The 162,375-nt window shown below is 72.2% G+C and carries 135 protein-coding genes, 1 tRNA gene and 1 pseudogene; 68 read left to right on the top strand and 69 right to left on the bottom strand.

From position 1 onward, the window contains the following. Positions 1-64 precede the first annotated feature (64 nt). Positions 65-220, bottom strand: a complete 156-nt coding sequence (locus tag AB0B97_RS12655) for a LuxR C-terminal-related transcriptional regulator (RefSeq protein ID WP_357493434.1) — start codon at positions 218-220, stop codon at positions 65-67. A 500-nt stretch (positions 221-720) separates the two neighbouring features. On the opposite strand from AB0B97_RS12655, the gene AB0B97_RS12660 reads away from it, so the two are divergent. After that, a complete protein-coding gene (locus AB0B97_RS12660) occupies positions 721-1,155 on the top strand; it encodes a hypothetical protein (protein ID WP_357493180.1) in 435 nt (144 codons plus the stop codon). Positions 1,156-1,378: 223 nt separating this feature from the next. On the opposite strand, the pseudogene AB0B97_RS12665 reads toward AB0B97_RS12660, so the two are convergent. After that, positions 1,379-1,838: pseudogene (locus AB0B97_RS12665) on the bottom strand (DDE-type integrase/transposase/recombinase); the annotation flags it as partial. 329 nt (positions 1,839-2,167) lie between these two features. Here AB0B97_RS12665 and AB0B97_RS12670 point away from each other — a divergent pair. Together AB0B97_RS12670 and AB0B97_RS12675 are read left to right on the top strand one after the other, a co-directional pair. Continuing rightward, entirely contained in the window at positions 2,168-2,431 is a 264-nt protein-coding gene (locus AB0B97_RS12670; RefSeq protein ID WP_357493182.1) for a hypothetical protein, read from the top strand. Positions 2,432-3,170: 739 nt separating this feature from the next. Then, on the top strand, positions 3,171-4,142 hold the full coding sequence (locus AB0B97_RS12675; RefSeq protein ID WP_357493184.1) for a hypothetical protein: 972 nt from the start codon (positions 3,171-3,173) through the stop codon (positions 4,140-4,142). A 377-nt stretch (positions 4,143-4,519) separates the two neighbouring features. Here the strand turns inward: AB0B97_RS12675 and AB0B97_RS12680 are convergent. Beyond that, a tRNA-Leu gene (locus AB0B97_RS12680) sits at positions 4,520-4,603 on the bottom strand. 231 nt (positions 4,604-4,834) lie between these two features. Here AB0B97_RS12680 and AB0B97_RS12685 point away from each other — a divergent pair. The 5 genes from AB0B97_RS12685 (at position 4,835) to AB0B97_RS12705 (ending at position 15,006) form a co-directional block, all read left to right on the top strand. Then, entirely contained in the window at positions 4,835-7,516 is a 2,682-nt protein-coding gene (locus AB0B97_RS12685; protein WP_357493186.1) for a tetratricopeptide repeat protein, read from the top strand. 208 nt (positions 7,517-7,724) lie between these two features. After that, positions 7,725-10,349 (top strand): fibronectin type III domain-containing protein, encoded by a 2,625-nt coding sequence (locus tag AB0B97_RS12690; RefSeq protein WP_357493188.1) that lies wholly within the window; start codon positions 7,725-7,727, stop codon positions 10,347-10,349. A 27-nt stretch (positions 10,350-10,376) separates the two neighbouring features. Continuing rightward, the gene (locus AB0B97_RS12695) at positions 10,377-11,372 is read left to right on the top strand and encodes a MoxR family ATPase (protein ID WP_234587888.1); all 996 of its coding nucleotides are present in this window, start codon (positions 10,377-10,379) and stop codon (positions 11,370-11,372) included. Positions 11,373-11,386: 14 nt separating this feature from the next. Beyond that, positions 11,387-12,544 (top strand): DUF58 domain-containing protein, encoded by a 1,158-nt coding sequence (locus AB0B97_RS12700; RefSeq protein ID WP_357493191.1) that lies wholly within the window; start codon positions 11,387-11,389, stop codon positions 12,542-12,544. A gap of 80 nt (positions 12,545-12,624) precedes the next feature. Further along, positions 12,625-15,006 (top strand): transglutaminaseTgpA domain-containing protein, encoded by a 2,382-nt coding sequence (locus AB0B97_RS12705; protein ID WP_357493436.1) that lies wholly within the window; start codon positions 12,625-12,627, stop codon positions 15,004-15,006. A gap of 19 nt (positions 15,007-15,025) precedes the next feature. On the opposite strand, the gene AB0B97_RS12710 is transcribed toward AB0B97_RS12705, so the two are convergent. Next, positions 15,026-15,586: a hypothetical protein gene (locus AB0B97_RS12710; RefSeq protein ID WP_357493193.1), complete on the bottom strand. Its 561-nt coding sequence runs from the start codon at positions 15,584-15,586 to the stop codon at positions 15,026-15,028. After that, a complete protein-coding gene (locus tag AB0B97_RS12715; protein ID WP_357493195.1) occupies positions 15,573-15,839 on the bottom strand; it encodes a hypothetical protein in 267 nt (88 codons plus the stop codon). Before AB0B97_RS12715 ends, AB0B97_RS12710 begins: the two co-directional genes overlap by 14 nt. 6 nt (positions 15,840-15,845) lie before the next feature. On the opposite strand from AB0B97_RS12715, the gene AB0B97_RS12720 reads away from it, so the two are divergent. Further along, positions 15,846-16,649: a class I SAM-dependent methyltransferase gene (locus AB0B97_RS12720; RefSeq protein WP_357493197.1), complete on the top strand. Its 804-nt coding sequence runs from the start codon at positions 15,846-15,848 to the stop codon at positions 16,647-16,649. On the opposite strand, the gene AB0B97_RS12725 is transcribed toward AB0B97_RS12720, so the two are convergent. Both AB0B97_RS12725 and AB0B97_RS12730 read right to left on the bottom strand, forming a co-directional pair. Continuing rightward, positions 16,646-17,437, bottom strand: coding sequence for an SDR family oxidoreductase (locus AB0B97_RS12725; protein WP_357493200.1), 792 nt, complete (start codon positions 17,435-17,437; stop codon positions 16,646-16,648). The two genes, AB0B97_RS12720 and AB0B97_RS12725, sit on opposite strands and share 4 nt — an antisense overlap. Continuing rightward, positions 17,434-18,417, bottom strand: a complete 984-nt coding sequence (locus AB0B97_RS12730) for an LLM class F420-dependent oxidoreductase (protein ID WP_357493438.1) — start codon at positions 18,415-18,417, stop codon at positions 17,434-17,436. The genes AB0B97_RS12725 and AB0B97_RS12730 overlap by 4 nt, the downstream gene beginning before the upstream one ends. Positions 18,418-18,481: 64 nt before the next feature. Between AB0B97_RS12730 and AB0B97_RS12735 the strand changes: the two genes are divergently transcribed. Both AB0B97_RS12735 and AB0B97_RS12740 read left to right on the top strand, forming a co-directional pair. Beyond that, positions 18,482-19,792 (top strand): low temperature requirement protein A, encoded by a 1,311-nt coding sequence (locus AB0B97_RS12735; protein ID WP_357493203.1) that lies wholly within the window; start codon positions 18,482-18,484, stop codon positions 19,790-19,792. A 39-nt stretch (positions 19,793-19,831) separates the two neighbouring features. Next, positions 19,832-20,695, top strand: coding sequence for a DUF1028 domain-containing protein (locus tag AB0B97_RS12740; protein WP_357493205.1), 864 nt, complete (start codon positions 19,832-19,834; stop codon positions 20,693-20,695). A gap of 98 nt (positions 20,696-20,793) precedes the next feature. On the opposite strand, the gene AB0B97_RS12745 is transcribed toward AB0B97_RS12740, so the two are convergent. Further along, positions 20,794-21,462 carry a maleylpyruvate isomerase N-terminal domain-containing protein gene (locus AB0B97_RS12745; protein ID WP_357493440.1) on the bottom strand — a complete coding sequence of 223 codons (669 nt, stop codon included), beginning with the start codon at positions 21,460-21,462 and terminating at the stop codon, positions 20,794-20,796. Between the two features lie 8 nt (positions 21,463-21,470). Further along, a complete protein-coding gene (locus AB0B97_RS12750) occupies positions 21,471-22,358 on the bottom strand; it encodes a phosphatase PAP2 family protein (RefSeq protein WP_357493208.1) in 888 nt (295 codons plus the stop codon). Positions 22,359-22,543: 185 nt separating this feature from the next. On the opposite strand from AB0B97_RS12750, the gene AB0B97_RS12755 reads away from it, so the two are divergent. Continuing rightward, positions 22,544-23,206 (top strand): DUF3159 domain-containing protein, encoded by a 663-nt coding sequence (locus AB0B97_RS12755; RefSeq protein WP_357493442.1) that lies wholly within the window; start codon positions 22,544-22,546, stop codon positions 23,204-23,206. Positions 23,207-23,490: 284 nt separating this feature from the next. Here the strand turns inward: AB0B97_RS12755 and AB0B97_RS12760 are convergent, their stop codons facing one another. Then, on the bottom strand, positions 23,491-26,397 hold the full coding sequence (locus AB0B97_RS12760) for a glycoside hydrolase family 48 protein (protein WP_357493210.1): 2,907 nt from the start codon (positions 26,395-26,397) through the stop codon (positions 23,491-23,493). 843 nt (positions 26,398-27,240) lie between these two features. Here AB0B97_RS12760 and AB0B97_RS12765 point away from each other — a divergent pair. Then, the gene (locus AB0B97_RS12765; protein WP_357493213.1) at positions 27,241-28,584 is read left to right on the top strand and encodes a GH1 family beta-glucosidase; all 1,344 of its coding nucleotides are present in this window, start codon (positions 27,241-27,243) and stop codon (positions 28,582-28,584) included. A 79-nt stretch (positions 28,585-28,663) separates the two neighbouring features. Here AB0B97_RS12765 and AB0B97_RS12770 read toward each other — a convergent pair whose 3' ends face one another. The 3 genes from AB0B97_RS12770 to AB0B97_RS12780 form a co-directional block, all read right to left on the bottom strand. Then, a complete protein-coding gene (locus tag AB0B97_RS12770; RefSeq protein ID WP_197281421.1) occupies positions 28,664-29,077 on the bottom strand; it encodes a roadblock/LC7 domain-containing protein in 414 nt (137 codons plus the stop codon). A 5-nt stretch (positions 29,078-29,082) separates the two neighbouring features. Then, entirely contained in the window at positions 29,083-31,632 is a 2,550-nt protein-coding gene (locus tag AB0B97_RS12775) for a nitrate- and nitrite sensing domain-containing protein (protein WP_357493215.1), read from the bottom strand. Positions 31,633-31,730: 98 nt separating this feature from the next. Further along, positions 31,731-33,143, bottom strand: a complete 1,413-nt coding sequence (locus tag AB0B97_RS12780) for an FGGY family carbohydrate kinase (protein ID WP_234589885.1) — start codon at positions 33,141-33,143, stop codon at positions 31,731-31,733. Between the two features lie 271 nt (positions 33,144-33,414). Here AB0B97_RS12780 and AB0B97_RS12785 point away from each other — a divergent pair, with 271 nt between their 5' ends. Then, positions 33,415-35,346 carry an anthranilate synthase family protein gene (locus tag AB0B97_RS12785; RefSeq protein ID WP_357493444.1) on the top strand — a complete coding sequence of 644 codons (1,932 nt, stop codon included), beginning with the start codon at positions 33,415-33,417 and terminating at the stop codon, positions 35,344-35,346. Positions 35,347-35,459: 113 nt separating this feature from the next. Here AB0B97_RS12785 and wrbA read toward each other — a convergent pair whose 3' ends face one another. The 4 genes from wrbA to AB0B97_RS12805 form a co-directional block, all read right to left on the bottom strand. Continuing rightward, a complete protein-coding gene (gene wrbA, locus AB0B97_RS12790) occupies positions 35,460-36,077 on the bottom strand; it encodes an NAD(P)H:quinone oxidoreductase (RefSeq protein ID WP_357493218.1) in 618 nt (205 codons plus the stop codon). Between the two features lie 288 nt (positions 36,078-36,365). Continuing rightward, the gene (locus AB0B97_RS12795; RefSeq protein WP_357493221.1) at positions 36,366-36,734 is read right to left on the bottom strand and encodes a DUF3037 domain-containing protein; all 369 of its coding nucleotides are present in this window, start codon (positions 36,732-36,734) and stop codon (positions 36,366-36,368) included. Continuing rightward, positions 36,731-37,489: a HipA family kinase gene (locus tag AB0B97_RS12800; RefSeq protein ID WP_234589868.1), complete on the bottom strand. Its 759-nt coding sequence runs from the start codon at positions 37,487-37,489 to the stop codon at positions 36,731-36,733. Before AB0B97_RS12800 ends, AB0B97_RS12795 begins: the two co-directional genes overlap by 4 nt. Before the next feature lie 80 nt (positions 37,490-37,569). Beyond that, positions 37,570-37,962 (bottom strand): hypothetical protein, encoded by a 393-nt coding sequence (locus AB0B97_RS12805; RefSeq protein ID WP_234589865.1) that lies wholly within the window; start codon positions 37,960-37,962, stop codon positions 37,570-37,572. Between the two features lie 135 nt (positions 37,963-38,097). Here AB0B97_RS12805 and AB0B97_RS12810 point away from each other — a divergent pair, with 135 nt between their 5' ends. Next, the gene (locus AB0B97_RS12810; protein WP_357493225.1) at positions 38,098-39,219 is read left to right on the top strand and encodes a winged helix DNA-binding domain-containing protein; all 1,122 of its coding nucleotides are present in this window, start codon (positions 38,098-38,100) and stop codon (positions 39,217-39,219) included. Here the strand turns inward: AB0B97_RS12810 and malQ are convergent. The 6 genes from malQ to AB0B97_RS12840 form a co-directional block, all read right to left on the bottom strand. After that, positions 39,201-41,225 carry a 4-alpha-glucanotransferase gene (malQ, locus tag AB0B97_RS12815; RefSeq protein WP_357493227.1) on the bottom strand — a complete coding sequence of 675 codons (2,025 nt, stop codon included), beginning with the start codon at positions 41,223-41,225 and terminating at the stop codon, positions 39,201-39,203. The two genes, AB0B97_RS12810 and malQ, sit on opposite strands and share 19 nt — an antisense overlap. A 159-nt stretch (positions 41,226-41,384) precedes the next feature. Next, positions 41,385-42,593: a sn-glycerol-3-phosphate ABC transporter ATP-binding protein UgpC gene (ugpC, locus tag AB0B97_RS12820; protein ID WP_234589859.1), complete on the bottom strand. Its 1,209-nt coding sequence runs from the start codon at positions 42,591-42,593 to the stop codon at positions 41,385-41,387. Between the two features lie 10 nt (positions 42,594-42,603). After that, complete coding sequence (locus tag AB0B97_RS12825; protein WP_357493230.1) at positions 42,604-43,440, bottom strand: carbohydrate ABC transporter permease; 837 nt, start codon at positions 43,438-43,440, stop codon at positions 42,604-42,606. 1 nt (position 43,441) lies between these two features. Continuing rightward, a complete protein-coding gene (locus AB0B97_RS12830; RefSeq protein WP_357493233.1) occupies positions 43,442-44,425 on the bottom strand; it encodes a sugar ABC transporter permease in 984 nt (327 codons plus the stop codon). After that, positions 44,422-45,711: an ABC transporter substrate-binding protein gene (locus AB0B97_RS12835; protein ID WP_357493235.1), complete on the bottom strand. Its 1,290-nt coding sequence runs from the start codon at positions 45,709-45,711 to the stop codon at positions 44,422-44,424. The genes AB0B97_RS12830 and AB0B97_RS12835 overlap by 4 nt, the downstream gene beginning before the upstream one ends. Positions 45,712-45,989: 278 nt before the next feature. Beyond that, positions 45,990-46,244 (bottom strand): flavin reductase, encoded by a 255-nt coding sequence (locus AB0B97_RS12840; protein WP_357493238.1) that lies wholly within the window; start codon positions 46,242-46,244, stop codon positions 45,990-45,992. A gap of 280 nt (positions 46,245-46,524) precedes the next feature. On the opposite strand from AB0B97_RS12840, the gene AB0B97_RS12845 reads away from it, so the two are divergent. From AB0B97_RS12845 to AB0B97_RS12865, 5 genes are all read left to right on the top strand, one after another. Next, positions 46,525-47,325 (top strand): helix-turn-helix transcriptional regulator, encoded by an 801-nt coding sequence (locus AB0B97_RS12845; RefSeq protein WP_357493240.1) that lies wholly within the window; start codon positions 46,525-46,527, stop codon positions 47,323-47,325. Then, entirely contained in the window at positions 47,313-47,501 is a 189-nt protein-coding gene (locus tag AB0B97_RS12850) for a DUF397 domain-containing protein (RefSeq protein ID WP_357493243.1), read from the top strand. The genes AB0B97_RS12845 and AB0B97_RS12850 overlap by 13 nt, the downstream gene beginning before the upstream one ends. A gap of 176 nt (positions 47,502-47,677) precedes the next feature. Continuing rightward, on the top strand, positions 47,678-48,379 hold the full coding sequence (locus AB0B97_RS12855; protein ID WP_357493245.1) for a VOC family protein: 702 nt from the start codon (positions 47,678-47,680) through the stop codon (positions 48,377-48,379). 185 nt (positions 48,380-48,564) lie between these two features. Next, positions 48,565-48,996, top strand: a complete 432-nt coding sequence (locus AB0B97_RS12860; RefSeq protein ID WP_234589839.1) for a hypothetical protein — start codon at positions 48,565-48,567, stop codon at positions 48,994-48,996. Positions 48,997-49,043: 47 nt separating this feature from the next. Further along, positions 49,044-49,361 (top strand): hypothetical protein, encoded by a 318-nt coding sequence (locus tag AB0B97_RS12865; RefSeq protein WP_234589836.1) that lies wholly within the window; start codon positions 49,044-49,046, stop codon positions 49,359-49,361. Between the two features lie 367 nt (positions 49,362-49,728). On the opposite strand, the gene AB0B97_RS12870 is transcribed toward AB0B97_RS12865, so the two are convergent. Both AB0B97_RS12870 and AB0B97_RS12875 read right to left on the bottom strand, forming a co-directional pair. Continuing rightward, positions 49,729-50,439: an HAD family hydrolase gene (locus tag AB0B97_RS12870; RefSeq protein ID WP_357493249.1), complete on the bottom strand. Its 711-nt coding sequence runs from the start codon at positions 50,437-50,439 to the stop codon at positions 49,729-49,731. An 86-nt stretch (positions 50,440-50,525) separates the two neighbouring features. Further along, positions 50,526-51,101, bottom strand: a complete 576-nt coding sequence (locus AB0B97_RS12875; RefSeq protein ID WP_357493251.1) for a WHG domain-containing protein — start codon at positions 51,099-51,101, stop codon at positions 50,526-50,528. A gap of 177 nt (positions 51,102-51,278) precedes the next feature. On the opposite strand from AB0B97_RS12875, the gene AB0B97_RS12880 reads away from it, so the two are divergent. Next, positions 51,279-52,481 (top strand): low temperature requirement protein A, encoded by a 1,203-nt coding sequence (locus tag AB0B97_RS12880; RefSeq protein ID WP_357493254.1) that lies wholly within the window; start codon positions 51,279-51,281, stop codon positions 52,479-52,481. Positions 52,482-52,493: 12 nt separating this feature from the next. On the opposite strand, the gene AB0B97_RS12885 is transcribed toward AB0B97_RS12880, so the two are convergent. Next, positions 52,494-52,961 carry a hypothetical protein gene (locus AB0B97_RS12885; protein ID WP_357493256.1) on the bottom strand — a complete coding sequence of 156 codons (468 nt, stop codon included), beginning with the start codon at positions 52,959-52,961 and terminating at the stop codon, positions 52,494-52,496. A 33-nt stretch (positions 52,962-52,994) separates the two neighbouring features. On the opposite strand from AB0B97_RS12885, the gene AB0B97_RS12890 reads away from it, so the two are divergent. Both AB0B97_RS12890 and AB0B97_RS12895 read left to right on the top strand, forming a co-directional pair. After that, entirely contained in the window at positions 52,995-53,384 is a 390-nt protein-coding gene (locus tag AB0B97_RS12890) for a hypothetical protein (RefSeq protein WP_357493259.1), read from the top strand. 180 nt (positions 53,385-53,564) lie between these two features. Continuing rightward, positions 53,565-53,816, top strand: coding sequence for a hypothetical protein (locus AB0B97_RS12895; RefSeq protein WP_357493261.1), 252 nt, complete (start codon positions 53,565-53,567; stop codon positions 53,814-53,816). 362 nt (positions 53,817-54,178) lie between these two features. Here the strand turns inward: AB0B97_RS12895 and AB0B97_RS12900 are convergent, their stop codons facing one another. Continuing rightward, a complete protein-coding gene (locus AB0B97_RS12900; RefSeq protein ID WP_357493264.1) occupies positions 54,179-56,887 on the bottom strand; it encodes a glucosidase in 2,709 nt (902 codons plus the stop codon). 42 nt (positions 56,888-56,929) lie between these two features. Between AB0B97_RS12900 and AB0B97_RS12905 the strand changes: the two genes are divergently transcribed. The 14 genes from AB0B97_RS12905 to AB0B97_RS12970 all read left to right on the top strand — a co-directional run bounded on the left by AB0B97_RS12905 (position 56,930) and on the right by AB0B97_RS12970 (position 76,037). After that, positions 56,930-58,873, top strand: a complete 1,944-nt coding sequence (locus AB0B97_RS12905; protein ID WP_357493266.1) for an amylo-alpha-1,6-glucosidase — start codon at positions 56,930-56,932, stop codon at positions 58,871-58,873. Positions 58,874-59,010: 137 nt separating this feature from the next. Beyond that, positions 59,011-60,345, top strand: a complete 1,335-nt coding sequence (locus tag AB0B97_RS12910; protein WP_234591471.1) for a glycosyltransferase family 4 protein — start codon at positions 59,011-59,013, stop codon at positions 60,343-60,345. 84 nt (positions 60,346-60,429) lie between these two features. Beyond that, positions 60,430-62,268 (top strand): serine/threonine-protein kinase, encoded by a 1,839-nt coding sequence (locus AB0B97_RS12915; protein ID WP_357493269.1) that lies wholly within the window; start codon positions 60,430-60,432, stop codon positions 62,266-62,268. A gap of 118 nt (positions 62,269-62,386) precedes the next feature. Continuing rightward, the gene (locus AB0B97_RS12920; protein WP_357493270.1) at positions 62,387-64,033 is read left to right on the top strand and encodes a serine/threonine-protein kinase; all 1,647 of its coding nucleotides are present in this window, start codon (positions 62,387-62,389) and stop codon (positions 64,031-64,033) included. Positions 64,034-64,135: 102 nt separating this feature from the next. After that, entirely contained in the window at positions 64,136-64,945 is an 810-nt protein-coding gene (locus tag AB0B97_RS12925) for a metal-dependent hydrolase (RefSeq protein WP_234591164.1), read from the top strand. Continuing rightward, the gene (locus tag AB0B97_RS12930; protein ID WP_357493271.1) at positions 64,942-65,862 is read left to right on the top strand and encodes an amidohydrolase family protein; all 921 of its coding nucleotides are present in this window, start codon (positions 64,942-64,944) and stop codon (positions 65,860-65,862) included. Before AB0B97_RS12925 ends, AB0B97_RS12930 begins: the two co-directional genes overlap by 4 nt. Before the next feature lie 488 nt (positions 65,863-66,350). Beyond that, positions 66,351-67,400 carry a LacI family DNA-binding transcriptional regulator gene (locus AB0B97_RS12935; RefSeq protein WP_357493447.1) on the top strand — a complete coding sequence of 350 codons (1,050 nt, stop codon included), beginning with the start codon at positions 66,351-66,353 and terminating at the stop codon, positions 67,398-67,400. A gap of 86 nt (positions 67,401-67,486) precedes the next feature. Next, positions 67,487-68,791: an extracellular solute-binding protein gene (locus AB0B97_RS12940; protein WP_357493272.1), complete on the top strand. Its 1,305-nt coding sequence runs from the start codon at positions 67,487-67,489 to the stop codon at positions 68,789-68,791. 67 nt (positions 68,792-68,858) lie between these two features. Continuing rightward, positions 68,859-69,827: a sugar ABC transporter permease gene (locus tag AB0B97_RS12945; RefSeq protein WP_357493273.1), complete on the top strand. Its 969-nt coding sequence runs from the start codon at positions 68,859-68,861 to the stop codon at positions 69,825-69,827. 1 nt (position 69,828) lies between these two features. Further along, positions 69,829-70,710 (top strand): carbohydrate ABC transporter permease, encoded by an 882-nt coding sequence (locus AB0B97_RS12950; protein ID WP_357493274.1) that lies wholly within the window; start codon positions 69,829-69,831, stop codon positions 70,708-70,710. Continuing rightward, positions 70,707-72,947, top strand: a complete 2,241-nt coding sequence (yicI, locus tag AB0B97_RS12955) for an alpha-xylosidase (RefSeq protein WP_357493275.1) — start codon at positions 70,707-70,709, stop codon at positions 72,945-72,947. The genes AB0B97_RS12950 and yicI overlap by 4 nt, the downstream gene beginning before the upstream one ends. After that, positions 72,944-74,341 carry a GH1 family beta-glucosidase gene (locus AB0B97_RS12960; RefSeq protein ID WP_357493276.1) on the top strand — a complete coding sequence of 466 codons (1,398 nt, stop codon included), beginning with the start codon at positions 72,944-72,946 and terminating at the stop codon, positions 74,339-74,341. The genes yicI and AB0B97_RS12960 overlap by 4 nt, the downstream gene beginning before the upstream one ends. Positions 74,342-74,416: 75 nt before the next feature. Continuing rightward, on the top strand, positions 74,417-75,373 hold the full coding sequence (locus AB0B97_RS12965; RefSeq protein WP_357493278.1) for a helix-turn-helix domain-containing protein: 957 nt from the start codon (positions 74,417-74,419) through the stop codon (positions 75,371-75,373). Between the two features lie 16 nt (positions 75,374-75,389). Then, a complete protein-coding gene (locus AB0B97_RS12970) occupies positions 75,390-76,037 on the top strand; it encodes a DJ-1/PfpI family protein (RefSeq protein ID WP_357493281.1) in 648 nt (215 codons plus the stop codon). A gap of 7 nt (positions 76,038-76,044) precedes the next feature. Here the strand turns inward: AB0B97_RS12970 and AB0B97_RS12975 are convergent, their stop codons facing one another. Together AB0B97_RS12975 and AB0B97_RS12980 are read right to left on the bottom strand one after the other, a co-directional pair. Continuing rightward, positions 76,045-76,638, bottom strand: a complete 594-nt coding sequence (locus tag AB0B97_RS12975; RefSeq protein ID WP_234591166.1) for an NTP transferase domain-containing protein — start codon at positions 76,636-76,638, stop codon at positions 76,045-76,047. Between the two features lie 433 nt (positions 76,639-77,071). Then, positions 77,072-78,781 carry a bifunctional 3'-5' exonuclease/DNA polymerase gene (locus tag AB0B97_RS12980; RefSeq protein WP_357493450.1) on the bottom strand — a complete coding sequence of 570 codons (1,710 nt, stop codon included), beginning with the start codon at positions 78,779-78,781 and terminating at the stop codon, positions 77,072-77,074. Positions 78,782-78,880: 99 nt separating this feature from the next. Between AB0B97_RS12980 and AB0B97_RS12985 the strand changes: the two genes are divergently transcribed. Next, positions 78,881-80,602, top strand: a complete 1,722-nt coding sequence (locus AB0B97_RS12985; RefSeq protein WP_357493452.1) for an ABC transporter ATP-binding protein — start codon at positions 78,881-78,883, stop codon at positions 80,600-80,602. Between the two features lie 50 nt (positions 80,603-80,652). Beyond that, positions 80,653-82,350 carry an ABC transporter ATP-binding protein gene (locus AB0B97_RS12990; RefSeq protein WP_357493454.1) on the top strand — a complete coding sequence of 566 codons (1,698 nt, stop codon included), beginning with the start codon at positions 80,653-80,655 and terminating at the stop codon, positions 82,348-82,350. Positions 82,351-82,354: 4 nt separating this feature from the next. Here the strand turns inward: AB0B97_RS12990 and AB0B97_RS12995 are convergent, their stop codons facing one another. The 5 genes from AB0B97_RS12995 to AB0B97_RS13015 are packed head-to-tail and all read right to left on the bottom strand — an operon-like array spanning position 82,355 to position 87,386. Further along, a complete protein-coding gene (locus AB0B97_RS12995) occupies positions 82,355-83,284 on the bottom strand; it encodes a carbohydrate ABC transporter permease (protein WP_357493283.1) in 930 nt (309 codons plus the stop codon). Further along, positions 83,284-84,192, bottom strand: a complete 909-nt coding sequence (locus AB0B97_RS13000; RefSeq protein WP_234591425.1) for a sugar ABC transporter permease — start codon at positions 84,190-84,192, stop codon at positions 83,284-83,286. Before AB0B97_RS13000 ends, AB0B97_RS12995 begins: the two co-directional genes overlap by 1 nt. 18 nt (positions 84,193-84,210) lie before the next feature. Then, positions 84,211-85,650, bottom strand: coding sequence for an N-acetylglucosamine/diacetylchitobiose ABC transporter substrate-binding protein (ngcE, locus tag AB0B97_RS13005; protein WP_234591424.1), 1,440 nt, complete (start codon positions 85,648-85,650; stop codon positions 84,211-84,213). 27 nt (positions 85,651-85,677) lie between these two features. After that, positions 85,678-86,427, bottom strand: coding sequence for an SIS domain-containing protein (locus tag AB0B97_RS13010; protein WP_234591422.1), 750 nt, complete (start codon positions 86,425-86,427; stop codon positions 85,678-85,680). Next, positions 86,424-87,386: a MurR/RpiR family transcriptional regulator gene (locus tag AB0B97_RS13015; RefSeq protein WP_234591421.1), complete on the bottom strand. Its 963-nt coding sequence runs from the start codon at positions 87,384-87,386 to the stop codon at positions 86,424-86,426. Before AB0B97_RS13015 ends, AB0B97_RS13010 begins: the two co-directional genes overlap by 4 nt. 203 nt (positions 87,387-87,589) lie before the next feature. On the opposite strand from AB0B97_RS13015, the gene AB0B97_RS13020 reads away from it, so the two are divergent. Beyond that, positions 87,590-88,576, top strand: coding sequence for a BadF/BadG/BcrA/BcrD ATPase family protein (locus tag AB0B97_RS13020; protein WP_357493288.1), 987 nt, complete (start codon positions 87,590-87,592; stop codon positions 88,574-88,576). Between the two features lie 396 nt (positions 88,577-88,972). On the opposite strand, the gene AB0B97_RS13025 is transcribed toward AB0B97_RS13020, so the two are convergent. From AB0B97_RS13025 to ngcE (AB0B97_RS13035), 3 genes are read right to left on the bottom strand one after another with little or no spacing between them, the layout of a single operon-like run. Beyond that, on the bottom strand, positions 88,973-89,872 hold the full coding sequence (locus AB0B97_RS13025; RefSeq protein WP_357493290.1) for a carbohydrate ABC transporter permease: 900 nt from the start codon (positions 89,870-89,872) through the stop codon (positions 88,973-88,975). Then, the gene (locus AB0B97_RS13030) at positions 89,869-90,777 is read right to left on the bottom strand and encodes a sugar ABC transporter permease (protein ID WP_355067158.1); all 909 of its coding nucleotides are present in this window, start codon (positions 90,775-90,777) and stop codon (positions 89,869-89,871) included. The genes AB0B97_RS13025 and AB0B97_RS13030 overlap by 4 nt, the downstream gene beginning before the upstream one ends. Positions 90,778-90,836: 59 nt before the next feature. Then, complete coding sequence (gene ngcE, locus AB0B97_RS13035; protein ID WP_357493293.1) at positions 90,837-92,249, bottom strand: N-acetylglucosamine/diacetylchitobiose ABC transporter substrate-binding protein; 1,413 nt, start codon at positions 92,247-92,249, stop codon at positions 90,837-90,839. A gap of 200 nt (positions 92,250-92,449) precedes the next feature. On the opposite strand from ngcE (AB0B97_RS13035), the gene AB0B97_RS13040 reads away from it, so the two are divergent. Then, complete coding sequence (locus tag AB0B97_RS13040) at positions 92,450-93,895, top strand: acyltransferase (RefSeq protein ID WP_357493296.1); 1,446 nt, start codon at positions 92,450-92,452, stop codon at positions 93,893-93,895. On the opposite strand, the gene AB0B97_RS13045 is transcribed toward AB0B97_RS13040, so the two are convergent. Further along, positions 93,867-95,369: a CoA-acylating methylmalonate-semialdehyde dehydrogenase gene (locus AB0B97_RS13045; RefSeq protein ID WP_357493298.1), complete on the bottom strand. Its 1,503-nt coding sequence runs from the start codon at positions 95,367-95,369 to the stop codon at positions 93,867-93,869. The two genes, AB0B97_RS13040 and AB0B97_RS13045, sit on opposite strands and share 29 nt — an antisense overlap. Then, entirely contained in the window at positions 95,366-96,664 is a 1,299-nt protein-coding gene (locus AB0B97_RS13050) for an aspartate aminotransferase family protein (protein ID WP_357493300.1), read from the bottom strand. The genes AB0B97_RS13045 and AB0B97_RS13050 overlap by 4 nt, the downstream gene beginning before the upstream one ends. A 239-nt stretch (positions 96,665-96,903) precedes the next feature. Between AB0B97_RS13050 and AB0B97_RS13055 the strand changes: the two genes are divergently transcribed. Beyond that, complete coding sequence (locus tag AB0B97_RS13055) at positions 96,904-97,800, top strand: glutamate cyclase domain-containing protein (protein WP_357493302.1); 897 nt, start codon at positions 96,904-96,906, stop codon at positions 97,798-97,800. Positions 97,801-97,806: 6 nt separating this feature from the next. Here AB0B97_RS13055 and AB0B97_RS13060 read toward each other — a convergent pair whose 3' ends face one another. Both AB0B97_RS13060 and AB0B97_RS13065 read right to left on the bottom strand, forming a co-directional pair. Beyond that, positions 97,807-98,706 (bottom strand): hypothetical protein, encoded by a 900-nt coding sequence (locus AB0B97_RS13060; RefSeq protein WP_357493305.1) that lies wholly within the window; start codon positions 98,704-98,706, stop codon positions 97,807-97,809. 19 nt (positions 98,707-98,725) lie between these two features. Then, complete coding sequence (locus tag AB0B97_RS13065) at positions 98,726-99,598, bottom strand: hypothetical protein (protein WP_357493307.1); 873 nt, start codon at positions 99,596-99,598, stop codon at positions 98,726-98,728. An 88-nt stretch (positions 99,599-99,686) separates the two neighbouring features. Between AB0B97_RS13065 and AB0B97_RS13070 the strand changes: the two genes are divergently transcribed. Then, complete coding sequence (locus AB0B97_RS13070) at positions 99,687-100,649, top strand: hypothetical protein (RefSeq protein ID WP_357493309.1); 963 nt, start codon at positions 99,687-99,689, stop codon at positions 100,647-100,649. A gap of 62 nt (positions 100,650-100,711) precedes the next feature. Here AB0B97_RS13070 and AB0B97_RS13075 read toward each other — a convergent pair whose 3' ends face one another. After that, entirely contained in the window at positions 100,712-101,395 is a 684-nt protein-coding gene (locus AB0B97_RS13075; protein WP_357493311.1) for a Tat pathway signal sequence domain protein, read from the bottom strand. 390 nt (positions 101,396-101,785) lie between these two features. Here AB0B97_RS13075 and AB0B97_RS13080 point away from each other — a divergent pair, with 390 nt between their 5' ends. The 3 genes from AB0B97_RS13080 to AB0B97_RS13090 all read left to right on the top strand — a co-directional run bounded on the left by AB0B97_RS13080 (position 101,786) and on the right by AB0B97_RS13090 (position 103,875). Then, on the top strand, positions 101,786-102,550 hold the full coding sequence (locus tag AB0B97_RS13080; RefSeq protein WP_357493314.1) for a TetR/AcrR family transcriptional regulator: 765 nt from the start codon (positions 101,786-101,788) through the stop codon (positions 102,548-102,550). A 232-nt stretch (positions 102,551-102,782) separates the two neighbouring features. Continuing rightward, entirely contained in the window at positions 102,783-103,364 is a 582-nt protein-coding gene (locus AB0B97_RS13085) for a DUF6230 family protein (RefSeq protein ID WP_357493316.1), read from the top strand. 1 nt (position 103,365) lies between these two features. Next, a complete protein-coding gene (locus AB0B97_RS13090; protein ID WP_357493318.1) occupies positions 103,366-103,875 on the top strand; it encodes a DUF6114 domain-containing protein in 510 nt (169 codons plus the stop codon). Position 103,876: 1 nt separating this feature from the next. Here AB0B97_RS13090 and murD read toward each other — a convergent pair whose 3' ends face one another. Continuing rightward, positions 103,877-105,223: a UDP-N-acetylmuramoyl-L-alanine--D-glutamate ligase gene (gene murD, locus AB0B97_RS13095; protein ID WP_234588498.1), complete on the bottom strand. Its 1,347-nt coding sequence runs from the start codon at positions 105,221-105,223 to the stop codon at positions 103,877-103,879. Between the two features lie 83 nt (positions 105,224-105,306). On the opposite strand from murD, the gene AB0B97_RS13100 reads away from it, so the two are divergent. Continuing rightward, on the top strand, positions 105,307-106,656 hold the full coding sequence (locus tag AB0B97_RS13100) for a hypothetical protein (RefSeq protein WP_357493321.1): 1,350 nt from the start codon (positions 105,307-105,309) through the stop codon (positions 106,654-106,656). Positions 106,657-106,701: 45 nt separating this feature from the next. Here the strand turns inward: AB0B97_RS13100 and AB0B97_RS13105 are convergent, their stop codons facing one another. From AB0B97_RS13105 to AB0B97_RS13115, 3 genes are read right to left on the bottom strand one after another with little or no spacing between them, the layout of a single operon-like run. Beyond that, positions 106,702-108,462, bottom strand: coding sequence for a PucR family transcriptional regulator (locus AB0B97_RS13105; RefSeq protein WP_357493323.1), 1,761 nt, complete (start codon positions 108,460-108,462; stop codon positions 106,702-106,704). Positions 108,463-108,503: 41 nt separating this feature from the next. Beyond that, positions 108,504-109,955 (bottom strand): argininosuccinate synthase, encoded by a 1,452-nt coding sequence (argG, locus tag AB0B97_RS13110; protein ID WP_357493325.1) that lies wholly within the window; start codon positions 109,953-109,955, stop codon positions 108,504-108,506. 28 nt (positions 109,956-109,983) lie between these two features. Beyond that, positions 109,984-110,820 carry an RNA methyltransferase gene (locus AB0B97_RS13115; RefSeq protein WP_357493328.1) on the bottom strand — a complete coding sequence of 279 codons (837 nt, stop codon included), beginning with the start codon at positions 110,818-110,820 and terminating at the stop codon, positions 109,984-109,986. A 95-nt stretch (positions 110,821-110,915) separates the two neighbouring features. Between AB0B97_RS13115 and AB0B97_RS13120 the strand changes: the two genes are divergently transcribed. Continuing rightward, on the top strand, positions 110,916-112,763 hold the full coding sequence (locus AB0B97_RS13120) for a thiamine pyrophosphate-requiring protein (protein ID WP_357493330.1): 1,848 nt from the start codon (positions 110,916-110,918) through the stop codon (positions 112,761-112,763). Here the strand turns inward: AB0B97_RS13120 and AB0B97_RS13125 are convergent. Then, positions 112,702-113,349: a TetR/AcrR family transcriptional regulator gene (locus AB0B97_RS13125; protein ID WP_357493333.1), complete on the bottom strand. Its 648-nt coding sequence runs from the start codon at positions 113,347-113,349 to the stop codon at positions 112,702-112,704. The two genes, AB0B97_RS13120 and AB0B97_RS13125, sit on opposite strands and share 62 nt — an antisense overlap. A 137-nt stretch (positions 113,350-113,486) precedes the next feature. Between AB0B97_RS13125 and AB0B97_RS13130 the strand changes: the two genes are divergently transcribed. Both AB0B97_RS13130 and AB0B97_RS13135 read left to right on the top strand, forming a co-directional pair. After that, positions 113,487-113,849, top strand: coding sequence for a DUF1330 domain-containing protein (locus tag AB0B97_RS13130; protein WP_357493335.1), 363 nt, complete (start codon positions 113,487-113,489; stop codon positions 113,847-113,849). Between the two features lie 207 nt (positions 113,850-114,056). Then, positions 114,057-114,782 (top strand): hypothetical protein, encoded by a 726-nt coding sequence (locus tag AB0B97_RS13135; RefSeq protein WP_357493337.1) that lies wholly within the window; start codon positions 114,057-114,059, stop codon positions 114,780-114,782. 58 nt (positions 114,783-114,840) lie between these two features. Here AB0B97_RS13135 and AB0B97_RS13140 read toward each other — a convergent pair whose 3' ends face one another. From AB0B97_RS13140 to AB0B97_RS13155, 4 genes are all read right to left on the bottom strand, one after another. Then, a complete protein-coding gene (locus AB0B97_RS13140) occupies positions 114,841-117,045 on the bottom strand; it encodes a transglycosylase domain-containing protein (RefSeq protein WP_357493339.1) in 2,205 nt (734 codons plus the stop codon). A 163-nt stretch (positions 117,046-117,208) separates the two neighbouring features. After that, positions 117,209-117,976, bottom strand: coding sequence for a hypothetical protein (locus AB0B97_RS13145; RefSeq protein ID WP_357493341.1), 768 nt, complete (start codon positions 117,974-117,976; stop codon positions 117,209-117,211). Between the two features lie 151 nt (positions 117,977-118,127). Continuing rightward, positions 118,128-119,234, bottom strand: a complete 1,107-nt coding sequence (locus AB0B97_RS13150; protein ID WP_357493343.1) for an SPFH domain-containing protein — start codon at positions 119,232-119,234, stop codon at positions 118,128-118,130. 4 nt (positions 119,235-119,238) lie between these two features. Then, on the bottom strand, positions 119,239-119,712 hold the full coding sequence (locus AB0B97_RS13155; protein ID WP_357493345.1) for an NfeD family protein: 474 nt from the start codon (positions 119,710-119,712) through the stop codon (positions 119,239-119,241). Between the two features lie 120 nt (positions 119,713-119,832). Between AB0B97_RS13155 and AB0B97_RS13160 the strand changes: the two genes are divergently transcribed. Further along, positions 119,833-121,134 carry a serine hydrolase domain-containing protein gene (locus tag AB0B97_RS13160; protein ID WP_357493348.1) on the top strand — a complete coding sequence of 434 codons (1,302 nt, stop codon included), beginning with the start codon at positions 119,833-119,835 and terminating at the stop codon, positions 121,132-121,134. A 61-nt stretch (positions 121,135-121,195) separates the two neighbouring features. Here AB0B97_RS13160 and AB0B97_RS13165 read toward each other — a convergent pair whose 3' ends face one another. Both AB0B97_RS13165 and AB0B97_RS13170 read right to left on the bottom strand, forming a co-directional pair. Continuing rightward, a complete protein-coding gene (locus AB0B97_RS13165; protein WP_357493350.1) occupies positions 121,196-122,008 on the bottom strand; it encodes a DUF3097 domain-containing protein in 813 nt (270 codons plus the stop codon). A gap of 62 nt (positions 122,009-122,070) precedes the next feature. Next, positions 122,071-122,973: a chlorophyllase gene (locus tag AB0B97_RS13170; RefSeq protein WP_357493352.1), complete on the bottom strand. Its 903-nt coding sequence runs from the start codon at positions 122,971-122,973 to the stop codon at positions 122,071-122,073. A gap of 121 nt (positions 122,974-123,094) precedes the next feature. Here AB0B97_RS13170 and AB0B97_RS13175 point away from each other — a divergent pair, with 121 nt between their 5' ends. After that, on the top strand, positions 123,095-123,670 hold the full coding sequence (locus tag AB0B97_RS13175; RefSeq protein WP_357493354.1) for a TetR/AcrR family transcriptional regulator: 576 nt from the start codon (positions 123,095-123,097) through the stop codon (positions 123,668-123,670). 170 nt (positions 123,671-123,840) lie between these two features. Then, positions 123,841-124,635 (top strand): hypothetical protein, encoded by a 795-nt coding sequence (locus AB0B97_RS13180; protein WP_039908695.1) that lies wholly within the window; start codon positions 123,841-123,843, stop codon positions 124,633-124,635. A 112-nt stretch (positions 124,636-124,747) separates the two neighbouring features. On the opposite strand, the gene AB0B97_RS13185 is transcribed toward AB0B97_RS13180, so the two are convergent. The 4 genes from AB0B97_RS13185 to fabG form a co-directional block, all read right to left on the bottom strand. After that, positions 124,748-125,527, bottom strand: coding sequence for an HAD-IIA family hydrolase (locus tag AB0B97_RS13185; RefSeq protein WP_234588479.1), 780 nt, complete (start codon positions 125,525-125,527; stop codon positions 124,748-124,750). After that, positions 125,520-126,572 carry a ferrochelatase gene (locus tag AB0B97_RS13190; RefSeq protein ID WP_357493358.1) on the bottom strand — a complete coding sequence of 351 codons (1,053 nt, stop codon included), beginning with the start codon at positions 126,570-126,572 and terminating at the stop codon, positions 125,520-125,522. Before AB0B97_RS13190 ends, AB0B97_RS13185 begins: the two co-directional genes overlap by 8 nt. A gap of 100 nt (positions 126,573-126,672) precedes the next feature. Then, on the bottom strand, positions 126,673-127,440 hold the full coding sequence (gene fabI / locus AB0B97_RS13195) for an enoyl-ACP reductase FabI (protein ID WP_234588477.1): 768 nt from the start codon (positions 127,438-127,440) through the stop codon (positions 126,673-126,675). Between the two features lie 34 nt (positions 127,441-127,474). Further along, positions 127,475-128,179, bottom strand: a complete 705-nt coding sequence (gene fabG / locus AB0B97_RS13200) for a 3-oxoacyl-ACP reductase FabG (RefSeq protein ID WP_234588476.1) — start codon at positions 128,177-128,179, stop codon at positions 127,475-127,477. Positions 128,180-128,333: 154 nt separating this feature from the next. On the opposite strand from fabG, the gene AB0B97_RS13205 reads away from it, so the two are divergent. The 4 genes from AB0B97_RS13205 to AB0B97_RS13220 all read left to right on the top strand — a co-directional run bounded on the left by AB0B97_RS13205 (position 128,334) and on the right by AB0B97_RS13220 (position 132,468). Then, complete coding sequence (locus AB0B97_RS13205) at positions 128,334-129,563, top strand: histidine kinase (protein ID WP_357493361.1); 1,230 nt, start codon at positions 128,334-128,336, stop codon at positions 129,561-129,563. Beyond that, on the top strand, positions 129,560-130,222 hold the full coding sequence (locus tag AB0B97_RS13210) for a response regulator transcription factor (RefSeq protein WP_007462555.1): 663 nt from the start codon (positions 129,560-129,562) through the stop codon (positions 130,220-130,222). Before AB0B97_RS13205 ends, AB0B97_RS13210 begins: the two co-directional genes overlap by 4 nt. Positions 130,223-130,321: 99 nt before the next feature. Next, a complete protein-coding gene (locus tag AB0B97_RS13215) occupies positions 130,322-131,218 on the top strand; it encodes an alpha/beta hydrolase (RefSeq protein WP_357493364.1) in 897 nt (298 codons plus the stop codon). Further along, positions 131,215-132,468, top strand: coding sequence for an acyltransferase family protein (locus AB0B97_RS13220; protein WP_357493367.1), 1,254 nt, complete (start codon positions 131,215-131,217; stop codon positions 132,466-132,468). Before AB0B97_RS13215 ends, AB0B97_RS13220 begins: the two co-directional genes overlap by 4 nt. 332 nt (positions 132,469-132,800) lie before the next feature. Here AB0B97_RS13220 and AB0B97_RS13225 read toward each other — a convergent pair whose 3' ends face one another. From AB0B97_RS13225 to AB0B97_RS13235, 3 genes are read right to left on the bottom strand one after another with little or no spacing between them, the layout of a single operon-like run. Then, the gene (locus tag AB0B97_RS13225; protein ID WP_234588470.1) at positions 132,801-133,751 is read right to left on the bottom strand and encodes a VWA domain-containing protein; all 951 of its coding nucleotides are present in this window, start codon (positions 133,749-133,751) and stop codon (positions 132,801-132,803) included. Further along, positions 133,748-134,743 carry a DUF58 domain-containing protein gene (locus AB0B97_RS13230; protein ID WP_357493456.1) on the bottom strand — a complete coding sequence of 332 codons (996 nt, stop codon included), beginning with the start codon at positions 134,741-134,743 and terminating at the stop codon, positions 133,748-133,750. Before AB0B97_RS13230 ends, AB0B97_RS13225 begins: the two co-directional genes overlap by 4 nt. Beyond that, positions 134,722-135,864 (bottom strand): MoxR family ATPase, encoded by a 1,143-nt coding sequence (locus AB0B97_RS13235; RefSeq protein WP_234588469.1) that lies wholly within the window; start codon positions 135,862-135,864, stop codon positions 134,722-134,724. The genes AB0B97_RS13230 and AB0B97_RS13235 overlap by 22 nt, the downstream gene beginning before the upstream one ends. A 239-nt stretch (positions 135,865-136,103) precedes the next feature. Here AB0B97_RS13235 and AB0B97_RS13240 point away from each other — a divergent pair, with 239 nt between their 5' ends. The 4 genes from AB0B97_RS13240 (at position 136,104) to AB0B97_RS13255 (ending at position 138,796) form a co-directional block, all read left to right on the top strand. After that, positions 136,104-136,334, top strand: coding sequence for a hypothetical protein (locus AB0B97_RS13240; RefSeq protein WP_357493371.1), 231 nt, complete (start codon positions 136,104-136,106; stop codon positions 136,332-136,334). Next, positions 136,331-136,462 carry a hypothetical protein gene (locus tag AB0B97_RS13245; protein WP_357493373.1) on the top strand — a complete coding sequence of 44 codons (132 nt, stop codon included), beginning with the start codon at positions 136,331-136,333 and terminating at the stop codon, positions 136,460-136,462. The genes AB0B97_RS13240 and AB0B97_RS13245 overlap by 4 nt, the downstream gene beginning before the upstream one ends. A gap of 230 nt (positions 136,463-136,692) precedes the next feature. Continuing rightward, positions 136,693-137,232: a PH domain-containing protein gene (locus tag AB0B97_RS13250; protein WP_357493458.1), complete on the top strand. Its 540-nt coding sequence runs from the start codon at positions 136,693-136,695 to the stop codon at positions 137,230-137,232. A gap of 43 nt (positions 137,233-137,275) precedes the next feature. Beyond that, complete coding sequence (locus tag AB0B97_RS13255; RefSeq protein ID WP_357493376.1) at positions 137,276-138,796, top strand: PH domain-containing protein; 1,521 nt, start codon at positions 137,276-137,278, stop codon at positions 138,794-138,796. 114 nt (positions 138,797-138,910) lie between these two features. Here the strand turns inward: AB0B97_RS13255 and AB0B97_RS13260 are convergent, their stop codons facing one another. After that, a complete protein-coding gene (locus AB0B97_RS13260) occupies positions 138,911-139,969 on the bottom strand; it encodes a phosphatase PAP2 family protein (protein WP_305076148.1) in 1,059 nt (352 codons plus the stop codon). A 138-nt stretch (positions 139,970-140,107) separates the two neighbouring features. Here AB0B97_RS13260 and AB0B97_RS13265 point away from each other — a divergent pair, with 138 nt between their 5' ends. Then, a complete protein-coding gene (locus AB0B97_RS13265; RefSeq protein ID WP_234588250.1) occupies positions 140,108-140,512 on the top strand; it encodes a hotdog domain-containing protein in 405 nt (134 codons plus the stop codon). Further along, on the top strand, positions 140,509-141,339 hold the full coding sequence (locus AB0B97_RS13270) for an MBL fold metallo-hydrolase (protein WP_357493379.1): 831 nt from the start codon (positions 140,509-140,511) through the stop codon (positions 141,337-141,339). Before AB0B97_RS13265 ends, AB0B97_RS13270 begins: the two co-directional genes overlap by 4 nt. A gap of 161 nt (positions 141,340-141,500) precedes the next feature. On the opposite strand, the gene AB0B97_RS13275 is transcribed toward AB0B97_RS13270, so the two are convergent. Further along, positions 141,501-142,436, bottom strand: a complete 936-nt coding sequence (locus AB0B97_RS13275) for a carbohydrate kinase (RefSeq protein WP_357493381.1) — start codon at positions 142,434-142,436, stop codon at positions 141,501-141,503. Between the two features lie 138 nt (positions 142,437-142,574). Then, positions 142,575-143,726, bottom strand: a complete 1,152-nt coding sequence (locus tag AB0B97_RS13280) for an XdhC family protein (RefSeq protein ID WP_357493383.1) — start codon at positions 143,724-143,726, stop codon at positions 142,575-142,577. Between the two features lie 477 nt (positions 143,727-144,203). Here AB0B97_RS13280 and AB0B97_RS13285 point away from each other — a divergent pair, with 477 nt between their 5' ends. After that, entirely contained in the window at positions 144,204-145,355 is a 1,152-nt protein-coding gene (locus tag AB0B97_RS13285; protein ID WP_357493386.1) for a lytic polysaccharide monooxygenase, read from the top strand. A gap of 87 nt (positions 145,356-145,442) precedes the next feature. On the opposite strand, the gene asnB is transcribed toward AB0B97_RS13285, so the two are convergent. Further along, positions 145,443-147,404 carry an asparagine synthase (glutamine-hydrolyzing) gene (gene asnB, locus AB0B97_RS13290; protein WP_357493388.1) on the bottom strand — a complete coding sequence of 654 codons (1,962 nt, stop codon included), beginning with the start codon at positions 147,402-147,404 and terminating at the stop codon, positions 145,443-145,445. Between the two features lie 134 nt (positions 147,405-147,538). Between asnB and AB0B97_RS13295 the strand changes: the two genes are divergently transcribed. The 3 genes from AB0B97_RS13295 to AB0B97_RS13305 all read left to right on the top strand — a co-directional run bounded on the left by AB0B97_RS13295 (position 147,539) and on the right by AB0B97_RS13305 (position 153,452). Beyond that, a complete protein-coding gene (locus AB0B97_RS13295) occupies positions 147,539-149,020 on the top strand; it encodes an aminopeptidase P family protein (protein WP_357493391.1) in 1,482 nt (493 codons plus the stop codon). A 462-nt stretch (positions 149,021-149,482) separates the two neighbouring features. Continuing rightward, entirely contained in the window at positions 149,483-151,504 is a 2,022-nt protein-coding gene (locus tag AB0B97_RS13300; RefSeq protein ID WP_357493393.1) for a right-handed parallel beta-helix repeat-containing protein, read from the top strand. Positions 151,505-151,805: 301 nt separating this feature from the next. Further along, positions 151,806-153,452 carry a hypothetical protein gene (locus AB0B97_RS13305; RefSeq protein ID WP_357493396.1) on the top strand — a complete coding sequence of 549 codons (1,647 nt, stop codon included), beginning with the start codon at positions 151,806-151,808 and terminating at the stop codon, positions 153,450-153,452. Positions 153,453-153,527: 75 nt separating this feature from the next. On the opposite strand, the gene pulA is transcribed toward AB0B97_RS13305, so the two are convergent. From pulA to AB0B97_RS13330, 5 genes are all read right to left on the bottom strand, one after another. Then, entirely contained in the window at positions 153,528-159,029 is a 5,502-nt protein-coding gene (gene pulA / locus AB0B97_RS13310; RefSeq protein ID WP_357493398.1) for a pullulanase-type alpha-1,6-glucosidase, read from the bottom strand. Between the two features lie 110 nt (positions 159,030-159,139). Further along, on the bottom strand, positions 159,140-159,832 hold the full coding sequence (locus tag AB0B97_RS13315) for a cellulose binding domain-containing protein (protein ID WP_357493400.1): 693 nt from the start codon (positions 159,830-159,832) through the stop codon (positions 159,140-159,142). 83 nt (positions 159,833-159,915) lie between these two features. After that, a complete protein-coding gene (locus AB0B97_RS13320; protein ID WP_357493403.1) occupies positions 159,916-160,581 on the bottom strand; it encodes a hypothetical protein in 666 nt (221 codons plus the stop codon). A gap of 135 nt (positions 160,582-160,716) precedes the next feature. Continuing rightward, entirely contained in the window at positions 160,717-161,106 is a 390-nt protein-coding gene (locus tag AB0B97_RS13325; RefSeq protein ID WP_234588232.1) for a hypothetical protein, read from the bottom strand. A 36-nt stretch (positions 161,107-161,142) separates the two neighbouring features. Next, entirely contained in the window at positions 161,143-161,850 is a 708-nt protein-coding gene (locus AB0B97_RS13330; RefSeq protein WP_234588231.1) for a hypothetical protein, read from the bottom strand. A 19-nt stretch (positions 161,851-161,869) separates the two neighbouring features. Between AB0B97_RS13330 and AB0B97_RS13335 the strand changes: the two genes are divergently transcribed. Then, a complete protein-coding gene (locus AB0B97_RS13335) occupies positions 161,870-162,058 on the top strand; it encodes a hypothetical protein (protein WP_357493462.1) in 189 nt (62 codons plus the stop codon). Positions 162,059-162,375 lie beyond the last annotated feature (317 nt).

A 162,375-nucleotide genomic window follows, 5' to 3' on the forward strand; every position in this document is an offset into this window, starting at 1 on the left:
CGCATTTCCGGTGACCGTCCGCAACGGACACGGGCCAGGGCTACGAGACATCTCTTTGACGGCTTCAGGGTGGCGTGCTGGGGCCAGCTTCGTGGGCCAGCAGGGCGGCTTCAGTACGGGTGCTGCAGCCCAGCTTGACCAACAGCCGCGAGACATGGCCCTTGACGGTGGCCTCGGACACGTGTCGACGAGGCCCAATCTGGCCCGAATTCCGGCGCATTGACTGCAGGGCAGTGCCGGGGACCAGCCCTGTCGAGCCGAGCCCCGCGTAGATCAGCACACGATGTGCACTTCGCTGTCGCCGAAGAGGTCACCAGCCTGAAGGGCCTGGTCACGGCGTTGCCCGTGGAATCGGCGTCTCAAACGACGGAACCGCGGGGACTCCCAGCAAGCTCACCGCGACGCTTCACCTCCAGCGTGGATCCGCTGACCGAGGTCCGCCGGGTGCACACCCACGCGTGGTGGAAGCGGCTCTTGCTGATCGCTCGTCGGCCGGTGCGCCGATGGCTACCCGGCGGGCGAGCCATCAGCTCCACGCCACTCCTGGTACTCACCGGCTACCTGAAGTTCACTCGCTGTGCTCCCTCGTGGACGGATCGCCGGGAGCCCGAGCGGCTAGGTTGATCAGTGTCATCCGCCCGATCCGTCACCCGGAGAGGCCTTCGTATGCTTAAAACGTGGTTTGCCAGGGCCGCCGTTGCCGTCCTCGTCGCTGGGTCAGTGATCCTGACCCAGAACGCCCCGGCGCTCGCCCAGTCTCGCGAGGACCAGTACCTGGCCGGCGGCACAATAAACGGGCCGACCATGATCAGCCTCGCCACGAGAGTCTCTCTCTACGACGACCACGCCTCCCTCAGCACGAACGTCATGTTCGGCGCCAACGCGACGTCCGCCACCGGCTGCAAGATCACAGGCTGGTTGATCCTGCAGTACTGGAACTCGACCTCGACGTGGGAGGGTCCTCGCAACACCTTCACCTGCGAAGGCGCTCTGACCAAGGCCGGGACAGGAATCGGATTGTGGTGGGACAACTGGGCGGGATACACCAGCGCCGACGGCGCCCAGGGGCGGGTCTGCGTAGACCTGTACTACAACGGATCGGCCTCGTCCGGCTGGCAGCGCTGCTACACCGCCCCCGTCACCTGGGAGGGCTGACCCCGCGCACCGGTCCTGAAGCGGAACGGGCCGCCGGCAGTCCGGCGGCCCGTTGTGGCTAGCTGATTACCGCGGGCAAATCGCAGCCTGCTATCCGCTGCTGCGCCGCCACAAGGCAACGGATCATTGGTTGCCCCAGGCGCTCCCGCTACAGCCAAGGGAACGCAGCCGAGACCGGGCGACCTATCTGACCTGTCAAGCCCCGGGTTTGATGGAGAGTTGGTTAGCTGGTTTTCAGGGGTGCGGTGACCGGTTGGGTTATCGCGTGTAGGGCCTCGTGTTCGGCGGGTGGGATGTGTCCGAGTTCGCCGTGCAGCCGGCGGTCGTTGTACCAGTCGATGTACTCGACGGTGGCCATCTCCGGGTCGTCGAGGCCGCGCCAGGGACCTTGGGTGCGGACGAGTTCGGTCTTGTGGAGCGAGTTGAACGCCTCGGCGAGCCGTTGGGTGTAGCGGATCGCTCGATACTGGACTCCTCGGTCCGAGTGGTGGACGAGTTTACGCAGGACAGCTCCCTGACTCTCGCGGGCGCCAGATAGCCATCTTCAACGCGTCGAAAGCCAGATCCGTGTAGAGCGACGTGGAGACCTGCCAGCCGACGATCATGCGGGAGAACACGTCGAGGACGAACGCGGCGTACACCCAGCCCACACTGGTGCGCACGTAGGTCAGGTCGGCGACCCACGTTGAGCATCCCCGCAACGTCTACCTCCGTGAGGACGCCCTCACCAACCCCCTGGACGCCTGGCTCGCTACCGCGTTTGATCCCGACCGCCTTGAGAAGACGATCACCGCGATGGTCAACGCCCAGTCGGGAAACCAGCCCTCCCCGGCCATTGTCGCCGCTCGCGCAACCATCGCCGAGTGCGACGCGAAACTTGAGCGCTACCGGGCAGCCCTCGACGCCGGAGCGGGATCCCTCGGTCGTCGCCAGCTGGATCGCTCAGACGCAGGCTGAACGGGCACGGGCCCAAAACGATCTGCACCCACCGGAGTCGGCCGCACCACGCCGGATGACCCAGGCAGAGATCACCGCGCTGATTCACGCCCTAGGGGACATCGTCACCGTGCTCCGCGACGCGCACCCCGCCGACAAAGCCGAGGTCTACCGCCAGCTCGGCCTGCGGCTGACATACCACCCCGAAGCGCAAACGGTGCACGCCGAAGTCGATCTCAGCGCGCACCGTGGGGCAATCGTTTGTGTCCGAGGATCGACGCGAACCATTGCCAAACCACCGATGACGCTCGGTACCACCCTGAAGCTCGCGCAAATCTAGACACGTGGTGACCTCTTCGGATCCCAGGCCCACCAACAGCTCCTTACCGCCTTGACCTTCGCACACTCCCCTGCCAGCCGACATAGAGCACTTCGACCGCTGTGCAGAACCGCAGAGCACTCCGCGGGAAACAGGACGCCACACCCACTCTGACCTGGGAGAACGTGGAGCCGCAGTCAGGGGTGGGTGCAGTTGAACGCCGTTCGATGCCATTGGGTGCACTTCAAAGCTGTTCAGGGCACCCCGCTGCTCCCAGCCTGCTCCCCCTAGACCGGGCTCGCGCCGGGCCGCCGACCACTCCTGAGCTGCCGGCCCAGTGCTGCGTTTGGCACTAGCGCTGGCTCCCGCAGCCGCATCGGTCGATCGGGGAAGCATGCCCACGATCACCGCGCCTTGTCAGCGGCAGATCAGTGAACGTGATCTTGGTGCTTCGTAAGGCAAAGGATTCGGTGGACAACCGAAACCGAATCCTGGTTAGCCACGCCAGGTGAACGGCGTCGTCTATCAGATACTGGTTGCATGCCCCCTCTGTCTTGCCTTGGCCGGAGTACGGGTGAAATGGTGAATCGGCCCCGGACCCTCGGTCATTCCTGCGGTGTGGTTGGGAGAACCCATGTCCCGTCTGATCGGACGGCTCGTTTGCGCGCTGCTCATTGCGTTTCCGCTGCTGACGGCGGCGCCGGCGTGGGCGTCCGGGCCGAGGAGGCCGACAGCGGTCGACATCCACCCGGCGGGATGGATGTCGAGTTCTGCGTCGGACATCAACAGCCACGGCGAAGTGATCGTCACCGCGACGAACACGGTCAACGGAGAGATCCAACCGCCGCTCGGATTCCTCTGGCAGGCCGGGAAACACACGGTGCTGCGTCCGCTGCCCGGCGGCAACGGCAGCCTCCCGCGGGACGTCAACGAGCGCGGCGAGGTCGTCGGATTCTGTCAGTCCGCGGTCCACCCGGCACGCCCGTGCCTGTGGCGGCAGGGCCGGCCGCAGGACTTGGGCACGCTCGACGAACGAGGTACGGGCACCGCGTTGGCGGTGAACGACAAGGGCGAAGTCGTCGGTGACAATCAGACGTTCATCGGTGGTGGCCTGACCCGCGCCTTCCTTTGGCGGCGCGGCGTCCTGACCGATCTGGGAGGCGTCGGCGACCGCAGCGCCACCGGCATCAACAACCACAGCCAGGTGATCGGCGTGCACTACTCGCCCAACGGACAACGGGCCTTCCTGTGGGAGCGGGGCACTCTGACCGACCTGGGAACCCTCGGCGGCAACGAGACGGTGCCAGCCGACATCAACGAACGCGGGCAGATCGTTGGGACGAGCACCACGGCGGACGGCGTCCAGCACGCATTCCTCTGGCAGCGTGGCCGGATGATCGACCTTGGCACGCCGTCCGGCATCAGCGGGGCACTCGCGATCAACGACCATGGTCAGGTCGTCGGGTGGAGCAACTCGGCGGACGGGGCGGCCCGGGTCTTCCATTGGTACCAGGGTGTCCGCACCGAGTTTCCCGGGTATGACGCCCGCATCAACGAACGAGGCTGGATCGCTGGCACCACCGCAGGCGACCCACGACGAGCCTTCCTGTTGCGCAACCGCCGGATGGTCACCGGCGATCCGGCGGCCGCCGTGATGGCACTCAACAATCGGGGAATGCTGGCCGGGTGGACGAACACACCGGGCGGCAACCACGCGACCGTGTGGAAGTGATGACGGGGGCGACCGACAGGCGCCAGCACGCGCTGGTCTGCTGCAAGGGGCCAACTTCAGCGCTACCGGGCGGCCCTCGACGCCGGAGCCGACCCCTCGGTCGTCAGTAAGTGGATAGCCCAGACACAGGCCGAACGGACCCGAGCCGAAACGCAGCTGCACGCAGGGAACTCCGCCGCACCACGCCGGATGACCCAGGCAGAGATCACCGCGCTGGTTCACGCCCTAGGGGACATCGTCACCGTGCTCCGCGACGCGGACCCCGCCGACAAAGCCGAGGTCTACCGCCAGCTCGGCCTGCGGCTGACATACCACCCCGAAGCGCAAACGGTGCACGCTGAAACCGATCTCAGCGCGCACCGTGGGGCAATTGTTTGTGTCCGAGGGGGGACTTGAACCCCCACGCCCTATACGGGCACTAGCACCTCAAGCTAGCGCGTCTGCCATTCCGCCACCCGGACCTGCTCGTTCAGCCTACCTCGCCGCCCAGATGATCTTTCCATCCGAGGTCGGCACGGCGAGCCGCACGGGGAGTTACTGTACACGGCGCTCGTGGATCATGCACATCGCCCACCGGCGCCTGCCCGGTCGCCCTCCCGCCCCTGCTCACACCCGTCACGCGAGGTCACCGAAGCGGGATCGGGTGTGAGCCCGGGTAGCGTCGGCGGCCCGGTGCCGGGCAGCATTGCCCTGTGTCCCATCCCTCTCCTCTGGCCGCCGTCCAGCAACGGGCCCTCGCACTGCGCACCGAGGGCGACCTCGGCACTGCCCGGCAGCTGCTTGCGGACGCTGTCGGGTCCGCCCGTCCGCCGTACGGCGAGGACCACCCCGAGACGCTGCACACCGCGCACCTGCTGGCCCGCCTGCACCGCGAGGCGGACGACCCGCTTGCCGCCCGCCGGGTGCTTGAGGAGGCCTTCGCGGCGGGCGAGCGGCGCTGGGACCATTCCGAGCCGACGATGCTCGCGCTCGCCTTCGAACTGGCCGAGGTCGCCGAGGAGTTGGGCAACAGGCACGAGGCCCGCCGCAACTACACGCGCGTCGCCAGCGCCGGGCCCGCCGTGCTCGGTGAGCACCACCCGGTGGTACGCGCCGCCCGCGACTACCTCGGCGAGGCCAGCCCTGGGCAGACCCGGCTGGACGCCGGACCGCCGATGTCCGCCCCCGCTGCCACGACGAAGGACTCCGGCGCCCGATCGGCGTTGACCGGTCCGACGCTGTCCCTGGCGACCCTGGCCGCGATGCGCCCGGCGGCGGGCGATGGTCCGGCTTCTGCGTCGCCCTGGGCCCCACCGCCTCCCCCGGCCCCCACCCATGGGGCGCCGACCTCGTCACCCATGTCGCCGACGCCGGCACCGCCCGCGCATCCGGTCCCGCCCGCGCCCGTCATGTCACCGCCGCCGGCAACGCCCGTCCAGCCGGTGCCGCCGCGCCAGCGGACCGAGCAGCAGCCGCCGCCGTCACCCCCACCGGTCGCGCCGCCGCCTCAGGCCGCCGGCCGGCCGACGCCGTACGTCCGGCAGCAGCCACCACCCACACCGCCGCGTCAGCGAACGAGTGACCAGCCGATCCACCCGGTCGTCGAGGCGCCGCCCTCCACGCCGTCGGCCGCGGATCCGGCTCGCCCTCCGGTCCACCCGACGAGTCCGGCCCCGGCTGTCGCCGCGCAGACCTCCGCCGCGCCCTCGGCACCCCCACCGTCGGCGCCGGCTCCGCGGTGGGCCGACCCGACCATTCAGGTACGGCAGATCGAGCCCCTGCTGGCCGAGGAGGCCGCCCGGGTCGCAGCGGCCGGGCCGAGCGGGCCGACCCGCACGACGGACCGGCCGGGGCCTTCCGGGACCATCCCGACGAGTCCAGACCCGGCGCCCTCCCGCCCGGTGAGCGGGCCACCCCTGCACCACGCGGGCAGCGCGACGCCCGCCGCGACGCAGCCGGTCTCCGCGCCGCCTGTCGGTTCGACCTCCGCACCGGCCGCGGGCCCTTCGCGTCCGGTGTCGGCTCCGCCCGAGCACGGCCAACCCGTCTCTGGACCGCCCGACCGGCCCCACCCCGCCTCCGGCCCACCGACGGCTCACACCCAGCCCGTGTCCGGACCACCCGGCTACGGACCGCCGGTGTCCGCGCCGCCCCTCCACACCTATCCCGTGTCGGGGCCACCGGCGCAGCCGTTCCCGGTGTCCGGACCACCGGCGCAGCCCTACCCCGTGTCCGGACCACCAGCCCACCCCTACCCCGTATCCGGACCACCCGGCTACAGCCAGCCCGTCTCCGCGCCGCCGGTGAGCGCGCCGCCGGTGAGCGCGCCACCGTGGGGACTGACCGCTCCCCCCTGGAGCAGCAGCGCGCCCCCGCATCCGCTACCCACGACTGCCGGGGACCCCGTGGACCCACCACGGACGGACGCCGCAGAGACCACACCCGCTAGCGCGGCCACCCCGGGCGGCGCGGTCACACCCACCAGCGCGGTCACACCCACCAGCGCGGTCACACCCACCAGCGCGGTCACACCCACCAGCGCGGTCACCCTGGGCGGTGCGGCCACCCTGGGCGGTGTGCCCACGCCGAGCAACGGGGCCACCCCGGGCGGTGCGCCCACCCTGGGCGGCCTGTCCACGGCGGGCGGCGAGAGCATGCCGGTCGCGAGCCCACCGTTGCCGACCGTGCAGGGTGAGCCGTCGGGCTTCGCGTCCGCGTCGACGGAGGTGTTCCCGGCCGTCGGGCCGGAGCCGGCCCCGCCCCAGGACATGACGGCTGCGCCCCTCGCGCCCGCGGCCTACCGGCCGCCGGTCACCGTCACGCCGCCGCCCGCCGCGCAGTACCCGTCCGGTCAGCAGTACCCGGGGCAGCCCTACCAGCAGAGCCACGAGGTGTATCCGGGGCAGCGGTACCAGCAGGACCCCTACTCGACCGCGTACGCCGATGAGGGTGTTTCGACGGGTCGCAGCCGGGCGACGCTGATCGGCGCGGCGGTGGCGGCCGGGGTTGCCCTGGTCGCGGTTGCCGGCCTGGGCGCGGTGGTGCTGAACCGCGACGACGCGCCACCCCCGGCCGGCGACGCGGTGACGGCGGCGCCGGCGGTGAGCGGTCCCCCTCCCGGTGACCTGAAGCTGCGCGACGACCTCGTGACGATCACTCTGACCTGGACGGACCCGTCCGGGGGTGCGGTGCCGTTCATGGTCGCCGGTGGACGGGCCGGTCTGGCGCTGGGGGTGATGGCCACCGTGGAACCGGGGCGGACCAGCCACACCATCAACGGTCTCAGCTCCCGGGTGGACTACTGCTTCACAGTGCTCGCGGTCTACTCCACGGACAGCTTCGCCACCTCGAGCCAGGTCTGCACCAAGCGCGAACGGTCCACACCGCCGAGCTGATCCTGAGCGGTCCGCGCCGCCGAGTCGACACAGTCGGGTTCGCGATCGTCGAGCTGAGCTGGGCGTCCATTGCGCACGCTCGGTATCCACAGGGGTGACGGTGCGGGTTCCCCCGTTCCCGGCCGAGCCATATGATGGCACCCGGCTCAGGGGAGGGGTCGCCGCGAGGCGTACGCCACCTGCCACGACTCAGGGAAGGCAGCCGGCTGTGGCCAGCATCGACGACGCCGAGCGGACCGACGCCCCCCGTTCCCGGTCCCGACTGCGCGGCGGGCTGGTGACGGTCGGCACGGTCACCGCGCTGCTGGCCGCGATGGGGCTGACCGTCCTGGGGCTGGGGGCTGCGGACAACGCGGTGGCCAACTACGACGCGAGTTCCTGGCTGTGGAGCGCGGTCCGCAGCGAGCTGGCCCGGGTCAACGGGGTCACCGCCCGGGTGGACACCCGCACCGAGGTTCCCGGTGCCCGCCGGCACCCGATGCAGGTCGCCCAGACCGATCGGCTGCTGATCCTGCGTGATCTGCAGACCGGGCAGATCAGCTCGCTGGACCTGGCCACGCTGCAGCTCACCGCGACCACGCCGACCACCCCCGGCCTGGGTGTGAGCGTCGCCCTGCACGAGGACGCGGCGTTCGTCGTCGACGCCGTGCAGGGCATCGTGCGGCAGCTCGACCCGCGGTCGTTGAGCCCGGTCGGCGAGCCGGTGCGCTATCCCCCGGGCATCACCGGCGGCACGTTCGACGGCGAGGGCCGGCTCTGGATCGCGGTGCCGAGCGAGGGCACGGTCTCGGCGATCACCGCCGCGAAGCTGCCGTCCGCGCCGGCCTCGGCCGCGCCGGCAGGTGGCGGGCTCAGCCCGGAGCGGGTCGAGACGTACGACGTGGCCGACGCCAGCCACGAGCTGGTGGTCTCCACCCTGGACGACGGGGTGGCGGTGCTCGACCGTACGGCCGCCCGGCTGGTGCGGGTGCAGCGCGGTGAGGTCCGCCCGACGCCGTTGACACTGCCCGGCCCGGCGGCCATGCCGACCCGCACCTCCGGGCCGCGGGTGCCGGTGACGGTGCCCGCCGAGCGGCGGGTGTTGGTCGTGGGTGACGCCGGTGAGGAGCGGGCGTTCACGGTGCCGGGCAGCGGCGACCGGCTGAGCCCGGCGGTGGCCTGGGCGGACCGGTTCTACTGCGCCGACGAGGCGACCGGCACCATCTACTCCTTCGACGCGGGCGGCCAGCTGGTCGACACGATCAAGGGCAGGGCGAACGGGCCGCTGGAGATGGAGGTGCGGGAGAACCACCTCTTCATCAACTCGCCCGACTCGGCGACGGCCCGGGTGGTGGACGACAAGCACCAGGTGCGCGAGGTCGACAAGTACGCCAACGACGTGCTGGGCGGTGACCCGCCGCCGGCTCCCCCGCCGCCGCCCCCGCCGAAGAAGCCCCGGGTGGGCAAGCCGAGCGCGCCGCGCAGCGTCACCGCCGCCGCGGGCAACGCCCAGGCCCGGGTGAGTTGGCGGCCGGCCGCCGCGAACGGCGCCGAGATCATCAGGTACGTGGTGCAGGGTGCCGGTCAACGCATGGAGGTGGGCGCCAACCAGCGTTCGGTGGAGGTCAAGGGGCTGACCAACGGCGAGACGTACCGTTTCGCGGTGCACGCCGTGAACGCCAAGGGTGACGGCCCGGCGCGCAGCAGCAATCCGGTGACACCGACCGCAGCGGTGCCCGATCCACCGGCCAGCGTCACGGCGCAGGAGCGACCGGACGGCACGGTGGTGGTGAAGTGGCCGGCCGCGAACGGGCAGGGCAACAAGATCGCCAAGTACGCGGTGACGGCCACGTCGGCGGGGACGAACGCGCCGGCCGGCGAGTCGACGAAGACGGAGCTTGTGGTGCCGGCCGGTGAGCTGGAGTTCGGCACCCAGTACGCGTTCACAGTCGTGGCCGTCAACGACAAGGGCGCCGGCTCGGCCGCGTCGCCGGTGAGCAACACGGTGGTGCCGTTCGCGGCGCCGGGTCGGCCGCTCGACCTGCAGGCCGGGACGGTCGCCGACCAGCCCGGCGCGGTCACCGTGCAGTGGTCGCCGGCGGAGGCCAACGGCCGACCGGTGACGAAGTACCTGGTGGACGTCGGTGGCAGGACGAGCGAGGTGACCGAGACGCGCACGACAGTCACCGGGCTGGGCAACGGCCAGAACGTCACGGTGAAGGTGAAGGCGGTCAACGAGGCCGGGCCCGGTCCGGAGGCCACCGCCACGGCCCGTACGGTCGCCGCGCCCCGGGTCACGGTCACCGGCTCCTCGGCGACGGCCACGTCGGCGACCGTCACGTTCACCGTGGACGCGGGCGGCGGTAAGGCCACCTGCTCGCTGAGCACGTCGGGTGAGCCGGCGAAGGCCGGGGCGTGTTCCAGCATCACGATGACGGGACTGACGCCGGGCACGAAGTACACGTTCACCGTGACGGCGAGCAACGCCGCCGGTAAGGGCACCGCGCAGAGGGCGGACAGCACCGAGCCGCTGTACGGGATCGCGACGTGCAACAACGGGCCGGACGGCGACCAGCGGACGTACTGCAACAGGGACGTCGACGGCCGCAACGGCAACGAGATCTTCTCGGTGACCCGACAGGACAACGACAAGCAGGAGGGCTGGGCGAAGCCCGGCACCCGGCTGAAGGCGTACTGCAAGAAGTCCGGCGAGGACGTCGACTCGTGGATCTACAACGATCAGAAGCGCAGCACCTGGTGGGTGCAGGTCGAGTACAGCGGGAAGAACTACATCCCGTGGGCCTGGCTCAACCTGGAAGGCGGCGACAACATCAACGTCCTGCCCACCTGCTGAACCACCAGCCGAGGAGCACCACCGATCGTGAACACCCACGAGCCGCTCACCCAGCCGGAGGTGCAGGGCTTCGCCGCCCTGGCCGCCCGGCTGGCCGAGAACGTCAACGCGGTGGTGCTCGGCAAGCCGCAGGTGGTCCGGCTGGCGTTGACCGCGCTCTTCGCCCAGGGTCATGTGCTGCTGGAGGACGTGCCCGGGGTCGGTAAGACGACCCTGGCGCGGGCCATCGCCGCGACGGTGAAGGGTGAGTGGCGGCGCATCCAGTTCACGCCCGACCTGCTCCCCTCGGACGTGTCCGGCGTGACCATCTTCAACCAGGCGACCCGTGACTTCGAGTTCCATCCGGGGCCGGTCTTCGCCAACATCGTCATCGCCGACGAGATCAACCGGGCGTCGCCGAAGACCCAGTCGGCGCTGCTGGAGGTGATGGAGGAGCGCACGGTCACTGTGGACGGCGTCCGGCACCCGGTGCCCGCGCCGTTCCTGGTGGTCGCCACGCAGAACCCGGTCGAGATGGACGGCACCTACCGGCTGCCCGAGGCGCAGCTCGACCGTTTCCTGGTGAAGCTGTCCGTCGGCTACCCGGACGAGGCGGTCGAGGTGGAGGTGCTGCGCGGCGCGACGGTCCGCTCCCCCGAGGCGCTCGCCCCGGTCACCGACACCGCGACAGTCGGGGAGATGGTCCGGATGGCCCGCCGGGTGCACATCGCCGAGCCGCTCTACGCGTACGCGGTCCGGCTGGCCGCCGCCACCCGCACGCATCCGCAGGTACGCGTCGGGGTCAGCCCTCGGGGCGTGATCGCGTTGACCCGGGCGGCGTGCTCGTACGCGCTGATCGACGGTCGGGGTTGGATCATGCCGGAGGACCTGAAGGCGCTCGCCGAGCCGGTGTTCGCGCACCGGCTGCTGCTGACCCCGGACGCGCAGGTGCGCGGGGTGACCCCTGCGGAGGTGCTGCGCCAGGCCATCGCCTCGGTGCCGGTGCCGCTGCCGTCGGGGCAGCCCGCCCCGGTGCAGGGCTGACCGGCAGCAGCGCCATGGGGATCACCGCCCGCGGAGTCGGGCTGCTCGTCGCCGCCGTCGTCCTGCTCGGCCTGGGGTTCCGCTTCGCGTACCCCGAGTTGACGTTGCTCGGCGCGGCGGCCGGCGCGGCCGTCGGCTACGCGGCGCTGACCGCGGCCTGGCGGCCCCGACTGGTGGTCGACCGCCAGGCGGACCCGGACCGGGTGGCGCGCGGGGAGCCGGCGAGCATGACGCTCACCGTGCGCAACGCCGGCCGGCTGCGCTCGGCGAACCTACTGGCCGAGGACCGGTGCGGGAGCCGTGCCGTGCCGGTGCCGCTGCTGCGCCTGCGGCCCGGTCGGGACACCGAGGTCCGCTACGACGTGCCGACCGACCGTCGCGGGGTGGTGCCGGTCGGTCCGCTGCGGGTGACGCGGCGCGACCCGTTGGGGTTGGTGGCGCTGGCCCGCCCGTACGGCGGGACGACGCCGGTCTGGGTGCATCCCCGGATCCATCCGCTCACGGCGGTGCCCCGCGGCGCGGGCCGCAGCCTCGACGGCCGGGTGGACGGTGTGCCGCACGGGTCGATCACGTTCGACTCGCTGCGGGAGTACGTGGTGGGTGACGAACTGCGTCGGGTGCACTGGCGCACGAGTGCCCGGGTCGGCGAGCTGATGGTGCGCGAGAACGTGGACACCAGCCTGCCGCGCCTGGTCGTCCTCCTGGACAACCGGGCCGCCGCGCATCCGCAGCGGTCCGGCGGGGTGGCCGAGTCGTTCGAGTCCGCGTGTGAGGCGGCGGCGTCGGTCGTCACCGCCGCGCACCGCGCGGACCTGCCGGTGTTGATGCTGCTGGTCGGCCCGGAGCAGGGGGACGGCGGGGACGGCCCCGCGCTCGGGCCCCTGGACCGGCTTGCCGCCGCCGACCTGTCCGACGAGGCCGACGCGTTGCGCGCGGTCACGACCCGGCTGCGCCAGGACCGGCTCGGCGACACACTTGTCTTCCTGACCGGCCCCGATGGTCGGGACGGGTTGGGACACGTCGGCGCGCTGCGCGGCGCGTACCCGTCGGTGGTGGTCGGGGTGTTCGGCGCGGCCGAGCCGACGCCGGCGGGCACTGCCGGTCTGGTGGTGGTCGACGCGGCGGACGGCGCGCAGTTCGCCGCCGAGTGGGACGGGGTACGCCGGTGGTGACGGGCATCGCGCCGCAGGAGGAGACGGCGGCCCGTCGACAGGCGCCGCCGGCGGGCGGCGGCCCGAGCGCCGCGGCGCGGGTGGTACGCGCGCTGCGGACGGCCGTCGTGCCGCTGGCGCTGATCACGCTCACCGCGCTCGCCGGGGTGGTGCTCGGTCGGGTGTACGCGGGCGACCTGCTGACCCGGCTGGTGATCGGCGCGGCGGTGGGCTCGGTGCTGGTGAGCGTCGCCACCCGACGGCTGCCGTCCTGGCTTGTCGCACCGGTGTCGATGGCGGCGATGGCCGGCTGGACGCTGTGGGCGTTGCGGCTGGCCGCCACCCACGCCGACCTGCCGGGCAGCCTGTTGGAGGTGAGCGCGGACGCCGCCCGCAACGGCATTCCCCGGCTGCTCACCGCGATGATTCCCGTGGAGCCCACACCGGACACGGTGCTGGTCCCGGTGGTGGCGGCCTGGCTGGCCGGTCTGGCCGGGGCGGAGGTGGCGCTGCGCACCGGCCGGGTGCTGCTCGGCTACCTGCCGGCGGCGGGGCTCTACGCGGCGGCCCTCTACGTGGTCGGCCCGAACGCCGAACCGGCGATCGGGACGACTGTCGCCTTCGTCGCGGTCGCGGCGGTCGGGCTGGCCGCGCCTTCGGGTACGCCGTCGGCCGGCGGTGACCCGACGGCCGGTCTCGCCCCGGGGACGCGCGCGGCGGTACGGCTTCGGCTCGCGGCCTCGGCGGCGCTCGGCGTCGCGCTGGTGATCGGCCTGGTCGCGCTGCTCGGCCCGGTGGTCGCCGGTCAGGTCGACGGGCGTCCGGTGGATCCGCGCCGGTACGTGGAGCCACCGCAGGTGCAGACGCTCGACGAGAACCCACTGATCCGGATCTCCGGGTGGGCGCTGCGCCCGGAGCAGAAACTCCTCGACGTGAACACGGTGGGTGCCACCCCGCCGGCCGACGCTGGGAACGACCCGAAGGCGACCGGCGGCGCGGACGATTCGAAGGCGGGTCGCAGCGTACAGATCCGGTTGGCGGTGCTCAGCGACTACGACGGGATCACCTGGCGGGTCGGCGCGACGTACCGCAACGCGGGGCGGATCCTGCCGGCCACCGCGCCGGCCCGGGACAGCACCGTGGACAGTGTTCGGCAGGAGATCACCGTGGCGGAGCTCAGCGGTCGGCTGCTGCCGGCCGTGGCGACGCCGCGCGAGGTCAGCGGGGCGCGGGTGGCGTACGACCCGGCGACGGGCACGCTGATCAGGCCGGAGGGACTGACGCCGGGGCTGCGGTACACGGTGACGTCGGCCCGGGAACGCCCGGACAACAACCTGCTGGCCACCGCGAACGTGCCGGCCGGCGAGGAGGTGGCCCGGGTGCTGCGGGTCGCCGACGGGGTGCCCGACCCGATGCGCCGGTTGGCGACACAGCTCGCCGAGGAGAACGGCGCCCCCTACGAGCGGGCGGTGGCGATCGAGCAGTTCCTGGCCGAGCACTACCGGGTGGTGGCCGACGCGCCGAGCGGGCACGCGTACCCGAATCTGGCGTTCTTCCTCTTCGGTCCGCGCAACGGCGGCGGGCAGCGCGGGACGTCGGAGCAGTTCGCGGCCTCGTTCGCGGTGCTCGGCCGGCTCTCCGGTCTGCCGACGAGGGTGGTGGTCGGCTTCTCCTGCAGTGGGCAGGGCCCGGTGCGGGCCGGTGACGCGTACGCCTGGCCGGAGGTGCTCTTCGACGGGTTGGGTTGGGTGGCGTTCAACCCGCTGCCCCGCCCGGAGAACGAGCCGAGGCCGGTGGAGGAGGATTTCCGTCCGACCCCGGAGGACCCGCCGCCGTCGGAGGCGCCGGCGCCCACTGTGGAGCCGATCGCGTCGCCAGAGCCGGTGGCCGCCGCCGAGGGCCCGCCCGCACGGGGTGGCGCGTCCACGCCGGTGCTGGTCGCGGGCGGCAGCGGTGCGCTGCTGCTCCTGGTGGGGGCGCTGCTGCTCACCCTGGTGGCGATGCGCCGCTCCCTCACCCGCAAGCGGTTGGCGGGGGGTGACCCCGGCCAGCGCATCGCCGGCGCCTGGCGGGAGGTCACCGACGCGTTGCGACTGGCCGGCCGTCCGGTCGGTGACGACCTGGCGGCGACCGAGGTGGCCGCGCAGGCCCGCCAGGCCCTTGCCGAAGCCCGAGCAGGCACGACCAGCGGTGGCAGCGCACCTGGCAGCGGCACGAACGGCAGCGCCACACCCGGCGGCGGCGTGCCCAGCGCGGAGCCGGCAGTCGACGAACTGGCGACGCTGCTCAATCAGGTGGGCTTCGCCCCCGAGGCCGCGGCGGCCGATCAGGCGGCCCGCGCCGCCGAGGTGGCCACGGCCTACGTCGCCAACCTGCGCTCGGCCCGCCCCTGGTGGCGTCGCCTGCTCTGGTCCGTCCACCCCTCCCCCCTGCACCAGGCCCGCCGGTCCCCCCACTCCCACGCCCGCCGACCCACGCGGTGATCAAGAGGTTCGCGTCATGTCAGGACCCGTTCCTGACCCGAACCTCTTGATCACCGGTGGCGGGTTGGGGGGATCGGAGCCGGGCGCGGCGGCCGTAGTCGGCGGCCACCGCAATCACCAGGGGGCCCCACGCGGCCAGCGGTGCGTAGTACCGCAGCACGTCCCAGCCGGGCGGGGTGCGCGCCGGTTCGTCCCGCCCCATCCCCACCCAGCCGCGGTTCACGACGTGGAACGTGCTGTTCAGCACCAGGTACAGGCAGATGGCGACGAGCAACGAGCCGCCGACCACCGCGGCGAGCACGACCGGGCGTGCCGGGATCGAACGCCTGCCGAACAGCGGCACCCAGTGCGGCACCTGCTGTCCCCAGTGGTGCACCAGCCCGAGTGTCGACAGGGCCAGGCCCATCGACAGGACGGACAGGAAGATCATGTACCACGTCGTGACGGCGTCGTCGGTGAACACGAGGGACAGTCGCCAGATCGCGGACGGCAGGACGCAGAGCGGGACGGCGTACGCGGCCCCGACAGCCCAGGGCGCGGGAGCGGCGGCCCAGGTACGGCCCGAGTCAGTGGATGTCATGCGCGTTCCGATCGTCGAGGGCGATCCGGTAGAGACGCAGGGCAATCGCACCGACGACGAAGACGCCGCAGGCCACCGCCCATCGCCGCACCCGGTCGATCGCTGCGGATCGAGTGGCATTCATGAACCGATGATCTGCGGGCCGGACGCGCGCCTCCTCCCCGGCGGAGGTGAACCCGTTCCCGCCTTCGAGGGAGGAGTCGCGCGCCGGAGCGGAAACACGGTGGCGGCGAATAGGCGCGACGACGAGCATCGGGGGGTGGATCAGCACACGAGCGAGATCGTCGACTACTACACGCTGCGCTACCGCGAGGACCAGCGGCTGTCCGCCCGCCCCCAGGCACGGCTGGAGTGGATCCGCACGACGCAGCTCCTGCGGGATCTCCTGCCCGGCCCGGGTGCCCGCGTCCTGGACATCGGCGGAGGCACTGGCGAGTACGCGAGGGCCCTCACCGGTGCCGGCTACGAGGTCCGCCTCGTCGACCTGGTGCCGAGTCACGTCGCCCAGGCACGCGGCGGACAGCCGCCCATCGAGGCCCGGGTGGCCGACGCGCGGGCGCTTCCCGACGCCGACGACGCGTACGACGTGGCGCTCCTCCTGGGGCCGCTCTACCACCTGGTGAACCGTGCCGACCGGCTGAAGGCGCTACGGGAGGCCGTCCGGGTCACCCGCCCCGGCGGTCACGTCGTGGCCGCCGCCATCTCCCGTTTCGCCGGCCCGCTGGACTTCGCCGCCACCGGACGCCTCGACGAGAGGCTCCTCGACGAGGCCGAGAGCCTCCTGACCGACGGCACCAACGATCCACGGACCGGTTTCACCCATGCCTACTTCCATCGGGTCGAGGAGATCACCGACGAGTGTTCGGCGGCGGGGCTGACCGACGTCGTCGTACACGGGGTGGAGGGCCCCGCGTGGACGGCTGCGGAGGCCGCGGCGGGCGGGCCGGGGCAGGACGCGGTCTTCTCCGCGGCGTTGGATCTGGCCCGCGTCTACAGCACCGAGCCAGCGCTGGTCGGATCGAGCGCGCACCTCCTGGTCGCCGGACGCGTCCCGGGGCGTTAAGCGGTCAGCCGGCGGACCAGCTTGCGGAGGCCGGCCTGCCAGCCGTCCGGGTCCTCGGCGCGGCGGCGGGCGTAGTCGGCGACCTCCGGGTGCGGCAGGATCAGGAACCGCTCCTCGGCCAGCCCGGCGATGGTCGCCTCGGCCACCTGGTCCGGGCTGAGCACCGCTCCGGAGGCGGCGATCACCCGGGCGCCCAGGTGGCCCTCGACGATGCCGTCGGCGAGCATCGGGGTGTCCACACCCTGCGGGCAGAGGGCGCTGACCCGGATGCCCCGGTCCCGGTAGGTGATGGCGAGCCACTCGGCGAAGCCCACCGAGGCGTGCTTCGTCGTGGTGTAGGCGGCGTCGCCCACCGCGGTCAGCACCCCCGCCGCCGAGCAGGTGTGCAGCAGGTGGCCGCCGCCGCGGGCGAGCATCCCGGGTAGCACCGCGCGGGCCGAGTAGACGTGGGCGAGCACGTTGACCCGCCACGCGCGGTCCCAGGCCGCGTCGTCGACCTCCACTCCCCCGCCGGTGGTCACTCCCGCGTTGGCGCAGAACAGGTCGATGCGGCCGAAGCGTCGTTCGGTGTCGTCGACGATCGCGCGGACCTGGGCCTCGTCGGTGACGTCGAGGGCGGCGGCGTGCGCCACCGGGCCGATGCTCTCGGCCACCGCGTGGGCCGCCTCGGCGTCCAGGTCGGCGACGATCACCGCTGCGGCGCCCTCGGTGGCGAAGCGCCGTGCCAGTGCCGCCCCGATGCCACCGGCCCCGCCGGTGACCACCGCGATCCGGTCGGTCAGGTTCACGCGGACGCTCCCACGGGCTCGGTGCCCAACCGGGCGATGAGGGTCATCAGGGCGGCGGCGCTGCCGGCGGTCACCTCGGGAGTGGGCAGCAGCGCGAGGACCGGCACGTCCACGCCGGCGTCGGCGTAGCGGCGGACCTGGGCCCGGCACCGCTCTGGCGAGCCGTGCAGCACCAGGGCGTCGACCACCTCGTCGGGCACCGCCGCGCTGGCGGCACGCCGGTCACCCGCCGCCCAGGCCTCCCACATCGGCGCCAGCGCCTCCGTGCGGCCGAGCCACCGATGGAATTCGGCGTACGCCGGCACGGTGAGGTAGCTGGTGATCAGCCGGCGGCCGAGGGTGCGGGCGTACGCGGTGTCCTCGGTGGGGCAGACGAAGATCCGGGCGGCGATCTCGAAGCCGGCACGCCGCTCGCCCAACTCGGCGAGGGTCCGCGGCACGTCGTCGGCGCTGAGCCAGTTGAGGATGACCCCGTCGGCCTCGGCGCCGGCGAGCCGGAGCATGCCCGGGCGCAGCGCGGCGAGCAGGATCGGCGGCGGCACCGCCGGTGGCCGTTCGAGGGTGAACCGGCGCACGGTGAAGGTGTCGTAGACCTCGTCCACCGTCTCGCCGCGCAGCGCGGCGCGCAGGAACCGCAGGACGTCGCGGGTGCGCCGGAACGGCTCGTCGAACCGCACCGCGTTCCAGTCCCGCACGAGCACCGGCGAGGACGCGCCGATGCCGAGCGCGAACCGGCCCGGTGCCGCCTCGGCGAGCGCCGCCGCGCTCATGGCGAGCAGCCCGGGGCCACGGGTGAAGACCGGGGTGATCGCGGTGCCCAGCCGCAGCCGCGGCTGCCACGCCGCGGCGAGGGCCAGCGGCGTGAACGCGTCGGTCCCGGCGACCTCGGAGGACCACACGTCGGTGAACCCGGCGCGATCAAGGGTCGTGTAGACCGCCTGGTGATCGGCCAGCGGGATCCCGCCCAACGGCACCGTCATGCCCCATCGATTCGTCACCGATCGATCGTGCCCGTTGACGGTGCCTGCGAGCAAGATCCCCGAAGTGGGCAGAATCGCCGGTTCGCGGCTGCGCGCCCCGGCCGAGGTGCTACGACTTCGAGGTGGACCGGAGCACCGGCGCAGGCCGCTGACCATGGGTTCCAGGGCGGCGGGACACCTGGAGCCGGTTCCGGCGGCGGCCGCGCCCGGTCGGGCCACGTTCCTGGAGCTCTTCTTCGACCTGGTCTACGTCTTCGCGCTCACCCGGATCTCCGCGCGCGCGTTCGAGGACCTGACCGAGAGCCCGGCGCGGCAGCACTTCTGGGCGGCGGTCACCGGCAGTGGCAAGACGCTGCTGTTGCTGCTGGCCCTCTGGTCGGTCTGGCAGGGCACCGCGTGGACGACCAGCCGCTACGACCCGTACCGGGCGCCGCTGCAGACAGTGGTGTTGACCGCGCTCGTGTCCAGCATGGTGATGGGGGTCGCGATCCCCCGGGCCTTCAGCGAGACCTCGCTGATGTTCGCGACGGCGTACGTCATCGCGCAGGTGACCCGGCCGCTGATCCTGTCGATCGCGTTGGGGCCACATCCGTACCGCCGGCTGAAGGTGCGGATGACAGTGGTCTTCGCCGTCAGCGGGGTGTTCTGGATCGGTGGGGCGTTGCTGGCCACCAACGGGCAGGTGGTGCTCTGGACGCTGGCGCTGCTCATCGAGTACCTGGCGGCGCGGTGCGGCTGGCCGGTGCCGGGCCTGGGCCGGTCGACGGTCTCGAAGTGGGAGATCGCCGGGGAGCACCTGGCCGAGCGGTACCAGCAGTTCTTCCTCGTGGCGCTGGGCGAGACGATCCTGGTGGCCGGTTTCGCCTACAGCAAGGGCACCTACGAGTCGGGGCACGCGTTGGCCTTCGCGCTCGCGGTGGCCACGTCGATCATGCTGTGGCGGATCTACGTCCAGCGCGCCGGGCAGATCCTGGCCGAGGCGGTGATGACGGCCCGTCACCCGGCCAACATCGGTCGCTCGGCGGCGGACACGCACCTGGTCATGGTGGTCGGCCTGGCCGCCACGGCGGTCGGCTACGAGCTGATCATCGACCACCCGCTGGGCCATGCCCCACCGACGTGGCTGGCCATGACGCTCGGCGGACCCGCGCTGTTCCTGGCCGGCCGGGCCCGCTTCGAGTACGAGGTGTTCGGGCGGGTCTCCCCGTCGCGCTGGATCGCCATCCTGGTGCTGGCGGCGGTGGCCGTACCGCTGCTGTTCCTGCCGGGGTTGGCCGCGTCGGCCGCCGGAGTGGTCGTGCTGGGCGGCGTCGCGGTCGCCGACGCCCGCCGGGCGCGGGGCGGGCCGCCGGAGGCCGCCGCGACACCGTTCTGAGCCGTCGGCGTACGCCGAACGGCCGGATAGTCTCGGCGGGTGACCTTCTCCCTCGTCGCCCGATCCGCCGACGGCCGCCGCCACGGCGTCGTCGTGGCCAGCAAGTTCCTCGCCGCCGGGGCGCTGGTGCCGGCCGCGCAGGCCGAGGTCGGCGCGCTGGCCACCCAGGCGCACGTCAATCTCGCCTACCGCCCGCAGGGGCTGACTCTGCTGCGCACCGGGGTGGGCGCCGCCGACGTGGTGGCCGGCCTGGTCGCCGCCGACGCCGAGCGGGAGCACCGGCAGCTCGGCGTGGTGGGCGTCAGCGGGCCGGGCGCGAGCTGGACCGGCCCGGCCTGCCACCCGTGGGCCGGCGGGCGCACCGGCGACGGCTGGGCCGCGCAGGGCAACATCCTCACCGGCCCGGAGGTCGTCGACGCGCTGGGCGACACGTGGCTGGCCTCCTCGGCGCTGCCGTTCGCCGAGCGGCTGGTCGCCGCGCTGCGCGCCGGTGACGAGGCCGGTGGGGACCGGCGCGGCCGGCAGAGCGCCGGTCTGCTGGTGGTCGAGCGCGGCGGAGGGTACGGCGGCACCAGCGACGTGCTGATCGACCTGCGGGTGGACGACCACCCCGACCCGGTCACCGAACTGGGCCGGCTGCTGGCCGTGCACACCCTGCTGTTCAGCCGACCCGACCCGGCGACCCTGCTCGACCTGAGCGGCGCGGTCGCCGACGAGGTCGCGACGTTGCTCACCGCGCTGGGTCACCCGGTCGGCGACGACGGGCCGGAGGCGGCGCTGTTCTCCTGGGCGGGGCTGGAGAACCTGGAGGAGCGGCTGGTGCCGGGCCGCATCGACCCGGTGGTGCTCACGCACCTGCGGGGCGTCGCCCCGCACGTTCCCGCACCCCGCCCGGCGAGCTGACCGGGCAGCCCGGCGTCACCCGGGCCCGCGCCCGGTCCGGCGAGCCGACCGACCAAAGCGGCGCCGGCGGCACCCGCTGACGGGTCAGCGCGGTCGGGTCAGCGGCCGAAGGCGAGCCAGCGGAAGCCGGCGGCGTCGATCGCGGCCCGTTCCGGGCCGGTCAGCGCGGCACGTCCGGTGGTCTTGCGGATCAGGGTCAGCCGGTCCCAGCCCAACGCGGCAGGCGTGGGTCGCCCCGCGGTGAGCAGGTCGGCGATCACCGCGGCGGCGTGCGGTGTGAGCCACGGCTGGCGGTCCAGCGCCGCCGCCAGGTCCAGGCCGTGCACGCCCACCTCGACCACCCGGGTCCGCAGGAACTCGTGCAGGAGCATCGCATCGCCGTGGCGGGTCCGGACCACCCGATCGGGCGGGGCTCCGGCGACCGCCGCGTCGGCGGCCCGCCAGGCCCGCTCGAACCCGGTCGCCAACGCCTCCCCGCTCGCCTGCCGCGCGTCGCGGCGGCCGCCGGCGATGCGGTCGGCGTCCACCTGCGGGGTGAACTTCGCCGCGCCGAAGTAGCGGGCGGCGTCCACCTCGGCGCGCGGAGGTGCGGGGGCGGCGAGCATGTCGGCCAACCGTCCGGCGCCGGTACGCACGTGCGCGAGCAACTCCCGGACGGTCCACGGCGGGCAGGGGGTGGGCCGGTCGAGGTCGACGTCGTCCACCTCGGCCAGGACCTCGGTGAGCCGTCCGCACTCGGCACGGAACGCGGCACGAACCGGGTCCATCGGTCGGCTCACCCCTTGACCCTCGGCACCAGCCGATGCACGACGGTCAGCACCAGCGCCATCACCAGCGCCATCGTGCCGGCGATGCCGGCGGCGCTGCCCGCGTACCCGACGAAGAGCGGGCGGCGGCTCAACTCCTCCGGCCCGGTCCCGCGCAGGTCCACCAGCCAGGTGAGGGCCAGCCCGGAGGCGATCAGGGCGAGCACGCCGGCCACGCCGAGCACGATCGCGGCGACGCGGTGGGCGTCGCCGGGCGCGATCTGGGCCTGCTCGCGTTGGGTGATCAGCAGGACCAGTCCCGCCAGCGCCGCCCAGACGCCCACCACCAGGTAGGCGGCGACCGCGTCGCTGGGCCGGTGCCAACCGGCGGACAGGGTCGCCACGCCGGCGAGGGCGGCGTAACTCGCGCCGACGAAGGCGCCGACGGCCCGCACCTTTGGCGGCAGGACGAGCATGAGCGCGACCGCCACCGAAGCGGCCACGGCGGTGTGCCCGCTGGGGAGGCTGTTGCCCACCGCTGCGCGGTCCGGGTCGAGGCCGAGGTCGGGCCGGCTCAGGCCGTACTTGAGCAGTTGGGTGGAGACGTTCGCCCCGGCGATGAGCAGGGTCGCGGTGACGGCCAGGGCGATCCGCCCCCGGATGAGCGCGATGAAGCCGATCATCGCGGTGGCAGCGAGCAGGGAGACCACCGACATCGCGTTGAGGATCCGGTCCACCGGACCGTCGATGCGGTCGTGGCCGATCTGGTTGCCGGTCAGTGCGACAGTGTCGACCCACTGGCCGATCTCGGTGTGCAGGGCCACCCGCCAGACGGCGAGGAAGGCGGCCGCCTGGACGAGGGCCAGTACGACCAACCAGACCGCGGTCCAACCCCGTGCCGTCGCGCGCATCCGCACACCGTAGCGGCCGGTGCCGGCCGGTCGGTCGGTGGCCCACCGGCTCCCGCCGGTTAGGTTGGGACCGAGGCGAGGAGGTGGCGGTGGACGGCACACCGGGGCGGGAGTCCGGCCAGGTCGAGCCCGGGCCGGACCGGGCGGCGGCGGCCGGTCCACACGCCGGTGGGACGGCCCCGGTCGAGTCCCTGGCGGACCTGCTGGGCGGTCGGCGGGGCGCGGTGGACGCCACGCTGCCGCCGGTGGCGTTCGCGCTGGGCTGGCTGATCGGGGGCGAGTCGCTGTGGGCCGGGGTGGGCGCGGCGCTCGCCGTGGGCGTCGTGGTGGCCGGCGTACGGCTGCGGCGGGGTGACCGCCCGCGCTCGGTGCTGATCGGGCTGCTCGCCGTCTGCGTCGCGGCGCTGATCGCGGTGCGGACCGGGCGGGCCGAGAACTTCTTTCTGATCCAGCTGCTGTCGAACGCCGCCAGCGCGCTGGCCTGGGCCGTGAGCATCGTGGTGCGCTGGCCGCTGCTCGGCGTGCTGGTCGGCGCGGCGCTGGGCCAGCGGACCCGGTGGCGGCGGGACCCGGCGCTGCTGCGCGGGTACGGCAGGGCCAGTTGGGTGTGGACGGCGACCTATGTGGTGCGGGTGGCGGTGTTCGTCCCGCTGTACCTGAGTGGGCAGGTGCTCGCGCTCGTGGTGGCCCGGATCGCGTTGACCTGGCCGCTGGTCGCGGCGGCGCTGGCGGTGAGTTGGGTGGTGCTGCGCCGGTCGTTGCCGACCGGGCACCCGGGGCTGCGTCACCCGGTCACCGGCGACCCGGACGTCCGGCCCGACGAGCAGGCAGGGCACGGGTCCCGGCGGGCATAAAAGTGGAGAGGCCGCCACGGGGGGAGCGGCCTCTCCGGTGACGTACGTTACTCCGTCATCCTCTGTGGTGTGATCCCGCGACAGCCGGAATTTCTGGGCTTTTTCGCGGCAGTCTTCAGTCCGGGCGGTGGGGTGGGCCGGTCGACCCGCTGCGTTGGCCAGATGACCGGCCCACCCCGGCCTGACCGTGGGTGTCAGGCCGTCCGCCGGCCGGGTCCCGTCGTTCCCCCGGACCCGGCCGAACCCCGGGGTGGGCGGGGCACTCCACCCACCCCGGGTCGTTGTCAGCCGTTCGGGAACAGGGTCCCGTAGTCGGCGTACGCCATGGCCACGTCGGCCTGCGCCCAGAAGCGGTGGTAGTTGAAGCTGGGCTCCGCACCACCGTTCAGGTACGCCTGCACCTTGGGCCAGTCGGGGTCGTTCTTGTAGAAGGACCGGATGTCGAGGAAGCTCTTGCCGGCGGCGATGGCGTCACCGTTCGGCATCTTCCCGGTCCAGCCCGGCGGGACGTAGAGGCCCTGCCCGGTGGACGCGTCGTAGACGTCGTCGAAGCGCTTGTAGTCGCCCCGCGTCTCGGTGGTGGAGACGCCCTTCGCGTCACTGGCGGCGTCGAGCGCGTCCAGCAGGCCCTTGGCGGTGGTCTTCGCCGCCGCGTTGCCCGACTTGGCCGCGTACGCGATCAGGGTCCGGGCGTAGGAGGCGGCGACGCCGACGTCCTGGCCCTTGCTGATCACCTCGACGTGCAGGTTGGTGTTGGGCTGCGGGCTGGACGGGTTCCAGGTGGTCGGCTGACCGGTCCACTTCATGTCCGACGGGATCGACCAGTTGGTGCCGACGGTCGTGTTGGCGATCGCCCACGGCACCCACTTGTCCAGCAGCGCCTTGGCCTTCGCGTTGCCGGTCTGCAGATACAGCTCGGCGATCCGCTGCATCGACCACGCCTGCATGCCGAACCACTGGTTCGACGGCGGGTCGTTGTAGACCGGGTCGACGTCGTAGAACATGCCGTAGAAGGTGCTAGTGCCCGACGGCGGCTGGGCGTAGCTGCCGTCCCAGCTGTTGGTCGCGCCGCCGGCGATGCCGCCCTCGGACGACTGCAGCCAGGTGTAGAACTCCAACTGCCGGTCGAAGCTCTTGGTCCAGTCGGCGACAGCTGTCGACGACTGCGGCTTGAGCTCCGGGGTGTTGGTCAGCGCCCAGGCCGCGAACGGGTTCTGGTAGCCGAAGTGGTTGTGGCTGGAACCGATCCGCCAGGACCAGTTCTGGCTGGTGTCGTACGCGCCGCCCCAGGCGTAGTACCAGGACAGCAGGTAGTGCGCCGAGTCCTTGCCGCTGCCGGCGGGGCAGGTGCTGGCCCCGACGCAGTTGCCGATCTTCTTGAAGTACTTGTCGAACATCGCGTACCGCAGGTAGTCGCCCATCTTGGCGGCCTTGGCCACGGTGGCGGCGACGTCGGCCTGCTTGCCCTGCGCCTTGGCCCAGGTCAGCGCCCAGTACGCGGCCTGCACGGCACGGGCGTCGGCGTCCGGGGCGTTGGTGTACTTCCACTGCTTGGCGGGAGCGCCGGTGTCCTTGACGAACAGGTCGAGGTAGCCGTACTGACCGCCGTGCTTGAAGGTGTCGCAGGACGGCTGCGGGACGGTCTCCCACACCGACTCCTGCGTGCCCCGCTGGAACGTGTTGATGTACGCCGGCTTGGTGGTGCCGTCACCACAGTGGCCGAAGCCGTAGGTGTTGTCGACGTCCATCAGCCAGTGCATGCCGTAGATGTCGCCGGTGCCGTAGGTGGACTGGAGCTCCGAGCGGAGCGGGTCCTGCCCGACGGAGATGTTGGGCTGCAACGCCGAGGGGTACTGGCTGGGCAGGTTGTACTCGGCGGCGTACTGCGGGGTGCCGGCGGAGCCCGCGGTGGGCTGGTCGGCGTGCGACGGGATGATGTACTTCTCCATCACCGTCCAGGCGTTGTTGAACGGCGCCCAGTTCTGGGTGACGCGGCCGTACTGGGCCTCGAGCCAGATCCAGAAGCTGAACGCTTCCGAGGTGGTCTCGTGGCCGTGGTCGGGCGCCTCGACGATCAACGTCTCGACCGAGTGGTACGGCACGCCCTCGGGGCTGAAGTAGCCCGAGTTCTTGATCTTGCCGTACTGGTCGAGGAACTTCTTGATGTAGGCGTTGTCGCCGCCGGGAGTGTCGTTGTCGATCTCCGTGGCGGTGACCGCCAGGGGCGCGAGACCGGTGGCGGACGCGGTGATGGTGGCGGCGCCGCCGACGGTGTCGGTGTCCTCCGCCGCGGCGACCGTGACGGTGACCCCGGTGTTCCAGTTGGTCGGCGTCAGCGTGGCGCTGGTCGGCGAGACCGTGATGTCGGTGTCCCCGCTGGGGGTGAGGGTGACCGGCACGCTGGTCGTCGGCGCGGCGCTGAGCTTGAGGTTGAAGGTGGTCGTGCCACCCTCGTTGACGCTGACCGCGGACGGCGTGGCGATCAGCGTCGGGCCGCTGGCGGCGCCGACGGTGAACGCCTTCTCGGCGACCCCGATGCCGTTGGCGTTGTCGTACGCCTTGGCCTGCACCGTGTAGTTGCCGGCCGGCAGGTCCTCCTGCGTGTACGCGTACGGCGCGGTGGTGTCGGTGTTGATCAGCAGGCCGTTGCGGTAGAACTCGACCTTGCTGATCGTCCCGTCCGGATCGCTGGCCGTGGCGGTCAGCGGCACGTCGGCCGGGGCGGTGAACGGCCCGCTCGGCAGGGCGAGGGAGACGGTCGGCGGCTGGTTGGCCGGGGTGCCGTTGCAGGAGGTGCCGTTCAGGGTGAACGAGGTGGGCTTCGGGTTGCTGCCCGAGTAGGAGCCGTTGAAGCCGATGGTGGTGGAAGCACCGGTGCCGAGGTTGCCGTTGTACGACTCGTTGGTCGCGGTGACCTCACTGCCGGACTGGCTGAACCTGGCCGACCAGCCCTGGGTGACTCGTTGGCTGCTGTTCGGGAAGGTCCACTTGAGGGTCCAGTTGCTGACCGCGTCGCCCAGGTTCTTGATGGTCACGTTCGCGGTGAAGCCGGTGTTCCAGTCGTTGGTCGCGTAGACCACGTCGCAGGCGGGTGCTGCCTGCGCGGCGCCGGCGGGCAGCGTCACCCCGCCGATGGCGAGCGCGGCGGCGGCGAGAATCGCCACTCGGCGGCGTCGTGCCAGTTGTCTCATGTGCGCGGTGTCTCCTCGGACCAGGCCGGGGTGGTCCCCGGCGAGGCGCCTGCCCGCAGGTGTGGTGGTACGCGGGGGATTCGAGGCGCCGGGAAGGTGGTCGCCCCGGGCCCGGCCGGGGTACGGCGGTGCGGCCCGCGCGGGAGGGGGTCCCGCCGGCTGCGATCGGGTGCCGTGACCGGAAGTCGTGCTGCCGGCTGCCCTCGGCGGACCCACGCCCACGCGATCTGGCTCCTGTCGCGTTGAATCGACAGTGTGCCATGGAAGCGCTCCCACAACAAGCGCACAGGGGGCGGGATCACCCAGTTGTTTCGATCTCGTTTTGGGTCTTTCACAAAGGCGTGACGGGCGTTACAGTCGCAACATCGGTCGATGGGAGCGCTTCCATCGACAAAGGTTCCAACTGGAAGATCACCGGGACCGTCCTCGTGGCGGGCCCGGGGAACCAACCCGAAGGCCGACGGCGGGCCAGCCCGGACGCCGCCGTCAGCCATCATCCCGCCACAGGGAGGGAGGTGGAACCAGAGCCACTCGCGTGGCCCGGCTCCCGCGCGACACGCACGGCAGGACCCAAATTCCGCCCGTGTGTGTGCAGTTACGGTGGGGACGGGGGTTGCCCTCCCCCGTCCCCACACTAAACCCCCGTACACAATGGGAAAAGAGGCCGACGGGACAGGCGCGAAGCGCCGCCCGGTCGGCCTCGTTCGCTGTCCGGGGCCCTCACCCGCCTCGACCCGTCACGCCGGCCGCCCTGACGGCCGGCTCACCGGGCCGGCCGCTCCTGGCCTATCCTGGGAGCGCTCCCGAATCTCGGCGGCGGCCCCGTATCCACGAGGAGAATCCATGTCGATACCTACCGGGCCCGCCGGCCCGCTGCGCTTTCCCCGCGACTTCGGCTGGGGCGCGGCCACCTCCGCTTACCAGATCGAGGGCGCCACCAAGGAGGACGGCCGCGGCGAGTCGGTCTGGGACACCTTCAGCCGTGTCCCCGGGCGCACCCGCAACGGCGACACCGGCGACGTGGCCGCCGACCACTACCACCGGTACGCCGAAGACCTCGACCTGATGCGCGACCTGGGTCTGCGCAGCTACCGCTTCTCCATCTCCTGGCCCCGCGTCCAGCCCGACGGCACCGGAGCGCCCAACCAGCGCGGGCTCGACTTCTACCGCCGTCTCCTGGACGGCCTGCACGAGCGCGGCATCGCCCCGATGGCCACCCTGTTCCACTGGGACCTGCCGCAGGCGTTGCAGGACGCCGACGGCTGGGAGTCCCGCGACACCGCCTACCGCTTCGCCGACTACGCCGACGCGGTCTTCACCGCCCTCGGTGACCGGGTGCCCGTCTGGCTCACCATCAACGAGCCCAAGACCGTCGTGCAGAACGGCTATCTCATGGGCCACCACGCGCCCGGCCGGCAGGACCCGGACGCCGCCTACCTCGTCGCCCATCACCTGCAACTGGCCCACGGTCTCGCGGTCCGGGCGCTGCGCGCCGCCGACGGCACCGGCCGGATCGGCCCCGCGCTCAACCTGCACCCCTGCTACCCCACCGACGACTCCCCCGAGGCCGCCGCCGCCGCCCAGCTGTACGACGGCTACGAGAACCGCCTCTACCTCGACTCGCTGCTCAAGGGCAGCTACCCGCAGGATGTGCTGGCCGACCTGGGCCCGCAGAGCCGGATGGTGCGCGGCATCCGCGACGGCGACCTGGCGGTGATCTCGGCCCCGGTCGACCTGCTGGCCGTGCAGTACTACACGCCCATCTACGTCACCGCCGACGGCAGCACCGAACACCGGTGGCCGACCTCCGAGGCCGGTTGGCAGCAGATCTACCCCGACGGGATGTACGACATCCTGACCCGGGTCACCCGTGACTACGGCCCGATCCCGCTCACCGTCACCGAGAACGGCCTGCCCACCCCCGACACCCTGGCCGCCGACGACACAGTCGACGACAGCGGCCGGATCACCTTCCTGCGCGACCACCTGGCCGCCGCGCACCGCGCCATCAGCGCCGGAGTGCCGCTGGAGAGCTTCCACGTGTGGTCGATGCTCGACAACTTCGAGTGGGACGAAGGGTACGACCAACGCTGGGGCCTGGTCTACGTGGACTACACCACCCAGCGTCGGGTGCTCAAGCGCAGCGCCCACTGGTACCGCTCCGTCATCGCCGAGGGCGGTTTCTGAGCGGGCCGCCCGGACGGCCGGGCCCGGACGGCTCGGCTCCGGGTGAGCCGGTGACCGTCCGGGTTCCGGTCGGGAACGTTCAGCGGGGCAGCGCCTGCTGCAACTCCGCCCGCAGGGCAGGGGTGAGCATCTCCCCCGCCTGCTTCGCCAACCGGGCCATCTCGTAGCCCACCACGCCGATGTCCGCATCGCCGGCCGCGAGCGTGGCCAGGATCGACCCGTCGCGGACCTGCATCACGAGGAAGTAGCCCCGGCCCATCTCGACCACCGTTTGCTTGACGATGTCGCCGTCGAACATCTGCGCCGCGCCCGCCGTGATGCTCATCAGCCCGGACGTCACCGCGGCGAGCTTGTCGGCGTGGTCGCGGGGCAGATGGTCGGAGATGGCCACCAGCAGCCCGTCGGAGGAGACCACCACCGCGTGCGCCACACCCGGCACCCGCTCCGCGAACGCGCTCACCAGCCAGCTCAGGTCACGTGCCTCCTGGCTCAACGTCGTCACTGTCGTCGTCCTCCTTCGTCGTGCCCCCACGAGGGTGGCACCGGTATCTCGGTGGTGTCCTCGGCCTCGGCACGCCGTACCCCGCTGTAGAGCCGGGAAAGCATGCCACCGACCGCCTCCGGGTCCAGTTCGGCGCGCGCCGGCGCCGACTCCGGCTGGGCCGGGCGGGTGACCGCGGAGAGTTGCGCCATCGGCACGCGGATCGGCAGGCCCCGCTCGTTCGTGCCGGCCGTGACCGGGGTGGCGGGCGGCGCGGCCGGGCCGGGGGCCGCCGCCCCGGTCGGTCCCTGCCGGGACCACCAGCCGCCGCCGTCAGCGCCGCCGCCGACGGCGGCCGGCGCCAGCACGTCCTCGGCGCGGACCGGCACGGGGCGACTCTGGCGCGGCACGGTGGCGGCCGGTGGGCGACCGGCCACCGGCAGGTCCAGCGGAGCGGCGGCCGGGCCACGGGCACCCGCCGACCGGGCCGCTCCCGGCAGCCGCTGCGCGGCGGCGCCCCGCGCCGCACTCGCCGCGAGCATCCGCGCCGGCGCCGGCGGATCCAGCTCCACCGAACCGGCCGGAGCCAGCAGGGCGCCCGGCAGCACCAGCCGCGCGACCAGGCCGCTCTGGCCCGCGTCGAGCTGCACCCGCACGCCGAGGCGGCTCGCCAGGTGGCTGACCACGAACAGGCCCATCCGCTCGACAGCCGCGACGTCCGCGGCCGGCGGAGTGGCAAGCACCGCGTTCGCCTCGGCCAGCGCGGCCGGGCTCATGCCCAGGCCGTCGTCCACGATCTCGATCAACGCTCCCGAAGCCTGGACCCGGGCGGTCACCAGCACGACAGTGTCCGGACGGGAGAACGCGGTCGCGTTCTCCAACAGCTCGGCCAGCATGTGCACCAGTTCGCCGACCGCGTGCCCCACCACGTTGACCTCGCCCACCGAATCCAGCCGGACCCGCTGGTACTGCTCGATCTCGGCGGCGGCGGCCAGCAGCACGGTGCCGAGACCCACCGGACGGTTCCACCGCCGGGTGGAATCCGTACCGGCGAGCACGAGCAGACTCTCGTCGTTACGGCGCATCCGGGCGGCCAGGTGGTCGAGCTTGAACAGGTTGTCGAGCTGGTCCGGGTCGCTCTCCTCGCGCTCGAGGTCGTCGAGCAGCTCCAGTTGGCGCTCCACCAGCACCTGGCTGCGGCGGGCAAGGTTGACGAACATCGCGTTGACGTTGCGCCGCATCGACGCCTGCTCGACGGCGACGGTCACCGCGCTGCGGTGCACCGCGACGAACGCCTCCGCCAGCTCACCGATCTCGTCGAGTGAACGGACCACCGCCGGCGCTACCTCGATGCTCGGCACCCCGCCGGTGACGGTCCGCAGCCGATCCAGCGCGTCCGGCAGCTCGACCTGCGCGATCCGCAGCGCCTGGCTGCGCAGCAGCCGCATCGACCGGGCGACCGACCGCCCCACCAGCAACGAGATCAGCAGAGCGACCAGCAGGACGGCGACGACACCGCCGACCACCAGCAGGGTGGCCCGCAACTGGCCACTGCTGGCGTCGTCGGCCTGGCGCACCGCGTCGTCCAGCACCCCCGCCTCGACCTGGCGCAGCAGCTCCTGACGCTGTTGGCTGGCCGACCACCACTGCTCGGACGGCAGCACCTCGGACGCGGCGTTCCCGGCCGGCAGGCTGCGCTCCTCCAGCTGGGTGGCGACCAGGAACAGCGGGTTCACCGAGGTTTCGTCGTACCGGCGGATCTGGTCCGTGGTGGCGGCCACCCGGAACGCGCCGAGGGCGGTCAACTGCTGGGCCCGCAGGTCGGTGAGGGCCACCCGGTCCTCCGTGCCATAGCGGCCGGCGCGGGCGGCGGCGTAGAGCTGGGCGCGGACGCGCGAGGAGAGCTCCTTGACCCGGGCCAGCTGCACGTAGCGCAGCACCGCGTCGCTCAGCGCCGCCCGGTCCTGACCCGGCGTCGGCTCGGCGAGCAGATCCAGCAGCGCGCCCACGGCCCGGTGGTAGTTGCTCAGGATGGTGTCGTTGCTGAGCACCGCCGGCGGGATCGCCGGACGGATGTCGATCACCTGGTCGTACGCCTCCTGCGCCTCGGAGAAGGCCACCCGCCAGGACGCGTCGGCGTCGGCCAGCGGCCTGGCCGCCCGACTCAGGTCGGCCATCGCCCGGTCGGAGGACGCCTGCAACGGCCGCAGCGCGGTCGCGGCAGCCTGCCGGTCGCCACCGCGGCGCAGCTCGCCCAGCTCACCCGCCGAGCGGTCCCGCTCCTGTTGGAGCTGGTGCACCACGGCGGTGATCTCCCGGCCGATGGCGACCTGCCGGGAGAAGTCGTTGAGCGCTGTCGTCCGGCCGACCAGGGTGCTGGTCTGCACCCCCGCGAGCACCAGGAACGCCAACGACGGCACCACCAGCACGGTGGCGAGCTTGGTGCTCATCCGCCAGTCCCGCAGCCGGAACGGCGAGCGGCGTCGATGCGGGACGACGCGGACGTCGAAGCGTCGCCGGCGGTGGTTCGACACCCCGCCGGTCGCCGGGTCGGGACCTGCCGCCACCCTGCCTCCTCCTCCTGCCGCGTCCACCGCGACCCGGGGAGCGCAGTCCATCCAACCAGGCTCGGTAGCGCTGTCAACGGCCCGGGCAGGGCGAAAGTTCAGGAAGGATACTGCGGGTGGGACCGTCCTGTCGTGGTCGGTAAGACCAGCTCATCCGTCCGGCCGATGTCGGCGAGCTCGGCCGCCGCGCCAAAGCGGCCCAGCGCGACCAACGCGGCGCCGGTGGCACCGATCTCCGGGTTCCGTTGGTGCGACACCGGTCGCGGCGCGAGGGCGGCGGCGAACGCCTGCCGCCACCACACCGAGGCGGCCACCGCGCCGCCGCCCAGCACCACCCCGACCGGTTTGTCGACCGTGGACTCCAACACCGCGAGATCGTCGGCGACCAGCTCGCACAGCCCCTGCATCAACCCGGCCAGGATGTCCACCGCAGTGGTGCTGAAGCTCAGGCCGCGCAGCTCGCCCGAGCCCGCCGGCGCCAACCCGGGCGGCCGGTCGCCCCCGAAACGGGGATCGGCCGGCCGGCCGCCGCCCGCCGGCACCAACGCCAGCGCCGCGTCCAACTCGTCCCCGGAGGGCAGTCGCAGCTCCCTGTTCGCCCAGGCGAACAGGTTGCCACCGCTGGAGTACGCCGCCCCGGTCACCACGTGGTCGTGGTCGACCCGGTAGCGCCAGAGTCGTTCGGGCAGCCGCGGCAGCGGCTCACCGGCCGGGATCCGCTGCATCAGGCGTACGGCCGCGGAGGTGCCCACCGTGACCGCGGCCCGGCTCGGGTCGGCGCAGCCCGAGCCGACGTTCGACGCGCCGCCGTCACCCACCGGCGGCGTCCACCGGGCCTCGGCCAGCTGCGGCCAGCGGCGGGCGCGGTCGGGCCGGAGTCGGCCGTGCCAGTCCAGCTCACCCAGGGGCGGCAGGTCGCGCGGTCGCGCGCCGGCGAGCGTCAACGCCTCCTCGTCCCAGCGCAGGCTGCTCAGGTCCAGCAGGCCGGTGCCGGAGGCCTGGGAGACCGACATGGGCGCCGCCTGCAGCAGCTCGCCCAGCACGTACTCCGGCAGGCCGACGAACCGTGCGATCGGCGAGCCCGACTGTTCCCGCAGCCAGGGCAGGCGCATGGACCAGTAGGAGCGGTGCCACCAGCAGCCGGTGCGCTGGTGGAAGCCGTCCGGGTCGGCCGGGCCGGACGTGTCGCCGACCGGCGCGGGCCGGGTGTCCAACCAGGTGACGACCGGGCCCAGCGGAGTGCCGTCGCGGTCCAGCGGAAGCACCGAGTGCCACTGCGCGGAGGTCGCCACCAGACCGACGTCGTGCAGGTGCCCCGCCTCGGCCAGCTCGTCCAGACACTCGATGAGACAGGCGAGGTAGTCGGGGCCGGAGAGCGTGCCGGTGCCGTCGTCACCGATGGCGAGGTTGACCTTCCGCCGGGCCAGGGCGCCGGGCAGCGGCTGGGTTCCCCCGTCCAGCACCAGCCCGCGTACGGAGGAGGTGCCCAGGTCGAGCGCGAGAATGTTCATCGCCGGTCAAGTTACCCGGTGCCGGCCGCGCGGGAACGAAGGTCCGGTCGGGCACACCCGTACGTCCGAAGGGGTCCCGGGCCGGGCCGCGGCCGCGTAAGGTGGACCGCATGCTCGCGCACCCAACCTCCTGGTGGCCCGCCGACCCGGCGGCCACCCCCCGCGCGTAGCTCCATCCACGCGGCCGCCATCGAGGCGGCCGCCGGATCTCCCGGCCCGGATGGCCGCCACCGCTGGCGGCGCCCGGCCCACGGAGACCACGATGACCAGCCTGACCCACCTGACCGACCTGCTCGCCGCCATCTCCCGTGGCGACGACCCCGGCCCGTTCGCGCTGCTGCGCCGCGAGGGCGCCGACGAGCTGGAACTGTTCACCGGCGTCGTCGCCACCGTCGACCGGCTGGCGGACATCCCGCTGTCGCCGGGTACGCCCGGGGCGCGGACGCTGGCCCTGGTGCCGTTCCGGCAGATCGCCGAACGCGGCTTCGCCTGCGTCGACGACGACGCCCCGCTGGAGTGCCTCCAGGTCCGCGAGCACCTGCGGATCCCCCTGGCCGAGGCCCTGGCCGCGCTGCCCGACCAGCCGGTCCGCACCCGCGACGCCGCGTTCGACGTCAGCGACGAGGAGTACGCGGGGATCGTGCAGCGGGTGCTCACCGAGGAGATCGGCCGCGGCGAGGGCGCGAACTTCGTCATCCACCGCACCCTGCACGCCACAGTGCAGGGCGCCCCGCTGGTGGCGGCGCTGGCCGCGCTGCGCCGGCTGCTGGTCGCCGAGCGCGGCGCCTACTGGACGTTCGTGGTGCACACCGACACGCGGACCCTGGTCGGCGCCAGCCCCGAACGACACGTCAGCGTCGACGACGGGCTCGTGATGATGAACCCGATCAGCGGCACCTTCCGGCCCAGCGGCGACACCCCGGACCGCGAGGCGCTGCTGCGGTTCCTCGCCGACCCCAAGGAGGTCGAGGAGCTCTACATGGTGCTCGACGAGGAGCTGAAGATGATGGCGACCGTCGCCGAGCACGGCGGCCAGGTCATCGGCCCGTACCTCAAGGAGATGTCCCACCTGGCGCACACCGAGTACCTGCTCGCCGGGCGGGGCACCCGCGACGTGCGGGAGGTCCTGCGGGAGACGATGTTCGCGCCCACCGTGACGGGCAGCCCGATGGAGAACGCCTGCCGGGTGATCGCCCGGCACGAGCGCCGGGGCCGGGGCTACTACGCGGGTGTGCTGGCCCTGCTCGGGCACGACGACGCCGGCCGGCAGACGCTGGACGCGCCGATCCTGATCCGTACCGCCGAGATCTCCCCCGCCGGCCAGCTGCGGGTGCCGGTCGGCGCCACCCTGGTCCGGCACTCCACGGCGGCCGGCGAGGTGGCCGAGACGCACGCCAAGGCCGCCGGGGTGCTGGCCGCACTCGGTCTCGGCCCGGCGGCGCCCGCCGGCGACCGCGGGCCGGTCGTGCGGCTGGCCGACGACCCGGCGGTACGCGACGCGCTCGCCGCGCGGAACACGCCGCTGGCCCGGTTCTGGTTGGACCAGCGGGCGCCGGACGCGCCGGGGCTGCCCGGGTTGGCCGGTCGGCGGGCACTGATCGTGGACGCCGAGGACACCTTCACCGGCATGCTGGCGCACCAGCTGGGCGCGTTGGGTCTCGCGGTCACGCTGCGGCCGTGGCACGCCGGTGGCCCGGTCGACGAGTACGACCTGGTGGTGGCCGGGCCCGGGCCGGGCGACCCGGGCAGCGCGGACGACCCGAAGATGACCGCGTTGCGGGAGCTGCTGGACGGGCTGCTGGCGACCGGCCGGCCCACCCTCGCGGTCTGCCTGGGGCACCAGGTGCTGGCCGGGCTGCTGGGGCTGCCCCTGCACCGCCGGGACGCGCCCTATCAGGGGTTGCAACGGGAGGTCGCCCTGTTCGGCAGGACCCGCCGGGTCGGCTTCTACTCCTCGTTCACCGCCCGGGCCGAGGTGGACCTGCTGCACACCGCGTACGGGACTGTGGAGCTGGCCCGGGACACGCGCGACGGGTCCGTGCACGCCCTGCGCGGGCAGGGTTTCGCCGGGGTGCAGTTCCACCCGGAGTCGGTGCTCAGCCCGGACGGTCTGACCGTGCTGACCGAGTTGCTGGCCGATCTGCTGCCGGCGTCCCGCCAGGTCCGGCAGGCATCGCCCACCGGCCCGGCCCACCAGGCGTAGCCGACCGGCCGCGCCCGCTCGGCATAGCCACCGCCGTCGTGGGGTAGGGCTGGTGCGACAGGTGGTGCGGGCGGGCCGAGAGCCCCCGCCCGCGCCACCGGTCGCACCAGCTGTCAGCCGCCCAGGCCCTGCTTGAGCGCGGTGCCGATCAGCACCGCCCGGCGGGCGGTGAGGGCGCAGGCGCCCAGCGCCACCGCGTCCGGGGCGATCTCCCCGTTGTTGCTGGTGTGCGAGGCGCCGTACGGGTTGCCGGCGATGAACTGGCTGGAGTCGGTGTAGCCGGGGGGCACCACGACACCACCCCAGTGGTAAAAGACGTTGAAGAGCGAGGTGAGGGTCGTCTCCTGCCCGCCGTGCGAGGTCGCGGTCGAGGTGAAGCCTGCGTAGACCTTGTTGGCCAACGCGCCCTGCGCCCACAGCGGACCTGTGGTGTCGATGAACTGCTTCAGCTGGGCGGCGATCATGCCGTACCGGGTGGGCGATCCGAGGATCACCACGTCGGCCCAGGCCAGGTCGTCGATCATCGCCTCGGGCACGTCCTGGGTCTCCAGGTGGTGCGCCTGCCAGCCGGAGTTGGAGCGGATCGCCTCGTCCGGCGCCAGCTCCCGCACCTTGCGCAGGCGCACGTCGGCGCCGGCCTCCCCGACGGCCTCGCACGCGGCCTGCGCCATCTGGTAGGTGATGCCTGTGGCGCTGTAATAGATCACCGCTACCTTGGTCTGGGCAGCCATCAGATTGTCCCCTTCTCGTCTCGGGTCAGCTCCCGCGACTACCCGACGGGTGCGGTGACAAACGACGCCGGTGACCGCCTTCCGGTCGTCCGGGCTCAAGTTTTCCGCAAGTTCCCGGTCGTTCCGGCCCGGCCGTGAGCGCGGGCGGCCATCCTGATGCCATCGGTGCCGGCGCGATCCTGCCGCCCCCCAGGCACCGGGCGCCTGAACGGGGGATCGCGCTCCGCTGGCAACGACGCTGGCGCAGCGCGATCAGGGGTACGTCCCGAGACCTCGCGGCCCGTGCGCTCAGTGGACCAGCGCCGCCATCAGCCGATCCAACTCGTCGGCCGGGTCAGCGGTGAGGCCGGTGTGCACCGGGCCCGCCTGGATCATCGTGCTGCGGGGCGCGGCCAGCCAGTGGAACCGCTCACCGAGCCGCATCCGGGTCGCCGGCCCGTCACCGGAGCAGGTCCGGTCCAGGGAGTCGAGCACCGCCGCCACAGCCGGCAGATCGACATCGGGCGCCAGCGCGCGGACCCGATCGGCGTCCAGGTGCGTCCGCGCGGCCAGGAAGTCACGCTGCTGGCAGTAGAGCAGCACCCCGACGTTGATCTGCTCGCCGCGCTCGATGCGGGGAACCAGCCGGATGAGGGCGTACTCGAACGGATGCCTCACGCCACGCTCCCCGCCGGTAGCCAGTCCGCCGGCCGGGCGACCCGCCGCGACAGGTGCGCCACGTACGCCTCGCGCGCCGCGTCGGCCGAGTCGAAGTCGGCGGCGGTCAGCCACTGGTCCGGCACCAGCGCCAGCACCTCCCGCAGCAGCTCCGGGGTGACCCGGGGGGCCAGCTCGGCATCGGCCTCGGCCATTCGCGACGCGTACGGCTCCAGCACGTGGTCGTCCGCTCGGTAGGCCCGGTGCACGGCGGCGTCGGCGCGCGGCCAGTTGTGGTGGAAGTACAGCGCGGCGCCGTGGTCGATGAGCCACAGCTCCCGGTGCCAGACCAGCAGGTTCGGGTTGCGCCAGCTCCGGTCGACGTTCTCCACGTACGCGTCGAACCAGAGCACCCGGGACGCCAGCACGGCGTCGACCGGGTGTGCGACCGGGTCGAAGCCGAGCGCTCCCGGGAGGAAGTCCATCCCCAGGTTGGCGCCGCCGCTGTTGCGCAGCAGCTCCTGCACCTCCTGGTCGGGCTCCGCCCGCCCGATCACCGGGTCGATGTCGAGGACCACCAGCGGTGGCACCCGCAATTCCAGCCGGCGGGCCAGCTCACCGCAGATCACCTCGGCGATGAGCGCCTTGGGGCCCTGCCCGGCGCCGGAGAACTTCGCCACGTACGTGCCGAGGTCGTCGGCCTCCACGACGCCCGGCAGCGAGCCACCCTCGCGCAGCGGCGTGACGTAGCGGATGGCGTTGACCTGGCGGAGCACGTCGCCCACCCTACTGGGGCCCGGGTCGTGGCCCTCCCCCTGTCGTCGTCGGACGTGCTCCGCCATCCGGGCGGCCCGCGTCAGTCGAGCTTGTCGCGCAGCTTGTCGACCTGCGTCTGGAGGCGGTTCACCGCGTTCTCGTTGTTGACGAAGGTGGTGATGCCCGCGGCGAGGCCGAGGCCGATCAGCACCGCCAGGATGCTCAGCACCAGCCCGCCGATCGACACCCCGCGGCCGGTCACCCCGGGTCGTTGCGCCATCTTGAGCCCGACGATGCCGAGGATGATTCCGATGATGCCGAGCACCAGCCCCAACCAGGCGAGGATGGCGGTCAACACGCTGAACAGGCCGGCGACGCCGAAGACCAGCGCGAAGGTGGCGGCCGCGCTGGTCTTCGCGCTGGCATCCCCCCGGTGGCTCCGAGACCCGGCCGGTACGCCGGCGCCCCGCGCCGGCTCGCTTGCGGCAGTCATGCGACTCCCCCTTCGTACGCGCGGCTCGCGTACTTCCGGTGCGCCGCCTTCCCGCTGCTCAGGCGGTTATGCAGCCGGGCCACTGTCGGTCGGGTGCCCTACCCTGACGCAGCCACCCCCGGGGAAGGGAGTCCGATGACCAGGGACCGCACCGCGTCCGAGGCGCTCGGCCTGCGGATGACGAGCCTGCTGCTGCGACCGCACCCGAGCATCCGGCCCGGCACTGCGGCCGAGGTGGTCGAGTGGTTCGGCGCGATGCAGGCGCAGGATGTGGCGAGCGGGATGTGGTCGCTGGGTGTCCGGTTGCCGGGGTGGACCAGAGCCGACGTGCAGGCGGCGCTGGAGCGCCGTGAAGCTCTCCGCACGTGGCCGATGCGGGGCACCGTGCACCTCGTTCCCCCCGCCGACACCCGCTGGATGCTGGAGCTGACCGGCGTCCGCTCGCTGGCCGGCGCGGCGACCCGCCGAACGCAACTCGGGCTCACCGAGGCCGACGCGGGCCGGGCGTTGGACGTGCTCGGGGCGGCGCTGGTCGGCGGACGCCGGCGCACGCGGGCGGAGTGCCTGGCGGCCCTCGGGGCGGCGGGCCTGTCGACGGACGGCCAACGTGGCTACCACCTGCTCTGGTACGCGAGCGTGCGCGGGGTGACCTGCGTGGCGCCGAACGTCGGCGCCGACCAGACCTTCGCCCTGCTCGACGAGTGGGCGCCGGAGCAGCGCCACCTGGATCGGGACGAGGCGTTGGCCGTGCTCGCCCACCGCTACGTCCGGGGGCACGGGCCGGTCACGGCCCGCGAGTTCGCCGGCTGGAGCGGCCTCACCCTGACCGACGCGCGGCGCGGTTTGGCAGCCGCCGGCGAACTGCTGAGCACCGTGGTCGTCGACGGCGAGCCGATGCACGTGGACGCGGCGCTGTGCGACACGGCGTCGGCCGGTGCGCGCGCGCCGCAGGATGACGTGCTGGCGCTGCCCGGCTTCGACGAGTACCTGCTCGGCTACCGGGACCGCACGCTGATGCTCGACCCCGCGCACCAGCCGGCCGTGGTGCCCGGCAACAACGGCGTCTTCCAGGCGACGGTGGTCCGCGCCGGCCGGGTGGTGGGCGTCTGGAAGCGTACGCTCGGCCGGGCCGCCGTCACGGTGGCGATCCGGCCGCTGACGGCGCTGGACGCCGGCGAGCGAGCGCGGGTGGAGCAGGCGCTGGGACGGTACGCGGACTACCTCGGGCTGCCCGCCCGCTATGACTGGTCGGCCTGAGGGCTGCTCGGCTCGGACCGGCGCGGGGCGGACGATCGGGGACGCGCTGCGGTGAGCAGGTCGACGACGCGCGTCACCCGCGGGTCGTCGCGGATCTGCGCCACTGTCGCCGGCAGCGGCAGGCGCCAGTTCGGGTACTCGTCGACAGTGCCCGGCATGTTGGGCTGGCGCACCTCGCCCAGCACGTCGTAGAGGGAGACGCCGAGCAGCCGGGTGGGGCTGGCCGCGAGCGCGGCGTGCATCGCCACCACCACGTCGTCGTCGGTTGGGCCCGGCTCGCCGCCGGGCGTCGCCTCCGGGTCGGCCGGCTCGGGCAGCAGCGCCTCGTCGCGCAGCATCGCCAGCAGCCGTTCGCGGTCGGCGGCGGCCCGGGCCCGCTCGACCGTCACGTCGGTGCCGAGCAACTTCAACTCGTCGCGGACCCGGACGTGCTCGCCGGTCAAGAAGCCCGCAGCGGTGGGCAGGTCGTGGGTGGAGATGCTGGCCAGCGCGTTACGCGGCCACCGGGCCGGCGGGACGAAGGTGCCGTCGTCGTCGCGGGCGAACCACAGCACCGTCGAACCGAGCATGTTGCGCCCCCGCAGCCCCCGGGTCACGGCGGGTTGGACCGTGCCGAGATCCTCGCCGACCACCACCGCGCCGGCCCGGTGGGCCTCCAGCGCGAGGATGCCGAGCATCGCCTCGGCGTCGTACCGGACGTAGGTGCCCTCGGCGGCGCTGGCGCCCGGCGGCACCCACCACAGCCGCCACAGCCCCGCGACGTGGTCGACCCGCAGGCCGCCCGCGTGCCGCAGGGTCCGCCGCAGCATGTCCCGGTACGCCGCGTACCCGGTTTCGGCGAGCCGGTCCGGCCGCCAGGCGGCGAGGCCCCAGTCCTGGCCGAGCTGGTTGAAGTCGTCAGGTGGGGCGCCGACCCGCACCCCCTGGGCGAGGACGTCGGCGAGCTGCCAGCCGTCCGCGCCGCCCGGGTCGATGCCGACGGCCAGGTCGTGCACCACGCCGACCGGCATCCCGGCCGCGCGGGCCGCCGCGGTGACGGCGTCGAGCTGCTCGTCACACAGGTGTTGCAGCCAGGCGTGGAAGGCCACCCGGTCGGCGAGCTGCCGACGCTGCTCGGCGACCGCCGGGGCGTCCGGGTGGTGCAGCTCCGCCGGCCAGGCACGCCAGTCGTTGCCGTGCCGCTCCGCCAGCGCGCACCAGGTGGCGAAGCTGGCCAGCGCCGGGTCCGCGGCCAGGTCGACCGGCCGGGCGTACGGGTGCAGCAGCTCCAGGGCGTGCCGCTTGGCGGTCCACACCTCGTCGTAGTCGATCAGGTCGCCGCGGTCGGGGCGCAGCGCGTCCACCACCGCCCGGGTCGCCGGGTCTGCCGCGGCGTACGCGGCGGTGTCACTCACGCGCAGGTAGAGCGGGTTGACGAAGCGACGGCTGGCCGGCGAGTACGGCGAGGCGGCCACCGGATGCGCGGGCCCCACCGCGTGCAGCGGGTTGAGCAGCACCAGCCCCGCGCCCGTGGCACCGGCCCAACCGGTGAACTCGGCCAGGTCGCCGAGGTCGCCCATGCCCCAGGAGCGTTCCGAGGTGAGCGCGTACAGCTGGAGCATCCAACCCCAGGTGCGCGGCGGCACGGGCAGCCGGCGGGGCACCACCACGAGCGTCACCTCGCGGCCAGCACAGCCCAACCGGTGCCAGCCCAGCGGCAGGTCTCCCGGCAACTCGCCGTCGACGTCGCGGCGACCGCCGTCCTCCAGGGTCACCACGCCCGGGCCGGGCAGCGCCCGGGTCGTGCCGTGGGTCAGCACCACGGTCGGCGGCAACGCGGTCGGATCGACCGCGCGGGCGGCGGCGAGGGCGTCGGCAACGGCGGCCGGGCTGGTCGCGTCCACGCCGAGCAGGCCGAGCACGCCCACGACGGTCTCCGGTGCGACCTCGACGCGGCGGTGCCGCCAGTCCTCGTACCAGGTGGACACGCCGTGCGCCTTGGCCAGCGCGGTCAGTCGTCGGTCCATCCCGCCCCCCGCCTCACGATGCGACCTGCGACCACCTTGCCACGCCCACCCACGCGGTGCAGCACAAGGCGTGCCCCCCGCCCCGCCGATCTTGCGCTTACTGTCGCGACACAGTCGACAACAGAAACCGCAAGATCGGCGGGATGGGAGCGAGGGCCGTCAGTCGGCGAGGGCGCCGGCGGACCTGCCCTCGTGCAGGGTGAGGTTGCGGCCGTTGGTCGGGTCGAACAGGTGGATCTTCTCCAGGTTGAACCAGACCCGGCGGGACTGTCCCTCCGCGACCGGCGACTCGGCGGACAACCGGGTGACCAGGTTGCCACCGGTGCCGGCGAAGTCGCCCGCGCCCGCGTCGGCGGCCAGCTCCTCCAGCTCGGCGGCGCTGGCCCGCTCCCCCTCGACAGTGAAGTAGACGTACTTGTCCGAGCCCATCGACTCGACGATCTCCACGGGCGCCTCGAACTCCAGGCCCCGGCGGCGGGTGTCCTCGTCGACCAGCTCGGCGTCCTCGAAGTGCTCGGGGCGTACGCCGAGGATCAGCTCGCGGGGCGCGTCGGCCGCCTCCAGCTCGCGGCGGACGCGGTCGCCGAGCGGCACCTCGCCCAGCGCGGTGTGCAGGCTGCCGTCCTGCACGGCGGCGTGCAGGAAGTTCATCGACGGGGAGCCGATGAAGCCGGCCACGAAGAGGTTGCGGGGGTGGTCGTACAGCTCCTGCGGAGGCCCGACCTGCTGGATCGCGCCGCCGCGCATGATGACCACTCGGTCGCCGAGGGTCATCGCCTCGGTCTGGTCGTGGGTGACGTAGACGGTGGTGGTGCCGAGCTGCTTCTGCAACCGGGACACCACAGTGCGCATCTGCACGCGCAGCTTCGCGTCCAGGTTGGACAGCGGTTCGTCCATGAGGAACGCCTTGGGCTGGCGGACGATCGCCCGGCCCATCGCGACCCGCTGACGCTGACCGCCGGAGAGGTTGGCCGGCTTGCGGTCCAGCAGCGGCACCAGCTCCAGCACCTTGGCCGCCTCGTCGACCTTGGCGTTGATCGTCTCCTTGTCGAGCTTCGCCAGCCGCAGCGGGAACGCCATGTTCTCCCGCACGGTCATGTTCGGGTACAGCGCGTAGGACTGGAACACCATGGCGATGTCCCGGTCCCGGGGTGCCTTGTCGTTCACCCGCTGGCCGCCGATGCGCAGCTCGCCGGAGCTGATGTCCTCCAGGCCGGCGATCATGTTGAGGGTGGTGGACTTGCCGCAGCCCGAGGGACCGACCAGGATCACGAACTCGCCGTCGGCGATCTCCAGGTCGACGTCCTGCACGGCGACGGTCCCGTCCGGGAAACTCTTGCTCACCTTGTCGAGCACGATGTCAGCCATGACTACTCACCTATCCCTTGACTGCGCCGGAGGTCAGGCCGGACACGATGCGGCGCTGGAAGAAGAGGACGAACAGGATGATCGGTACGGTGATCACCACGGCGGCGGCGCAGATCGCCCCGGTGGGGTCCTCGAACTGCGACGCGCCGGTGAAGAACGACAGCGCGGCCGGCACCGTGCGGGACCGCTCGGTGGAGGTCAGCGAGATGGCGAACAGGAAGTCGTTCCAGCAGAAGATGAAGACCAGGATCGCCGTGGTGAACAGGCCGGGCGCGGCCAGCGGCGCGATCACCCGCCGGAACGCCTGCGCCTGGGTGGCGCCGTCCATCTTCGCCGCCTTCTCCAGGTCCCAGGGGATCTGCTTGAAGAACGCCGACAGCGTGTAGATCGCCAGCGGCAGCGCGAAGGTGATGTACGGCAGGATCAGCCCCGGCCAGGTGTCGAAGATCTTGAGCTGACGCTCGATCTCGAACAGGGGTGACACGAGGGACACCTGCGGGAACATCGCGATCAGCAGGGAGACCCCGACCAGCAACCCCTTGCCGGGAAAGTCCAGCCGGCTGATCGCGTACGCGGCCATCGCGCCGAGCACCACCGCGATGAGCGTGGCGATCAGGGCGATGCCGATCGAGTTGATCAGCGCGCGGACGAACTGGTCGGTGTCGAAGATCGTCCGGTAGTTGTCCAGCGTCCACTCCCGGGGGATGAAGTTCCCGTCGGTGAGGGTGGCCGGCGTCTTGAACGACAGCGAGGCGATCCACAGCACCGGGACCATCGCGAAGACGACCACGAGGAGGTCGAGCAGACCCCAGCGCACCTTGGCTCGGGTGGTGGTTTCGACAGCCATGTCAGCGCCTCTCGGAGTCGTCGCTGCCGGGGGCAGCGGTGCCGAACAGCTTCACGAAGACGAAGGCGATGATGGCCACCGTGATGAAGATGAGCACCGACATCGTCGAGCCGATGCCGAGGTTGAGACCCCGGATCAGGTTGTTGTAGGCGAGCATCGACACCGACGAGGTCTCGTTGCCTCCGGCGGTCAACACGAAGATGTTGTCGAAGACCCGGAACGCGTCCAGGGTGCGGAACAGCAGCGCGACCAGGATCGCCGGCTTCATCACCGGCAGCATCACCTTGGTGAACTTCTGCCAGGAGGTCGCCCCGTCGGTGGAGGCGGCCTTGAGCAGGTCCTCCGGCACCAGCGCCAGCCCCGCCATCAGCAGCAGCGCCATGAACGGCGTGGTCTTCCAGATCTCCGCCAGCATGATGATCGCCAGCGAGCTGGCCCGCTCGGTGAGCGGCGCACCGTCGCTGAACAGGTCGGCCAGGTAGCCGGTGCCGGGCGTCCAGGCGTACCGCCAGGAGAACGCGGCGACCACCGTGACGATGCCGTACGGGATGAGCGCCGACGTGCGGACGAGGCCGCGCCCGACAAGCGTGCGGTGCATGATCAGCGCCAGCCCCATGCCGAGCACCAGCTCGACGGCCACGGTGACCACGGTGATCAGCGCGGTCACCCCGAACGCCGTCCACCAGAACTCGTTGGTGAGCACGGTGGCGTAGTTCTCCAGCCCGATGAACTCGCGCTGGTCCGGAAAGCGCAGGTCATAGCGCTGCAACGACAGCCAGACCGAGTAGATGATCGGGTACGCGGTCACCGCCACCATCACCAGCGCGGCGGGCGCGCAGAGCAGCCAACCGAGCCGGCGTTCGGCCTTCTTGTTCTCACTCAGCGGCGGCTTGCGACGGCCGCCTCGCTGCGTGGGCACGGTGGTGGTGGATCGTTCTGCCTCGGCGCTCACCTGCGCGCCGGCCGGCGTGGCGTTGACACTCACGGCAGGACCCCCTTGGACTCCAGGGCGTCGGCGATGGCGCCGCGCAGCTCATCGGCCGTCTGTTGCGGACGGATCGCCGACGGCGGCGACAGGATCGCCGACATGACAGTCGAGATGCTCTGGTAGGCCGGGGTCAGCGGACGCGTCGCCGGGTCCTTCAGCTCTTCGAGGATGGTGTCCTTCATGGGGTACGCCTCGGTCATCTCCGGCTCGTCGAAGACCGCCTCGATGGTCGGTGGCACGCCGTCGTTGATGGCGGAGAACTTCTGGTGCTCGGGGCTGCGCAGACACCGGGCCGCCTCGAACGACTGCTCCGGGTGCCGGGAGTAGGAGCTGACCGCCAGGTTCACGCCGCCGATGGTGACCTTGCTGGGCGTGTTCTCGTCGATGCCGGGCACCCGCGCCCAGCCGACCTGCTTGGCCAGCTCCGGGTTGGCCTCCTGCAAGGCCGGGTAGACGAACGGCCAGTTCACCTGGAACGCGCCCGAGCCGGACTGGAACTCCAGCCGGACGGGGTCCTCGGTGGCGTTGCTGAACGACGGCGACGTCACGCCCGACGTGGCGAACTTCTTCAGCTGGTCCAGCGCCCGGACCGTGCCGTCGTCCATGACGGCCTTCTTGCCGTCGTCGGAGAGGACCTTTCCGCCGGCGCTCTCGGCCAGGGTGTTGTAGAGGACGACCAGGCCCTCGTACTGCGCGCCCATGGTGAGCACCTGGTACGGCTTGCCCTGCTCCTTGAGCTGCTTCGCGGCCGTGATCATCTGGTCCCAGGTGGTCGGCGGCTGCGGCACCAGGTCCTTGCGGTACCAGAGCAGTTGGACGTTGGTGTTCTTCGGCGCGGCGTAGAGCTTGTCCTCGTAGCGGGCGGTGTCCAGCGGCCCGGCGAGGGTGCCCTGCTCGACGTCGGACTTGTCCTGGCCGGTCCACTCGCGGATCCAGTCGGCGCTGGCGAACTCCTGGGTCCAGGTGACGTCCAGGCCGAGCACGTCCATCCCGGTGTCCTCGGCGGCCAGCCGGCGCACCATCTGCACCCGCTGGTCGTCGGCCTGGCGGGGCAGCACCCGGTAAACGATCTTGTATCGTCCCTGGGCCTGCGCGTTGCAGTCGTCGACCACCTTCTGCAGGTTCTGCTCCGGCGGGTAGTACAGGTTGATCGTCGGCGTACCGCCGCCACCGTCGTCGGCGCCGCACGCGGCCAGCGGCGCGACAAGCGCTAGCGCGGCGGCTGCGGCACCGAGCCGGGCAGCCGGCCGACGCCGGTGTCGAGCCGTTTCGGGGTCTGTCATCGCCCTCCCCCTCTCTTCGGCGAGAAACCGGGGAGGGGCATCCGTGCCCCGGTGCACGGCGAGGCCATTGCGGGCCGATGAGCTGCGGAAATGCCCAGGCCCGGATGGTCCCAGCGGCTACACTGCCCCACCTGCGAAGTCACGAAACCTGCCCGCAACGGGCAAGACGAGCACCCCGCAAGATCCGCACAACATCCCTGTTGTTGCTGCCGCAAGGCCGCCGGAGGCAGCAATATCACCGAAACTGCGCGGATCTTGCGCGCCCCGACCGGCAAGCGTCAGCCCCGGGCTCGCGCCCAGGAGAGGAAGCGCTCGGTCATCCGCGCCGGTGGGTGGTCGGGGTGGAGCTGGGTGAGATGGTGGGTCGCCTCGTTCATCAGGGCGCCGAGGTAGATCAGCAGACCCGTCCGGTCGGTCCGGTACTCCGTCAACAGGGTGAGCTTGGCCGGCTGGCAGGGCCACTCCCGGCCGCAGTTGCGGCACCGCCACAGCGGACGCATGGCGACATGTGGGGTGGGCGGGCGAACCACCATCACCACCACCGTGTCTCGTCGTGGTGGTCTGTCGGGCTCAGCACATCGGCCTCCTCGCGCATGGGGAAGGGGCCGCTCCCGCAAGGGGGGGAACGGGAGCGACCCCAGGGGGCAGAGCCCGCCAGCGCCGTTGCGGCCACCAGCGAACCCGCCATTGGTGACAGTCTGCGATGACTCGACTACCTTCGATAGGCGCTCGCGCCATCCGCGCAGCTCATGGACTCAGGCGAGCGGTCGGGACCGACACGCCGATCCGGGTTGGGCAGAGATTGGGGAATTGATGGGGACCGTCACCGACTACGTGCTGGAGGAACTGCGGCTACTCCGGGCGGAGACAGGGCCCAGCCAGGACGACTTCGGCCGAGCCATCGGCTACTCGGGCTCGCACGTCAGCTCGGTCGAGACGGGCGGGCGACCGCCCACGAAGGAGTACATGCGGGCGGTCGACAACCACCACCGGACCGGCGAGCGCTTCCAGCGGATGCTGGAGCGGTTGGGCCGGCTCGACGCCGAACCGGCCTGGCTGCGCGAATGGATCGAGTTCGAGCGGGAGGCGACCACGCTGCGCTGGTTCGAGTTGGCGTACGTGCCCGGCCTGTTGCAGACCGAGCGGTACGCCCGCGCCACGCTGGCCGGCGGCCGGTTCGACGCCGAGGACGTCGACCGGATCGTCGCGTCCCGGCTGGAGCGGCAGGCGATCCTGCGACGCCCCCGCCCGCCGCAGCTCATCGCCGTGCTGGACGAAGCGGTGTTGCGCCGGCCGGTGCTCGACCAGCCGGGCCTCATGGTCGAGCAGTGCGAGCACCTGGTGGAGCTGGCGGCCCAGGAGCACATCCAGGTGCACGTCGTCCCGGTGGACGCGGGCATGTACCTGGGGTTGGCCGGTCAGTTCATCATCGCCGAGATGCCGGACGGCGAGCGGGTGGCGCACGCCGACAACCAGCTCATCGCGCAGTTCGTCGACGCGTCGACCGACGTCGCTAAGCTGGCGAAGACGTGGGAGATCGTCCGCAACGAGGCCCTCCCCCGCCGGCAGTCAATCGAGCTGATCAAGGAAGTGGCGAAGGCATGGACACCCTGACCCCGCAATGGCGCAAGTCGACCAGGTCCGGCGGCAACGGCGGTTCCTGCGTCGAGGTCGCCGACAACCTGCCGCACGTCGTGCTGGTGCGCGACACCAAGGACCGCGACGGCGGGACCCTCCACGTCACCCGGAATGCCTGGAAGGCATTCATCGGTTACGCCACACAGCGCTGACCGCCCGCTCTCCCGGGCCAGCACCCCGCAAGATCCGCACAACATCCCTGATATTGCTGCCTCAAGGCCGCCGGAGGCAGCAATATCACCGAAACTGTGCGGATCTTGCGGGGTGCCGCGTACGACACGCCACGCACCGCCCCCCGCGACCGCGCCGGACCGGCCATGCTGGGACCGTGATCGCACGCTTCAAGGACCTCTGCCTGGACGCCGCCGACCCGCTCGCACTGGCGGGCTTCTGGGCGCGGGTGCTCGACGCCGACGTGGCCGACGCCGGTGACGGCGACACGCGGATCGATCCCCGCTCGGCACGCTCGGACGCCGAGTCGATCTGGGTGAACCGGGTGCCCGAGCCCCGGACCGGCGCGACCCGCGTACACCTGGATCTGCGCCTGGCGGACGCGGACCCGGCGGCGCTGCTCGCGGCCGGCGCGCGGTCGGTGCGCGAGCCCGACGGCGACACCGACCGCCGGGTGCTGGCCGACCCGGAGGGCAACCAGTTCTGCGTGCTCCCCGCCAGCGACGGGGCCCGGCCGGGTCCGGTCGGGCTGGTGGTGGCCGCGGTCGACCCGGCCGCTCAGGCCACCTGGTGGGCCGGTGTGCTCGGCGGCAGGGTCGAGCATGGATCGAGCAACGCGTCGGTGGTCGGCGCGGCCGGGTTCGAATGGGAGCGCTGGGTGTTCAACGCGGCGCCCGGGCCCAAGGCCGTCAAGAACCGGATGCACTGGGACGTCGAGATGGTCAGCCCGGAGCCGACAGCTCTGCTCGACGCGGGCGCGACGCTGTTGCGCGAGCCGATCACCGAGGCGCGCTGGTGGGTGCTGGCCGACCCCGAGGGCAACGAGTTCTGCGCCTTTTCGCCACGCCCCACCGGGTGAACGACCGACTACCCAGCGCGGGCGGCTTCGACTAGCGTTTCCGTAGCGCCGCAGCCAGCGCGTTCGCCGCCGACGTCGACACGCCTCCGGCCGGCCCAGCCTGCCCGATCGGTTGGTTATCGCGGGAACGTCCCACCGCCACTGCACCGGTTCGGCAGGATCGTCCCAATGAGGGAGGTGCCGTCGTGCAGGACACCCGCGCTCTCGCCCTGACGTTCGAGGTGAGCGGCCTGCCACCGGTCAAGACCGAAGCGTTGTCCATCTTCGCCGCCGGGCATCGGCAGGCGACGAGGGTCCGCACCCTGCTCCAGGCCGCCCTCGGCGCGGCCCAGCGCACCGGCTGGACGCCGTTGCCCGGGCCGATCGAGGTGGACCTGGTTCTGCGCTGCCCGCCCGGGCACCGGACATCCGACGCCAGCACCCTGCTCGGCGGCGTCTGCGCGGTGCTCCAGGACAAGAAGCGGGTCTCCACCATCGGCCTGGCGCACCTCGGCGTCCTGGTGGACGTCGCCCTCTACGACGACGACCGGCAGATCCGCCGCCTGTCGTACCACGAGGAGCCGGCGGAGGACTTCTCGTACCAGGTGCGGGTCGCCGCCGTACCATCCGGCGTTTGACCGACGGCCGCGGTGGGGTATCGCGGACGCCGACGAAGGGAGCACCGATGTCGGAGCCACATGTCACGCTCGACCCGCGCGGGCTCGATCCGGTGCAGCAGAAGCTGCGCGGGCCGCTGGAGGACCAGCTGACCTCGGCTCTCCAGGCAGCCACCGACCGGGTTCGCGCCGGCTACGCCGGCGAGCCGGTCGAGCAGGTGTGCCAGCGGCTGTTGGACGAGACCCGCTCCGGGTTGCATCCCGACATCGCGGCCGGGTTCAACCCGGACATGGACGAGTTCTGCCGGGTGGCGATCTCGATCGTGCGCGGCGGGTCCGACGAGCCGGACGCCCACCACGGCGGCGACGGCCGGCACCGCGCCTGACGGGCCGGCACCGATCGGAGTGGCCGGGTCAGGACCGGGTCCGCAACTACCCGGTCCTGACCCTCGGCCGTCCGACGGGGAGCGGACAGGTCCGGCACCCACCGCGCGCGTGGGCGCGGCACGACGCCACGCGGCCCGGCGGGGAGGTTCCGGCCGCCCTGCACTCAGCTCCACGGTGCCCACCCGCCGGACACCCGTGCGCCCCCGGCACACCCCGAAAGGCCGTGAGCGCCGGCCCAGGTTAGGCGGATCCCGACGGACCGGACAAGCGTTGCGGGACCGTCCGCGACGTGACTGATCTCAAGGGGAAAAAGCGGCATGTGCGCGTAACGCGACCCTGATCTTCGACGCTGTTCGGGTTCGACGGTCAGAAGTGCCGGAGCAGGTCACGGAAGGCGGCCAGCCGCAGGATGCCGTCGTCGGTCGGGTCCAGCTCGTCGTCCTCCAACACCCAGGTGTTCTCGTTCGGAATGAAGACCGCGTTCAGCCCGGCCGCCCGCGCCGGGAGGATGTCGGACTTCGGGGAGTTACCGATCATCCACGCGTCGGCCGGCTCGAACCCGTGCTCGCGGATGAGCCACCGGTAGGTGTCGACGTTCTTCTCGGCGACGATGTGCGCCGCCCCGAAGTGGTGCAGCAGCCCGCAGGCGTCCAGCTTGCGCTGCTGCTCCTCCCGCTCGCCCTTGGTCAGCAACAGCAGTTCGTGCCGGCCGGCCAACTCGTCGAGCGCCTCGGCGACACCGGGCATCAGCTCCACCCGGTGCTCCACCAGCGCCAGGGCCAGCCGGTCGATCTCCTGGCGCTCGGCATCGGTGGCCGGCCGTTCGCGCAGCCGCTCCAGGCACTCGGCGAGGCTCCGGAGGAAGACCTTGCTGCCGTACCCGTGCGCCACCGCGTTGGCCCGCTCGATGTCGTCGAGGATCGCCCGGGTCTGGGCCCGGTCCAGGGTGGGGTGGTCGAGCCAGGCCAGGAAGTCGTCGATCACCCGCTCGAAGACGACGTTGTTCTCCCACAACGTGTCGTCCGCGTCGAAGATCAGCACCTGTGCCCGTCGGCGGGCCTCCTGGTCCGCGGTCATGCCGCCCCCTCCTCGCGATCATGCTCGTGCGGACGCGAACTTTAGGGCATCCCGCCCTGGGCACCCAGCGAGTTTCCGCCCGCCGGTCACGGCCACCGCAGCAGCCGTTCCGCGATCATCGACTCCCGCTCCTCCTGCGCCTCGGGACGCAGCCGGCCACCACGGGTGAGCATCACGAGGCCGTGCAGCAGGCTCCAGCCCACCTCGGCCAGGGTGTCCGGATCACGCCCCTGGGCCAGCGGTAGCAGGGCCGCCCGCAGCGCGGCGGACACGGCCCGGGGCGCCGCCGGCACACCGGCCGCGCCGAGCGCGAGGTCCGGGGTCAGCGCGAGCATCGCGTCGTAGACAGCCGGATTGGCGTACGCGAAGTCGAGGTACGCGCTCGCCATCACCGCCCAGGCCCGTTCCGGGTACGGGTTGTCGGCGTGCGCTGCGGTCAGCGTGGCGGCCAGATCGGCGAAGCCGTGCACCGCGACCGCGGCCAGCAGCGCCTCCTGGTCGGCGAAGTGGCGGTACAGGTCGCCGAGGTCCATCTCGGCCCGTTCGGCGACCCGACGGACGCTCAGGCCCACCCAGCCCTCGGCTTCGGCCAGCGCGCGTGCGGCGGCGACGATGAGCAGGCGTCGCTGGTGTTCGATGGCCTCCTCGGCAGGTACGGACACCGGCCGAGCGTAACGATCCGCACTGTCCGCATCCGCCTCGTGACAGATTGGTGACTGATCGCCTGCTCCGAGCCCCTTCGCTGCCGTATCCGGTGGTGGTTCGTTAGGTGGTCAGGTCACCGCGACGGGAGGGCACGTGGTCGTTCGACGGCGTCCGCCCACCGAGGCGGTCGGCGGGTGAGGGAAATCCCCGATGGCGGGCTGCTGCGCGGCGCGGGCACCCGGGAGCGGGCCACCTTCCTGGAGCTGTTCCTCGATCTCGTCTTCGTCTTCGCCCTCACCCGGATCTCCCTGCGGCTGATCGACGACTTCACCGACGGCGAGCGGTACGCGTTCGCGGGCCTCGGTCAGGCGCTGGTGCTGTTCCTGGCGCTGTGGACGGTGTGGACGCTGACGGTCTGGTCGACCAGTTGGCTCGACCCGGAGGCGATGGTCGTCCAGACCGTCATCGTCATCACGATGGCGGGCGCGATGACGATGGCGGTCGCCGTGCCCGACGGATTCGGCGCGCGGGCCTCCCTGTTCGCCATCACGCTGGTGACCCTCCAGGTCGGACGGGTGGTGTACTTCCACATCGCCGGCCATGGCCGCCCCGATCCGCAGCAGTCGATCCGGATCATGTTCTGGTTCGGCCTGAGCGCGCCGTTCTGGATCGTCGGTGGGCTGGTGAACGACGGCGACGTCCGTGGTTGGCTCTGGGCGGTCGCCGTCCTGGTGGACTACACCGGGTCGTACCTCGGGTGGCCGACGCCGCGCCTGGGGGCGCAACGGCTCGGTGTCCAGGGCATCGCGGCCGAGCACCTGGCCGAGCGGTACCAGCAGTTCCTGCTCATCGCGCTCGGCGAGGCCATCTTCGTGATCGGGCTGGCGTTCAGCGGCAGCGGCTTCCACGCCGAGCAGACGGCCGCCTTCGTACTCGCGCTGGCGACGACGGTCCTGCTGTGGCGGATCTACTTCCACCTGGCCGGCGGGACGCTGGACGCCGCCGTCGGCAACTCCGGCGACCCCGCCCAACTCGCCACCGACATGGCGTTCGCCCACCTGGCGATGATCGCCGGGATCGTGCTGACCGGCGTGGGCATGGAGCTCTACATCACCGAGCCGTTCGGGCCCCTCCCGGCGACCTGGCTCATCCCCATCATCGGTGGTCCGGCGCTCTTCCTCGCCGGAAGGTCCGCCCTGGAATACCAGGTGTTCGCCCGGATCTCCCGCTCCCGGACAGCCGGCCTGCTCGCCCTGGCCCTGCTGGTGCCGGCGACCCTCCCCCTGCGACCGCTCACCGCCGGCACGGCCGCCACCCTGGTGCTGCTCGGCGTCGCCGGCGCGGACTCCCGGCACTCCCGGCACCGGCCCCGCGAGATGGCCAGGCCGCCGTTCTGACCCCGCCATCGATCAGCGGCGCAGCGCGGTCGCCTGCTGCACGTGCGACAGCTTCTCGGGACTGCGGACGGCGTACAGACCGCTGACGAGACCGTCGTCGACGCGCACCGTCGGGACGGTGTCGAGTGCGCCGCCGGACCGGACGATCAACGCCGGCCAGCCGTTGACCTCGGCCGGATGCAACGACGGCGCGGCGACCTCCACCTTGCGGGAGGCCAGGAGACGGGCCACCCGGTCGGCGCCGACGACCGGCCGCAGCGCCGCCTGCTTGATGCCGCCGCCGTCGCCCAGCAGGACGACGTCGGGCGCCAGGACGTCGAGCAGGCCGCGCACGTCGCCCGACTCGACCGACCGCTGGAACGCCTGCAACGCACGTCGCGCCTCGGTCGCGGAGACCGGGCCGCGCGGTCGACGTGCGGCGACGTGCGCCCGTGCCCGGTGGGCGACTCGGCCCCGAGACCTCCGCCGGCTGACGTTCACGGGAACTCCACAACGCCTCGCTAGCCTGGCGCGATGACATCGCCGACCCCGCCGCGTCGACGCGCCCGACCGCTCCTCGTGGCCGGGTTCGGCGTCGTGGGCCTGCTGGCGTGCCTGTGGGGGCTGTGGTTCGCGTCGCTGCGGGCGTTCGGCGACGAGGGATCGTTGCCGCCGAAGTGGCGCATCCCGGACGTGCCCGCCGGGGCGACAGTCGTCGACGAGAGCGAGGAGTGCGCCTCCGGCGGGTGCTCGTGGCAGGTCACGGTGACGCCCGCGGCCGGCCAGTCTCCGGAGGATCTGGCCGAGCAGATGGGTCTCTCCGAGGACCGGACCGAGCCGCCGAAGTTGTTCGACCCCGGGTCCGTCTACGTGGTGGCACAACCCAGGAACGGCCAGTTGGTCATTCACGTCGGCTACGAGTAGGCCCTCGGGCCTCGACAGGTCCTGCGTCACCTCATGTGACGTGAAGCGCTTGAAGTTGGGGACGCTTCATGCATGGCAGCGACGAAGGCGGGCCCGAAGCGCCCCTCAGCATCCAGGAGATGGTAGACCGCCGGTGAGCGGTTCATCGGCGTCGGTGGCCCGGAGATCAGCTTCTTCGACATGGCGGCGATGCTCGCGCGGCACCTGCCCAGCCTGGCCGACCGGGTGCCGGCCCGGGAACTGAGCGACGAGGAGGTCCGGGAGGCCGCGAAGACCGAGCCGGCCCTGCGCGACGCCGCCCTACGCGGACAGATCCCGATGATCAGCAACGACAAGGCACGTCGGGTCCTCGGATGGCAGCCCCGCCCGGTGGAGACGACGATCACCGACACCGCCGACAACCTGATCAAGCACGGCCTCGTCACGCCCTGACCACCCGCACCCAGCGCCCGTCCCGCGCTCCGACGCACCCGCCGCCGCCCGGCCGTCGCCCGGCCGCCCGGCAGCCGCCGCCCGGCATGATCGTGCTCGATCCAGGATGTAGTGGCCTCCCGCGCCGAGGACACCACTACAACAAGGATCGAGCGCGATCATGACGGAGCCGGCCCGCAAGATCCGCACACTTTCGGTGATGTTGCTGCCTCCGGCCGTCGTGATGCAGCAGCATCACTGAAGTTGCGCGGATCTTGTGGGCGCGAGGCGCGAGGCGCGAGGCGCGAGGCGCGAGGCGCGAGGCGCGAGGCGGGGAGGCGCGAGGCGGGGAGGCGCGAGGCGGGGAGGCATCCAAGGGTCGGTCAGCGGCGCAGGGTGAGGATCAGGTCGGCGATCAGGGCCGTCCAGCCGGTCTGGTGCCAGGCGCCCAGGCCGGCGCCGTTGTCGCCGTGGAAGTACTCGGGGAAGGCGATCAGGTCCCGCCAGTCCGGGTGGGTCTGGAACATCTGGGCGGCGCCGTAGATCGGCCGTCGACCCCAGTCGTCCTGGGTGAAGAGCGAGATCAGCCGGGCGGACAGGTCGTCGGCGATCTCGTCCAGCGAGCGTTTCACCCCCGAGCGGGTCGGATACTCCACCTGCAGGTCGTCGCCGAAGAACGCCGCGTAGTCGCGCAGCGCGCTGATCAGCAGGAAGTTCGTCGGCATCCAGATCGGCCCGCGCCAGTTCGAGTTGCCGCCGAACAGGCCGCTGGTCGATTCGGCCGGTTCGTAGCCGACGGAGAACTCCTGCCCGCCGAGGGTGACGGAGAACGGCTTGTCCAGGTGCGCGCGGGACAGCGTCCGCAGGCCGAAGTCGGAGAGGAACTCGTCGGGGTCGAGCATCCGGGCGAGCAGTCGGACCACCTGCTCCTGGCCGACCATGGACAGCAGCCGCTGCTGGCGGCCGTCCGGGCCGAGCCGCCGGGTGCCGATCACCTGGGCGTACTCCGGGCGGTTGGTGAGGAACCAGCGCAGCCGGGCGCCCAGCTCCGGCAGGCGGTGCAGGGTCCTGGCGGTGAGGCGGGTGGTGGCGGCCAGCGGCAGCAACCCGACCACCGAACGGACCTTCAACGGCACCTTCGTGCCGTCGGCGAGGCGCAGCACGTCGTAGAAGAAGGCGTCCTCGTCGTCCCACAGCCCCTGCTCGTACGCGGCGGCGGCGATGTAGAGGAAGTGTTCGAAGAACTTCGTGGCGGTGTCCACCCACGTGCGGTCGTGCTCGGCCAGCACGATGGCCATGTCGAGCAGGTTGAGGGCGTACATGGCCATCCAGCCGGTGCCGTCGGACTGTTCCAGCACGCCGGCCACCGGCAGCGCCGCCGAGCGGTCGAACGGCCCGACGTTGTCCAGCCCGAGGAAGCCGCCCTCGAAGACGTTGTTGCCGCCGGTGTCCTTGCGGTTGACCCACCAGGTGAAGTTGAGCAGCAGCTTGTGCATGACCCGGCCCAGGAACTCGAAGTCCCGGCCGCCGTCGATCTCGAACACCTTGAGCGCCGCCCACGCGTGCACCGGCGGGTTCACGTCGCCGAACGCCCACTCGTACGCCGGGATCTGCCCGTTGGGGTGCAGGTACCACTCGCGCAGCAGCAGCAGGATCTGCTCCTTGGCGAAGCCCGGATCGACCCGGGCGATGCTCACGCAGTGAAAGGCCAGGTCCCACGCCGCGTACCACGGGTATTCCCAGGGGTCGGGCATGGAGATGACGTCGAAGCTGGTCATGTGCCACCAGGCGCTGTTGCGACCGTGCCGGCGCCCGGCCGGCGGGGGCGACGAGCCCGGGTCGCCGTCCAGCCAGCGCTTGACGTCGAAGTGGTAGAACTGCTTGCCCCACATCAGCCCGGCGATGGCCTGCCGCGCCACCAGCGCCTCGTCCGGGGTCGCGGCCTCCGGGATCACACCGGCGAAGAAGCGGTTCGCCTCGGCCCGCCGTGCCCACACCACTGCCTCGAATCCGTCACGGAGGTCGGCCGGGGGCGGCGGGGCGGCGGCCGGTGGCGACGCGGTACGGGTCAGCCGCAGCCGGATCTGCCGCTGGCCGCCGGCCGGCACGTCGAGCACGTAGTGCAACGCGCCCTTGGTGCCCTCGCGGGCCGGGTTGACGGTGGGGGCGCCGTTGACCACGTGGTCGTTGATGCCGTCCTTCGGGTACGGCGAGCGGCCGGGCAGCCCCCACAGCCGCTCGGCGTTGGTGTCGTTGTCGCAGAGCAGCGGCACCGGGCCGCCGTCGCCCTCCAGCAGCAGTTGGCCGAGCACCCGGTGCTCACCGACCAGCCGGGTGCCCTCGCCGGTGAGGCGCGGGATCCGGTCGCCGCCGGGCAGCCCCCACGCCCAGGTGTTGCGGAACCACAGGGTGGGCAGCACGTGCAGGGTCGCCGCCTTGTCGCCCCGGTTGGCCACGGTCACCACGATGCACAGGTCGGTCGGGGACGCCTTGGCGTAGTCGACGGTCACCGCCCAGTACCTGTCGTCGTCGAAGATCCCGGTGTCCACCAGCTCGTACTCGGTGTCGTCCCGGCCGCGCAGCGCGTTCACCGCGACGAGTTCGTCGTACGGGAAGGCGGCCTGCGGGTAGTGGTAGCGCCAGCGCATCCAGGAGTGGGTGGGCGTGGAGTCCTCGTACCACCAGTACTCCTTGGCGTCCTCGCCGTGGTTGCCGCCGTCGCCGCCGAGGCCGAACATCCGCTCCTTGAGGATCGGGTCCTTGCCGTTCCACAGCGCCAGGGCGAAGGCGAAGGTCTGTCGGTCGTCGCAGACGCCTGCCATCCCGTCTTCGTTCCAGCGGTAGGCTCTGGACCGCGCATGGTCGTGTGGGAAGTAGTCCCACGCCGTACCGTGCTCGCTGTAGTCCTCCCGTACCGTCCCCCACGCCCGTTCGGACAGATAGGGACCCCATGCACGCCAGTCCTGCTCCCCCGAGTCGGCCTGGGCGAGCCGGAGCCGCTCAGCGTCGGGTGGCGAGGCGTCGGAGGACGATCGGTCAGTGATCACGTGCACATCTTTGACGCCGCCGCGGTACTTCACCACAGCGGCCATTCTCGTCGTGGCGTGTTACACCTCGGCGGCGGTGGAGGAAAGTTGATCGACATTCACTTCGGTCCGCAGGTCTGCGGCGAGCTGACCAGCGCGTCCAGCCGGGAGTGGCTGGTGCCCGACGGCCTCGGCGGGTACGCGATGGGCACCGTCGGTGGGCTGCGGACCCGCCGCTACCACGGTCTGCTGGTGGTGCCGGGCGAAACTCCCGCGTCCCGTCAGGTGGGACTGGTCAGTCTCGACCCGGCGGTCACCCTGCCGTCCGGCGCCCGCGTCCGGCTCGGCGCCCACGAGTGGTCCTCCGGCGTCGTCGACCCGCGCGGCTTCGAGCTGCTGGAGCGCTTCGAGCTGGTCGACGGGCTGCCCCGGTGGCGGTGGCGGATCGGTGGGGTGGTGATCGAGCGGGAGCTGGCAATGCTGCCCGGCCGTTCCTGCGTGGCGGTCGTCCACCGGCTGGTCGCCGGCGGGCCGGTCCGGCTGGAGCTGTCGGCCGCGTGCACCTGGCGGGACGCGCACGGCGAGCGGCGGGCCGACGGCCCGACCCCGCAGGTCGAGGCGGTCGCCGACGGCGCGGTGGTCGAGGGCGCGTACCGGCTCGCCGGGCCCGGCTGGGCGCCGGAGGGGCAGTGGTGGCTGGGCGTGCACCACCGCGAGGAGGCCAACCGCGGACTGAACGCGGACGAGGACCTCTGGTACGCGGGACGCTTCGTCGGCGAGCTGGAACGCCCGGGCGACACGGTGTCGGTGCGGGCCTGGGCCGGTCGACTCGACGAGGAGCCGCCGCCGGCCGCCGAGATCGTGGCGACCGCCCGGCGACGCAACCGGCAGGTGGTGGCCGCGGCGCGGCCGGCCGACGAGGTGGACGCGACGCTCGCGCTGGCCGCCGACGCGTTCGTGATCCGTCCCGGCGGCACGGCTGTCGACGTGGTGGCCGGATACCCGTGGTTCGGCGCCTGGTCGCGGGACACGATGATCTCGTACGAGGGGTTGTTCCTCGGCACGGGCCGGGCCGCCGAGGGGCGCGAGCTGCTGCGGGCGTACGCGGCGACGCTGTCCGATGGGATGCTCGCCAACACTGCCGACACCGGTCGGGTGGAGTACAACACCGTCGACGGCACGCTGTGGTTCCTGCACGCGGTGAGCCGGCACGTGACGGTCACCGGCGACACCGATCTCGGCGACGAGCTGCTGCCGGCGCTGCGTGCCGTGATCGACGCGCACGTGGCCGGCACCCGCTACGGGATCGCCGTCGACCCGGCCGACGGGCTGCTCGCCCAGGGCGCCCCGGGCACCGCCCTGACCTGGATGGACGCCCGCGTGTACGGGGTGCCGGTCACCCCGCGTACGGGCAAGCCGGTCGAGGTCAACGCGCTGTGGATCAATGGGCTGGCCGGCCTCGCCGAGCTGACCGAGCTGGCCGGGCAGGACGCGGGCGAGCTGTGGCGGCGGCACGCACAGGCGACCGCGTCGTTCCGGGACCGCTACCCGGCCCCGACCGGCTGGCTGCACGACGTGCTGGACGCGCCCGCGCCGGCGTACCCGCTGGGTGGGGCGGCCCTGCACGACGACGACGCCCTGCGCCCCAACCAGTTGCTGGCCTGGTCGTTGCCGTTCGCGCCGCTGGAGCCGGACGAGCCGACGCTGCGCCGGATCGCGACGGGGCTGCTCACCCCGCTCGGGCCACGCAGCCTCGCCCCGGACTCGGCCGAGTTCGTGGGTCGACACCGGGGCGGCCCGGCCGAGCGGGACGGCGGCTACCACCAGGGCACGGTGTGGCCGTGGCTGATCGGGCCGTACGTGGACGCCTGCCGCCGGGGCAAGATGTCAGTCGATGACGTATTGATTGGTATTGAGTCCCATCTGACCGAATATGGGCTAGGCTCGGTAAGCGAGACGGCCGACGGCGTCGCGCCGCACTCCGCGACCGGCTGCCCGTTCCAGGCGTGGTCGGTGGCCGAGCTGCTGCGGGTGCGCCGAAAGGGCCAGTAGCGCTTTACACGACCGCAACGGCGGTGTCTCCGCTGGTTATCTCGGCCCCGGCAGGATTGGCCCCGATCCAGACGCGACGGCGACACCGACTCCGGTGTCGGTCGGCGCGCGCCCGGGGACAACTCAAAGGGGGCCGCATGTCACCCGACGCCCACGTGATCGACATCCACCCCGCCCGTCAGCTGCGGGTGCTGATGCTCTCCTGGGAGTACCCGCCGGTGCTCGTCGGTGGCCTCGGCCGCCACGTCCACGCCCTCTCCGTCGCCCTCGCCGCCGCCGGCCACGACGTCACAGTCGTCACCCGCCACGCCGACGGCGCACCCCTGGAGGAATACGCCGACGGCGTACGCATCCTGCGCGCCCCCGAAGACCCCGTCACCTTCCCCCTCGCCACCAGCAGCCTCCTGGCCTGGACCATGGCCTTCAACCACACCCTCACCCGCACCGCCCTACGCGCCACCCAGGCCGGCAGCTACGACGTCATCCACGCCCACGACTGGCTCGTCGCCCACACCGCGACCACCCTCGCCGAACACCTCGACCTGCCGCTGGTCACCACCATCCACGCCACCGAGGCGGGCCGGCACCAGGGCTGGCTGCCCGAGGAGATGAACCGCACCATCCACGGCGTCGAGCACTGGCTCAGCGGGTCCTCCACCCGGGTGATCGCCTGTTCGGGTTACATGCGCGACCAGGTGAGCGCGCTCTTCGACGTACCGACCGGGTTGGTCGACGTGGTGCCCAACGGAGTCGACGACCGGGCCTGGCGGGCCCGCCCGCGCGCGGTCGCCACGGCCCGTGCCCGGTTCGCCGCCGACGGCCCCCTGGTCGGGTACGCCGGACGCCTGGTCTACGAGAAGGGCGTGCAGCACCTCGTGCACGCGGTGCCCCGGCTGCGCGAGCGGCACCCCGGCCTGCGCGTGGTGATCGCCGGCGACGGCCCGTACCGCCCCGAGTTGGAGGCCGAGGCCCGCCGCCTGGCGCTCGGCTCGACAGTCCGCTTCACGGGCTTCCTCGACGCCACCCAACTGCCGGCGGTGCTCGGCGCGACCGACGCGACAGTGGTCCCCAGCCTCTACGAGCCGTTCGGCATGGTGGCCCTCGAAGCGGCCGCGGCCGGAGCGCCGCTGGCGGTGGCCCGCACCGGCGGCCTCGCCGAGATCGTCGAGTCCGGCGTGACCGGCGTGACGTTCCCGCACAGCGACCCGGCGGCGCTCGCGGGCGCGGTCGACCAACTGCTCGGCGACGAGGTCTTCGCGCGAAGGGTGGCCCGACGGGCCCGCAGCATGGTCGGCGAGCGGTACGGCTGGGCCAGCATCGCCGCCCGCACCGCCGCCACCTACGCCACCGCCCGTCGCGAGCACGGCCCGCTCCAGGCTCGGCGGGCCGCCGCCCGACTGGCCGGTGGACGCGCCCGGATCGCCATCCCGGAGGGCAATCTGCTCGCCGCCACCGACCACGCCGCCTGCTGAAGGCGGGTCGGACGACCGATAGGTGACTTCCGATCCGCTGGTTAGGGTGTACCCCGGACAGCGGCTGAGGAGGAGCGTGCGCAGGTGCTGATCGCGGGTCGGTACCGGCTGCTCGACCTGGTGGGTCGTGGGGGCATGGGTCGGGTGTGGCGAGCCCGCGACGAGATGCTGCACCGCGAGGTCGCGGTCAAGGAGGTCGTACCGCCGAGTTGGCTGGCCGACCACGAGCGGGCCGAGCTGCGCTCGCGCACGCTGCGGGAGGCGCGCGCCGCGGCCCGGCTCAACCACCCCGCCGTGGTCCGGCTCTACGACGTCGTCCCGGTCGAGGGCAGCCCGTGGATCGTGATGGAGTACGTCCCGTCGCGCACCCTGCAGGACGTCATCGACGCCGAGGGGCCGCTGGAGCCGGCTCGCGCCGCCCAGATCGGCCTGGCCCTGCTCGGTGCGCTGGAGGCCGCGCACACGGCCGGCGTGCTGCACCGCGACGTCAAACCGCAGAACGTGCTCGTCGCCCACGACGGTCGGGTGATGCTCGCCGACTTCGGGCTGGCCACCTTCGACGGCGGGGACGGCGCGATGACCCGCCCAGGGATGGTGCTCGGCTCCCCGCAGTACGTCGCTCCGGAACGGGCCGCCGAGGGCGTGTCCACGGTGGCGGCCGACCTGTGGTCGCTCGGCGCCACCCTGCACGCCGCCGTGGAGGGCCGCTCCCCGTACGCCCGCAGCAACGCCATGGCCACCCTCAGCGCGCTGGCCGCCGGTCCACCCGACCCGGCCCCACACGCCGGACCGCTCGCGCCGGTGCTCGCCGGGCTGCTGCGCCGCGACCCGCGCGACCGCCTCGACCACGACGCGGCCCGCCGGCTGCTCACCGCCGCCGCGACCGGCCACCCCGGCCCGCCGGCGCGCACGCGGGAAGCCGCAGTCGACGCCGCGACCCACTCCCCGCCGGCGACCAGTTCCCCGACCTCGAACGGTTCCTCGGCCTCGGCGGCGTCCGCTGCGGGGGAACCGGCCGACCAGGACGTCACCATCCCGCTGCCCGAGCCCGACCCGGCAGCCACCAGCAGCGGCGAACCGGGAGTCCGGGCCGCGGCGGAGGAGACAGCCCCCGACCCTGCGACGCCCGAGCGATCGGGCGGAAACCCGGCCGGACTACTGGCCGGGCGGCCCAGGGCACGGCGGGCCGCGCTGGTCGTCACCGCGCTGCTCGTGGCCGCCGCGGCCGGCGTGGGCACCGCTCTGGCCGTCGCCGGTGACGCCCCGACCGACACCGCCGGACGGTCCACCGCCCCGACGGCGGACCGTCCGAACGACGGCAGCGGCACGAACGAGGGCTCCGGCGACGGCCGGGGCGGCCCGTACGGCGGTGGTGGCCCCGGCCGGCCCGGCCCGCCGCCGAATGGCCGCGACGTGCCCCCGCCGCCGTTCCCCTGCGTCCATCCGGACGTCGCGGGGCCGCCGGTGTCGGTGGGGTCACCCGCGCCGCGCGAGCCGTTCCGGCCACCCACGGGCTGGGTCTGGCACGCCGACAGCACCGGCTTCCGCGTCTCCGTGCCGGCGAGCTGGCACTACTCCCGCGAAGGCGCGGTGGCCTGCTTCCAGGACCCGGCCACCGGTCGGGCGTTGAGCGTCGCGCCGGGCACGGCTGCCGACCCGCTGACCCGACTGCGCTCGGCCCGCGACGACGCGGCCCGGATCGGGGCGCTGCCGAACTACGACGAGATCCGGCTCACCGCGGGCGGTGGCGGCGCCGAGTGGGAGTGCCGGTGGGCGGCCCCGTACGGCGTCGTGCTGCACGCCCGGCAGGAGGTCCTCGCACCCGAGAGCTGGACCTTGGGTTGGATCACCGACGATCGGGACTGGACGGCTGCGGACGCGGACTGGAGGACAGTGCGAAAGAGTTTCCGACCACCCCGCTGACCTGCGCCGTATGGCCCTGCCGGGCCCTCCGTCCGGCGTGGATCGAGGCCGCTCAGCGGATGAGAAAAGTCGTCTTGGTGGCTATCGTGTAACTCGGGGTGACCGAGGGGGAGCGACCGTGCAGCAGTTGCTGATCGCGGGTCGGTACCGGCTGCTCGACCTGGTCGGCACCGGCGGGATGGGCCGGGTGTGGCTGGCCCGCGACGAGATGCTGCACCGGGACGTGGCGGTGAAGGAGGTCGTGCCGCCAGCCTGGCTGGCCGAGGCCGACCGCGCCGAACTACGACTGCGGACGCTGCGCGAGGCCCGCACGGCCGCCCGGCTCAACCACCCCAACGTCGTTCGTCTGTACGACGTGGTGCACCACGGCGAGAACCCGTGGATCGTGATGGAGTACGTGGCGTCCCGGTCGGTGCAGCAGATCATCAACACCGAGGGCCCGCTGAGTCCACAACGTACCGCCCGGATCGGGCTGGCGGTGCTCGCGGCGTTGCGGGCTGCGCACAGCGCCGGCGTGCTGCACCGCGACGTGAAGCCGCACAATGTGCTGGTCGCCGACGACGGGCGGGTGGTGCTCACCGACTTCGGGCTGGCGACGTTCGACGGCGGGGACGGGGCGATGACCGGCCCGGGCCTGGTGCTCGGCTCGCCGCAGTTCGTCGCGCCGGAACGGGCCCGCGAAGGCGTGTCGGATCCGCGTACCGACCTGTGGTCGTTGGGCGCGACGCTCTACGCCACGGTCGAGGGGCAGTCCCCGTACGCCAGGTCCAGCGCGATGGCGACGCTGAGCGCGCTGGCCACCGAACCGCCGGATCCGATGCGCCGGGCCGGCCCGCTGCGTCCGGTGATCACCGGCCTGCTGCAGCGCGACCCCTGGCGGCGGTTGACCGCGATCGAGGCGGAACAGCTGCTGCGCGCAGCGGCGGCCGACCACGACCGGCCGGCCGGGCCGGCTCCCTCCTCGGCGGTGGCGGCGGTCCGCAGCGCGGGCCGGTCCGCAGCGTCCGCCCCGGTCAGCCCGGCCGGTCCGTCGAACGACGCGGCCCCGCCGATCCGCCCGCCGACCCGCCCGCCGGCGGCCCGTCCGAACGGTCGACGAGGTCGGCTGATCGCGCTCAGCGGCGCGGCGACCGCCGCCGTCCTGCTCGTCGCCGGGGGTGTCACGGCGGCGCTGCTGCACCGCCAGGACGAGCGGACGCCGCCGTCCGGCGTCGGAGGTGGCGCGAGCGCCACCCGACCGGCCGCGTTCGCCTGCGCGGCCCCTCCGCCGCCGGCCGCCACCCCGGTGCCGTTGGTGTCGCCGCCCAGCGACGCGCGGTACGGGCTGCGCGACGGTTGGACCTGGCACGTCGACCCGGCCGGTTTCCGCATCGCGGCGCCGGTGGCCTGGGCACGCTGGACCGAAGGGGCGGTGACCTGCTTCCGCGAGCCCAGCGGCGCCCGGGTGCTCAGCGTCGAGGCGGGCCTCCCGCAGGTCGATCCGGTGGCGCACTGGACGGCCGAGGAGAAGCGGCTCGTCGGCGGTGACGCGCTGCCGGGCTACCGCAAGCTGGACATCTCGGCGCTCGACGTCTTCGACGGCGGGGCCCTCTGGGAGTGCAGTTGGGAGAACGCGGCCGGCGAGCGGGTGCACAGCATCCGGCTGCTCGCCAACACCTCGGCCGGACGCGCCTACACCGTCTCGTGGTTGACAAAAGAGTTCGACTGGCAGGTCAACGCGGCATACTTCGTGATGATCCGGCAGAGCTTCACGCCCACCCTCTGACACTGTCCGTTGTGGACGGCCCGACTGACGCCCCTGCGACACCGGCGCTGGCTACAGTGGCGTAGTTTTGGCGCTCAAGATCCCTGGGGAGGGTGAGCCGAGATGATGGGACCGTCGCACGCGCTGTCCGGCGCGGCGGTATGGCTGGCCGGGTCCTGGGCGCTGGACCAGTTCGCCGACTACCACCAGTCGCCGCTGGCGCTGGCGGTCGGCACGGCGGTGTGCGCGGGCGGGGCACTCTTTCCCGACCTCGACCTGTCCGGCAAGGTGACCCGCAACCAGGGTGGCGCCACCGTCGCCCGCACGTTCGGGGTCTTCTCGCTCTTCGTCGCCGAGGTGATGGAGAAGATCTCGCTCGGTGTCTACTACGCGACGAAGCTCAGCAAGGATCCGCGTCGCAACAACGGGCACCGCACCCTCACCCACACGCTTCCGTTCACGGCCCTGGTCGGCTGGGGCACCACCGCCCTCTGCGCCGCGTACGGCAAGTGGGCGGTGATCACGATCCTGTTCTTCATGTTCGGTCTCGCCCTGCGCGGGCTCTTCGACGAGTGGGCCGAACGGGCCGGCTGGGTGATCGTGACCCTCGCGTCGGCCGGCGCAGCCTGGTTCACCTTCGCCAACCTGCCGGGCGGGCGGGGCTATCCCCTGATCGGCACGGCCGTCGGGGTGGGCTGCCTCGTGCACATCCTCGGCGACATGATCACCAGAGCCGGGGTGCCGATCCTCTGGCCGATCCCGATCCGCCGACGTATGTGGACGATGATCGGCCTGCCCAACAGCATCGCCCTGCGCACCGGCAGCAAGACCGAGGTGGTCGTGCTGCGCGCCGTGCTGACCGTCGTCTCGGTGCTCGCCACCGCCGGCCTGGTCGCGCCATCGGTGCTGCAACGGTTCAACATCGACGTATGACCGAGGCCGCCCCCGCGTCGAGCCAGCCGTCACCGCCGGCCGAGGACGCGCGGGTGCCGGAGTTCTGGCGCGCGCTGGGGCTGCCCGGACTGGCGGACGTGCACGTGCACTTCCTGCCGCCGAGGCTGCTGCGCCGCGTGTGGGAGTACTTCGACGCCGCCGGCCCGCTGGTCGGCACCGAATGGCCGATCCGCTACCGGTGGAGCGACGCGGACCGCGTCGCCCACCTGCGCCGCCTCGGGGTACGCGCGTTCAGCGCGCTGGCGTACCCCCACCGGCCGGGCATGGCGGCGGACCTCAACCGCTGGACGTTGCAGTTCGCCCGGGACACCCCGGGCTGCCTGCCCTCGGCGACCTTCTTTCCCGAGCCCGGCGCCGCCGCGTACGTTGAGGCCGCGCTGGCCGACGGAGCCCGGCTGTTCAAGGTGCACGTGCAGGTCGGCGGCTTCTCCCCCACCGACCCGGCGCTGGACGAGGTGTGGGGGACGCTCACCGACGCCGAGGTGCCGGTGGTCGTGCACGCCGGGCACGCCCCGGTGGGAACCACACACACCGGACCTGCCCCGTTCGCCGACCTGCTCGCCCGGCACCCCCGGCTGACCGCCGTGGTGGCGCACCTCGGTGCGCCGGACTACCGGGCCTTCCTCGACCTCGCCGACGCGTACGAGCGGGTCCGGCTGGACACCACTATGGCGTTCACGCCGTTCTTCGACAGGTTCGTGCCCTTTCCCGCCGACGAGTTGCCCCGGCTGCGCGACCTGGGCCTCGCCGGCAAGGTGCTGCTCGGCAGCGACTTCCCCAACATCCCCTACCCGTACGCCGACCAGCTGACCGGGCTGGCCCGGCTGGACCTTGGTGACGACTGGCTACGCGCGGTCTGCTGGAAAAACGCGGCCACCCTGTTCGACCTGACCTGAAGCGCCCAGCCGAGGCCGCCACAACCGGGCCCGCCACGCCCCGCACCCCGCACCCCGCACCCCGCACCCCGCACCCCGCACCCCGCACCCCGCACCCCGCACCCCGCACCCCGCACCCCGCACCCAAGATCGTGCTCGATCCTTGATGTAGTGGCCTCCCCACGATTCGAGGGGACTATTTCCAGGATCGAGCGCGATCATGGCCAGCGGCGCACCGCCCAGCGGCAGCGCGGCGGCGCAGCGGCGGCGCGGCGGCACGGCAGGACGGCCGCGCAGCGGCGGCACGGCAGGACGGCGGCGGCGGCGCGACAGGACGGCGGGGGCGGCTCAGGAGGCGGGGTCGGCGGGCCCCGACTTGTTTTCGACATCGGCTATTGACGTCGCCGTAACAGGTGGCCTAGCGTCTGTCGAACCGCTTCGTCGAAACGCTTCGACGATCATTCGGGAGCGATCCCACGCCGGGCCGGAGGAGGTGCGCGGTGGCCACGATGCACGACGTCGCCCGCCTTGCGCAGGTCTCGGTCAGCACCGTGTCGTACGTGCTCACCGGCACCCGGCCGATCTCCCAGGCCACCCGGGACAAGGTGCTCGCCGCGATGGCCGAGCTCGACTACCAGCCCAACGCCATGGCCCGCGGGCTGGCCAGCCGGCGCAGCCGCATCCTGGGCCTGCTGATGCCGATGGACGAGCGCGGCCTGGGCGCTACCGAGACGGCGTTCGTCACCGGTGCCGCCGCCGCAGCCAGCGCGGTCGGCTATCACCTGGTGCTTTCGCCGGTCGGCGGGGGCAACCTCGACGACCTGCGGCGGCTGGCCAGCCAGCGGATGCTCGACGGCGTCGTGCTGATGGAGGTGCAGCTCGCCGACGAGCGGGTCACCGTGCTCCAGGAGGCGGGCGTGCCGCTGGTGCTGATCGGGCGCACCGGCGACACCACCGGGCTCTCCTACGTCGACATCGACTTCGAGCAGACCGTGCGGGAGGCCGTCGCGCACCTGGTCGGCCTGGGACACCGTCGGATCGTCTACGTCAACCACTCGGCCGCCACGCTGGCCAGCGGCTACGGTCCCGCGTTGCGTACCCGGGACGCGTTCGTCGCGGCGATGACCGGCCACGGTCTGGAGCCGGTCATGATCCCGGCCGAGGACAGCGCCGCGGGCGGGCGGGCCGCCCTGGCCGCCGCCTTCGCGCGGACGCCGGAGCTGACCGCCGTGCTGGCGATGAACGAGACCGCGATCTTCGGCATCCTCGGCGAGCTGACCGGACGGGGGCTGTCGGTGCCCGACGACGTCTCGGTCGTCTCGATGGTCACCTCGCCACAGGTCGCCGAGCTGGCCACCCCGGCGCTGACCGCGATGACGTCGCCCGGGTCGGCCCTGGGCCGGATCGCGATCGAGGCGCTGGTGCGCCACCTGGACGGGCCCGGTCACGAGCGCCACCAGCAGCTGCTGCCGTGCGCGCTGGAGATCCGGGGATCGACCGCCGGGCCACGACGGCCGGCTCCGGTCAGCACCGAACCGTCTCCGACGAGCGGGGGCTGACCAGCCAGAACGGCCCGCCGCCGCGCGGCAACGCGACGACGGGCCCAGTGAGATACCGGGCTCGATACTCAACGAGGAGGATAGCAATGCAGCGATTCCGCCGGATCGTCGCGGCGATCGCCCTGGCGGCGACCGCGACGACCACCGTGGCCGCGTGCGGCGGCGGCGAGAGCGAGGACGACAGCGGGGCCAAGACCCTCAAGCTCTGGCACTACGAGAGCGAGAACAGCGCGATGGGGGTCGGCTGGAACAAGGCGATCGAGATCTTCAAGGCCGAGCACCCGGGCGTCGAGGTGCGCTTCGAGCGCAAGGCGTTCGAGCAGATCCAGCAGAACGCCGGCATGATCATCAACTCGTCCGAGGGCCCGGACATCATGGAGTACAACAAGGGCAACGCGACGGCCGGCCTGCTGTCGTCGCAGGGTCTGCTCACCGATCTGAGCGCCGAGGCCGACAAGCGCGGCTGGGCCGGCAAGCTCAGCCCGAGCCTGCAGACCACCGCCCGGTACAGCGACAAGGGCGTGATGGGGTCGGGCAACTGGTTCGGCGTGCCGAACTACGGCGAGTACGTCATGGTCTACTACAACAAGGACCTGTTCGACCGCAACGGCGTCAAGGTGCCGACCAGCATGGCGGAGATGACCGCCGCGATGGACACCTTCGTCAGCAAGAAGATCACCCCGTTGGGCATGGCCGGCGCGGAGTACCCGGCCGGGCAGCTCTTCTACCAGTTGGCGCTGTCCAAGGCCGACCGGCAGTTCGTCGACAACTACCAGCTCTACAAGAACCCTGTCGACTTCAAGGCCGACCCGCTGAAGTACGGCGCGGACACGTTCGCCGAGTGGGTGCGCAAGGGTTACGTGGCCAAGAACTCGGCGAGCCTCAAGGCCGAGGACATGGGCACCGCGTTCATCGCCGGCAAGACCCCGATGATCGTCTCGGGCAGCTGGTGGTACGGCCGGTTCAAGACCGAGATGAAGGCCAACTGGGACACGTTTCTCTTCCCCGGCAACACCCTCAACGCCGGGTCGTCGGGCAACATCTGGGTGGTTCCGTCGAACAGCAAGGCCAAGAGCCTGGCGTACGACTTCATCGACATCACCCTGCGTCCGGAGATCCAGGACCTGATCGGCAACAACGGTGGCGTCCCGGTCGCCGCCGACGCGTCGAAGATCAGCGACCCGAAGGACCGCAAGCTGATCGAGGACTTCAACACGGTCAGCAAGTCCGACGGCCTGGCCTTCTACCCGGACTGGCCGGTGCCCGGCTACTACGACGTGCTGGTCGGCGGCTTCCAGGGCCTGATCAACGGGTCGAAGTCCCCCGACCAGGTGCTCGACACGATCGCCAAGCCGTACGCCGATGGCGTCAAGGAGATCACCGGCAAGTGACACGGCGAGCGGCGGGCACGACCGGCACGACCGGCGTGCCCGCCCGCCCCGCCGGGAAGGATCTTCCATGGCAGTCTCCGAGACCGTCGCCGCCCCACACCCGACGGCGACCCCCACCCCGCGCAAGCCCCGCCGCGGACCGCGCGGCCGCAACGCGGCCTACTGGCTCTACCTGCTCCCCGGAGCGGTGCTGTTCGTCCTGGTCATCGGCGCTCCCCTGGTCGGCACCGGTTACCTGTCGCTGACCAAGTGGTCCGGCATCGGCGACCCCACCTTCGTGGGGTTCGACAACTACCAGCGTCTGCTGCACGACGAGGTGTTCTGGGCGTCGTTCCGCAACACCGTGGCGATGATCGTCGCGATGGTGGTGGTGCCCACCCTGCTCGGGCTGCTGCTCGCCTCGGTGCTCTTCGACGTCATCGGGCGCCGGTTCAAGCCGCGTACCGCCGCCGCGCTGCGGGCCGCGTTCTACCTGCCGCAGGTGCTGCCCGTGGTGGTGGCCGGCATCGTCTGGGGTTGGATCCTGCGCCCCGACGGCGCGTTCAACAGCCTGCTCGACGCGGTAGGTCTCGGCGCGCTGCGCCACGACTGGCTCGGCGACCCGGGCACCGCCCTGCCGGCCGTCATGGCGGTGATGATCTGGGTGCAGATCGGCTACCCGGTGGTCGTGTTCATGGCGGCGTTGCAGCGGGTCGACCCGGAGCTGTACGAGGCGGCCGAGGTCGACGGCGCGAACTGGCTGCACCGGTTCCGGGCGATCACGCTCCCGCAGATCCGGCCGGAGACCTTCGTGGTCGCGTTGACCTGCACCATCGCCGCGCTGAAGGTGTTCGGGCCGATCTTCGCGCTGACCCGGGGCGGCCCGGAGAACGCCACGAACGTGCCGTCGTACTTCGCGTACTACACGTTCTTCAAGAAACTCCAGGTCGGCTACGGCTCCGCGATCTCCACAGTGCTCACGCTGATCATCGTGGTGGTGGCCGTGATCTTCATCTGGATGCAGGCGCGCAGCGAGCGCCGGGACCGGGGGTTCTGACATGGCCGTCACGCTCACGCCGGCGCCCACGCCGGTGCGCCGGCCGGTCCGCGACCGGCACCACCGCGGCGTCAGCCGCTGGGTCGTGCTCGTGCTGGTCACCCTCGGCGCGCTCGTCATGCTGGTGCCGTTCGCGTTCATGCTGCTCAACGCGTTCAAGTCGCCAGGCGACTATTCGTCGGGTGGGCCGCTGAGCTGGCCGGGCGAGTTCTACACCAAGGGTCTGCGGACGTACTGGACCGAGGTGAACTTCCCCCTCAAGCTGTGGAACTCGGCGCTCATCGCCGGCTCGGTGGCGGTGCTCGGCGTCGTCGTGTCCCTGCTCAACGCGTACGCCCTGGGCATCGGCCGGGTCCGCGGCCGGCTGTGGATCGTCGGGTTGTTCCTGCTGGCCAACATGCTGCCGCAGGAGGCGCTGATCTACCCGCTGTACTACGTGGCGAAGGAGATCGGCCTCTACAACACCCGACTCTCGGTGATCATCATCTTCACGGTGATCCAGAGCGCCTTCGGCACGTACCTGCTGGCCTCGGTCCTGGGCACGTTCCCGCGCTCGCTGCTGGAGGCCGCCGCGCTCGACGGCGCCGGCAAGTGGACGGTGCTGTGGCGGGTGGTCTTCCCCAACCTGCGACCCACGCTCGCCGTGCTCCTCATCTTCTTCTTCATCTGGACCTGGAACGAGTTCCTCATCCCGCTGGTCATGCTCATCGACAACCAGACGCAGACCATCCCGGTCGCGCTCGCGTCGTTGCAGGGCGACCGGCTGATGGACGCCCCGACGACCAACGCCGGGGCGTTGATCAGCCTGGTGCCGGCCATCCTCTTCTTCCTCATCTTCCAGCGCACTCTGGCGCGCGGCATCACGGCAGGAGCCGAGAAGTGAAGTTCACCGACGGGTACTGGCAACTGCGCCCGGGGGTCAGCGTGCTGCGCCCCGGCACAGTGGAATCGGTCGAGCCGGACGAGCGCGGCTTCACCGTCTTCGCGCCGGCCGGTCAGATCACCGGTCGGGGCGACACCCTGAACCGGCCCGTCGTCACCGTCCGGTTCTTCTCCCCCGCCCCCGGCGTCGTCGGGGTGACCATCGGCCACCACAGCGGCGGCCTGCCCCGCGAGCCGCACTTCGGGTTGACCACCGACGACACGCACCCGGTCACCGTCGACATCACCGGCATCACCGCGTCGCTGACCACCGGCGAACTGACCGCCCGGGTGGCGCTCATCGACGGCTGGCGGGTCGAGTTCCTGCACGGCGACCGGCTGATCACCGCGTCCACCGCGCGCAGCGTCGGCATCGTGACCGACGGGGAGGGCCGCCGGTACGTGCACGAGCGGCTCGCCCTCGGCGTCGGCGAGACGGTGTACGGGTTGGGCGAGCGTTTCGGCCCGTTCGTGAAGAACGGCCAGACCGTCGACATCTGGAACGCCGACGGCGGCACCGCCAGCGAGCAGGCGTACAAGAACGTGCCGTTCTATCTGAGCAGCGCCGGCTACGGGGTCTTCGTGGACCACCCGGAGCACGTGTCGTTCGAGGTCGGCTCGGAGGTCGTGGCGCAGAACCAGTTCAGCGTCGAGGGTCAGTCGCTCACCTACCACGTCATCGACGGGCCCACCCCGAAGGACGTGCTGCGCCGGTACACGGCGCTGACCGGCCGGCCGGCCCGGGTGCCCGCCTGGTCGTACGGGCTGTGGCTGTCCACGTCGTTCACCACGTCGTACGACGAGAAGACGGTGACCGAGTTCGTCGACGGGATGGCCGAGCGGAACCTGCCGCTGTCGGTGTTCCACTTCGACTGCTTCTGGATGCGCCAGTTCCACTGGGTCGACTTCATCTGGGACCCGGCGACCTTCCCCGACCCCGAGGGGATGCTGCGCCGGCTGCACGAGCGCGACCTGAAGGTGTGCGTCTGGATCAACCCGTACATCGCGCAGCGTTCGTACCTCTTCGAGGAGGGCCGCCAGGCCGGCTACCTGGTCCGTAACCCGGACGGTTCGGTCTGGCAGTGGGACAAGTGGCAGGCCGGCATGGCCCTCGTCGACTTCACCAACCCGGACGCGGTCCGCTGGTTCACCGGCAAGCTCAAGGTCCTGCTGGACATGGGCGTCGACTGCTTCAAGACCGACTTCGGCGAGCGCATCCCGACCGACGTGGTGTGGCACGACGGCTCGGACCCGCAGCGGATGCACAACTACTACGCCTACCTCTACAACAAGGCCGTCTTCGAGCTGCTGGAGACCGAGCGGGGCGAGGGCGAGGCGGTGGTGTTCGCCCGCTCGGCCACCACCGGCGGGCAGCAGTTCCCGGTGCACTGGGGCGGCGACTGCGAGGCGACGTTCGTCGCGATGGCCGAGTCGCTGCGCGGCGGGCTGTCCCTGGCGTCGTCCGGTTTCGGCTACTGGAGCCACGACATCGGCGGCTTCGAGGGCACCCCCGACCCGGCCGTGTTCAAGCGGTGGATCGCCTTCGGGCTGCTCTCCTCGCACTCCCGGCTGCACGGCTCCGGCTCGTACCGGGTGCCGTGGGCGTACGACGAGGAGGCCGTCGACGTGCTGCGGCACTTCACCCGGCTCAAGCTCAGCCTGATGCCGTACCTGGCCGCCACCGCGCAGGAGGCGCACCACGACGGCATCCCGGTGATGCGCCCGATGATCGTGGAGTTCCCGGACGACCCGGCCGCGGCGCACCTGGACCGGCAGTACATGCTCGGCCCGGACGTGCTGGTCGCGCCCGTGCTCAGCGCCGACGGCCAGGTCACCTACTATGTGCCGGCCGGCACGTGGACACACCTCGTGACCGGCGCGCAGCTCACCGGCCCGGCCTGGGTCACCGAGAAGCACGAGTTCGACAGTCTGCCGGTGCTCGTCCGGCCGGGCGCGGTGATCCCGTTCGGATCGCGCTCCGACCGGCCCGACTACGACTGGGCGGACGGCGTGCAACTGCGCCTCTACGCTCCGGCGGAGGGGCAACGGCAACGGGTGCGGATCCCGTCGCCCGGCGAGGGGCCGGGCGCGGAGTTCGAGGTGAGCTTCCGCGACGGTGTGGCCAGCGCGGAACTGGTGGCGGGTGACTCGTCGGCGTACCACTGCGTGGTCGCCGGGACGGAGGTAGCAGGACGATGACGGGACGCACCTTTCCGGAGAGCTTCCTCTGGGGCTCGGCGACGGCGGCGTACCAGATCGAGGGCGCGGCCACCGAGGACGGCCGTGGGCCGTCCATCTGGGACACCTACAGCCACACGCCCGGTCGGACGTTGAACGGCGACACCGGCGACGTGGCCGCCGACCACTACCACCGCTGGCCGCAGGACCTCGACCACATCGCCGAGCTGGGCCTGGGCGCGTACCGTTTCTCGATCTCCTGGCCGCGGGTGCAGCCGGGCGGGTCCGGGCGGTTCAACCAGGCCGGCCTGGACTTCTACTCCCGGCTGGTCGACGGCCTGCTGGAGCGCGGCGTCCGCCCGGTCGCCACCATGTACCACTGGGACCTGCCGCAGGAGCTGGAGGACGCCGGTGGGTGGCCGGTGCGGGACACGGCGCTGCGCTTCGAGGAGTACGCGTCGGGGATCGTCGCCGCGCTCGGCGACCGGGTGCACACCTGGACCACGCTGAACGAGCCGTGGTGCTCGGCGTACCTGGGCTACGGCTCGGGCGTGCACGCTCCGGGGCGGACCGAGCCGGCGGCCGCGCTGGCGGCGGTGCACCACCTGAACCTCGCGCACGGCCTGGCCGGCCGGGTGGTCCGGGAGCTGGCCCCGACCGCCGAGTTGTCGGTGACGCTGAACCTGCACGTGATCCGCCCGGCGTCCGACTCGGCGGCGGACGTCGACGCGGCCCGCCGCATCGACGCGCTGGCCAACCGGGCGTTCCTCGGCCCGATGCTGAACGGGGCGTACCCGGGCGACCTGCTGGCCGACACCGCGGGCGTCACCGACTGGTCGTTCGTGCACCAGGGCGACGAGAAGATCGCGGCCGTGCCCCTGGACGTGCTCGGGGTCAACTACTACTCCAGCACCCTGGTCCGCGCCTGGGACGGGCACTCGGCCCGCTCGGACGCCGACGGTCACGGCGCGTCGGCACACTCGCCGTGGGTCGGCGCCGACGACGTCGACTTCCTGCCGCAGCCCGGCCCGTACACGGCGATGGGGTGGAACATCGACCCGCCGGCCCTGACCGAGCTGCTGCTGCGGCTGGGCCGGGAATACCCGGGGCAGCCGCTGATGATCACCGAGAACGGCGCTGCCTTCGACGACGCCGTGTCGGCCGACGGCCGGATCCACGACGACCGGCGGATCGACTATCTGCGCCGGCACATCTCGGCCGTGGCGGACGCCCGGGAGCAGGGCGTGGACGTGCGGGGCTACTTCGTCTGGTCGCTGCTGGACAACTTCGAGTGGGGTTACGGCTACGACCGTCGGTTCGGGATCATCCGGGTCGACTACGACACGCAGGAACGCATCTGGAAGGACAGCGCGCACTGGTACGGGCGGCTCGCGGCCACCGGTCGTCTCGACTGAGCCGTCCCGCACGGTGTCACTATCCGTGGGTGGCGCGTCATGGCGCCACGCCGGTCGCCCCGACAGACTCAGGGCATGGTTGAGCGCGTCACAGTCGTCGCCTTCGGGGGTGTGCAGTCCCTCGACGTCGCCGGGCCGTGGGAGGTCCTCACGGGGGCGAACCGGTATCGGACCGCACACGGTGACGAGCGGGCGTACGACCTGAGGCTGGTGGGCACGGAGGCCGAAGTGGCGTCCGAGAGCGGCCTCGTCATGGTGGCCGGTGCGCTCGGAGAGCCCGTCAGCGGCGGCACCCTCGTCGTCCCCGGTGGCCGTACGGCGGCCGCCGGGGACGAGCACGACGACCTCGTCGCCTGGTTGCGGGGCTGCCGGCCGACCCGCCTGGTGTCGATCTGCTCCGGGGCGTTCCTCTGCGCACGGGCCGGACTGCTCAGTGGTCGCCGGGTGGCCACCCACTGGTCGCTGTCCCGGGAGCTCGCTCGGCGGTTCTCCGACCTCACCGTCGACCACGACGCCCTCTACGTCCACGACGGTCCGGTCTGGACGTCCGGCGGTGTCACCTCGGGAATCGACCTGGCGCTCGCCGTCGTGGCGGCCGATCACGGAGCACGGGTCGCGCAGGAGATCGCGCGCTGGCTCGTGATGTTCCTGCACCGGCCCGGCCAGCAGGCACAGTTCTCCGGCCCGGTGTGGCTGGAACGCGCCACCGACCGGCGGGTGGCCGCCGTTCAACGTGCCATCGACGCCGATCCGGCCGCCACCCACCGGGTCGACGATCTCGCCGCGCAGCTCGCCATGTCGCCCCGGCACTTCGAGCGTCTCTTCGCTCGGGAGACGGGGCTCACCGTCGGGCGCTACCGCACCGAGTTGCGTCTGGAGACCGCCAAACGCCTTCTGGTGCAGTCCGACCTCGCCCTCGACGTCGTGGCGGTCCGGGCGGGATTCGGTTCCGCCGAGTCGCTCCGACGTGTCTTCGGCGAACGGCTCGGTACGACGCCGGGCGCGTTCCGCGCACGCTTCTCGACCCTCTGACCGGAAGGAACCTCTGGTGACCCACGTCGTCATACCGCTCTACGACCGTTTCACCGCCCTGGACGTCATCGGCGTCTACCAGCCACTGGCCCTCACCCCGGGCATCGACGTGGTCCTGGTGGCCGAACGCCCCGGTCCCGTCCGCGACGACTGCGGGATGCTCTCCCTCGTGGCCGAGGCCGCGCTCGACGACGTGCGGGCGGCCGACGTCCTCGTGGTGCCGGGCGGGCCGGGGACCGGTCCCGCTCTCACCGGCCCCCTGCCGGCGTGGATCAGGCGGATCCACGCCACGACGACGTTCACGACCTCCGTGTGTTCCGGCTCGCTCCTGCTCGGGGCTGCCGGACTGCTGCGGGGACGACGGGGCACCAGCCACTATCGGGTAGCGCAGAAGCTGGTCCACTTCGGTGCCGAACCGACGGACCAGCGGGTTGTCGAGGAGCCCAACGCGCGCATCATCACGGCCGCCGGCGTGTCGAGTGGCATCGACATGGGGCTGAGACTCGTCGAACTCCTCACGGACCGCACGACGGCGCAGGCGGTGCAGCTGTGGATGGAGTACGACCCGCAGCCGCCCTTCGACAGCGGCCACCCCTCCCGCGCGACCGCCGAGGTGATCGCACGAGCGGCGGCGTACGAGAGCGCAGGCAGAGTGGCCCGATGACCTGGCCCTAGACCCCGACGCGCTGCGGCGGGACGGTGAGGCCGTAGAGCGCCATCAGCTCCGGGGTGTCGACGCGACTGCCGTCGGCCACCGAGTCGCAGGCGATGTCGACGATCTGGTCCTTGTGCGCCAACAGGTACGGCCGAGCGCCCACGTCCGCGCTGGCCAGCGTCGCGATGCCGGGCCAGTGCCGGCGGCCGAACAGCATCGGGTACCCGCGCAGCCCGTCGTAGGTGGCGCACACCAGCACATCCGGGTACGGCAGCGCGGCCACCCGGCGGACCGCTGCTGCGGTCAGGCCCGGCATGTCGACGGGCACCACCACCACCGCCTCGATCCCCGCGTCGTCCATGGCGGCCAGACCGGCGCGGATGGACGAGCCGACCCCGGTGCCCCACGCCTTGTTGATCACAACTGTCGCCTTGCCCAGGTCGGCGGTCTCCCGGACCTGGTCGGCGGCGGCCCCCAGCACGACCACGATCTGCTCGCAGCCGGCCTCGGTCATCGTGTCGATCATCTGGTTGACCAGGGGCTTCTCACCCTGGTGCAGCAGCGCCTCGGGACCGCCGATGCGGCGCCCCCCACCTGCGGCGATGATCATTCCTGCGATCCGGTTCAGCTGGGCCCCCTCAAGCACGGGACCGACCGTGACGGCCGGCCCCCTCCTACGGACACTGCAACGAGGAGGGCCGCGCACGAGTGGCGGGGCAAAACGGAGAAATAGCGCAACCGTTACACGCCAGACAGTTGCGCCGGGGGATCAATTGATCATTGGGCGCACTCCGGGGTAGCGGAGGTGTTCGGGTCGTCCTTTGCTCTGCTTCAACCCACGCAACACGGAGGGCCCGAAAGTGTTGCGTGGGTTGAAGCAGAGCAAAGGGAGCGGCACATAGGTGCCCCCTCGTCCGACACCCGGTGCGGGCACCCGACGTCAGGGGCGGTCATCAGAGGGTTGTCACCAGGATTCAGGCCCTTGACGCAGCGGCGGCGACCTACTTCTCGTCAGTGGACAACGGCAGGGCAGTGGCCGCCGGTCAGGCCGCGTCGGCGTAGCAGTCGACGATGGACAGATCCAGGGGGAAGCGCACCGGGGTGTCGCCGAACAGCAGCGCGGTGGCCCGCTCACCCGCCCTGCTCACCGCCGCCGCCACGGCCTCGGCCTGATCGGCCGGACAGTGCGCCATCACCTCGTCGTGCTGGAAGAAGACCAGCTCGGCGTCGGTGCCGGCCAGCTCGGCCCGCAGCGTGGCCAGCAGCGTCGAGGCCCACTCCGCGGCGGTGGCCTGGATGACGAAGTTGCGGGTGAAGCGCCCCCGGGAGCGGGCGGCCCGCGCCCGGGGGCTCTGCCGATCGGACGCGGCGTCCGGATCGGTCGGCAGCTCGTCGGGATCACCGAGCCCGACCGAGCCGGGTGGGCAGGTGCGCCCCAGCCACGAGCGCACCAACCCGCCCGCCTCGCCGGTGCGCGCCGCCGCCTCGACATAGCCGAACGCCGTCGGGTAGCTGCGTTTGAGCACCGCGAGCGCAGGCACCGCCGCACCGCCGGTCTGCCCGTACATGGCACCGAGCAGGGCCACCTTGGCGCGGGGACGGTCACCACCGAAGGAGTCCCGGGCGAGCGCGGCGTACAGGTCACCGGCGCCGCCCGCCGCCGCCAGCCGATCGTCGCCGGAGACCGCCGCCAGGACGCGCGGCTCCAACTGGCCGGCGTCGGCGACCACCAGCCGCCAGCCCGGGTCGGCCACCACCGCCCGGCGGATCACCTTGGGGATCTGCAACGCGCCACCGCCCCGGGTCGCCCAGCGACCGGAGACCACCCCGCCCGGCACGTACTCCGGCTGGAACCGACCGTCACGCACCCACTGCTCACGCCAGGACCAACCGTGCGCCGTCCAGATCCGGTACAGCTCCTTGTATTCCAGAACCAGGGGCACCGCCGGATGATCGACCCCGCGCAACACCCAGGCCCGGGTGTTGGGCAGCTCCACCCCGGCCCGGGCGAACGCCTTGAGCAGCTCGGCCGGGGAGTCGGCGTGCAGCTGGCGGACGCCGAAAGCATCGGCGATCCGGGCCGCCAGCTCGGCCAACCGGCGCGGCGGCCCACCGACCGGGGACGGCTCCCCCAGCAGCTCGGCGAGGATCGCGTCGTGCACCTCGGCCCGCCAGGGCAGCCCGGCGACGCCCATCTCCACCGCGATCAACGCGCCGGCCGACTCCGCGGCCACCAGCAGCCGGAACCGGCCGGGGTGCTCGGTGGTGGCGAGCCGGGCGACCTGGTCGGCGTACACCCGGGCCAGTGCCTCGATGCCCGGCCCCGGCGGACCGGGCAGGGTGTCGAAGAGCGCGCCCTGGCCGTGCCCGGGCGGCGCGGCGGCGCGCGGCGGCGGGTCGGGCGGCACCGCGGCACCGGTCAGGCGGGCCCAGGCGGCGGCCAGCGAGCGGGGCTCGCCCCAGCGGCCGGCGTGCCCGAGCAACAGGGCCTCGGTCAGCTCCACGTCGTGGCACCGCTCGACGCGCACCCCGGCCCGCAGCAGCGCCGGGTAGATCGCGCCCGCGGCGGCCCACACCCACCGCGGATGCTCGGCCGCCTCCCGTGCGGCCACCGCGGCCGCGAGGTCGCTGACGGTCTCGACCGGGCCGACGGGTCGGCCGGCGGCGTCGAGCGGACGCAGCTCTCCCCCACCGCGTTCGCCCGCCACCACCGCCACCAGCACGAATGTGATTCTGCCTTCCCCCTCCGACAGGAAAACGGGTCGGTGCGTCGGCCCGGTGCTCGATAGCGTGGCCAGGTGCCTCCCCAGATCCCGCACTCCGACCCCGGTATCCCCGACACCCGCGGTCCGATGCGGTACCTGTGGTGGCTGGTCCGCTGCCAACCCTGGCGCATTCTGCGCGGCAGCCTGCTCGGCACGGCCTGGATGGTCGGGCTCTCGGCCCGGCCCTACCTGATCGCCCGCGCCGTCGACGACGGCCTGCGCGCCCGCGACAGCCGCGCCCTGGCCCTGTGGGTCGTGGCGATCGTCGTGGCGGGGGTGGCGTTGTCGTACCTGGGGATCATGCGACACCGCACGATGACCTTCATCCGGGAGGACGCCAAGGCCCGCTCGGCGGAGGTGCTGCTGCGTCAGCTGTCCCGGGTCGGCGCGGCGCTGCCGCGTCGTTCCGCCGCCGGTGAGGTCGCCACCGTGGGCGGTTCCGACATCGACTGGTCGGCGCAGGTGCTGACCCTGACCGGGCCGGGGGTCGGCGCGATCATCGCGTACGGGGTCATCGCCGTGGTGCTGTGGTCGATCTCCCCGCTGCTCGCGCTCTGCGTGCTGCTGGGCGTGCCGGCTGTCGCGCTCGTCGTCGGACCGCTGCTGCGCCGGCTCGAACGGGCCGAGTCGATCTACCGCGGGCAGCAGGGCGCGCTGACCGCCCGGTCCGGCGACATCGTGGCCGGGCTGCGAGTGCTCGCCGGGGTGGGTGGCCGGGACCTGTTCGCCCGCCGGTACGCGAGCCGATCGCAGGAGCTACGCGCCGAGGGCTACCGCGTCGGCGCGGTCGTGAGCTGGATCGACGCGGCCACGGTGGCCATCCCCGGCCTGTTCCTGGCGGCGGTGGTGTGGCTGACCGCCCGGATGGCCGTCACCGGCGACGTCACGATCGGTGAACTCGTCGCCGTCTACGGCTACGTGGCGACGCTGATCGTGCCGGTCTGGTTCCTGTTGGAGGGCAGTCACCAGCTCATCCGGGGTCGGGTCGCCGCCCGGCGGATCGCCGGTCTGCTCCGGCTCGCCCCGGACGACGTCGGTGGGCCGGGCCGCCGGTGGCCGGCCGGTGTCCCCGGCGCCCGCGACCCGCACGCCGTGCCCGCGCCATCCGGCCCGGCCGACCTGCACGACCCGTCGACCGGGCTCACCATACGCGCCGGCCGGCTGACCGGGGTCGCCGCCGACGACCCGGCCGAGGCCGTGGCGCTTGCCGACCGGCTCGGCCGGTACGTCACCAGCGACGTCACCTGGGGCGGCGTGCCGCTGACCGCAGTCGCCCTGGACGAGGTCCGGGCCCGGATCCTGGTCGCCGACCACGACTCGTACCTCTTCGCCGGCACGCTGCGCGACGTGCTGGGCCCGAAGCCCGACGACGAGATCCGCGCCGCGCTGCGGGCCGCGTCGGCCGACGACATCGTCGACGCCCTGCCGTCCGGGCTGGACACCCCGCTGGACGCCCGGGCCCGGACGCTGTCCGGCGGTCAACGCCAACGGGTGCGCCTGGCCCGGGCGCTGCTCGCCGAGCCGGAGGTGCTGATTCTCGTCGACCCCACCTCGGCCGTGGACGCGCACACCGAGGCCCGCATCGCCGAGCGGCTCCGGATCGCGCGGGCCGGGCTGACCACAGTTGTGTTCGCCACGTCGCCGCTGCTGCTCGGCCGCGCCGACTGGGTCGCGCACCTGAGCGAAGGCCGGGTCGACTCCTCCGGCACCCACGAGGGGATGCTCGACTACGACCCGGGCTACCGGCACCTGGTGGCCCGGGGCAGCGATGACGGGCAGCACTCCGATGCCGAGGAGGCGTACCAGTGAGCCGCCTGCCGGTCGCGGATCGCGGCACCGTACGCCGCGCCCTGCGGGACATGATCAGCCGGCATCGCCGGGCCGTCGGCGTCGTGCTGGCGCTGCACAGCGCCGCCGCGATCGCCGGCCTCGCCCCGCCCTGGCTGCTGGGCGCCATCGTCGACCGGGTCACGGCCGGCGCGGGCGTGGCGACGGTGGACTGGCTGGCCCTGGCCATCGCCGGCTGTGTCGTGGTGAGCGCGCTGCTCGCCCGGTACGCCCAGTACGCCGGTCACCGCTTCGGTGAACGTGCCGTCGCCGAGCTGCGCGAGCAGTTCGTCGACCGGACGCTCGCCCTGCCCGTGTCGGTCGTGGAGCGGGCCGGCGCCGGGGACCTGGCGACCCGCAGCTCGGTCGACGTGGCGACCGTCGGCACCACGGTCCGGGACGTGGTGCCGACCATCGTCATCGCCTCGGTGCAGTTGACGTTGCTGTTCGGCGCGGTGTTCCTGCTGCACCCCCTGCTCGGGCTCGCGGCGCTGGCCGGGCTGCCGTCGATCGTGGCGGTGACCCGGTGGTACCTGCGGCGGGCCAGCTCCGCTTACCTCACCGAGGGCGCGGAGGCGGCCGAGTTGACCGAGGCGTTGACCACGACCGCCGAGGGTGCCCGCACGGTCGAGGCGCTGCGGCTCACCGACGACCGCGTCCGGTACGGCACCGCCCGCGTCGCCCGGGTGTGGCGTGCCCGTCGGGCGACGCTCGCCCTGCGTACGGTGTTCTTCTCCGTGGTCGAGGCCAGCTATCCCCTGCCGATCGCCCTGGTCCTGCTCGTCGGCGGCTACCTGCTCTCCGCCGACCTGGTGTCCCTCGGGTCGGTGATCGCCGCCGCGCTCTACCTGCAACAGGCCATCGACCCGATGGACCGGCTGTTGCAGTGGACCGAGCAGGCGCAGCGCGGCTTCGCGTCGTACGCCCGGGTGCTCGGGGTCGGGCTGGTCCCGCCGGAGTCGCCCGGCGTCACGACTACCTCGCGGGGCGAGCGGCTCGTCGTGCGCGAGGCGCGGTTCTCGTACGCCGACGGGCACGACGTGCTGCACGGCATCGACCTGGAGGTGCAGCCCGGCGAACGGCTGGCGGTCGTCGGCCCGTCGGGCGCCGGCAAGTCGACCCTGGCCCGGTTGCTGGCCGGCATCGACGCGCCACGGCAGGGCGTCGTCAGCATCGGTGGCTGCCCGGTCACCGACCTGGACCCGGCCGAACGTCGGCGGCGGATCGCCCTGGTCACCCAGGAGCACCACGTCTTCATCGGCTCGGTACGCGACAACCTCGCGTTCGCCGCGCCGGACGCCTCCGACGAGCAGATGCGCGCCGCGCTGGCCACGGTGGGCGCCGACTGGTACGACGAGCTGCCCGAGGGGCTGGACACCGCGCTCGGCGACGGCGCCCGCCAGCTCGGCGCGGCCGAGGCCCAGCAACTGGCCCTGGCCCGGCTGGTGCTCGCCGACCCGCACACGCTGATCCTGGACGAGGCGACCGCGGCGCTGGACCCGAGCACCGCTCGGCGGACCGAGCGCGCCCTGGCCGCCGTACTCGTCGGGCGGACCGTCATCGCCATCGCGCACCGGCTCAACACCGCGCACGACGCCGACCGGGTGGCCGTCCTGGCCGACGGCCGGATCACCGAGATCGGCAGTCACGACGACCTCGTCGCGGCCGACGGGGCGTACGCCGCCCTCTGGCGCTCGTGGCACGCTCACGCCGACGAGCGCCAGAGGTGACGGCCTACTTCACCGCGCCGGAGGTGAGCCCGGCCTGGATCTGACGCTGGAAGACCGCGTACACGATGATCATCGGGAGGATGGCGATGGTCAGCGCGGCGAACAGACCGGACCAGTCCGCCTCGTAGCCGGCGTTGACCGAGATGTCGGCGATGCCCTGGGTGAGCACCCACTTGTCCTTGGCGTTGGAGAGCAGCACCAACGGGAGCTGGTACTGCGCCCACTGCCCGATGATGTTGAAGATCGCCACGCTGATCAGGCCCGGCTTCGCCATCGGCATCATGACCTGGAAGAACAGCCGGGCGTGCCCGCAGCCGTCGATCATCCCCGCCTCGGCCACCGAGGTCGGCAGCGTCTTGAAGAACGCGGCCAGGAAGAAGACCGTGAACGGCAGCGAGTACGCGATGTAGACCAGCACCACGCCCTGGTAGGTGTCCAGCATGCCCAACTGCTTCACCACGAAGAAGAGCGGCACCAGGGCCAGGAAGACCGGGAACGCCAACCCCGAGACGAACAGGTAGTAGATCGCCCGGTTGCCCCAGAACCGGTACCGCGCCAGCACGTACGCCGCCATCGAGCCGAGCAGCATGGTGCCGAAGGTGCTGCACGAAACCACGAGGACGCTGTTGAGGAAGTACCGGCCGACGTTCGCCTTGGTCCACGCCCGGCCGAAGTTCTCCCACCGCAGCTCCGCCGGGAGCGTCCACGGGCTGCTGAAGATCTCACTGGTGTTCTTGAACGCGGCGAGGAACGTCCAGAGGATCGGCACGATCACGATCACCGCCCACACGGCGAGCGCGACGTGTCCCAGGCCGGCGAAGAGCCGCACCTCCGAGCGGGGGCCCTTGCCACGCCGGCCGCCGGTCGCGGAGTTCTCGCCGGTCTTCGGCGGTAGGGCCGCCGGCGTCGGCGGCAGCGTCGACTGGGGGTTCATCAGTACTCCACGCTTTCCCGCTTGGTGAGCCGCAGCGTCAGCGCCGCGAACGTGAGGGTGAGGAAGAACAGCGCCACGCCCATCGCGGAGGCGTAACCGTACTTCGAGTAGACGAACGCGTTGCGGTAGATCTCCATGGCCAGCACGGTGGTGGCGCCGTCCGGGCCGCCACCGTCGACCGAGAGCACGGCCACGATGGCGAACGCGTCGAACGCCGCGATGCCCAGATAGACCCACGCGACCTGGAGGGTGTCCCAGAGCAGCGGCAGGGTGACCCGGAAGAACAGCGTCACCCTGCTCGCCCCGTCCATCTCCGCGGCCTCGTAGATCTCGCCCGGGATGGAGGCCATCCCGGCCGAGAAGAGCACCACGTAGAAGCCGACGGCCTGCCAGACCAGCACCGCGAGGATCGACCAGAGGGCCAGGTTCGGCTTGACCAGGAAGAGGATCGGCTCCAGGCCGAACTTCATCAGCACACCGTTGATCAGGCCGGACTCGTTCGGCCGGTAGACCATCTGGAACAGCACCGCGATGATCGCCACCGCCAGGACCTGGGGGAAGAAGAACACCACCCGGTAGAACTTCGCCCCCCAGACCCCCTGGCGTTGACCGCCACTGCTCTTGCCACCCACGTTGAGCAGGAAGGCGAAGAACAACGCGATGGCGATCGTGATCAGCGGCAGGGCAAGCAGCAGTACGCCGTGGTGCTGGACCGCCTTCCAGAAGGCGCCGTCGTCGAGCAGCTTCCGGTAGTTGTCGAAGCCCACCCACTGCGGGGCGGAGAGCCCTCGCCAGTTGGTCATCGAGATCTGGAACGCCTGCGCGTACGGCCAGATAACGAATGTCACGTACAGCGCGACCGGGGCGAACAGGAACCCGATCACGAATGGATACTTGCCGTGCCGCATGACCCTAGCTCCGATCGATCAGCGCTTGAACTTGGCGACCGAGCTGTCCTTCTTGATCGCGTCGGCGCGCTTCTGGATCCGCTCCACGAAGGCGTCCGCGTTGATCCGGCCGAACATGAGCTCGTTGGTGGCGCTGCGCGCCTCGGTGTCGAGCTCCTTGTACCAGCCGTCGAAGTACAGGTTGAACACGTCCTGCCCGGCCGCCTTGAGCGCGGCCTGCGAGCTGGCCACACCGGGCGGGAAGGCGAAGCCCTCCGAACCGGAGGTGACCACGGTCGGGGCCTTGACCACCTCGGTGAAGCCCTTCGCGCCCGCCGTGGACAGCATCTGGCGCATGTACTCCAGGCCGCCCTTGGGGTTCTTGCTCTTCGCCGAGACGAAGTAGCCCTCGCCCGCGGTGGCCCGCAGCGCCGTGGCCGGCAGCTTGTCCGACGCGGTGAGGCTCGGCACCGGCATGAGCTGGTAGTCGAAGCCGGCCGGGGTGTCCTTCTTCTGCTCGCCCTCCAGCCAGTCACCGCTGGGGTACAGGGCCACCTTGTACTGGTTCTGCCGCAGCTGCACGTCGGTGTGCTTGAGCCCCTCGAAGCTCTTGTCGCTGAACTTCGCCCCGACCTCGGCCCACGCCGTGGCCGCCTGCTTGACCGCGTCCTGCTTCCAGGCGCCGTCCTCCAGGTTGTCGATGTTCTTCAGCACCTCCACGCCGCCGATCTTGGCGGCCTGGGTGAGGATCACGTTCCACTGGTAGTACGCCGCGTTCGCCCCGGCGTAGCCGTACGGCGTGATGCCCTTGGCCTTGATGGCGGTGAGCAGTTTGATGAAGTCGTCCCAGGTCTTCGCCGGCGCCCAGCCGTTGTCCTTGAAGAGCTTGCCCGAGTACCAGATGCCGAAGACCGTGGAGACGTAGTACAGCACGTACGGCTTGCCGTTGAACGAGCCCGCCTCGACGGTGCCCGGCACCACGGTGTCGCGGACCTTCTTGGCCGGGTCGTCGACCGACGGGGCGTCCCACAGCTCGGTGAGGTCCTGGAGCTGACCGTCGGCGACCAGCGCGCCGAAGTCCATCAGCTTCTCGCCCGAGTTGTTCACGAACTCCGGCGGGTTGCCGGACGCGAACCGCGGCTGCAGGACCGTGGAGACAGCCTGCGTGGACTGGTGCTTGATCTCCGCCTTGGGGAACGCCTTCTTGTAGAGCGGCTCGTGCACGTCGGTGGCGTACTTCTCGCCGTAGCCGCCGTTGAAGATGATCACCTCGATCGGAGCGTCGTCCTTGACGCCCAGCGGGTTCTTCTCACTCTTGGTGCCTTCGGCGGCCTTCTCGTTGTCCTTGTCGCCGCCGCTGCTCGTCGCGCACGCGCTGAGCAGGCCGATGGCCGGAGTGGCGAGCATGCCCACGGCCGCGGCGCGACGCAGCACCGTGCGACGGTCGAGTGCGGCCGGGTGCTCGGGGGTAATCGACATCGTCGTCTCTCCTTGTGGAATTTCGGGTCAGGCGGTGCGCCGGAGACGCCCGGCGTACCGCGACTCGAGGGCGATGTTGTGCTCGTCCCCGCCGGGGACGTTGGCGGAGAGGTAGATAGGGGGTACCTCCCCGGCCTGGTGGAACCGTCGTACGACCTCAGCGGTCAGCAACTGCGCCAGCAGCGCGGTGGTGACCGAGGAGACCGCACAGACCGCGCCGCCGCCCTCGAGCGGCAGCAGTGCGTCGCCGTACGGTGCGCCGTTGTCCAGCACGACGTCGGCGAGGTCGGCGAGCCGTTGACCGGACGGGTGCCGTGGCGCCACCCGTGCGGTGTGCTCGACCGAGGTGACCGCGATCAACGGGTGACCGCGCTCGGTGACCAGCGCCGCCAGCTCGACCACCGAGCCGTTGATGCCGGATTGGGACGCCACCACGAACACGTCGCGCGGCTGGGGTGCCGCGAGCGCGTAGATCTGGTGGGCGATGGAGGGGTCGCGTTCCAGCTTGGGGTCGGCGAGCACGTCGCGCGGGGCGTCGCCGTGCACCACCAGGTCCCGTACCGACAGCTGGTTGGTGGGGACCAGCCCACCGGCGCGGGCGACCAGCTCGGCGGCGAACGCCTCGGAGTGCCCGGCGCCGAACGCCTGGAGCACACCGCCGGCGCGCAGGCTGTCGGCGATCAGGTCGGCGGACCGGGTGATCCCGTCGGCCTCCGAGTCGAGCAGGCGGTCGAGCACCGGGCGGACGGCGTCCGCGTACCCCTGGGCACTGATCATGACTGGGCCCCTTTCGCGGCCTTGTGCCCGTCGACGGCCTGCGCGGTGCGCCGGAAGGCCGCGTGGGCGCGGTCGTGGGTGCGCTGGGCGACGGCGATGTAGAGCAGGTCGAGGACCACCAGTTGCGGGTGGCGGGCGGAGAGGGCGTCCGGCCGGAAGGTGGTGGCCTGGCTGGCGGTGAGCAGCACGATGTCGGCCAGCTCGGCCAGCGGTGAGCGGGGAAAGCCGGTGAGGGCGAGTGTGGTGGCGCCCCGGCTACCCGCCTCGGCGAGCATCTCGATCGTCTCCCGGGTCTGGCCGGTGTGCGAGATGCCGAGCGCGACGTCGCCGACGCCGAGCAGCGCGGCGCTGGCCAGCCCCTCGTGCACGTCGCTCCAGGCCCAGGCGGCCACCCCGATGCGGTGCAGGCTGAACTGCATCTCCTCGCCGACCAGGGCGCTGCCGCTGGCTCCGAAGATGTTCACCCGGTTGGCGCCGGCGATCGCCACCGCGGCGCGTTCCACCTCGCCGAGGTCGAGCAGCGCGGCGGTGTCGTGCATGGCCCGGGTGTCGGCGGCCATGATCTGGTCGAGCACCCGCGCGAGGGGGTCGTTGGGCTGGATCTCACGGCCGATGTCGACGGTCCAGCCGGCCGAGCGGGCCCGGCCGGTCTCGGCGGCGATGCCGAGGCGCAGGTCGGCGTACCCCTCGAAGCCCATCGCCCGGCAGAAGCGGGTGATGGTGGCCGGCGAGGTGCCACTGCGCTCGGCGAGCTCCACAATGGTGGAGCGCGCGGCGGCCTCCGGGTCGCTGAGGACGTGCTCGGCGACGCGGCGCAGCGCGCCGGTCAGTTCGCCGAGACTGTTGCGGACCCGGGCCAGCACCCCGTCGGACGACGATCCGAGGGCGTTTCGCCGGTCGATCGCGTCGGCGTCGACCACCGCGGTTCCCGCAGCGGTGTCCACCTCATGATCAACCATCGACGCCTCGCATTTTCGAAGGACTGTTAACTGTTAGTGGTAAAATTTCTTACTGAACGACCTTCTATGTCAAGACCGTGGGCGAAGTTTTCAAACTGTTACCTGGCGCACGCCCCTCCGCGCCGCCCCGAAGTTGCCCCGCGCGGCCGCGCCGACCAGCATGAACAGGCCCAGCACCGCGCAGCGCAAGGAGGACCGTGCCGATGTCCGACACCGTCGTGGTCGGTCTCGACGTCGGGGGTACGTCCACCCGGGCGACCGCCCTGACCCTCGCCGGCGAACGCCTCGGCACCGGCCGAGCCGGCGGCGGCAACCCCACCAGCCACGGCGCCGAACGGGCCGCCGCCGAACTGTTGACCGCACTGCGCGCCGCGCTCGCCGACGTCGACCCGACCCGGGTGGCCGCCGGCACCATCGGGTTGGCCGGCGCAGCCCGGATCCTGGCCGACCCCGCCAGCCGCGCCGCCTTCGACCGGGCCTGGCACGACGCCGGCCTGCGCTGCCCGTACGCCGTGCACGGCGACGCCCTGGTCGCCTACGCCTCCGGCACCGCGGACCCCGACGGGACGGTGCTCATCGCCGGCACCGGCGCGATCACCGCGCAGGTCGTCGACCTGCGACTCGACCGGGTCGCCGACGGCCACGGCTGGCTGCTCGGCGACGCCGGATCCGGCTTCTGGCTCGGCCGCGAGGCCGTCCGCCGGCTCCTGGCCGACCTGGACGCCGCCCGCACCCCCGGCACGCTGACCACTGCCGTCCTCACCGAACTGACCGGCAGCGCCGAGGTCGCTCCCCGCCCCCGCGACACCGTCGACGCCACGATCCAGGCGGTCACCCGCCGGCCGCCGATCGAGCTGGCCCGGCTCGCGCCGCTTGTCGTCACCGCCGCGGTCGACGGCGAACCCGTCGCCACCGCGCTGATCGCCGAGGCCGCCGCCCACCTGGCCGGGAGCGTCGGCCGGATCCGCCCCGCCGGGGCGACGACGCCCGTCGTACTCGGCGGTGGACTGCTCACCGCGCACACCCCGCTTGCCACCGCCGTGCGCGCCGAGATCGGTCAACGCTGGCCGTCCGCGCCCCTGCGCACCGCAGGTGACGGTGCCGCCGCGGCAGCCTGGCTCGCCGCCCGCGCCCTCCCCGAGCTCACCGACCCGGCAGCCCTGCACGCCCGCCTCTTCCCCACCCCCTGACCGCCCCCACCCCGGACCACCCCACCCCACCCCGGGCCGAACCGGGCAGCGCCGAACCGCGCCTGGTCATGATCGTGCTCGATCCTGGAAAGAGTGCCACCTCACGCCACGAGGCCACTACATCCTTGATCGAGCACGATCAACGCGTGCGCACGACCGCCGCCACGGCAAGATCCGCGCAGTTTCAGGGAAACTGCTGCCTCACGACGAGCTGAGACAGCAACTTCACCGAAGTTGCGCGGATCTTGCCGTGGCGGCTGGCGGGCGGCGCGGGCGGGCGGCACGGCGGGACCGTGTGATCAGGAGCGGTCACTTGTTGGTGGTGGATGCCGCCTCTGGGGACGGCCGCCGATGCCCAGCTCGGCGGGTGGCGGGTGAGCCGCCACCCGCGCCGTCCTACTTGAGCTGACCCGCGGTCAGGCCGGCCTGGACCTGGCGTTGGAAGGCCACGTAGATCGCCAGCACCGGCAGCACCGCGATGCTCAACCCGGCGAAGAGCCGCGCGTAGTCGCCCGCGTAGCCCTGACTGACCGACAGCGCGAACAGCCCCTGGGCGAGCATCCACTTGGACTCGTCGCCCTGCATCAGCACCTGCGGTAGCAGGAACTGGTTCCAGTGACTGAGGAAGTTGAAGATCGCCACGCTGATCAGTCCCGGACGTGCCATCGGGAGCATCACCCGGAAGAACAGCCGGAAGTGACCGCAGCCGTCGACCATGGCCGCCTCGGCCACCGAGGTCGGCAGCGTCCGGAAGAACGCGGTCAGGAAGAACACGGTGAACGGCATCGAGTACGCCGCGTACACCAGGATCAGTCCCGTCCAGGTGCCGAAGAGGCCGGCGTTGCGGACCACGAAGAACAGCGGCACCAGGGCGAGGAACACCGGGAACATCAGGCCGCCGACGAACAGGTAGTAGACGACCTGCCGGCCGCGGAACTCGTACCGGGCGAAGACGTACGCGGCGGCGGCGCCCGTCAGCATGGTGAGGCTGACCGAGCCGGTGACCACCACGAGGCTGTTGAGGAAGTACCTGCCGATGTGCGCCCCGGTCCACGCGCGCGCCCAGTTGTCCCAGCTCAGCGACGCGGGCAGCCCCCACGGGTCGGCCAGGATCTCGCCGTTGGTCTTGAACGAGCTGAGGAACATCCACAGCAGCGGCAGGACGGTGAGCAGGCCCCAGAGCAGCAGGAAGCCGTGCGAGAGGGCGTTGGCGACGCCGAGTTCCCGCCGGACGGGACGGTCCCGGGCCGGGGTCGACGTCGGCGCGGCGGCGGTGGGCTGGTCCAGTGTGGTCACGAGTACTCGATCCGATCGCGCCGGCCGACCCGCAGCGACAGCACCGCCACCGAGAGGGTCAGGAAGAACATCACCACGCCGATCGCCGAGGCGTAGCCGAACTTGGTCTCGCTGCCGAAGGCGGTGTCGTACATCCGTACGCCGATCACGTCGGTGGAGAAGTTCGGTCCACCGTTGGTCATGAGCTGCACGAGGATGAACCCGTCGAGGGCGAAGATGGCCAGGTAGACCCAGGCGACCTGCACGGTGTCCCAGAGCAGCGGCAGGGTGATCCGCCGCAGCGTGGTGAACCGGGACGCGCCGTCGAGCAGGACCGCCTCGTAGATCTCCTTCGGTACTGCCGACATCGCGGCGCCGAACAGGACGACGTAGAAGCCGACGTTGCTCCACACCATCACCGCCAGCACACACCAGAAGGCGGTCGCCGGGTCGCCGAGCCAGGTCGGGGCGGGCAGGCCGACGGCGTGCAGCGCGCTGGTCAGCAGCCCCTTGTTGGGGTGGTAGACCTCCTTGAACAGCAGCGCGATGATCACGACGGAGAGCACCTGCGGGAAGAAGTACACGGTGCGGTAGAACGCCCCGCCGCGGACCCCGGTGACTCCGGCGCGGCCCCGACGCCCGCCCAGGGCGAGCATGGTGGCGAAGAAGAGCCCGAATCCGATGGTCAGCACGGGCACCAGGGCCAGCAGGATCGCGTTGTTCTTCAGCGCGTTCCACACGTAGTCGTCGTGCCACAGCGCCGTGAAGTTCGCCAGCCCGACCTGGTTGGCGTCGGCCGAGTAGCCGAGCCAGTCGGTGGTGGAGATCTGGAACGCCTGCAGGTACGGGGAGACGACGAAGAAGACGTACAGCAGCACCGGCGGCACCAGGAACGTGACGATCAGCGGCCACTTGCCATGTTTCACGGTGGACCTTTCCCAAGGTGCGGCCGGTGGGGGCTCGCTCGCCCCCACCGGCCGGGCTGTCAAGCCGCTCGCTTGTACTTCTTGATCGAGCTGTCCTGGGCGATCGAGTCGGCGCCCTTCTGACACTGGTCGAGGAACTCCGCCGGGCCGATCCGGCCGCTGAAGAACTCGCCGCACGCCGCGTCGACGAGGTTGCGCTCCAGCTTGCGGTAGTAGTTGTTGTAGACCCAGTTGAAGCCGTTGGACCCGGACGCGTCGAGTGCCTTGACCACGGTCGTGAGCCCGTACGGCAGCTCGACTCCCTCGGTGGCGCCGGCGACCACGGTGAGGCTGGCGACCTTCTTCGTGAAGTCCTGGGCGCCCTTGAGGGACAGCATGGTCCGGAAGTACTCCAGCCCACCGGCGACGTTGCGGGCCTTGGCCGGCACCATGAACGGCTCGCCGGCGGTGCCTCGGATCGCCTCGAACGGCAGCTTGTCGCCGCTGCCCAGGCTGGGGGTGGGCGCGATGGTCATGTTGAACCCGGCCGGGGTGACGTCCTTCTGCTCACTCTCCAGCCAGGATCCGCAGGAGATGAAGGCGGCCTTGCCCTGGCACCAGGCGGTCTGCGACTGCTTGTGGTCCAGGCCGGGTGAGCCCTCCAGGATGAACTTGTCCTTGACGATCTGGTGCCACGCGTCGGCGGCGGCCCGCATCGAGTCGGACTTCCAGGCGTTCGGCTCCAGGTTGTCGATGGCGGTCGCCACCGACGGCCCGCCGAGCTTGATCGCGGTGGCGATCAGCGGCCAGCTCATGTAGCGCGGGTGCAGGCCCGCGTACGTCCAGGGGGCGATGCCGGCAGCCTTGATCTGCTTGCAGAGCGCGATGTGGTCGTCCCAGGTCTTGGCGTACTCCCACCTGCGTTCGGCGAACAGCTTCTCGGAGTACCAGATGCCGTAGGCGGTGTAGGTGTAGTTGAGCACCAGGAACGTGCCGTCGTACGACCCGACCTCGACCGCGCCGGGCAGCAGGGTGTCCTTGACGGTCTTGCCGGGCACGTCGAGGCTCGGCGCGGCGAGCAGCTCACCCAGGTCGGCGATGGCGTTCTGGCTGACCAGGCCGTTGAAGTCGATCTGACTGGCGCCGGAGTTGTTGACCACGTCGGGTGGCGTGCCGTCGACGAAACGCGGCTGGAGGGTCTTGCTGATCTCCTGGGTGGCGGAGTGCTTGATCTTCGCCTTCGGGTACTTCGCGGTGTACATGGCCTCGTGGGCCTTGGCGTACTCCTCGCCGAACCCGCCGCCGAAGATCACCACCTCGAGCGGGGCGTCCTCCTTGACGCCGAGCGGGTTCTCGGCGCTCTTGGTGCCCTTGTAGGTCTCGGCATCGCCCTTGTCGCCGCCGCCTGTCGCACAGCCGGTCAGCAGGCCGGCGGCGGGGGTGGCCAGCAGACCGGCGGCGGCGCTGCGCCGCAGGATCTCACGCCTGTTCATAAGGTCTCCTCGGTTCGGGTCGGGCGGTCGCCGGGGGATGGGGGAAGGCGTCCGTCGCGCGAGGCACGGGGGGGTGTTGCTTGTCTTCAGTTAGCGCAAAGTTGCTGAAGAATTTCTACGGCAGCGACGAGCGGACTTCAACCCCCGGCAGCCGAACCGTTATCACCACCGGCCACCACCTGCTCGCCTAGCCTGAGGTGATGGGCCGCCTGCGCCAGCTCGCCGAGCGCACCCCGGCGGGCCGGGAGCGGTACGTCGACCTGCTCCGCGCCCTCGCCATCACCATGGTCGTTCTCGGACACTGGGGCGTCGTGGTGATCGTGCGCGACGACGGCGGGCTGCCCACCGGGCATTCCGCGCTCAGTGACCTGCCGTGGGCGTACCCGCTGACCTGGGTGGCCCAGGTGATGCCGGTCTTCTTCCTGGTCGGCGGTTACGCCAACGCGGTCTCGCTGGCCCGCCTGCGGGCGCGGGGTGGCGACGCCGCCAGTTGGCTGCTCGACCGCAGCGCCCGGCTGGTCCGCCCCACCAGCGTGCTGGTGCTGGTGCTCGGCGGCGCCGCGGTCGTGGCGCGGTTGCTCGGCACCGACCCGACCCGGATCCGCGAGGTGGTCTGGTTCGCCACCATCCCGCTCTGGTTCCTGGTCGCGTACCTCGCGGTGGTCGCGCTCACCCCACCGATGTACGCGCTGCACCGCCGCCTCGGCCTGGCGGTGCCGCTGGTGCTGGTCGCCCTGGTGGGTCTCGGCGACCTGGGCCGGCTCACCGGGCCGGTGGGGCTGAGCTACGGCAACTACCTGTTCGGCTGGCTGGCGATACACCAGCTCGGCTTCGCCTGGTACGACACCCGGCCGGCCGCCGGGCCGAAGCCAGCCAGCGAAACCGCCCCGCCGGCCGACACCGCCGGCCGTCCGGCCCTCGCCGAAGCCGACCCGTCGGCCCACGAGCATTCGGGGGTACGTCGTCGCCGGCTGCCGACCTCCCGCCGGGCCGCTCTGGTGTTCCTGGTCGGCGGACTGGCCGCGCTGCTGTTGCTCACCGTGCCCGGCCCCTGGCCGGTGGCCATGCTGAACGTGCCCGGCGAGAGGCTGGACAACGCCGGCCCGCCGAGCCTCGCGCTGCTGGCCGTCGCCGCCACCCAACTCGGCCTGATCCTGCTGCTGCGCGGCCCCGCGGAGCGCCTGCTGCGGCGCACCGGCCCGTGGCAGGTGGTGATCGCGGTCAACCTGGTGGTGCTGACCATCTTCCTCTGGCACCTGACCGCCGCCATCGGGCTGATCGGGCTGCTCGACGCGACCGGAACCCTGCCCACACCGGAGGTCGGCTCGACCGCCTGGTGGGCGTGGCGGGTGCCCTGGCTGCTGCTGCTCGCGGCCGTCCTGACGGTGCTGGTCGCCATCTTCGGGCCGGTGGAGGTCCACAGCAGCGGGCACCGCACCGGGCAACGGGCCGGCCAGGGCACCACGACCCGCACGGCGCTGACCGTGGCCGGTTACGCCGCCGTGGTGTTCGCGCTGATGCTCAACAGCGCGACCCCGAAACTCGCCGCGGAGCCGCTCGGCATGCCCGCCCCGGCCCTGCTGGCGTACCTGGCCGGGGCGGGCGTGCTGCGTCTGCTCAGGTCTGGGTGGGGAACCCGAGGTTGACCCCGCCGTGGCGTGGGTCCAGCCACCGGCTGGTGACCACCTTGCCCCGGGTGAAGAACCGCACCCCGTCCTCGCCGTGCGCGTGCAGGTCACCGAAGAGCGACGACTTCCAGCCGCCGAACGAGTGGTACGCCATCGGCACCGGGATCGGCACGTTGATCCCGACCATGCCGACCTCCACCTCGTGCTGGTAACGCCGGGCCGCGCCGCCGTCGTTGGTGAAGATCGCCGTGCCGTTGCCGTACGGGCTGGCGTTGACCAGCTCCACGGCCTCGTCGTACGAGGCGACCCGGACCACGCTCAGCACCGGCCCGAAGATCTCGTCCGTGTAGATCGACATGTCGGGGGTGACCCGGTCGAACAGGGTCGGGCCGAGCCAGAATCCCTCCGGGTCGCCGTCGGGCGTCACGTCCCGGCCGTCGACCACCGGCACCGCGCCGGCGGCGACACCGGCGTCCACGTAGGAGCGCACCTTCGCCGCGTGCGCGGCGGTGACCAGCGGACCCATGTCGCAGCCCCGTCGGCCGTCGCCGGTGCGCAGACCGGTCACCCGGGCGGCGATCCGGTCGACGAGCGCGTCCGCCACCGGCTCCACCGCCACCAGCACGGAGATGGCCATGCACCGCTCCCCCGCCGAGCCGAACCCGGCGTTCACCGCCGCGTCGGCGGCCAGGTCCAGGTCCGCGTCGGGGAGCACCACCATGTGGTTCTTCGCCCCGCCGAGCGCCTGCACCCGCTTACCGGCCGCCGTGCCGCGCTGGTAGACGTACCTGGCGATCGGGGTGGAACCGACGAACGACACCGCCCGCACCTCCGGGTGCTCCAGCAACGCGTCGACGGCCTCGGAGTCGCCGTTGACCACGTTGAGCACCCCGTCGGGCAGGCCCGCCTCGGCGAACCACTCGGCCAGCAGCAGCGCCGCGCTCGGGTCCTTCTCGCTCGGCTTGAGCACCACCGCGTTGCCGCAGGCCACGGCCACCGGCACGAACCACAGCGGCACCATCACCGGGAAGTTGAACGGGGAGATCACCGCGACCACGCCCACCGGCTGCCGGATGGTGTACGAGTCGACCTCGGTGGACACGTTCTCGCTGAACGCGCCGCGCAGCGCCGACGGCAGGCCGCAGGCGTACTCGATGACCTCCAGGCCGCGCTGCACCTCGCCGGCGGCGTCGGCGAGCACCTTGCCGTGCTCGCCGGTGATCACCTCGGCGAGCCGGTCCCGCCGGCTGTGCACCAGCTCGCGGAAGGCGAACAGCACCGCCGACCGTTTCGCCAGCGACGCGTCGCGCCAGTCGCGGGCCGCGCGGGCGGCGGACCGCACCGCGACGTCGACGTCCGCGGTCGAGGCCAGCTCCACCTCGGCGGTACGCCTACCCGTCGCCGGATCGAACACGTCACCACGCCGCTCGGACGTGCCGCCGACCCGCTTGCCGTCGACGAAGTGGCCGATGCTCGTGCCGCCGATGCTCATGCCGCCACCGCCGCGCACGAGCGGATCGCGTCGACGAGGATCGCCAGGCCCTCGCGGGCCTCCTCCTCGGTCAGCGTCAACGGTGGACCCATCCGCAGCACGTTGCCGTACAGGCCGCCCTTTCCGGTGAGCAGTCCACCGGCGCGGCACGCCTCGAAGACCCGGTTGGTCAGCGCCGGATCCGGCTCACCGCCGCCCGGCCGGACGAACTCGACGCCGAGCATCAGCCCCTTTCCGCGTACCTCGGCGACGCAGTCGAGACCGCCCACGGCGGCCCGCAGGCCGTCGGCGAGGATCGCGCCGACGCGGGCCGCGTTGGCCTGGAGGTCGTGCGCGAGAAGGTAGTCGAGCACCGCGTTGCCGGCCGCCGTGGAGATCGGGTTGCCGCCGAACGTGGAGAAGCTGATTCCCGGCACCGCCTGGAGCACCTCGGCCCGGCCGACCACCCCGGCGAGAGCGAACCCGTTGCCGACGCCCTTGGCGAAGGTGAGCAGATCCGGGGTGACGCCGTGCGCCTGGTAACCCCAGAAGTGCTCCCCGGTACGCCCCCAGCCGGTCTGCACCTCGTCGGCGATGAACAGGATGCCGTGCTCGTCGAGGACCTTCTTCCAGCCGGCGAAGAGCCCGTCCGGCGGGTGCACGAAGCCGCCCACGCCCTGGATCGGCTCGGCGATCAGCGCGGCCACGTCACCGGTTGTCTGGGTGGCCAGCACCTCGCGCAGGTCCTCCACGGCCGCGTCGACCTGTTCCTCGGCGCTCAACCGTGCCAGCAGACCGCGAACCCGGTCACCGGAGTGCAGCCAGGCCACCTGGAGCGGGTTGAGCGCGCTTGCCGACCAGGTGCGGTTGCCGGTGACGCCCATCGCCGCGTACGACCGGCCGTGGTAGCTGTTGCGCACGGCCAGGACCTGGTGCGATCGGCGGTGGTTGGTGGCGACCAGCAGCGCCGCCTCGTTCGCCTCGGTGCCGGAGTTGGTGAAGAACACTCGAGCGTCTCCGATGCCCGAGCGCTGGGCGATCTTCTCGGCCAGCTCCACCTGCTGACGGATCAGGTAGAGCGTCGAGGTGTGCACGATGCCGGTGGCGAGCTGCCGCTCGACCGCCTCGCGGATCTCCGGGATGTCGTACCCGATCATGTTGGTCAGCACGCCGCCGAAGAAGTCCAGGTAGCTGCGACCCTGCGCGTCGGTGACCCGGCGGCCCGAACCGGCGACCAGCTCGATCGGCTCGTCGTAGTAGAGGGGCATCCAGGACGGGAGCACGGCCCGGTGCCGGGCCAGCAGGTCGTCGGTCATCGTGGCAACCCTTCAGCGGCGTTCGTGGATACCGCACGCTCCCACCGCCGGCCCGCACGGACAACTGTCAGGGTGTAGCGCAAGGCCGTTCCGGCCTGACAGCACGTCAACGGTTTCCAGAGCCGTGGCCGCCGTTGGCCGCTGATTTCCGCAGCGAACATGCTCTTCCTCCGCTCGATCCGCAGTCTGGTCGCCCACCGCTACCCTGGGTCCGTCCACTGTCGCCGGGGAGGCACGCGGTGCGCATCGACGAGACCATCGCCGCACTGGAACGCGTCGCCGCACGGGAGGTGGGCCGGGGCAGCGAGGCGCTGGCCGCGCCGGCGGCCGGCGGGCTGCTGGCCGCCGCCCGGTCGCTCGCCAGCGCCGGTGCGCCGGACGCCGCGGTGCTCACCGGGTTCTTCATCCCCGGTGCCGAGCCGCCGGCCGCGGAGACCGACGGCCCGCTCGGCGCCGTCCAGATCGCCGCCGCGCTGCGCCTGCTCGGTGGCCGGTGCCGGCTCGTCACCGACCAGCCGTGCGCGCCGGTGGTCGAGGCGGCCGTCGCCGCCGCCGCGCCGGGCCTGCCGGTGGACGTCGCGCCGCTGCGGGGGTACGACGAGTGGGCCGCCGTCCTCCTGCCCCGCTACGGCCGCCTGACGCACCTCATCGCCTGCGAACGGGTCGGGCCCGGGGTGGACGGTCGACCCCGCAACATGCGCGGCGAGGACATCGGCACACACACCGCGCCTCTGGACCGGCTCTACCGTGCCGGTTCGGCCTTCCGGATCGGCATCGGCGACGGCGGCAACGAACTGGGCATGGGCCTCCTGCCGGCGGACCTCGTCGGCCGGGTGGTCGCCTCCGGCGAGCGGATCCGGTGCGTGGTGGGCGCTGACGCGCTGCTCGTCGGCGGCACCTCCAACTGGGCGGCCGCGGCCCTCGTCGGCGCGCTGTCGCTGCTGCGCCCCGACGTGCCCGGGCTTCGTACGCTGCTGGAGCCCGCGTGGTCGTCCGACCTGCTGGCCGCGATCGTCTCGGCGGGCGCGGTCGACGGGGTGCGCCGCCGCCCCACGCTCAGCGTCGACGGCCTCGACTGGCCCGCGTACGCCGAACCCCTCGCCCAGATCGCGGACCTGGTCCGGAGCGCCAGGTAGTCGGGGTCACCGCACGGTGGGTGGCTCGGCCGCCGACCGCAGGGGTCTCGACACGCGCCTCGGCGGGCTGGCCCGGGCGGCCCCACGGCGGCGCTTCGGCAGGTGCAGGACGGCGGCGACCACCGCGAAGGCGGCCCAGCCGGTGCCCAGCGCGACGGCCGCCGAGACGTCCTGAAGGTAGTGGTACGCGGTGAGGAAACCGACAAGCGCGAGGCTGTTGCGGGCGAAGTGCCCGCTGAACTCGAACAACTGACGGCGGGCCTCGACGGCGACCAGCACCCCCGAGTACGGGAATGTCACCACCATGCCGCGCAGCACCGCGCCGAGCAGCGCGGTGAGGATCGCCCCGACGAAGATGACAAGCAACTTGAGCAGCGCCGGCAGACCGTCCGGACGGCCTCCGGCCGACGTCTCCGCGTCGGAGCCCGCGCCGGAGCCCGCGTCGCCGACCGCGCCCGGTCCGCCAACGGCGGCGTCCGCTCCGCCGGCAACGGCTGCGTCTGCTTCGCCGGCAGCGGCGGCGGGGGTGACCCGCGTCCGGGCGCGACGGCGCAGCAGGAGCATGGCCGCCAGCCAGAGCACGAGCGTGGCGGCGAGGGCCGCCTCGAACGGAATGTCGACGGCCAGCAGACCCGCGCTCAGCGCCACGTAGACGGCGATCCCCGCGCCGTCGGCGAGCAGGATGGGCCAGCGCAGCCGCTGGTGGGTGACCGCCACGGTGACGAAGAAGAGGTTGAGCCCGAGCACGCCGAGCACCTGCGCGCCACCCACCCCGTAAGGCGTGCTGACCAAGGCGAGCGTCATCGGCAACGGAAGGCTGTAGACCAGTGCCCGGAGCCGGATCGAGCGGATCACGCTGACCGCCCAGACCACTGCCGTCACCAGCAGGACCGCACTCAGCGTCATGGCTTCCCCGTCCCGGCCGTCAGTCCTGGAACGTCGCGGCGTTCACGCAGACGTCGAACACGCGGGTGAGGCGCTCGACGTCCGTCCGGTTGACCGAGAACTGGTTCTCGCCGATCTCGCCGTGCGCGGTCATCCGGGCCTCCCAGCAGCTCGACCCGTCCCAGACTGTCAGATTGACCAGGAGCTGTGGACTGACCACACCGAAGGGCAGCAGGCCCACCCGCGCACCGGCCGCGCGCTGCCCCTGCACGAGCGCGGACAGCTCGTCGGTAAGCGTGGCGTAGACGAAGACCCGGGTGATCCGGACGCCCCGTTGCAGGGCCTCGACGTTCGCCTCCCAGTAGCGTCGGCCGATCTCGCTGCGCCACCAGCTCAGCTCCCCACTCACCCGGGGCATCACGTTCGTCAGCGCGTCGAGCCGGTGCACGCAGCCGCGGGTCGCGCCGACCAGGTCCTCGTCCTCGTCGCCACGCCGGATGATCCGCCCCTGCGCGAGCTGCTCGGCCTCCAGCCGGAACTGCTCGTAGCGCCGCTGCGCCTCCGCCGCGACCCGCGTGCCCGCGTGCTGCTCGGCCGCCTCCCGCATGGCCCCGGCCAGTTCGGTGGTGGTGTGGACGAGCCACGGCGGCCCGTCCAGCAACGTCCGCAGGTGAAACCGGCGCTCCGCACGGGCCAGCGAGTCCACCAGCAGCGAGATGGTGATGCCCATCAGGCCGGCCAGCAGCGACTCCACCCCCGAGGCGGCGTTGGTGAGGTCGAGAATGACGCTGAGGCTGATCGACAACGTGATGCCGACCAACGCCACCGGGTCGGTGTGCGCCACCAGACGCGCGAAGCCGTCGGAGGCGCCGCCGCGCTCGCGGGGCCGCCGACGGGCCACGTCACGGACCATCGAACTCCCCCAATCCGCCGGTGCCGCCAGGGTAGATGCCAACCACAACCCGCAGGTCCCGCCGGACCGCAGCGGTAGCATCCGGCAGGTGCAGAGCGCGGATGCGGCCCCGTCGACGGTCGCCGAGCAGATCACGGCGGACGTCCGGGCCTGGGTCGACTCCAGTGCGCTCCGCGGCCTGGTCCGGCACTTCGGCGGTGACTGGCCGACCGGCGACCTCGCCGAGGTGCTGCGGTTCCTCGACGACTTCTCCGCCCGGCACTGGGACTTCCGGCAGGGGCGCGAACGCCCGGACGCCCGGGAGCCGAGCTTCGACGCGCTCACGTCCGGGCTCGTCCTCGACGCGGTCGCCGCGCTCGGCATGGTGCGTGCGGTGCCGCCGGCCCGCCCGGCGTACGCCCACCTGCTCGTGCTGGGCGGCCTGGCGCACGCCTGCGTGCGGCGCGTCGCGTACGCCGCGCATCTGCTGCGCGCGGGCCTGCGGGTGACCGGCGAGGTCGCCGTGCTGGGCAGCTTCCGGCCACTGTCCGAGTGGGAACGCGCCACCCTCGCCGACGCGGGCCTGCCGCCGGACGAGACCGAGGTGGACGTGCTGGACACGGCGGTCCGGCAGGTGTTCGGGGTGACCGCCCCGACCGAGCAGGACGGCGTCGACGCGGGCCACCCCCACCACTCCTGGTCGTCGCGGACCTACCGGCCGGAGGGCCGGCCACCGGTACGGGTGCTGGCCGCGCCGTCCAGCGAGCCTGACCGGCGACGCGCCCACACCGCCGACACCCAGCGGTTCTGGGCCGGGCACGTCCGGCTCGCCCCGGGTGACGAGGCGCTGATGGTCACCGCGCCGATCTACGTGCCGTTCCAGCACTGCGACGCGCTACGCACCCTGGCGGTCCCGTACGGGTGCCACATCGACACCGTCGGGGTGGACCCGGCGCTGACCGACCCGGCGGTGCTGCCGGAGCAGACCCTCACCCCGGGGCGCTACCTGCAGGAGATCCGCTCGGCCATCCGGTCGATGCGCGCCCTGCACGCGGCGCTGGCCGCCGGCTGACCCGCGCAGGGTCGAGGGCCGGCGCACGGCGGATCGCCGCGCACCGGCCCCGGTGGACCTGGTCAGTTCACGTAGACGGCGGCGTTGCCCTTGGTGCTGTCGCGCACCGGCGAGTACGTCGCCGAGAAGTACGCGGTGCCGAAGCAGAGGGACGGGCCGGAGAACTTGGTGAACGGCTGGTTGGTGAAGGTGATCGAGTTGGTGGCGTTGGCCGCCGTGCCGGTGAGGCTGTTGGTGCTGGTCCGGTAGACGCAGGTGATCGCGCCGAGCAGCGAGTTCAGCACGACGGTGCTCTGGACCGGCGCCGCCGTGGTGCCGGAAATCTTGACCACGCCGGCGCTGGTGACGGAGGTGGCGTACGGGAGGTTGTTGAGGGCGATGCTCTGCACCCCGGTGGTGCCGAGCACGTTGGTGGTGCAGGTGCCGAAGGTCTGGGCGGTGAGGCTCTCGGTGGCGGTGCCCGGGGCGGTCGGGTTGGTGAGCACCTTGGCGCTGAAGCTGGATGCGGCGCACTTGATGCCTGTGGTGCCCGAGGTGGAGTTGTAGAAGGTGGCGTTGGTGCCGGCCTTGAGGCTGGCCTGGATGACGTCGTTGACGGCGACGGCGGTGCCGCCGGCGGTGGGGTAGGTCAGGACGTTGCTGGCGAGCGTTGCCGACGGGTCGGCGGAGGCCGGGGTGGCGGCCACGAGACCGGTCAGCAGCGCGAGGGCGACGAGGCCCCCGCCGATTTTGCCGTACCTGGGCATGGTGCTTCCTTCCGGTGGTGGGACGGGAACGAGCGGACCGCGCAGGCGGTCACCGCCGGGCGGGCACGCCGGGCGGAGATTGTGGCCATGACGTGGACGGTGGGTGGTGGTGGCGCCAGGTGACCGTCGGGTCGGGCCGGGTGACTTAAGGTGCCGCGGATCAGCGGGCGGACCGGCGTGGTGCACTGCGGCGTAGCCGCGTCACCTGCGCCTTTCCGGCATTGGGAGAGCGTTCGTGTTCGGCGATAATGACAGCCATCGAGCCCTCCTTCGACGAGTCAGGGTGACCATCCGGGGAGATCACCAAAGGTGACGGGGGGAGAACTGAGCGTGAGGAAAGTTATAAACCCCGGAGGGTCGCAAAGTCAACGAATCAAGGAGGTCGATGAGTTGACCACGCAGAGCCACCCGCAGCCGGCACCGGCGCCCCTACCGGGCGCACGCCCGGGCCGCGACCCGGACCGCGCGATCAAGCGCGGCCCGCGACGGGTCTCCGCGGAGGTCGTGGCCGCCACCCAGCGCGACCGCCTCTTCGACGGACTCGTGCACGAGGTGGCGACCAAGGGCTACGACAACGCCCGGGTCAGCGACATCTGCCACGCCGCCGGCGTGACCCGACCGGCCTTCTACGCCCTGTTCACCGGCAAGGAGGACGCGTTTCTCGCCGCCTACCGGCACGGGATCGCCGTGGTGTCGCAGCTGATGGAGGACGCCTACCGCGAGGCCGGCCCGGCCTGGCCGGACGCGGCGCGCGCCGCGCTGCGCACCCTGCTGGAGGTGCTGGCGAGCGTGCCGGCGTTCGCCCGGATGGCGCTGGTCGAGGTGGACGCGGCAGGCCCCGACGCCCGCCGCGAACGCGACGGGCTGCTCACCAGCTTCCGCCGGTTCTTCGCCGACGCCGGCCCGGGGCCGGCGCTTGCGGACGTGGGCCGCGACGAGCTGGTGTCCACGGTGGTCGGCGGCATCTACGCCACCGTCCGGGGGCGCGTGGCGCGGGGCCGGGCGGCGGAGTTGCCGGAACTGCTGCCGGTGCTCACCTACGCGGCCATGGCGCCATTTCTGGGCACCGAGGGTGCGATCCAGGCGACCCGGCCGATACGACCGGACGACGGCCCGAGCACGACCGCGCCCTGCGTACCGGCCCACCACTCCTGATCACCCGGTCGGAAACCGCAGCGGTTTTTCACTTTGGCCGCATTTAACGAATACCGCCCAAATGGCCGCCACACACCGTTGACCTCCCCTTTACTCGGCGGTAACTTCGGCTCTGCGCCCACCAGGCGCAGGTCAACGTGCAATTCCCATTGCCGCCAATCAATTGATCTTAAGGGGAGCCGCCATGTCGGAGGAAACCACACCAATCGCAGGGGGCCCGCCACGTAGTGGCGTGCGCTGGCGCCGGTTCGCCGCCACCTTCGGAATCGTCGTGGCGGGCGCCGCCGGCATGATCATGCTCACCGCCCAGGGCGTGCTGGGCGCGCAGTTCGCCATCTCGGGCATGCCGTTCACCGTCACTGCCGACAAGCTCACCGGCACCGGGTTCGAGCAGTTCGCCACCCTCGACCAGATGATCCCGGACAGCCCCAACCAGGGCGACACCGGCGGACAGGTCCTGGTGATGGTGTCGGCGATCGACAAGGCCGAGCTGACCAACCTCTGCCAGAGCATCAACCTCGGCGGCATCTTCCTGAAGATCACCGCCGGCGGCGGCGACCGACCGGTCACCGCCCGGACCCTGGTCGTCGACGGTGACGAGGTCAACGGCGACGCCGCCTTCCGCAACATCAACGTCGGCCAGGACGCCAGCACCCTGGACAAGGTGCCCGGCGTGAAGGGGAACCCCGGCGTCTTCTCGCAGCAGGCCGACTCGGTAGTCATCGAGAACCTGCGACAGAACAACTACGCCACCACCGCGGCGGTCTTCAACCTGCCCAACCTGCGCATGGCGTTCACCTCCGACGGTTGCTGACGTGAGCGCCGAACGACACCAGACAGCGCCCGCCGTCCGCGGATCCCGCGGGCGGTGGCGCCGCTGGCGGCGGGCCCGCCCGTTCACCGCCGCCGTGCTGATCGCCCTCGGAGGCGTGGAGATGCTGGCCACCCTGCGCGCGCCGCTGGGGGTGCTGCTGCACATCGGACCGCAGGGTCTCGCCGCCTACCTGGTACCCACCATCCTCGTGATCTGCGGGGTGCTGCTGATCACCACCCCGCAGCAGCGGGTCTTCTACGCCGTGGTCTCGCTGGTGCTCGGGCTGGTCTCCTGGTTGACCTCGAACCTGGGTGGCTTCGTGGTCGGGATGCTGCTGGCCCTGACCGGCGGGGCACTCGCGTTCGCCTGGACCCCGGACAAGGACCGCCGCCGCACCGGCGCCACGACGAAACCCGCGGCACCGAACGACGACGAGAACGACGCCGACACCGACACCGTGCTGCTGCCCGGGCTGCAGTCACCGGACCCCAGCCCGGTCGACCGCGGCTGAGTCAGCGGGCGGTGTCGGCGACGGCCTGGGCGAAGACCTCGGAGCGGTGCTCGAAGTTGCGGAACCGGCCGTAGCTCGGGGCGGCCGGGGACAGCAGCACCACCCCGCCGGCCGGGGTCACCTCCCGGGAGAGCCGGACCGCGTCCACCAGGTCGTCGACCAGTTCGGTACGCACCTTCGGCAGGCCGGCGAGCGCCTCGACGATGCGGGCGCCGCTGTCCGGAATGCCGATCACGGTCAGCTCCCGCTCGGCGAGGTGCTCGGCCAGCGGCGTGTAGTCCAGCCCCCGGTCGTTGCCCCCGACGATCACGGTCAACGGCCGCCCGTCGTACGCGTCGATGGCGTGCATGGCCGCGTACGGGCTGGTGGCCAGGGTGTCGTCGACGAAGGTCAGGCCGGACGGGTCGGTGATCTCGGTGAGCCGGTGGGCCAGCCCCTGGAACTCGGCCACCGCGACGGCGAGGTGGTCCTTGGCGGCCACCACGTCGATGCCGAGCGCGTCGAGCACGGCGAGGGCGACGCACAGGTTGCCCTCGTTGTGCCGACCCACCAGCGGCAGCACGGCGCGTGGGAAGAGCGGCTGGTCGCCGAGGTGGAACCACTGCGTGCCGTCCGCGCCGGTGGCGACGTGGGTGGTGTCGGGGCGGCCGGCCCGCACCGCCGGCAGCTCCCCCAGCTCGGCGGCGAGCCGCGGGTCGGCGCCGTTGACGACGATCGTCTGCGGATCGTGGGCGAGCAGGTTGAGCTTGTCGCGGTAGTACTCCCGCTCCCCGCCGTGCGCGTCCAGGTGCTCGGGGAACAGCGCGGTGACCACGGCCACCCGGGGCGAGTCGGTGAGGTCGCTGCACTGGTAGCTCGACAGCTCCAGCACGTACAGCTCCGCGTCGGGCAGGTCGAGGGTCGGCACGCCGATGTTGCCGCCGAAGACGTTCGGGCGGCCCATCGCGGTGAGCAGGTGGCTGATCAGGCTGGAGGTGGTGCTCTTGCCCTTGCTGCCGGTCACCCCGACGGTGCGCTCGGCATGGTCGGCCATCCACAGCGCGGTGCCCTGGGTGACCGGCACGCCGCGTCGGCGCAGCTCGACCAGCCAGGGATGGGTCTGCGGCACGCCGGGCGAGCGGACCACCACGTCGGCGGCGGCCAGCCGGGCGAAGCCCTCCTCGCCGGTGACCAGCGGGGCCGCCTCGGCCAGCGGGCCGTCCCAGGGCAGTGACAGGAAGTTGGCGCTGTCGTCGACGGCGACCAGCTCAGCGGGGCCGTGCGCGGCGATCGCTGTCACAGCTGCCCGGCCCTCCCGACCGGTCCCCCAGACGGCGACGCTACGTCCGCGCAGGTCAGACAGGCGCACTGGGCTCTCCTCGGGATCACGGCGGCGACAGGGCGGGGGCCCGGTCCGGACACGGCCGGACGAACCAGGGCCTAGTATGGCGTGTGCCCAACGAGCAGCTCCGGCGGATGGACGCCTTCACCTTCCCGTCCTACTCGATCGACTTCGCCACCGGCGAGGTGTTGTTCGACTACGCGCTGACCGGCCCGGCCGGCGAGCAGCGGTTCACCGAGGTGATCACCCTTCCGTTGCCGGCGCAGCCGCCGTCCGACGAGACCGTGGCCACCCTCGGCCGGGTGTTGGAGGTGCTGCACCTCGTCGCCGGGGTGAGCTACTACAAGGTCGCGGCGCCGCCCCGGCTGGTGCTGCCGGCGCCGCTGGGCAGGGCCACCGTCGACTACGTCACGGCCGTCTACACCAAGGGCCTCGCGGAGTACGCGTACCGCAACCAGTTGCCGCACGTGCTCGAGTTGCGCCCGGAGGTGCCGGCCGGCTCGCCGGAGTCGCCGCGCGTCTACGACAACTCCGATCGTCGCCCCCTCTCCGCGGTCGGCGGCGGCAAGGACTCGATCGTGAGCTTGGAGGCGCTGCGCCGCGCCGAGTTGGACCCGGTGCCGTTCTCGGTCAACCCGAACCACGTGATCGTCTCGGTCAACGAGGCGTCCGGGCTGGCCCCCCTCGCGGCCCGCCGGCGTATCGACCCGGTGCTGTTCGACCTGAACGCGGCGGGCGGGCTGAACGGGCACATCCCGGTCACCGCCATCAACTCGCTGATCGCGGTGGCGACGGCGGTGCTGCACGGGCTCGGCCCGGTGGTGATGTCCAACGAGCGCTCCGCGTCCGACCCGAACCTCAGCTGGAACGGCCACGAGATCAACCACCAGTGGTCCAAGGGCGTCGAGGCCGAGGGGCTGCTGCGGGGCGCGCTGGCCGAGCACGCCGGCCTCACCGAACCGTACTTCTCGCTGCTGCGTTCGCTGTCCGAGCTGCACATCGCCCGGCTGTTCGCCGAGTTCACCAGGTACGACGACGTGGTGACGAGCTGCAACCAGGCGTTCAAGCTGCGCGACGCGTCCGAGCGCTGGTGCCGGGACTGCCCGAAGTGCCGGTTCGTCTTCCTCGCGATGGCCCCGTTCATGCCGCGCGAGCGGGTCACCCACATCTTCGGCGGCGACCTGCTGGCCGACCCGGAGCAGATCCCCGGCTACCGGGAGCTGCTGGGCGTGGACGGGCACAAGCCGTTCGAGTGCGTGGGTGAGGTCGAGGAGTCGGTGGTGGCTCTCGGCCTGCTCGCCGAACAGGACCAGTGGCGCGACGCCCCGGTGATCAAGGCGCTGGTCGAAGCCGTACCGGAAACGGCCTGGTCCGCGGTGGCGACGTCGGACGTCTTCACCCCCGGCGGCCCCAACCACATCCCCCCAACCTACGCAAAAGCCCTAACCTCCCTGTCCTAACCCCACCCCACCCCACCCCCTGCGCCGCCCGGGTAGGGGGGCGGGTTAGGGGGTTCGGACTGCTTCCAGGGCCAGCAGGGCCACGTGCAGGGAGAGGCTGGTTTCCACCGAGTCCAGGTCTGCGTCGAGGATGCGGGCTATGCGGGCCAGGCGTTCGTAGAAGGCGGGTCGGGACAGGTGGGCGGCCGCGGCGCCGGCGGACTTGTTGCGCCCCTGCTCCAGGTACGCGCGCAGGGTGTCGAGCAGCCGCTCCCGGGGGTGCTGGGCGTCGTACTCCAGCAGCGGGCCGAGTTCGCGCTCGACGAAGGTCTGCAGCCGGGGCTCGTCGCGCAGCAGGTGCAGCAGCCCCGCGAGGCCCACGTGCGGCAGTCGAAAGACCGGCAGGTCACGCCGGTCCCGTCGGGCCGCCTCGACGATCTGCCGCGCCTCGACGAGCGACCGTCGAGCCTCGCGCAGGCTGCTGACCCCGGACCCGGCGGCGATGATCAGCCCGGCCGACGTGCCACCGACGCCGCTTCGCAGCGGGTCGACACCCGACCCCGGGCGGGACGGGTCGGCGGCGGACGCGGCCCGGCCCGCGCCGGCGTCGAGGCGTACCCGACGAAGTGCGCCGGCGAACGCGGCCAGCGCGCGGTCCTCGGCGGCCGGGTCGGGCAGCGCCAGCAGCGCGCCCACCGAGTTGTCGTCGACCGCGCTGGTCAGCGCGGTCAGCTTCGCTTCCCGCAGCGCCTGGCCGACGGCCTCGGACAGGTCCCGCAGCCGGGCCTGGCCGGCCTCGGGGCCGTTCTCTCCGGCGAGTTCGTCGCCACGGTGCCGGACCATCACGCCGACGAGGTGCCGACGTTCCAGCGCCACACCGAGCGCCTTGGCGCGCAGCGCCACCTCGTCGACCGGTCGGGAGTGGTCGAGCAACGCCGTGAGCAGGGTGCGGTGCAGCTGCCGTTCCAGCCCCTCGGCGTCGCGGCGGATCAACCGGCCCAGCGCGAGGGTGGACGCGGCCCGCTCGATGAGGATGGTGAGCCGGGTGGGTGGGGCGAGGGCCGCCTCGCCGCCCCGGGCGCTGGGCGCGTCTCCGCTGGCCGGCCAGCGCAGCAGCAACCGCCCCCAGTCCTGTCCGCGGGCGCCGACGACTGTCACCAGCCAGCCGCTGTCCGGGTCGTACGCGGTGCGCCCGGCCGGCCGGATCCGCCGCGAGTGCTGCTCCCAGCCGTCCAGCAGCAGCTCCGCGCTCTCCCCCGCCGGGTCGTACCCGAGAACCTGCCGGGACAGGTTCTCCAGCACCACCGGGCAGCCGGACAGCTCGGCGGCCTGCCGGATCACCTCGGCCGCGTCGGCGCCCTCGACGGAGAGGTCGGTGAACCGCTGGTGGATCTCCTCGGCGGCCCGCAGCTCGGTCAGCTGCGCGTCGACGATCAGCGCGTGCACGGCCTCGGTGATCCGCACGAACGGGGTGGCCCGGCGCAGCTCGACCAGGGGCAGGCCGCGCCGCTCGGCGGCGGCGGCCATCACCCGGGGTACACCGCTGACGTACCGGCGGCCCAGTTCGACGACGAGCCCGGAGACACCGACGTCGGCGAGGTCGCCGATGAACGCGCGCAGTCCCGCGTCGTCGGCCGGCAACCCGATGCCTGTGGTGAGCACCAGCTCACCACCGCCAAGCAGGGTGGCGATGTCGGGTACCTCGGCGACGTGCACCCACCGGACCGGCCGGTCCAGCCCGGCGTCCCCGGCGACCACGCGGGGAGCGCCGTGGCGGACGGGGTCCAAGGCGAGGACCTCACGGACGGTAGGGAACACGGCCGACACGCTACCGTCCGTGACCCCGGACCTCGACGTGCCGGGGCCGCTCAGTCGACGCCGAACTCCATGGCGGCGCGGTCGAGCGCCTCGTCGGCGGCGGAGGCGACACCCCGGGAGGCGATGGCCTCCGCGCCGCCCTCGGGCATCGCGCCGATCAGCCCGGTCGAGGCTGCCTGCGCGGCGCCGATCATCCGCTGGGGAGCCGCGCCGCCGACCATGCCGAGGGAGGCGTACTGCTCCAGCTTCGCCCGCGAGTCGGCGATGTCCAGGTTGCGCATGGTGAGCTGGCCGATCCGGTCGGACGGGCCGAACGCCGAGTCCTCGGTGCGCTCCATGGACAGCTTGTCCGGGTGGTAGCTGAACGCGGGGCCGGTCGTGTCCAGGATCGAGTAGTCCTCGCCCCGGCGCAGCCGCAGCGTCACCTCACCGGTGACCGCCGTGCCGACCCAGCGCTGCAACGACTCGCGCAGCATCAGCGCCTGCGGGTCGAGCCAACGACCCTCGTACATCAGGCGACCGAGGCGGCGACCCTCGCTGTGGTAGTTCGCCAGAGTGTCCTCGTTGTGGATGGCGTTGACCAGCCGCTCGTACGCGGCGTGCAGCAGGGCCATGCCGGGCGCCTCGTAGATGCCCCGGCTCTTGGCCTCGATGATCCGGTTCTCGATCTGGTCGGACATGCCCAGGCCGTGCCGGCCGCCGATGGCGTTGGCCTCCAGCACCAGGTCGACGGGGCTGCCGAATTCCTTGCCGTTGATCGTCACCGGGCGGCCCTGGTCGAACCCGATCGTGACGTCCTCGGTGGGGATCTCGACCGACGGGTCCCAGAACTTCACGCCCATGATCGGGCTGACCGTCTCGATGCCGGTGTCGAGGTGCTCCAGGGTCTTCGCCTCGTGCGTCGCGCCCCAGATGTTGGCGTCGGTGGAGTAGGCCTTCTCGGTGCTGTCCCGATATGGCAGGCCCCGCTCCAGCAGCCACTCCGACATCTCCTTACGCCCACCCAGTTCGGTGACGAAGTCGGTGTCGAGCCACGGCTTGTAGATCCGCAGCTGCGGGTTGGCCAGCAGGCCGTAGCGGTAGAACCGCTCGATGTCGTTGCCCTTGAAGGTCGAGCCGTCGCCCCAGATCTGGACGTCGTCGGAGATCATCGCCCGCACCAGCAGGGTGCCGGTCACGGCCCGGCCCAGCGGGGTGGTGTTGAAGTACGCCCGCCCGCCGGAGCGGATGTGGAAGGCGCCGCAGGTCAGCGCGGCGAGGCCCTCCTCGACCAGGGCGGCGCGGCAGTCGACGAGCCGGGCGACCTCGGCGCCGTAGCTGAGCGCACGGCCGGGCACCGAGCCGATGTCGGGCTCGTCGTACTGGCCGATGTCGGCCGTGTAGGCGCAGGGGACGGCGCCCTTGTCGCGCATCCACGCGACCGCGACCGAGGTGTCGAGGCCGCCGGAGAAGGCGATGCCGACACGTTCGCCGATGGGCAGGGAGGTGAGAACCTTGGACACGGGGAAGATTATTCAACAAGACGCATGGTCATGCAAGCTGATCGTCCCGACCCAGTTCCCAGAACGCCACCGCCGCGGCTGCGGCGACGTTCAACGAGTCCACGCCGCGCCGCATCGGGACGACCACCCGCACGTCGCTGGCCGCCTGCGCCGCCGCGGTGAGGCCGGGCCCCTCGGCGCCGAGCAGCAGCGCCGCCCGCGCGCGCTGCGCCGGGGTCAACCGCTGAATGGGTACGGCATCCGGCGCGGGCGTCATGGCGAGCACCGTGAAACCCGCCTCGCGCACCTCGTCGAGCCCGGTGGGCCAGCGTTCGAGCTTGGCGTACGGCATCGCGAAGACCTCACCCATGCTGACCCGCACGCTGCGCCGGTACAGCGGATCGGCGCAGGACGGCGACAGCAGCACGGCGTCGATGCCCAGCGCGGCGGCGCCCCGGAAGATCGCGCCGAGGTTCGTGTGGTTGTTGACGTCCTCCAGGATCACCACCCGGCGCGCGGCGGCGAGCACCTCGGCCGCCGTCGGCAGCGGGCGGCGGTGGAACGACGCGAGCACCCCCCGGTGTACGTGGAAACCGGTGGCCCGTTGCAGCACGTCCTGCGTGGCGGCGTAGACGGGCGCGTCGCCGGTGTCCAGGTCGGCGAGCTGGTCGACGCGCTTGGCGTCCACCAGGTACGACCGGGCGGGGTAGCCGGCGCGCAGCGCCCGGCGCAGCACCAGCTCGCCCTCGGCGATGAACAGGCCGTGCGGAGGCTCCCAGCGGGTGCGCAGCTCGACGTCGGTGAGGGCGCGGTAGTCGGCGATCCGGTCGTCGTCGGGATCGGTGATCTGGTGGACGGGCACCCGACGATTCTGCCGGACGGCCAACCCCCGCTCCGGATGCCGGCCCTGCGGGGTGTTTTGTCCCGTCGAGACGGGGAACGACCGGTGGAGTACCGGACCCGACGGGAAGGACCAGCCAGGTGAGCGCAGACCACACGGCACCGGGCGAAGCGGGCGCGCTCCCCCGGCGACCGACAGTCGCGGATCACATCGTCTCCCGGCTGGCCAGCTGGGGCGTGCGGCGCTACTTCGGCTATCCCGGCGACGGCATCAACGGCATGACCTCGGCGCTGCAACGCGTCGACGGGCGGGCCCAGTTCATCCAGGTCCGGCACGAGGAGACCGCCGGCTTCGCCGCCTCCGCGCACGTCAAGTACGGCGGCGGACCGCTGGGCTGCGCACTGGTGACCAGCGGCCCCGGCGCCATCCACCTGCTCAACGGCCTGTACGACGCCAAGCTCGACCACCAGCCGGTGGTCGCCCTCGTCGGGCACACCGCGGTCACCGCCGAGGGCGGCGGCTACTACCAGGAGGTCGACCTCCTGGCCCTCTACAAGGACGTCGCGGCGGCGTTCCTGGCCCAGCTCGACCACCCGGCGCAGGTGCGTCACCTCGTCGACCGGGCGTGCCGCACGGCGCTGTCCCGGCGTACCGTCACCGCCCTGGTCCTCCCCTCGGACCTGCAGGACGAGCCGGCCATCCCGGATCCGCCCCACGCGCACGGCTACTACCACACCAGCAACGTGCCGAGCAGCACGCCGACAGTTCCGCCGCAGGCCGACCTGCGTCGCGCCGCCGAGGTGCTGCGCGGCGGCGAGCGGGTGGCCATGCTCGTCGGGCAGGGCGCGCTCGGCGCGCAGGACGAGGTCCGCGAGGTCGCCCACCGGCTCGGCGCCGGCGTGGCCACCGCGCTGCTCGGCTTCACCGTCGTCGACCATCGCGAGCCGTGGGTGACCGGCGCGATCGGCCTGCTCGGCACCCGGCCCAGCTGGCAGCTCATGACCGGCTGCGACCGGCTGCTGATCGTGGGCAGCAACATGCCGTACTCGGAGTTCTACCCGCCGCCCGGTCAGGCCCGCGCGGTGCAGATCGACCTGGACGGCACCCAGCTCGGGCTGCGCTACCCGACCGAGGTCAACCTGACCGGCGACGCCCGCCCCACCCTGCGGGCGCTACTCGACGAGCTGGGCCCCGGCCCCGGGCCGACCGCCTGGCGGGCCGAGATCGCCGAGGCCACCTCGGCCTGGCGACGCGTCCAGCGCGACCTGGCCGCGCAGAGCGCCGACCCGGTCAACCCGCAACTGCTGTTCACCGAGCTCAGCGACCGGCTCCCCGACGACGCGATGCTCGCCGTGGACTGCGGCACGGCGACCGCCTGGTACGCCCGGCACGTGCAGGTCCGGCCCGGGATGCTGGCCAGCCTCTCCGGCACGCTGCTGTCCATGGGCGGCGCCATGCCGTACGCGCTGAGCGCCAAGTTCGCCCACCCGGACCGGCCACTTGTCGCGCTGATCGGCGACGGGGCGATGCAGATGAACGGCGTCAACGAGCTGATCACCGTGGCGAAGTACTGGCGCGGCTGGGCCGACCCGCGGTTCGTGGTGCTCGTGCTCAACAACCGGGACCTGGCGTTCGTCAGCTGGGAACAGCGCTCCAGCGAGGGGACGCCGATGTTCCCGGACAGCCAGCAGCTGCCGAACATCGGCTACCACCAGTGGGCACAGGTCCTCGGGTTGCACGGCGAGCTGGTCGACGACCCCGCGCAGGTGCCGGGCGTCTGGGACCGCGCGCTGAGCGCCGACCGGCCGGTCGTCATCAACGCGCTGGTCGATCCGGCCGAGCTGATGCTGCCGCCGCACTTCACCGCCGAGCAGGCGCGCAAGACCGCGGCGGCGGTGCTGCGTGGCGACACCGACTGGGCCGGCATCATCCGACGCGGTCTCCCCGCGACGATCGCCAGTTACCGCCCCCGTCGCCGCGAGCGCTGACCGGGCTCGCCAGGGCGTCCTGCGCGGTCTGGAGGATCTCCTCCGACAGGGGCGTCTGCGCCGTCGCGCGGGCCAGCATGAGCGCTCCGACCATCGTCGCGAGATCGACGATCGCCCGCTGGCGGGCCTCGGGTCCGTCGCCGGGTGCGTCCTCGATGCCCGTCATCCGCTTGAGGGTCTCCTCGACACCGACCGCGTACGACGCGCGCAGCGGGCTGTCGGCGGGCGCTCGGGCGGCGTCGGCGGACAGCGCGGTGTTGGCACATCCCGTACCGGGTGTGTCGCGATGCTCCGGTGACAGGTAGTGCCGCAGCAGTGCGTTCCGCGCTTCGGACCGGTCGGGCAGGTCGTCGGAGAACTGGTCCAGCAGGGCCAGGAGTTCTCCGAACGCCGTCGTGGCGGCGACCCCCAGCAACTCGTCCTTCGAGCTGAAATGCTTGTAGAACCCGCCGTGGGTCAGCCCGGCGGCGCCCATGAGGTCCTGGACGCTCATGCCCGCCGCGCCGCGCTCCCGCAGCAGCCGCGACGTGGCGGCCACCACTTCCTCGCGGTGCCTCGCCGCCTCGGCACGTGACGTCCTGCCCATCGCGACCTCCCCCTCTCACGTGCTCGCCACCCGACCCGGCCAACTATAGAAGATGAACCTAATCCAAAACTTGTCGTGATCGCACGAGCCGGTTAGATTATGGGCGTCATCTTAAAGCTCGACGACTGGAGATCGCGATGAGCACCTACCTGATCAACCACCTGCGCATCCCGGGTGGCATCCCGAACGAGGCAGGGCTGACCTACCTGGAGCAGGTCGAGGCCACCGTGCACCCGTACGGCGGCAAGTGGCTCGCCCAGGGCGACGTGGACGTGGTCGAGGGCGCCTGGCCGGGGTCGGTCGTCCTGATCGAGTTCCCCACCCGCGCCGACGCCGAGAACTGGTACAACTCGCCCGAGTACCAGGCGATCCTCCCGCTGCGGACGAACAACGCGATCTCGGACATCATCCTGGTTGACAGCCTGCCCTCGGACTTCACCGTCGCCGGCTTCGCCGGGCAGGTCCGCGCCGCGATCGCGGCGGCCTCCACCACCCGCTGAGGCGGGGAACCAGATCGAGTGCCGCGAGGTCACTGCCGTGCGAACCAACCACACGGCGGTGACCTCGCGGCGTACGGACAGCGCGGCCGACCGGGCCGGACGCCGGAGCCCGGGTCAGCGCGTCCCGGACATCGAAGGATTGCCCCAGATCGATCATGGGTACCTGCGTGTCTGCTCACCCACGGGGGTGGCACGAGGGAGCTGACGATGAGATCACCGACAATCAAGAAGCACCTGGTCGCCGTGGTGGCGGTGGCCCTGCTGGCCGGCTGCGGAGGCAAGGGAGAAAGCGAGCCGGAATCCACGGCGCCCGCCGACAACGGTGTCGCCGCGCTCGCGCCGAACGAGGCACTCCAGCGCGCCACGACGGCGGTGCGGAACGCGAAGTCCTACCACCTGGTGGGCGATGTCGACAACGACGGCCAGAAGATGACCCTCGACTTCAAGGTGACCGGCAGCGACCTGGGTGGTCGGGTGTCCACCGACGACGGCACGGTGGAACTGCTCTCCGTGGCCGGTCAGCAGTACATCCGGCCGGACGAGAAGTTCTGGGCGAAGAACCTCGGCGCCCAGGCATCGGGCGAGATCGTGAAGTTGATGGGCGAGAAGTGGGCCAAGGTGTCGAAGAAGGACGACTTCTCCCAGCTGTTCGACATCGCCAACATCGACGAGCTGCTCAAGCCGGACGGCACCCTGACCAAGGGTGCGGCCAAGGAGTTCGACGGCGTCAAGACCATCGGCCTCGTCGACGGCGACAAGAGCGGCACCCTCTACGTCGCCACCACCGGTGAGCCGTACCCGATCCGGATGGAAGGCGACCAGGACACGGCCGGTCAGATCACGTTCAGTGAGTTCGGCGCGACCTTCGACGACGTGAAGGCCCCGTCGGAGGACCAGGTGGTCGACTTCGACCAGTTGAAGAGCAAGAAGTAGACCGACGCAGACCGGCGCCTCCCCACCACGCGGTGGGGAGGCGCCGTCTCGTCGGGGCTCAGCCGCGCCGGTTGTCGAGCCAGCGTTGCAGGGCCGAGCGCGGGTCCTGCTCCCGGGTGGGCTGCTGGCGCTCGGGGACGACCGGGCGCTCCACCGGGCGGCGGGGCTCGCCGGCCAGCTCCTTGGTGGGCGCGACGAACGCCTTCTCCGGCTGACCCTTCACCGCCGTGGCGATGACCCGGGCGACCGCGTCGATCACCTTGCTCTGCACCGCCGAACCCACCGAGTCGGCCGGGTCGTCCGGGTTGACGGCGATGCCGGCGACGGCCACCTGCGGGGTGAAGCCGACGAACGTCTCGGTGGAGTTCTCCTCCGAGCTACCGGTCTTGCCGGCCACCGGCCGACCGTCGAGGATGTCGTTCACGCCGGTGGCGGTGCCACCGTTGCACTGCCCGTACGGCGACTGCTGGCCCACCGGGCAGCGGGCCGCGTCCGTCGCGGCGCGCGCCACGTCGGTGTCCAGGACCCGCTTGCAGGACGGCTGGCCGACCGGCACCTTCGCGCCCTTCGCGTCGGTCACCGAGACCACCGGCACCGGCGTGCAGTAGGTGCCCTCGGCGGCCACCGTGGCGTACGCGTTGGCCAGGTCAAGCGGGGTCGTGGCCGCCACGCCGAGGGTGAACGAACCCCAGTTCGCGGCGTTGTCCCTGGCGAAGGCGGCGTCCGAGTCGGCGCGGAAGGTGATGCCGAGCCGCTGCGCCATCTCGACGACCTTGTCCTGCCCGACCTGCTCGGCCAGCCAGACGAAGTAGGTGTTCACCGACCGGCCGAAGCCGTCCCACATCATCCGGTACCCGTCCATCCAGTCCGGGTTGGCGTTCGCCGGGCACCACTTGCCGTCGCAACTGCCCGGTCCTTCGGCGGCGTACCGGGTGGGCAGCTTGGCGGGCGCGTCGAACCCGGTGGAGAGGGTACGGCCCGACTCCAGCGCGGCGAGCATGGTGAACAGCTTGAACGTCGAACCCGCCTGGTACCCGTCGACACTGGCCCCGCCGGAGATCAACGGGTTGACGGTGTTCGGGTAGTTCGCCTGCCCGGCCGGGTTGTCGGCCAGGCTGTAGTGCCTGTTGACCGCCATCGCCAGCACCCGACCGGTGCCCGGCTGCACGGCCGCGATCGGCAGGGCGCGCTTGTTGTCGTACCCGTACACCTTGGTGGCCTGCTGTTGCGCGGTGGCCTGGACCTGCGGATCGAGCGAGGTGACGACGGTGTAGCCGCCCGCGCGCAGGGCCTGCTCGCGCTCCGCGGTGGTGGCGCCGAAGGCCGGCTGGGTCAGCCACCACTGGCGCAGGTAGTCACAGAAGTAGCCCCAGTCGTCGTGGCCCTGGGCGACTGCGGTGCAACCGTTGGGCTGCGCGGTCGGGTGCAGGGTCAGCGGCTCCGCCTTGGCCTGCGCGGCCTGCACGGCGGTGATCGCGCCGGTGGCGACCATCGAGTCCAGCACGTACGCCCGGCGGGCCAGCGCCTGGTCCTTGTCGCCGCCGATCGGGCTGTACGCGTCCGGGGACTGCACCAGGCCGGCGAGCAACGCCGACTCGGCGAGGGTCAGCTTCGCCGGCGGCTTGCCGAAGTAGCGCTGGCTGGCCGCCGCGATCCCGTACGCCCCGGAGCCGAAGTACGCGATGTTCAGGTACCGGTTGAGGATCTCGTCCTTGCCGAGGCTCTTGTCGAGCGCGCCCGCGTACCGGATCTCCTGGAGCTTGCGGCCGACGGTCGGGTCGGTGGCGGCGGCGCGCTCCTCCGGCGTGCGGGTGGGGTCGGTCTTGAGCACGTTGCGGACGTACTGCATGGTCAGCGTGGAGCCGCCCTGCTCGGTGCCGCCGCCCTTGACGTTGGCGACCAGCGCTCGGGCCAGGCCCCGCAGGTCCGCGCCGCCGTGGTCGTAGAACCGCCGGTCCTCGGCCGCCACGATCGCCTGGCGCATCACCGGGGCGACGTCCGCCAGCGCGACGTCGGTGCGGTTCACGTCGTAGAACGTGGTGAGCAGCGTCTTGCCGTCGTTGGCGTAGAGGTACGAGCGCTGTGGGGTGGCCGGGGTCTTCAGCGAGGCCGGCAACGCGGCGTACGACCCGATCGCGGCGCGCGCGGCGAACCCGACCAGCAGGTTGCCCGGGAGCGCGGCGACGGCCAGGACGAGCCCGGCCAGCACGCCGGCGAGCAGCACGGTGAACAGCCGCGACAGCGGCGAGCGAGAGGCGGCCATGCTCCCCAGGATTGCCACATATAACGCCAACCGACCACCCCCAAAACCCAACTGTCACCAACTTCACGCCCCACGGCCCCCTCCCCGGACCGCGTTGATCGAGAAGTTGTTGCCACGACACGCCGAGGTGGAGCGCAATAACTTCATGATCAACGGCGTGGGATCAGGGGGTTGGGGTGCTCAGGCTGGCGTTTGCGGCGTCCCTCGCGGTTTCGCGGGGCATCAGGCGGCCGGAGCGGTAGCCGATGCCGATGCCGGCGATCAGCACGAAGATCGCGCCGAACGTCTGGAGCGAGCCGATCAGGGCACCTCCCAGGCCGAGCAGCGGTGCGGCGATGATCAGCATGACGCCGTCGCCGAGGCTGAAGGTGCCGGAGCGGGCCACCGCCCACCCGGTGAGGAACCAGCCCACGCTGTAGAACGTGGCGCCGAGCAGGACCAGCGAGCGCGCGCTGGTGCCGAAGACGGGCGTCTGCTCCTCGAGCCCGGCGAAGGGCAGCATCAGCACGGTGCCGGCGATGCTGACCAGCAGACCGGCGGCGGCCACCCGGCGGCTGCGCGTGGCGGCCAGCAGGCCGGTGAGGGCCAGGAGCGCGAGCAGGCCCAGCCACACCGCGGCCACCCAGCCGACCAGATACACGGCCCGGCCGTTGGCGGGATAGGGGTCGTTGCCCACCCCGCCGTCGCTGGCCATCGCCACGACGCCGTAGAGAATGGCGTACGCGGGCAGCAGCCACACCGCGGCCCGCGCGAACCGGCGTACCGACCAGGCCCAGCTGGCATTCGTGGCCGGGGCGCCCGGGGTCGGCTCACCCACGAAGGGCAGTACGCCGAAACCTCCACCGGTGCTGCGGGAGCCCAGCGGGGCGACCGGGTCGTGCGCGCCGGGCACCGGGGCCGAGGACCACATCCGATTCGCCGGATCCTTCATGCGTCACCTCGCTCGTCCGCGAGCGGTGCGAGACGCGCCGGGGCGCCCCGATTGCCTGGTCACCACCCGTCCTAGGACCGATCGTGGCAGGCATCGGAGCGCCCCATGAGTCTTTCTCGCATTTAGCCGGCCGGCTGGCCGGCGTCCTGCGTCAGCCGCGCTCGCGCTGGTCGGCCGGGTCCTCGGTCAGGCTGGCCGGGGTGACCGGCTCCGGCGCGGGCAGCCCCTGCGGCTTGTTGCCACCGGTGGCCTGCACCTCGGCGACGCGTACCTCGTCGTGGATCTGCTGGGCGGCGTCCGCCGCGGCCTGCGCCGCCTCCGCGGCCTCGCGCTCCACCTGGCTCGCGTGTTCGGCCGCCTCCGGTGCGGGCAGGTCCCCCACCATCTGGCTCAGCCCGCCGAGCGCGCCGCCCATGCCCTCCAGGGCCTTGGTCAGCTCGGCCGGCACGATCCAGACCTTGTTGGCGCTGCCCTGGGCGATCTGCGGGAGGGCCTGCAGGTACTGGTAGGCGAGGACCTTCTGGCTCGGGTTCGCCTGGTGGATCGCGTCGAACACCGTCCGGATCGCCTTCGCCTGACCCTCGGCCTGCAGGATCCGGGCCTGCCGGTCACCGTCGGCGCGCAGCACCGCGGACTGCTTGTCACCCTCGGCGGTGAGGATCACCGACTGCTTGTGGCCCTCGGCGGTGAGGATCGCGGCGCGGCGGTCCCGCTCGGCGCGCATCTGCTTCTCCATCGAGTCGCGGATGCTGGCCGGCGGCTCGATCGCCTTGATCTCCACCCGGGTCACCTTGATGCCCCAGCGGCCGGTGGTCTCGTCCAGCACGCCGGACAGGTGCCGGTTGATCTCGTCCCGGCTGGTCAGGGCCCGCTCCAGGTCCAGCGAGCCGATCACGTTACGCAGCGTGGTGACGGTCAGCTGCTCGATGGCCTGCAGGAAGCTGGAGATCTCGTACGTCGCCCGGACCGAGTCGACCACCTTGAAGTAGAGAACGGTGTCGATCGAGACCACCAGGTTGTCCGAGGTGATCACCGGCTGCGGCGGGAAGCTGACCACCTGCTCCCGCATGTCGACCTTGGTGCGCACGGCGTCGATGAACGGCACCAGCAGGTTGAGGCCGGGGCTGAGGGTGCGCTTGTACTTGCCGAGCCGTTCCACCACGTCCTGACGCTGCTGCGGCACGATCCGCACCGCCTTGGCCAGCGTAATCACGGCGATCAACGCCACCGCGATGATCAGCACACCTATGACCGTCATCGGTTCACCCTCTCGCTTCCGGCAGCTCGCCGGCGGAAGAAACATCGTCCTGCCACACCAGGGCCGTCGCGCCCCGGACCTTTATCACCCGAACCCGTTGACCGGGCTCGAAAGTCTGCGTCGTGTCGTACGACCGGGCGGTCCACAACTCACCGTCGATCTTGACCAGGCCGTGCTCAGCGTCCACCCGCTCCAACACCAGTGCCGTGGAGCCCTCGATCGCCTCCACGCCGAACGGCTGTTCGCCGCTCTCCAGCGCGGAGCGGCTGTGCCGCCGGATCACGGGTCGGACCACCACCAGACTCAGCGCGGACACCACCGCGAAGACCAGCGCCTGCACGGCCACCGGAGCACCCAGGGCCGCTGCGCCGGCGGCGGCGAACGCGCCGACCCCGAACATGATCAGGAATAGCGTCGTCGTGAAAATCTCGGCGACGGCCAGCAGCACTCCCACAACGATCCACACCACGGCGTCCACCCCACGATCGTGACACGCAAATGCACGCGCGACCTGCCCGCGAAGATCAGTACGCTCGGCGAAGCCCTTTCCGACACACCAAAACACCACAAATCGGCGGCCCGACCCGAGGAGATCGCATTGACCCTGCTACCCGAGACCGCCCGACAGATCGACACCCGGGTCGCCCAGGCACAGGCCGACGGCCGTACCCCGTCGCTCGTGCTGGGCGTGGTCCGCGACGGCACACTGGCACACCTGGCCGTCGCCGGCGAATACCCCCGCCCGGACGTCGACCTCCAGTACCGGTTGGGCTCGATCAGCAAGACGATGACCGCCACCCTGATCATGCAGTTGCGCGACGCCGACCGACTGGACGTCAACGACCCGCTGGAGCAGCACCTGCCGGGCACCGGTGTGGGCAAGCTCACCCTGCGCCAACTGCTCAGCCACGGCAGCGGCATCCAACGCGAACCCGAGGGCGACTGGTGGGAGCGGGCCGCGGGCGTCGACCTGACCACCCTGCTCGCCGAGGTCAACGCCGGCAAGATCGCTTACCCGCCGCACCGCACGTACCACTACTCGAACCTGGCGTACGGGCTGCTCGGCGGTCTGCTCGAACGGCTCACCGGGACGCCCTGGGCCGACCTGCTCGACGAGCGGATCCTCACCCCGCTGGGCCTGCACCGCACCACCTACGCGGCCACCGAGCCGTACGCCCGCGGTTACGTCGTCCACCCCTGGCACGGCACGCTGCGCGAGGAGCCCCGTACCGACACCGGCGCGATGGCCCCCGCCGGGCAGCTCTGGTCGACGATCGAGGACCTGGGCCGCTGGGCCGCGTTCCTCGCCGACCCGGACCCGTCGGTGCTGGCCGCCGAGACCCTGACCGAGATGTGCGCCCCCGTGATGATCAGCGACCTCAACTCCTGGACCGGCGGGCACGGCCTGGGCCTGGAGCTCTACCGGGACGGCGAGCGCGTGTACGTCGGACACGGCGGCTCGATGCCCGGATACGTGGCCGCCCTCGTGGTACACCGGCCCACCCGTACCGCTGTGGTCGGCTTCGCCAACTCCTACGCCTTTCCGATCACTAGGCTCGCCCGCCAGTTGCTGACCACGGTGCTGGACGCCGAACCGGCGTTCCCGCAGCCGTGGCGGCCGGCCACCGCCGCGCCGGACGCCGGGTCGGCCGAGCTGACCGGCCGCTGGTGGTGGATGGGCACGTCGCTGGACCTGCACCGGGACGCGGGTGACCTGGTGGCCCACGTACGCGGCGAGAGGGTCAGCCGGTTCGTCCCCGAGGGCCCGGACCGCTGGCGGGGACGTTCCGGCCCGGAGGACGGTGAGATCCTCACCGTCCGCCGCGACGAGCAGGGCGCAGCGGTGGCCCTGGACATCGCCACCTTCGTCTACACCCGCAGCCCCGACCAGGAGCCCTGACCGCCGCCCTGCCCCAGCGGGACGGGCGGCGGGCGGCGGGGCGGCGGCCGGCGACCGGCGGTCAGGCTGGCTCGGTGACGAAGTCGATGAGGCGTTCCATGGCGTTGATCAGAGGGGTCTCCACGTCGGCGAAACTGTTCACCCGGGACAGGATGTGCCGCCACATGTCGGCCGGCTCGGCCACCCCGAGGGCCGCGCAGACCCCCTCCTTCCACGGCTGCCCCGGCGGTACGACCGGCCACGCCGCGATACCCAGTGCCGCCGGTTTGACCGCCTGCCAGACGTCCACGTACGGGTGGCCGGTCACCAGGACGTACGGCGAGTTGACCCGGGCCACGATGCGGCTCTCCTTGCTGCCCGACACCAGGTGGTCGACGAGCACGCCGAGGCGTCGGGTCGGGCCCGGACCGAAGTCGCGTACGTCGGCGTCCAGGTCGTCGATGCCGTCCAACGGCTCGACCACCACACCCTCGATCCGCAGGTCGTCGCCCCAGATCCGCTCGACCAGGGCGGCGTCGTGGATGCCCTCCACCCAGATCCGGCTGGCCTTGGCCACCTGGGCGCGAACGTTGTCCACCGCCACCGAACCGGACGCGGTACGTCGGCGGGCCGCCGGCACCGGCGCGCGGCTCGGGCGGCGCAACGTCACCGGACGGCCGTCGAGCAGGAACGCCGCCGGCAGCAGCGGAAAGTTGCGCCGCCGGCCGTGCCGGTCCTCCAGGACCACCGCGCCGGCCTCGAAGCCCACCACCGCCCCGCAGAACCCGGAGTCGGCGTCCTCCACCACGAGATCCGGTTCGGCGTCCACCTCGGGGGTGACCTTCCGCCGCCGCCAGTCCCCCGCCAGCACGTCCTCGCCGTATCGCCCCGCCATGTCGATCACGCTAACGTCCCCGCCAGCGCCCCGCCCCCCGACACACCGCCCCGGCCCATCGATCAGGCAGTGGATTCGAGGCGTCCCAGGGCGCTCTCGACCGGCGCCGGCCAGACGGAGTCCTTGAGGCCGAGGGCGTCGCGCAGGTAGGCCCAGGTGAGCCGCTGGAGCAGAGCGACCCGCTCGGGGTTCTCGTCCGTCGTCTCCCTGGCCTCGTAGTCGGAGATGCCGCCGAGCGAGTGCTCCGCGCCGAACAGCGTGAGCAGGCTCTTGCTCCCCGGGCTCAGGTGGTACGCGTCGATGAACCAGTCCGGCCCACGGACCGACAACGGGGAGTCGTCCCGATCGCCCGCGACGACGAGGGTCGGGGTGTGCATGGTCGCGAAGCTCGGGCTCATGAAGGGGAAGTGCTCGGCCGCGAACGGAGCGAGGTCGGCCCCGCCCCGGCCGGTCACGGCCAGCAGGACGCCTGCCGTGATCCGCGGGTCGCGCATGTCCTCTCCGGGGTTCTGATCGGCGTCGAGGACTCGGGCTCCCAGCAGGGTGCTCGCCGTCTGGGCGCCCCAGGAGTGGCCGGCCACGGCGATCCGGGTGCGGTCGAGCCGTCCGGCGAGGCCGGGGACGGACGACTCCAGCAGGTCGAGGTGGTCGAGGCTGCGCGTCAGGTCGTCCACCCGGATGCGCCAGATCGCCGGGGTGCGGGGGTCGTCGGGCGGAAGGTTCAGTCGCCGTGAGTCCAGGTGGGTGGGCTGGATGACGACGAAACCGTGCGAGGCCCAGAAGTCGACGAGCGGACCGTACAGGGTGGCCGCGCCGCCGAAGCCGTGCGAGAAGACGATGACTGGCAGTTCGTGGCCGGTCGTGGGCGCGGAGACGCGTACGTGCAGATCGTCGCCGCGGTCCGGGGCCGGCACCGTGACGGGGTGGACGGAGACCACGGGCGTGGGCTCGGGCATTGCGTGCATGATCGCTCCTGGTTGACTTGGTGTCCGCTGCCGTTCCTGGCATGCTGCATAGGCGGAACGCGGTTCCGTTAAAACATACGGAACACTGTTCCGTTTTCCAAGGGATGTGACGGGGGTAACGGTGACCGGGACGGAGGCGGGTGCCCCGCGCAAGCGGCGGGCTGATTCGCGGCGCAACGAGACGGCGCTCCTGGAGGCGGCCGCCGCGGCATTCGTCGCCTCCGGAGTCAATGCGCCGGTGCGTGACATCGCCGCCAGGGCCGGCGTCGGCGTCGGGACGATCTACCGCCACTTCCCGACGCGGGCCGACCTGATCGTCGCGGTGTACCGACACCAGGTGGAGGCATGCGCCGCGGCCGGCCCGGTGCTGCTCGCGGAGAGCGCCACCCCGCACGCCGCCCTGGCGAGCTGGATCCACCTCTTCGTCGACTTCCTGGTCACCAAGCACGGCCTCGCCGAGGCGATGCGGTCCGACGACGCCGCCTTCCAGACGCTGCACGCCTACTTCCTCGACCGACTCGTCCCCGTCTGCGCCGAACTGCTCGACGCCGCCAGCACGGCGGGCGAGATCATTCCCGACGTGGACGCCCTCGTCCTGATGCACGGCGTCGGCAACCTCTGCATCGGCGCCGACAACCCCGGCTACGACGCGCGTCTCATGGTCGGACTGGTCATCGCGGGTCTGCGGCTGCGCTAGCGCTCCGGGAGGCACGCGGGCGGGGCCGCGGCACCGCCGAATGACGGTCGACAGCGGATCAGCGGGCCGCGCCGCGGGCGAGGATCGGGCGAAGGGGGCAGTTCGGGGCAGGCAGGGCGGCCGGAGCGGCAGTCGAGACAGGGCCACCGATGACCACGTACCCTTTCGGCATGTCCACCCCCGCAACGGGCGCGGCCACGCTTGCGCCGCGCCGGTCGAGCCGGTTCGTTGCCTGGGTGCGCGCGTGGCGTGCCGGGCTGGTGCCGTACGACGAGGTCGCCGACGCCATCGCCGGTGACGAGGAGCATCTCGTTGCGGACGCCCCCGGCACCTGGACCGACGTCCCGCTGGGTGCCGCGCTGCCCACCCTGGCCAAGCTCTCCCCCGACGAGATCCGTCTGGTGCTGCCCGCGCCGGGCGACCCGCGGGGTCTGCCCGGTCCCGGGGACTTCGCCGGCGCGGCGCTGGTGGCGGGCGAGGCGGTGGTGGCCGGCGGGCTGGGTCTGATCCCGCAGGTGCGCAGCCACACGTCCGGCTCGGGGGACTGTTTCGAGACGGTGCTGTGGCGGGTGTACCCGCTGCCGGCCAACGCCCCGGCCGCCTCGCTGTCACTGCCCGGCGCCGCCGAGGCGGAGGCCGAGCTGGCCGCCGCGCTGGCCGAGACGACAGCCGCGCTGACGCGACTCGACGTGGCCCAGTGGCGGCCCGAGTTGGCCGGAGCGCTGGCAGCGCTGCGCCGCCCGGACGGCGCCACCGATCTGCCACCCGGCTTCGACCCGCGGGCCCGCCGGCTCTTCGCCAGGGCCGCGGTGCTCGACCGGGTGCTCGCGCTGGCCGGGCATGCCGCCCCCGGTGGCGCGATCAACAACTACGAGGCCCAGCAGCGCGACGCCGCGTTGCGCCCGCTCACTACGGCCTGTCGGCAGGCGCTGGTCGCCGCCTGCAACGCCCCGCTACGCCCCTGACCCCGACCTCGACCCCACACCGCGTCGATCTTGCACTTTGTGTCGCGGCACAACGGGCATCCCGGCCATACCGGCGACAGCAAGTGCAAGATCGGCGAGAGCGGGAGCGCGGTCAGACCTCGTCGAGCAGGTCGGCCACCGAGTTGATGATCCGGGACGGTCGGTACGGGTAGCGCTCCGCCTCGGTACGGCTGCTGATGCCGGTGAGCACCAGGATCGTCTCCAGCCCGGCCTCCAGACCGCAGAGGATGTCGGTGTCCATCCGGTCGCCGATCATCGCGGTGGTCTCCGAGTGCGCGTTGATGGTGTTCAGCGCGGAGCGCATCATCATCGGGTTGGGCTTGCCGACGAAGTACGGCTCCACCCCGGTCGCCTTGGAGATCATGGCGGCGACCGAGCCGGCGGCCGGCAGCGCGCCCTCCACGGACGGGCCGGTCACGTCGGGGTTGGTGCAGATGAACCGGGCCCCGTCGTTGATCAGCCGCACCGCCTTGGTGATCGCCTCGAAGCTGTAGGTGCGGGTCTCGCCGAGCACCACGTAGTCCGGGGCGAAGTCGGTGAGCACGTAGCCGACCGCGTGCAGCGCCGTGGTCAGGCCGGCCTCCCCGATGACGTACGCGGTGCCACCCGGCCGCTGGTCGGCGAGGAACTGGCCGGTGGCCAGGGCGGAGGACCAGATCGACTCCTCCGGCACGTCCAGGCCCATCCGGCTCAACCGGGCGGTGAGGTCCCGCGGGGTGTAGATCGAGTTGTTGGTCAGCACCAGGAACGGCTTGCCGGAGGCGCGCAGCCGGTTGATGAACTCCGGTGCGCCGGGCACCGGCTGGCCCTCGTGCACCAGCACGCCGTCCATGTCGGTGAGCCAGCTCTGCACGGGCTTGCGGTCATGCATCGGTGCTCCCAGCGGGCGTCGGACGGCGGGTCGGAACACAGCAGACGGTGGGGCACGAATCCCACATCGGCAGCTCGCCGAGACGGCGACGCAGCTGCGCGCCGTCCGGGTCGGTCCGCTCGGTGACCAACTCGCGGACCATTGTCACGAACCGCGGGTCGATGCCCGGGGTGCCCGCCCGGACGAAGTCCAGGCCGAGCTGCTTGGCCGTCTCCAGTGCCTCGGTGTCGAGGTCCCACACGACTTCCAGGTGGTCGGAGACGAACCCGATCGGGCTGACCACCACGCTCGTGGTGCCGCCCTCGGCGAGGGTGCCCAGGTGGTCGTTGATGTCCGGCTCCAGCCACGGCACGTGCGGGGGGCCCGAACGGCTCTGCCAGACCAGGTCGTACGCCAGGTCGGGGGCGGCGGCAGCGGCCACCAGCGCGGCGGCCTCCCGCAGTTGCGCCTCGTACCGGCCGCCGTGCGGGCCGGCGTTGGCCGCCATCGAGGTGGGGATGGAGTGGGCGGTGAACACCAGCCGGGTGGTGTCCCGCCGGGCCGGGTCGAGCTGGCCCAGCGCGGCACGGACAGCGTCGACGTGCGGCTCGATGAAGCCGGGATGGTCCCAGAACTGGCGGATCTTCTCGATCACCGGGGCGTCCGGGCCGACGGCGGCGCGGGCGGCGGCGATGTCCTCCTGGTACTGCCGGCAGGACGAGTAGCCGCCGTACGCGCTGGTGACGAAGGCAAGCGCCCGGGTCACCCCGTCGTCGCGCATCTGCGTCACGGTGTCGGCGAGCATCGGGTCCCAGTTGCGGTTGCCCCAGTAGATGGGCAGGTCGAGACCGTGCGCGGCGAAGTCGGCGCGGAGGGCGGCCAGCAACTCGCGGTTCTGCTGGTTGATCGGGGACACCCCGCCGAAGTGCTGGTAGTGCTCGGCGACCTCGGCCAGCCGCTCGGGCGGCACGCCTCGGCCGCGGGTCACGTTCTGCAGGAACGGCATCACATCCTCGGGCCGTTCGGGCCCGCCGAAGGACACCAGCACCACCGCGTCGTACGCCATGGGGTCATTCTCGCCCCTCGGCCGCGACGGCCCGGCGACGCCCCCTGGTCCGGACGCGTAGATCACGCGGACGGCGACCAGGGAGCGTCGCGGCGCAGCGTCAGGAACCGACGGCGTGGTAGCCGCCGTCGACGTGCACGATCTCGCCGGTGGTGGCCGGGAACCAGTCCGAGAGCAGCGCCAGGCAGGCCCGGGCGGCCGGCTCCTGGTCGGTGAGGCTCCAGCCCAACGGCGCCCGCTCGGCCCACGCCTCCTCGAACTGGTCGAAGCCGGGGATCGACTTCGCGGCGATGGTGCGCAGTGGCCCGGCGGCGACCAGGTTGCTGCGGATGCCCTGCTTGCCCAGGTGCATGGCGAGGTAGCGGGACGCGGACTCCAGGCCGGCCTTGGCCACGCCCATCCAGTCGTAGACCGGCCACGCCTTCGTGGCGTCGAAGGTCAGGCCGACCACCGCGCCGCCGGCCGACATCAGCGGCAGCGCCGCCATCGCGAGGGACTTGTACGAGAAGGTGGAGACGTGCAGGGCGGTCGCCACGTCCTCCCAGGGCGCGTCGAGGAACCCGCCCCCGAGGCAGCTCTGCGGGGCGAAGCCGATCGAGTGCACGACGCCGTCGAGGCCGTCGACGTGCTCCCGTACCCGGTCGGCGAGGCTGGCCAGGTGCTCGGTGTTGGTCACGTCGACCTCGATCACCGGGGCGGGCTCGGGCAGCCGCTTGGCGATCCGCTCGACCAGGGAGAGCCGTCCGAAGCCGGTCAGCACGACCTGCGCGCCGTTCTCCTGGGCGAGTTTCGCCACCGAGAAGGCGATCGAAGCCTCGGTGATCACACCGGTGACGAGCAGCCGCTTACCGGCGAGCAGTCCGGACATGCAGGGTTTCCTCCGTACGTTGTCGAAGCGCTGGTCAGTGGCCCATGCCGAGGCCGCCGTCGACCGGGATCACGGCGCCGGAGACGTACCCGGCGCCGTCCGAGGCCAGCCAGGTGACCACGGCGGCCACCTCGTCCGGGCTGGCCATGCGGCCGGCCGGGATGGACTTGCGGATCTCCGCCTTGCGGTCGTCGCTGAGGCTGGCGGTCATGTCGGTGTCGATGAAGCCGGGCGCCACCACGTTCGCGGTGATGTTGCGGCTGCCCAGCTCACGGGTGATCGAGCGGGCCACGCCGACCAGGCCGGCCTTGCTGGCGGCGTAGTTGACCTGACCGGCGCCGCCGGAGAGGCCCACCACCGAGGAGATGAAGATCATGCGGCCCCACTTGGCCCGCAGCATCTTGCCCGAGGCCCGCTTCGCGACCCGGAACGCGCCGGTGAGGTTGGTGTCCAGCACACCGGTGAACTGCTCCTCGGACATCCGCAGCAGCAGGGTGTCGTCGGTCATGCCGGCGTTGGCGACCACCACCTCGACCGGACCCAGCTCGGCCTCGACGGCGGTGAACGCGGCGTCGATCGAGGCCGCGTCGGTGACGTCGGCGCGCACGCCGAACAGCCCGTCGGGGGCGTCGCCGCTGCGGTGGGTGACGGCCACCCGGTCGCCCTGCTTGGCGAAGGCCTGCGCGATGGCCAGGCCGATCCCCCGGTTGCCCCCGGTCACCAGCACGGTACGGGCCACTGTTCCCCCTTGCTCAGCTGATCTCAGTCGCTGGCGAGCCTAGGCGTTACCCACAGGTAAGCGCTAACGGGAGCCGCGTCACACCGGGGTACGACACCGGGATCAACCCCTGGTGGCACGCCCCGTGACGGGCTCTGCCCGTAGCCTCCGGGTGGTGAACCGGCAACCGATCGCCGTGGCCCTGCGGGCACTGCGGCAGACCCTGTGGGGCCCGGACGCCCCGCCCGGTCGACCGCTGCTGGCCCGCTGGCCCCGGCTGGCCCGCCCCGCCGCCCCGGTCGGACTGCTGGCCGCGCTCGGCCTCTTCTGGATCACGTTCGCCGTGGAGAGCGACTGGGGCCTGCCGGCGCCGGTCGCGGTGCTGTTCGCGGCGATGACGGTGGCGCCGCTGCTGGCGCTGCCCAGGCGTCCGCTGCTGGCCTGGCGGCTCACGGTGCTGGCCCTGCTGGTGTGCACGTTCAACGCGCCGGCCGGCCTGCCCGGGCCGTGGACGCCGCCGCTGGCGCTCGGCTCGGTAGCGGTGGTCGCGGTGGTCGTCGCGCGGGTCGACCGGCCGGTGCTGGCCTGGGTGGTGGCGATCACCGCGGTGCCGGTGCTCACGCTGGCGCACCCGGAGAACCGGGCCGCCGTCCTGGCGCTGCTCGGCGCGCTGGCGATCGTCGGTGACCTGATCCGGCGCAACCGGCTGTCCCGGCGGGCACTGGCCGCGCAGACCGAGCTGAGCGAGCGGGAGCAGGAGCGCCGCGCGGTGCTGGAGGAGCGCACCCGGATCGCCCGCGAGCTGCACGACGTGGTGGCCCACCACATGTCGCTGATCGCGGTGCAGGCCGAGACCGCGCCGTACCGGCTGACCGACGTGCCAGCGCCGGCGGCCGCCGAGTTCGCCGCCATCGCCGGCTCGGCCCGCGACGCGCTTACCGACATGCGGCGGCTGCTGGGGGTGCTGCGCAGCGAGGCCACCGGCCCGCAGACCGCTCCGCAACCCGACCTGACCGACCTGGGCGCGATGGTCGACGGGGCCCGCCGGGCCGGGCTGCCGGTGACCCTGGACATCGACCCGCTGGGCGACGGGCGGGTGCCCGCGCCGGTCGGGCTGGCCGCGTACCGCATCGTGCAGGAGGGGCTGGCGAACGCGGCCCGGCACGCGGCCGGCGCCGCGGTGCGCGTCACCGTCCGCGCCCGTCAGTCCGGTCTGGGAGTACGCGTCGAGAACTCCCCGACCGACGCCCGACCGACCGCCGACGGCAGTCCGGGGCACGGGCTGACCGGCATGCGGGAGCGGGCCACCTCGCTGGGCGGTACGTTCACCGCCGGGCCGCTGCCCGACGGCGGTTACGCGGTGGCGGCCGACCTGCCGTACGAGGCGGAGAGCGGAGACGCATGATCAAGGTGCTGATCGCCGACGACCAGGCCATGGTCCGGCAGGGCTTCGGCGCGTTGCTCGCCGCCCAGCCGGACCTGCTCGTGGTGGGTGACGCCGCCGACGGCGCGCAGGCGGTCGCCGCCACCCGCCGGCTCGACCCGGACGTCGTGCTGATGGACGTGCGGATGCCGGTCATGGACGGGTTGGAGGCCACCCGCAAGCTGCTCGGCGACCGCTCGGCGCAGCGCCCCCGGGTGCTCATCCTCACGACGTTCGACCTGGACGACTACGTGTACGAGGCGCTGCGCGCCGGTGCCAGCGGTTTCCTGCTCAAGGACGCGCCGGCGGCCGACCTGGTGCAGGCGGTGCGGGTGGTGGCGGCCGGGGACGCGCTGCTCGCCCCGGCGGTGACCCGCCGGCTGATCGCCGAGTTCGCGGCCCGCCCGGACCGCCGTCGACCCCGCCCGACCGACCTGGCCGGCCTCACCCCACGCGAGACCGAGGTGCTGCGGTTGATCGCCCGGGGTCGCAACAACGCGGAGATCGCCGGTGACCTGGTGGTGGCGGAGCAGACGGTGAAGACGCACGTGGGGCGGATCCTCGGCAAGCTGGGGCTGCGCGACCGGGCCCAGGCCGTGGTGCTGGCGTACGAGACGGGTCTGGTCGCCGCCGGCGAGTAGCCCCACAGGGCCAGCCGCGAAACGGCTCCCCGGTGCGACGCCCGCGGCCCGTGCGTCCCCGCACTCTCCCTCCGGACGACAAACCGGAGGGAGAACGTGATGCGACGACGAGGTGCCGCCCGCTTCGCACTGAGCGCACTGCTCGGCGTGAACCTGGTCCTGCCCACCCGGCCGGAGCCGGTCGCGGCGGCGGGATTCGTCGAGGCGTACCCGGTCACCGCCGAGGCGATGCGCGCGGCCGGCCCCCCGTACGCGGACTGGGCGGCCGACGGACGCCGGTTCCTGCTGTTCGACGAGCGCGGTGACGGCCGCGCGGTCGAGGTGATCGGCGACCTGGCCGGCGCGGACCGCATCGCGGTGCTGGTGCCGGGGGTGGGCAGCACGCTTGCCGACTTCGACCGCGGGTTGGGCGGGGTGGCCCGGCGGGCGCCTGCGGTGCAGGCCACGCAGCTGTACGGGCAGCTGCGGTCGACCGACCCGGCGGCGCGGGTCGCGGTGCTGGCCTGGTTGGGCTACGACCCGCCCGACGGGGTGCTGACCGCCGTCAGCGACGCCAGCGCCCGGCGTGGGGCGGTCGGGCTGGCCCGGCTGTTGCGGGAGCTGGCCGCGCGTCGGCCCGGCGCGACGATCACGGTGATCGGGCACAGCTACGGGGCGTTGGTGGCGGCGCTGGCGGCGGCGCACACCCCGGCGCAGGTGACCGACGTGGTCAGCCTCGGTGGCGTCGGCGCCGGGGTGCAGCGCGCCGCCAACCTGCGCGACGGGTTACGGTTCTGGGCGGCCGAGGCGCCGTCGGACTGGATCCGCCGAGTGCCACCGGTGCGGCTGCCCGGCCTCGGCTACGGGCGGCGCCCCGGCGATCCGGCGTTCGGCGCCCGGCCGCTGCCCGTGGACGGGGTGTCCGGGCACGACGGCTACCTGGCGACCGGCAGCGCCACCCTGGCCGCGGTCACGGCGCTCGTGCTGGGCGCCGGCCCGGTCGGGGACGCCCGGTGAGCCGCGACCGCGCGGTCGACGCGCTGCGGGCGTACGCGATCGGTGGTGTGGTGCTCGGGCACTGGCTGGTCACCGGTCTGGTGCTGGCCGGCGACGGCGGGCTGCACCAGGCCAGCCCGCTGACCACGCTGCCCGACCTGCGCCCGGTGACCTGGGTGTTGCAGACGCTCGGCCTGTTCTTCTTCGCCGCCGGCTTCGGCTCGGCGCGGTCGCTGGCGCGTCACCAGGGCGGGACGGGTCGGTGGCTGGCCCGCCGGTCGCGCCGGCTGCTGCTGCCCGCGGTGGCCCTGCTGGGCGTCGGTGCGGCAGTGCTGCTGGCCGCCACCGTGGCGGGCGCACCCGACGACACGCTCGCCGTCGGGCTGCGACTGGCGGTCAGCCCGCTCTGGTTCCTGGTGCCGCTGCTGCTCCTGGTGGCGGTGAGCGGCCCGCTGCGCGCCGCCGTACGCCGGTGGGGGTTGGTTCGCTGTGTCCTGCCGGCGGTGGCCGTGGTGGCGGCGAGCGACGTGGCGGTCCGCGTCCTTCCGGACGGCGTCGCGGTGGCACCGGTCAGCGTGGTGGCGGCCTGGGCGGTGCCCTACCTGCTGGGCCTGGCGTACGCCGATGGGCGCCTGGCCGGGCGGCGCACGGCCGGCCTGCTGGCTGCCGGTGGGGGCGCGGCGCTGGCCGCGCTGCTGGCGGTGGGCTACCCGGTCAGCGCGGTCGGGGTGCCCGGCGAGGGGGTGTCCAACCTGAACCCGCCGTCGCTGCTGGCGGTGGCGTTGGCCCTCACCCAGGTCGGGCTGGGACTGCTGGCCCGGCCCGGCTGGGAACGCCTGCTGGCCCGACCGTTGCCGCGCCGGGCGGTGATCGCGGTGAACCACAACGCCGTGCGGATCTACCTGTGGCACCAGCCGGTGCTGGTCACGGTGACGGCGCTCACCGCCCGGGGCGGTCTGGCCCTGCCCGGGCTGCACACCGCGCCGGACGGTCCGGCGTGGGTGCTGGCCCGGTTCTGCTGGCTGCCCCTGCTCGCCGCGGTGCTGGTCACGGTCGTGCGCACGGGCCGCCGGCACGGGTCGGCGCAACGCCCCGACCGGTGGCGTCGGCCGCGCGGTGGAGCGCTCGCCGACCGGTCGGCCGAGTGCGTTCCGGCGCCGGCCCAGGTGTACGATCATCGACGTTCCGGCCGGGCCGACTTGCAGGAGGTGATCGCTGTGCGAGATAGCGATCCTCCTAGTCGTGGCCGGGCCGATGGTCAGCCCCGCTGAGCCACGACTCAGTCTGGCGAGCTGACCCCGCTCCGCTCCCCCACCGCCTCGGCTGACGCCGGGGCGCGTGTGCCGCGCCGTCCGGCTTCACCGGACGGTCGCCGGGAGCCGCCCGGTCACGACTTCGTGTGCGCGTCCCCACCCCCTGCGGTCCGCCCCCGCACGCGGACCGTCCAGCCGCCACTCGGAGCCGTCCATGAGCCGCTACGTCGCCCCGCTGGGCTTCACCCTCGCCGCCGTCTGGGTGGCCGTCGTCTTCGTCCTGGCCGGCGGCGGTCACTGACCACCGCCGGCCGTTCTCGGTCCTGCTCGTTCGCCGCCGTGGCCCGCGGTCAGAGCATCCGGGACGACCAGAGCAGGCTGAGCGCGCCGGCGCAGAGCGCCAGCAGCAGCGCCAGCCCCGCGTACCACTGGGTCACCTCGCGTGGCTCGGTGCGGAACCCGATCGAACTGCCCATGTCCTGGTAGACCTGCTTCAGCTCGCTCACCGACGCCGCCTCGTAGAAGTAGCCCTCGGTGGTCTCGGCCAGCTCCGCCAGGGCCAGCCGGTCCACCGGCACCCGCTGGAGCTGCCCACCGATGTCGACCTGACCGGTGTCGGTCCCGAACGCGATGGTGGAGACCGGCACGTTGGCCGCCTGCGCGGCGGCCGCCGCCTCCTCCACCGATCGACCCGACGTGCGGAACCCGTCCGACAGCAGCACGATCCGCGCCGGTGGGATACCCGCCGCGCCGTCGGCCGGCACCGACCGGATCGCCTCCAGGCAGGTGAACACCGCCTCGCCCGTCGCGGTCGCCTCGGCCAGCACCAGCCCGTCGATCGCGGCGGTCACCGCGTCCCGGTCCTTGCCCGGCGGCACCAGCACGTTGGCCGCCTTGGCGAACGACACCAGGCCCAGGTTGTAGCTCTCCGGCAACTCGCCGACGAACTGCTTGGCCGCCTCCTGCGCGGCCTCCAGCCGGTTCGGCGCCACGTCGTCGGCCTGCATCGACAGCGACACGTCGATGGCGAGCATCACTGTCGCCCGCTCCAGCGGCTCCTTGGTGTCCACCGCCGGACGGGCCAGCGCCGTGGCGAGCACCAGCAGGCAGAGCAGGAACGCCGTCGCCGGCACGTGCCGCCGCCAGCCCAGACCCTTGGGCGCGACGGTCCGCAGCAGGTCCACGTTGGTGAACCGCATCGCGTACGCCCGGCGGTGCAACTGCCGCCAGACGTAGAACGCGGCGAGGGCGAGCACCGGCAGAACTGCCAGCAGCCACCACGGTTGCAGAAAACGGATCATCGTGTCGTCCCCCGGGTGCGGGCGTGCCGCTGCGCGGCCACGAAACGCACCATGTCCAGCAGCCAGTCTCGGTCGGTACGCAGACGCAGGTGGGCCGCGCCGGCGCCACGCAGCGCGGCGGAGATCGCGGCCCGTTGAGCGGCGGCGGCCTCGGCGTAGCGCTGCCGCAACCGCGGATCGGCGGTCTGCACCTCGTGCAGCTCACCGCTCTCCGGGTCGACCACCGGCAGCACCCCCACGTCGGGCAGCTCCAGCTCGCGCGGGTCTACCACCTCGATCGCCAGCACGTCGTGCCGGACGCGCAGCTTGCGCATCGGGCGGGCCCACTGCTCGGTCGGCGCCAGGAAGTCCGAGACCACCACTGCCACCCCGCGCCGCCGGGGCGGGCGGTTGAGCATGTCGACAAGCGCGCCCAGATCGCCCCGGCCCGGCTGGATCGCGGTGCCGGCGACGGCCCGCAGCAGGCCCTGCGCCTCCTTGCGGCCCGAGCGGGCCGGCAGTCGGGTGAGCACCCCCGGTCCGACCGGCGGCGGGCCACCCCGCCACCGTCGCGCCGGTGCGGACGCGCCGCCGCCGGTGCCGATCACCGCGCCGATCCGGTTGCCGCCGCGCACGGTCAGATGGGTGATGGCGGCAGCGGCGGCCACCACCACCTCCCGCTTGAGCCACTTGCCGGTGCCGAAGTCCAGGCTGGCCGAGAGGTCCAGGGCCAGCCACGTCTCCAACTCCCGGTCCGCGACCGTGCGCCGCACGTGCGGCGTCGTGGTCCGCGCGGTCACCGGCCAGTCCATCCGGCGTACGTCGTCACCGGGGCGGTACTCCCGGGACTCGCCCGCCTCGCTGCCCGGCCCCGGGAGCAGGCCGGCGTAGTCACCCTGGAGCAGACCATCGAGCTTGCGGGTGACCAGCAACTGGAGTCGGGACAGCACTGCCTCGCTGCGGTCGGGGGCGGGACGAGGGGTGGGTGAGGTCACGGCCGCTGCCCGGGCCAGCCGGCGCCCGGCGGCGGGGTGTTCGGCGAAGGGGTGGCCTGCTGTCGGGGCGCGACGGCCGGCAGCGGGATGGTCGACATCACCCGGTGCACGATGTGGTCGGCCGGCACGTCGTCGGCGAGCGCGTCGTAGCTGAGCACCAGCCGGTGGCGCAGGATGTCCGGGGCGATGTCCTGCACGTCCTGCGGCAGGGCGTAGTCGCGCCCACGCAGCAGCGCCAACGCGCGGGTGGCCCGGACCAGCCCGAGCGAGGCGCGCGGGCTGGCCCCGTACTGGATCAGCTGGGCGACGTCCGGCATGCCGTGCTCGGCGGGCGCGCGGGTGGCCAGCACCAGGCGCACCGCGTAGTCGACCAGGGCGTTGTGCACGAACACCTGGTCGGCCTTGCGTTGCAGGGCGATCAGCTCGGGAGTGTCGAAGACCGCCGTCGGCTCCGGGGCGGTCACGCCCATCCGGTAGACGATCTCCCGTTCCTCGGCGTCGGTCGGGTAGCCCACCACGATCTTCATGAGGAAGCGGTCCCGCTGCGCCTCCGGCAGCGGGTAGACGCCCTCCTGCTCGATCGGGTTCTGGGTGGCCATCACCAGGAACGGATCGGGCACCCGGTGACTCTCCCCACCGATGGACACCTGGCGTTCGCTCATGACCTCCAGCAGCGCCGACTGCACCTTGGCCGGAGCACGGTTGATCTCGTCGGCGAGCAGGAAGTTGACGAAGACCGGGCCCAGCTCGACGTCGAACTTCTCACTCGACTGCCGGTAGATCCGGGTGCCCATGATGTCGGCCGGCACCAGGTCCGGGGTGAACTGCACCCGGGCGAAGGACCCGCCGACGACCTTGGCGAGGGTCTCCACGGCCAGCGTCTTGGCCACGCCGGGCACGCCTTCGAGCAGGCAGTGGCCACGGGCGAGCAGCGCGACGAACATCCGCTCGACCATCCGGTCCTGCCCGACGATCACCCGTTTGATCTCGAAGAGCGCCTTCTCCAGCAGGGTGGCGTCCTGCGCGGGCGTCGTCACCGGCGCCGGCGCGGTCACCGGCGTGGTAGTCGTCACCGGTGCGGGTGTGTCCGGTGCCGCCCCGTTCGGCGTCGGGGCGTCGGGCGTGGTCGGCTGGGCCACCGGTCCTCCACAGCGTTTGTCGGTCGTCGCGGCAGGTGCGGTATCAAGACTCGCACGCCTTCCTGAGTGTCGAGGTGGGGAGAAGCCGATTTTCGCCGCGGCGTCCCATGCCCGAATCGCGTGTCACGGGTGGACAGGGACCGGCCCGCCGTGTGTACGATTCACCCCGTCGCCGGGCGGCTCCCCCCGTGGCCGCCCGGCGCTCAAGCTCTCCGTCCGGCCGCCCTAGACTGGCCCGGATGAGCCTCCCCTCCCCCGCCGACGAGCCCCTGGTCTGCTCGGCCCGGGGCTGCCGCGCCCCCGCCGTCTGGGCGTTGGAGTGGAACAATCCGCGCCTGCACACCGCCGATCGGCGCAAGACCTGGCTGGCCTGCGCCGAGCACCGCGACAGTCTCGGCGAATTCCTGAACGTCCGCGGCTTCCTTCGTGCCGTCACTCCGGTGCCCGGATCGCCTACCCTCGACACGTGAGCGAGCGCAGCGAGCGACCGATGAGACACGGCAGCGTGGCGCTCCGCGCCGACGGGCAGGGCGAGGCGGCGGCACACGGCGCACGGATCGTGCGGCGTGGCGGCGCGCGGAACGGCGTCCGCCGGTGAGCGCGGAGGACCGCGTCGACCGCCCGACCACCCCCGACCCCACCTCCCCGGCCAGTCCGCCGCCCGGCGTCGCGCCGCCGCCCGGCGCGTTCGGGGCACCCGGCACCCTCGGTCCGGACCCTTCCCCACCGGACGTGTCGTGGCCGGCCCCGCTGCCGCCGAGCGCCCTGCCCCCGTCCGGCGGGCACGATGCGGGACCGCTCCCGCCCGACCTGCCGTCGCCTGGTCTCCTGCCGCCGGGCCCGGGTGCGTTGCCCCACCCCGGTCCGCAGTCGTCGGGGCGGGGGCCGCTGGAGCCCTGGCCGGACACCGTCCAGTGGCAGCCCATCTCCACCAACCTGATCTGGGTGGAGCTGATCCGACTCGCGGTCGTGGTGGCCATCGGCCTGGCGGTGACCGCGATCGGCTGGGCGTTGAGCGACCACTGGCTGTTCGGGCTCGCACTGGCCCTCGTGGTGGTGCTCGGCGCGTGGCGGGCCACGGCCATCGTCCGCGCGGTACGCGCCTGGGGCTACGCCGAACGCGACGACGACCTGCTGGTGCGGCACGGGCTGCTGGTCCGGCGGTTGTCCATCGTCCCGTACTCCCGCATGCAGTTCGTCGACGTGAGCGCCGGCCCGCTGGAGCGTGCCTTCGACCTGGCCACCGTCCAGCTGCACACGGCGGCGGCAGCCAGTGACGCGCGGGTGCCGGGGCTGCGTCCGGCGGAGGCGTCCCGGCTGCGCGACAGGCTCACCGCGCTCGGCGAGGACCGGGCGGAGGGTCTGTGACCGCCCGCGCGGGCGACCGTCGGCACCGCCGAGGGCCGGCCCGATGACCGACGGTCCCGCCGAGCCGGGCACCCGGCCGCCGCTGCCCGCCGGCAGCGCGCCTCCCGCCGGCCCGCCTGCTCCGCCACACCCCGCCGGCCCGCCTGGGACGCCGTACCCCGCCGGCCCGGCCGCTCCGCCGTACCCCGCCGGACCTTCCGGGGTGCCGCCCGGGGCGGTTCACCCGGTGCCGACGTCGCCGGGCGGCGGTGACGGTGAGCCGCGGCAGCGGCTGCACCCGCTCAGCCCGCTGCTGCACGGCGCCAAGTCGCTGGTGGTGGTGATTGCGGGCCTGTCCTGGTCGACGCTGTCGCGGGTCGGCTTCGGCTGGTTCGCCGCCATGGTGGTGGTGCTGGCGCTCGGCGCGACAGTGCTGTCGGTGATCAGCTGGTACAACACCGGCTACCACGTGGTGGGCCGCGAACTGCGGGTGCACGAAGGGCTGCTCTGGCGGCGTACCCGGGCCATCCCGTTGGAGCGGTTGCAGGCCGTGGAGGTGGTCCGGCCGCTGCTCGCCCAGCTCACCGGCCTGGCCGAGCTGCGCCTGGAGGTGGTCGGCGGGGGCAAGACCGAGGCACCGCTGGCGTACCTCGGAGTGGCCGATGCGGCCCGCCTGCGCGAGCGGCTGCTGGCGCTCGCCGGGCGGACGACCCCGCCGCCCCCGCCCGGCGTTCCCGCGCTCCCGGCGGAACCCGGGACGCCGGCGGCCGCGCCGGGCCGGCCGATGCACGCGGTGCGCAACCAGGACCTGCTGGTCAGTCAGTTGCTCACCCCGCAGGCGTTCCTGCTCCCGTTCGGCCTGGCGTTCGTCGTGGTGCAGTTCGTCACCGCCGGCTCGTGGTCCTTCGTCGCGGTGGCGAGCACGCTTACCGCGATGGCCGGTGTGCTGCTGCAACCGATCCGCCGGGTCCTCGACGACTGGAACTTCCGGCTGGCGCGCGACGGCGGCACCCTGCGGGTGCACAACGGCCTGCTGGAGACGCGCGCGCAGACCGTGCCGCTGGACCGCGTCCAGACCGTCCGGGCGACCTGGCCGCTGCTGTGGCGGGTCAACGACTGGCTGCGGCTGCGGTTGGAGGTGGCCGGCTATTCCGCGGCGGAGGCCGACGACCGTAACCGGCCGGACCGGCTGCTACCGGTCGGCGACCTGCCGACCGCCGCGATGATCGTCGCCGAGGTGCTGCCGGGCGTACGCCTGGACGCGCTGACGCTGAGCCCACCACCGCCCCGGACGCGCTGGCTGCACCCGCTCGGGCGCGGCGCGCTCGGGGCGGGCCTGTTCGAGCGGGTCTTCGCCACCCGGTCCGGACTGCTCACCCGGCAGTTGGCGATCGTGCCGTACGCGCGGATCCAGAGCGTGCGGGTGGTGCAGGGCCCGGTGCAGCGCCGCCTGGGCCTGGCGACCGTGTACGCGGACACCGCCGGCGGCTCGGGCGCGGCAGCCCAGGACCGCGACCTCACCGAGGCGTGGACCCTGGCAGCCGAGCTGACCACCCGAGCAACCAAAGCCCGCCGCACCCCCTAACCCCCACCCACCCGCTCTGGTGATCACGAAGTTATTGCCCCGACACGCCGAGCCGACGGGTAACAACAACTTCATGATCGACGGGGCCTGTCGGGGGCGGGGGGCAGGGGTTCGTCAGTGGTCGGCGGGTATCGCTTGTTGGTCGTCTGGTGTGGGGTGCCTGTCGGCTGATGGTTCGGGGGCTACCGGCTGCCCTGGTGGTTTGTCGGCGGCCCCCGCTCGGCGGGCCCGCAATGCCGCCCAGCCGCGTTCGGCCAGGCCGACGACCAGGTAGGTCAGCCCGACGTACGTCCAGCCCACCAGCACGTCGATCACGTAGTGCTCACCGGAGTAGACCAGGGTGAAGGTCATCGCCAGCGGGTACGCGAGCAGCAGCGGCCACCAGCGGCGACGGGTGGTGCTCAGGAAGAACAGCACCACGAACAGCGCCCACGCCGTGTGCAGCGACGGCATCGCGGCGACCGGGTTCGAGGCGATCTGGCCGGCGTTGAGCACGTTGCCGGCGCCGTGCATGCCGAACGCCTTCCAACCCCGGGTGGAGATCCGGGCGACCTCGGTGAGCAGGCCGTTCTGCGCGGCCCACCAGGGCGGGGCGGCGGGGTAGATGAAGTAGGTGGCCAGGCCGGCGGCGCAGAGGAAACCCCAACGCCGCATGTAGGCGGCCCAGCGGTGCCGGTCACGCAGCCACAGCACCGCGGCGGCGGTCAGCGCCACCACGAAGTGCGAGAAGTACACCCAGCTCGCCGCGACGTCCCACCAGTGCACCTGCGGGCGGTAGAGGTGCTCCTGCAACCAGATGGTGGGCACCTCCCCGCCGGTGGCCCAGCCGAACATGAACCGGTCGGCGACGATCAGCTCCATGGCGTGCGGGGTGGCCCCGTTGTCGGCGAACCCGCGCGAGAGGTTGTAGACGACGAACAGCAGCACCACCGGCACCCAGTCCCGGGCGAAGCGCAGGTGGCTGCGCCACGGGCGGTCGCTGTTCCAGGCGATGGTCCCGAGCCAGATCCACACGAAGGCGTAGGCCGGGTCGGTGGGCAGCCCGATCGCCAGCCAGGCGGCGACGAAGGCGACCGCCCAGACCGTCATGGCGACGATGCGCCGACGGCCACCGTCCGGGGACGCGGGCGGGTCGGTCCGGGCGGGGGGTTGGGGGTCAGTCACGACGGCCATCGCGGTCAAGGTTAACGACGGGTCCGGCATCGACCGACGGGGACCACCCGGCGAAGCCGTGCGCGTGTGGGCGGCGGCCGGTGTGCGGATCGCCGGGCGCGTGCTCGACGGGCTCGGCGAGCACCTAGGCTGACGACCATGCAGGAGCAGCCCGAGCCGGCCTTCGCGCCGGGTCTGACCGCCCAGGTCGAACTGACCGTCACCGACGCGGACACCGCCCAGGCGGTCGGTTCGGGGGACGTACCGGTGCTGGGCACACCACGGGTGCTCGCACTCGCCGAGGCGGCCACCGTCGCGGCCACGGCGGCCACGCTGCCGCCCGGGTCGACGACTGTGGGCACCCGGGTCGAGTTGGAGCACCTCGCGCCGACGGTGGTCGGGCGCACGGTACGGGCACAGGCGCTGCTCGCGACCGTCGACGGTCGCCGGTTGTCGTTCGAGGTCACCGTCGCGGACGGCGACCAGACGGTGGCCCGGGGCCGGGTCGACCGGATCCTGGTGGACCGGCAGCGCTTCGTCGACCGGGCCGGGCGGTCGTCGTGAGCGCCGGGTTCACCGAGGTCGCCAACCGGGTGTACGTGCTGCCCGAGCCCCTGCTGCGGGTCAACGTCACCCTGGTCGTCGGCGACGACGAGGCGCTGCTGGTGGACACGCTCTCGTCGGCCCGGCAGGCCACCGAGCTGGCCGCCGCCGTCGGGCGGGTCACCGACCGTCCGCTGACGCTCGTCAACACCCACCACCACTACGACCACTGCTTCGGCAACGCCGTCCTGGCCGGCGATCCACCCCGCCCGGTGTACGCGCACGAACGGGCCGCCGCGGCCCTGCGCGACGAGCCGGAGCGGCTGCGCCGGGAGGCGTACGAGGAGGTGCGCACGGAGCACCCGGAGCTGGCAGCCGAGCTGGCCGACACCCCGCTGCTCGCTCCGACGCACACGGTGCACACCGAGACCGAGCTCGACCTGGGTGGCCGGCGGGTGCTGCTGCGGCACCCGGGGCGCGGGCACACCGACGCCGACGTGGTGGTGCACGTGCCCGACGCGGACGTGCTCGTCGCCGGCGACCTGGTGGAGCAGAGCGGCCCGCCCGCCTTCGAGGACTCGTACCCCCTGCAGTGGCCGGACGCCGTCGCGGACCTGCTGCGGCTGACGACCCCGCGCACGGTGGTCGTGCCGGGCCACGGCGATCCGGTGGACGTCGGATTCGTCCGCGCCCAGCACGCCGACCTGGCGCGACTGGCCTGGCTGATCCGCGCCGCGCACACCGGCGACGCGCCGCCCGAGCGGGTGGCCGCCGAGGCGCCCTTCGGCGCCCGCGCCGCCCTGATCGCCGCCCGCCGCGGCTACACCGAACTAAACGGAACCCCCTAACCCCGCCCCCTGACCCCCGCCCCCCGCCCCCCAACCTCGCCGATCTTGCACTTCCTGCCGCGACATAAAGGGCAAGAGGGGGCCAACCGCCGACCGAAAGTGCAAGATCGACGGGGCAGGCAGAGCGGGGCGTGGGGCAGGGCCAGGGGGCAGGGGCAGGGTCAGGGTTTGAAGCGGCGGTCTACCTCGGTGCGGGTGGGCATGGCTGTGGCGCCGCCTGGGGACTCGCAGACGAGGCCCGCCACGCGCAGCGCGAAGGCCACCCGTTCGACCCAGCCCGCCGGCTCGTCGGGCTCGCCGTCCAGGAGCAGGTCGGCGATCAGCGCGGCCATGACCGAGTCGCCGGCGCCGGTGGCGTCGACGGCGTTGACCTTGGGGGCCGGCACGCGTACCGGATCCGCGCCGGCGGTGGCCAGCACCGCGCCCGCCGCGCCGAGCGTCACCACCACGGTGGTCGCGCCCAGCTCACGCAGGTACGCGGCCACTCCCTCGACCGGTTCGTGCGGGTAGAGCAGTTCGGCGTCGGCGGTGCTCAGCTTGACCAGGTGCGCGCCCGCGGCGAACTCGGCCACCACCTCGCGCAGCCCGTCCAGCGCGGCCGGACCGTCGAGCAGGCGGGGGCGTACGTTCGGGTCGAAGACGCGCAGTCCGGGCGCGAGCGACCAGGCGCGGCGCGCGGCGGCCAGGGTGCGCGGTTTTGCCAGCACGATCGAGCCGCAGTAGAGCACGTCCGCGCCCTCGATCAGCGCCAGGTCCAGATCGTCGGGGCCGAACAGGCTGTAGGAGGGCGGTTCGCCGTAGAAGCGGAAGTCGGGCTCCGGCCCGGCGTAGGTGACCACCGCGAGCGTGGTCGGCGCCGGTGCCGTGACGGCACCGGCGAGACCGACGCCGACATCGGTCAGGAAGCCGCGGATCCGCCCGCCCAGCACGTCGTCGCCGAGCGAGCCGACGAACTGCGCCGCGCCGCCGAGCCGGGTCACCCCGACGGCGACGTTGAGCGGTCCACCGCCGATCGCCTGCCGGTAGACCCGTTCCCCGTCGCGCTCGGTGTCGAGCAGGTCGACGAGCGCCTCGCCGAACACCACCGCGTACCCCATCGAAGTCCCTTCGTCGTCAGCCGGCAGCGCGCCGGCGTGCCCACGCCGGGCCGCCGCGGGCGATCGGGCGGACCTGGTCGACTGGGATCAGGCTGGCACAACGAACGCCCTGCTGGGCGGCGAAGAGGCGGTACGGCGTCAGCCCGGGTGGTGGATCGGCCCGTCGAGCGCGGACAGGGGCCGACCGCTGCCGCCCCAGCGGGCGGCGACGATCTGCGCGGCGACGCTCACGGCGGTCTCCTCGGGCGTACGGCCGCCGAGGTCCAGCCCGATCGGTGAGGCGAGCCGGTCGAGCTGCTCCAGGGTGAGCCCGGCCTCGCGCAGCAGCTTGTGCCGCTCGTCGTGGGTGCGCCGCGACCCCATCGCGCCGACGTACGCCAGTGGTTGGCGCAGGGCCAGCGCCAGCAGCGGCACGTCGAACTTCGGGTCGTGGGTGAGCACGCAGACGACTGTGCGCGCGTCGATCCGGCCGGCGTCGACCTCGGCCCGCAGGTAGCGGTGCGGCCACTGCACCACCACTTCGTGCGCGTCCGGGAAGCGCCGGTCGGTGGCGAACACGGCCCGGGCGTCACAGACGGTCACCCGGTAGCCGAGGAACGCGCCGATCCGGGCCACCGCGGCCGCGAAGTCGATAGCCCCGAAGACGATCATCCGGGGCGCGGTGGCGTGCGTGGCCACGAAGAGGCTGAGCCCGGCGCCGCGGCGCTGCCCCTGGTAGCCGTACCGGAGCACGCCGCTGTGCCCGGCGGCGAGCAGTCCGAGCGCGTCGTCGGTAGCGGCGTCGTCCAGCCGGTCGTCGCCGAGCGAACCGGTCACCTGTCCACCGGTCAGCACCAGCCGTCGGCCCAGTCGCCCGGCCGGGTCGGTCGGGGCCGCGCCCGGGGTGTCGCCGGCGTCGGCCGCCACGCAGGTGACGACCGCGGCCGGTTCGCCGGCCCGCCGCGCGGCGGCGACCGCGTCCACCTGCGCGCGGGCGTCGCCGTCGACCCGCTCCACGAACACGTCGAGCATCCCGCCGCAGGTCAGGCCCACGGCGTACGCTTCGTCGTCGCTGACGCCGTAGTGGACCAGCTCGGGTACGCCGGTGGCGAGCACGTGGCGGGCACGCTCGTAGAGGTCGGCCTCGACGCAGCCGCCGGAGACGCTGCCGGTGACCGTGCCGTCGGCGGCCACGAGCATGGCGGCGCCGGGCGGCTGTGGCGCCGATCGCCAGGTGGCGACGACCGTGGCCAGGGCGACCGGCTCGCCGGCGCGGCAGCGGCGGTGCAGGTCGTCGAACACGTCGGGCACGCGCTGCCGCCTCCTTCGTCCCGTCGCCGGCCGGTCCCGCCGTACGGCCGGCACGGCGACGTGCGCCGCCCCGACGCGGGAGATCGGCCCGGACGGCAGTCGTCGCCGTGGGGATGCAGACCATCACTATAGGAGAGAACCCATCGGTCCGATCGGGAGTCGGGTGAGCCGGCGGACCACGCCTGCCGCGTTTGGCACATCGAGGGTCGACTATTGCGCAGGCGGTCGGCGACGTGGTGGGATGGCGCATACCGGGCGGTGCGAGGGCTGCCGCGCCGCCGGTTGCCGGGTTGGTTCGACGCGAGGGCACCGGTCCAGGACAGGACCGTCGATGGCGTGTGTCCGCTGGCCGCACTTCGGCCGGGGCACGTCACAGTGATCGCCGCATCCGCCCCCACGGCGCTGCGACGACACCACAACCCCACCCGATTGCGGCGGGGCGGCTCGGGCGGCACGCCTCGCGAGTCAGGAGAACCCGTGAACCGTTCCCGTACGGCCGCGTTACTCACCGCGGCCCTTACCTTCGCGCTGGGCGCCGTAGCGCTTGCGGCCAGTCCGCAACCGGCGGCCGCGCACGGCGCGGCGATGACGCCGGGCGCCCGGACCTACCTCTGCTGGCAGGACGGCCTCAGCCAGACCGGTGAGATCAGGCCGAACAACCCCGCGTGCGCCGCCGCGGTGGCGCAGAGCGGGACGAACTCGCTCTACAACTGGTTCAGCGTGCTGCGCTCGGACGCCGGTGGCCGTACCACCGGCTTCATTCCGGACGGGCAGCTGTGCAGTGGTGGCAACACCGGCTACCGGGGCTACGACCTGCCCCGCACCGACTGGCCGCTGACCCACCTGACCTCCGGCGCGCGGCTGGACTTCCGGTACAGCAACTGGGCGCACCACCCGGGCACCTTCTACTTCTACGTCACCAAGGACAGCTGGAGCCCGACCCGGGCGCTGGCCTGGAGTGACCTGGAGGAGCAGCCGTTCCTGACGGTGACCAACCCGCCGCAGCGCGGCAGCGTCGGCACCAACGACGGTCACTACTACTTCAGCGGCAACCTGCCGTCGGGTAAGAGCGGCCGGCACATCATCTACTCCCGCTGGGTGCGCTCGGACTCGCAGGAGAACTTCTTCGGCTGCTCCGACGTGGCCTTCGACGGCGGCAGCGGCCAGGTGACCGGTGTGGGTCCGGGCGGGTCGAACCCGACCACTCCGCCGCCCACCACGCCCCCGCCGACCACTCCGCCGCCCACCACCCCGCCGCCGACCACTCCGCCGCCCACGACGCCGCCGCCGACCACCCCGCCGCCGACCACGCCGCCGCCGTCGACAGGTGACTGCATGGCCGTCTACAAGGTGACCAGCGCCTGGCAGGGTGGCTTCCAGGGCGAGATCACGATCATGAACCACGGCAGTACGCCGTTCGCCGGCTGGACCGCGAGCTGGACCTGGCCCAACGGGCAGGCGATCAATCAGATCTGGAGCGCCACCCAGACGACGTCCGGCGCCTCGGTGACGGCGACGAACGTCTCGTACAACGGCACTGTCGCACCGGAGGGCACCACCACGTTCGGCTTCCTGGCCAGCAGCACGGGAACGAACGGCATCCCGACTGTCACCTGCGCCCGACGCTGAGGGTCCCTGAAATGATCAAGAGGTTTGCGTCACCCGGAGTCACTCGGGTGACGCAAACCTCTTGATCGACGGGGTGGGGGTCGCCGGTCAGCGGACCATGGAGCCGACCACCGGCTTCGTCAGCAGAGCCGACTGGTTGCGCTGGATGCCCGGGTCGAGCGTCTTGGCCACGAAGATGGCGTGCCAGATGCAGAAGATCAGCACCGTCCACACCTTGCGGGAGTGGTCGGCCTCCTCCCGCTTGTGCTCGTCGAGCAGCCGCAGGGCGTACGACAGGTCGAGCAGGTCACCCGCGCCCGAGGTGCTCAGCACGTGCCGGGCCCACTCGTACATCTCCCCGCGCAGCCACACCCGGGTGGGCGTCGGGAAGCCCAGCTTCTTGCGGTTGACGATCGCCGGCGGCACGACACCCTGCAACGCCTGACGCATCGCGTACTTGGTCGCGTCGGAGCGCGGCGGCAGCTTGAGGTCCACCGGGATCTTCGCCGCGACGTCGAAGACCTCGCGGTCGAGGAACGGCACCCGCACCTCCAGCGAGTGCGACATCGAGATCCGGTCGGCCTTGACCAGGATGTCGCCGCGCAGCCAGGTGTAGAGGTCGACGTACTGCATCTTGGTGACGTCGTCCAGCTCGGTGCACTCGGCGTAGATCGGCGCGGTCACGTCCGTGTAGCGCACCGAGGGGTCGTAGCGCCGCAGCAGGTGCTGCTTCTCCTCCTCGGTGAACATCCGGGCGTTGCCGTAGTAGCGCTCCTCGATCGGGGTCGTGCCACGCTCCAGGAAGCTCTTGCCCTTGACCCCCTGCGGGATCGCCTTGGAGACCGCGCGCAGGCCCTTCTGCACGCCGCCGGGCAGGCCGTTGACGGTGCCGAGCGACAGCGGCTCCCGGTAGATGGTGTAACCGCCGAAGAACTCGTCGGCCCCCTCGCCGGAGAGCACCACCGTGACGTGCTCGGCGGCCTTCTTCGCCACGAAGTACAGCGGCACCAGCGCCGGGTCCGCCACCGGGTCGTCGAGGTGCCAGACGATCTTCGGAAGCGCGTCGATCATGTCCTGCGGACCGATCTTGGTGGGGATGGTGGTGACGTCCAGGTGCCGGGCCGACTCCTGCGCGACGTCGATCTCCGAATATCCCGGCACGTCGTAGCCGACGGTGAAGGTCAGGATGTTCGGGTTGAACTCCCGGGCCAGCGCGACGACAGCCGTCGAGTCGATGCCGCTGGACAGGAACGAGCCCACCGGCACGTCGGAGCGCATGTGCATGCGTACGCTCTCGCGCAGCGTCTCCCGGATCTCGTGGTAGAGCTTCTGCTCGTCGTCGACCGGCGCGGGCCGGAACACCGGCCGGTACCACCGGCGCACGTCGATCCGCCCGCCCGGAGACCAGGTCAGGTACTCCCCCGAACCGATGCGGCTGATGCCCTTGTGCAGGGTGCCGGGCTCGGGAACGTACTGCAGCGTCAGGTAGTGGCTCAGGTTCGCCGCGTCGACACCCGCGTCGCCCTGGTAGCTGCTGTGCGCGAACGGCAGCAGCGCCTTCTTCTCCGACGCCAGGTAGAGGCCGTCGGCGGTCTCCAGGTAGTGCAGCGGCTTGATGCCGAAGTAGTCGCGGGCGCCGAACGCGCGCCGCTCCTGCCGGTCCCAGATGACGAAGGCGAACATGCCGCGCAGGCGGGTGAGCACCTGCTCGCCCCAGAAGTGGTAGCCGGCGACGATCACCTCGCCGTCACCTGCGGTCGCGAACTGCGCGCCGAAGTTCCGGACGAGCTCGTCGCGCAGCTCGATGTAGTTGTAGATCTCACCGTTGAAGGTGAGCAGATAACGGCCGTTCGCGTAGGGCAGCGGCTCGTGACTCGACGCGACGTCGATGATGGCGAGCCGCTTGTGGGCGAACACGCCGTCCGCGTACCGGCCGGAGGCGTCACCGACCACCTCGACCCCTGTCTCGTCGGGGCCGCGGTGGTGCAGGCATTCCAATGCTCCGGCGATGTGGTCGCGGTGCGCGGCGGCGTTGCCGTTCGCGCTGAAGAAGGCCAGGAGTCCGCACATGGTGGTCATCTTTCCACGCGGTCCGTCGGCCCGTCGCAGCCGTCCGTCGATCCGGAGCGCTCCCGGCCCCCACCAACACGAACCGGGCACGCGGTACCGTCGGGACCAGCAACGAAGCGGAAGGGAGCGGCGCAATGACCGAGGAAAGCACCGACGGTACGCCGACAGACGGCACGGAATCGCACGATCCGGACTTTCCGGAGGCGTTCCTGTCCTTCATGCGGCAGGGCTGGCGGGACACCGAACTCCCGGTCACGCCCCGTCCCGAGGCGCCCAACTACGCCAAGCGCCGCGCCGCGCTCTCGGCCGCCTTCCCCGGCGAGACACTTGTCATCCCGACCGGCGGCGAGAAGGTCCGCGCCAACGACACCGCCTACCCGTTCCGGCCGGGCAGCGACTTCGCCTACCTGACCGGCGACCACGACCCGGACAGCGTGCTGGTGCTGCGCCCGAACGGCTCGGGGCACGACGCGACGCTGTACATGCGGCCCCGCTCATCCCGCGAGACCGACGAGTTCTTCCGCAGCCGGCACGGCGAGCTGTGGGTCGGCCGGCGACACACCCTCGGCGAGAAGTCCACCGAGCTGGGCCTGCCCACCGCCGACCTGACCGGCCTGGAGGCGGCGCTCGCCGACCTGGCGCCCGGTCGCACCAGGGTGCTGCGCGGCTTCGACGCCCAGGTCGACGCGGCCGTCCGCCCGTACGACGGGGTCCGCGCCGACGGGCAGCCGCCCCGCGACCGGGAGCTGGCGATCGCCATCTCGGAGCAGAAGCTGGTCAAGGACGAGTGGGAGATCGGCCAGCTTCAGGACGCCATCGACGCCACGGTGCGCGGCTTCGAGGACGTGGCCCGCATCCTCCCCGCCGACCGCGCCGTCTCGGAGCGCCTGCTGGAGGGCATCTTCGCGCTGCGCGCCCGCCACGACGGCAACGACGTCGGGTACGGCTCGATCGTCGGCGCCGGCGAGCACGCCACGATCCTGCACTGGGTGCACAACCACGGCGCCACCCGTCCGGGTGACCTGCTGCTGATGGACATGGGCGTCGAGGGACGCAACCTCTACACGGCTGACGTGACCCGGGTGCTGCCGGTCAACGGCCGGTTCACCGCCCTGCAACGGCAGGTCTACGACATCGTGTACGCCTCGCAGCAGGCCGGCATCGACGCCATCCGCCCCGGCGTCAAGTTCAAGGACGTCCACCTGACCTGCATGCGGGTGCTCGCCGAGGGCCTGTCCGACCTGGGCCTGCTGCCGGTGAGCGTGGACGAGGCCATGGACGAGAAGTCCTCGGTCTACCGGCGCTGGACGCTGCACGGCTTCGGTCACATGCTCGGCATCGACGTGCACGACTGCTCGAACGCCCGCAAGGAGACCTACCGCGACGGGGCCCTGGGCGAGGGCTACGTGCTCACCGTCGAACCGGGCCTGTACTTCCAGCCGGAGGACGAGCTGGTCCCCGCCGAACTGCGCGGTATCGGCATCCGCATCGAGGACGACGTCCTGGTCACCGCGACAGGTGCGGTGAACCTGTCGGCCGGCCTGCCGCGTACCGCCGACGAGGTGGAGACCTGGCTGGCCGAGCAGCGCGAAGCAGGCCCCCGCCTGCCCGCCTGACCCAAGCCCCGCCCCTCCCCCGACCCCGGAGGTCGCCGCCTCGGCCTCGGCCCGGACCTTGCCCCGGACAGGGCAGGTCCGGGCCGTCCCTTGCCCGGACCGGCGTCCAGGGCCGGACTCGTCCCGGCGCGTTGATCCACTCGACTTCCGTGCTGTCGGGGTGTCCGAGGCGTCCGGACAGCGCGTCTTCCTGAAACCCGAGTCGATCACGCCCAGCGACACCGAGGCGCCCCACAAGGGGCGCCTCGTGGTGTTTGGGCTGCTCACGCCCCTTCCTGTCCTGCCGGACCATTACGGGCTCCTGCCCTAACCTGAGGCATATGCGGGGTTTTCTCGGATACGTCCGCCTCGCGAAGATAGTTCTCATACGGTGGGCATCAGAGGCTGCAACCGATTTGTGGCTGGTCGTGGCGCTGCGGGCGGTGCGACCCCGTCTGGTAGTAGGAAGGGCGGAAGGCTCTGATGTCCAACGACGTAACGAGTACCGACGGCGGGGCCTCGACGGCTCCGCCGACACGACGACGACGGGCCCTGTGGGTTGCCGGCGTCGCCGGCCTGACCGGGGTGGTCGGCCTGGCCGCCCTCGGTGGCGTGGCCGCCCGGGACGACAAGCCCACCTCCGACCGGGTGTCCGATGCCCAGCCGTCGACCAACCGGCAGAACGTCAGCGACGCTGGCGCGAACGCCGACGGCGGCACGGAGAACGGCGGCAAGGAGAGCGGCACCGACGACGAGTGGAGTGGCGACGACTGGAGTGGTTTCGACTACCGCTCCGGCAAGGACGACAAGCGGGACGACAAGGACCGCACCAGGCAGGTGCCCTGCGACTCGGACAAGCTGATCCAGGCGATCACCTTCGCCAACAACGGCGACGGCGGGGTGCTGGAGCTGGCCAAGGGCTGCACGTACACCCTGACCCGCAACCAGGACGGCAACGGCCTCCCGGTGATCACCGAGAACATCACTCTCAAGGGCGAGCACACGACAATTGGTCGCGAGGCCACCGCCGACTACTTCCGCATCCTGAACGTCGGCGCGGGTGGGCAACTCACCCTCAAGGGCCTGAGCATCAAGGGTGGGCAGACCATCCAGCGGGCGATGACCGTGGAGCCGGCGACGGTCTGGGGGCCGTACTCGACCTCGGTGCGGACCACCGCGGTGACGGCCAAGCCGGCGGCCACCACTGCAGCGGGCACCACTGCAGCGGGCAGCGCGGCCCAGCCGGCAACGGCGGCGGCAGCGGAGCCGGTGGCGTCCACCGACCCGACGATGGCGGCCAAGCCGACCGCCGCCAAGGCGGCCACGACCAAGGCGGCAGCGGCCAAGGCAGCGACTGTCAAGGCGGCGGCCAAGCAGGCTGCGACTGCCAAGCCGGAAGCAGGCAAGGCGGCGGACCCGACGGCAGCGGCCAAGGCGGCAGCGGACGCCAAGCAGGCAGCGGCAACCGCAGCCAAGCAGGCAGCGGACGCCAAGCAGGCAGCGGCGACCGCCAAGGCGGCCACGTCGACGAAGGTAACCGCGGCCAAGCCGGCAGCAGCTACCGCGGCCAAGCCGGCAGCAGCCAAGGCTCCGACGACGGCGGCCGGAGCGGCGGTTGTGCCGCTGGTGGAGGAGCCCGGATTCAACGACGGCGCCGGGGTGCTCGTACAGCCTGGGGGCCGGGCGGAGATCCTGGACAGTGAGCTGCTCTACAACCAGTCCGGCGGCAACGGTGGCGGGTTGGCGAACTTCGGCAGCGCCCGGCTCAGCAAGAGCACGGTTGCGCACAACACCGCCTTCTTCTTCGGCGGTGGCATCTTCAACGCCGGCGTGCTCCAGGTCGACGAGTCGAAGATCAAGGACAACACCGGGATCATCGGCGGCGGCGGCATCGCCAACGGCGCGGCCGAGATCTTCACCGAGTCCGTCGACGGCGGTGCGGTCTGGGTCTACAAGAGCGAGGTCACCGACAACGAGACGCTCGGCTTCGGCGGCGGCGTCCTGGACGTCGAGGGCACCACGACCCTGCACGACACGAAGGTCACCGACAACACGGCGCTCCTGGACGGCGGCGGCGTTGCCGTGGCCGACAGTCAGCTCACCCTCAAGCACGCCACGGTGGCCAGGAACAGCGCTGGCCGCCAGGGTGGTGGGGTGGCGGTCGTCTCCGACAGCACCGCGACGATCGAGGACACCGCCATCGCGGACAACACCGCCGGGTCCGGCGGGGCCGGACTCTTCAACGAGGACAGCCGCACGACGCTGCGCGACAGCGAGGTCGTCGGCAACCGGGCCATCGGTCCGTTCGCCCGCGGCGGCGGCATCCTCAACGCCGAGGGGAGCGAGGTCAGGCTCTACCGGACGACGGTGGCGCACAACTTCTCCACCCTTGAGCCGGGGGGCATCTTCAACAGCCTCGGCGGCACCGTCCTGCTGGACGACGAGTCCGCGGTCACCGCCAACCGCCCGACGAACTGTTTCAACGTTCGGGACTGCTTCGCCTGATCGGGTGGGGCTGAACCACATAGAGGGCACGCCCCTCCGAGCCGGTCACGGCACGGAGGGGCGTACCCATTTGGGCTGCTCACGGGCCCGACGGCCCGGCTTGGGGGCGGCGTACCCGCCCGGGGTGTCCCGGCCACCAAACGCGCGAACGTGAACCTAATGTGGGGTTGTTTCGGATACGCCCCCGAGGCGAGGAACATTCTCATACGGTGGTTTTGGGAGCTACAACCGATTTGTAGCAGGGGACGCCCGCCGGAGGGCGGCGACCCTGTCTGGTACGAGGAGAGGGCAGAGAGCTCCGATGTCCAACTACCTAACGAACAATGAAGCCTCCGGGCGGGCGACGGCCAAGCGCCGCCGCAAGCTCTGGCTCGCCAGCGGCGTGGCCGGTCTGACGGGTGTGATCAGCCTCGCGGCGGTGGGCGTCGCGGGCAGCGCCGGAGCGGTTGGCCTGAACTGGAACACCGCGCAGGTCAGCAAGGACGGCGACCAGCACGGCGAGGAGGGCCGCGACTGGAACAAGGACCGGGACAAGGACAAGGACAAGGACCGGGACAAGGACCACGAGCGTGGGAAGGAGGTGCCCTGCGACACCGACAAGCTGATTCAGGCGATCGTCTTCGCCAACAACAAGCACGGCGGTGTGCTGGAGCTGGCCGAGGGCTGCACCTACAACCTGAGCCGCAGCGACTACCAGGGCAACGGGCTCCCGGTGATCACCGAGAACATCACCCTCAAGGGTGAGCACACGACGATCGCCCGGGAAGCCACGGCCGACTACTTCCGGATCCTCAACGTCGGCAGCGGTGGACACCTCACCATCAAGGGCCTGACCATCAAGGGTGGCCAGACCCTCGAACTGTACGAGGCCGTCGAGCCGGCGGCCGTCTGGGCGTCCTACTCGGATTCCGAGGCGATCGCGGCGCAGGTGAAGGCGGGCGTTCCGCTGAACCAGGCGCTCGCCACGCGGCAGGCCAACCCGAAGGCCGGCCTCAAGGCCGCGCCCAAGGTGACGCCGAAGGCCGCGACGAAGGCGGCGCCGGGCGTCGTCACGCCGCTGGTCGAGGAGCCGGACGAGAACGACGGTGCCGGCATCCTGGTCCAGCCGGGCGGCACCGCCGAGATCATCGAGTCCGAGGTCGTCCTCAACCAGTCCGGCGGCAACGGCGGCGGCGTGGCCAACTTCGGCACCACGAAGATCTGGCACAGCACCGTCACCCGTAACACCGCCTTCTTCTTCGGCGGCGGTGTCTTCAACGCCGGCCTGCTCAAGGTCGAGGAGTCGAAGATCACCGACAACACGGCAGTCATCGGTGGTGGCGGTATCTCCAACGGTGCCGCGCGGATCTTCACCGACGACGTCGACGGCGGGACCGTCGAGTTGAAGAAGGCCGAGATCACCGACAACGAGACGCTGGGCTTCGGCGGCGGCTACCTCGACATCGAGGGCAACACCACGGCGTACGAGACCAAGTTCGTCTCGAACACCGCGATCCTCGCCGGTGGCGGCCTGGCGGCGGCGGACAGCCAGCTGAACCTGTACAACGTCTCGGTCGAGAAGAACAGCACCGCCGGTGTCGGTGGTGGTGTGGCGATCGCCTTCGACAGCGCGGTCACGTTCGAGAAGAGCAACATCAAGGACAACACCGCTGGCTTCTTCGGCGGCGGGCTCTTCAACGCCGGCAGCGTCACCACGCTGCGCGACAGCGAGGTCGTCGGCAACCGGGCCATCGGCCCGATCGGGGTCGGCGGCGGCATCTTCAACATCTTCGGCGAGGTCAACCTGTCGAGGACGAAGGTCGCCTACAACTTCTCGACCTTCGCACCGGGCGGTGTGTTCACCTTCTTCGGGCCGGTGAACGTGGACGACAAGTCCGCGATCACCGCGAACCGCCCGACGAACTGCCTGGCCATCCCGGGCGGCGCCATCGAGAACTGCTTCGCCTGAGCAGGAGCACCACGGCACGACGCACCACAAGGACCGGCCCCCTTCCGCGCGACGCGGAAGGGGGCCGGTCCCCGCTCACCTGCGGACGAACACCGCCACGCTGCGCGCCGGCACCGTGAAGGTGCCGGCCGCCCGGTCGAACGACGCCGTCCGCAACGCCGGGTCGGCCGAGTTCACCAGCACCGGGTGCAGTGCCACGTCCGCGCCCCGCAGACCGGTCACGGTCTGCTTCGCCGTCGCTGGCGTGCCGTTGAAGACCACTGTCAGCGACGTCCACTGCCCGCCCAGACCACGGGCGTCCAGCGTCATGGTCAGCACACCCGGCGTCTCCGCCTCGCCGGAGAGCGGGAACGCCACCCTCCGCTGCACCTGCTCGGCGGTGCTCAACCCGAACACCGGCGAGGACGCCCGGATGCGCAGCAGCTCGGCGTACCGGGCGTCGGTGGTGTCGATCGCCGCGCAGTCGGGCACCAGGGCCGGGTCCGCGAGCAGTGGCTTGGCGTACGGCCACTTGTCCTCGTTGTCCTGTGCCGGCGGCAGGCCGGCGCCGAACCCGTTGCCCCGCTCGCAACCCCAGCGGATCTGGTTGAACCAGTCACCGGAGTTGAACGAGTTGCGGTCCAACGACTTCGACCGCAGCCGTTCGCTGCCGGCGGTGACGAACCCGGTGCCCTGCCCCAGCGCCACAGTGCTCAGCGCCAGCACCTGCATCCGGGAACGGTCCGCCGGGCTGGTGGCCTGCGGCAGCTTGTACGCCAGCGCGTCGTACAGGATCTCGTTGTCGTGCGCGTCGACGTAGGTGACCGCCTCCCCGGGCGCGGCGGTGTAGCCGGCCGGGGAGCCGTTGTAGTCCACCTGCGCCCCGGTGACCGTGCGCCCCGAGGTGTCGGTGAACCGGTAGTTCCGCAGGTTGCCCGTGAGACCCACCTTGATCAGGTCGTGGGCGTGCAGCAGGCGGGCCTTCTGCGCCGCCGCCGACCCGTTCACCGGGTCGCCGTTGGGGTCGGTGTAGAGCCCGGAGGCGAAGCCCTGCGCGCGGGGATTGGCGTCGAACGGCCCACCGCCGCGTACGGCGTCGCGCAGCCGGTCGTTGAACGTGCCGATGCCGGTGCCGGCCATGTTGGCCTGGGTGGCCTGCACGAACCGGGCGTCGTTGGCGACCTCGCCGAAGTTCCAGCCCTCGCCGTAGAGCATGATCGCCTTGCCGTCCACCCCGTCGCGGGCGACGGTCAGCCGGTCCAGCGCCGCACGTACGGCCAGGATGTTCGCCTTCGGGTGGTGGCCCATGAGGTCGAACCGGAAGCCGTCCACCTTGTACTGCCTGGCCCAGGTGACGAGCGAGTCGACGACCAGCTTGCCCATCATCGCGTGTTCCGGAGCGGTGTTGGCGCAGCAGGTGGAGTTGGCCACCGTCCCGTCGTCGAGCAGCCGGTGGTAGTAGCCCGGCACCACCTGGTCGAGCACCGACTTGTCGTCCACGCCAGCCGCCGCGGTGTGGTTGTAGACCACGTCCATGACCACCCGCAGGCCGGCCTCGTTCACCCCGGCGACCATCCGCCGGAACTCGGTGGTCCGCGCCGCGCCGACCGGGTCGACGGCGTACCCGCCCTCCGGCACGGTGTAGTGCAGCGGGTCGTAGCCCCAGTTGTAGCCGTCGGTGTCGGCCACCGCCGCCACGCATTTCTGCTGTTCCGCGGAGTCCGGCGCGAGGGCCGCCAGGTCGCAGGCCGGCTGGCGCTGGTCGGCCCGCTTCTCGGGGATCGTGGCGAAGTCGAACGCCGGCAGCAGGTGCAGGTGCGTCACACCGGCGTCACCCAACGCCCGCAGGTGGGTCATCCCGGCGGTCTTCGGGTCGGTGAACGCCAGGAAGGTGCCCCGGCGCTGCGCCGGCACGGTCTCGTCGGCGATGGAGAAGTCGCGCACCGACAGTTCGGAGATCTGCGCCTTCGACGCCGGCACGGGCGCCGGCTTGCGCAGCGTGCGCCAGCCCGGCGGGGCCAGCGCCGGATCGTTCAGGTCGACCAGCTGGCTGTGCGTGGAGTCCGCGGCGAGAGCCACCGAGTAGGGGTCGGTGACCGACGCGGTGACCATCCGCTGCGCGGCCGGCTGCCACGCCTGCACCTGGTAGCGGTAGTACTTCCCCGCCCAGGCGTGGCTGCCGTGCACCGACCAGACACCGGTGCGGTCGTCGCGGCGCATCGGCACCGTCTTCGCTGCCGATGTGGGTGAGTCGAACAGTTGCAGCGCCACCGTCCGGGCGGTCGGCGCCCAGAGCGCGAGGCTCGGCGTACGACCGGCGAAGGTCGGACCGAGCGTGACCTGGGCGGCCCGGGAGTACACGTCGTCGAGCACGCCGGGGATCTGCACGCCCGTCGCGGAGAGCAGCTTCCCCTGGGCGTCGCGCTCGGTGACCAGCAGCTGCCCGCGCAGCGCCGCCGGCACCTTCGCCAGGTCACCCCGGTCGAGGGTGAAGGCCCGGTAGGACCACAGGTGCGGGAACGCCGCGCGCTGGGCCTCGGTGAGCCCGTTGCGCTGCGCCCGCAACGGCAGACTGGTGTACGTCCCGGACAGCTCGCCGTCGACGACGCTCACCCCGCCGGTGGGGGCGGCCACCAGGGCGTACACCCGACCGTCGGTGGGTGGGGTCTGCCAGGCCACCGTGGACCTGTCGATCCAGTGCGCCTTCTGCTTGCCGATGTCGGTGTCCCCACCTGCGCTGGTCGCGGTCGACGGCAGCAGACGCCCCGGGGTGGCGGCGAGCAGCCACACCTCCCGGCCGGCGCTGGCGAAGTCGAGCCGCTGGTCGTCGGGCAGATCCTTGGTGTCGCCCTTGTGGATGATGTAGTTCAGCCCGGTGGCACCGGCCGCCAGCGGCACCCGGAACACCGCGCCGAACGCGTCGATCGACGTCGGCGCGAGCGGGGTGGCCCACTCGGTCGGTTTGGCCGCCCCGTCCCACAGGTGCAGGCCCCACCCGTCGTAGTTGCCGTCGGCCCGCCGGTAGTGGATGACCGCGGTGCCCTCCTCGACCGACGGATCCGGTTGACCGGTGGCCGCCTGCCTGCTCGGGTAGATCGCCGGGTCACCCTGCTTGAGCCAGACCTCACCGGTGGCGCTCACGTCGATGCTGCGGTCCTGGGCGACGTCCTTGGTGCCGTTCTTGTCGACCACCACGAAGCCCACCGACTTCGCGCCGGGCTTGAGCTTCACCCAGGCGAACCGGCCGTAGGAGTCCTCCCCGGCGAACGGTTGCCCCTTGGGCCACTCGGTGACGTACGCCGGGTCGATGTCGCCCCAGGCGTACAGCCCCCAGTCGTCGTACCCCCCGGCCGGGCGCTGGTAGTGCACCACCGCCCACTCCCGGGACCCGCCCTGCTCGGGCGTGCCGACGACGGCGACGGACCGCGCCGTAGCGGTGCGGCCACGGCCGTCGCGCACGACGGCGCGGTACTCGATCCGGGTGCCGCCGGCCAGGCCGTCCAGGTCGTGGTGCACGGTGTACGGCGCGTGGTCGGCGCTGCCCAGCAGCGTCCACCTGCCGCCGGCGACCCGGGCCGCCACGGTGACTGTGGCGAGCGGGTCGCCTGTCACCTTCGCGGTCACGGCGGCACGGGTGGCCACCGACGCGTCCGGCGCGGGGCTGGTGATGCTGATGGTCGGCTTGCCGCTCGGCCGGGCGATGGGGGTGCCCGCGCGGTACACGGCCGCCGACAGCGGCGGCACGGTCAGGGTCAACCTGCCGTCGTCACCGGCCTGTTCCACGCCCGACCCGCCGTAGATGCCGGTGAAGGTGGCGCCGGCCGACCAGGTGTCCACGGTGACAGTCTGCGCGGTCTCGGCGTTGTTCACCGCGACCACGTACTCGGTCCGGTCGGTGGGGGCGATCCGGGAGGCGGCGAACACGCCGGGACCGTCGGCGGCGTACCGGGTGACCTGGATGCCGTCGCGCAGCGCGGGGTGCGCCTGGCGCAGCCGGCCCAGCTCGGCGATCGTCCGGTACAGCGGGTGGCCGGTGTCGAACTGGTCGCTGGCGTGGGTGCGGTCGGTGCCGAGCAGGTCGTCGTCGAGATAGTCGGGCACTTTCGAGGCGAACATGTCCTGCCGGGCGTCCTTGTCCCCGCCGGGGCCGGTGAAGCCCTGCTCGTCGCCGGAGTAGACCACCGGCTGGCCACGGGTCAGGAACATCAGCTGGTGGGCGAGCTGGTCCCGCCGCAGGTGGCTGGCCGGGTCGGTGCCGCCGCCGGCGATGAACGACCCGATCCGACCCATGTCGTGGTTGCCGAGGAAGGTGGTCAACCGGCCCGCGTCGGTGTCCCGGGCGGCGTACAGGTCGTCGCGGGCGTACACGTCGGCGAGGGCCTTCGCCGAGCCGGCGCCCGCCGTGTAGCCGCGCGCGGCCTCCTGGAACGCGAAGTCGATGGTGGCCGGCAGACCACCGCGGCGCACGTACGTCGACGTGATCTCCGGGTTGGCGCTGTACACCTCGCCGAACAGGAAGAAGTCCTTCTTGCCGGCCTTCTCGGCGGCCCGCTCGACCCCCCTGGTGAACTGCGGCCAGAAGTCCATGTTGACGTGCTTGACGGTGTCCAGCCGGAACCCGTCGACGCCTGTCGCGCCGATCCAGTCGCCGTACGCCTTCGTCATTCCCCGCACCACCTCGGGACGCTCGGTCCACAGGTCGTCGAGGCCGCCGAAGTCGCCGTACTCGCTGTTCTCACCGGAGAAGGTGGAGTCCCCCCGGTTGTGGTACATGGTCGCGTCGTTGAGCCAGGCCGGCACCTTCACCGTGGCGTCGCCGGGTTCGGGGAAGACCGGCGTGTACGGGCCGGAGTTCCTGTCGACCGTGGGGAAGTCACGGCTGCCGTCGGCGTAGTTGCGGTCCTCGAAGGCCCGCCCCTGCGCGTCGACGTACGGCGAGGCGGCCTTGTCCACGTAGGCATAGGAGTCCTCGGCGTACTTGATGACGTCCGCGGTGTGGTTGACCACGACGTCGAGGTAGACCTTGATCCCCCGCCGGTGCGCGAGCGAGACCAGCTCCTTGAGCTGCGCGTTCGTGCCGAAGTGCGGGTCGACCTGGGTGAAGTCGGTGATCCAGTAACCGTGGTAGCCGGCCGAGACGTCGTCGCCCTTGCCCTGCACCGGACGGTTCTTGAAGATCGGGGCGAGCCAGATGGCGGTGGTGCCCAGACCCTGGATGTAGGCCAGCTTGTCGATGACGCCCTTGAGGTCACCGCCGTGGTAGAAGCCCTTGTCGGTCGGGTCGAGCCCGGTGCGCAGCCGACCACCGGTCAGGCCACCGGAGTCGTTGCGCCGGTCGCCGTTGGCGAACCGGTCCGGCAGGACGAAGTAGAACTGCTCGGCACGCGCGGTGTCGTCGCCGGCGGCCAGCAACGCCTCGGCGGTGGGCTCGTTGCGCCACTGGACGGCGCCGGCCGCGGCGAGGGCGTCGGTGCCGGACGGTCGGGGGTCGGCGTCGGCGCCGAGGGGCCGCGTGGAGTCCGGCGTACCGACGAGGGTGAAGGTGAGCAGGCAGACGAGCGCGAGCAGGGCGGTACGCGGGATCGGCGGGGGTTTCATCGACGGCCTTCCTCTGGTCGTGATTGGCCGCACGCTAACCCTTGCCGAAACAATCTGCAATACCTTGCAAACAAAGTCGTAACCGAGCAAAGTCCTTGCGGAAGTGCAGCTCAGAATCCGCTGCAGCGCACTCCGTCGACTGTGCAACCCCGCGGCGTCGTGGACGCCCGCTCCAGGTGGAACCGCAACGCCACCGACCCGCCGGCCGGCACGTCCACCCCGCTGACGTACGTGAAGCTCCCGTCGGACTGACGCAGCGTCCCCTGTGGCACCCCCTCCACCCAGGCGGTCACCAGCCGCCCACCGGAGAAGTCGAACCGCACCGTCCAGCCATGGTCCGCACCCGACGCGTTGACGATCATCACCTCGCCGATGAAACCCCCGTCGAAGCTCTGCATCACCCGGTACCGCCCGCTCACCGCCGGCGGCCGCGGCGACGACGCCCCGGTCGACGGTCGCCCCGAGGTCGGCGCCGCCGTCGGGCCGACCGCCGGTGGCCGCGACATGGCAGGTGTGCTCGGGGGCGGCCCGCTCGCCCGCGGCGACAGCCCCGGCCGCACCGGCGCCCGCTCCGGCAGCGGCGTCGACGACTGATCCGACGGCGCGACCGGCGCCTGCGGCAACGGCAGCCCCGCCGGCGGCGGGCCGTCGTCGGAGGCGGGACTACGCCCCCGGTACGCGCCCAGGGCCACGAAGAGCAGAACCACCATCACGACGAGGCCGGCGCATGCCACGATCCACGGCGACGACGCGATGGCAGCCGGACCGTGCGACGGTCGCGGCGCGCGACGCATGCCGGACATGTACCTCCCTCAGCGGGCCGTCCGGGCAGCGTAGCGATCGACGGCCCGACTCGAAAGCGGCGACGGCCGTCACCGACGCCCGTTCAGCCGAAGCGGCAGTCGACGCCGTTGACCGTGCACCGCACCGGCCGCTGCGCCGAACCGTCCCAGGCAAGCCGCAACCGCAACGTCTGCGTGTCACCCGGATCCAGCGCCGCCCCGCCGCTCACCACGAACTCGCCGTTACCCTGCGCCGACACGGAGATCCCCGCTTCGCCGCTGACCCGCAGGCCGCGCATGTCGTCCTCGAACGCCAACTCGACCCGCCAGTCCACCGACCGGGCCGACTCGTTCGTCAGCGACAGCACGGCCTCCGTCGCGTCCCAGCCGTCCGTACCGACCTGGTACCGGGCGGTCACCGCCCCGTTCGGCGGCGCCACCGCACGGGCGCTCGTCCGGGCCGGCGACGGCGAACCCGTGGTGGCCCGCGGCGACGGCGTCCGGCTGCTGCGCGACGGCCGCGGCGACGCCGTACGCCGCTCCAGCCCACCCGGGGTCGGCCCCGACGACGCCGCAGCCGGCACCGTCGGCAGGAACACCGGCGGCGCGGCCTGCGGCGCGCTCTCCCGCTCCCGCGTACGGAACGACAACAGCGCGATCACCAACAGCACCACCAGCGCGCCGATACCGAGCAGCACCACGATCCACGGCACCGACAGCAGCACACGCGCCGTCCGCGGACCTCCCGCACCGTCCGGCCCCACCGCCATCAGGTCTCCCCTCGTCCCACCGACGCGACAGCGTAGCCAGCGGCGGCCGGACCGAACACCTCGCGGGTACAGATCGGACCGACCGGCCCACCCGACGCGGAAAACGGCTCGCCCGCGTGGACGGTCCGCCAGCGGTCAGGCCGTCCGGACAACGGTGCAGATCAGCGGACCCTCACCCGACGTACGCAGCAGATAGCGGTACCGCTCCCCCGGCACCGCGTACCCCCGGCTGTCCAGGAACTCCCACTCCACCGACACCATGGTCAGCAACGCCGACACCGGCTGCACGTCCTCGATCCGAGCGTGCGCGGCGATCAGCTCCCGATCCTGGTAGTCGGGCGCGGCGCCCACGAAGGACAGCGCGACCGCAGCGAGGGAGGTGAACGAGAAGCTGTACGTGTCGGCCACCACCAACCCGGGCAGGGCGTAACAACCAGCGAGCGACGGCAGGTCGCCGGAGGTCATCGCGGCGCCGTACCTGTCGAAGAAGCCGGTCAGCGCGTCAAGATCGGTGGAGGCGTTCACGCGACAGCAATTGCCGCTCACGGGGCGGGCCAAACCTCAGCGGGGCGGAACCCGCACCTCGATCTCCGCACCCAACCGGGCGCCACCGGTCAACCCCAGATCGTCACCACTCCAGAACCGCCCCGGGTCGTACCAGTTCGGACGCTTACCGGCGGGCAGCAGGCCCATCGCCTCGTAGGTCACCGCCACCACCTCGGCGCAGTACGCCGTCTCCAACGCCCGCTCCCGCGCAGCAGCGCTGGCCGGAGCGGCAGAGTCACCCCGGGTCGCCTGGGCGGCCCGCGAGACGGCTCGCAGCGCGGCCCGGCCGGGACCCGGCAGCGACGGCACCCGACCGCGCACCCACCGCCACGCCAACTGCGCGGTCGACGGGAACGGCGTGCCGTCCAACCGCGCCACGGTCCGCAGCACCGCCCGCTCCATCTCCCCGGCGGCCGGCGGGTCGAGCTGCCGCAGCCAGGCCCGCTGCCCGTACCGGTTGGCCCACACGCAGACCGCGTCCCGCAGGTCGTGCAACTGCACACCGCGCTGGTGCGTGCCCGACCACAGGTCCGGCAGCGACCTGCCCAACTCCGCGTGCCACATCAGCGGCGGCATGTCGTCCAGCACCACAGCCATCCCGACGTGATTGACCGGGCTGTTCGTGGTGAACTGGATCGCCCGGTCCGGCACGCTGCGACCCCGGAACACCCACACGTCACCGGTGCGGGTCAACTCGACGGCCTCATCCAGGCTGATGCTCATGAGGGACTAGCCTAGGCCGATGCGGCAAGGATTGCGGTGGTGGAAGGTCCTCGGGCTCGCCGGCCTGGCCGGGGTCGCGGCGTCCGGCGTGGTGATCGCCCGCGCCGAGCGGCGCCGGCGCGCGTACACCCCGGAGGAGATCCGGCAGCGGCTGCTGGAACGGCACGCCCAGGCCAGTGAGGCGACCAAACCCGCAGACCCCGCCTGACGCCCCGGGCCCGGTCAACCCTCCCACCCGCCACAAAGGCCACCCACGCGATCCCGCCCGACCCATCCGCCCGGTCCGGGCGCTGGGCGGTCCGGGCGCTGGGCGGTCCGGGCGCTCAGCGGCCAATCCCGCCAGCGGTCATGATCGTGCTCGACCCTGGATTTAGTGGCCTCGCCCGCATGGTGTGGGCCCTGTTTCCTGGATCGGGCACGATCACCAGGCCGTGCGGCGTGCGGCGTGCGGCGTGCGGCGTGCGGCGTGCGGCGTGCGGCGTGCGGCGTGCGGCGTGCGGCGTGCGGCGTGCGGCGTGCGGCGTG

It is taken from the genome of Micromonospora sp. NPDC049004 (assembly GCF_040649315.1).
Taxonomy (GTDB): domain Bacteria; phylum Actinomycetota; class Actinomycetes; order Mycobacteriales; family Micromonosporaceae; genus Micromonospora.

What these genes read in the sequence shown, in the direction of transcription:
- AB0B97_RS13060 (WP_357493305.1), bottom strand. Translation starts at nt 98,706, where the DNA reads ATGACGCTGAGTGCGGTCCTGCTGGTGACGGCAGTGGTCTGGGCGGTC.
- AB0B97_RS13015 (WP_234591421.1), bottom strand. Translation starts at nt 87,386, where the DNA reads ATGGTTGATCATGAGGTGGACACCGCTGCGGGAACCGCGGTGGTCGAC.
- AB0B97_RS13295 (WP_357493391.1), top strand. Translation starts at nt 147,539, where the DNA reads ATGACCGAGGAAAGCACCGACGGTACGCCGACAGACGGCACGGAATCG.
- AB0B97_RS13125 (WP_357493333.1), bottom strand. Translation starts at nt 113,349, where the DNA reads ATGGGCAGGACGTCACGTGCCGAGGCGGCGAGGCACCGCGAGGAAGTG.
- AB0B97_RS12670 (WP_357493182.1), top strand. Translation starts at nt 2,168, where the DNA reads ATGACCCAGGCAGAGATCACCGCGCTGATTCACGCCCTAGGGGACATC.
- AB0B97_RS13135 (WP_357493337.1), top strand. Translation starts at nt 114,057, where the DNA reads ATGAGATCACCGACAATCAAGAAGCACCTGGTCGCCGTGGTGGCGGTG.
- malQ (WP_357493227.1), bottom strand. Translation starts at nt 41,225, where the DNA reads ATGGACCGACGACTGACCGCGCTGGCCAAGGCGCACGGCGTGTCCACC.
- pulA (WP_357493398.1), bottom strand. Translation starts at nt 159,029, where the DNA reads ATGAAACCCCCGCCGATCCCGCGTACCGCCCTGCTCGCGCTCGTCTGC.
- AB0B97_RS12850 (WP_357493243.1), top strand. Translation starts at nt 47,313, where the DNA reads ATGGACACCCTGACCCCGCAATGGCGCAAGTCGACCAGGTCCGGCGGC.
- AB0B97_RS13075 (WP_357493311.1), bottom strand. Translation starts at nt 101,395, where the DNA reads ATGCCCAGGTACGGCAAAATCGGCGGGGGCCTCGTCGCCCTCGCGCTG.
- AB0B97_RS12890 (WP_357493259.1), top strand. Translation starts at nt 52,995, where the DNA reads ATGACATCGCCGACCCCGCCGCGTCGACGCGCCCGACCGCTCCTCGTG.
- AB0B97_RS12910 (WP_234591471.1), top strand. Translation starts at nt 59,011, where the DNA reads ATGTCACCCGACGCCCACGTGATCGACATCCACCCCGCCCGTCAGCTG.
- AB0B97_RS13315 (WP_357493400.1), bottom strand. Translation starts at nt 159,832, where the DNA reads ATGTCCGGCATGCGTCGCGCGCCGCGACCGTCGCACGGTCCGGCTGCC.
- AB0B97_RS12950 (WP_357493274.1), top strand. Translation starts at nt 69,829, where the DNA reads ATGGCCGTCACGCTCACGCCGGCGCCCACGCCGGTGCGCCGGCCGGTC.
- AB0B97_RS12805 (WP_234589865.1), bottom strand. Translation starts at nt 37,962, where the DNA reads ATGACTGCCGCAAGCGAGCCGGCGCGGGGCGCCGGCGTACCGGCCGGG.
- AB0B97_RS12990 (WP_357493454.1), top strand. Translation starts at nt 80,653, where the DNA reads ATGATCAGCCGGCATCGCCGGGCCGTCGGCGTCGTGCTGGCGCTGCAC.
- AB0B97_RS12865 (WP_234589836.1), top strand. Translation starts at nt 49,044, where the DNA reads ATGTCGGAGCCACATGTCACGCTCGACCCGCGCGGGCTCGATCCGGTG.
- AB0B97_RS13150 (WP_357493343.1), bottom strand. Translation starts at nt 119,234, where the DNA reads ATGACGGTCATAGGTGTGCTGATCATCGCGGTGGCGTTGATCGCCGTG.
- AB0B97_RS12810 (WP_357493225.1), top strand. Translation starts at nt 38,098, where the DNA reads ATGACCAGGGACCGCACCGCGTCCGAGGCGCTCGGCCTGCGGATGACG.
- AB0B97_RS13335 (WP_357493462.1), top strand. Translation starts at nt 161,870, where the DNA reads ATGCGGCAAGGATTGCGGTGGTGGAAGGTCCTCGGGCTCGCCGGCCTG.
- AB0B97_RS12965 (WP_357493278.1), top strand. Translation starts at nt 74,417, where the DNA reads ATGGTTGAGCGCGTCACAGTCGTCGCCTTCGGGGGTGTGCAGTCCCTC.
- AB0B97_RS13215 (WP_357493364.1), top strand. Translation starts at nt 130,322, where the DNA reads ATGCGACGACGAGGTGCCGCCCGCTTCGCACTGAGCGCACTGCTCGGC.
- AB0B97_RS12870 (WP_357493249.1), bottom strand. Translation starts at nt 50,439, where the DNA reads ATGACCGCGGACCAGGAGGCCCGCCGACGGGCACAGGTGCTGATCTTC.
- AB0B97_RS13300 (WP_357493393.1), top strand. Translation starts at nt 149,483, where the DNA reads ATGTCCAACGACGTAACGAGTACCGACGGCGGGGCCTCGACGGCTCCG.
- AB0B97_RS12825 (WP_357493230.1), bottom strand. Translation starts at nt 43,440, where the DNA reads ATGGCTGTCGAAACCACCACCCGAGCCAAGGTGCGCTGGGGTCTGCTC.
- AB0B97_RS12945 (WP_357493273.1), top strand. Translation starts at nt 68,859, where the DNA reads ATGGCAGTCTCCGAGACCGTCGCCGCCCCACACCCGACGGCGACCCCC.
- AB0B97_RS12845 (WP_357493240.1), top strand. Translation starts at nt 46,525, where the DNA reads ATGGGGACCGTCACCGACTACGTGCTGGAGGAACTGCGGCTACTCCGG.
- AB0B97_RS13180 (WP_039908695.1), top strand. Translation starts at nt 123,841, where the DNA reads ATGTCCACCCCCGCAACGGGCGCGGCCACGCTTGCGCCGCGCCGGTCG.
- AB0B97_RS13065 (WP_357493307.1), bottom strand. Translation starts at nt 99,598, where the DNA reads ATGGTCCGTGACGTGGCCCGTCGGCGGCCCCGCGAGCGCGGCGGCGCC.
- AB0B97_RS12745 (WP_357493440.1), bottom strand. Translation starts at nt 21,462, where the DNA reads ATGGACCCGGTTCGTGCCGCGTTCCGTGCCGAGTGCGGACGGCTCACC.
- AB0B97_RS13260 (WP_305076148.1), bottom strand. Translation starts at nt 139,969, where the DNA reads ATGGCCGTCGTGACTGACCCCCAACCCCCCGCCCGGACCGACCCGCCC.
- AB0B97_RS12715 (WP_357493195.1), bottom strand. Translation starts at nt 15,839, where the DNA reads ATGCTCGTCGTCGCGCCTATTCGCCGCCACCGTGTTTCCGCTCCGGCG.
- ngcE (WP_357493293.1), bottom strand. Translation starts at nt 92,249, where the DNA reads ATGAACAGGCGTGAGATCCTGCGGCGCAGCGCCGCCGCCGGTCTGCTG.
- AB0B97_RS13265 (WP_234588250.1), top strand. Translation starts at nt 140,108, where the DNA reads ATGCAGGAGCAGCCCGAGCCGGCCTTCGCGCCGGGTCTGACCGCCCAG.
- AB0B97_RS12895 (WP_357493261.1), top strand. Translation starts at nt 53,565, where the DNA reads ATGGCGGCGATGCTCGCGCGGCACCTGCCCAGCCTGGCCGACCGGGTG.
- AB0B97_RS12900 (WP_357493264.1), bottom strand. Translation starts at nt 56,887, where the DNA reads ATGGCCGCTGTGGTGAAGTACCGCGGCGGCGTCAAAGATGTGCACGTG.
- AB0B97_RS13330 (WP_234588231.1), bottom strand. Translation starts at nt 161,850, where the DNA reads ATGAGCATCAGCCTGGATGAGGCCGTCGAGTTGACCCGCACCGGTGAC.
- AB0B97_RS12940 (WP_357493272.1), top strand. Translation starts at nt 67,487, where the DNA reads ATGCAGCGATTCCGCCGGATCGTCGCGGCGATCGCCCTGGCGGCGACC.
- AB0B97_RS13255 (WP_357493376.1), top strand. Translation starts at nt 137,276, where the DNA reads ATGACCGACGGTCCCGCCGAGCCGGGCACCCGGCCGCCGCTGCCCGCC.
- AB0B97_RS12835 (WP_357493235.1), bottom strand. Translation starts at nt 45,711, where the DNA reads ATGACAGACCCCGAAACGGCTCGACACCGGCGTCGGCCGGCTGCCCGG.
- AB0B97_RS12780 (WP_234589885.1), bottom strand. Translation starts at nt 33,143, where the DNA reads ATGAACATTCTCGCGCTCGACCTGGGCACCTCCTCCGTACGCGGGCTG.
- AB0B97_RS12700 (WP_357493191.1), top strand. Translation starts at nt 11,387, where the DNA reads ATGGGGATCACCGCCCGCGGAGTCGGGCTGCTCGTCGCCGCCGTCGTC.
- AB0B97_RS13225 (WP_234588470.1), bottom strand. Translation starts at nt 133,751, where the DNA reads ATGATCCGTTTTCTGCAACCGTGGTGGCTGCTGGCAGTTCTGCCGGTG.
- AB0B97_RS13320 (WP_357493403.1), bottom strand. Translation starts at nt 160,581, where the DNA reads ATGGCGGTGGGGCCGGACGGTGCGGGAGGTCCGCGGACGGCGCGTGTG.
- AB0B97_RS13275 (WP_357493381.1), bottom strand. Translation starts at nt 142,436, where the DNA reads ATGGGGTACGCGGTGGTGTTCGGCGAGGCGCTCGTCGACCTGCTCGAC.
- AB0B97_RS13140 (WP_357493339.1), bottom strand. Translation starts at nt 117,045, where the DNA reads ATGGCCGCCTCTCGCTCGCCGCTGTCGCGGCTGTTCACCGTGCTGCTC.
- fabI (WP_234588477.1), bottom strand. Translation starts at nt 127,440, where the DNA reads ATGTCCGGACTGCTCGCCGGTAAGCGGCTGCTCGTCACCGGTGTGATC.
- AB0B97_RS12655 (WP_357493434.1), bottom strand. Translation starts at nt 220, where the DNA reads ATGCGCCGGAATTCGGGCCAGATTGGGCCTCGTCGACACGTGTCCGAG.
- AB0B97_RS13190 (WP_357493358.1), bottom strand. Translation starts at nt 126,572, where the DNA reads ATGGCGTACGACGCGGTGGTGCTGGTGTCCTTCGGCGGGCCCGAACGG.
- AB0B97_RS13145 (WP_357493341.1), bottom strand. Translation starts at nt 117,976, where the DNA reads ATGAAGGATCCGGCGAATCGGATGTGGTCCTCGGCCCCGGTGCCCGGC.
- asnB (WP_357493388.1), bottom strand. Translation starts at nt 147,404, where the DNA reads ATGTGCGGACTCCTGGCCTTCTTCAGCGCGAACGGCAACGCCGCCGCG.
- AB0B97_RS13305 (WP_357493396.1), top strand. Translation starts at nt 151,806, where the DNA reads ATGTCCAACTACCTAACGAACAATGAAGCCTCCGGGCGGGCGACGGCC.
- AB0B97_RS12975 (WP_234591166.1), bottom strand. Translation starts at nt 76,638, where the DNA reads ATGATCATCGCCGCAGGTGGGGGGCGCCGCATCGGCGGTCCCGAGGCG.
- AB0B97_RS12960 (WP_357493276.1), top strand. Translation starts at nt 72,944, where the DNA reads ATGACGGGACGCACCTTTCCGGAGAGCTTCCTCTGGGGCTCGGCGACG.
- AB0B97_RS12730 (WP_357493438.1), bottom strand. Translation starts at nt 18,417, where the DNA reads ATGACGGTGCCGTTGGGCGGGATCCCGCTGGCCGATCACCAGGCGGTC.
- AB0B97_RS12925 (WP_234591164.1), top strand. Translation starts at nt 64,136, where the DNA reads ATGATGGGACCGTCGCACGCGCTGTCCGGCGCGGCGGTATGGCTGGCC.
- AB0B97_RS13000 (WP_234591425.1), bottom strand. Translation starts at nt 84,192, where the DNA reads ATGCGGCACGGCAAGTATCCATTCGTGATCGGGTTCCTGTTCGCCCCG.
- AB0B97_RS12995 (WP_357493283.1), bottom strand. Translation starts at nt 83,284, where the DNA reads ATGAACCCCCAGTCGACGCTGCCGCCGACGCCGGCGGCCCTACCGCCG.
- wrbA (WP_357493218.1), bottom strand. Translation starts at nt 36,077, where the DNA reads ATGGCTGCCCAGACCAAGGTAGCGGTGATCTATTACAGCGCCACAGGC.
- AB0B97_RS13010 (WP_234591422.1), bottom strand. Translation starts at nt 86,427, where the DNA reads ATGATCAGTGCCCAGGGGTACGCGGACGCCGTCCGCCCGGTGCTCGAC.
- ugpC (WP_234589859.1), bottom strand. Translation starts at nt 42,593, where the DNA reads ATGGCTGACATCGTGCTCGACAAGGTGAGCAAGAGTTTCCCGGACGGG.
- AB0B97_RS13210 (WP_007462555.1), top strand. Translation starts at nt 129,560, where the DNA reads ATGATCAAGGTGCTGATCGCCGACGACCAGGCCATGGTCCGGCAGGGC.
- AB0B97_RS13040 (WP_357493296.1), top strand. Translation starts at nt 92,450, where the DNA reads ATGGGCCGCCTGCGCCAGCTCGCCGAGCGCACCCCGGCGGGCCGGGAG.
- AB0B97_RS12760 (WP_357493210.1), bottom strand. Translation starts at nt 26,397, where the DNA reads ATGAGACAACTGGCACGACGCCGCCGAGTGGCGATTCTCGCCGCCGCC.
- AB0B97_RS12840 (WP_357493238.1), bottom strand. Translation starts at nt 46,244, where the DNA reads ATGGTGGTTCGCCCGCCCACCCCACATGTCGCCATGCGTCCGCTGTGG.
- AB0B97_RS12935 (WP_357493447.1), top strand. Translation starts at nt 66,351, where the DNA reads ATGCACGACGTCGCCCGCCTTGCGCAGGTCTCGGTCAGCACCGTGTCG.
- AB0B97_RS13050 (WP_357493300.1), bottom strand. Translation starts at nt 96,664, where the DNA reads ATGACCGACGACCTGCTGGCCCGGCACCGGGCCGTGCTCCCGTCCTGG.
- AB0B97_RS12675 (WP_357493184.1), top strand. Translation starts at nt 3,171, where the DNA reads ATGTCGAGTTCTGCGTCGGACATCAACAGCCACGGCGAAGTGATCGTC.
- ngcE (WP_234591424.1), bottom strand. Translation starts at nt 85,650, where the DNA reads ATGTCGATTACCCCCGAGCACCCGGCCGCACTCGACCGTCGCACGGTG.
- AB0B97_RS13165 (WP_357493350.1), bottom strand. Translation starts at nt 122,008, where the DNA reads ATGGCGGGGCGATACGGCGAGGACGTGCTGGCGGGGGACTGGCGGCGG.
- AB0B97_RS12985 (WP_357493452.1), top strand. Translation starts at nt 78,881, where the DNA reads ATGCGGTACCTGTGGTGGCTGGTCCGCTGCCAACCCTGGCGCATTCTG.
- AB0B97_RS12710 (WP_357493193.1), bottom strand. Translation starts at nt 15,586, where the DNA reads ATGACATCCACTGACTCGGGCCGTACCTGGGCCGCCGCTCCCGCGCCC.
- AB0B97_RS12765 (WP_357493213.1), top strand. Translation starts at nt 27,241, where the DNA reads ATGTCGATACCTACCGGGCCCGCCGGCCCGCTGCGCTTTCCCCGCGAC.
- AB0B97_RS13170 (WP_357493352.1), bottom strand. Translation starts at nt 122,973, where the DNA reads ATGCACGCAATGCCCGAGCCCACGCCCGTGGTCTCCGTCCACCCCGTC.
- AB0B97_RS13020 (WP_357493288.1), top strand. Translation starts at nt 87,590, where the DNA reads ATGTCCGACACCGTCGTGGTCGGTCTCGACGTCGGGGGTACGTCCACC.
- AB0B97_RS13185 (WP_234588479.1), bottom strand. Translation starts at nt 125,527, where the DNA reads ATGCATGACCGCAAGCCCGTGCAGAGCTGGCTCACCGACATGGACGGC.
- AB0B97_RS13130 (WP_357493335.1), top strand. Translation starts at nt 113,487, where the DNA reads ATGAGCACCTACCTGATCAACCACCTGCGCATCCCGGGTGGCATCCCG.
- AB0B97_RS12930 (WP_357493271.1), top strand. Translation starts at nt 64,942, where the DNA reads ATGACCGAGGCCGCCCCCGCGTCGAGCCAGCCGTCACCGCCGGCCGAG.
- AB0B97_RS13240 (WP_357493371.1), top strand. Translation starts at nt 136,104, where the DNA reads ATGAGCCTCCCCTCCCCCGCCGACGAGCCCCTGGTCTGCTCGGCCCGG.
- AB0B97_RS13045 (WP_357493298.1), bottom strand. Translation starts at nt 95,369, where the DNA reads ATGAGCATCGGCGGCACGAGCATCGGCCACTTCGTCGACGGCAAGCGG.